The sequence below is a fragment of the Luteolibacter rhizosphaerae genome, assembly GCF_025950095.1.
Taxonomy (GTDB): Bacteria; Verrucomicrobiota; Verrucomicrobiia; order Verrucomicrobiales; family Akkermansiaceae; genus Haloferula; species Haloferula rhizosphaerae.
Window position 1 is genome coordinate 1 of record NZ_JAPDDR010000012.1, and the last position, 163,803, is coordinate 163,803.

General features: G+C 62.2%; 139 protein-coding genes. 70 read left to right on the forward strand and 69 right to left on the reverse strand.

All coding sequences use genetic code 11. The features are described 5' to 3' along the window. Window positions 1-109: 109 nt before the first annotated feature. The 12 genes from OJ996_RS20595 to purD form a co-directional block, all read right to left on the reverse strand. Window positions 110-868 carry a hypothetical protein gene (locus OJ996_RS20595; RefSeq protein ID WP_264515563.1) on the reverse strand — a complete coding sequence of 253 codons (759 nt, stop codon included), beginning with the start codon at window positions 866-868 and terminating at the stop codon, window positions 110-112. A gap of 130 nt (window positions 869-998) precedes the next feature. Beyond that, window positions 999-1,355: a head-tail adaptor protein gene (locus OJ996_RS20600; protein WP_264515564.1), complete on the reverse strand. Its 357-nt coding sequence runs from the start codon at window positions 1,353-1,355 to the stop codon at window positions 999-1,001. 38 nt (window positions 1,356-1,393) lie between these two features. Beyond that, on the reverse strand, window positions 1,394-1,522 hold the full coding sequence (locus tag OJ996_RS20605) for a hypothetical protein (RefSeq protein WP_264515565.1): 129 nt from the start codon (window positions 1,520-1,522) through the stop codon (window positions 1,394-1,396). Continuing rightward, complete coding sequence (locus OJ996_RS20610; protein ID WP_264515566.1) at window positions 1,512-2,369, reverse strand: head maturation protease, ClpP-related; 858 nt, start codon at window positions 2,367-2,369, stop codon at window positions 1,512-1,514. The genes OJ996_RS20605 and OJ996_RS20610 overlap by 11 nt, the downstream gene beginning before the upstream one ends. Window positions 2,370-2,443: 74 nt before the next feature. Next, window positions 2,444-3,286 carry a phage portal protein gene (locus tag OJ996_RS20615; RefSeq protein ID WP_319800707.1) on the reverse strand — a complete coding sequence of 281 codons (843 nt, stop codon included), beginning with the start codon at window positions 3,284-3,286 and terminating at the stop codon, window positions 2,444-2,446. Window positions 3,287-3,301: 15 nt separating this feature from the next. Next, window positions 3,302-3,580, reverse strand: a complete 279-nt coding sequence (locus OJ996_RS20620) for a phage portal protein (RefSeq protein ID WP_264515568.1) — start codon at window positions 3,578-3,580, stop codon at window positions 3,302-3,304. A gap of 541 nt (window positions 3,581-4,121) precedes the next feature. Then, entirely contained in the window at window positions 4,122-4,406 is a 285-nt protein-coding gene (locus OJ996_RS20625) for a hypothetical protein (RefSeq protein WP_264515569.1), read from the reverse strand. Between the two features lie 88 nt (window positions 4,407-4,494). Then, window positions 4,495-5,406 (reverse strand): hypothetical protein, encoded by a 912-nt coding sequence (locus OJ996_RS20630; RefSeq protein ID WP_264515570.1) that lies wholly within the window; start codon window positions 5,404-5,406, stop codon window positions 4,495-4,497. 49 nt (window positions 5,407-5,455) lie between these two features. Beyond that, the gene (locus tag OJ996_RS20635; protein ID WP_264515571.1) at window positions 5,456-6,385 is read right to left on the reverse strand and encodes an aspartate carbamoyltransferase catalytic subunit; all 930 of its coding nucleotides are present in this window, start codon (window positions 6,383-6,385) and stop codon (window positions 5,456-5,458) included. Then, window positions 6,375-7,157, reverse strand: coding sequence for a hypothetical protein (locus tag OJ996_RS20640; protein WP_264515572.1), 783 nt, complete (start codon window positions 7,155-7,157; stop codon window positions 6,375-6,377). The genes OJ996_RS20635 and OJ996_RS20640 overlap by 11 nt, the downstream gene beginning before the upstream one ends. Before the next feature lie 4 nt (window positions 7,158-7,161). Beyond that, window positions 7,162-7,692, reverse strand: a complete 531-nt coding sequence (gene pyrR / locus OJ996_RS20645) for a bifunctional pyr operon transcriptional regulator/uracil phosphoribosyltransferase PyrR (RefSeq protein ID WP_264515573.1) — start codon at window positions 7,690-7,692, stop codon at window positions 7,162-7,164. Continuing rightward, complete coding sequence (gene purD, locus OJ996_RS20650) at window positions 7,692-8,948, reverse strand: phosphoribosylamine--glycine ligase (RefSeq protein ID WP_264515574.1); 1,257 nt, start codon at window positions 8,946-8,948, stop codon at window positions 7,692-7,694. Before purD ends, pyrR begins: the two co-directional genes overlap by 1 nt. A 104-nt stretch (window positions 8,949-9,052) precedes the next feature. Here purD and OJ996_RS20655 point away from each other — a divergent pair, with 104 nt between their 5' ends. Together OJ996_RS20655 and OJ996_RS20660 are read left to right on the forward strand one after the other, a co-directional pair. Further along, a complete protein-coding gene (locus OJ996_RS20655) occupies window positions 9,053-9,229 on the forward strand; it encodes a hypothetical protein (RefSeq protein ID WP_264515575.1) in 177 nt (58 codons plus the stop codon). 111 nt (window positions 9,230-9,340) lie between these two features. Next, window positions 9,341-16,204 (forward strand): S8 family serine peptidase, encoded by a 6,864-nt coding sequence (locus OJ996_RS20660; RefSeq protein WP_264515576.1) that lies wholly within the window; start codon window positions 9,341-9,343, stop codon window positions 16,202-16,204. A 57-nt stretch (window positions 16,205-16,261) separates the two neighbouring features. On the opposite strand, the gene OJ996_RS20665 is transcribed toward OJ996_RS20660, so the two are convergent. Genes OJ996_RS20665 through OJ996_RS20685 form a run of 5 tightly spaced genes read right to left on the reverse strand, consistent with a single transcriptional unit; the run spans window position 16,262 to window position 23,174 of the window. Beyond that, on the reverse strand, window positions 16,262-17,272 hold the full coding sequence (locus OJ996_RS20665; protein ID WP_264515577.1) for an ABC transporter ATP-binding protein: 1,011 nt from the start codon (window positions 17,270-17,272) through the stop codon (window positions 16,262-16,264). Continuing rightward, entirely contained in the window at window positions 17,269-18,258 is a 990-nt protein-coding gene (locus OJ996_RS20670; protein ID WP_264515578.1) for an ABC transporter ATP-binding protein, read from the reverse strand. The genes OJ996_RS20665 and OJ996_RS20670 overlap by 4 nt, the downstream gene beginning before the upstream one ends. Window positions 18,259-18,260: 2 nt before the next feature. After that, on the reverse strand, window positions 18,261-20,327 hold the full coding sequence (locus OJ996_RS20675) for an ABC transporter substrate-binding protein (RefSeq protein WP_264515579.1): 2,067 nt from the start codon (window positions 20,325-20,327) through the stop codon (window positions 18,261-18,263). Continuing rightward, window positions 20,324-21,883 (reverse strand): ABC transporter permease subunit, encoded by a 1,560-nt coding sequence (locus tag OJ996_RS20680; RefSeq protein WP_264515580.1) that lies wholly within the window; start codon window positions 21,881-21,883, stop codon window positions 20,324-20,326. Before OJ996_RS20680 ends, OJ996_RS20675 begins: the two co-directional genes overlap by 4 nt. A 1-nt stretch (window position 21,884) precedes the next feature. Beyond that, a complete protein-coding gene (locus tag OJ996_RS20685) occupies window positions 21,885-23,174 on the reverse strand; it encodes an ABC transporter permease subunit (RefSeq protein WP_264515581.1) in 1,290 nt (429 codons plus the stop codon). A gap of 188 nt (window positions 23,175-23,362) precedes the next feature. Here OJ996_RS20685 and OJ996_RS20690 point away from each other — a divergent pair, with 188 nt between their 5' ends. The 5 genes from OJ996_RS20690 (at window position 23,363) to OJ996_RS20710 (ending at window position 31,054) form a co-directional block, all read left to right on the forward strand. Continuing rightward, entirely contained in the window at window positions 23,363-24,988 is a 1,626-nt protein-coding gene (locus tag OJ996_RS20690; RefSeq protein WP_264515582.1) for a peptide ABC transporter substrate-binding protein, read from the forward strand. Window positions 24,989-24,997: 9 nt separating this feature from the next. Then, on the forward strand, window positions 24,998-25,921 hold the full coding sequence (locus OJ996_RS20695; RefSeq protein WP_264515583.1) for an ABC transporter permease: 924 nt from the start codon (window positions 24,998-25,000) through the stop codon (window positions 25,919-25,921). Window positions 25,922-25,931: 10 nt separating this feature from the next. Further along, window positions 25,932-26,873, forward strand: coding sequence for an ABC transporter permease (locus OJ996_RS20700; protein WP_264515584.1), 942 nt, complete (start codon window positions 25,932-25,934; stop codon window positions 26,871-26,873). 42 nt (window positions 26,874-26,915) lie between these two features. Beyond that, window positions 26,916-27,611, forward strand: a complete 696-nt coding sequence (gene radC / locus OJ996_RS20705) for a RadC family protein (RefSeq protein ID WP_264515585.1) — start codon at window positions 26,916-26,918, stop codon at window positions 27,609-27,611. Between the two features lie 110 nt (window positions 27,612-27,721). Continuing rightward, the gene (locus OJ996_RS20710) at window positions 27,722-31,054 is read left to right on the forward strand and encodes a S41 family peptidase (RefSeq protein ID WP_264515586.1); all 3,333 of its coding nucleotides are present in this window, start codon (window positions 27,722-27,724) and stop codon (window positions 31,052-31,054) included. 345 nt (window positions 31,055-31,399) lie between these two features. Here OJ996_RS20710 and OJ996_RS20715 read toward each other — a convergent pair whose 3' ends face one another. The 9 genes from OJ996_RS20715 to OJ996_RS20755 form a co-directional block, all read right to left on the reverse strand. Next, complete coding sequence (locus tag OJ996_RS20715) at window positions 31,400-32,110, reverse strand: YebC/PmpR family DNA-binding transcriptional regulator (protein WP_264515587.1); 711 nt, start codon at window positions 32,108-32,110, stop codon at window positions 31,400-31,402. Window positions 32,111-32,200: 90 nt separating this feature from the next. Next, window positions 32,201-34,114, reverse strand: coding sequence for a xanthine dehydrogenase family protein molybdopterin-binding subunit (locus tag OJ996_RS20720; RefSeq protein WP_264515588.1), 1,914 nt, complete (start codon window positions 34,112-34,114; stop codon window positions 32,201-32,203). Between the two features lie 137 nt (window positions 34,115-34,251). After that, on the reverse strand, window positions 34,252-34,728 hold the full coding sequence (locus tag OJ996_RS20725) for a (2Fe-2S)-binding protein (protein WP_264515589.1): 477 nt from the start codon (window positions 34,726-34,728) through the stop codon (window positions 34,252-34,254). A 106-nt stretch (window positions 34,729-34,834) separates the two neighbouring features. Further along, window positions 34,835-36,343 carry a hypothetical protein gene (locus OJ996_RS20730; RefSeq protein WP_264515590.1) on the reverse strand — a complete coding sequence of 503 codons (1,509 nt, stop codon included), beginning with the start codon at window positions 36,341-36,343 and terminating at the stop codon, window positions 34,835-34,837. 91 nt (window positions 36,344-36,434) lie between these two features. Then, a complete protein-coding gene (locus OJ996_RS20735) occupies window positions 36,435-37,043 on the reverse strand; it encodes a lysophospholipid acyltransferase family protein (protein WP_264515591.1) in 609 nt (202 codons plus the stop codon). A gap of 12 nt (window positions 37,044-37,055) precedes the next feature. Beyond that, window positions 37,056-37,730: a (d)CMP kinase gene (cmk, locus tag OJ996_RS20740; protein WP_264515592.1), complete on the reverse strand. Its 675-nt coding sequence runs from the start codon at window positions 37,728-37,730 to the stop codon at window positions 37,056-37,058. Next, the gene (gene aroA / locus OJ996_RS20745; protein WP_264515593.1) at window positions 37,727-39,085 is read right to left on the reverse strand and encodes a 3-phosphoshikimate 1-carboxyvinyltransferase; all 1,359 of its coding nucleotides are present in this window, start codon (window positions 39,083-39,085) and stop codon (window positions 37,727-37,729) included. Before aroA ends, cmk begins: the two co-directional genes overlap by 4 nt. Beyond that, on the reverse strand, window positions 39,082-39,954 hold the full coding sequence (locus tag OJ996_RS20750) for a prephenate dehydrogenase (protein WP_264515705.1): 873 nt from the start codon (window positions 39,952-39,954) through the stop codon (window positions 39,082-39,084). The genes aroA and OJ996_RS20750 overlap by 4 nt, the downstream gene beginning before the upstream one ends. An 81-nt stretch (window positions 39,955-40,035) precedes the next feature. Then, window positions 40,036-40,482, reverse strand: a complete 447-nt coding sequence (locus tag OJ996_RS20755; RefSeq protein ID WP_264515594.1) for a hypothetical protein — start codon at window positions 40,480-40,482, stop codon at window positions 40,036-40,038. Between the two features lie 147 nt (window positions 40,483-40,629). On the opposite strand from OJ996_RS20755, the gene OJ996_RS20760 reads away from it, so the two are divergent. Further along, the gene (locus OJ996_RS20760; RefSeq protein WP_264515595.1) at window positions 40,630-40,863 is read left to right on the forward strand and encodes a S1 domain-containing protein; all 234 of its coding nucleotides are present in this window, start codon (window positions 40,630-40,632) and stop codon (window positions 40,861-40,863) included. Between the two features lie 6 nt (window positions 40,864-40,869). Here OJ996_RS20760 and OJ996_RS20765 read toward each other — a convergent pair whose 3' ends face one another. Continuing rightward, complete coding sequence (locus OJ996_RS20765; RefSeq protein WP_264515596.1) at window positions 40,870-41,550, reverse strand: hypothetical protein; 681 nt, start codon at window positions 41,548-41,550, stop codon at window positions 40,870-40,872. Window positions 41,551-41,880: 330 nt separating this feature from the next. Between OJ996_RS20765 and OJ996_RS20770 the strand changes: the two genes are divergently transcribed. After that, window positions 41,881-45,336, forward strand: coding sequence for a pyruvate carboxylase (locus OJ996_RS20770; RefSeq protein WP_264515597.1), 3,456 nt, complete (start codon window positions 41,881-41,883; stop codon window positions 45,334-45,336). A gap of 73 nt (window positions 45,337-45,409) precedes the next feature. Beyond that, complete coding sequence (locus OJ996_RS20775; RefSeq protein ID WP_264515598.1) at window positions 45,410-46,183, forward strand: gamma-glutamyl-gamma-aminobutyrate hydrolase family protein; 774 nt, start codon at window positions 45,410-45,412, stop codon at window positions 46,181-46,183. Here the strand turns inward: OJ996_RS20775 and OJ996_RS20780 are convergent. Together OJ996_RS20780 and OJ996_RS20785 are read right to left on the reverse strand one after the other, a co-directional pair. After that, window positions 46,180-46,617 (reverse strand): hypothetical protein, encoded by a 438-nt coding sequence (locus OJ996_RS20780; protein ID WP_264515599.1) that lies wholly within the window; start codon window positions 46,615-46,617, stop codon window positions 46,180-46,182. The genes OJ996_RS20775 and OJ996_RS20780 overlap by 4 nt on opposite strands. Window positions 46,618-46,698: 81 nt before the next feature. Beyond that, window positions 46,699-47,439, reverse strand: coding sequence for an SDR family NAD(P)-dependent oxidoreductase (locus tag OJ996_RS20785; protein WP_264515600.1), 741 nt, complete (start codon window positions 47,437-47,439; stop codon window positions 46,699-46,701). Window positions 47,440-47,529: 90 nt separating this feature from the next. Here OJ996_RS20785 and OJ996_RS20790 point away from each other — a divergent pair, with 90 nt between their 5' ends. The 6 genes from OJ996_RS20790 to OJ996_RS20815 all read left to right on the forward strand — a co-directional run bounded on the left by OJ996_RS20790 (window position 47,530) and on the right by OJ996_RS20815 (window position 53,074). Next, a complete protein-coding gene (locus OJ996_RS20790) occupies window positions 47,530-48,135 on the forward strand; it encodes a TetR/AcrR family transcriptional regulator (protein WP_264515601.1) in 606 nt (201 codons plus the stop codon). A 70-nt stretch (window positions 48,136-48,205) separates the two neighbouring features. Next, window positions 48,206-48,787, forward strand: coding sequence for a hypothetical protein (locus OJ996_RS20795; protein ID WP_264515602.1), 582 nt, complete (start codon window positions 48,206-48,208; stop codon window positions 48,785-48,787). Window positions 48,788-48,852: 65 nt separating this feature from the next. Continuing rightward, the gene (locus tag OJ996_RS20800) at window positions 48,853-50,112 is read left to right on the forward strand and encodes a M48 family metallopeptidase (protein WP_264515603.1); all 1,260 of its coding nucleotides are present in this window, start codon (window positions 48,853-48,855) and stop codon (window positions 50,110-50,112) included. A gap of 28 nt (window positions 50,113-50,140) precedes the next feature. Further along, window positions 50,141-51,157 (forward strand): aldo/keto reductase, encoded by a 1,017-nt coding sequence (locus OJ996_RS20805; RefSeq protein WP_264515604.1) that lies wholly within the window; start codon window positions 50,141-50,143, stop codon window positions 51,155-51,157. Between the two features lie 211 nt (window positions 51,158-51,368). Next, window positions 51,369-52,571, forward strand: coding sequence for a KamA family radical SAM protein (locus OJ996_RS20810; RefSeq protein ID WP_264515605.1), 1,203 nt, complete (start codon window positions 51,369-51,371; stop codon window positions 52,569-52,571). A 107-nt stretch (window positions 52,572-52,678) separates the two neighbouring features. Continuing rightward, window positions 52,679-53,074 carry a (R)-mandelonitrile lyase gene (locus OJ996_RS20815; RefSeq protein ID WP_345783799.1) on the forward strand — a complete coding sequence of 132 codons (396 nt, stop codon included), beginning with the start codon at window positions 52,679-52,681 and terminating at the stop codon, window positions 53,072-53,074. On the opposite strand, the gene OJ996_RS20820 is transcribed toward OJ996_RS20815, so the two are convergent. Beyond that, entirely contained in the window at window positions 53,071-55,104 is a 2,034-nt protein-coding gene (locus tag OJ996_RS20820; RefSeq protein WP_264515607.1) for a metallophosphoesterase, read from the reverse strand. The genes OJ996_RS20815 and OJ996_RS20820 overlap by 4 nt on opposite strands. A gap of 142 nt (window positions 55,105-55,246) precedes the next feature. Between OJ996_RS20820 and OJ996_RS20825 the strand changes: the two genes are divergently transcribed. Then, window positions 55,247-55,756, forward strand: a complete 510-nt coding sequence (locus OJ996_RS20825) for a DUF5069 domain-containing protein (protein ID WP_264515608.1) — start codon at window positions 55,247-55,249, stop codon at window positions 55,754-55,756. 3 nt (window positions 55,757-55,759) lie between these two features. Here the strand turns inward: OJ996_RS20825 and OJ996_RS20830 are convergent, their stop codons facing one another. Then, window positions 55,760-56,185, reverse strand: coding sequence for an SLBB domain-containing protein (locus tag OJ996_RS20830; protein WP_264515609.1), 426 nt, complete (start codon window positions 56,183-56,185; stop codon window positions 55,760-55,762). 198 nt (window positions 56,186-56,383) lie between these two features. Here OJ996_RS20830 and OJ996_RS20835 point away from each other — a divergent pair, with 198 nt between their 5' ends. From OJ996_RS20835 to OJ996_RS20880, 10 genes are all read left to right on the forward strand, one after another. Next, window positions 56,384-57,367 carry an AAA family ATPase gene (locus OJ996_RS20835; RefSeq protein ID WP_264515610.1) on the forward strand — a complete coding sequence of 328 codons (984 nt, stop codon included), beginning with the start codon at window positions 56,384-56,386 and terminating at the stop codon, window positions 57,365-57,367. A gap of 127 nt (window positions 57,368-57,494) precedes the next feature. Further along, a complete protein-coding gene (locus OJ996_RS20840; protein WP_264515611.1) occupies window positions 57,495-58,388 on the forward strand; it encodes a DUF58 domain-containing protein in 894 nt (297 codons plus the stop codon). A 5-nt stretch (window positions 58,389-58,393) separates the two neighbouring features. Beyond that, window positions 58,394-58,909, forward strand: coding sequence for a hypothetical protein (locus OJ996_RS20845; protein ID WP_264515612.1), 516 nt, complete (start codon window positions 58,394-58,396; stop codon window positions 58,907-58,909). Next, window positions 58,906-59,907, forward strand: coding sequence for a VWA domain-containing protein (locus OJ996_RS20850; RefSeq protein ID WP_264515613.1), 1,002 nt, complete (start codon window positions 58,906-58,908; stop codon window positions 59,905-59,907). Before OJ996_RS20845 ends, OJ996_RS20850 begins: the two co-directional genes overlap by 4 nt. Beyond that, window positions 59,904-61,955: a vWA domain-containing protein gene (locus OJ996_RS20855; RefSeq protein ID WP_264515614.1), complete on the forward strand. Its 2,052-nt coding sequence runs from the start codon at window positions 59,904-59,906 to the stop codon at window positions 61,953-61,955. Before OJ996_RS20850 ends, OJ996_RS20855 begins: the two co-directional genes overlap by 4 nt. 15 nt (window positions 61,956-61,970) lie before the next feature. Continuing rightward, window positions 61,971-64,394 (forward strand): hypothetical protein, encoded by a 2,424-nt coding sequence (locus OJ996_RS20860; protein WP_264515615.1) that lies wholly within the window; start codon window positions 61,971-61,973, stop codon window positions 64,392-64,394. Window positions 64,395-64,424: 30 nt separating this feature from the next. After that, the gene (locus OJ996_RS20865) at window positions 64,425-65,072 is read left to right on the forward strand and encodes a peptidylprolyl isomerase (RefSeq protein ID WP_264515617.1); all 648 of its coding nucleotides are present in this window, start codon (window positions 64,425-64,427) and stop codon (window positions 65,070-65,072) included. Between the two features lie 123 nt (window positions 65,073-65,195). Next, window positions 65,196-65,906, forward strand: coding sequence for a glycerol-3-phosphate 1-O-acyltransferase PlsY (gene plsY / locus OJ996_RS20870; RefSeq protein ID WP_264515618.1), 711 nt, complete (start codon window positions 65,196-65,198; stop codon window positions 65,904-65,906). A gap of 22 nt (window positions 65,907-65,928) precedes the next feature. Then, window positions 65,929-66,939, forward strand: coding sequence for an NAD(P)H-dependent glycerol-3-phosphate dehydrogenase (locus OJ996_RS20875; protein ID WP_264515619.1), 1,011 nt, complete (start codon window positions 65,929-65,931; stop codon window positions 66,937-66,939). A 3-nt stretch (window positions 66,940-66,942) separates the two neighbouring features. Continuing rightward, window positions 66,943-67,596 carry a DedA family protein gene (locus tag OJ996_RS20880; RefSeq protein WP_264515620.1) on the forward strand — a complete coding sequence of 218 codons (654 nt, stop codon included), beginning with the start codon at window positions 66,943-66,945 and terminating at the stop codon, window positions 67,594-67,596. A 9-nt stretch (window positions 67,597-67,605) separates the two neighbouring features. On the opposite strand, the gene OJ996_RS20885 is transcribed toward OJ996_RS20880, so the two are convergent. Continuing rightward, entirely contained in the window at window positions 67,606-69,051 is a 1,446-nt protein-coding gene (locus tag OJ996_RS20885; protein WP_264515621.1) for a hypothetical protein, read from the reverse strand. Window positions 69,052-69,278: 227 nt separating this feature from the next. Here OJ996_RS20885 and OJ996_RS20890 point away from each other — a divergent pair, with 227 nt between their 5' ends. From OJ996_RS20890 to OJ996_RS20910, 5 genes are all read left to right on the forward strand, one after another. Beyond that, window positions 69,279-70,853 (forward strand): exo-alpha-sialidase, encoded by a 1,575-nt coding sequence (locus tag OJ996_RS20890; protein ID WP_264515622.1) that lies wholly within the window; start codon window positions 69,279-69,281, stop codon window positions 70,851-70,853. Next, a complete protein-coding gene (locus OJ996_RS20895) occupies window positions 70,850-72,523 on the forward strand; it encodes a sialidase family protein (protein ID WP_264515623.1) in 1,674 nt (557 codons plus the stop codon). Before OJ996_RS20890 ends, OJ996_RS20895 begins: the two co-directional genes overlap by 4 nt. A gap of 84 nt (window positions 72,524-72,607) precedes the next feature. Beyond that, entirely contained in the window at window positions 72,608-76,990 is a 4,383-nt protein-coding gene (locus OJ996_RS20900; protein WP_264515624.1) for a lamin tail domain-containing protein, read from the forward strand. 23 nt (window positions 76,991-77,013) lie between these two features. Then, window positions 77,014-77,961, forward strand: a complete 948-nt coding sequence (locus tag OJ996_RS20905; RefSeq protein ID WP_264515625.1) for a carbohydrate kinase family protein — start codon at window positions 77,014-77,016, stop codon at window positions 77,959-77,961. Window positions 77,962-77,965: 4 nt separating this feature from the next. Further along, window positions 77,966-78,988: a hypothetical protein gene (locus OJ996_RS20910; protein ID WP_264515626.1), complete on the forward strand. Its 1,023-nt coding sequence runs from the start codon at window positions 77,966-77,968 to the stop codon at window positions 78,986-78,988. A gap of 73 nt (window positions 78,989-79,061) precedes the next feature. Here OJ996_RS20910 and OJ996_RS20915 read toward each other — a convergent pair whose 3' ends face one another. Continuing rightward, on the reverse strand, window positions 79,062-79,679 hold the full coding sequence (locus OJ996_RS20915) for a 3-keto-disaccharide hydrolase (protein ID WP_264515627.1): 618 nt from the start codon (window positions 79,677-79,679) through the stop codon (window positions 79,062-79,064). Window positions 79,680-79,853: 174 nt separating this feature from the next. Between OJ996_RS20915 and OJ996_RS20920 the strand changes: the two genes are divergently transcribed. After that, window positions 79,854-80,492: a tetratricopeptide repeat protein gene (locus OJ996_RS20920; protein ID WP_264515628.1), complete on the forward strand. Its 639-nt coding sequence runs from the start codon at window positions 79,854-79,856 to the stop codon at window positions 80,490-80,492. A 3-nt stretch (window positions 80,493-80,495) separates the two neighbouring features. On the opposite strand, the gene OJ996_RS20925 is transcribed toward OJ996_RS20920, so the two are convergent. Next, complete coding sequence (locus OJ996_RS20925; protein WP_264515629.1) at window positions 80,496-80,966, reverse strand: CYTH domain-containing protein; 471 nt, start codon at window positions 80,964-80,966, stop codon at window positions 80,496-80,498. A 91-nt stretch (window positions 80,967-81,057) separates the two neighbouring features. After that, entirely contained in the window at window positions 81,058-84,846 is a 3,789-nt protein-coding gene (gene smc, locus OJ996_RS20930; protein ID WP_264515630.1) for a chromosome segregation protein SMC, read from the reverse strand. A 245-nt stretch (window positions 84,847-85,091) separates the two neighbouring features. Between smc and OJ996_RS20935 the strand changes: the two genes are divergently transcribed. Next, window positions 85,092-86,168 (forward strand): Ldh family oxidoreductase, encoded by a 1,077-nt coding sequence (locus OJ996_RS20935; protein ID WP_264515632.1) that lies wholly within the window; start codon window positions 85,092-85,094, stop codon window positions 86,166-86,168. Window positions 86,169-86,181: 13 nt separating this feature from the next. On the opposite strand, the gene OJ996_RS20940 is transcribed toward OJ996_RS20935, so the two are convergent. Then, on the reverse strand, window positions 86,182-87,522 hold the full coding sequence (locus tag OJ996_RS20940) for a hypothetical protein (protein ID WP_264515633.1): 1,341 nt from the start codon (window positions 87,520-87,522) through the stop codon (window positions 86,182-86,184). A gap of 643 nt (window positions 87,523-88,165) precedes the next feature. On the opposite strand from OJ996_RS20940, the gene OJ996_RS20945 reads away from it, so the two are divergent. Continuing rightward, window positions 88,166-89,032, forward strand: coding sequence for a hypothetical protein (locus OJ996_RS20945; RefSeq protein WP_264515634.1), 867 nt, complete (start codon window positions 88,166-88,168; stop codon window positions 89,030-89,032). Window positions 89,033-89,034: 2 nt separating this feature from the next. Here the strand turns inward: OJ996_RS20945 and OJ996_RS20950 are convergent, their stop codons facing one another. Next, complete coding sequence (locus OJ996_RS20950) at window positions 89,035-89,946, reverse strand: choice-of-anchor A family protein (RefSeq protein ID WP_264515635.1); 912 nt, start codon at window positions 89,944-89,946, stop codon at window positions 89,035-89,037. Between the two features lie 167 nt (window positions 89,947-90,113). Beyond that, the gene (locus OJ996_RS20955) at window positions 90,114-91,478 is read right to left on the reverse strand and encodes an ROK family protein (RefSeq protein ID WP_264515636.1); all 1,365 of its coding nucleotides are present in this window, start codon (window positions 91,476-91,478) and stop codon (window positions 90,114-90,116) included. Between the two features lie 187 nt (window positions 91,479-91,665). Here OJ996_RS20955 and OJ996_RS20960 point away from each other — a divergent pair, with 187 nt between their 5' ends. Genes OJ996_RS20960 through OJ996_RS20970 form a run of 3 tightly spaced genes read left to right on the forward strand, consistent with a single transcriptional unit; the run spans window position 91,666 to window position 93,949 of the window. Beyond that, window positions 91,666-91,917, forward strand: a complete 252-nt coding sequence (locus tag OJ996_RS20960) for a FeoA family protein (RefSeq protein WP_264515637.1) — start codon at window positions 91,666-91,668, stop codon at window positions 91,915-91,917. A gap of 9 nt (window positions 91,918-91,926) precedes the next feature. Further along, the gene (feoB, locus tag OJ996_RS20965) at window positions 91,927-93,810 is read left to right on the forward strand and encodes a ferrous iron transport protein B (RefSeq protein WP_264515638.1); all 1,884 of its coding nucleotides are present in this window, start codon (window positions 91,927-91,929) and stop codon (window positions 93,808-93,810) included. Window position 93,811: 1 nt separating this feature from the next. Continuing rightward, the gene (locus OJ996_RS20970) at window positions 93,812-93,949 is read left to right on the forward strand and encodes a hypothetical protein (protein WP_264515639.1); all 138 of its coding nucleotides are present in this window, start codon (window positions 93,812-93,814) and stop codon (window positions 93,947-93,949) included. Between the two features lie 8 nt (window positions 93,950-93,957). Here OJ996_RS20970 and OJ996_RS20975 read toward each other — a convergent pair whose 3' ends face one another. From OJ996_RS20975 to OJ996_RS20990, 4 genes are all read right to left on the reverse strand, one after another. Next, window positions 93,958-94,881 (reverse strand): hypothetical protein, encoded by a 924-nt coding sequence (locus OJ996_RS20975; protein WP_264515640.1) that lies wholly within the window; start codon window positions 94,879-94,881, stop codon window positions 93,958-93,960. Window positions 94,882-94,944: 63 nt separating this feature from the next. After that, window positions 94,945-98,862: a DUF7133 domain-containing protein gene (locus OJ996_RS20980; RefSeq protein ID WP_264515641.1), complete on the reverse strand. Its 3,918-nt coding sequence runs from the start codon at window positions 98,860-98,862 to the stop codon at window positions 94,945-94,947. A gap of 788 nt (window positions 98,863-99,650) precedes the next feature. Beyond that, window positions 99,651-100,934, reverse strand: coding sequence for an NADP-dependent isocitrate dehydrogenase (icd, locus tag OJ996_RS20985; RefSeq protein WP_264515642.1), 1,284 nt, complete (start codon window positions 100,932-100,934; stop codon window positions 99,651-99,653). Between the two features lie 491 nt (window positions 100,935-101,425). Further along, a complete protein-coding gene (locus OJ996_RS20990) occupies window positions 101,426-101,752 on the reverse strand; it encodes a hypothetical protein (RefSeq protein WP_264515644.1) in 327 nt (108 codons plus the stop codon). A gap of 114 nt (window positions 101,753-101,866) precedes the next feature. Between OJ996_RS20990 and OJ996_RS20995 the strand changes: the two genes are divergently transcribed. Next, the gene (locus OJ996_RS20995) at window positions 101,867-102,262 is read left to right on the forward strand and encodes a VOC family protein (protein ID WP_264515645.1); all 396 of its coding nucleotides are present in this window, start codon (window positions 101,867-101,869) and stop codon (window positions 102,260-102,262) included. Between the two features lie 4 nt (window positions 102,263-102,266). Here the strand turns inward: OJ996_RS20995 and rho are convergent, their stop codons facing one another. The 4 genes from rho to trpS form a co-directional block, all read right to left on the reverse strand. Further along, a complete protein-coding gene (rho, locus tag OJ996_RS21000; protein WP_264515646.1) occupies window positions 102,267-104,144 on the reverse strand; it encodes a transcription termination factor Rho in 1,878 nt (625 codons plus the stop codon). A gap of 42 nt (window positions 104,145-104,186) precedes the next feature. After that, window positions 104,187-104,939, reverse strand: coding sequence for a YebC/PmpR family DNA-binding transcriptional regulator (locus OJ996_RS21005; RefSeq protein WP_264515647.1), 753 nt, complete (start codon window positions 104,937-104,939; stop codon window positions 104,187-104,189). Window positions 104,940-105,285: 346 nt separating this feature from the next. Then, window positions 105,286-105,921, reverse strand: coding sequence for an alpha/beta fold hydrolase (locus tag OJ996_RS21010; RefSeq protein WP_264515648.1), 636 nt, complete (start codon window positions 105,919-105,921; stop codon window positions 105,286-105,288). A gap of 353 nt (window positions 105,922-106,274) precedes the next feature. Next, a complete protein-coding gene (gene trpS, locus OJ996_RS21015; protein WP_264515649.1) occupies window positions 106,275-107,243 on the reverse strand; it encodes a tryptophan--tRNA ligase in 969 nt (322 codons plus the stop codon). Window positions 107,244-107,412: 169 nt separating this feature from the next. On the opposite strand from trpS, the gene OJ996_RS21020 reads away from it, so the two are divergent. From OJ996_RS21020 to mfd, 3 genes are all read left to right on the forward strand, one after another. Further along, window positions 107,413-108,117 (forward strand): SDR family oxidoreductase, encoded by a 705-nt coding sequence (locus tag OJ996_RS21020; protein ID WP_264515650.1) that lies wholly within the window; start codon window positions 107,413-107,415, stop codon window positions 108,115-108,117. Window positions 108,118-108,119: 2 nt separating this feature from the next. Further along, the gene (locus tag OJ996_RS21025; RefSeq protein WP_264515651.1) at window positions 108,120-108,491 is read left to right on the forward strand and encodes a hypothetical protein; all 372 of its coding nucleotides are present in this window, start codon (window positions 108,120-108,122) and stop codon (window positions 108,489-108,491) included. A gap of 76 nt (window positions 108,492-108,567) precedes the next feature. Then, entirely contained in the window at window positions 108,568-111,741 is a 3,174-nt protein-coding gene (gene mfd / locus OJ996_RS21030) for a transcription-repair coupling factor (RefSeq protein ID WP_264515652.1), read from the forward strand. A 6-nt stretch (window positions 111,742-111,747) separates the two neighbouring features. Here mfd and OJ996_RS21035 read toward each other — a convergent pair whose 3' ends face one another. Together OJ996_RS21035 and OJ996_RS21040 are read right to left on the reverse strand one after the other, a co-directional pair. After that, window positions 111,748-112,455, reverse strand: coding sequence for a metallophosphoesterase (locus OJ996_RS21035; RefSeq protein WP_264515653.1), 708 nt, complete (start codon window positions 112,453-112,455; stop codon window positions 111,748-111,750). A 69-nt stretch (window positions 112,456-112,524) separates the two neighbouring features. Further along, complete coding sequence (locus tag OJ996_RS21040) at window positions 112,525-112,878, reverse strand: arsenate reductase family protein (RefSeq protein WP_264515654.1); 354 nt, start codon at window positions 112,876-112,878, stop codon at window positions 112,525-112,527. A 46-nt stretch (window positions 112,879-112,924) separates the two neighbouring features. Between OJ996_RS21040 and OJ996_RS21045 the strand changes: the two genes are divergently transcribed. Then, the gene (locus OJ996_RS21045) at window positions 112,925-113,389 is read left to right on the forward strand and encodes a hypothetical protein (RefSeq protein WP_264515655.1); all 465 of its coding nucleotides are present in this window, start codon (window positions 112,925-112,927) and stop codon (window positions 113,387-113,389) included. Between the two features lie 82 nt (window positions 113,390-113,471). Then, window positions 113,472-113,738, forward strand: a complete 267-nt coding sequence (locus OJ996_RS21050) for a hypothetical protein (RefSeq protein ID WP_264515656.1) — start codon at window positions 113,472-113,474, stop codon at window positions 113,736-113,738. Between the two features lie 43 nt (window positions 113,739-113,781). On the opposite strand, the gene gpmI is transcribed toward OJ996_RS21050, so the two are convergent. Then, window positions 113,782-115,323, reverse strand: coding sequence for a 2,3-bisphosphoglycerate-independent phosphoglycerate mutase (gene gpmI, locus OJ996_RS21055; RefSeq protein WP_264515657.1), 1,542 nt, complete (start codon window positions 115,321-115,323; stop codon window positions 113,782-113,784). A 199-nt stretch (window positions 115,324-115,522) separates the two neighbouring features. On the opposite strand from gpmI, the gene OJ996_RS21060 reads away from it, so the two are divergent. From OJ996_RS21060 to OJ996_RS21090, 7 genes are all read left to right on the forward strand, one after another. Beyond that, the gene (locus OJ996_RS21060) at window positions 115,523-117,427 is read left to right on the forward strand and encodes a potassium transporter Kup (protein WP_264515658.1); all 1,905 of its coding nucleotides are present in this window, start codon (window positions 115,523-115,525) and stop codon (window positions 117,425-117,427) included. A 147-nt stretch (window positions 117,428-117,574) separates the two neighbouring features. After that, window positions 117,575-118,582 carry a patatin-like phospholipase family protein gene (locus tag OJ996_RS21065; RefSeq protein ID WP_264515659.1) on the forward strand — a complete coding sequence of 336 codons (1,008 nt, stop codon included), beginning with the start codon at window positions 117,575-117,577 and terminating at the stop codon, window positions 118,580-118,582. Continuing rightward, the gene (locus tag OJ996_RS21070) at window positions 118,536-119,999 is read left to right on the forward strand and encodes a phenylacetate--CoA ligase family protein (protein WP_264515660.1); all 1,464 of its coding nucleotides are present in this window, start codon (window positions 118,536-118,538) and stop codon (window positions 119,997-119,999) included. Before OJ996_RS21065 ends, OJ996_RS21070 begins: the two co-directional genes overlap by 47 nt. Before the next feature lie 8 nt (window positions 120,000-120,007). After that, window positions 120,008-121,267, forward strand: coding sequence for a thiolase family protein (locus OJ996_RS21075; protein ID WP_264515661.1), 1,260 nt, complete (start codon window positions 120,008-120,010; stop codon window positions 121,265-121,267). A 4-nt stretch (window positions 121,268-121,271) separates the two neighbouring features. Continuing rightward, window positions 121,272-123,314 carry a 3-hydroxyacyl-CoA dehydrogenase NAD-binding domain-containing protein gene (locus OJ996_RS21080; protein WP_264515662.1) on the forward strand — a complete coding sequence of 681 codons (2,043 nt, stop codon included), beginning with the start codon at window positions 121,272-121,274 and terminating at the stop codon, window positions 123,312-123,314. Next, window positions 123,280-125,142: an acyl-CoA dehydrogenase family protein gene (locus tag OJ996_RS21085; protein ID WP_264515663.1), complete on the forward strand. Its 1,863-nt coding sequence runs from the start codon at window positions 123,280-123,282 to the stop codon at window positions 125,140-125,142. Before OJ996_RS21080 ends, OJ996_RS21085 begins: the two co-directional genes overlap by 35 nt. Before the next feature lie 63 nt (window positions 125,143-125,205). Then, on the forward strand, window positions 125,206-125,865 hold the full coding sequence (locus tag OJ996_RS21090; RefSeq protein WP_264515664.1) for a DUF4328 domain-containing protein: 660 nt from the start codon (window positions 125,206-125,208) through the stop codon (window positions 125,863-125,865). Here OJ996_RS21090 and OJ996_RS21095 read toward each other — a convergent pair. The 6 genes from OJ996_RS21095 to OJ996_RS21120 form a co-directional block, all read right to left on the reverse strand. Next, complete coding sequence (locus tag OJ996_RS21095; RefSeq protein ID WP_264515665.1) at window positions 125,846-126,895, reverse strand: NUDIX domain-containing protein; 1,050 nt, start codon at window positions 126,893-126,895, stop codon at window positions 125,846-125,848. The two genes, OJ996_RS21090 and OJ996_RS21095, sit on opposite strands and share 20 nt — an antisense overlap. An 80-nt stretch (window positions 126,896-126,975) precedes the next feature. After that, the gene (locus OJ996_RS21100; protein ID WP_264515666.1) at window positions 126,976-128,136 is read right to left on the reverse strand and encodes a hypothetical protein; all 1,161 of its coding nucleotides are present in this window, start codon (window positions 128,134-128,136) and stop codon (window positions 126,976-126,978) included. After that, a complete protein-coding gene (locus OJ996_RS21105; protein WP_264515667.1) occupies window positions 128,133-128,672 on the reverse strand; it encodes a hypothetical protein in 540 nt (179 codons plus the stop codon). Before OJ996_RS21105 ends, OJ996_RS21100 begins: the two co-directional genes overlap by 4 nt. Then, window positions 128,669-129,442 (reverse strand): hypothetical protein, encoded by a 774-nt coding sequence (locus OJ996_RS21110; RefSeq protein WP_264515668.1) that lies wholly within the window; start codon window positions 129,440-129,442, stop codon window positions 128,669-128,671. The genes OJ996_RS21105 and OJ996_RS21110 overlap by 4 nt, the downstream gene beginning before the upstream one ends. 340 nt (window positions 129,443-129,782) lie before the next feature. After that, window positions 129,783-130,154 carry a DciA family protein gene (locus tag OJ996_RS21115; protein ID WP_264515669.1) on the reverse strand — a complete coding sequence of 124 codons (372 nt, stop codon included), beginning with the start codon at window positions 130,152-130,154 and terminating at the stop codon, window positions 129,783-129,785. Window positions 130,155-130,169: 15 nt separating this feature from the next. Beyond that, complete coding sequence (locus tag OJ996_RS21120; RefSeq protein WP_264515670.1) at window positions 130,170-130,406, reverse strand: ferredoxin; 237 nt, start codon at window positions 130,404-130,406, stop codon at window positions 130,170-130,172. A 145-nt stretch (window positions 130,407-130,551) separates the two neighbouring features. Here OJ996_RS21120 and OJ996_RS21125 point away from each other — a divergent pair, with 145 nt between their 5' ends. Both OJ996_RS21125 and hemQ read left to right on the forward strand, forming a co-directional pair. Next, complete coding sequence (locus OJ996_RS21125; RefSeq protein WP_264515671.1) at window positions 130,552-131,565, forward strand: hypothetical protein; 1,014 nt, start codon at window positions 130,552-130,554, stop codon at window positions 131,563-131,565. Window positions 131,566-131,568: 3 nt separating this feature from the next. Continuing rightward, on the forward strand, window positions 131,569-132,396 hold the full coding sequence (hemQ, locus tag OJ996_RS21130) for a hydrogen peroxide-dependent heme synthase (RefSeq protein WP_264515672.1): 828 nt from the start codon (window positions 131,569-131,571) through the stop codon (window positions 132,394-132,396). A gap of 165 nt (window positions 132,397-132,561) precedes the next feature. On the opposite strand, the gene OJ996_RS21135 is transcribed toward hemQ, so the two are convergent. Together OJ996_RS21135 and OJ996_RS21140 are read right to left on the reverse strand one after the other, a co-directional pair. After that, complete coding sequence (locus OJ996_RS21135; RefSeq protein WP_264515673.1) at window positions 132,562-133,809, reverse strand: PDZ domain-containing protein; 1,248 nt, start codon at window positions 133,807-133,809, stop codon at window positions 132,562-132,564. A 20-nt stretch (window positions 133,810-133,829) separates the two neighbouring features. Beyond that, on the reverse strand, window positions 133,830-134,789 hold the full coding sequence (locus tag OJ996_RS21140; protein WP_264515674.1) for a S1C family serine protease: 960 nt from the start codon (window positions 134,787-134,789) through the stop codon (window positions 133,830-133,832). 127 nt (window positions 134,790-134,916) lie between these two features. On the opposite strand from OJ996_RS21140, the gene OJ996_RS21145 reads away from it, so the two are divergent. The 5 genes from OJ996_RS21145 to OJ996_RS21165 all read left to right on the forward strand — a co-directional run bounded on the left by OJ996_RS21145 (window position 134,917) and on the right by OJ996_RS21165 (window position 141,820). Next, window positions 134,917-137,295: a transglycosylase domain-containing protein gene (locus tag OJ996_RS21145; RefSeq protein WP_264515675.1), complete on the forward strand. Its 2,379-nt coding sequence runs from the start codon at window positions 134,917-134,919 to the stop codon at window positions 137,293-137,295. A 33-nt stretch (window positions 137,296-137,328) separates the two neighbouring features. Next, window positions 137,329-139,053: a transglycosylase domain-containing protein gene (locus tag OJ996_RS21150; RefSeq protein ID WP_264515676.1), complete on the forward strand. Its 1,725-nt coding sequence runs from the start codon at window positions 137,329-137,331 to the stop codon at window positions 139,051-139,053. Window positions 139,054-139,150: 97 nt separating this feature from the next. Beyond that, the gene (locus OJ996_RS21155; protein ID WP_264515677.1) at window positions 139,151-140,176 is read left to right on the forward strand and encodes a peptidylprolyl isomerase; all 1,026 of its coding nucleotides are present in this window, start codon (window positions 139,151-139,153) and stop codon (window positions 140,174-140,176) included. Window positions 140,177-140,185: 9 nt separating this feature from the next. After that, complete coding sequence (gene pdxA / locus OJ996_RS21160; RefSeq protein WP_264515678.1) at window positions 140,186-141,043, forward strand: 4-hydroxythreonine-4-phosphate dehydrogenase PdxA; 858 nt, start codon at window positions 140,186-140,188, stop codon at window positions 141,041-141,043. 6 nt (window positions 141,044-141,049) lie between these two features. Further along, window positions 141,050-141,820 carry an MBL fold metallo-hydrolase gene (locus OJ996_RS21165; protein ID WP_264515679.1) on the forward strand — a complete coding sequence of 257 codons (771 nt, stop codon included), beginning with the start codon at window positions 141,050-141,052 and terminating at the stop codon, window positions 141,818-141,820. On the opposite strand, the gene OJ996_RS21170 is transcribed toward OJ996_RS21165, so the two are convergent. Further along, entirely contained in the window at window positions 141,817-142,530 is a 714-nt protein-coding gene (locus tag OJ996_RS21170) for an outer membrane lipoprotein-sorting protein (RefSeq protein ID WP_264515680.1), read from the reverse strand. The genes OJ996_RS21165 and OJ996_RS21170 overlap by 4 nt on opposite strands. 181 nt (window positions 142,531-142,711) lie before the next feature. On the opposite strand from OJ996_RS21170, the gene OJ996_RS21175 reads away from it, so the two are divergent. Together OJ996_RS21175 and OJ996_RS21180 are read left to right on the forward strand one after the other, a co-directional pair. Next, window positions 142,712-143,704 (forward strand): hypothetical protein, encoded by a 993-nt coding sequence (locus tag OJ996_RS21175; RefSeq protein WP_264515681.1) that lies wholly within the window; start codon window positions 142,712-142,714, stop codon window positions 143,702-143,704. A gap of 51 nt (window positions 143,705-143,755) precedes the next feature. Further along, the gene (locus OJ996_RS21180) at window positions 143,756-144,517 is read left to right on the forward strand and encodes a hypothetical protein (protein ID WP_264515682.1); all 762 of its coding nucleotides are present in this window, start codon (window positions 143,756-143,758) and stop codon (window positions 144,515-144,517) included. Here OJ996_RS21180 and OJ996_RS21185 read toward each other — a convergent pair whose 3' ends face one another. Then, window positions 144,518-145,117 carry an EF-hand domain-containing protein gene (locus tag OJ996_RS21185; protein WP_264515683.1) on the reverse strand — a complete coding sequence of 200 codons (600 nt, stop codon included), beginning with the start codon at window positions 145,115-145,117 and terminating at the stop codon, window positions 144,518-144,520. Between the two features lie 111 nt (window positions 145,118-145,228). Here OJ996_RS21185 and OJ996_RS21190 point away from each other — a divergent pair, with 111 nt between their 5' ends. After that, window positions 145,229-145,714 carry a hypothetical protein gene (locus tag OJ996_RS21190; protein ID WP_264515684.1) on the forward strand — a complete coding sequence of 162 codons (486 nt, stop codon included), beginning with the start codon at window positions 145,229-145,231 and terminating at the stop codon, window positions 145,712-145,714. A 54-nt stretch (window positions 145,715-145,768) separates the two neighbouring features. On the opposite strand, the gene OJ996_RS21195 is transcribed toward OJ996_RS21190, so the two are convergent. After that, window positions 145,769-147,982, reverse strand: a complete 2,214-nt coding sequence (locus OJ996_RS21195; protein ID WP_264515685.1) for a hypothetical protein — start codon at window positions 147,980-147,982, stop codon at window positions 145,769-145,771. A 135-nt stretch (window positions 147,983-148,117) separates the two neighbouring features. Next, window positions 148,118-148,912, reverse strand: coding sequence for a 3-keto-disaccharide hydrolase (locus OJ996_RS21200; protein WP_264515686.1), 795 nt, complete (start codon window positions 148,910-148,912; stop codon window positions 148,118-148,120). Window positions 148,913-149,019: 107 nt separating this feature from the next. Here OJ996_RS21200 and OJ996_RS21205 point away from each other — a divergent pair, with 107 nt between their 5' ends. Further along, window positions 149,020-150,027 carry a polyprenyl synthetase family protein gene (locus OJ996_RS21205; RefSeq protein WP_264515688.1) on the forward strand — a complete coding sequence of 336 codons (1,008 nt, stop codon included), beginning with the start codon at window positions 149,020-149,022 and terminating at the stop codon, window positions 150,025-150,027. Window positions 150,028-150,119: 92 nt separating this feature from the next. Here OJ996_RS21205 and OJ996_RS21210 read toward each other — a convergent pair whose 3' ends face one another. Genes OJ996_RS21210 through OJ996_RS21225 form a run of 4 tightly spaced genes read right to left on the reverse strand, consistent with a single transcriptional unit; the run spans window position 150,120 to window position 151,899 of the window. Continuing rightward, the gene (locus OJ996_RS21210) at window positions 150,120-150,434 is read right to left on the reverse strand and encodes a type II toxin-antitoxin system RelE/ParE family toxin (protein ID WP_264515689.1); all 315 of its coding nucleotides are present in this window, start codon (window positions 150,432-150,434) and stop codon (window positions 150,120-150,122) included. Beyond that, window positions 150,422-150,679 carry a type II toxin-antitoxin system Phd/YefM family antitoxin gene (locus OJ996_RS21215; protein WP_264515690.1) on the reverse strand — a complete coding sequence of 86 codons (258 nt, stop codon included), beginning with the start codon at window positions 150,677-150,679 and terminating at the stop codon, window positions 150,422-150,424. The genes OJ996_RS21210 and OJ996_RS21215 overlap by 13 nt, the downstream gene beginning before the upstream one ends. Window positions 150,680-150,727: 48 nt before the next feature. Further along, complete coding sequence (locus OJ996_RS21220; protein WP_264515691.1) at window positions 150,728-151,417, reverse strand: ubiquinone/menaquinone biosynthesis methyltransferase; 690 nt, start codon at window positions 151,415-151,417, stop codon at window positions 150,728-150,730. Window positions 151,418-151,428: 11 nt separating this feature from the next. After that, window positions 151,429-151,899, reverse strand: a complete 471-nt coding sequence (locus tag OJ996_RS21225; RefSeq protein WP_264515692.1) for a GNAT family N-acetyltransferase — start codon at window positions 151,897-151,899, stop codon at window positions 151,429-151,431. A gap of 108 nt (window positions 151,900-152,007) precedes the next feature. Here OJ996_RS21225 and OJ996_RS21230 point away from each other — a divergent pair, with 108 nt between their 5' ends. From OJ996_RS21230 to OJ996_RS21260, 7 genes are all read left to right on the forward strand, one after another. Further along, window positions 152,008-153,147, forward strand: coding sequence for an ABC transporter ATP-binding protein (locus OJ996_RS21230; RefSeq protein ID WP_264515693.1), 1,140 nt, complete (start codon window positions 152,008-152,010; stop codon window positions 153,145-153,147). Next, window positions 153,147-153,980, forward strand: a complete 834-nt coding sequence (locus OJ996_RS21235) for an ABC transporter permease (RefSeq protein WP_264515694.1) — start codon at window positions 153,147-153,149, stop codon at window positions 153,978-153,980. Before OJ996_RS21230 ends, OJ996_RS21235 begins: the two co-directional genes overlap by 1 nt. Next, window positions 153,977-154,753, forward strand: a complete 777-nt coding sequence (locus OJ996_RS21240) for an ABC transporter permease (protein WP_264515695.1) — start codon at window positions 153,977-153,979, stop codon at window positions 154,751-154,753. Before OJ996_RS21235 ends, OJ996_RS21240 begins: the two co-directional genes overlap by 4 nt. A 3-nt stretch (window positions 154,754-154,756) precedes the next feature. Beyond that, a complete protein-coding gene (locus tag OJ996_RS21245; RefSeq protein ID WP_264515696.1) occupies window positions 154,757-155,023 on the forward strand; it encodes a DUF2164 domain-containing protein in 267 nt (88 codons plus the stop codon). Window positions 155,024-155,114: 91 nt separating this feature from the next. Beyond that, window positions 155,115-156,179: an ABC transporter substrate-binding protein gene (locus OJ996_RS21250; protein WP_264515697.1), complete on the forward strand. Its 1,065-nt coding sequence runs from the start codon at window positions 155,115-155,117 to the stop codon at window positions 156,177-156,179. Window positions 156,180-156,432: 253 nt separating this feature from the next. Continuing rightward, window positions 156,433-157,776: a sulfatase-like hydrolase/transferase gene (locus OJ996_RS21255; RefSeq protein WP_264515698.1), complete on the forward strand. Its 1,344-nt coding sequence runs from the start codon at window positions 156,433-156,435 to the stop codon at window positions 157,774-157,776. Window positions 157,777-157,859: 83 nt separating this feature from the next. Then, a complete protein-coding gene (locus OJ996_RS21260) occupies window positions 157,860-158,180 on the forward strand; it encodes a putative signal transducing protein (RefSeq protein ID WP_264515699.1) in 321 nt (106 codons plus the stop codon). Between the two features lies 1 nt (window position 158,181). Here the strand turns inward: OJ996_RS21260 and OJ996_RS21265 are convergent, their stop codons facing one another. The 4 genes from OJ996_RS21265 to OJ996_RS21280 form a co-directional block, all read right to left on the reverse strand. Beyond that, window positions 158,182-159,003 (reverse strand): hypothetical protein, encoded by an 822-nt coding sequence (locus OJ996_RS21265; protein WP_264515700.1) that lies wholly within the window; start codon window positions 159,001-159,003, stop codon window positions 158,182-158,184. A 17-nt stretch (window positions 159,004-159,020) separates the two neighbouring features. Then, on the reverse strand, window positions 159,021-159,677 hold the full coding sequence (locus OJ996_RS21270) for a PEP-CTERM sorting domain-containing protein (protein WP_264515701.1): 657 nt from the start codon (window positions 159,675-159,677) through the stop codon (window positions 159,021-159,023). 23 nt (window positions 159,678-159,700) lie between these two features. Then, a complete protein-coding gene (locus tag OJ996_RS21275) occupies window positions 159,701-162,334 on the reverse strand; it encodes a cytochrome c peroxidase (RefSeq protein WP_264515702.1) in 2,634 nt (877 codons plus the stop codon). Between the two features lie 254 nt (window positions 162,335-162,588). Next, window positions 162,589-163,074, reverse strand: coding sequence for a hypothetical protein (locus tag OJ996_RS21280; RefSeq protein ID WP_264515703.1), 486 nt, complete (start codon window positions 163,072-163,074; stop codon window positions 162,589-162,591). Between the two features lie 144 nt (window positions 163,075-163,218). On the opposite strand from OJ996_RS21280, the gene OJ996_RS21285 reads away from it, so the two are divergent. Continuing rightward, window positions 163,219-163,602 carry a nuclear transport factor 2 family protein gene (locus OJ996_RS21285; protein ID WP_264515704.1) on the forward strand — a complete coding sequence of 128 codons (384 nt, stop codon included), beginning with the start codon at window positions 163,219-163,221 and terminating at the stop codon, window positions 163,600-163,602. Window positions 163,603-163,803 lie beyond the last annotated feature (201 nt).

Sequence of the window (163,803 nt, forward strand, 5' to 3'; positions counted from 1 at the left end):
AGAATCTCCCATTCGGAATCGGTGAGGCTACAGGGATACTCGCGCATCGCGAGCTTCTCCAATACCTCACCCGGCTAGTACAGATCAAAATCCGGACGGAGATGATTTTTCAGACGGCTTCTAAGACACTAGGCAGTTCTGCTGTTAGAAGCTCAGTGCCCGATGCACCCTTTAGTCCCATCGCCCAGAGATACAGCTCCGCGCCTTGCATCGTTGGCTGCATTATCACCCCTGCCTCAGGGATACTTCTCCCTTTAGTTTCGAGATACCCCGAGTCTCCGCTAGTGAAATTATCAATTAAGTCGTGCCGATGAAGACCGAAGAGATTGTGTACGAGAATCGCACCTCGGTCCTCGGCATCAGTGAACCCCATTGCGTGACTGAAAACGCGCGTGGGAACGTAGAACCTCAGGTTTTCAACTTCGGCATGATCAGCTAGATTCCTGATCTGCCCTCGGAATAGATCTCGGCAAATCGTGTAGGCGATGTAATGAAATCGGATTTGATAGACCGACAGCCCTTTCATTAGAGCAATTATCGCAACCCCTCGATCGTCGCGCCCCGAACTGCTTCGGGATGAAGCAAGGATTCCCCCATAATACTCGGCTGTTAGGTCATCCTCACAAAACCGGCCTTCGTCCATGACATGCTTGAGCACGCGCGAATTGACCGTCCCGCTTTCTTCGATGTCTGTGCCTAGCTTTTTGACAGCCTTCTGAAAGACATTGTCTAGATTCACATTGCATTTCTGCACAAACGTTTTCACCTCGTTCCCGAGGTAGTCTGCAGTGGGGCCTAGAAGTTTCAGCAATACATCTCTCGATCCAAGCACGGCTAGTCCTGTGCCAACAGCTGTCGGAGCATCCATAATGGGAGGATGATGCTCTCTTCTATTGCGGCCTGGGAAATACAAAATCGCCTATCATTTCCACAACGCCCTCCCGATTACAGTGAGAGGAATGCACTATCGTTGATGCCTCGCCTACCTTTTTGCTTGCTTAGTGGAAGCTCATCAGGAGGACCAGCACTTCGACAAAACTTCCGTTTGTCCCATCCACCTCCGCCCACCCTTCAATCTCCCAAACCACCTCCGGCATTTCTCCCCGCGCCAACTCCACCAGCCGGTCCCCCTCGCGATACCTCCGCAAGAACGGCTGACTCCGCACCCGGAACACCGCCCGCCGCTGCTCCACCGGCCGGTCGCTCCTCACCGTCTCCGCCCCGGCCCGCTCCTTCATCCGCCGTGCGAAGCACACACCCACGCGCTCCCACCCCGGCACCGGTTGCCCGAGCTCGTCCACCGTCGTCACCGGCCGCTCGATCCGGATCGGATGCCTCAAAAGTCCTGGATTCATAAAGTAGTCCGCCCGGTCCCCGGGCGGATGAAGTCACCTCAGAGCGTCTCTTCTCCTTCAACCCCCGCCTCAACCCGCAACGCCGCCGCATGCTCCCGCAACGCCTCCGAGTGATCGCGCAAGGCATCGACCAAATCCCGCATCAGCTCCATCACCTCAGAGTCCATGGGCCAGCTTCATGCGTGCAATGAAGTCAGCAGCCCCCGCCACATCCTCCAAACTCCCTCTTTCTTCCTTGGCGCTCTTGGCGTCTTGGCGGTTCCCATCTTCTTCCTCCCCGCTCCCCGCTCCAAGCTCCGCGCTCTTCCTCCCCAACATCATCGCCGCCGCGGGAAGACCTTCAAAGTCTCCCGGCACCCACAACGCCGTCTCCTCCCTCGCGCTCGTCTTGTGCATCGCGAACCCCGCCTTGATCGCCTCGTCCGCCGAATACCAGGTCTCCGCCTCCATCTCCGCCGAGAGATCCTCCCGACCCATCCGCGTCCGCGTCTCGTATGTATTCAGGATGGCATCCCGGATCTTGTCCAGGATCTCCGCCTGCTTCCGCATCATCGTCGAATCGCCCCAAGCCACCACGCTCGGGTTGTGGATCATCACCATCCCGTTCTCCGCGATGTGGATCGTATCGCCCGCCAACGCGATCACCGACGCGATCGACGCCGCCAGCCCGTCGATGTGGACGATCACCTCCGCCTCATGCCCTGCCAGCAGGTTGTAGATCGCCACCCCCTCGAACACCGACCCGCCCGGCGAGTTGATGTGGAGGTGAATCTCCTCCGCATCCGTCTCTGCCAGCTTCCGCTGGAAAGTCCGCGCATCGTTCCCCGTCCAGAACGATACCGCATCATACAGGAACATCGTCGCCGCCTTCTTCTTCCCCTTCCCGCCAACGCTCAGGTTCGTGATCTCCGGCAATACCCTCTCCGGCCGCCGCGCTTTCATCGCCGGCGTCATCCGCCGCTCATCCAGCACCGCAAACAGCTCCTCGTTCTCTATCAAAATCGGCCTCTTCATAATCTTCTTCGTCTTCTGTCTCTCCCTGAAAACTGAACACTGAAACCTATCAAACTTCTTCCACTGCTCACTGCTCACTCGGCACCTGCCTTCTCCTTCCTCCCCCCTCCCGGCTCCACGCTCTCCGCTCCAAGCGTCTCCAGCGGCACGTGATTGGATGCGAAAATGAGCACGTCTCCACCCGGTAGCGGCGCGCGGTCCTCGAGCGCCCGGCCTTCATTCGGAGTCATGAGCCCGGAAACGATCTGCTTTGCCATCGCCTCCGACCGGCTCTGCAGATCACCCCGCAACAGTCCGTCCGCATTGTGCCGCAGATAGAACCCCGCATCCCGATCCCCCTTGGTCAGCAAGCACTGGTTGAGCGTCGCCTCGACCCGCGTGATCCACGGCACCAGCGTCGCCATGTAGAACTCGCGCGAGAGGTGCTCGATGTTGTTGAAAGTCGCCCGGTCGAGCTTCTGCACCTTGTGCGGTGGCACATTGAAGATCCGGCAGATCTCCTCCACCGAGAAGCTCATGCTCTCGATGAACTGCGCGTCGCGCATGCTCATCGTCACCTGGTGGAACTTCATGTCCCCGCCCTCGAAGATCGCCACCCCGTCGCCGTTCTGCGCGCCGTGCCACGCTTCGCTCCAACGCTTCCGGACATCCTTCGCCTGGTCGTGGTTCTTGAACGTGGTCTGCGCCGTGATGATCCCGCGGATCGGCTGCCCATCCTCCGCCGAGCTCTTGCCATAGGTCGCCAAGGCCGCCGCGGCCCCGGTGGAGAGGCGGCAATGCTTGATCGGATTGATCCCGTCGATGCCATCCGCCGACAGCGCCTTGAAGTGCGCCACGTCCGGCTTCGAGAAGTTCCCCGCCGGCACCTTCCAAGGGTTCGTCCCGATCTCGTACACCACCCGCCGCAAGTCCGTGATCTTCGACGTAACCGTTCACAGCGGCAGCGGGAACATCTCCCGAACGAACCCGCCCGACCAGAAGCACCGCGCATGCGCATTCCCGCGCAGGATCATCGTGTAGAGCAAAGCCTCCCGGAGCTGTGTCCAGGTCATCGCCTCATTCGGCGCATCCCCGAGGAACCCCGCCAGCCGGTGCTTCCTCTCCCGCTCCCGTTTGTCCCCATTCGAGCGGTAGAGCTGCATCGCCTGCAGAGCTTCCGGCCTCCTCCGCCTCGCCCGCCAGACCAACAGGGCGGACCATAGGAGCGCCACGGAGAGCAGGAGAAGCCAGAAAGGAAGAAGTAATGTCCAATTTCCTGGCGGCGCATTGTGGGCGGATAAGGTCGCCAATTCGCGATAAGTTCCCCGCTCAGGAAACTCTAATCTCGCATCGGTTCCGACTATGAACGCGGGGGCTGGAAAGCATTCGAGCTTGTTCGGCTGGAATCCCATCTCGCGCCTCCCCGTCGGCGAGATTCCTGAAATCGACAAGTCGCCCCAACGGGCATTCACCATACTAGAGCGAGTCAGAATTGCACCTCCTTTACCCCCAACCCATGAGATGTGATTGAGCGAATCCCACCATGCCCAGCAGATAAACCCTATCACGAGGATGCCGGACCAGAAGGTGCTGGATCGGTGCAGGGCGAGCTTCACGGGAGAGTCATGGCAGCACGCGGGCAAAAGAAAAGCCCCGGCCACTTTCGCAGCCGGGGCGGAGGAGTGCGGAGGCTCGACCCGCTTTCGCTAGTCGCCGTCTGGCGAGTTCATCCCGGCTCCAGTCCCGAAGATCCGCCCTCGCACTCTCGGCTCCTCACCTCGTGTTTCCGGAGCTAGGCAGCGACACCACACCGGAGAGACAGTAAATGCTGAGACCGAGGAAAAGCCACTGGAAGCCATCTTCCCAGAACCCGATGCGGGCCATGTCCGAACTATGGTTGTAGTTTTCGTGGCGGAACAAATTGAAGACGAGGTGACTGATCGCGACTGCGGCGAGCCAGCGCCATGCAAGATGGAGCGAATGAGGCTTGGCGATCCGGCCCGAGTTCACGGTGAGGAAGGCAAGCACCAGCAACTGGGCAACGAAGATCCAAGTCATGGGTTTGCGGGGAAGCGAGGCAGTGTCTTAGCAGACCGAAGAGAACACGCCCATTGGAACCCTGAACCGTTTTTATCATCTCTCCGCTTCACGGAGAAGGGACGGTGACATTCAGGATCTTCGGCTTCAGCCCCGTCCTTTTCTTCAACACGCCTCGCGCAATGGCACTGTCATCACAAGCCTCGATCAAAGCCTCCACACGGGAAAGATTGTCGTGGACGGACCCTGCTCCGGTGATCTGGTGGAGACCCAAGCCCGCCTTCGTCAGATAAAAGCGCGGGGTCCCCGAATCGCCCGCATAGATCGAATGACCCCACGGACCGGAGGCAAGCGCGTTGCGGCCGGAGTCGGAGGTATAGACCATCGCCTCATGCTTCCTTCCATCCGGCCGCGTGTTGGCTTGGGATACGGCGAGATCCTGAATCTTGTTATCGGCCAGCTTCTGCAACAGGGACTTCGTCATCCGCGGCATGATCGGGACGATATGGATATTCTGCGGGACATCCTCGTGCAGCAGGCCCACACAGAGATCCAGATCGGGATCCTTCGCATCGGCATTCGCGATCAGCTTCATGTCCACCGTCTTGCTGTCGGCGGTCACGAAGCGGATGATCTGCGGCTGCACCTTCATCCAGCCTCCGTCCCATGCCGGGTGGGAGTGACGGCAGAAGAGGATATGACGAGGAGTGATCATCACCCCTCCGAACAACTCCCCGGCGTACTCCTTGGGCGGCTTCCATGCCGCGCATCCGGTCAATTGCGGCACCAGGTCCGCGCACCATAGCTTCGGGTTCCTGACGTATTTGCCCCTGACGTGATCCTTCGAGGAGAAGACATTCATGGTCTCCGGCGAAGCCACCTTGCCCTTGGTGCGCGAATCGACTTCCGCACGCAGGGACTTCGTGAATGCATTCACATCGGCCTGCCCCGCCACCACGCCGATCAAGACGGTCGTGCCGACCCCGACAAGCGCCGCGAAAGATAACAACTTTCTGCCCATGCCCTTACTCAAGCAGGGAGCTGCGTGCCCAGCAAGAAAGGGAGTGCCCTTACTTCGCGTCCTCCCCTTCCGGCTTGAGCCAGTAAAGCACCGCCATGCGCACCGCGATGCCGTTCTCTACCTGGCGATTGATGAGGGTCCGCGAGTAATCCATCGCGCCATCGCAGAGCTCCACTCCGCGGTTCACCGGGCCGGGATGCATCAGCCAGAGTCCATCTCCATCGATGCGCTTCAGCCGCTCTTCGGTGATCCCGTAGACCTTGTGATACTCGCGCAGGCTCGGAAAGTACTGCACGTCTTGCCGCTCCATCTGGACCCGGAGGAGATAGACCACGTCCGGCTTCCACTTCATCGCTTCCTCGTAGTCCGTGAAGCGTCGGATGTTCTCCGGCCCCACTTTCGGCACCAAAGAACCAGGCCCGAGGTAAGCGACCTCCACGCCGAGGCGCTTTAGAATCGTGCTGGTAGAGCGCGCCACGCGGCTATGCAGGATATCCCCGATGATGAGGACCTTGCGGCCCGAGAGCTCCGGGAAGACCTCCTTCATCGTGAAGGCGTCGAGCAGTCCTTGTGTCGGGTGCGCATGGGAACCGTCACCAGCGTTGATCACACTCGCCTTGGTCATGCGGGCGATCATGCCGGGCAGGCCGCTCTGCTTGTGCCGCACCACGATGAAATCGGTGCGCATGGCCTGCAGGGTCTCGATCGTCTCGCGCACGGACTCCCCCTTCACCACCGACGAGTGCGGCACATCGAAGTTCGTCACATCCGCGGAGAGACGCTTGGCCGCCACTTCAAAGGACGAATGGGTGCGGGTGCTGGGCTCGTAGAAAAGCATGAGCACCGACTTCCCCTTCAGCGCGGGGACCTTCTTGACGGAACGGGTGAAGAGTTCCTTGAAGGGAACGGCTTGGTTCAAGAGGAGATCGATTTCCTCCCGGTCGAGCGAGGCGATGTCGAGCAGGTCCTTACGGGCCATACGTGGGTGAGAAGTGGTGGATGATTCCGAAGGCGAGAATGAGAACCGCGATGATCGTGATGAAGCCTGCGTGGTGACGCGAGCGCGGCTTCTTCCATGCGACCGAGCCGGAGAAGACCAGGCCCAGTCCGCAGAACACGCAGAGCAGGATGAAGCCGGCCTTTCCGAGCCAAGGCTGTCGGGAGAGATCCGCCATCCACTGTGCCGGATAATCTAGCGGCATGACCGTAGGCATCCAGCGGGAGAGCCATGCGGACAGACCTCCCAAAACAGGCAAGGCATAGCCGAGTGCGATCAGCGGCCACGCCACCGCCATGTGCCGCAGATGGGAAATCGAGCGATCCGGCGGAGCCGCTTGGATGCGGCGCATCTCCATCAACTCGCGATCGCTGTGGCGGCGCTGCGGGATCGCGGAGGCTTCGGACATCTTCGAAACCACCGGCGGACTAGCCTTCACGAGGACCGGCCCCTGCTCGGACTTTCTCAGGGAGCGCACCTGCTTCGGCTGTTCCGATGCCAAGGGCTCCGCATCCTCGTCCTCTTCCGGATCGGCCGGGATCTTCTCCGGCTCCGGCTCGTCCTTGGCAGAGGGTCCTTCCTCAGGTATCGGAGCCTCAACTACCGGCGGAGACGGCGCGAAAGAACGAGCAGGCGCGGGAGCAGGAACAACCGGTGACTCGAGCTCCGCTTCCCCTCCCTGTTCGCCGGGAATACCGAGCGATTCGCGGAGTTTCGCGATTTCCTCGGCGGATTTCCGGCGCTGGGGAAGCATGGGGCTACTCGGGTTTGCGTTCGACGATCTCGATCTTGTCCTCGCCGTCGGTGGCTTCCAAGGAAACAAGCACGTGATCGTGTCGTGATGTTTCTAGGAGGATGCCGGTGTAGTCCGGCTGGATCGGCATTTCGCGGTGGCCGCGGTCGATCAGGGTGGCCAGCTCGACCTTCGCCGGGCGGCCGTAATCGGAAAGAGCATCGAGCGCGGCACGGATCGTGCGCCCGGTGAAGAGTACATCATCGACAAGGATGACATGCGCCCCATCCACCGTGAAGGGAATGTCGCTCTCCTGCAGCTTCGGGTTCTCGCGCAGATGCTCGTAGTCGTCGCGATAGAGCGAGATATCGAGGATGCCCATGGAAAGCTCGCGATCCTCTTCCGCCAGCTTGTTGCACACGCGCTCGGCGACCTCATCGCCACGGCTGCGGATGCCGACGAGGGCAATCGGTTCGCCCGCCGTACGCTCGCGGATCGCGGCCGCGAGGGCCGTCACGCCTTGTTCGATGTCTTCGGGTCCGAGGATGCGGCTCATCAGTCTTGGAAATGGAGAATGCCGATGTCGCGACGGCGCTGCGCCCCGTCGAAGCTGATCTGATCCGCCGCAGCGTGGGCGGCGGCGACCGCTTCCTGGCGGGTCGCACCACCGGCCACGGCGGCGAGCACCCGACCACCATTGGTCTCCCACTCACCCGCGGGATTGCGGCGCGTACCGGCGTGATAGACCCGGTTCTCGGCGGGATGATCAAGCCCGCTGATGACATCGCCATTACGGGAAGACTCCGGATACCCGGCGGAAGCGAGCACCACGCAGACGCTCCAACCTTCGTCGAAGGAGATCAGGTCCGGCTTCAGCTCGCCCTTGGCACCGGCCAGACAGAACTCCGCGAGGTCGCCCTTCACCAGCGGCATCACCGCCTGGCATTCGGGATCACCGAAGCGGCAGTTGTACTCGATCACCTTCGGCCCCTGCGGCGTGAGCATCAGGCCGAAGTAGAGGAAACCGCGATACGGGAGACCATCCTTCCGTAGACCCGCCACCGTGGGGGCCACGATTCCGGATTGAATGTCGGCGAGCAGCTCCGCCGGGATCAGCTGGCGGCTGGCGACCGCCCCCATGCCGCCGGTGTTAGCACCCGCATCCCCTTCCCCGATCCGCTTGTAGTCGCGGGCCGGCGTGAAGACCAAGTACTGGTCGTCGACGATGGCGGCGAAGATCGAAACTTCCGGACCGGTCAGGAAATCCTCCACCAGCACCCGGCCGGGACCGAAGCGCTGCTGTGTGAAAACCTCGTCGAGGAAGGCCTCGCCTTCCGCTTCATTCATGCAGACCGCCACGCCCTTGCCAGCGGCCAGCCCGTCGAACTTGAGAACGGTCGGATACCTGCCCGCGATCGCGGCGCGTGCTTCCGCCAGATCCGCCGTGGCGCTCGCCTTGGCCGTAGGAATGCCGTGGCGCTCCAGGAATTGCTTCGCGAACTCCTTGCTCGCCTCGAGCTGGGCGGACTGGAAATGCGGACCCCAGCAAGGGATCCCGGCCTTCTCGCAGAGATTGGCCAGCCCTTCGCCCTTCACCAGATAGCTCTCCTCCCCCGCCACGCAGAGGTCGATCTCGTGGACCTCCATCCATTCCACCAGTGATTCCAGCCCTTCCGCGGCGACCGGGCGGGCAATCTGGAAGATCGCATCGCTACCCGGGAAACAGAATAGCTCCGGGGCCGACGGGGATTCCGCCAATGCCCTCACCAGCGCGTGCTCGCGCCCTCCCTTGCCCACAACGACGATCTTCATTTCCGCGGCGGTTTTGGGCCAGCCGGGCGGCGGACTCAACCCCCAATTGGTCCCACGTCATGGCGTAATGGTTCGGAAACCCGAAACGGGGGAAAGTCCCGAGCGTGAAAGCCGCCTCCCACACCCGAATCGTCTCCCGGATTCTGTTCGCGCTGACACTCTCTGGCGTCCTCCACGCGGCCCTGCCGACGGAGAAGACGAAAAAAAAGCTGCGGATGGCTGTCACGGATCCCGCGAGTGAGACGATGAAAACGGAAACCGAACTGCTTTCGGGATCCTGACCAAGCGCAAGCACCTGACTTGCGCCCGAGGGGTCCACCACCCCGACATCCTTTCACCCGCTTCGTTCCTTCCAAGGGACGGGCGGAACTGCTCCTCCCCGCACCCTCCCCATGAAGAAGCCCTCTGCCGGGATTCCCGGCTTCGTCGTCGCATCGTGCCTTCTCGTCTCCACCTCCTTGCCCGGGCAAGATGCGTTCTACTATGACGGCCCGAACAAGGTCGCGCTGAAACAAGAGACGGACTGGACCGCCTACGAACTGGCCGCTGGAAGTGATCCATCGACTGTGGAAGCGGAAGTGCGCAAGAGCGCCCTCAAAGGACAGAACCGCACCGCCGTCTTCGATCCGAAGCGACGCTTTCTGGCGGTACCTGCCGAGAATGCCACGACCCCGAAGGGCGCGCTGCGCAAGGTGCGGCTCTTCAAGAACGGCACCGCGGATCCGATCATGGAGACCCGGGAACTGGTCGTTCGATTCAAGGACGGGGTCACCCGGAAACAGATCGAGAGGATCCTCAAGCCACTGCGGGGCACGATCCTGAGTGCCATCGGCGACTATGCTCCGAATGCCTATCTGGTGGAAGTTCCCGCGGAGATCTCTTCCATCGATACGGCCAACCGCCTGCAGTTGATGCCCGAGGTACGCTACGCGCAACCGGATCTCATCTGGCCGAAGGTACAGCGTTTCGTGCCGAACGACCCGATGTACCCGCAGCAGTGGCACCTGAACAATCCCGGCGGCAATGACGGGCTCGTGGGTGCGGACATCAAGGCCGAGCGGGCATGGGAAATTACCCGCGGAAGCTCCGACGTCATCATCGCGATCTTGGATGACGGGGTTGCGACCGGGCACGAGGATTTCGCCAGCGGCAAATTCACCGGCGGCTGGGACTTCATCAGCAACGACAACGATCCGCGCCCAGCCCGGACGGTCGACAATCACGGCACCAGCTGTGCCGGTCTGGCTGCGGCTAGCGGAAACAACGGACTCGGAGTCACCGGGGTCGCACCGGATTGCCGCTTGATGGCGGTGCGGATGCTGGGCGTTGGATCGACTCCCACCGTGGAGGCCGCGGCAATCGCGCACGCCAAGAACAATGGCGCTTGGGTGATCAGCAACTCATGGGGCCCGGCCGATGGCACGGGCTCGAATGATCCCTGCCCGCAGGTCGTGAACGATGCGATCGTGGACGCCGCGGACAACGGTCGCGGCGGCAAGGGCTGCGTGATCCTCTGGGCAGCTGGCAATGGCAACGAAAGTTCCGACCTCGATGGGTATGCATCGCATCCGAAGGTCATCTGCGTGGCCGCCACCCTCCGCAACGACACGCGCTCTCCCTACTCGGACTTCGGCAATGGCGTGGACATCTGCGCGCCCGGAGGCTCGGGAAGCGGTGACATGGTGACCGTGGACCGGATGGGTTCCGCCGGCTACAACCCGAGCTCCAACTATCACGTCGGCTTCAACGGCACCTCTTCGGCGACGCCGGTGGCAGCGGGTGTCGCGGCGCTCATCCTCTCTGCGCAGCCAACGTTGACCCGTCAGCAAGTCACGACCCGGCTGATCAACAGCTCCGACCACATCGACACGGGGAACGTTACCTATGATGGTAACGGCCATCACAATTGGTACGGCTATGGTCGGGTCAATGCCTTCGCCGCCTTGGCAGCAGCCGATAGCACCGCGCCGACGGTGGCGGTTCAGGTGCCTGCCCAAGGTCAGATCGCCACCACCATTCCGCTGGCCAGCGGCACGACCTCGGACACGGGCTATGGCACCTATCTGATCCACTGGTGGGTCCACAATGCCGTCACCGGCAAATGGTGGAATCCCAACACCTCTTCTTGGCAGGACGGCACCGGCAGCGGAGCCACCGTGGCTCCTACCGGCAACAACTGGAGCATCTCCCTCCCCGCCACTGGTGAGGGCAGCTACCAACTGCACGTGAAAGCCGAGGACAAGGCGGGCAACGAAAGCGCCTTCATCATCCGTGAATACCAGATCGACAACGGCTCCCCTTCTCTGACCATCTCTACCCCGGCTGCCGGCAACCAAGCCACCAGCCCGTCCACCGCTAGCGGCACGGCGAGCGATAGCGGCAGCGGCGTGAAGGAGATCCGGGTGTCGCTCCGCAGCGTCTCCACCGACCGCTGGTTCAAGTGGAGTAACTCTTCATGGACCGGCTCGGCCTTCGCTTGGGCGGATCATGTAGCGCTGGCCAGTGGCACCACCTCATGGAGCAAGTCTCTGCCGGTGTTGCCGGAGGGTTCCTACGAACTCTTCATCCAGGCCTTGGACAATTCGGACGCACCCTCCGCTTGGACTCCGCGCTCCTTCAGCATCGACGGTGCGGACCCCGTGGTCGCCTTCAACGGCTTGATCAACCAGCAGCAGATTTTCGACTTCCGGAATGTGAGCGGCTCGGTGAGCGAGCCCGCTACGGTCACGGTCAAGCTCACGGAATTTAACACGTCCGGAACCAACCGTTACTGGAATGGCAGTACATGGACGAGCAACGAAGCGGATCCGGGGGTCTGGCGCCCGGCCACGGTCAGCGGGAACTCCTGGCAGCCGCAAACCGCCCTACCCTCCCGCAGCAGTACCCGTGCGGGCCACTACATCCTCGAAGCGAAAGCCGTGGATGTCGCGAACAAGCAGGACTTGGAATCTTTGGTGCTGATCCGCAGCGCGACCGACACCACCATCCCGAATCTCGCGATTGCCTCACCCGTGAATGGCACGGTGCTGGCGGAACCGGTCTTGCCAGCCTTGAACGGCACGGCCTCCGATCCTGAGAGCGGCATCTCCGGCGTGAGCCTTTACGTGATGCGTTCCACCGGCAGCGGCTTCACCTACTGGACCGGCAGCGGCTGGAGCCTGACGCCCACCGAGCTTCCCGCGAACTCGAACGGCAGCAACTGGAGTGCTCCGCTGATGAGCGGCCCCGGTGCCTGGTCGATGCCATCCTATGGCCAACTCGTGAACGGCAGCTGGCAGATCCAAGTCAGCGCACGAAATGGCGAGATCCCTGCGGGCACGCGCGGCGCCACGGTGGCTTTCACCTTGGACTATCACCCGGTCTACGAGTTCACCGCGGGCAGCTACAGCGACGGCGATGACAACAACAATAACATGCTCTTCAGCAACCCGGCCAACTGGGCGCCCTACGGCGTCCCGGGTGCGAACGACATCGCTTCGCTCCCGTACGGTCACAACGTCACCAGCACCTCGAATCTCACGCTATATGGGCTGCGGATGTCTTCGGGCTCGCTGAACTTCTCGGAAGGGCCCGGTGCCAATGGCACGCTCGTGACCACCGGTAAGTCGGAGTGGAGCGGCGGCACTTTCAACGGCTGGTGGACTCAGAACGGAACCCTGCAACTCACAGGCGCCGAGCGCTGGCTCTGGCTCAACAGCCGGCTCAGCAACAACGGCACGACCACTTGGACCACCGGCCGGACGATCGGCCGGGAATCCGCCACGATCATCAATTCTACCGGAGCCACTTGGATCCTTGGGGTCGAGGGCGATGCCTTCGGCAACTATTACGGCGGCAACCAGTTCATCAACCAAGGCATCCTGCGACACACCCAGGTTGGCGAAACGGTACTCGACGATTGGAGCTACACGCTCGGCAACGAGGTTCAAAAGCAAGGCGGCACGCTGATCGTGAACTCGCCGGTCACGCTCAATGCGGGTACCCAGTTCACGGGCGGCGGCGCCTTCCGCCAGAATGGAGGCACCGTCTCCATCTCCGGCACGATCGCCAGCTCGACCGGTAGCTTTACCGTGGCAGGCGGCACTCTGAATGCGACCAGCGAATCCACTCTGATGGGAGTGTATCAATGGAGCGGCGGAGATTGGTCGGGGAATCTCACCATTCCGGTGGGGTCCGATCTCAGCATCACCGGAGACTGCCAGCTCAATGCCGGAGCGATCCTTCACAACGAGGGCACCGTGCACTGGAACTCCGCCAGTCCCTTGCGAGGCCGGGAGAACGTCACGGTCAACAACAAGTCCGGGGCCACATGGCGCTTGGAATCCACCGGAGATGCCTTCTCGAACTACTACGGCGGCAACGTCTTCAACAACTCGGGATTGCTGACGAAGACCGGATCGGGCACCACCTTCCTGCAGCATTGGACCTACAGTTGCCCGGGCGACACTCGGGTGAATACAGGAACGCTGCGCGTGGTGGCCAATCTGACGCTACCCGCCAACGCTACCCTCTCCGGCCCCGGCACTCTGGAATACGGCGGTGGCACACTGGCTCTCCAAGGCGAGATCCAATCCAGCGTCAGCACCCTGAAACTCATGGGCGGCACGATGAACTGCGCAAGCGGGGCGAAGATCCAAGGCAACTGGACATGGAACGGCGGCGCGATCGGCGGAACGCTTGAGAACCCCCTCACCCGCCAGATCACGATCGAGGGCGATTGCCAGCTCAATACCGCCGCGAACCTGAGCAACAAGGGCACAGTCGTCTGGAAAGCCGGCAGCCCTTTGCGCGCCTGGGAGCACGTAACCATCACGAACCATCCGGGGGCCACCTGGGAGTTCGCGACGGCAGGCGATGCCTTTAGCCAGAACTACGGCGTCAACCAGTTCTTCAACCAAGGCCTCCTCAAACGGAGCGCCGCCAGCGGCAACGTTGTGTTGGACGATTGGACTTTCCACCATTCCGGGGTCTTCGACTCATCCGCAGGCACCACCCAGATCGGTTCGCCCCTCAACCTTTTGGCAGGAGGTTTCTTCACCGGGGCAGGAGCCTTCTCCTTCCACTCCACCACCACTCTCAAAGGCCCCACGACATTCACTGCCGATACGACGGTAGCAGGTGGCAGTTTCAACGGCGAGGCGGCAGGCCGCGTCATCGGCGCCCTCAAGTGGTCCACAGCCACCTTCACCGGCGTGACAAATGTCAGCTCGGGCTCCTCCCTCAGACTTGTCACCACCGAGTCCAAGCTCCTGGCGGACAGCGCAACCCTCGACATCGCGGGTGAGCTGGTCTGGGAGACCGGAGATCTAACAGGCCGCGAGCACAGCAGGTTCATCATTCGCAACGGCGGCGTTTTCCGAATCCTAGGAACAGGGACGCTCGCCAACTACTACTACGATAACCACGTGGTGATCGAAGACGGCGGCACCCTGCTCAAGACCAGCAGCGGCGAAAGCGCGATCCACTGGGCGCTCGACAACGATGGCAGCGCGCAAGTCAGCGCTGGCCTGCTCTCCGCCCACGGCGGCGGCACCGGCGACGGCAGCTTCACCGGCAGCACCGGCGGTCTCCTCCGCTTCGCCAATGGCCCTCATGTCCTCGAAACCGGTGCCAGCCTGAGCGGAGGCACCGAGATCACCGGAGGATCCCTGATCGCCACCGGCAACGCAGGCGGCCGCATCGATATCAAAGGCGGCACTCTGGGGTCCGACGGCACTGCTACCTTCGCCTTCGCCGGATCCTCCGCATGGACCGGGGGCAGTCTTCACGGCCTCCTCTCCGTCCCGAACGGCGCATCGCTCGCCAGCTCCGGCCCGGACTTCAAAGGCCTGAATCACCTCGCCACGCTGAACGTAGGCGGGCTGTTGCAGTGGGATGGCGGAGCTACCATCCAAGGCCGCGAAAGCAGCACCATCAGCATCGAAAGCAGCGGTATGTTCCGCACCACCGCGGACGGCGACGTCTTCTCCAACTACTACGGCGGCAATCGCCTCCTGCTCTCCGGCACCCTTGAGAAAAGCAATGGCAGCGGTGTGAGCTTCTTCGACGAATGGCTCGTGGAAGGCTCGGGCACCATCCGCCCGCTCACCGGCAGCATCGACTTCCACGCCACGGTGAACCTCTTCAACGGAGCGAAGTTCGACGGTGGCGGCCAAACCCGCCTCAATGCCGGACCCACCACGGTGCAAGGGTGGTCCACCATCTACCCTGGCGCCACGGTTCGCTTCGGCGGCGCGGATATCGTCGGCCACACGGATGGCAGCGGCGGCTTCACAGGAGGGGCCATCGAATGGACCGCAGGAACGCTGCATCGACGCCTTACCTTCAACTCGAACCTCGCGATGACCGGCGCCGCAGGCAAAGGCATCTGGGCCGGAGCCGAACTTCGCAACATGGGCACCCTCACCCTAGGTGGCAGCGGCGGCTTGCAAGGACGCGAGGCCAGCACGGTCCGCAATCTAACAGGCGGCACCCTGCTCTGCCCGGGCACCAGCCATCTGTCGAACTACTACGGCGGTAATGCCCTGATCAACGAAGGCAGCATGTCCATCGGTTCCCCGTTCCACGGTCGCCAGACCATGGAATGGCGCTTCCAGCAAACCGCGAGCGGCGTGCTGAACGTCACCGTCGGCGGGGAAAACGCCGCCACTCCCGACTTCGACTTCCTCCAAGCATGGGAGGGAATGCAACTCGGCGGGAAACTGGTCGTGACCAAGACCGGCGGTTACGTTCCGGCGGAGAACACCACCTTCGGCATCCTGAATACCGGCTACGGCATCAGCGGCACCTTCACCTCGCTGCAGGCACCCGGCTTCGGCATCGAATACTCCGGCACCGCCGCACTCCTCCGCGCCGGCAACTCGGGCGTGGGCTTCGAGCAGTGGGCCACCAGCAAAGGCCTCAGCGGCCCGAACGCCCAATCGAATGCCGACCCCGACAAGGACGGCGTCGTCAACTTCCTCGAATACGCCTTCAACAGCGATCCCGCGGTCCGGTCCGCAAACCCCGTCAACTCCTCCGTGGTCACCATCAACGACCAGAAGTGGATCGTCGTCGGCTACCGCACCTGGAACGACCGCATCAACGCGGGCCTCGGATACAATCCCGAGCGCTCCCCCGGCCTCAGCGGATGGAACACCACCGGCATGATCGATGAAGTCGATACTGCCGCCCCCGCCATCCCCGGATCCACCGCACGGCGCTGTAGGATCCCCATGAGCGGCGCGAAGGACTTCATGCGCATCCGCGTCGAATAAGTCTCGGACCCACAGGATGCCGCGGGCTTTCCCCGTGGCATCCTTCATTTCTACGACTCACGCCGTAGCCACCGACAGCTTCGCCCAATCCGCGGGCTCCAGGCAGCACGGATCCGCCGCCACCCAGTGCCCCGGCTCGATCTCGCGCAGCGAAAGATCGGCCCCGATCGTTTCCTCATAGCGCGGGTGCTTGATCCGGTGTCCGAAGGCACTCCCCTTCGGCGGATCGATCGGCGATGGCACATCCCCCTCTAGCAGGATCCGCTTCTTCTCCAACGTCGGATCCGGCTCGGGAATCGCGGATAGCAAAGCCTTCGTATAGGCATGCTTCGGGCGGTGGTAAATCGCCTCCGCATCCGCCAGCTCCACGATCTTGCCCAGATACATCACCGCCACCCGGTCGGACACGTGCTTCACCACCGCCAGGTTGTGGGCGATGAAAAGATAGGAAAGCCCCAGATCCTTCTGCAGCTCTAACAAAAGATTCAGCACCTGCGATTGGACCGAAACATCCAGCGCGGAAACCGGCTCGTCGCAGACGATCAGCTTCGGATTCAGCGCCAGCGCGCGGGCAATCCCGATCCGCTGGCGCTGGCCGCCGGAGAACTCGAAGGGATAGCGCTCCGCCGCGGAGCTCTGGAGCCCCACCCGTTCTAACAACTCGTCCACGCGCTTGCGGCGTTGGGCCGAGCTACCCCTCCCATGGATGATCAGCGGCTCCTCGATGATCTCGCGCACGCTGTGGCGCGCGTTCAGCGACTCCACCGGGTCTTGGAACACCATCTGAAGCTCGCGCCGCAGCGGACGCATCGCGGAGCGGCTCAGGTGCGTGATGTCTTGGCCGTCGAATTGCACCGATCCCGACTTGATATCGTTCAGCCGCACGATGGCCTTGCCCAAGGTCGACTTGCCACAGCCGGACTCACCCACCAGGCCGAGAGTCTCGCCGGGAGCGATGTCGAAGGACACGCCATCCACCGCGCGCACCGAACCGATCTGGCGCATGAGAAGACCGCCGGTCACCGGGAAGTGCACCTTGAGATCGTTGACGGAAAGGATCGGGCTCATGCTTCGTTCGAGGCGTAGCAGGTCGGACAGGCCTCCACCCAGTGACCGGGCGAGACTTCAATGAAGGGCGGACGCTCGCGCAGGAGCCGGGAAATTTGTCGATCCATCCGCTGGCAGAAGCGGCAGCCGGGCACCAGATCCTTGAGCGCCGCCACCATCCCGGGAATCACCGGCAGGATCGACTTGCGCGGCGTATCCATGCGCGGGATGGAGGCCAGCAGGCCGCGCGTGTAGGCATGCAGCGGTCGCTCGAAAAGTTCCTTCACCGGCGCACGCTCGACAACACGCCCGGCATACATCACCACCACCTCGTCGCAGGTTTCAGCGATCACACCCAGGTCGTGGGTGATCAACATGAGCGACATGCCCATCTCCGCCTGCAGCCGCTTCATCAGGTCCAGGATCTGCGCCTGCACGGTCACATCGAGCGCGGTCGTCGGCTCGTCCGCGATCACCAGATCTGGGCGCAGTGCCAGAGCCATGGCGATCACTACCCGCTGCCGCATCCCGCCGGAGAGCTGGTGCGGGTAGTCCCCGGCCCTCAGTTCCGGCGCGGGAATCTTCACCAACCGCAGCATCTCGATCCCCGCGGCCCACGCGTCCTTTTTGCTCATCCCCTTGTGGATGATGAAGCACTCGGCCAACTGCTTGCCGATACGGTGCACCGGGTTGAGCGCGGTCATCGGCTCCTGAAAGATCACGCCGATCTCGTTGCCCCGCACCTTGCGGATCTCCTCCGGCTTGAGCCGGGTCAGGTCGCGCCCTTTGAAGCTCACCTCACCTTGAAGGATCTTGCCTGCGGGCTGTGGCAGCAGGCGCACGATCGACATCGCGGTCACGCTCTTGCCGCAGCCCGACTCGCCGACGATGCCGAGGGTTTTTCCCCGTTCGATTTCAAAGGATACTTGGTCCACCGCACGGACGAGACCGGCATCCGTCTCGAAAGCGGTGATCAGTTCGCGGACCTGGAGAAGCGGTTCGGACATGGTCAATTCTCGGCGGCGGTCTTCCTGCGGTGCTGGTCGAAGAGCCGGTTCTGCTCCGGGAAGCCGCGACCTTCTTTCATCGCCTCCTGGGTGTCTTTCTTGATGTCTTCGTCGATCCAGAGGACGTAGTTCATCTCCGGATCGTTGCCCATGCGGACGTTGAAATCATCGGGCCAGCGGATCCACCGCCAGGACAGTACCCGGTAGAAGGGCCGGTCGAAGGCCGGCACCCACACGGCCCGCTCGTGGAGGATCTCTTCCAGCTTCCAGGTCGTGTCTCGAACGACCTCTTCGCTGCGGGCCGCCCGGTTCTCCTCGATCATCGGGTCCAGCGCGGGATCGGCAAACGAGCTGATGTTATTGCTCATCGGCTTCGGCTTGCGGGTCCCGGGCTCGTAGGCCTCGGACGAATGGAAGCCCTGATAGAAATCCGGGAAGGGCAATTGCCCCTGCCAGCCCATCATCGCGATCTCGTGTTCCTTGCGCTGGATCTTCCCGAAGGCGGCCGTGTTGTCCATGCCCTCAAGCTTGAACTCGACCCCCGCCTTCTTCGCCTCCTCCTTCAGGCGGAGCAGCCAGGCATCGTAGGTCGGCCGCTTCGCATAGGTGATGGTGAAGGACAGCCTGCGCCCGTCCTTGTCCTTCAAAATGCCGTCCGGGCCCAACTCGCTAAAGCCAGCCCGTGCGAATGCTTCCCTCGCTTTCTCCACCGAGAACGGACGGGTCTTGAGCGTGGGGTGCGAATAAGGTCCGTAGCCGGCTTCCAGCAGATGAAGCCGCTCGCCTTCCCCGCGGAGATCGAACTCGATCACCTTCTCCCAGTTCGAGGCATACTGCAGGCCGATCCTGATATCCTGAATCGCCAGCAGCGGGCTATGCTGGTTCAGATAGAGGCCGGAAGAAATCGCCGGGAACTCGAAGTAGTAGCGGGCCTTCTCGATGTAGCCGTTGAAGACCTGCGGCACCTCCGATTGCTCGAACCACTTCCGCGCATCCATCAGCCAATAGACGTCGATGTCGCCGTTCAGCACCATCTGGAAGACCTTCTCGTCGTCACGCACCAGATTGTAGATCATCTGGTCCGGGTTGAAACGGTGCTTGTAGTACTTGCGGTCGCGTGCCCACCAGTCCTTCACCCGGCTCATGGTGATGGAGCGGCCTTTCTTCACGCCTTCCGGACGGATCTCGAAGGCTCCGGTGGTCGGGCGGCAGCGCCAGTTGTAGCGGGCCTCGAAGTCGGGGCCGAACTCCTTGAAGAAGTCCTCTTGGAAAGGGTAGGTGCTGGCCACGTACGGGGCCAGCGGCTTCGGCGTGGCCATCCGCAGGCACAGGTAATCGTCGCCGTACGTCGCCACTCCCCAGTACTGCCCCTTCACATACTCGCGGTAGTGGGTCTCGGAGAGATACTCGGAGAGGTAGATGTAGAAGGTCATCAGCCAGTCCCGAGAGGTGACATCCTTCCCGTCCGACCAGCGTGCACTGCTGTCGATGTGGTAGTAGATCGTCTGGCCGTCCGCCGCCACCGCCCACTTGTCGGAAAGCGCCGGCATCAGCTTGCCCGTTTCCGGATGGAGCAGCACTAGGCTCATCTCCATGTCGTCCCAGTGGTAGTGGCGGAAGCTGTTGTTCCCCTCCGCACCGAGCGTCCGCAGCGTGGGCGGGAAGGCATTGCCCACGATGTAGCTGTGCAGGGTGCCGCCTTTCTTGGCTTTGGGCGAACCGATCTCGGGCCCATCCTCCGCCGTCTGCCACTCGAGGTCCTGCGGCAGTTGCTCTTCGGTGAAGAACTCGAAGAAGTCCGGCCGCTGCAAACGCCGGTTCAAGTCGTCGAGGGCCAAGGTCTTCTCCTTGCGGGCCTGCTCGGTGAGCTCTCCCGCCAGCGCGGACTCCAGTTCCTTGTGTTCTCCCGCAAGCCGCGTGGCGGTCTCTTGGTTGAAGCGCTTGTAGAAGGACTCGCGCTCCTGGCTGTTGTCGTAGCTCTTGTACGCATCCCCTTCCTTGCATCCGGAGAGGAAAATGGCCGCTAACACCAAGGCGCTGGCGGCGAGAATGGCTGCCGGTCGCTTCATTGATAGGTGGTGAATTTCTTGGGATCGAAGGCCTCCCGGATGGCCTCGCCGACGAAGGTGATCAGGAGCAAGACCCCGACCATGACCGCAAACACGGAGCTGACGATCCAAGTGGACGAAAGATTCGAAGTGCCGTCCTCCAGTACCCGGCCCCAGCTCGGATAGCGGTCGGGCAGACCGAACCCTAGGAAGTCCAGCGCAGTCAGCGAGGTAGCGAGCGCGGCCACGCTGAAGGGCAGGAGCGTCACGATCGTCGAGATCGCATTCGGCAAAATATGCCGGAAGACCACGCGGAAGGTTCCCGCCCCTTGCACCCGGGCGGCGGCCACGTAGTCGCGAGCTTTCTCGCGGTAGGTCGCCGTGCGCAGATAGACGGAAACGCCGATCCACGAGAACACGCAGAAAACGAGCAGGATGGTGGCGAGATCGATGTTATCCCGCCCGATGTTCGCCGTGATGATGATCACCACCAGCAGGAAGGGCACGTTGCTCAGGATCTCGACGAAGCGGTCCATGATCAGGTCGAAGGCCCCGCCGAAGTAACCCATCATGGATCCGATCGTGATCCCGATGCCATAGGTCAGCAGGATGTAGACGAACGCGGCCTTGAAGATCACCTGAAGACCGCCGAAGAGCTGGGCCGCGATGTCCCAGCCATTCGAATCCGTGCCGAGGTAGTGCTGCTCGGCCAGGGAGGGAGGTGCCGGTTTGTAGATGATCTCCACCCAGCGCAGATCCCCCGGAGGCGGGCCTTCATCCGGAACGGAAGTTTCGACCAGTTCCCCCTGATGCCAGGTCTGCTTCCCGGCGAACTCGCCCTTGCCGTCGAAGAGCGTCGCCGGACCTTCGCGGAGACCGCCGCGGAAGCGCGCATCGCGTAGCTTCACCTCGGGGCTCTCCGGCCAGAACTGCACGGCATAGCCATTGAAAGGCTGGTTGTCTCCCGCGCGATGGATCTTGCCGTCCAGATTGTCGAGCGGGCGCTTCTGCAGTTCGTCGGAGTCCAGCACCGGTTCCCACGGGATCAGCGGCATGATCACGAAGTTCCCGGACTTACGCTCCTTGAAATCGGCTTTGAGCTGGCGGTAATCCGCCTCCTGGTCGCCCTCTCCTCCGAAATCCTTCGCCGCGAAAGCCGCCTCACGGAAAGCCGGGAAGAACCACTTGCCGTCGTACTTCACGGCCAGCGCCTGCCTGCCCGCCACGACCTGATCGAGCAGCGTGAGCAGCAGCAGCAACATCAGCAAGCGGAAGGACAGCCAGCCGCGGCCGATCGAGCGGAAGCGCGAGAACTTCCGCACCGTCAGCGGATTCCATTGGAAGCCCCCGCCCATTGCCAGCAGGAGCAGGCCCGTCAAGGCCATCAGCCCGCAAAACCCATAGCCGATCCAGCGTCCCTGCTCGGCGCGCCAGTGATCTTCCGGGAAAGCTCCCGGCGCGGAATCGAAGGAGAAGAACCAGCGCAGGGATGGCAGCGACAATCCGGCCTCGTGACCGGCGTAGGCCGCCGCGGCCAGAAGCAAAAGCAGGATGCCGATTTTACGGGGAAAGGTCATGTCACTTGTAGCTCACCCGTGGATCCACCAAGGCCACACACAGGTCCGAAATCACTTTCCCCAGGGCCGTGAGAGCCGCCGCGACGAATAGCACTCCGAGCATCACGGGCTCGTCGCGTTCCACCACCGCGCTGAACTGCAGCAGCCCGAAGCCGTCGATGTCGAAGACCTTCTCGACTAGCATTGAACCGGCCACCAGCAGCGCGATGTTGTCGCCGAAGGTGGTGGCGATCGGGATGATCGAATTCCGCAGCGCGTGCCGGAAGACCGCGGCCGGATAGGAGACCCCTTTTGCCGCCGCGGTGCGCACGTAATCCGCCGCCAGGTTATCCATCAGGTTGTTCTTCGCCAGCATGGTCATGAAGGCGAAGCTGCCGATGAGGTAGCAGACCAGCGGCATGAAGGTGTGGTTGAAGATATCCTTCACCTTGTCCGCTGCGGAGAGCGTGTCGAAGTCATCTCCCGTGAAGCCGCGGATGGGAAACCATCCCCACTTGGCACCTAGCACCACCACCAGCAGGGATCCCAGTGCATAGCCCGGGATCGCGAAGCCCGCGAAGATTGCGGCGGAACTCGCATTATCGAGGAAGGTCCGGTGCTTGATCGCCTTCAGGATACCCAGCGGCACGCACACGCCGTAGATCACCAGCACCGAAGCCAGTCCGAAGTACAGCGACACCGGCATGCGCTCCAGAATCATCAGCCCCACCGGGTCCTGATACTTCTCCGAGGCGCCCAAGCTCCCCTGCAAGAGGCCGTCGAATGCCGGCTTGTAAAGCACCGCCCGATACTCGGGCTCGCTCTGCAGCGACATCCCGCCCATCCACTTGTTCCAGTGGCGCACCTGCTCCGCAGGACTTCTCAGGCGGACCGCCCATTCCGAGATATCCACGCCCGCTTCCGCCTTGAGTTCGGCGCGGTCTCCTTGGCGGATCGCTTTCACCAGATGGATCGTGCCGGGGATCGGGATCTCCACTTCGGTCGCGCCTTTCGGGAACTCTCGCCCGATCTTCTGGGTGTCCCGCGGGAAGATGCCCAGCCATTCGCCGTAGGCTCGGCCGAGGCTCTTTTCCCGGTTCTTCTTCTCTTCTACGTCGAGAACCTGTGACGCCGTGATGGTCGGCCCGCTTTCCATCCGCGAGCGCTTCCCGCCATCGCCCCCCATCAGGGCGGCGATGCTGCGCTCCACCGGGCCGCCCGGGGCCATCCGGTTGATCGCGAAGACCAGCGCCGTGATCCCCAACAAAGTCAAAGGGATCAGAAGAAGGCGGCGCAGGAAGTAGGCTTTCAAATGGCAGTACGAAGCTAAAGGATTCCGTGGTTCTAGCGGAGGAGCCCTCCCTTGCAAGTCCCCGGGGACGTTTCGTGCAGCTTTGGCCGAAATCCACGGGGAAGCTGCATGTTCCCGACCAAAAGCGACACGGGCAGTGAAATTTTCCCTGCAATGTCGGCGCGGGACAAGCTAGTGCTGCGCCACGCATGACACGACTTGCCCTTTTTCTGCTCCCCGCCCTGCTCTGCCTGACCGGCTGCCAGAGGGAAGAACAGTTGGGCTCCGGGGAAACCCTGGTCGAGAAAGCCAACCGCGAGGGGGTCCTGATCATGGGGAATTCCAACGAGCCGAAAGGCTTGGACTCCCAGGTCGTGACCGGCGTGCTGGAGAGCAATATCCTGCGGGCTCTTTTCGAAGGACTCGTCTCCGATCACCCGAGCGAGGATGCCACCGTGCTGCCCGCCGGAGCCGAGGTGCTGGAACCGGATGCGACCGCCACGGTCTGGACTGCGAAGCTGCGGCAGGATGCCAAGTGGTCCGATGGCGCCCCCGTGACCGCTCACGACTATGCCTTCGCCTACCAGCGGATCCTCGAGCCCTCCTTCGCCGCGAAATATGCGGAGATGCTCTACTTCCTCAAGGGAGCAGACCGCTTCAACAAGGGCGAGACCACGGATTTCAAGGAAGTGGGCGTGGAGGTGCTGGATGACTTCACGCTACGCCTGACCCTGCGCGGACCTACTCCTTACTTCCCGCAGATTCTCAAGCACTACACCTGGAACCCGGTGCCACGCCACGCGGTGCTGAAATACGGCACCATGACCCAAAAGGGCAACGCATGGTCCAAGCTGGGCAACATCGTCTCTAACGGCCCCTATCAGCTCAAGTCCTGGCGCCGCAATGACCACCTCGAGGTGGAACGCAATCCCTACTATTGGGGCGCGGACAAGGTGACCTTGAACGGCGTCCGCTTCTTGCCGATCAACAACTCCTACACCGAGGCGCGCATGTTCCGGGACGGCCTCATGCACGTGACCTACACGGCCCCGCCGGAGATTGTGGACTTCATGAAGAAGGAGAACCCCTCGGTCCTCCGTCAGGAGCCTTACGTGGGCACCCTCTTCTTCCGCTGCAATACCAAGCGCAAGCCGCTCGATGACCAGCGGGTCCGGCGCGCCTTGAACCTCGCCTACAATCAGGAGGAGATCTGCAACAAGATCCTCCGCGGCTACAAGCCGGCCTACGGCATGACCCCGCCGATGGCTGGCTACGATTCGCCTCATGCGATCTCCTTCGATCCGGAAACCGCCCGGCGCCTCTTGGCGGAAGCGGGCTTCCCGGGCGGCAAGGGCTTCCCGCGCCTCAAGATCCTCCTCGCGAGCCGTGAGACCGCCGCCACCGTGGCCCAAGCCGTGCAGGCGATGTGGCGCAAGGAGCTGGGCATCGAGGTGGAGATCGAGAACAAGGAATGGACCGCCTACCTCGCCGCGATGCAGGAGTTCGACTACGACCTCGCTTCCTCCGGTTGGATCGGCGACTACCTCGATCCCCTCACCTTCCTGGAAATGTGGACGGACGGGAACGGCAACAACCTCACCGGTTGGTCCAGCAAGCCCTACGAGGAACTCTTGCAGAAGTCTCACCAAGAGGCGGATGCCGCCAAACGCTACGCCCTGCTGCGTGAGGCGGAGACGATCATGACCGCGGAGTCGCCCACTCTTCTGATTGCTTGGTATGCCCGAAACTACCTCATGGATCCTGCCGTCGAAGGCTGGAAACCGCTCCTGCTCGACAACCACCCCTATGACGTGCTCCGCCTGCGCACCAAGTGATCCGCTGCCATGACCCGCATCATCCTTAGCCGCCTCTTTCAAGGTCTCCTGACCTTGTTCGTGCTGGTCACGATCACCTTCTTCCTGGTGCGCATGATGCCGGGCAGTCCCTACACGGACGAGAAGGCGTTGCCCAAGCACATCCTAGAACAACTCAAAGCCTATGTCGGCTTGGACAAGCCGCTTCCGGTCCAGTATCTGACCTACCTGAAGAACCTGATCGTGGATCAGGACATGGGCATCCTGCTGAAGCGGGATGGCGTGAAGGTCTCGGAGATCATCAGCCAGTCCTTCCCCGTCTCCGCCTTTCTCGGGGTGCTCTCGATCGGCATCGCGCTGATCGTGGGACTCCCCGCCGGCGTGATCGCCGCGGTGAAGAAGAACGGTCCCCTCGACTACGCCTGCCTGGGTGCTGCCATGATGGGTATCTGTCTTCCCAGCTTCGTCATCGGGCCCCTTCTGGCCGTCTTCGCCGGGCTCGGACTCAAGTGGCTTAACGTGGCGGGCTGGAATACGCCCACCGACTGGATCCTCCCGGCTGTCACGCTCGGGATGGTGAATGCCGCCTATATCGCACGGCTTACCCGCGGCGGCATGCTCGACGTGCTGAATCAGGACTACATCCGCACTGCCCGCGCCAAGGGCGTGCCCGGCCATCGGATCGTGACCCGCCACGCCCTGCGCGGCGGACTCATCCCCGCCGTGGCCTTCGTCGGCCCGGCCTTCGCTGGCATGATCTCGGGCTCCTTCGTCATCGAAACCATCTTCCAGGTTCCCGGCATGGGTCAGCATTTCGTGAATGCGACCACCGACCGCGAATACTTCCTGATTCAGGGTCTCGTCCTCTTCTACGGTTTCCTGATCGTCGGTGCCAACCTGCTCTCCGACCTCGCCCAGATCGCCCTCAACCCGCGCCTGCGCGCTTCCGCCTGACCCATCTCCCATGTCCGAATCGATCGAAAAAGGCACCTCCCTCTGGCGCGACGCGTGGCACCGGCTGTCCCGGAACAAGGCAGCCATGCTCGGCCTCTGGTTCCTCGTCCTTATCGTCATCCTCTGCTTCATCGGGCCGCTGATGCCCTTCGTGAAGAGCCCGACGATCATCAATCTGGATAACTCCGGAGCACCTCCGAGCGGCGAGCATTGGCTCGGTACGGATCAGCTGGGACGCGATCTTTTGGCCCGCGTGCTCTACGGCGGGCAGATCTCGCTGCTGGTCGGCTTCGTCGCCACTGCCGTCGCGGTGGCCATCGGCCTCGTCTACGGTGCCGTCTCCGGCTATGTCGGCGGAAAGCTCGACGACGTCCTGATGCGCGTGGTCGATATCCTCTTCGCCCTGCCCTTCCTGGTGCTGGTCATCCTGTTTTCGCTGGTCGTGGACAAGCCGGCTTCGGAGTTCACCGAGTGGGTCATCACCACCACCGGCTGGAACCGTGATAAGGTGGCTCCGATCACCACCCTGATCCCCCTCTTCATCGCGATCGGCGCGATCGGCTGGCTGACCATCGCCCGCATCGTCCGGGCCCAGGTCATGGCCTACAAGCATCAGGAATTCGTGGAGGCTGCCCGCTCGCTCGGTCTCGGCAATGCCCGGATCCTCTTCCGCCACATCCTGCCGAACGTGGTCGGACCGATCATCGTCTACACCACGCTGGCCGTGCCCGGCATCATGCTGCTGGAGAGCGTGCTCTCCTTCCTGGGCCTTGGTGTTCGTCCCCCGAACAGCTCCTGGGGCATCCTGATCAAGGAGGGAGCGGACCGAATGGAAACGAACATGGGCCTGCTGCTCTATCCAGCGCTGTTCTTCTCCACCACTCTCTTCGCCTTGAACTTCCTCGGCGATGGCCTGCGCGACGCCCTCGATCCGAAGTCCTCGAAGGACTAGAAACTTCTGGCCAAGACCCGGCCGACATGTGTTCATGTGACCATGTCAGAGCGAATCGCCGACCTCCCTTTGGACGAACGCCCTCGCGAGAAGCTGGCGAAGTTCGGGCCGGGTGCACTGGATAACGCCGAGCTTCTGGCGATCTTCCTCCGCACCGGCATCGTCGGACGCAGCGCGATCCAAGTCGGGCGCGATCTCTTGGAGCACTACGGATCAATCGGTTCCCTCGGCAGTGCCGGGGCCATCGAGCTGTCGAAACAGAAAGGACTCGGGCTCGCCAAGGCCTGCCAACTCGTCGCCGCCTTTGAGCTCGGGGCCCGGGCCGCACGCGAACAGATCGCCCAGACCCCGCTGGATTCTCCGGAGATCATCTACCGGACCTTCGCCCCGCAGCTCGCATGGCTGCGGCACGAGAAGCTCATTGTGGCCCTGCTGGATACCCGTCTCCGTCATTCCGGCACCGTCGAGATCAGCTCCGGCAATCTCAACGAAACCGTCGCCCACCCCCGCGAGGTCCTGCGCCCGGTCCTTACCCGCGGAGCTTACGGTTTCGTCCTGATCCACAATCATCCTTCGGGCGACCCCACCCCCAGCCGGGCGGACGAGCACTTTACCCGGCGCATCAGCGAAGCGGCCGACCTGATGCAGGTGAAACTCCTCGACCACGTGATCGTGGGTCGGCCGGACCAAGGCCGGGCACCCTACTTCTCCTTTCGGGAAGCGGGTGTCGTCGCCTAGACTCTTGCCACTTGGCAAGGGATGTGCTTCGCTCCGCCCGGGTCGAGATACTTAACCTTCCCTAACTACTTGAAAGCCCTCCCGACGGGCTTCCGTAGCCATCCCGACGCATGTCTGCCCGGCTTTTCCAAGCTTACCTCCCTGCCCTGCTCTGCGCCCTCGCATTGCCCGCAGCTTGGGCGGTTCCGGCTCCCGGCGAGATCCTCATGGCCAGCTGGCCCACCCTCTCCCCGGACGGAAAAACCCTCGCCTTCGAGTGGCGTGACGACCTCTGGTCCGTCCCCGTCGAAGGCGGCCTCGCCGAGCGTCTCACCGCCCACCCCGCCCGCGACAGTTTCCCCCATTATTCCCCGGATGGGAAATCCCTCTACTTTTGCTCCAGCCGCGCCGGCTTCCTCCAGCTCTTCTCCATGCCCGCCGAAGGCGGCCCCGCCGCCCAGCACAGCTTCCACTCCGAAGGCGCGAGCCTGGAAGACATCACGCCGGACGGCACCAAGGCGCTGGTAAGAGGACTCCGCGACGAGCCCGGCTTCCGGCCGGAACGCCTGATGGAGATCGACCTGCGCCGCGAATCCCCGGAAACCTACCTCTTCAACGAGAAGGGGCAGTCGGCGCGCTACAGCCCGGATGGAACCAAAGTCCTCTTCTGCCGCGAGGGGGAGCAACTCTACCGCAAGGGCTACCGGGGCCCGCGGGCTTCATCGATCTGGCTCTACGAGGTGAAGACCAAGGCCTTCACCAGCTTGATCAAGGAAGAAGCTGAGGCCCGCTCGCCACTCTGGAAACCGGATGGCAGCGGCTTCTACTACGTCTCCGAACGCGACGGCACCTTCAACCTGTGGTCGCGGGACTTCGCCAGCGGCAAGGACGAGCAACTCACTGCCTTCAAAGACGACGGCGTGATCCGCCCGGCGGTAGCGGAGGACGGCTCCGTGATCGTCTTCCGCCGCGGCTTCCATCTCTGGGCCTGGCGGCCGGGTGGCAAGGCGGAGCAAATCCCGATCCGCCAGCAGGAGGACCTGCCGGACACCACCCAGGAGCTCCGGAAGATCACGGGCACGGTGGACGCCGACTTTTCACCGAGCGGACTGGAAATGGTCTTCTGCGCCGAGGGCGAGCTATGGACCTCCGACACCGTGCTGCGCGAGCCGAACCGCATCACTCGCAGTTCCGCCCGCGAAGAGGATGCCGCCTTTTCTCCCGACGGCCGATGGATCTACTACATCAAGGATGAAGGCACGGAGCGGAACGTTTGGCGCGTGGCTCGCAAGGACGAGGGTGACTACTGGTGGCGGGCCGATGCCTTCCAACATGAGCAGGTGACACGCGGCACCGAGGCCAAGCGGCGGATGCGACTGAGCCCGGATGGCACGCGGATCGCCTACATTTCGGGCGGAGGGAATCTTCACGTTGCGGATGCCGACGGTAGTTCCGACCAACTGCTCTTCGCGTGCTGGGATGCGCCGACTTTCGATTGGTCTCCCGATTCGGGTTGGCTGGTCTTCGCGGCACAGGATCAGAACTTCAACCGTGACATCTATGTTCTGGCGGCGGACGGCTCGCGTGAGCCCTTCAACCTTTCGCGACATCCCGACTTCGAGGGCTCGCCGAAATGGTCGCCGGATGGCCGCAGAATCGCCTTTACCGGGCGGCGCCTGAACAACGAGATGGGCCTCTTCTTCGTGGACCTCAAGCTGGAAGAAGCCGTCCGCTCGACCCGCGATCGCCGTGAACTGGATGCGGAATCCGCGATGCGCGACGACCCGCTCTATCGGCAAGAAGACAGCGAACGCGAGAACGACGACTCCGAAGAGCCCGAGGAAACGAAAGCGGCTGAATCCCTGCCGGACACTACCCGGCCTGAGCAGGTGCCCACGCCGGAGAAACCGAAGCGCAAACGCATGCGGATCGATTTCGAGGGTCTGAGCGAGCGCATCGTGCGCCTGAATACCCGCGGCATCGAACCCGAGCGGATGCTGTGGTCGGCGGACTCGAAAGCGATCCTCTTCCAAAGCAAAAACAGCTCCAATGACAAGCTCTTCAAGATCGAAGCTCGCCAAGGAGCTTCGATGCAGGATGAGGCCGAGCACCGTGGTCTGCCGATCCGCGTGGACAAGGACGGTTCCCTCTTCTGGATCGTCGATCAGACGCCCGCCCTGCTGAAGAAGGGCAAGCTGACGAAGTATCCCATCACCGCGCGCCTGGTGCGGGATCGGGTGGCGCACCAGCGCCTGTGGTTCCGCAGCGTGTGGCGGACTCTCCGGGACCGCTTCTATGATCCGTCGATGAACGGCAAGGATTGGGAGAAGATCCTGGCGAAGTACGAGGACGCTGCCGCGTATTCACCCGATTCACCGACTTTCGACGGAGTGGTGGGCATGATGCTCGGTGAACTGAATGCCTCTCACCTGACATTCATTTCTTCCGTCTGGCCGAAACCTTGGGAAAACGAGGGAGCCGAATTCCAATCCACACGGCACCTCGGTATTCGCTTCCAACGTCACGGTGCAGGCGATCCGCTCACCGTGGCATCGGTGATTGCGGGCAGCCCTGCGGCTCTGTGCAAGCCACCGGTGGAATCTGGCGACACGATCGTGAAGATCAATGGACGACCGATCGACAGCTCGATGCCGGTTCACCGCTTCATGAATGGCCGCTTGGACCGCGACATCGAGTTGGTCGTCCGTGACAAGAAGGGCAAGGAGCACATTCATGACCTACACCCGATCAGCTACGAGCGGGCACGGGAACTGGCGGAAGCGCAAGTGGTGATCGATAACCGCAAGCGCGTGGAGGAGATGTCCGGCGGACGCTTGGGCTATGTCCACATCGCTCGGATGTATTGGGACGAATTCGAGCAATTCGAGCGCGAGATCTACGCCGCCGGTCACGGCAAGGAGGGCTTGGTCATCGACATCCGTGACAACGGCGGCGGCTTCATCACCGATCATCTGCTTACCGTGCTCTGCCAACCGCAGCACGCGGTGACGATTCCCCGCGGCGGTGGTCCGGGTTATCCTCAGGACCGTAAAGTCTATGCCTCCTGGCACAAACCGCTGGTGGTGGTCTGCAACCAGAACTCCTTCTCGAATGCCGAGATCTTTGCCCACGCCATCAAAACATTGGGACGCGGACCAATCGTCGGTGTGCCAACGGCCGGCGGCGTGATCTCCGCTTCCCGTGAAAAGATTCTCGATGCTGGAACGCTCCGCGTGCCATTCCGCGGCTGGTTCTCGCCCAAGGACGGCACCGACATGGAGATGAACGGTGCCATCCCGGATCACATTGTCTGGCCCGAACCCGGACAACTCGTGGCCGGAGAAGACCCGCAGCTCGGAAAGGCTGTCGAGGTCCTGATCAAGGATGTCGACACTGCGGAGAAGCAGGAGTTCGTGCCGAAGTATCGCAGCGGCTACAAGGCAGAGGGAGAGAAGGTGGAGTGAGCCGTTCCCGGTATGTCACGCCCCGCGTCACGGGAATCGCATTGCTCGTCGCGGGTTATCTCGTCGGCTATTTCCCAAGCACCTCCTACCACCGCGGAAGCTTGGGAGGACCGGAGATCCACCACCGCATCTTCCGGTCGAGACTCCATCTGGCACTTTATAGGCCGCTGACGATTTTGGAGAGAACGCTTCGGGAGCCCGCCGTGGAATGGTATGCCGAGGCCGAGCGAGAGGGCGCTTGGCTGCCGCCTTCCATCGCGCCGTAGGGGCAGCATGGGAACAAAAGAAAGCGGCGGAGGACTCATCGCCCTCCACCGCTGTGAAAGTGTTTTTCGGAAAGACTCCTCAAGCCAAGTTGGTGAAGACGACCTGCACGTCATCGTCGTCTTCGATTTTCTCAAGGATGGCTTCCACCTCGGCCATCTGTTCTTCGGTCAACTCGATCGGCTGGGTCGGAATGCGCTCGAGCCCCGCCTTCTTAGTGGCGATGCCGAGCTTTTCGAAGGCGGAAGTCAGGCTGGAGAAGCTGCCGTAGTCGCCGATCGCACGGGTAATCCCGTCCTCGGTCTCAAGCTCTTCCAGGCCGGCATCGATCAGCTCCAGTTCGAGCTCTTCCAGATTCAGATCCGGGCCGGCTTCAAACTCCACCACCGCCTTGCGGGTGAACATGAAGTCGAGTTGCCCGCTGTTCACGATCTGTCCGCCATTCTTGTTGAAGATGGTCTTCATGTTGACCACCGAGCGGTTCGTGTTGTCGGTAGCGCATTCGATGTAGAAGAGAGAACCGTGCGGGCCTTTTCCCTCGTAGGCCACTTCCACGATATCGGCAGCGTCTTTGCCAGCAGCACGCTTGATGGCGGCGTCGATCTTGTCTTTCGGCAGATTTTGGCCCTTGGCATTGGCAATGGCCAGGCGCAGCGGGGCATTGGCCGCCGGGTCCGGGCCGCCGTTCTTCGCAGCCATGGTGATGGATTTGGCGAGCTTGGGGAAAACGCGGGACATGGTATCCCAGCGGGCTTCCTTGGCTCGGCGGCGGCATTCGAAGGCTCGTCCCATATATACGAAAGATTCTCGGTTGGCGGGATTGAAGCGTAGGCAGCGGCGCGGGCAAGCCCAAGAGTCGCCAGCCCTGCCGACAATCGCGCCCTAAGCCCCCATCGGCATCGCCAGCGGACGCTTGCCGGTGGCGGACTGGATAGCCCCACCGATAGCTGGCGCGATCGCAATGATCGGGCACTCTCCGGCTCCGGCGGATGGTAGATCCTTGCGATCCAGCAACACAATTTCGATGGGCGGAACATCGGAGAACCGCGGGACACGATACTTGGAGAAGGTAGGATTGAGGATCTTGCCATCCGCGAAACGGATCGCTTCGAAGAGCGCACCGCCGAGTCCCATGACGATACTCCCTTCCACTTGGCTCTTCAGGTGCACCGGATTGACGGTCGCACCGCATTCGAAAGCGGCCACGATCCGCCGGACCTTCACCTCCCCGTCCTTCCCCTCGACCTCCACGCAATTGGCGACGTAGCCTCCTTTGTCGATTCCACAGGCGATGCCGCAGTGCCCTTTGCGGTCCTTCCACCCGAACTTCTCGGCAGCCGCCTCGAGAACCGCGCGCAAGCGCTCGTCTTTCAGATTGCGGAGCCGGAATTCCAAAGGATCGAGCCCGGCTAGAGCTGCCAGTTCGTCCATCGCGGATTCGCGTGCGAAGCCATTCGCGGCCGCGGCTAGACCGCGATAGGAGCCTTGTCGCAAAGGCGAGCGGCTGCCGTGGCTGCGTACCGATTTCACCGGAACCTCGTACGGCGTCTCGATCGCCGCACCGCCGGGATTGTGGCTATGGAATTCCCACGCCGTGAGCTTGGCCTCCTTGTCGATTGCCGCGCGCACTTCGATCACTGCCGCGGGACGGAAGTAGGCCCACCAGAACTCTTCTTCGCGCGACCAAGAGACCTTCACCGGCCGCTCCACGGCCTTCGCCAGGCGGGCCGCCTCCACCGCCGCCTCTCCACTGTGCTTGCCGCCGTACCCCGACCCCGTGTCGGGAACAATCACTCGAACTTTCTCGGGCGGCAGCGAGAACGCTTTGGCCAGTTCGTCCTTCACGCCGAAAGGCCGCTGGGTACCGGTCCATGCCGTCAGCTTGCCATCCTTCCACTCGGCGACGCCCGCCCTTGTTTCCAAGGGGCAGTGGGCGATGTATTCCACATTGAAGGTCTTCTCCAGCTTTTGCGCGGCAGTCGCGAGCGCCTCGTCGATTCGCTTACCCTCGTCGCCGCGGTCGATCTTGTTCTTCAGTACTTCCCACAGACCGGCATTGGAGGGACCTCCGCCGCCTTCCCATTCGACCGCCATAGCATCGATCGCTTGCTGCGCGAGAGACGGATTGGGAGCGGTCACACCCACGAAGTCGCCATCTTTCACCACGCTCACGCCTTCCATCGCCTTGGCCTTGGTGTCGTCGAGCGACTTGAGCTTTGCGCCGTAAACTGGAGCCCGCAGTATCTTGCCATGCAGCATGCCGGGTAAGGACATGTCTGTGGTATAGAGGTGCTTGCCGGTCACGAAATCGCGGCCATTGATCTTCGGCACGGAGGTTCCGGCGATCTTCCATTCGCTCGCTGGCTTGAGCTTCGTGTCACTGGTCACGGTGGCGGCGAGCTTCCTGTCCTTCAGAAGCTGGGCGTAAGTCGCCCTCTTCTCTTCCCGCGTTTCTGCCTTCGGACGGATCACGCTGCCCTCCGCCGCGGAGAGATCGCCGCGATCAACATCCCATTCCTTTGCTGCCAAGTCGATCAATTCCTCCCGGGCCGTGGCAGCGACCTTGCGCAAGTGCAGCGCCATATCCGGAGTGCTGCGACTTCCGAAGGTTCCCATGTCGAAAGGCACGAGATCGGTATCCGCCATCAGCATATGGATGCGTTCAATGGGAAGGTGAAGCTCCTCCGCGATTGCTTGGGCAAGCGAGGTACGGATGTTTTGCCCCACCTCCGTTTTCCCCGTGAAAACCTGCACTACACCATCTTCGCCAATGTGTAGCCATGCACCAAGATTCATCGGGCGGGGCGAACCACCCCGGCGATTACCCCGCTGCTGTGCCGTTAGCTGCGGAGTGAGAAACGCGACGAGCAGGCCCCCCCCTAGGAGCTTGAAGAAATGGCGGCGGTCGAATACCCGGGCTTCCAAGGCTTTCATCACGATTTGCTGGCGAGGGTTTCGGAAGCGCGCTTCACGGCGGCACGGATGTTGTTGTAGACACCGCAGCGGCAGATGTTGCCATCCATCGCGGTGAGGAGCTGCTCTTCCGTCGGCTGCGGGTGTTCCTCCAAGAGGGCCACCGCGCTCATGATCATGCCGCAGGTGCAATAGCCGCACTGCAGGGCATCCGCATCGAGGAATGCCTGCTGGACCGGATGCAATCTGCCCTCCTTCTCCAAGCCTTCGATCGTGCGGATCTCCGACTCGCCCACGGACCCGGCAGAAACACGGCAGGACCGCACCGGTTTCCCGTCGACCAGTATCGTGCAAGCCCCGCATTGCCCTTCTCCGCAGCCCGGCTTGCACCCGGTGAGCCCAAGATCATCGCGCAGCACGCTAAGAAGGATCCGCTCGCCATCCGCCTCTAAAGCGGTAGCGCGGCCGTTGATGTGGAGACGGGTAACAGTGGCCATGGGTCTGAGGAGCCTGACCCTCCCGCGGGTCGCGCGGGGATCAAGGTGAAACCCTGCCAGATGGAAAAGGGTTGCGGATCAAGGAAGCTTCCTCGCAACCCCGCCCTTACAACGCCGCGCGGCTGCGGACGACCAGCGGACTATCCGCGCCACCTGAACCCTTCAGCCAGTGAACGCTGGCAGCGAGGAAGCGGTTGCGGAAGGCAGGTGAAAGTGACTTGTAGTCCTCGATGATCGCACTGCTGAACTTGTAGTCGTGGGAGTCGGTGCCTTTCATGTAGATGAGGCGCTGCGCCGCATCCGTAAAGAGCTTCGGGTCGCCTCCGGCATCCAAGAAATCCAGCGTGCGGCGGGCCGCGCCGAGGCGATCGTCGTTCAGACCGGCGAAAATCTCGTCCACGGCGGCATGTCCGCGCGACTCGCTGACGATCGGCTCAAAGGTATCGATCTCCACTCCGCCACTGATGCCCGCATCCTCGCGGAAGAGCGGGAGAAACGAAGCATTCTGAAGCATCAGAAAGCGCCGGGTTTCGTCATCCGAAGCGTGCCGGAACGCGTAGTGAAGCGCATTCGTGGTAGTGCACGCATGCAGCGCGATGATACCCGGTGCCCGCATCAGCAGTTCCGCGGAGCACTGGAACATCGCATCCCAGACCGGTTGCGGACTGCAGCCGCTGTTAATCAGAGATACCACCTTGGCCGAGGCTTCATCCCAAGATCCGGAGCGAAGTACGGCGAGCAAATCCGCGGCAGCACCGGAGCGGTTCTCACCGCCATTCCATGTCACGCGGAGTTCCTTAAGGCGCTCCGCATTCTTGCGACCCGGCCGGTCGGCGAGGGCGTCGCCATCGGCAGGGTTGGTCCCATCGCACGCGAGGAGAGCGTAAGCGAGGGACCGGAGGACCGGTTCCGAGTGCTGCCAGCCGATGGTCTGGAGCAGACGCCAGCTATTCGCGACGTAGATCGCCTTGTGTCCGATGTCACGGTAGTCGCGGGCTCCATATCGGCAAAAAAGATCGAAAGCATCCTGCGAACTCGATCCGCGCGCCAGACTCGCGGCGGCGCTATCGGCGCAAGAGCAATCCCAAGCATCCATGCCCTTGCGGAATGCTTCCGCGGCACGGTCGGCGGGAGGCACGGAAGGCTCGTAAACCCCCTCCATGGTCCAATCGCCCTCCTTCTTGTCGCGGGCTTGGGAGGCTTTGAACTGATCGACCGCCCAGAGCAGGGGCAACCAGCGGTCGGCGTCCGGCGAATTCTGGCTGGCGAGATGGGCGGAATTGACGACGAGGACAGCGTGGAATTTGAACCCGACAGGGCGCGGCTGGATGTTCCGGATGCCGGCGAGGAAGGTTGCTGCAAGGATCTCGCGATGCGTGGTACCGGTCTTGATCCTCTGACCTACTTCCTCAATCACCCGCTCCCGTGGTGTGTCCTCGAGGAGGCGCACCAGTGGTTCGATCTCCGGAAGAAAGCGGACGATGGAGGCATCGACACCGGCCTCCGCCGCCGAAATAGCAGGCAATCGGGATAGGAACTCCAAAGCTCCCGTCCCCAGCAAGGCCCCCTGCGTGGCGGTGGCTAGAAAGCCCCGCCGTGTGTATTCGTTGCTCATTTCGAACTCCCCGACCCGACTGGGAAGTTGAGCACGGATTTCCTCAGACGCAAGAAGCGGCTGCGGAATTTCACGTAGAAATGAAAAGAGCTCAGGCCGTCTTGATCGCATCCATGATGCGGTCGGCGATGTGCTGGTAGCCGTGCTTGCCCTTGGCCGTATTCAACTCGTCTTCCGTCAACCGGATCGGCTTACCGATATAGAGCGTAATCTGGGTGAAGCGGATGCGGCCGGAGCCACGCGGCAGAGCCTCGCGGGCACCTTCGATCCGGATCGGCTGGATGACCGCGTTGGACTTCACGGCGATCAGGCCGACTCCCGGTTGGGCCGCACCCATGTTGCCATCGAGACTGCGCTCCCCTTCCGGGAAAATCAGCACGCGGCGGCCCGAGGCGAGCAGCTTGATGATGGCCTTCAGGCTCGTCATGTCCGGACGGTCCTGATCGACCGGGATCGAGTTCCAAGCAAGGTAGATCCACTTCAGCAGCGCCCCCTTCATCAGGGTTTTACGGGCGAGGTAGAACATCTCGTCCTGATACAAGGTGCCGATCAACGGCGGATCGAGGAAGCTCTCGTGGTTCGAGGCAATCAGCACCGCCCCGTCCCGGACCAGATTCTCACGGCCAATGACCTTCAGCCCGAAGAGCGAGCGATAGGCACTGCCGAAAAGAGACCAACCGAACCAATAGACCCAACGCATCACAGTCGTTTGTTAGAGCACGGCATCCTCCGCTTCCGGCGGAATCGGGAAGCCTTGGCTCGCGAGGATGTCCAAAGCAGCCTTCACGCCGGTTTCAATGGTATGCCCGGAAGTATCAAGGATCGCCGCGCCTTCCGCGATCTTAAGCGGAGCGGTTTCACGGCGGCTGTCCGCATGATCGCGGGCGGCAACGGAATCCACCTCCCCGACTTCCTCGCGGCGAGCCTCGCGCACGCCGGGGTCGGCATCCATGTAGATCTTATATGGAGTCTCCGGGAAGACTACGGAGCCGATGTCGCGGCCTTCCATCACCACGTCGCCCAGCTTCAGGTAATCGCGCTGGAGGGAGACGAGGCACTCGCGCACTTCCGGCACGGCGGCCACGGCGGAGACATTGGCATTCACCTCCTCGCTGCGCAGCTCGTCGCCGGGATCGACTCCGTCCACCTTCACGGTGGAGGCTAGGCCGTCCACCCCGCATTGGAGTTCCATCTGGCGGAGGGCTTCCACCACCGCGGCACGGTCGTTCGGATTCACACCCTGCTTGAGCACCTTCCAAGTCACGGCACGATACATCGCACCCGAGTTCACCATGATCAGGTTCAGGCGCTTCGAAAGGATGCGCGCGAGCGTGCTCTTGCCGGAGGCGGCGGGCCCGTCGATAGCGATGGCGCGATGGAGGATCATGGGGCGACCGGGACGGTGGGAAGATCGTAGTCCTCGGCCGACTTGCTCTCGTCCATCACGGCGGCGAGTTGCTTGGCGAAGCCGGGATAGGAGGTGTTCACACAGGCGGTGTTGCCAATGATCGTTTCGCCCTCGGCGAAGAGGCCGGCGATGGCAAAGGCCATGGCGATGCGGTGATCCCCGTGACTCTCCATCGCCGCAGCGTGCAGAGGCTGGCCGCCGGTGATCTCCATGCCGTCTTCGAATTCCTCTACCTGCCCGCCCATCGCGCGCAGGTTATTGACCACAGTGGTGATCCGGTCGGTCTCCTTCACCCGCAGTTCCTTGGCATTGCGAATCGTCGTCTTGCCCTCGGCCAGTGCGGCAGCCACGGCAATCACAGGGATCTCGTCGATCAGGTTCGGGATCTCGGCCTTGAGCAACTCGGTGCCCTTGAGCTTGCCACCGCGGATCTCCACATCGCCGATCGGTTCGCCATCGTCAGTGGAGATCACCGTGCGGGTGATTTGCGCGCCCATGCGCTCGATCACATCGAGCACGGCAGTGCGGGTCGGATTGAGACCGACGTTCTTGATGACCAAGCGGGAGCCCGGCAGCGCGGCCGCAGCCACCACCCAGAAGGCCGCGCTGGAAATGTCCCCCGGCACACGGAAGTCGCGAGCCTGCGGGACTTGGCCTCCCTTGATCGAGATCGCGCCGCCCTCGGTCTTCACCTTCACACCGAAGGATTCGAGCATGCGCTCGGTGTGGTCGCGAGTGTCGGCGGGCTGCACGGCGGTGGTGGTGCCTTCGCAGAACATCCCGGCAAGGATCACCGCGCTCTTCACTTGGGCGCTGGCCATCGGCAGCTCATAGCGCACCGGGTGGAGTTGCGTGCCGTGAATCTTCAGCGGGGCACAGCCGGGCTTTTCTCCCAAGCAATCGATCTTCGCTCCCATCAACGCGAGCGGATCGGTGATGCGGCCCATCGGACGACCCGAGAGCGACTCGTCTCCGAAGAGTTCCGTGTCGAAGGACTGGCCCGCGAACAGACCGGCCAGCAGGCGCATGCCGGTTCCGGAGTTGCCGCAATCGATCGGCCTGGTCGGCGCGGCGAGCTGCATCTTGCGGCCGTGAATGCGCATCGAAGTTGGACCGAAGCCGGGCATCTCCTCCAACACCTCCACCTTCACCCCACAGGCGGTCATCGCGCCCAAGGTGTTCAGGCAGTCCTCGCTCGGCAGGAAGTTCCGCACCGTCGAAACCCCATCGGCGAGGCCCGCGATCATCGCCGCGCGGTGAGACATGCTCTTGTCGCCGGGCACCGGGAAGGCGGCATCCAGCGTGCGGATCGATCGAACTCGGAACTCACTCATGGAAAATCGTTTCTGACGACGGCAAGGGCAGCTTCGCGGGCTTGTTTCGCGTCGTCCAGCCAGCGGCGCAGGGCTTCTTGCTCGCCCGCTTCCAGCATGGCAAGCATTTCACTCATCTCGGTGATGGCATGACTCAAGACGCCACGCAGGGCTTCCCGATTTTCCGTCACGATCTCCGCCCACATGTCGGGGTCGCCACCGGCCACGCGGGTGGTATCGCGGAGTCCGCCGCCGCCGAAACGACCATCGGAGGGCGTCGTCAAAGCGACCTTCGCAGCGGCTGCTGCCATGAGGTGCGGAAAATGGCTGATCCGGGCAACCAGCGCGTCGTGGGCCTGTGCTTCCATCCAAGAGACGCGGCACCCGACCGCTTCCCAGAAACGCTGAAGACGGGACGACCAAGGATCCCCTACCCGGTCGTCGTCGGTCAGCAGGCAGGCAGCACCATCGAAAAGTGTGGCCTCGGCAGCGCTGATACCGGTTTGCTCAGAGCCTGCCATCGGGTGGCTGCCGATGAAACGCCCGCCGGTTCTCCGGAGAATTGGTTGCAGGCAGCGGTGCGGGGCTGCCTTCACGCTGCCCACATCCGTCACCAGTGCGTCTTGCCAAAGCCCGGCGGATTGAGCTGCCAGCAGCACCGTGGCCATCGCTCCCACGGGGGTGGACAACACCACGAGGTCAGCGCCATCAAGAGCTGCCGCGAGATGCTCCGTGGCCCCTGAGATTCCCCGCTGCCGTGCCGACTCCACCGTCGCCGCGCGCCGCGCCCAAAGGGCCACCGGCAGGTGCGGGAAGCGCTCTCTCAGGGCCAGCGCCAGCGAGCCACCGAGGAGCCCGCCGCCGAGAATGGCCACCTTGTTAAAATCCATCACGGGTTTCCGGGAATGAAGGAGCCGGGCCCTGCTGGGGACCGGCTCCTCGAAATCAAATCGTGCGAAAAGGTCGCGATCTCAGGGAACCCGGAAGTGCTTCTTCTCGGATGCCGGATAGGTCGGATCGGCCACCAGACGGCCGCTCGGAATGCCCTTCACGTCGATGATCTTGTTGTTGAAGGGGCTGAAGACGAAGCCCGGCTTGCCCGGAACAGGCTTGGCCACGCGGATCTCAGCTTTGGCTTCTTCCGGCTTCTTCGGCGGGGTCTTGTCGGCATCGGGGTTACCGGCCGGCTTGTCCTGTGCGCCTGGCTCACCTTCGGATTGCTTCTCCTTGTTCGCGAGTTCCTCGGCTTCCTTTTTCTTCTTCTCGCGCTGTTCGGCGATCTTTTGCTTTTCCTCTTCGGTTTGCTGCTTGTTCACCGCCGGATCGGCAGGAGCCTGTGGAGGTTCCTCGACGTAAGGAGTGCAGGAGACCGCCAGGAACAGGGCGGCGGAGGCCGGGAGAATCAGTCGGAGCTTCATGGTGCTAGGGATAGGCTCCGCAACCGGACCTGACCGGAGGCCGCGGAAAGCGCGGGAAGATTGAAGCAGCACCCTCCCCGCGTCAAGCCGCCGCCTTGAGCGCGCTTGCAAATTGCCCGTGACCGTGACTGCTTCTCCGCCGTTCCCATGAGAAGCCCCGGCGGACCCCACGACGATTGCCTGCGAACCCGCGGGACGATCCTGAAGAAGCTAGAGAACGGGCTGCACGAGGCCGCCCTGCCGAACGGCAAGCGGGTCATCTGCCATTTCTCAAAAGAACTCGCCGCCGCGCCACCGGAACTAACCGAGGATACGGTGGTGATGCTGGAGCTTAGCCCCTTCGACTTGGATCGGGGACGGATCTCCAAGGTCCTCCCCTGAAGCAACCTAGTTCCGAATTTCGGCCAGCCACTGCTTCGCAATGATATCCACAAAGGCGGTAAATGTTGGGGCTCCGTCGAGGGTGTAGAGCGTTCCTTCGGGACAGCCCGGAAGTAACTTTGCGTGGCTGTAGCCGTGATCATGGGCGAGCAATAGAACCTCACCCGTAGTCCGGTGACAGATGGTCATGTCACTATTGGCTTCCCGAGAAATTCCATGGTAGTCCGAGGGCTGGATAGGAATCTCAAGATCTTCCTCCTCGAATAGCCAGTCAGAATACTCGATCTGGCTGGCGTCGTTAAGAGCCTCTTCGAGAATCAAGACGGAGTTTTGATTCATCGTCCAAGCATCGTCCGGTTGGTTGAACGTTTCTTCAATCCCTCCGAATTCACCGAGCAGCAACCGGTGGAGACTGAAAATCTCGGCGGGTACTTCCGGTGGCGGCTTAGGGCAAAGCCATCCCATTTGAACGCCGTCGCTCCTTGTCCACGCCAGCAATTCATACTGCTTATCTCCGACTATAACCTCGGTTGTGCGCGATTTCCCGAGCAACTCACTCATAGCCGGGAAGGCTTCGATTAAGTCCTCAGACGGTCCAGATCGCGGGTTCGTCTCGCCGATAGACATGGGAATTTTATCATAGTTGAACCAAGTTACTTCCCGCAAAAAGCATTCGAAGTCAGTCATTGTTCACTTGAACAATAACAAGCTCCGAATTGACGAGCAAAAAGTTCATGCCCGTTCCGAACTCGAACTTTGATCCCGAAAACGACACTCGCTCCACACAAAAAAGAAGCGGCCCGATCGACTAGACCCCGGAAAAACCCAAAAACCGGAAAGTCTCTTCAATCGGGCCGCCTACTATTGTCGCGACGCCGAAGGATTACCAGCCACCAACCCCTGCGTCAACACTTTTCTGGAAATTTTCTTCGAGAATTTTCAGAGGTCTTAAGGAAAGCCCCGCTGTCACCTTTACCCTTGGCCGATTCGCGGGCCTTCCCTTAGGAACTGCCCCGCATGCCGCAACCCAAGACCGACAAGCTTCTCGCCGCGAACCGCGGTGAAATCGCCATCCGCATTTTCCGCGCCGCCAACGAACTCGGTCTGCGCACCGTCTCGATCTTCGCCGAGGAGGACCGCTTCTCGCGTCACCGCTTCAAGGCGGACGAGGCCTACCAACTCGACAAGAACAAGGGTCCGGTGGGTGCCTACCTTGATGTCGATGGGATCGCGGCGCTGGCGAAGTCCAAGGGTGTGACGCTCGTCCACCCGGGTTACGGCTTCCTTTCCGAGAACGCCGCTTTCGCCCGGGCCTGTGCGCGCGAAGGCATCACCTTCGTCGGCCCCTCCCCCGAGTTGCTGGAAAACATGGGTGACAAGACGGCAGCGCGCACGCTGGCCGCGAAGTTCAACGTCCCCACCCTGCCCGGCACGGAAGAACCGATCACCGATCCTTCTGAAGCCCTGAAGGTGGCGAAAGAGATCGGCTTCCCGCTCATCATCAAGGCGGCCTTTGGTGGCGGCGGGCGCGGCATGCGCGTGGTCGAGAAGCCCGAGCAGCTCGCCGGCCTGCTGGCCGAGGCACAGGGCGAGGCCGAGAAGGCCTTCGGCAATCCCGCGGTTTTCCTCGAGCGCTATATCTCCCGCGCCAAGCACATCGAGGTGCAGATCCTCGGTGACCAGCACGGCAATGTGGTCCATTTGCACGAGCGCGACTGCTCGGTGCAGCGCCGCTACCAGAAGGTGGTGGAAATCGCTCCCTCGATCGAACTCGATCCCGTGGTCCGCAAGGAGCTGTGCGATGCCGCCGTGACGCTCGCCAAGGGCATCGGCTACAACAATGCGGGCACGGTCGAGTTCCTCTACGACATGGACCAGAAGGACTGGTTCTTCATCGAGATGAACCCGCGCATCCAGGTGGAGCACACGGTGACCGAGTGCGTCACCGGCATCGATCTTGTGCGCTCGCAGATCCTCGTCGCAAAGGGCTACTCCCTTTTCGACAAGGAAATCGCGATCCCGCCGCAGGATGAGATCCCCTGCAATGGCTACGCGATCCAATGCCGCATCACCACGGAAGACCCGGAGAAGGGCTTCGCACCGGACTATGGCCGCATCCTGAACTACCGCTCCGCCGCGGGCTTCGGCATCCGTCTCGATGCGGGCTCCGGCGATGCCGGCTCGGTGATTACCCCCTTCTATGATTCCATGCTGGTGAAGCTCACCGCCATGGGACGCGACTTCGAGACCGCATGCGTGCGCATGGACCGCGCCCTGCGCGAGTTCCGCATCCGCGGGGTGAAGACCAACATTCCTTTCCTGGAGAACGTCATCAAGGACGACACTTTCCGCTCCGGCCAAGCTCATACCAAGCTGATCGACACCAAGCCGGAGCTGCTCAAGTTCAAGGCCAAGCGCGACCGCGCAACCAAGCTGCTCTCGTACCTCTCCGACATCACCGTCAATGGCAATGCCACCGCCAAGGGTTGGAAACCGGAGAAGCCGATCCTCAATCCCCGCGTGCCGCAGCCGGAGATCAAGGAGTTCAAGGGCAGCCGGGACATCCTGTTAGAGAAAGGGCCGGACGAGTTCGTGAAATGGATCCTGGCCGAGAAGCGCCTGCTGATCACGGACACCTCGATGCGTGACGCGCACCAGTCGTTGATCGCGACCCGCATGCGCACGGTGGACATGCTCCGCATCGCCGACGCCTATGCCGAAGGCTTGCCCGATCTCTTCTCTCTGGAGATGTGGGGCGGTGCCACATTCGACACGGCGATGCGCTTCCTGAAGGAAGATCCATGGGATCGCCTGCGCCGCCTGCGCGAAAAGGTGCCGGGCATCCTGTTCCAGATGCTCTTCCGCGGCTCGAATGCCGTGGGCTACTCGAATTACCCGGACAACGTGGTGGCGGGCTTCGTGAAGCACTCGGCGGATGCGGGAATGGATATCTTCCGCATCTTCGACTCGCTGAACTACCTGCCGAACATGCAAGTGGCGATGGAGGCCGTGCGTGATCATGGCAAGGCGCTGTGTGAAGCGGCCATCTGCTACACCGGCGACATCCTTGATCCGAAGCGCGACAAGTTCTCGCTGAAGTATTACGTCCAGAAGGCCAAGGAGCTGGAGAAGATGGGTGCCCATATCCTTGCGATCAAGGACATGGCCGGACTCTGCAAACCGCAGGCCGCCTACAATCTCGTGGCCGCGCTGAAGCAGGAGATCGGCATCCCGATCCATTTCCACACGCATGACACCTCCGGCCTGAATGCCGCCTCGGTCATCGCCGCGGCCCGTGCCGGTGTCGATATCGCGGACCTCGCGATCGCGTCGCTCTCCGGCTCGACCTCGCAACCGAACCTCAATTCGGTATCCGCCGCATTGGCGAACTCGGATCGCGATCCCGGCCTGAATGCCGACACTCTTAACGAGGTCTCCGACTACTGGGAAGAGGTGCTGGCCCAATATAAGCCCTTCGACTCGGCACCGCGCGCCGGCACGGCGGAGGTATACGAGCACGAGATGCCGGGCGGCCAGTATACGAACCTGCGCGAGCAGGCGAATGCCATGGGACTGGGCCACCGCTGGCGCGAGATCGCCCGCACCTATGCGGACGTGAACCAGCTTTTCGGCGACATCGTGAAGGTCACGCCATCCTCAAAGGTGGTCGGCGACATGGCGATGTTCCTCATTACCCGCAGCATCAAGGCGGCGGACGTGCCCAAGCTGAAGCCGGGCTCGATCGACTGGCCGGAGAGCGTGATCGACATGCTCGCCGGCGGTTTGGGTCAGCCGGATGGCGGTTGGCCTGCCGATGTGCAAAAGGTCGTGCTGGGCAACAAGCCCTCCACCACCCAGCGGCCTGGAGACCTCGCCGAAGCGGTGGATCTGGAAGCCACCCGCGCGCAGGTCGCGAAGAAGATCGGTCGTCAAGTGGATGACGACGATCTCTACTCCCATCTGATGTATCCCGCAGTCTTCGCGGAGTTCGTGGACTTCCGGAAGAAGTACGATGACCTTAGTGGACTCGCCACCCCGGCCTTCTTCTACGGCATGCATGTCGGCGAGGAGGTCGAGATGGAGATCGATCCCGGCAAGACGCTCTTCGTGAAGCTGGTTTCGATCGGCGACGCCGATGCTGACGGCAAGCGCACGCTCTTCTACGAACTGAACGGCATGCCGCGCGAGAGTGTGGTGGTGGACAAGTCCCGTGTCAGCAAGGACTCGAAGGCCGCCCGCGTAAAGGGTAAGCCGGACGACACGGCCCAGGCCTGCGCCCCGATGCCCGGGATGGTGACGGAAGTCGCCGTCTCCCCCGGCCAGGAGGTCAAGGAGGGCGACAAGCTCATCGTGCTCGAAGCCATGAAGATGCTCACCACCGTCAGCGCCTCACAAGACGGCGTGGTGAAGGAGATCCTCGTGGCCAAGGGCGAGCAAGTGGACAGCGATGACCTGCTGGTGAAGCTCGGCTAAGACAGGGTCCAACCCTCGGGAGGTCCGCGAGGGGCGGCTTGATTCACCAAGCCGCCTCCTGCATCCATTCAGTATGAACCGCCGCACTTGGGTCACTCTGGTAGCCGTGCTCGCGGCTGGGAGCATAGGCTTCTTCACAGGCCGCCAGACCCCATCCGCCACTCCCGCCTCATCAGCGCCAAGAGCCCCTCTGATCGGCATCGCTAGCGTAAATGGGGACGCCTACGTGCAGGCGATCCGGGAGGCCGGAGGCATCCCCGTGATTCTGCCGGATCACGCCGGGGGTGACACCGAGCTCGCGGATTACTTGGAGAGGCTGGATGGGCTGCTCCTACCGGGCGGAGCCGATATTCCACCCGCGGAGTATGGAGAAGCTGCCCACCCGACCGTCGAGCCGCTTGATCCGAACCGCTTCGGTTTCGAGAAGGTGTTGGGCAGGGCCTGGATCGAGCAGACCGACAAGCCCCTGCTCGGCATCTGCTTGGGAAGCCAGTGGATCAATGTCCTTCATGGCGGCTCGCTGGTGCAGGACATCCCAAGCGAAAAGGGCGGCAACCACCGCGGCACCACTCACACCGTGAAGCTGGAGCCCGGCACCCGACTCCACAAGATCTACGGCGATGCGGAGTTCGAAGTGAACTCATGGCACCATCAAGCCGTGGATGGCCTCGGCTCCAAGTTGCGTGTTGCCGCCATCAGTTTGGACGGCGTGATCGAGGCTACCGAATCCATCGACCCGGACCGCTTCCTGATCGGCGTGCAGTGGCATCCGGAGAAGATGCTACCGGATGAGCGCCAAGCTCGGCTGCTGAAGGCCTTCGTTGAAGCATCCAAGGAGAAGCCCTAGCCCGCCAGCTTCGCCAGCTCGCCTTCATATTGCGCTAGCTCGAACTCGAAAGGACCGAAGCCGGAGTAGTCCCAGTCGCGGAAGGGCTGTTGGAATCCGCTCCAACGGACGCGATCTCCCGTGATTTCGATTCGGACGGCCAGTGGCCAACAATCCGGCCAACCGCAATCGCATCCGAGCAAGGCTACCGAGTTCTCCGGCACCCCGCAGCCACCACACTTCTCCCCCATGAGTTCCTCCCGGCCCGCCAAGAGCGCGGGGTCATAGGCACCCGCCAAATCCCCGTCGCTCTCTCGCCGGGCTAAGGGCATCTCAAACGCCTTGATCCTTTCGAGCAAGGGCTCGCCGTCGATCAGAACACACCAGCCGTGCGTCTCCCGTCCGGAATCCCACTTCGCCCTGTATGCGAATCTCTCCAATATGAGTCGGTTCATTCGACAGAAGCTCGTCCCGAATATAGCAAGGGCCGGTGTTCCCTGGCAATGGAAACGCCGGCCCTTGATCACCGATCGATCTCAAGCGATCGCCCCGCCATCGACCGTGATGGTCGTGCCGGTGATTTGTTTGCCACCCGGACCGGCAAGAAAGACAACCGCAGCAGCGATGTCCTCAGGAGTTCCGTACTGGCCCAGCGACATCGCGCTTTTCTGGAATTCAGCACCCTCGCCATTGGCTGGATTCATGTCCGTGTCGGTGGAGCCCGGCTGAACAAGGTTCACGGTGATGCCCTTGGGCCCGAGTTCACGGGACAAGCCCGCCGTCAGGGAGCGCAGCGCCGATTTCGTGGCGGAGTAAACGGTCACGCCGCCGAAGGGGACCCGCTCGCCCAAACCGCTGCCGATGCTGATGATACGGCCGCCGCTGGTGAGATGAGGGATGGCCGCTTGGCTGGCCAGGATCACTCCGCGCACGTTGACGTTCAGGAGCGCGTCGATGTCCTCAAGGGAAATCTCCTCAAAGCTGCCTTGGCGTGCGATTCCCGCATTGTTCACGAGGATGTCCAAGCCCCCGAGGGCCGCAACCGTCTGATCGATCGAACTGCGGACCGCTTGGGGATCCGCGCTGTTCGCCGCGAAGGCCACGGCCTTGCCACCGGCGGCTTCGATTTCCTTGACCACTTCCCCGGCCTTATCCGCCGAGCGCTCGTAGGTGATCGCCACGCTCGCGCCTTCCGCGGCCAAAGCTTTCGCGATTGCCGCGCCGATTCCACGGCTTGCTCCCGTGACCAATGCCCGTTTTCCTGTCAATGTACTCATGGTATTTCTGTATCGTTCGACACAAAATTCATATCGGCTTGCGGGAGCCCGTCAACCGATTTATAGATCGATCGACACAAAAATCGTTTCATGAGCGACAAGACCACAACCCGCGGACGCCCTCGTTCGTTCGATCGCAGCGCCGCTCTGGAAGCGGCCATGCGGGTGTTCTGGCAAAAGGGCTTCACCGCCGCCTCCATGAATGACCTGTGCGCAGCCATGGAAATCGGGTCGCCCAGCCTCTATGCCGCTTTCGGTAGCAAGGAGCAGCTCTACGCGGAGGCGATCCGCCACTACGGAGCCATGGGGATACCAAAGCTCAGCCACGCCTTGGAATCCGCCCCGACCGCGAAGCTCGGCATCGAGGCTTTCCTCAGGCTCTCCGCCCGTTCCCTTTCCTGCCCGGAGCATCCTCTCGGCTGCATGGTGGTGCTATCGGCGGTTCCCAGTGAGGGTATTGCCAGCCTCGCGGACCAAGTTTTGGAGGCGCGACAAGGATCATTGCAGCTGCTTGAAGCTCGCCTTCAGCGAGGAATCAGGGAGGGCGAGCTTCCCAAGACCACGAAGGTCAAGGCTTTGGCCCGCTTCTTCGTCACGGTCCAGCAGGGCATGTCCATTCAGGCCCGGGATGGGGCGAGTGCAAAGGAGCTGGATGCCGTGGCAAGCGCCGCCATGCGTGCTTGGCCTGCGGATTGAGAGCCCTGCCGAGCTAACTTGACGATCAAAAGCGGGACGACATAACATCCCGGGACTCTTCCGCCCTTCCATGGAGAACAATCCTTACGCCGCTCCCGCCGCTCCTCTCGACTATACCCCGCCTGGATCCAATGAGGCTGAAATTATCCGTCGCGATCACATCAAGCACGAGGCCTCGGTGAAAGGGATTGGCAGTTTGTGGCTCATCGGCTCGGTTTTCTTCGTCTTGGCAGCCATCGGCGGCCTATTTGCGACCGGGGCATCCGAGATCGCAGGAGCAGCGATGGGGATTTCGGGCCTCCTCTTGCTGCTCGGGATCTTAGGTTTCTGGGTGGCCTTCGGCATCCGCAGGCTGAACCCCGCGGCTCGCATCGTTGGCGGGATTCTGACCGGCATCAGCGTGGTGCTCTCAATCTTCTCACTGCCCCAGAGTGTTATCGGCCTCCTGATCAATGCTTACATCCTGAGCATCCTCTTCTCCAAGAAGGGCAGCATGGTCTTCAGCCCGAGCTATAAGGACATCATCGCCGTCACGCCCCACATCAGATACCGGACACCGCTGATCGTCTGGATCATTCTCGGGCTCTTTGTCCTCTTGATCGTTGGCGGACTTGCGGCGGCTTTCTTCATGAGCCCGAGCGGAGGGATCTGATCCGGCAAGGATTCACGAATATCCCCTATCCACCCCGACAGGTCCGGTACAAGCTTGGTGCCGACATGGAGTTCAACGCCGTCGCCATCCTGATCCTCGTGGCCCTCTTCGCCCTGTGGAAGCTGGATTTCATCGCCACCCTGCTCAACCTCAAGGCGCTGTCTCCGGACCTTCCGAAGGAGTTCACCGACGTTTTCGACGCCGAGCGCTACGCCAAGTCCCAAGCCTACACCCGCGAGTCGGCCCGCTTCGAGATCATCCACTCGATCTTCTCGCTGACGGTCCTGTTGGTTTTCTGGACCCTCGGCGGCTTCGGCTGGTTGGATGGGTTTTCGCGCGGGCTGGTATCCGGGGAGATCCCGGCCGGATTGCTTTTCCTCGGGCTGCTCTTCATCGGGCACACCCTCATTCACCTCCCTTTCTCCATCTACGACACTTTCGTGATCGAGGAGAAGTTCGGCTTCAACAAGACCACTCCGAAGACCTTCGTCATCGATCAGATCAAGGGCCTCGTACTTGCCGCTCTGTTAGGCCTGCCACTCGCCGCTGGCATCCTGTGGATCTTCGGGAATGTCTCGAACGCCTGGCTCTGGGCCTGGGGCTTCTTCGTCACCTTCCAACTCTTTCTCACCTGGCTGGCGCCCACTCTGATCCTGCCCTTGTTCAACAAGTTTACCCCCATGGCCGATGGTCCGCTGCGCCAGGCGATCGAGGCGATGGCCCGCAAGTGCGGATTCCCGCTCGGAGAGATCTCCGTGATGGACGGATCGAAGCGCTCGACCAAGGCGAACGCATTCTTCACCGGCTTCGGCAAGAACAAGAAGATCGCCCTTTACGACACCTTGATCGAGGAGCAGACGCAGGACGAACTCGTCGCCGTGCTCGCCCATGAGATCGGCCACTTCAAGCTGAAGCATATCGTTCAGCGCCTCGCCGTATCGATCCTGCAGGCGGCGGTGCTCGTCTACCTGCTGGGATTAGTGATCGGTGGTGGAGCCTTCTCCCGGGAGCTCTTCGATGCCTTCGGAGTCGAGCAGATCTCACCCCATGTCGGTCTGGTGCTCTTCGGTATCCTCTTCGCGCCTGCCAGCCGCCTGCTCGGCATCGCGGCCAACGCATGGTCCCGCAAGCATGAGTTCGAAGCCGATGCCTTCGCCGCAAAGGCGACAGGTGAATCCGAATCTCTCGTATCCGCCCTCAAAAAACTCTCCGCGAAGAATCTCTCGAATCTCACCCCCCACCCCTTCCGGGTTTTCCTCGATCATTCCCATCCGCCGGTGCTGGTGCGAATCCATGCCCTCCGTTCGCTTCCGTTTGGAACCTGATACCTAGCAATTCGTAAGCTCCTCTTTCATGTACTCCGCCGATCCTACCCGCTACAATGGCCGTATGCCGTACCGCCGCTGCGGTGACTCAGGACTGCTGCTGCCCCAGATTTCCCTCGGCTGCTGGCATAACTTCGGCCACGTCGACGATCAGATCGAGGCCCGCGCGATCCTGCGCCGCGCCTTTGATCGGGGCATCACCCACTTCGATCTGGCCAACAACTATGGTCCGCCTCCTGGCAGTGCGGAGGAGAACGTCGGCCGCATCCTGTCGGAGGACTTCGCCGCCCACCGCGACGAGCTCATCATCTCCTCGAAGGCCGGCCACGACATGTGGCAGGGTCCCTACGGCGAATGGGGTTCGCGCAAGCACCTGCTTTCCTCACTCGACCAGTCGCTCAAGCGCCTGCGTCTCGACTACGTGGACATCTTCTACTCCCACCGTCCGGACCCGAACACGAACCTGGAGGAGACGATGTCCGCCCTTGCGACCGCGGTGCAATCCGGCCGGGCGCTCTACGTGGGGATCTCCAAGTATCCGCTGAAGATGCTCAAAAAGGCGGTGAAGATCCTGAAGGACATGGGTGTCCGCTGCCTGATCTATCAACCGCCCTACTCAATCCTGAACCGCTGGCCGGAAGCCGAAGGCATCCACGAATGGCTCGAAGACAAGGGCATCGGTTCGATCGTTTTCAGCCCCTTGGCGCAAGGGATGCTCACGAACAAGTATGTCGACGGCATCCCGGAAGGATCCCGTGCCGCACGTTCCGAGGGCTTCCTCCAGACCGCCCAAGTGGAGGCCCAACGCGAAAAGCTCCGTGCGCTCCATCAACTCGCCAGCGAGCGTGGTCTGAGCCTCCAGCACCTGGCCCTGCGCTGGGCGCTCGATCAGCAGGGAGTCACCTCCGCGATCATCGGCGCCCGCACCGTCGCCCAATTGGATGACTCCCTCGCCGCCATGGCCGCCCCCGAACTTGATCGGGAAGCTCTCGAGCTGATCGACTCCATCTCCCCCGCGGTGAAGAAGGAGGACGCCGAAGGCTAGGCAGAATGAAGAATGCGGAATTCCCGAATGCCGAATGACTTGCGAAGAGTAAAGGTGCGGAGCGCGCACCGGCTTCATGTTCGACTCCCGGCATCCGGGGATTCATCATCCGACACTTTCTCGGAACAAGTCCCGAAGATCATCCTCGCTGGCACCCGCAGAAACACCCATTTGACAGGGGGATATTGCCCCCTATTTTCGCGGAACCCCGATGGGCCAACCAACCGACCTCGACCCCGTTTTCCGCTCCCATGCACCAGGCTACTGGCCGGCGGAGGCGATGACCGAATGGCACGATGCCACCTGGCAGCTCAAGAACCGTGTTTCCTCGCTGTCTGCCCTTGAAGCCCGCATCGACCTCACGGACGAGGAGAGAGCTGGCGTTCTGCTCGCTGGCAACAAGCTGGCGATGTCGATCACTCCGCATTTCTTCAATCTGATCGATCCAAACGATCCGAACTGCCCGATCCGACGACAGGTCATCCCGAGGATGGAAGAAGGCTGGGATGCTCCCGAGGAAATGGCTGACCCCTGCGGGGAAGACTCCCACATGCCGGTGCCCGGTCTCGTGCACCGCTATCCGGACCGCGTGCTCTTCCTCGTCACGGACCGCTGCGCGTCCTACTGCCGCTACTGCACACGCTCGCGGGTGGTTTCCGGAGTAGGCGAGCAGCACTTGGAGACGCAATGGGAAGCCGCTTTCAAATACCTAGAAGAGCACACTGGGGTCCGCGATGTCCTGCTCTCCGGTGGTGATCCCCTCCTCTTCTCGGACGCGAAGCTGGAGAAGATCCTCAGCCGTCTCCGCGCCATCCCGCACATCCAGTTCCTGCGCATCGGCTCGCGGATCCCGATCTTCCTTCCGCAGCGCATCACACCGGCGCTGTGCGACATGCTGAAGAAGTATCACCCGCTCTTCATCTCCGTTCACACCAATCACCCCCGCGAACTCACGCTGGAGGTGAAGGAAGGGCTTGGCCGTCTCGCCGATGCCGGTATCCCGCTGGGCAATCAGAGCGTGCTGCTTAAGGGAGTCAACGACTCGGTGGAGATCCAGAAGGCTCTCGTCCACAAGTTGCTCATGTGCCGTGTGCGGCCTTACTATCTTTATCAGTGCGATCTGATCCGGGGTTCCTCTCACCTCCGCACCTCCGTGTCGAAGGGTGTGGAGATCATCGAGGGCCTGCGCGGTCACACCACCGGCTACGCCATCCCGCAGTTCGTGATCGATGGCCCCGGTGGCGGTGGCAAGATCCCGCTGAATCCGAACTACGTCGTCCATCGCGATCATGAGAAGACCGTGCTGAGGAACTACGAGGGAGAGATCTTCGAGTATCCCGAGCCGACCCAGATTCCCTCGCAGGAGCTGGCACGGCTGAAGGATTGCGCGACCGGAATCGGCTGCGGAAGCTGAGGCCACCCCTGACGCCACTGGAATATGGTACAAAGTGCATGGAGCGCCGGACCTTCGCTACCGCTTCGTCATCGACATGGCCTGCCTCGCCGGGTGAAAAAGGCCGCGTGAGAATCCAGCGCGCGGGATCGCAGGCATCCACCAAAGGACCGGCCGAATGGTTCACCGGAACCGTTCGGATCGATCCCTTGTTCCAGCCGAGTGCCCCCGCGCGCACTGGAGCGACGCAGGTCACCTTCGAGCCCGGTGCCCGCACAGCATGGCATACCCATCCGCTCGGCCAGACGATCATCGTCACTTCCGGCTGCGGCCGGGCCCAGTGCGAGGGCGGGGCCATCGAAGTGATCCGTCCCGGGGATGTGGTCTGGTTCCCCCCGGGCGTGAAGCACTGGCATGGTGCCGGGCCGGAAACCGCGATGACCCATATCGCGATCCACGAGGCACTCGACGGCAAGACCGTCGATTGGCTTGAGCCGGTTAGTGACGAGGACTACGCAGCCTAGCGTTGCTCGGCTTTAGCAGCACGGATCACCTTGCGGTCGTTCATCAGGGGGTTCGTGCCGGCTTTCACTTCCATCGCGTCCGGCAATCCGTCGCGATCGCTGTCGCTGTCGGTGGCTGAAGTACCATGGGTCACGTACTCGGCGCGGTTGTCCAGCCCGTCCTTGTCCTCGTCCAGGTCGGGATCGAAGTAGTCGAAGATCCCGTCCCCATCCGAATCGGCCGCTCCCAGATCCAGCTCGAAGCTGAAGTCCTGATCCGGCGTGAGCAGATGGTTGTCGTAGATCGGTGAATAGCTTTTCACGATCACCGTCTTGTTGTCCGGCTGGAACTCCAAGGTGCGAAGGTAGCCCTCCCCGCCCAGCTTGCGGAACTGATAGTTCGCGAGCATCTGGTGCACGGGCTTGCCAGCATCGTTGTTGTCCACGCGGTAGCCCGTGCCATCTCCCAGCACGTGGCCGTTGAGGGTCATCACGAAGTTGTGCTTCTTCACGAGCTTTTGCCAGAGCTGCTCGCCATCGTTCTTGCCGCCGGGGGTTTGATATTTGTGGGGGTTGTAGGCCTGCGGGTTCGCCGTATCGGTGTGATCGTAGCGCAGGTCGTTGTTGTTCATGAAGGCATGCGTCACCAGGATGCCCTTACGGTCGGCGTGCTCGCTCATGATCCGGTTCGCCCATTCGACCGTGCTATCGCGCGGCCCCCATTCAAGACAGAGGATGATCCACTTCACGCCACCTGCCTCGAAGAGGTGGTAGGTGTTGTCCATCTTCCCGGCTTCCATGGCACCACCGAAGCTCGGCCAGTCGCGGTAGTACTCTTCGTGAAAGTAGTCGTTCAGGAAGGTGTCGCGCGTCGCCGCATTGCCACCCGGGCCGTAGTCGTGATTTCCCGGCACCAGCGCATAAGGCATCTTTCCATCCAGCATGCCCATCGAGCGGCGCGCGTTCTCCCACTCCGGAATCGAGTTCACGTTCACGATGTCGCCGAGATGCATTACATAGCGGATGTTCCGGGACCGGGCGTTGTGAAGGACCCATGAAGTCTGGGAATCGAAGACCCCCGGATAGTTCTGCGAATAAATCTGGGTATCCGGCAGCAGCACCAAGGTCCACGCGCCCTCTTTGATCATCGAACTGCCCGGCTGGGGTGTCAGATCCAAGGGCGGAGTCTTCCGATCCCGAACCAGTGCGGCATAGTGATAGAGATTGCGGAAGAACGGAGCATTGAACTCCCGCTGGCTTGCCGAACTCCGGTCCTCGCCGCTGGCGCCGTCCAGAATCTTGTCCACGCCCAAGGCGGAAACGAAGAAGCGGCCTTGTCCATAGGCACCCTCCATGAGTCCCGGCGTGCGCGCGTCCCGGTCACCCGAAAGGATCACCTCGAAGCCGAAGAACTGCACGAAAGATTCCCACTGCACGTTCTTCTGAAACCAGGTCTTCTCATCATCGCCGAGCGTGAAGCTCAGCTTGCTGCCATCCGCGGACTTTGGGACGCCTTCCAGAATCGGATGCTTCGGTGCGAGGATGTGGGAGGCCTTCGAGTCACTGTCGCTGCGCGTGGCATCCTGAGTGTCGGGCATAAAGGGAGGCTTGAGCTCGTCCTGATCCGCCTGAGCGAACTGGATCAGCAAGCCCGCGCGATCCACGTAGTCGTCCAGATCATCCGCATAGGCTGCCATGTAGTCCTTGTATGCCTTGGACTGGGACGCGAAGGAGCCAAAGGCGATGAGATCCAAGTCCGTTTCCGGATCCGAGCCGTGGACGTAGGGCGGACGGTCCAATGGAAGCGGCATCACGTGAAAGCCTGCCCGTCGCAAGAGCTCACCCAAGCCCGCGCGATGCGAATAGCGGTCGACTGTTTCGAAGACGTAGGCACGCAGACCTTCCGGATTCGCGGCGCCTTTTCCCGCGGAGGGATTCGCGGTCGGCCCGAAATTCGTGATCGGATCCGGAGAAGCCGGAGCTTTGACCGGTTCCGCGGCACCGAGGCAGAGAACACCGAGCAAAGGCAGGACGGTCACAAGAGCTTTCATGGGATAAGGAGTCGGCAAAGCTGCGGAAGCGCACCTCCGCCGGACGAAAGGAAACGGGTGACAAAGCATTCACCTTTCTCGCCCGCATTCCCGGAATGCGAAATGCAGTTGACGCCACGCCCTCGCTCTCGAGATTCCGCGCATGACTTGGAACGACCGCTTTCTCGATCTCTTCGACCGCTGCGTGAAACGCTATGAGTCCGGGGACAAGGATTTCACCGGCTACTATAGCGCCGCGGACTCCGCCCTGTTAGCCGAGATCGGGTACAAGCCGCGCGAGTTCTTCGACTTCGTGGAAGACTATTGCGAGGAAGGCCAGCCTTCCATCTCCACTGCCCTGCTGGTGGCCGCCGTCCGCCGCGATTACTTCCAAGTCGTGATGCAAGGCAAGCCGGGCGAGAAGGAGCTCACCCGCGATGACATCCCGACCTTCGGCGACGAGCTCGATGGCATTGCCTACCTGCCACGCATCCTGGCCAAGGCCCGCGCCAAGCTCCGCGGCGAGCTCGATCCCGACCTCATGTATGGCTGCGGTGGCGATCGGGCGTTCCTCGCCCGAAACGGCGACCTTCATCCCGCCGATTTCCTCCGCCGCGTCTGGGCGGCCGAGGACGACGACAGCAAGGTGCTGGCGTGGATCAAGGGTCAGTAGAGCCTACTTGCCGATCCAAGTCTTCTGAGGGATCTCCAAGACGTCTCCAGCAAGGACAGGCTCCGAAGCGGAAGTCGTATCCCCGAGATCGCACGGGAGGCTTCTCCCGTTTCGAACCAATCTGGCGCGCTTGACTGCGGCAAACTCGGTCACGCCGCCAGCTTTCTCCAGCGCCACGGCGAGGCTCATCCCTTCCGTAATCTTCACCAGTCCCGGCCTCCTCACATGGCCTCCCACCGTGACGACACCCAAGCTTCTCGGCAGCTTCGACCGATCCAGAGACTTGGCTGACTTCATCCTTGCGACCGTCGACTCGGATCTGAGTTCAGGGCAATCTGTCGAGGACTTGGCCAGGTCATCCCGTGATTCGGGACCCACCTGATGGGCGAGGCAGGCAGCACCGACTATTTTGCAGGTGATGGGATCCATACCCCGGATCTCTAGCAAATCACTTTGCAGAACAAAGTAAATTCTCCGGATGCTTTTTCCACGCCCGTCCTCTCCTTGAACGTTAATGCGCTACTTTTCCCAGACATGGCCGGTTCCTCGCTACGCTTTGCCTGACATCCAGCATGGATTCGCGCTGGCCATGAGCCCATCCATTGCCATCTTTTCGACAAGCCACTCATGACGACTGAAGAATTGCAGGACAGGATCGCCGCCACCAGCGGCTGGATCACCGCCGTGAAAGAGGAGATGGGCCGGGTTCTGGTGGGGCAGGAAGCCTTGGTGGACCGCCTGATCGTCGGCCTGCTCTGTAACGGCCACATTCTCCTCGAGGGCGTTCCCGGTCTGGCCAAGACGCTTGCAGTCAAAGCTCTCTCCGGCTCGCTCGACGCCAGCTTCGCCCGCTTCCAGTTCACTCCGGACCTCCTTCCCGCCGACTTGCTCGGCACCATGGTTTACAACCCGCAGGAAGCGAAGTTCTCGCCCAAGCTCGGGCCCATCTTCAATAACCTGATCCTCGCGGACGAAATCAACCGCGCCCCGGCGAAGGTCCAGTCGGCCCTGCTGGAGGCCATGCAGGAGAAGCAAGTGACCCTCGCAGACACCACCTACCGCTTGCCAGAGCCCTTCCTCGTTCTGGCCACCCAGAACCCGATCGATCAGGAGGGCACCTATCAGCTTCCGGAGGCCCAGCTCGACCGCTTCCTGCTCAAGGTCAGCGTGGGCTATCCCACCAAGGACGAAGAGCTGATGGTGCTCGACCGTATGGCGACCTCCGCGCCCCCCTATCAGACCAAGACCGTCGCGAGTCCCCAGCAGGTAGCCGAATCCCGCTCCCATGTGAACCAGATCTATATTGATCCCGCGGTTCGCGAATACATCGTCGATCTCATCCGCGCGACCCGCTTCCCGGCGAAGATCGATGCCGGTCTGAAGCACCTGATCCGCTCCGGCGCCTCCCCGCGCGGCACCATCAACCTGGCTCTAACAGCACGTGCCCGGGCCTTCTCCGCAGGCCGCGCCTTCGTCACGCCGCAGGATGTGAAGGACATGGTTCACGACGTCCTGCGCCACCGTATCCTGCTCAGCTATGAAGCCGAGGCGGAGGAGGTCACTACCGACCAGATCCTCGACCGAGTCCTCGCCAAGGTGCCGGTGCCCTAAAGAGACTGCAGACCATCAGACAGAAGACATCAGACTTGAGTAGAGATTTCCCAAGCGTGCCGCGGATGATGGCTGGTTCTCCAGTCTTCCGTCTGTCGTCTTCAAATCTTCCGTCTCAGCGTTTCTTATGACCGAGGACGAGCATATCGAGGAGGTGATGAACCGGGTCCACAAGCTGGAGCTAAAGGCCCGGCGACTGGTGCGTGAATCCTTTGCCGGTGAGTACCAGTCCTCGTTCCGTGGCCAAGGCCTCGATTTCGATGACTTCCGGGAGTACCAGCACGGCGATGAGATCCGCTTCATCGATTGGAATGTCACCGCGCGCATGGGTTCTCCCTACATCCGCAAGTTCCGCGAGGAGCGCGAGCTGGCCGTGATCCTGGCGGTGGACATTTCCGGCTCCTCCGATTTCGGCAGCGTCCATTTCAGCAAACGCGAAGCGGCGGCTGAAACGGCGGCCATTATCGGCTTCAGTGCCGCGGGCAATGGCGACAAGGTCGGGCTACTGCTTTTCGCGAAGGAGGCACAGTTTTTCGTCCCTCCCGCCAAGGGCACCCGCCATGTTCTGCGGATCGTCCGCGAGATCCTGATGGCCAAACCGGAAGATCCCGGCACCTCGATCACCGCGGCCTGCGACTTTCTGATCCGCACGCTCCGCCGGAAGGCCTTCATCTTCATGATCTCGGACTTCTTCGACGATCCGATCGACCGGCCGCTGGGCAAGCTCGCCCGCAAGCACGAAACCATCGCGCTACAGATCTCGGATCCCTTGGAGATGTCCCTGCCCAAAGCGGGCAGGGTGGTCCTCGCCGACCCTGAAACCGGCTGGGAGGTGCTCGTGAACACGAACAACGCCAACCTCCGCATGGGCTACGAGAAGCTGATGCGCCGCCAATTCGAAGGGGTCGCCGCCACCTGCAAGAAGCACGCGATCGATCACGCCCAGCTATTCACCGACCGCGATCGCCTCGGCGACCTGCACCGCTTGCTCAAGAAACGCGCTCGCAAGCGCACCCGTTGATTCCGATGGCAGAGCAAAAAGACGAAACGCTCATCCTCAGGGATCCGATTCCTGCCGAGCCCCTGCTTCCCGATCCCGGCCTGCCGCTCTGGGCATGGGGCCTGATCGGACTTGCCGTGGTCGCGTTGGTCACGGGACTCATCTATCTCCTGCGGAAGAAGCCTATCGGCGTGGTCGATCCCAACAAGGTTCGGGAAGAAGCCTACCGCCGCGCGGTCGCCGAACTGGACCCGAAGCCGGGGGAGACGATGCAGGAGGCCGCTACCTCCGTCTCGATCGCCTTGCGCCGCTATCTGGCCGTGGTTTCGGGCGATCCGGCACTTTTCGAAACTCACGAGGAATTTGTGGCCCGCCACGAGTCTCTGGCCTCCTATCCCGAGGACCTGCGGACAACTACCGCCGAAGGATTTTCCCATTTGGCGCGTTTGAAGTATGGTCCTGAAGCAAGTGGCGATCCGGTGGCGCTTTATACAGCGGCGCGTCAACTGCTTGACCGCCTCCACCAGCACCGGCCCGCATGAGGGATTTCCTGGAACATTTCAAATTCGCCCAGCCGCAGTGGCTTCTGCTGCTGATCCCCTGCGTCCTTCTTTTCGTCCTCCGCCGCGGTCGCGGGGCGGAGGCGGCCATGACCTTTTCCACCCTTTCCGTGCTGGTCAGCTTGGGCTCGAAGGTGCGCCGCTCGGCTTTTTCCTTCGGCATGCCGCTTGCCATCCTGGCCTTGGTCCCGGCGATCCTTGCCATGGCCCGGCCGGTATGGCGGAACGAGTATCATTCGAAGACCGCAAGCGGCATCGACATCGCCATCGCCTTCGACGTCTCCTTGTCGATGAGCATCGACGACTTCCATACCCCGGAAGGCCGCGCCCTGAAGCGCATCGACGCCGCCAAAGAAGTTGTCCACAACTTCATCGAGAGTCGTCCGGACGACCGCATCGGCATGGTCATCTACTCGGGACGTCCCTACTCCGTCAGTCCCATCACCCTTGACCACGACTGGCTCCTAAGCAGCTTCAAGCAAGTTAACTTGAACATCCTCAAGGAGATGGGGACAGCGATCGGCTCGGCCATCGCGGCCGCTTCAAGCCGCCTCGATTCCCGGGACGCCAAGAGCAAGATCATCATCCTCTGCACCGACGGAGCTTCCAACTCCGGCAAGATCTCGCCGATCGAGGCGGCCGAGAATGCCAAGACCCTGGGCATCAAGATCTACACCATCGCCATCGGCACCGAGGAAGGCCGTGTTTCCAGCGATATCCAGCGCTTCGCCCGCCAAGAATTCGACTTGCCAACTCTCCGGAAGATCGCGGCGATCACCGGCGGCCAGCACTACCACGCAAAGAGCGCGGAAGAACTCGCCAAATACTTCGACACGATCGACCAGCTCGAGAAATCCGAGACCATCTCCCGCACCGTCATCGAAGACGTTGAGCTTTTCCCGTGGTTTCTGGGAACCGCCGTGGTCGCTTCACTTGTCGCCGCATTCCTGCTGGCGCTCAACCCGCCGCCCTCGCCATGACCTTCGCCCAACCCGCTTGGTTCGCCCTGCTGTTGCTGGTGCCCCTGTTCACAGTGGGTGCCGTGCTGGTCGCGCGGCTGCGGCGGAAGCAATGGGCCGCCTTTGCCGCCCCGCGCCTGCGTCCCCGACTTCTGCGCCGCGGTAGCCCCCTGCCCCGCTGGCTCGCCTTTGGCTTCCTGATGCTGGCGGTGGTCTTGCTCGCCTTCGGACTCGCCCGCCCGCAGACAACCCGCGGCATGCAGACCGAAACCTCCCGCGGGCGGAATGTGCTGCTCGCGCTCGACCTCTCCCGGAGCATGCTGGTTTCCGATCTGAAACCCGATCGACTCACTCAGGCGAAGACACTCTGCTACGAGTTGATGGAAGCCCTGCCGAACGACCGGATCGGCCTGATCGGTTTTTCCGGTGAGCCCTACCTGTTTGCGCCCCTCACGGTGGATCACGCCGCGGTGCGCGAGACGATCGACCAACTCGACATGGATTTCATCCCGGTCGGAGGATCGAACCTCGAAGGCACCTTGGAGATGGCGATTAAGACCCTCAAGGAAACAGGTCAGAAGGAGAATGCCCTGATCGTCCTCAGCGATGGTGACGAAACCACCGGCCGGATGAGCAAGCTCGCGGCTGATGCCAAGAAGGCGGGCGTCTACATCTTCGCCATCGCCGTGGGTACCGAGAATGGCGACTACATCCCGAATCCGGACTATCCCGATGGCCGTCATCGCGACCGCTCCGGAAACGTCGTCCGCAGCGGCATCAATACCAGTGCTCTCAAGAAGCTCGCGGCAGATACCGGCGGGCGGTTCGCGGTCGCCACCTCCGCCGCCAGCATTCCCGAGATGGTGAAGACCGCGATCTCCGATTTGGAACAGTTCGAGATTGAAGGCCGTGATCGCTTTGTCCCGGTCGAGTATTACCAATGGTTCGTTCTGCCGGGGATCATCTTTCTCATCGCCTCGGTGATCGCCGGTACCCGCTGGCGCGGATTGGGACCAGCTAGCGCAGCAGCGGCTGCCGCTTTGATTTTCATCACACCGCAGCCAGCCCGGGCCGGAATGCATGAGGACGCGGGCAAGGCGCTCTCGGAAGGTCGCAACGAGGAGGCGGAGACGCTCTACGATCAACTGGCCGAGAAGTCGGGGCCCACCGACACAGGCTTCCGTTACCGCTTGGCCCAAGGCAATGCCGCGTTCCGCCAAGGACAAACGGACGTCGCCCGCCACGCCTATAGCGAGGCTCTGCGCTCGAACGATCCGAAGGTCCGCGCCGCCGCACACCATGGATTGGGAACCATTCTCTTCGACAACGGCTGGAAACGACTCTCCAACGGTCCCTCCTACCCGAAGATCGAGCCCCCGAAATCCGAGGCCAAGAACTCGGATCCCTTCAAGAAGATCGGCGACGCCCTGTCCGGAAAAGGTAATCCCGCAGCGACCAAAGATCCGATGGCCGCCTTCGACGAGATGGTGCGCCAAGCGATGTCCGAATGGATTCAGGGCGAGATTCCAGATGGCGGAGGCGATACCGCCGGTTTCGATCGCTTCAACAGCGTGCTCACCGATTGGGTGGACGCCGTGAAGCACTTCGAATCCGCGCTGGGCTATGACTCGTCGCTAGTTGACGCGGAGCACAACCGCACGCTCACCGTGAAGCATCTCAAGCGCTTGCGGGAGATTCTTGAAGAGGTGAACGAAAACGCCCAGCAGATCCAACCCGTCCCGGGACCCGGCGAGGGGGAGGACCAAGGTCAAGGCCAGCAGCCGGATGGCGAAGGCGAAGAGGGCGATCAAGAAGGCGAAGGCAAGGGCGGCGACAAAGAGGGCAAGGGCGACGGCGACGGCGAAGAAAAGGATCGGGACGGTAAAGGCGGCGATCACCCCGGCGACAAAAAAGAGGGTGAAGGCGACAAGGACGGTGGCAAGAAGCCTAAACCGGGCGAATCTCCGGAAGATGCCGCACGTCGTATCCTCAAGGAGAACGCCGATTTCGAAAAGGGTGCGCTCGGCCCCAATCGCATCGAGTACCGTCAACCTGACAAGGACTGGTAATTCATTTCAGCAACCGTGAAGCGACTTCTTTCCATTCTTTTCCTCGGTGCCCTGTTCGGCTCGGGAGCGATCTCCGCCGCACCGGTCGTGCAGGCGAATATCAGCAGCCGTTTCCTCATCACCGGCGAGCAGGCCACCTTCGAGGTGGTGGTGCCGGGTGAGGAATTCGACGGCAGCACCGTGCCGCCGATTCCGGAGGTGAAGGATCTGACCATCCGCCCGCTTGGCATCGGGCCGCGGCCTCGCTCCGGGCCGGGCCGCAGGATCGAGTATTTTTTCAACTACTCGGTGGTGGGCTACACCCCGGGGACTTTTACAATTCCCGCTCTGGAGTTGAGCTTCGGGGGCGAAACCCGCCAGACTGCTCCGATCGAGATCCGGATCATCGAGGAAACCGACCTCAAGTGGGCAAGCGCGGTCGTCGACGGCCGTGAGATCCGCTACTCCGCCGCTTTCCATGCCATCAAGGGCACTCCCTATGTCGGGGAAAAGCAACCGGTCGAGATCAAGCTCTACTTTCCCGCCGAGCAACCGGTGGAAGACTGGGGGATCCCGGACTTCGAGCGGGACGGTCTCTCGGCATGGCGCTTCCAGCCGCAGCAGCAAGTGCGGATGAGCCGCCGGGCCACGATCCTGCGCCGGAATTTCCACGCCATCAGCTATCCGAGCACCATGTCCACCAACCGTGTGGGCGAATCGACGCTCGGACCCGCTTCCATCCGGGTGATCACCTTGATTCCCTCGCTCGAGCATTTCAGCCAAGCCTACAACCAGGCGGTAAACATCGAGGTTCCCGCCATCAAGCTGGACTCGAAGGCGCTTCCGCCCGGCGCGCCCGAGGGATTCGACAATGCCATCGGCCAGTTCGCTTTCGACATCACGACGCGTGAAACCGAGGTGCGCGAAGGCGACCCGGTGACGCTCAACATGATGGTGAGCGGCACCGGAAATCTCGATGCGCTGCAGCCGCCGAAGCCAATCGACCAAGACGGCTGGAAACTCTACGATGCCTCCGCGGCGGAGCGGGGCGAAGAGCGCCGGGAGATGTGGGGCGAAGTGCATTTCCGCCAGTTCATGCGCCCGCTGCGGCTGCAGACCTCGATCCCGCCTTTCCGCTTCGTCTACTTCGATCCGGTAGCGGCGAAGTATGAGACGATCCTCTCGGACGCCATTCCCCTCAGCGTGCTCCCCTCCACGGCGGCAGCCCTGCCGGGCGCAGCGGTCCCCATGGCCCTGCCGATGCCCTTGGAGGAGATGACCGATATCCTGGGGATCATCAAAGGCCCGGCCAAGCTGCTGCCGAAGCAATTCCCGCTTCCGGGCTGGCTCTGGCAGATCATCCCCGCGCTGGTAGTGGCCGGTCTTCTCGCCCGCATCGTGGCGATCAAGATCTCACCCCGCCTCCACAAGGACCCGGACGTGGTGGCAAGGGAGAAGGAATGGCGCGAGGTCGAACACTCGCCCGAGACCGCCGGCGACTTTTACCGGAAGCTCGGTCATTTCATCGAGCGTTGGCTCGGCAATAGTGAAGATCCGGTCGTGGTGGAGACATTGGCAAAGCGGGACGAGATCTGCTTCCGTCAGGACGTGTCCCAGACCAAGGTCGATCGATCCGAACGCCAACGCCTGCTCCGCCAAGTCCGCAAGCTCGCCTTGCCGCTGGTGTTGTTCTTCTTCGCCCTGTCCTCACAGTCCGGTTTCTCGCAGGAAGGCCCCGAAAAACTCTTCGATGAGGGCCGCTTCGAGGAGGCCGGGAAGGCATGGCTTGATAGCGGCCCCTACGAGCAATTGCCCGCGGATACGCTGTTCAACATCGGTAACGCCGCCTACCGTCTCGGGTCCGCCGGTGAGGCCGCGCTCTATTACCGCCGCGCGCTCGAGCGCGACAGTGGCCACGCGGAAGCCCGCCAGAACCTCCGCTTCCTCGAGCGCAAGTTCGGCTCCATCACGATCACGCGTCCGGACTACCAGCACCAGCTTGCAAGGGTCTCCGCATCCTTCTGGAAGGGCTTGGTATGGGCCTCGGTCTGGATGGTGGTGATTGGCGCGCTTATCTTCCCCGCCACGCGCCCCGGCGCAGGTATCCGGATGGTCTCGATCATCGCCTTCGTCACCGCTCCTTTGATCGCAGCCGGAGGCATCTCGGCATGGCGGCTGTATCCCGATGACGCCCGCTTCGCTCCCGCCCGGGAACAGGTGGTAGTCGTGGCGGACAATGCCGCGGTACGCACCGATGCCGCCCGTACGGCGCCCAAGGTGATCGACGCGCCGGCCGGTTCCCTCTGCCGCAAGCTCAACCAATCCGGCGAGTGGGCCTACGTGGCTTTCACCAACGACAGCCGCGGCTGGATCCTGCTTTCCGACATTGAACTGCTGGATACCGACAAGCCGACCGCGCCGAAGCTCCGCCCCGCCAAGGGCAACGAGAGCAATGCCTGATCTCCCCTTCCCAACCCACGAAACCAAACCATGAAACGTCGTTTAATCCTCGCCTTTGCCCTGCTTGGCTCCCTTGCCTTTGCCCAAGAGGAGAAGAAGGAAGCGGAACCCGCCAAGCCTGCCGCTGCCGCGGAGCGTGTGAAATTCAGCACCAGCAAGGGTGACATCGTGATCGAACTGGATCGCGCCAAGGCTCCGGTCACGGTGGAGAACTTCCTCTCCTACGTGAAGAAGAAGCACTACGACGGCACCGTCTTCCACCGGGTGATCGGCACCTTCATGATCCAAGGCGGCGGCTTCGCCCAGAAGGATGGCTCATTGATCGAAAAAGAGACCGGCAAAGGCATCAAGAACGAGGCCTCGAATGGATTGAAGAACGATCGGGGCACCATCGCCATGGCCCGCACCGGCGACCCGAACTCCGCCACCGCTCAGTTCTTCATCAACGTGGTGGATAATGCGATGCTCAATGCCCCGAGCCCGGACGGACACGGTTACGCCGTTTTCGGCAAGGTGGTGGAAGGTCTCGAAGTCGTCGACCAAATCAAGGCCGTGCAGACCGGCACCAAGAAGGTCACCGCCCGTGGCCCCGGCGGCGCGACGCAAGAAGCTCCTTTCAGCGACGTTCCGACCGAGGATGTGGTGATCAAAACCGCCACCGTGGTCGAAGCGAAGTAAAGCTTTCATCTCCAAGGCGCGGCCCGCAGGGGTCGCGCCTTTTTCATTTAGCAGTCGGCGAATATAGCCAGACCCGCCTCTGGGGGTGACATTCGCCCCCGATTCCTCTACTCAAGCGCGCACATGCAGCTCTGGCTCTGCCCGCTCCTCGCTTTCCTGCTCGGGTCCATCCCGTTCGGGCTCTTTATCGCCCGCATGAAGGGCATCGACATCCGCCAGCATGGCTCCGGCAACATCGGCGCCACCAACGTGTTACGGGTGGTCGGCAAGAAGCACGGCATCATTTGCCTGATCCTCGATGCCCTCAAGGGCTTCATCCCCACCCTGCTGGCCATTACCCTGATCCGCTTCGAGGGGCAGAACACCGGTTTCACCTTCCACGGGCTGCTCGAGCAAGGCTTCGTGTTCCCCGCGGCGGAGCAGTGGAAGGCTCAGACGCTCCATGTCGCCACCGGCCTCTGCTCGATCCTCGGTCACAACTACTCGCCGTGGGTCGGCTTCAAGGGGGGGAAAGGGATCGCTACTTCCGCCGGTGTTCTCATTGCTCTCGCGCCTCTGGTCGTGCCCGTGCTGATCGTCGCTTGGCTGCTGATCTTCCTGATCAGCCGTTACGTTTCGGTCGCATCGATCGGTGCGGCCGCCTTGCTTCCCTTCGTGGTGATCTACGGCTCCTGGCGCCACGGCAAGCTGGCTAGCGGCGAGTGGAACAAGCCGCTCTTCATTTTCTCGGTGGTCATCGCCATCCTCGCGATCTGGAAACATCGAACAAACATCAAGCGGCTGATGGCCGGGACCGAGTCCCGCTTCGAGCGAAAGAAGAAGGCCGTTTCCTGAGCTCCCTCTCTCCTTTTCACAGATGCCTGACCGCCCGCTTTCTTCCGCCGCCATCCTCGGCACCGGCTCCTTCGGCACCGCCCTCGCCCGCCTGCTGGCACCGAGACTCAATGAGGTTGTCATGATCGGCCGCGATCCGGCGGTGGCGGAGAGCATCAATGCCACCCGCCACAACTCCCGCTACCTCGCTGGAGTCGAACTCCCGGAGAACATCAGCGCCTCCACATCACTTGCGGAAGCAGCCAGGCATCCGCTGGTACTCTTCTGTGTTCCCACCGCGGCCACCCGCGACAGCGCCGGGGCCCTTGCCGCGTCTTCCCTTCCGGTGGACAGCGTCGTGCTCTCCTGTGCGAAGGGCATCGAGCGCAATACCGGCGAGCGGATGAGCGAGATTTTGCGCGAGAAGCTTCCCGCCAATCCGGTCGCGGTCCTCTCCGGCCCCAATCACGCAGAGGAGATCGCGGCCTGTCTCGCGACCTGCGCGGTGATCGGCACGGAGGACGACCTCCTCGCCAAGCGTCTTCAAGAGCTCTTCACCACGCCGTACTTCCGCAGCTACACCAGCGACGATGTCGCCGGGATCGAATACGGCGGTGCGATCAAGAATGTCTACGCCATCGCTGCCGGCATCGCGGCAGGGCTAAGGCTTGGCGACAACGCTATTGCCGCTCTCGTGACCCGCGCTCTTGCAGAGATGACGCGCCTCGGCACGGTTCTCGGTGGCCGGGTCGAAACGTTTGCTGGCCTTTCCGGCGTGGGTGATCTCATCGCGACCTGCTTCTCGAAGCACTCCCGCAACAACCGCGTGGGCCTCGCACTGGGCCAAGGTAAGACCTTGGAAGAGGCAACCTCCTCGCTTGGCATGGTCGCGGAGGGCGTCCCGAACACTCTCTCGATCCACGAGACCGCGCAGCGCGCGGGGGTTCGGACCCCGATCATCGATGCGGTCCACGCCATACTCTATCGCGATATGCCCGCGGCCCGTGCCTTGCACGAACTTCTGAACCGAGACCCCCGACCGGAAAACGACTGAACGATGAAGGAAGCGATCGATTTCATCCTGAACATTCAGGAGCACCTCATGACCTTCACCCAAGCCCACGGGCCTTGGGTCTATGGCCTTCTGTTCCTGATCATTTTCTGCGAAACCGGACTCGTCGTCACCCCCTTCCTGCCCGGGGACTCGCTGCTGTTTGCAGTCGGTGCCATCGCCGCGGACCCGAAGTCGGGCCTCAATGTCTGGATCGCGGCCGCAGTCATCTTGGTTTCCGCCATTCTCGGCGATACCGTGAACTACTGGATCGGTCGTAAATTCGGGGCATGGACGATGCGCACATTCCCGAAGATCGTGAAGCCCGAGCACATCGCGAAGACCAACGAGTTCTTCGTCCGCTACGGAGGCAAGACGATCATCCTTGCGCGCTTCGTCCCCATCGTCCGCACTTTCGCTCCCTTCGTCGCCGGTTCCGGCGAAATGAACTACGGCCGCTTCATGTACTTCAACGTGATCGGTGCCATTCTCTGGGTTGTTCTCATCCTTCCCGCAGGCTGGTTCTTCGGGAACATGGAGATCGTGAAGAAGAACTTCGAACTCGTGGTGCTCGGCATCATCGGCATCTCGGTCCTCCCCATGGTCATCGAGATCCTGAAGGCGAAGTTCAAAAAGCCCGATGCCATCGAAGCGGAATAAACTTCTCCTTCAAGGTCCCACCAGCACCCGGTAGAATTGCCGCCCCTCCGGCAGGTCCAGTGCACCCGCATGCACCACGCTCTGCGGCACATTGCCGGTTGGTGTCTGATCCCAGAAGGTTTGCCACGTGCTCATGTTGGAAGACCGCTGCACACGGCAGCGTTCCCCCGCGATCCCGTTGAACTCGATGACCTGATCGCGGCCGGAAGTTCTCAGTTGGATTGGCAAGGTTACATCCACCACCACGGCGTCGTTGGCCGGGGTGTGGATCGCATTGCTCGCGGAGAGCATCAGCGTGTAGCGCCCCGGCACCGCGAAACTCGCCGTGGTTGCCGCTTGGGAACTACTCGTGAATGAAGCCGGGCCGGGCCCCGAGTAGCTCCTCCACAAGACCACTGGCGATCCGCCTCCCGACACGATTCCATTCAGGGCCAAGCTGCTCCCGACCGTCACACTCCGATCCGGCCCTGCATCCACCAGCGGCGCACCCGGCGAGCGCGGCCCGCCAGTCGCTCCTGTCGTTTCGATCACCTCGAAACTCGAGATCGCTATGCTGCGCAGACGATCGAAGCAACCGTCCGGATAGCGGTCGTCCGGCGTGATCGAAATGGAGAAGAAGTTCCCGTTGTCCGCCACGAAGGCATCATATTTCTTCAAGCCGAGTGCGACGGCCTTCTCTTGGATCGTCCAGTTCGAGGGGATCACGAAAGATGACTTCAGCCTCACCCGTTGGCCCATGGCCGGCACATCGGGGTCAAGGGTGTCCGGCACCGAGGCATGGTGCGTCGCAGGATAGATGTATTCCCGGCGACTCCGCTTCACCACGATCCGCATCGCATGCTCGACCATCCCGCGCTGGACCTCGTCGTAGCGCACCAGTGCCGGAAACATCGGGAGTCCGGCGGCATCGCCAGAGGTCCAACCGGCGGGCCGGAGACTATTATTGAGCAGGGAGAACTTCGCGCCGTTAGCCGCCCGCCAGCTCTGCCCGACTCGGCGTGTGTTCCAAGTCTCCCAGATTTGCCCGGTGCCCGGCATCACGATGATCGTATGGCGGTCCCCGCCCGTTGCCTCCTGCCAAGCCTCCAAAGTCTGCGAGCCGGTTCCCGTCGGCCAAGTCTCCACCGGCAGGTTTGCCGGAATGGGATAGCTGCCGAGCGGACTGATGCCACCATCGAAGTCCGATTGGCTAGGATACTGGAAGAATTCAATGGAGCGCCTCGCTTGGTCGTCCGGCACCAAGGCGTAGTTCATCTCTTCGAAAAGAAACAAATTCCCTCGGTTTGATCCCCCCGTGAGCAGATCCGAGGTGATTCGAGCGATCATCGCGTCGCTATTCGCCAAGGTTGGACGCCGGGAGATATCCTCGTTCCAAGCACTGTCACGAGGCATGATCTGCATCGCGGAAACCACTGCATCGGCCTGCGGCGTATTAAAGAGAAGCGGGCTGGCCATCGAGGGTTGCTCCCCGAGAATCCTGCCTTCGTGATTGATCCGCTCTCCACGGGCAATCCCGCTGAATATCAGAGCCAAAATAACCCCACGCATCCTGACATTTTGCCAGAGCAAAGATGTCCAGGCAACCCGGGAACCGAGGCATGGCGCCTCCGACTCGGGACCGAGGCGCAATGGATACCTTTCGGAGTTTGACTCCTCCGGACCGGGCCGAAGGATGGAGTAACGTGAAGATTTCGCTCTGGATTACTTTGGCCCTGCTCATGTGTCCCTTCGCCATGCGGGCTGAGCCTCCTCCGCCGCCGGGCACGGTAATTCACCATAGCCCGGCCAGCAGCGGGCTCTACATCGGTTCGCCATCGCTCTGCGTGATGCCGGATGGGAGCTATCTGGCCAGCCATGACCTCTTCGGCCCGGCGAGCAAGGAGCATGAACTCGCGTGGGGCCGACTCTACCGCTCGACGGATCGTGGCAAGAGTTGGTCGCATGTGCGCGACTTCGAGGGTTTCTTCTGGCAAGGGCTCTTCGTTCACCGCGGTGCCGCTTATGCGCTCGGAACGGACAAGCATCACGGCCGGGTGGTGATCCGGCGCTCAAGCGATGGAATGAAGTGGAGCGAGCCGGTGGTTCTGACCGAAGGCGAATGGCATACCGCTCCGATGCCGGTGATCGAGCACGGCGGACGAATCTGGCGCGCGATCGAAGATGCGATGGGTGGCGACAAATGGGGGGAACGCTACCGGGCACGCATGACGTCAGCCGCCGCGGATTCGGATCTGATGAAACCGGAAAGCTGGAGCTTCACCAATCCCCTGCCCCGCGATGCAGCGTGGCTGGGCGGGAACTTCCGCGCTTGGCTGGAGGGGAATGCGGTGATGGCGCCAGACGGCAGCATGGTGAACGTGCTGCGGGTGGATAATCCTCAGGTCCCGGAAAAGGCGGCGATCGTCCGCATTTCGGGGGATGGCGGCAGCGCGAGCTTCGATCCTGCGAGAGGCTTCATCGACTTCGACGGTGGCGCGAAGAAATTCACGATCCGCCGGGATCCGCTCACCGAGGATTACTGGGCGCTGGCGACGATCATTCCGGAGCGCCATGCAGATCCTGCCTTGGGACGGCCCAGCGCCGTAAGGAACACGCTGGCGCTGGTGCGGAGCAAGGACCTGCAAAAGTGGGAAACGTGCTCCATCCTGCTCTATCATCCCGATGTCTCTCGGCACGGCTTCCAGTACGTCGATTGGCAATTCGATGGAGAGGACCTTATCGCCGCGTGCCGGACCGCTTGGGACGATGCGGAAGGAGGAGCGCGCAACAACCACGATGCGAACTTCATCACCTTTCACCGCTGGGAAAACTTCCGCCTGCTCTCGCGCAAGGATGATGTCCCGATGCCGGAGCCCGAAATGGTGAAGCACGAGAACGGCGAGCTGATCGTAAGAGGCAGCGAATTCGAGATCGGCACGCTGGCTAATGGCGAGAAGGCCTTCTCCAACCGACCCTACGTCTGGCACGAAGTCCCGGGATCCGTAGGTGGCAGGCCCTTCACCCGGCTGGGAGGCGGGAACCGTGCGCTGCTGGAGGTCACGGCGAAGAAGGAGCTCCAGCTCCAGATCGCCACGGCGGGAGCCCTGCCGGGAATCGAAACGGGTGGATGGCAGGCATCCGCAGATAGTTTTCACTACAACGATCGTAGCAAGACCCGCCTCCAGATCTTCACACGCGAGATCAAAACCGGCGAGACCATCCGGCTACCGAAAGGCAACTGGACCGGCAGCCTGCTCATCCTACCTGCTGCACCATGAAAGCACTACCCCTCCTCCTCGCCGCATTGACCTCCGGGGTGATGGCCGAGCCCACGACTTACCGGAAGTTCAGCGTGGAAGAGCGCGAGGGCAGCCTCCTCGCTTGCCATCCCATAGCCAAAGACAAGAAGCCGCTGTGGGCGAAAGGGGTCGCACAGGGGGTAGCACCGGAGCGGAAGAAGGACCGGCGCGAGCCCTACTTCGAGGGACCGATCACCTACGTGCGCGCACCGAGGGACGCGGGCGAACCCTTCCACTCCCACAACCACCAGCCCTCCATCACTTGGCTCCCGAATGGCGACCTACTGGCGATCTGGTATAGCACGAAGGACGAGAAGGGCCCCGAACTGACGGTACTGGCGAGCCGCCTGAGGCCCGGAGAGAAGGAATGGGATGCATCCAGCGAGTTCTTCAAGGCCGAGGGACGGAACATGCATGGATCGAGCATCTTCCACGATGGCAGCGGGACGATCTACCACTTCAACGGTATGGCTCCGGAAGGCCATCGGGGCTGGGACAAGCTGGCCCTGCTGATGCGGAAGAGCAGCGACAACGGCGTGACCTGGAGTGAGCCCCTGGTCGCCGATCCCGAATACCGTGAACGCAATCAGGTGATCGCCGGCATGCGGAAGACAAAAGCGGGAGTGCTGATCCAGCCATGCGATGCGGTGCCTGGCGGGGCCGGCGGCACGGCGCTGAATCTCAGCCGGGATGGAGGCGCGACCTGGACCGATCCGGGCGAGGGCAAACCTTCTCCAAGATTCACAGACGGAGCCCAAGGTTTAGGAACCATCGCGGGCATCCATGCTTCCGTGGTCGAGCTCAAAGACGGTGATTGGCTGGCCTTCGGACGCGGTGACGATCTTCCAGGCGGCCTTGCAGCGACCTTGGATCTCCTGAGCAAGACCGTCATCAGAAACGTCAAGCTTCCGGAGCAGACGTTTGAAGAAAGAGTCGAAGCCATCGAAGCAATGGCTCGGGAAGCTGGCATCGCCAAAAGCTCGCTCGAGCTGAATTGGGCGGATGATGAAGGGACACAATCCTCGATGAGTATCAGGGCGGTTCCTCTTTTCTATGACGAGCTCAGCCTTGCCGAGTTGGTGAGATACTCGACCGACAAAACCAAACTCAATTACAGATTCAGGCCGAGAGGTGTGACGTTCTACGATGCGACTTCATCAAAGGGTCCGGCTCCATTTCAGCAAAAGTTCATGCCCCAGAGCATCTCAAACGACGAAGGCAAAACCTGGACTTACGCCGCGAGTCCATTTCCGCCGATCGGCGGCGGTCAACGATTGACCCTGCTGCGCCTGCAGGAGGGTCCGCTGCTTCTCATATCCTTTACCAACCCCGACCGCAGAAAACCACGGGAAGGCGGCATGGAATTCAGCCGGGCGGATGGCAGTACCTTCACCGGGCACGGCATGTTTGCCGCGATCTCCGAGGACGAGGGCAAGAGCTGGCCGATCCGGAAGCTGATCACGCCCGGTGCCGGCGAGTTTGACGGCGGTGCTTGGACCCGCAAATTCACCGCCACGCCTGACAATGCGGAGCACGCGGGTTACCTCGCCTCCACCCAATCCCCGGATGGGACGATCCATCTGATTTCGAGCGCCCTCCACTATCGTTTCAACCTCGCATGGCTGCAGGAAGCCGCCGGAAGCCCTTGAGAAAGAGTTAGGTCATACCCCGGCTTTTCCATTTCCCGCCGGGCGGTTTTCCGTGCAGTTTGAGGGTGAACCCTCGTTTGCCCTGTGGAACCCAGAACCCTGATGGCACTGCTGTGCCTATGTCCCACGCCCCTGTGTGCCAATCTCGTCGCACACTGGAAGCTCGACGGCTCTCCGAACGAGGAGACCGCGAGCTATCCCGCAGTGTGGGAGGGTGAAGCGGCCTACACCAACACCGTGCCCGCGCCCCTGAGCACAGGGGCCGCGGACCTGAACGGGACTTGGCTGAAGGCGGGAGCCGCAATCGATTTCGAGCGGCACCAAGCCTTCACCGCCACCGCGTGGATCAAGGGTGGTGCACAGGACGCCACCATCCTGGGCGACATGGTGGAGATGGAGGGCAACCAAGGCTGGGAGCTGCATGTGGGAACCGCTGCCAATGGCGGGAATGCCCAGAGCCTGACCGTCTGGCTGAACAACGACTACCCGGCCAATGCAATCCAAGTGAGCGCCAGCATCCCCGTGCTGGACGAGCAGTGGCGCCATGTCGCGTTCACCTACGATGGATCCAGTAACGGCGAGGGTATCCAGATCTACGTGGACGGCGCGCCGGTGGCGGTTTCCGTCACCTTGAATTCATTGGGCGGCAGCATCGCGAACGGTCCTGCCGCGGAGTTGAACATCGGCTCGCGCATGAATGGTGCGGCCCACAGCTTCACCGGCCAGATCGACGAGGTGGCGATCTTCAGCCGTCAGCTTAGCCCGGCGGAAATGAGCACGGTGTTCAGCGCCGGCATCGAGGCAATCTCCTTTCCCTACATCGCATCCACCGTGCCCAGTGCGGGCCAGAGCGTGACCACGCTGACCGCCGCCGAGGCGGAATTCACACACCCGGTGGGCGGGGTGGATGCCGCAGATCTGCTGGTGAATGGCATTCCCGCGAGCGGGGTGACGGCGATCGATCCCAAGCGCTACCGCTTCAGCTTCCCTGCCCCGCCGCAGGGCGATGTCCACTTCACTTGGGCTGCCGCTCACGGGATCGTCGGGGTGAATGGCGTGGCGGCGCAGCCGACCCCATGGTCCGCGCTTTCCGCACCCGTGCTGCCCGCGCCTCAGGCGGCGATCTCCGAGTTTCTGGCGCAGAACTCCGGCGGCCAGTATGATCAGGACTTCGATACGCCCGACTGGATCGAGATCCACAATCCCGGCACTGCCATCGTGAACCTCGCCGGATGGTCTCTGACGGATAACCCGGCAGAACCGCGCCAATGGGTCTTCCCCACCCAGAGCCTGGCCCCCGGTGCGCGACTGCTGGTCTTCGCCTCCGGCAAGGATCGCTCCAGCCCGGGCAGCCAGCTGCACGCGAATTTCAAGCTCGGCATGGAAAGCGGTGGCTACCTCGGTCTCTTCGACCCCGCCGGGCAACTGGTCCACGCCTACGAGAACTACCCGCAACAGGAAGCGAATGTCTCCTTCGGGCTCAGTTCCAATGGAAAGCCCGCCGACGGGCGGGTCGCATGGCGCTATCAAACGCCATCGCCCGGTGCTGCCGCAGCGGGTGCGGTATTTTCCGGAGCCTCGATCATGAGCACTAGCTTCAGCCCGGCGAACCCGCAGCCCGGCCAGCCGATCACCGTGACGGTCAGGCTATCGCCCGAGACGGTGATAAGCGGCAGCGGGCCCACCTTGCGCTATCGGATGATGCATGGTGGTGAGACGCAGACGCTGTTCTTCGACGACGGACAGCATGGCGATGGAGCTGCGGGTGACAAGGTGTGGGGCGTCACCATTCCCTCGGCTCCGACTGCGGGCCAGATGGTGCGCTGGCGGATCGGGGTCACCAGCAACGGAGGTTCTTCGCGCTGGCCGGTCAATGTGAACACCGCAGCCGAGTTGCCGCTTTACGAGGGTACGGTGACGGGAGGAACGGCGGCCGGCTACCTGCCGATCTATCAGTTCTTCGTTCCCGGCTACACGATCCCGACGAGCACTTCGCAATCGGGCATCGATTCGGATACCGGCGCGCGCGGCGCCTTCTATGGCAATGGCAAGCTCTACGACAACGTGCTGATCCGGATCAAGGGCACTACTTCACGCTACCTGCTGAAGCGTTCTCACCGCGTGGATTTCAATCCAGGACGCGAGTTCGAGTGGTCGCCAGACTTCCCGGCACAGCGCGAGTTAAACCTGAATTCGGAGTACAACGATCCGAGCTACCTGCGCCAGAACCAGCAATTGTGGATGCACCGTGACTCCGGAAATGCGGGCTCCGAGCACTTCCCGGTGAAGCTGCTGATGAACAACTCACCCTGGCAACTGGCCTTCCACAACTACTCCGCGGATAGCGAGCTGGTGGAGACCATGGGCCTGGACAAGCGCGGCGCGCTCTACAAGCAGGTGGGCACTCTGAGCACGAGCGCGGGCGGCGAGAAGAAAAGCCGCAAGTGGGAAGGGACCTCCGACTATACCGCTCTGAAAAGCGCGCTGAATGCCAACAGCACCACGCGCAACCGCTACATCTACGACAACCTCAACCTGCCCGCGGTGATCAACTACCTGGCGGTAGCCCGCATCGCGCAGGAAGGAGACGATGTCTGGGCGAACATGGTGATGTATCGCGACAGCGACAACACCGGTGAGTGGCGCCCGATTCCCTTCGACCTGAACCTCTCCTTCGGCCAACTCTTCTACAACGGTGAATCGCTGAACTCCTTCGTCCACGCAACGAACGACGACAACAAGAGCCACCCTCTATACGGCTCCGGCTTCTGCCTGCCGAACACGGGCAACACCGGCAGCTACAACCGGCTCTACCACGCGATCATCCTGAATACGAATGCCCGTGCGATGCTGCTGCGGCGCATGCGGACGATCATGGACCAGTACGTGAAAGCGCCTGGCACCTCGGCGGCGAACTCACTGCTGGAGTCACGCTTCAACACCATGGCCGCGCTGATCCTGAACGATGCCAATGCCGATCGGGCCACCTGGGGGCTGCCGCCGAACAGCGGTGCCTATGGTCTGGGCCCCGGAATCAGTCCGACCCAGGGTCTCACCACGCTGAAGAATGATTTCCTCTATCCGCGCCGCACGCACCTCTACGTGACGCATTCGGTGAACAACACATCCAAGGTCATCGGACTCTTCAACGAGGACAATGCCGGGATTCCTAATGCGCAGGTGGCGAACCCGATGATCGCCTTCGGCACGGTGATGGCGCACCCGAGCTCTGGAAACCAGAACCACGAGTACATTGAACTGCTGAACAACAGCGCCGATGCGGTGGATGTGAGCGGATGGATCCTGCGCGGAGCCGGCGGAACTTTCACCTTCGAGCCGGGCACGGTGATCGCACCCGCGGGGAAGCTCTTCGTGTCCCCGGATGTAAAGGCATTCCGGGCACGCCCCAGCACGCCGACCGCGAACGAGCAGAACTTCGTAGTCGGTCCTTACCGCGGCCGTCTCTCTCCCTATGGCGAGACCTTGGTGCTGGAGAATGCGACCGGGGGCGTGGTGGCGCAGAAATCAGTGGTAGCGGATCCGAACGCGCCCGCGGTGACGCTGAGGGTTACCGAGATCATGTCGAGCAGCGCCCATACGACGAACACGGTGAACGGCGATTGGTTCGAGCTCACGAATACTGGAAGCGCCACGCTCGATCTCTCCGGCTTTTCTTGGGACGATAGCCGCAATGAATCCGGGCAGGCTTACTTCGGTCAGGTGCTTATCGCGCCCGGGGAATCGCTGGTGGTGCTGGATGAGGATGACGACGATGAGGCACGGGCCTTCCGCCAAGCATGGGGGCTGCCCTCTTCTGTGAAGATTCTGACGCGCGAAGACTTCGGGCTGCCGGAGTTGCGGGGGCTGGGTAATGGTGACTCGGTGATCGTCTACACGCCGGGGGGCATCGAAACCACACGGGCGAACTTCCCGGCCCATGTCGCGGGCAAGTCGCGGGTATGGTTCCGCAATGGCGTGGCAGTACCGGGTGGCTATGCGCAAGCGGGCAAGTATGGAGCGGTGAATTCGGGGGCTGCGCCCTCCGACATCGGCTCGCCCGGGTTCGCGGGAGCCGACCCCGCCACTCTAACAAATCCATACGATCAGTGGACGGCGGCCAACGACCTGTGGTCGACCGCAGCACTCGCGGACTCGGATCCTGATGGTGACGGTCGCAGCAACCGGGCGGAGTATGCCTTCGGCGGGGATCCGGATGTGAAAGACTTCCCGCCGCCACCCATGATGCTGCGCAATGGCAACCATGCGGAGTGGATGTTGGTGCGGCGCACGAGTGACCCGGGGCTGGTCATCGGAGTGGAAACCTCCTCCGATCTAACAAACTGGACACCGACCTCTTTGGAGATTCTGAGCGAGGTGCCGCATCCGACGATGAGCGGATACGTGAAGACGATCTACAGCATTCCGATGACGGGTTCGGAAGGATTCTTCCGCGGACGCACGAATTGAGATACTCCGTCCGTATCAGCGCCATGCCGGAACCTCAGCACGAAGTCATCGCCGCCGGGATCAATGTGGTGGATATCCTGGCGCGGCCGCCTGCAGGGGTGGTGCCGGGTGGAAAGTATCCGACGGACGAACTGGAAGTGCAGGGCGGCGGGCCGGCATCCACGGCGAGCTGCGTGCTGGCTGCCTTTGGATTCCGCTGTGCGTTTGTCGCGCGGCTGGGCGGCGATGCGATCAGCCAGCTCTCGCGGATGCAGTTTCGAAGCGCGGGAATTTCGGAGGATTTCCTGATCGATTCACCGGAGGAGCGGGCCGGAATCTCCGTGGTGCAGATCGACCGTGAAAGCGGAGAACGGACGGTGTGCTATAGCCTGAAGAACTACGGCTGGCTGCGTGATGAGGACATTCCCCGCGAGGCGATCCACAGAGCGCGGTTGGTGATCGTGGATGGGTATGATCCGACGGCGACGGTCTCGATGTTAGAGGCGGCGAAGACGGCGGGCTGTGCGAGCATGGTGGACCTGGAACATGGAGATGCAAACTTCCTTCACCGTTGCATCGGCTTGGCCTCGGAGGTGATCCTACCGCTGCACACGGCCCGCGCGGCGACGGGTAAGGAGGAACCCGCCGAGGTGCTGCAGGCGCTCGGCGCGCTGGGCAAAGGGCAGATGATCGTCACCGATGGAGCGCGCGGAAGCTGGGCGACGACGGAGGCCGGCGTGGTGCATCAGGCGGCGTTTCCCGTGGAGGTATTGGATACGAATGGCTGCGGGGATGCCTACCATGGCGGCTATGGGGTCGGGCTCCTGCTGGGGTGGCCGCTGGAGTTGCGTATGGAGTTTGCGGCTTGGGTAGCTTCGCGGGTGGCGATGAAGCTTGGCGGCCGGGCCGGGATACCCGACAGAAGGACGGTCGGCGAATGCAGCCACCTCTTCTCGCCACAACTCGTCGCGGCGGTATCCAACTGGGAATGATTTGATGAAAGCACGACTCACCGAAAAGCTGGAGGCGATCCGCCGTGGCACCGATCCGCGGGCCTTCATCCTCGCCGATGCGAAAGACGCGGACATGGCGTGGGGGCTCAGCGCGCCCGGTGCGCCCTACCCTGCAGACGGACCTCGCTGGAAATCGATGCCTCATTTCCGACAGGATATCCGCGAGGTGGTGGAGGATGGGGTGATCGATATCCTGCTCGCGTCGGCTTCTCAGATGAGCTTGCTGGCGCATCGTCAGGGGGTGTTCCGGGATTCGCAAGTCACGCCGGCGATCCGGGCGAACGACACGACGGATATCTGGTGCGGTCGTGGGACGAGCTACCGGGATGCCGCGTCGCGCCCTTTCTCGAGCTGCTACCTGGAAGAGGCGATGTATGGCAGCTTGCAGCCCGCCAAGGGGGCGCTACCGGCGGTGGATCTGGGCCTCTATTCGATCACCTTCAACAACGATCTAGAGGCGGATCATGAGAGCCTGACGGCCTTCAAGGCTTTCCGGGCGGAGGCTCAGAGGCAGGGATTCAATTACTTCCTGGAGGTTTTTGCTCCAAATTTGGAAGGCAGGGTTGCGGCGGCTGATCTGCCCGATTTCATCAACGATCAGATTTGCCGGACGCTTGCCGGAGTGCCAATGGGAAACTGGCCGGTGTTCTTGAAGATTCCCTTTCTTTCCCCGGAGGCGATGGAGGATCTGGCGGCCTACGATCCGGGCAACCTGATCGTGGGGATTCTGGGCGGTAGTTCGGGGACGACTTACGATGCCTTCAAACTACTCGCCGAGGCACAGAATCATGGGGCACGGGTGGCGCTGTTCGGGCGCAAAATCAAGGACGCGGAGCACCCGGTGGAATTCATCCGCCATCTGCGGAGGATCACCGACGGGGAAATCTCCGCGGAGGAAGCAGTGAAGTCTTACCACGGGGTCCTCCAGACCCATGGCCTGTCGCCGAAACGCGAGCTCGCAGACGACATGACGCTGACGGCCAACGAACTCAGCTACGCGCGCTGAGCCATACCAAAAAAGCCGCCGCAGGTAATCCCGCGGCGGCTTGGAGAGAATCGGAACTACCGGCAGGAGGAGATCAAAGCTCCTTCACGCGGATGTTCTTGTAGAGAGTGGTGCTGCCCTTGTCGTGGGCCTGGATGGCGAAAGTGCCGCCGTCTTTCTGCAGCTTGCTCTTGCCTTCCTCGGGCTCGTAATCCTTCACGACCTTCTTGCCGTTCACCGAGACATTGACCTTGCCCTTCTTCACGGTGATCTCGTACTTCATCCACTCGTTGTCTTTGAAGGGCTCCTTGTTATCCACGTAGTTGTAGAGACCGCCGGACTTCTTCCAGTCGCCCTGGGTATTGTTCACCTGGACCTCGTAGCCAGCGGAAGGCCAGCCACTGTCCTGGAAGGTGGTGTGGATGAAGAAGCCGCCGTTGGAGTTCGGCTTGGTCATCACGTCCAAGCGTACTTCGAAGTCCTTGAACTTGGCGGCACCGTCCTTGCCGACGAAGAAGAGGTGAGAGCAGTCGCCGTTCGCGACGATCGCACCTTCCTCGACCTTGAAGGCTTCGGCAGGGCCGCCGATCTTCCAACCTTCGAAGCTCTTGCCGTCGAAGAGAGATGTGAAGCCCTTCTCCACCTTATCTTGGGCGGAGGCGGTGAGGACGAGCGCCGAGCAGGCGGCAAATGCGGACAGGAACTTTTTCATGGATGGAACGGGGTTACGCAGGATTCTCCCGCCGACTGTCGCCCTTGCAAGCGGAGGAAACGGGATGACGCGGAAAAGCGACGGCAGGGCCTCATTTCGTCTGAAACGAACGGAAGCTTTTCTTTAAGGACGACTTGGGATGTCATGCAAGACGCCCGCCAAACCACCATATCCATGAAACTGAAAGCCGTCCGATCCGGAGCTCTCACCGCCGTCCTCGCCTTCGCCGCACTTTCCCCGATGCATGCGGAGGAAGATGCCGCCGCCCTGAAGGCCCGCGTGGCCGAACTGGAAAAGCGCATCTCGGAGCTGGAAACCAAGTCCGCCTCCGAGAAGAAGCTCGAACGTCTCCGGGAGGAGAATGTGGCGAAAGCCAAGAAGCGAGCCTCGGAAGACAAGAGCAACTACAAACCCGAGGAACTTCAGGAGATCGAGACCCTCTACCAAGTGGCGAACAAGAACTGGCGCACCGAGGAGGCCAAAACCAGCCTCAAGAAGCTCCTGGACAAGTACGACGAGTCCAACCGAACCGGTTGTGCCACGCTCTACATGGGCCAGATGAGCGAGGGTAAGGAACGCATCGAGTATCTCACCCGTGCCGTGGAGAAGTTCAGCGACTGCTACTACCTGAACGGATGCCAGGTCGGCGGCTATGGCCGCTTCGTGCTCGCGCTCACGCTCTGGGAATCCGGCGAAAAGAAGGAGGCGAAGGAGCTACTGAAGGAACTCAAGACAAAGTACAAGGACGCCATCGACCATAAAGGCCGCCCGATGGGAGAGCTCGCCGAGGCCGCGGAGAAGGAGCTGAAGTAAGGACTACTTCGTCCCCCATTCGCACCAGGGATGCGCTGCAAGAGCGAGGTTGAAGTATCGCGGATCATCCGAGACTTCAGCCCCTGCCCATGGCGGCAGCGTCAAGCTTGCAGCCGCATCCGGCAACTCGACCTCCGCGACGATAAGTCCCGCGTTCGCCCCTTCGAATTCGTCGATCTCCCAGCAGCGTCCCTCGTGCCAACGCTCGTAGCGGACTTTTTCCAGAAGCGGCGGCACGCAAAGCTCCAGCAACTCCCGGGCATTCTCCAGCGGGATTTCATACTCGTGCTCGCTGCGCGCGATGCCGCTCGTCTTGCCCTTCACGGTGAGGAAGCCCTGCTCGCCCTTGATCCTCACCCGGACGCTGCGCTCCGGATCCCGGCACAGGTAACCTTGCCGGATCTCCTTTCCCGCCGGGCCCTCCCGCCACGCATCCGAACTCACCAGGAACTTTCTTTCGATTTCGATCGCCATCGCGTGCCGCGGTTAAAATTCGGGGGACGGAAAGCAGACCCACCCGGGCTTACCCTCCGTCCCCCATCCCTCTTCTGTCGGAAGAATCTTGTTATGCGTCAAGTCGCAGCGCGGCCTTCTGCGCGGCGGTCTTCGCCTCGCCCTTGCCGGCCATGTCGTCCGCGCTGGTGAGGCGCATGCCCACCGGCTTCGAGACACCGAACTCCTCCATCGTCACCCCATACATCACGTCCGCGCGGGCCATGGTGCGCTTCGAGTGGGTCACGATGATGAACTGGCTATTGTCGATGAAGCGGTCGAGGACCTTCACGAAGCGGTTGATGTTCGACTCGTCGAGCGGTGCGTCCAGTTCGTCCAGGACGCAGAAAGGACTCGGCTTGATCATGTAGATCGAGAAGAGCAGGGCCACCGCGGTCATCGAGCGTTCGCCACCCGAGAGCAGCGAGATGCTCTGCAGTTTCTTGCCCGGCGGCTTGGCAATCACCTCGATGCCGGACTCCAGCGGATCGCTCTCGTCCACCAGCATGAGATCGGCCTTACCCTGCTCGCCGAAGAGCTCCTTGAACATGTCGCGGAAATTGATCTTCACCTGGGCGAAGGTCTCGGCGAAGCGGCGCTGGGTCTCATCGTTGATCTTCTCGATCACCTCGATCAGATTCGCCTTCGAGCTGACGAGGTCGTCGTAGTTCGAGCGGACCTCGTTGTAGCGCTCTTCGAGTTCCTCGTATTCCTCGATGGCGTCAACATTCACGGGGCCCATCGAATCGAGGCGGCGCTTGAGATCGCCCACGATCGCTTCCACGAAAGACCAATCCGGTTCGCCTGTCATCTGCGGGGGAAGCTCGATATCGTCCTCCCCCTTCGAGGCGTCCACCACGATAATCGGCTGCTCATCCTCTTCGCCTTCTCCTTCGCTCTCGCTCTCAACGAAAGTCTGGCGACCGCCGCGGGCCTGCTGCGACTTCTGGGAAGCGATGCAGGAAAGAAGTGCATGAGCATCCGGCTCGAAGGTGGCGAGCTCCACCTGGTGGCGCTCGAGGATCGTGGTCACGAGGCTTTCCAGACGAAGCTCGATCTTGGTGATCGCGACCTCTTCCCTGCCCCGCTGTTCCGCCGCCTTTGCGTGCCTGCGACGCGACTCCGAAAGCCCGGCTTCGGCCTTGTCGATCGCTTCGATCAGCTCATTGCGACGGGCCGAGCGCGACTCGATTTCCACTGCGAGGTCCTCCGCTTCAGCCTGATGGGTCTCCACCTCTTCGGCGAGCCGGGCATTCTCCGCGGCGGCGGATTCGATGCGTTGGACAAAGGATTCGATCTCCGTTTCGCGTCGGATCGAGAGTTCGCGGAGCTCGCTCAGACGGGCCTCCATCGGCTGCTGCTGGGCTTCCGCAGCCTGCTTCGCCTGGCGCTCCACCGCGAGCGAGGTGCGCAGCTCGTTCAAGGTCTCGAACAGTTCAGCCTCATCGCGCTGCGAGCCTTCCACCTGCGACTGCAGGCGGCGCTGGTCTTCTTCGTGACCTTCGAGACGCTCGCGGGCCATCGCCAGTTCGCTCTCCAGACCGCTGCGGCTGTCGTGGGCGGCCTGCTCGCGGGCATCAAGCTCACCGCGCTCCCAGCGCACGTTGTCGAGCTTGGTCTGCACGCTCTCAACTTCACGGGAGGCAAGCGTCAGCTGCCCCTGCAGTGTGGAGAGTTCCACCTTGTGGCGCTGGATGCGCTCGCGACTGACTTCCATCTCCTCTTGGAGCTGGGCCAGAGATGCCTCCAGATCCGACACGCGCTGGCGGGCAGCGGCTTCCGCGTCGACCAGACCAGCCACTTCCTTCTCGAGGTCGCGGACCTCGTTCTGAAGCTCCAGCACCGAGACATTGCCTTCGCCGGCATCACCACCGTGGATGATGCCTTCCGCACCCACCACTTCACCGGCTTGCGTGACCATGTTCACATCCGGGAAGGATGTACGCAGGCGCATGGCGGTGGCGTAGTTCGGCACGATCAGCACCTTGTCGAGCAGGCGTTCGATCACGCGGGCCACCCGAGGATCGGACTTCACCTTGTCGAGCGCCCATCCCACCGCGCCTTCCGGCAAGGCTTCCATCTGGGTGCCGCCATTGTGGCCGACGAAAGTCTCGGGAAGAATCGCCGCTTGGCCGAGACGCTTCTCCGTGAGGCGGGAGATGATCGCATCCGCCAGCTTTTCATCGGAGACCAGCACGGCCTGCAGGTTGCGGCCGAGTGCCGTTTCGATCGCACGGGCACAGCTACGGTCCGCCTCGATGAAGTTTGCGAGCACGCCGTGAATGCCCGGTTTGAAGCGCTCCGCATCGTCCAAGCCATCGAGCACTTTACGCGTGCCCTTTTGGAAACCTTCGCCGCTTGCCACGAGTTGCTTCACCACCCGCAGGCGCGAATCGCGTTGGGCGAGCACCTTGTGAGCCTCGGCAGCGGCAGTGCGGGCCGCATCCAGATCACCGCGGGTGTGCTGGTAACCACGCTCGGCCTTCTGGAAGGCTTCTTCCAGTTCGGTCGTGCGGGCCGCATGCTCATCCAATTCGGTAGCGATCCGGTTCCGCTGCTCGTTCGCCTCCTCGATTTCGAGATTCAGGCGCTGCTCCTCATCGGCGAGCATACGGGCGCGTTCGCGGCTGGTTTCGAGCTGGGCCAGCGAACTCTCGATGCGGGCCTGGGTGGAAGCGATGATCGTCTGGGCGCGGTTCGCTTCGGCGCGGGCTTCACGCAGTTGCGTTTCGATCTGCTCACGATCCGCGCGGGCCATGCGCGTGCGCTCTTCCTGATCACCAAGCTGGATCTCCTGTTCGGCGATGCGGCGGGCGAGTTGCTCGAGAGCCTCGTTCGCCGCGACCACGTCGAACTCCTGCTGCGCGAGCTTCTCACGGGTGCTCTCGATCTCCTCCCGGTTCTGCGAGATGCGGCCTTCGAGCTCGGCCTTGCGCTCTTCGTTGAACGCGACGCGGCCCTGTGCGGCGGAAAGCTGGTTGCGATGCGAATTGAGTTGCTGGCGCAGGTCGGCCAGTTCTCCTTCGAAATTGCGGGCGTTGAAGCGGGCGTCCGCTACCGCCTCTTCCTTCGGCGCCATCAGGCGCTCCAGCTCCGCTTCCGTCGCTTCCAGCGAGCGAATCGAAGTCTTCAGCTCATCGCGCTCGGCGCTGAACTCCACGAACTTCTTGTGGCCGAGGTGGGTGTCGAGGATGCGGACATCCCCCGCAAGCGCCTGATAGCGGCGGGCCTTCGCCACTTGGCGCTTCAGCGAGTTCATGCGGCGCTCTTGCTCCGCCAGCACATCGGAGACGCGCAGCAGGTTCGCCTCGGTAAACTCCAGCTTGCGCAGGGCTTCCTTCTTCTCGCGCTTGTATTTGGTGATACCGGCTGCTTCCTCAAAGACCGCCCGGCGTTCTTCCGGCTTGGAGGAAAGGATCTGATCGATCTGGCCCTGAGCCATGATCGAGTAGGCCGTGCGGCCGATCCCGGTATCCATAAGCAGGTCGTGGATATCCTTCAGCCGGCAGAGCGTGCCATTAATCCGGTATTCCGACTTCCCGTCTCGGAAAACCCGGCGAGTTAGCGAGACTTCGTTGTAATCAACCTTGAGCGCTTCCTCGCAGTCCGCCATCGTCAGTGTCACTTCCGCCATGCCCAAAGGCTTGCGGCGCTCCGTGCCATTGAAGATAACATCCGCCATCTCCCCCCCACGCAGTGCTTTGGCCGAGGTTTCCCCCAGCACCCAGCGAATCGCGTCCACCACGTTGGACTTGCCGCAGCCGTTCGGACCGACGATGCCGGTAACGCCCTTGTGGAACTCGATCTTGGTCTTGTCCGCAAAGGACTTGAAGCCGTGGATGTCGAGAGACTTTAAATACATGCGACAGAAGCGGGTTAGAGGTTCAGCCCGGGAGGGAATCCGGACGTCCTTCACCATAACCCCGATTCCCTCCGATAAAAGCAAAGCGCAGCGATCCGACTACATCTTGTATCCCCACTGGAAAAACACCACCACCTGCTGAGATTTGTGAACTTTAAGATTTCCAAATCATTCTGCACACATGGGGACTCACTCGGCACTTGAGTTGTCCGACAGCCCTGATTCTTCTAACGCTTTCACCTACCATGTCCGATTTCCTCACCGTCTCCCGCACTGCCCACGACCAACTCGTCGAAGCCGCTTACCGCTCCCGCGGCTACACGGCGGACGAGGCTGCCGAGGGGGCCAAGCTGGCGGCGGAGGCGGCCCGCCATGGGATCCGCACCCATCACGCACTCAAGGCCTTGCACCTCGACCACCTCTTCGGCAGCGCCACCGGCGGCTGTGTCCCGGGAGCGGAGATCGAGGTGGTGGAAAGCCGCTTCGCGGCCTCTGAAACCTGGAATGCGCACCGCAAGTTGGGCCAGAGCGTGGCCTACCGTGCAATCGAGCGCTGCATCGAACTCGCCGACAAATACGGCATCGGCCAAGTCAGCGTGGACAATGCATTCCACTACCTGTGGGGGGGCGGCTACGTGATGGATGCGGCGGAGCGCGGCTACATCGCCTACACCAACTGCACTTCCACACTCGCGGAGGTTGTTCCCTTCGGCGGCAAATTCCCCACGCTCGGCACCAACCCGCACTCGTGGGGCTTCCCTACGACTGAAGCCTTGGGCTTCCCGGTGGTGAGCGACTGGGCGACCTCAACGGTGGCGATGGGTCGCGTGCAGGCGCTCAAGCGCGAGGGCAAGCAGCTTCCGCCCGGGGCGGCTGTGGACAAGGACGGTAACCCGACCACCGATCCGAACGAGGTCGTGGCCCTGCTCCCTTTCGGCGCACACAAGGGCTACGCCATGTGCCTCATCAACGAACTTTACGGCAGCCTGATCGGGGGCTCCCTCCCCACCCTTCGCGGCCGGGCCGAGAAAGCTCCCGCCGGTGAGAAGACCACCGCAGCCTTCTATTTCCAAGTGATCCATCCGGATGCGATCTCCGGCCGCAACTTCGCGAATGGCCGAGGTCAGATGGAGAACCTGGCCACGGTGCTAAAGGACATCTTCGGTCACGGCAACGAGAGCTGCGTGCTGCCCGGGCAGTTCGAGGCGGAAGCCCGCAAGCGGTCGGATGCCGCCGGCGGCCTGCACTTCACCGAAGCAGAGCTGACGGAATTCAATGACCTAGCGAAGGAGCTGGGAATCGCTGGGCTCGAACCGATCTAAGCTGACCTGCAGCTCACTCCGCGGCTTGAATCTCTTGGAAGCTCTCGCCGGGCTTCTGATAGGTATTCGAGAGGTGGTAGTTCCCCTTCCCATCGCTGAAGACGTGCTTGTAGTGAAAGGGTAGCTCCACACGGCTACCATCCGAGTCCTGATAGTCCTGCACCTCGCGGATGCCTTGGATGCGGCGGCGCTGGACCTCGTCATCGGAGCGCATGCGCTGCATGAAGGCAGCATGCTGGCGGTCGCTCATATCATTGTAGAATTCACCGCGGCGACGGATCTCCTCGGCGATGCGCTGGCCGCGCAGATTGATGATCTGCTGCCGGACTTGGGTCATCTGGTTCCACCACCGCGGAAGCGGGGCCAAGGTGTTCGCGTAGGCATACACCTGCGACTTCACACGATCGAAGTCATCCGCCGGAGCTGCGGCGCAGAGGACGATAAAGACACTCCAATTCAGCGAACGGACATGCTGGGTGCCTACCGGAGGGTAGCGTGCGTAAGAGAGGTGGATTTCTTCCATCATCGCCACGCCTTCCTCGCGATAAGAGATGGTCAGCGTGTGGATGGTATTCTCGATTCCGGGGTTGAGATTCTTCCTGGCATTCGCCTCCGCCTCCGGATGCCTCTTGTTAGAGAGCAACTCCACCGCGCTGACAGCCGGATTCGTGCGGCGGATGGTTGCCACAAGCCATTGCCCGATATCCTGCGGAGATGGGTTGCCCTGCGGAGGCATATTCGCGGACTCCAGATAGCTGAAGTGCTGCGCGGGCAGGATGGTAATCTTCTCCCGACCCGGGCCTTTGACCTGAATGGATGCTTGGGGATACGGATCGTCCACCGGCGGCCACTCGATCTTGCCCTGCGAGTTCCAAGACTCCGGAACGAGCATGCTGTAGGCGGCCACCCCGCCCATCGAGACATCGGGAAAATTCACCCGCTTGAGTCGCAGTGCTGCTTGAAGAGACTCACCCGGCGGGTCCTGCGCGGGCTCTTCCTTCCGCGGCTTCATCTCAGGGACCGCATCTACCGCCGCGAGTTGATAGCTCTTCCCTTCCATCGACAGGCTCGCCGTCTCTTCGTCTTCATCCAGGGTCGCGCGGAAACGCTTGGCCACTCCATCCACGGTGAAGTGTCCGTCCACAGTGCCCGCATCCTCCGTCTCCCTGACCGTAGCGGTGAAAGGATGGATGCCACCGCCGAATCGGATTTCTCCGGAGACGTGGGTTTCGTCTTTATCCGCCTCCAAGACCACCACGGTGACACCCTGACCACTGAAGATGTAGAGCGGCGCGGCGAAAGCCGAAACCGCACAACATAGATACAAGCTGGTGAATAAAGGGAGGATCTTCATGGAGGGAATGGGAGACAGGTATCCGTATCACTCCCGCCGGATCACCGCGACTGGAATCCCCTGCTGAAACCGGCTACCCTGCAAGTTTTGCCGCCCTAACGCAAGGTTTGCAGGCCCATGGACAGCGCACTTTCACGACACCTCTTCAAATGCCGCTGATAGTCAATATCTGCTTATCAACCATGCCAGCTGGCATGCGGGATGCGGAAGAGGTGACAGGTCGCCGCCACCTGATTCCCTGACTCACTCCCCGACATGTTCTATCCCCACCCCTCGCCGGTTGGAGTGCGCGCACTTTGTTTGCTCGCGCTTGCACTTCCCGGCCCATGCAACGCCCGGGTGCCATCTCCCGCGGACGACGGGCTGGCGCAGGTGGACGCGAGCGATCCCTCCGTGGTCGCCACTTTGATTTCCCTAGCCGGTCTTTGCCTGCTGCTGCGGCGGCGGACCTGAAGCGAAGACCCGGCTGGCAGTTTTGTCCCGGTGTGTCGAGGCAGGTGGTGCCACTCAAGTAGCACCAGGGGTGCGGTCCCCAACCCGTGGTAGGGACACCGCGGAACATGCGGGACCGCACCCGAACCGGCCGGCACGGATTCATCACGAAGAGATTGAGGCTGGAAGATAAGCCGCATAGATAAGCCGTGTGAAACTCCTCCTCGCGCTTCTCGCGCTCACCCTGCTGGCCCCTGCCGATGAACTGCAGGTGTGGACCAGCCGCAAGGGCGAGACCTTCAGCGGTAATTTTTTGGCCGTGCGTCCCGGTAAGGTTTTCGTGCGGGGACCAGACAAGAAGATCTTCGCGATCCCGATGGAGAAACTCACCGACTCTTGCTTGGCGGAGGCCGGCTACCTTCAGGACAAGCTAGGGGCTTGGGCGAGGGAGCAGGTGAATCGCAAAGCGATGAACGAAGCAAGCGCTTGGGCTGTGCTCATGCTCGCGCCCGAGGCAATCGATGGGAAGGTCTTCCTGATAAAGGCGCACGTGGAGGAGATCGTGAAGGGCAAGGAAACCGCGCTCACGAAAGGCAAGGTGAAGTTCAAGACCGAGAGCGGGATCGAAGGGCAAGCCGACTTCAAGGCTACTCCCATCGTAGTGAAGGACGATGCCGTTTACACCGGTTTCCCTGCCAATCTCCCCGATGAGGAGGTGAACCAGCGCAATGCCATCATGGTGCTCTCCACCCGCTCGGACGTGGCGCTGCAGGTGAAAGCCACGAAGGGCAAGATCGTGGGCGGCTACATGGCCACGTCCGAGGACATGGAGAAGGCGCGCGAGGAGGATGGCAAGGTGGTGGAATACGAAGCCGAGATCGTGCGCCTGCGGATGATAGTGATGGAGGAGCAGATCCGCAGCGGGGCAGCAGTGCGCGGTGGAGCCTCGCTTACCTCCGCGGATAGGAAGCCTCTAACAGTTCCTCCCCACCGCTTCACTCCCGAAGAGTTAGAAGCGATCAAAGCGGAACTCAGCTGGCTGAAAACCAAGATTCCGCATCAAGGCTTCGGTGGCTGAAACTAGCGGCGGCGGCGCCAGACCAGAAGAGCGCCCGTGAGGCAGCTCAGCAGGAAGGCGGACGGTTCCGGCACCGTCACCGGCGTCGGCAAGGTGCCTTGGAAGAGGTAGTTGTGCGCCTCGCCGCTACCGAAAAGATTTCCCGCGATCAGGTTCCCGTCGATGTTGCCGTTGTTGAAGTTCACGGTGGCACGCGGCGCCAAGATGCTTCCTTGGATGCCCACACCGCCGAGGTCCAGCGAGGTGGCATCAACGAAGTTATAAATGACGTTCTGCCGGCTCACAGTGCCACGACCGTCGTTGTTGATGTCCCAGAAGCTGAAGCCCATCTGGAACATTCGGCTGTAGTCGCCGGTCACGTTGACGAGTACCGTTGAGCCGGAGGGAGCATCGATCGCCAGCGTATTAGTGGAGGCCAGAGCCGCACCGCTCAGAGTGAAGATGTTCAGGTCGGAGTTCGAGCCGCTGAGATAGATGCCACCCCAAGCTTGGACCGCGGTATTGCCGGTGGACGCTAGGCCGCCCCAGTAGGAGGAGGCATTGAGAAGGTAGCTGTTGGTCGTATTGAAATCGACCGCGCTGCCATGGGTGATCGAGCCACGGGGCACGCCGAATCCGCCGGATAGGGTGCCGCCGTGGACAAGATTGCCGTATTGGACTTCCCCGTTCATAACGAGATTTCCGCCCACAACGAGCGAGTTCCCGGCACTGGAGGGACTAGAACTGAAACTACTACCGACGCCGTAGCCGTTCAGCGTCGCATTGCCTGCGACTGCCACCCGGCCTTCGGCATCGGTGTTTGATTCGTTCATCGTGCCGAGCACGTAAACGTTATAATTGGAGGCGACGGACAGGGTGGTCGCATGGAGCGCCGCGCTGCTCGCAAGGAGCAACGCCAAAACAGGGGATTTCACGGGGGTAAAACAGCAGGGGTGACACCGCGCAGGGTGAGATGCGCGCGGCAGATGGCCGTTTTTGCCCCTGCATGTTTTGCAGGTAAAGCGGAATCAGTTAAGAAATCCTAAACTTCGTAAAGCCACGTAATTGCATGATGCAGCGATACTTACGTGATCACGTAGGTCTAAATCGCTGCCAGGCTCGCTGCGGCAACCGCTTGTCCGTGGCGCTTCGTTTTCTCGTCCGGCACTACCAGCTTGATTCTCAATTCGGGAAACTCGGTCATGAGCACTTTCTCCGCTTCGGCGATGATGATGGTGCCCCCTTCGCCAGAGGTCACGCGGCCTAGGATGAGTAGATTGCGGATTTCATAGAAGTCCGCGTAGTGAGCGATGGCATAGCCGAAGCAGGTGCCGATGGTTTCGTAGATCTTCCGTGCCCGCTCGTCGCCGGCCTTCATGGCCGTCTGCACTTCCACCAACTGCTCGGGGAACGGCATGTTGCCGAACTCGAATCCGGCAAGCCGCGCCAGACGCGCCACTCCCTGCTGCGAGAAGAACTGCACCCCACAGCCTTCATCGCCGCTCCATTCGTCCAGAGGTCCGTTCTCGCGGTAGTCCACCGGCGCGAAGGCGAGTTCGTTTAACCATGGACGGATCGAGCCGTTCGAATCCACATAGCCTGCCGCTTCACTCGTGCCCATCGCCACGCCGAGCACGGCATTCTCGTTGAGCGCCATCGAGCCGGCAAGGGCGGTCACTTCGCCGTCATTGACGACCTCGAAAGGGATTCCTTCCCAGCGCTCCTTCAATTCGAAGAACATCTTGCGGATCCGCAACTCGAAGTCCGCCTCGCTCACGCCGCGGAAGAGCGATGCGGCCCTCACCTCGTTATTCACGTAAACTCCGGCAGAGCTGCCGCCGATAGCATCCACACGCGGGAGATGGGCGGCGGCACGCTTGAGGGAATCCTGCACTCCCTCGATGTGATAGTCCGGATCGCTCTGGAAATAGGGATCCCACACCACCTCTTCCGAGAACACGACTTCACCGTCGATCATCGCCGCGCACTTGCGGTCGGATCCACCGAGATCGAAGCCGATGCGGCAGCCGCCGAGGTGACGCCCCAGCGCGATGGCGTCCGCCGATTCAGAAGGAAGCTCGCCGCGTGTGGCCACGCTGAAAGACAGGGGCTCGCCGAAAATCTTGCCGCCGATGAAATTGCTATCGAATTCACGTGCTCCAGCCGGACCGTAGATCGCGGCCAGTGCCGGTACCAGCTCCGGCGCGCCCGAGATCAAGACGCGGCTGCCGCCCTTCTGCCACAGCAGGAACTTCAGGACGCGCTCCACGTAGCGGAGCGTGCTCCCGAAGTGCTCCACCGTATCCGGCAAGATCGGCGAGGACCAGCGGAAGGCGGTGCCGTCTGCACGAACCAGAGCCAGATCCAACTCGCGGCTGTCCGAACGCTCTTGAGCAGAGGTGCGGTAATTCCGATTCCAAAGAACGGCGGGAACAAATGAGGGATCGAGAACCGGAACGCAGGCCATCGGAGAATCGGTAACGCAGGGAGAAGACGCCGTCATGAGTGATTTCACGCAGTCAGGGCCAATTCCTGCCGGAATGGAATGATTTAATGCGAATCAATACCTCCAATTTGCGAAGTGTAGTGACAGGATCGAAACATCTGCCGGGAATCTTGTTGCAAATCCATCTCAATTGCCGACTCTAACCGCGATGGCGCTTGCCAAAGCCAACGATCTCCACGCCGACAGCTTGCTCAGCTTGAGCCAAGCTCAGGTCGGCTGTGACTTCAGAATCAAGGCATTGAATGGCCCTGCCTGCGACCAACTGCGCAACCTCGGTTTTTGTGAAACCTTGCAGGTCAGGAAGCTGGCCGACGGTCGCAATCTGATCTGCTCCGTCTGTGGCACGCGCCTCGCGCTGAGCCGCGAATTGGCCAGCCAAGTGATGGTGGCTGTTGCCTGATTTTTTACGATGTCCGGTTCACTCGAAACCGTCGCCCTCGCCGGCAACCCCAACGCCGGGAAAACCACGCTTTTCAACGCCCTCACTGGGGCCAACCAGCGCACCGGCAACTATGCTGGCGTGACGGTTGACCGGAAATCCGGTGAGATGTTCACGCCGCACGGGAAGAAGCTGCGCCTTGTCGACTTGCCCGGTTGCTACTCTTTGGATGGCGGCAGTCCCGATCAAGAGATCGCCCGGAAGACCTTGCTGGGCGAGATCGAGGGCGAGGCTAGGCCGGACCTTGTCGTCTGCGTGGTCGACTCCTCCAACCTCGAGCGTCACCTGGTTCTCACGCTTCAGGTGATCGAAACCGGCCTACCGGTGGTCATCGCGCTGAACATGGTGGACGTGGCGGAGAAGGCGGGACTGAGACTGGACCCGGCCAAGCTCTCCGAAGAACTGGGCGGCGTGCCGGTGGTACCGATCCAGGCGAATGCGAACAAGGGCATCGTGGAGCTGAAGCAGGCTCTCCGGCATCCCTTCCCCCACCCTGCGGACACGCCGTGGAAGAGTGGTCTGGATGAAACCCTGGCGGATCGTCGTCTGGCTCATGTGATCCAGACTTGCGAAGTGGCGGCCCGTCGTCCGGACGGCCATAGCTCCACGCTTTCGGACAAGATCGATCGCTTCGCCCTTCACCCGGTATTCGGCTGGATCGTCTTTGCGGCGGTGATGTTCTGCGTATTCTGGACCATCTTCTCGATCGCGGATGTGCCGATCGGCTGGATCGAGGACGGCACCGGAGCGGTGAAGGAATGGCTCACCGGGAAGATGCCGGATGGCGACCTGCGCTCGCTGTTGGTGGATGGCATTGTCGCGGGTGTGGGCGAAGGCGTACTGGTCTTCCTGCCGCAGATCATCATGCTCTTCTTCTTCATCGGCCTGCTGGAGAGCTCCGGCTACATGGCCCGGGCCGCCTTCCTGATGGATGGCGTGATGGCCAAAGCGGGTTTGAGCGGAAAGGCTTTCCTACCGCTGCTGAGTTCCTTCGCCTGCGCCTTGCCGGGAATCATGGCCACCCGCACCATTGACTCCGCGAAGGAGCGGCTGACCACCATCTTCGTGGCACCGTGGATGAGCTGCTCCGCACGCCTTCCGGTGTATCTCACTCTGGTTCCCCTGCTGCTGGTGGGCATGACCAGTCTACAGCAGGCCCTGATCTTCTCGGCCATCTATGTGCTCGGTGCAGTGACCGCCCTTGTGGTCGCCCGTATCCTGCGCGGCAGACTCGGCGAGGATGCCACGCCGAGCCACTTCCTGCTGGAGCTGCCACCCTACCGCGCGCCGCAGTGGAGCTACATCTTCCGCCACATCGCCGGTCGTGCCGGTGCCTTCCTGAAGAATGCGGGCACCATCATCCTGGCGATCTGCATCATCCTCTGGGCGCTGAGCACCTATCCGAAATCCGACTCGGAAGATCCTGCGGAAGTCCTCGCGCACAGCGCCATGGGACGAATCAGTGCGGTCGTAGAGCCGCTGGTGAAGCCGCTGGGCTTCGACGGCCGCACCGGCACCGCCATCATGACCTCCTTCGCCGCGCGCGAGGTCTTCACCTCGACCATGGGCCAGCTCTACCACGTGGAGGAGAGCGAGGATGAGGATGAGAACTACAGCCGCATCCAGAACGCTCTGGCCGCTGCAACTTGGCCGGACGGGAGCAAGATGTTCACCCTGCCGGCTCTGCTCGCGCTGATCGTCTTCTACATGTACGCGCTACAATGTTTGCCGACGACCGCCGTGGTGGCCCGTGAGGCGGGCTCGTGGAAATGGGCGATCGGCCAGTTCATGTTCATGAGCGCCTTCGCATGGCTGGCCGCATTTGCAGTCTTCCAGATCGGGTCTTTGTTGTGAGATGAACGATTGGCAAACATGGGCGGCTCTCGGGGCCGTGGTGCTCGCCACCCTCTTCCTGGTGCGCCACGCCACGCGCGGAAAGGGCAAGAAGAGCTGCGGCCACAATTGCGGCTGCGGTAAAAAAGAAGGGATCTAAAGCGCCCCTCACTTCTTCCCGACCGGCCCGATGTAGCGCTTCGCCACCACCACGTTGTCGAAGCTCACCACATTTACCGGATTTTTGGTCCAGAGCTCGGTGATATAGCTTTCGAGTGTCAGCGCATTCGCCTTCAGCGACTCGGTCTTCCGCCAATTGATCCCGCGCCAGTGTCCTTGGAGTGCGCCATTGATCCAGAAGGCCTGCTCTCCATCCGGCTCCCCCGGGGTATTGTGCTTCAACATGAACTCCACGCAGATCCAACGATCCTTGGGTATCAGGTCCGCGGTCGGCACGGCGAAGGAGTTGCCCCAGTAGTTCCCGTCCCTCGATACGTCCATCTCGTGCCAGTAGCTGTAGAAGTTCCAGCGTCCCGGTGCCGCGAACTTCCCCCAGTTACCCCACGGCTCGATCGCGGTGGAGAAGCGATCGCTTCCATCCGGCTTCTTGCCCGCGCCACCGAAGCCGCTCCACTTCTCCCCTCCCCTCAGTCCCTTGTTCGCTCGCAGGGTTACGAAGTGATGCACATAGCCGCAGCCCGCATCGAAGCGCGTGTAGAAGCGGATGAAGACGATATCCGCCGGCTCGAACCACTTGGTAAGACCTCCGCCGGTATCCGATGCCAGATGGGCCTCCACCCGCAGGCAGCGCTCCCCCAAGCCCGATCCCGCTCCTGAAAAGGAGAGCACCTTGCCGTCCTTGTTGCCGATTTCGTCCCACGCCTTCCCTAGGCCGCCGCTCTCGAAATCATCGCTGAAGATCACCTCGGGATTATTGGCGATCCCCTTGTCCTCAGGATAGGCTGCCGCCAGCCCCTGGCCCGAGGGCAAGCCGCCGGTGGCGGCAAGGTTCGCTTTCCCTCCCGGATCCCCGCCCGCTCGGAGCGAGACAGGCAGGGCCAACATTACCAGAATGACGGGCTTAAAGAACATGGGCCGATAGGTATCTACCTATCGGCCCATGCCTGAATTACAACAATCGGAGATCCGATCGCATCACGGGGTCACGATCTCGGGCGCCGGGCGCTTCTTGGGTGCCGGATCCTTGCCCTTCTGCGCTTCGAGCCACGCAACCACATCGCGCAACTCGGCAGGCGAGAGAATCGCCCCCATCGGCGGCATGGCGGAGACCGGCGGCAGCATGGACTCGAAGTCGCTCTTCTTCACCCGCAGCACCTTGCCGCTGCTATCCACATCCACATGGTCCGCGGTGTCCGAAAGCACGATGCCCGAAACGGTTTTCCCGCCTTTGAGCGTCACCGTCGTGATTCCGAAACCTTCCGCCACCTTCGCGCCGGGATTGACCAGAGACTCGAGGAAGAACTTCGCATCACCCTTCTTGCCGATGGCTTCAAGGTTCGGGCCGGCATCGCCGCCGCCGTGACCACCACCCGCAGCATGGCAGCGCATGCACTGGGCAGCCGGTTGCGATTCGAAGATCTGCCCGCCCTTCTTGGCATCGCCACCCTGCAGCGATCCGAGATAGGGTGCCAGCGGATCTTGGGAAGCGGCGAGCGCCGCCTTGTAGGCTTCCAGCGATGACTTCACCGCCGGCTCCGTGCGCTTGGCAGCAGCATCGAGCAACTCCAAAGCGGAGGGAGAGACGCCCGAGCTCGCCTTCAGCTTGTCGAGCGCGTCGGTGAACAAGCTATCGATGCCGGGGCCTTGCAGGGCAGCGGCGACCTTCCATGCTTCTTGCTGACGGTGAGCATTCGCATGCGAGGTTGCGGCACGCACCGCCTTGAGAGCGGCTTCCGGACTGGTCGCAGCGAGGCGCTTCACCGCGCCGATGGCGAGATCGTCGTCCTTGCCTCCCGCCAGTTCAGCCAGCAGGGAATCGAGTCCCTCCGGCTTGCGGGTGGAGTAAAGCTCAAGCGCTTCCGAGCGGGCCGCCCCCGGCAGGCTGGAGTTCATCACCAGCCCCTTGAGCGCGCCATTATCCACGGAGGAAAGGTCGAGCTTGTAGGTCTTCAGCAGCGCAATGGAGGGCTCTGCCAGCTTGCCATCCAACTTGAGTAAGCCGGTCAAGGCCGGGTTCAGCACCGCGGTCACCTTCGCGGCATCCCGCTCGGGCAGCGGCGCGACGCGCCCCAGCGATTGATCCACCAGCGGCGGCTTGCTCCAGATGCCGATCAGGCGCAGCGCTTCTTCGCGGGCATAGGCCGGAGCCTTGGGATCGAGCACCACGTTGAGCACGCGCTTGAGATTGGCATCGTCGCCCAAGCGGAAGGCACTATGAAGCAGACGGCGCCAGTCCATCTGCGTGAGATTCGCCGGCAGTTCGTCGAGCAATGCTGCCACCGCCGGGCGCACTTCCTCGATGCCTGCGTCATGAATGCCCCGCAAGGCTTCACGCGCCACCTTCGCATCGTCATCGTGCAGGAACGCGGCGATCTGCGGGTCCTTCATCTTGCGCAGCGCGATCACGGCGGCGAGACGCACGGCAGGATCTTCATGCTGGTTCAGGGCGGAGATCTTCCGAGGATCTCCGAATAGGGTCAGAGCATAAGAACCTGCGTGGCGGATGTAGGGATCCTGGTTCTTCTCCAGCATCTCCCAGATGAAAGGCATCGCGGCACCCACCTTCATCTTGCCCGCCGCAATCGCGGCAAAACCACGCACACGCAGGGACTCATCGGTCAAGAGCTTGGCGAAAGGAACATTCGGATCCTCAAGCCCCGATTCACCGATCACCTTGATCGCCTGTGCCCGCACTTCAGGATCGGAATCGACCACAAAGGGCAGGATCAGCTTGAGCGCTTTCTCGCGCACATCCTTCCCGGCAATCGCCACAAACTCATCACCGCTCGATGGCAGCACCGCGGAACCGCGGCGTGCGATGATGCCCAAGCCCCAAACCCCGTGCAAACGGGTGATCGTGTCCTTGCCTTCCTTCGCCACCTTGCCCAGCACTTCCATGCCATCGGGCTTGCGGGTGAGGGCGAGTTGGGCCCGGGTGCGCACGCGCATGTCCGCATGCGAGAGCAGTTTTTCAAGGCCCGGCGACGGACGCTTCTCGAAGCCACGCTCGATGATCTCGGCCGTTTCAGCCGCTTCCTCGGCGCGGAACATCTTGTCGGCGTTCAGCGAGTAAACGCGACCGTCCTGATGCGATTCCCAGCCACCGATAAAGTCGGTCACGTAGAGATTGCCATCCCACGAGTATTCCACGTCGGTCACGGCCGCACCCCAGTTGAGCTGGCGCGAGTCGGTCATGCGCATCCCTGCACCGGAGCGCTCGACCTTGAAGGACCAGATCCCGGAGTTTGCAGCGCCGCCACGATAGTCGCAGATCAGGAAGCGACCCGCTTCGCTCTCGAGGAAACCCGTGCCCGGATGATAGGTCAGGCCCGAGGGGCCGGAGGTCAGGTTCGCCACCGGCGGCACGATGTACGAGGGCTGCTTGTCATTCAGCGGGGCCCACATCATCTCTTCCATCCAGCGGTTCACCGGATGCTCCTCCATGCCGATCTGGCGGTGGAAACTGTGCAGTGCCTGGTGATCCATGGTCCAACCGGAGTCGGCACCTTCCATCACGTAGACGACGCGAGCTTGGTCGCCTTGGTCGGAGTTGTTGTCCACGGAGATGGCGTTGCCATACTCGTCGAAGGCGAGCTCCTTCGGATTGCGGAGGCCGGTGTGGATGACTTCGAAATTCGAGCCGTCGGGATCGAAGCGGAAGACGCAGCCTTGGTCGGGCATCTCGTAATGCTTCCCTTCCTTGGTAGTAAGGTTCATGCCGCGGTCACCGAGCGTGCCGTAGATGCGGCCGTCCGGTCCGAGCGCGAAGCCGTTCAAGTCGTGACCGGAGAAGGACACGCGCACGCCGAAGCCGTCGAAAAGCACCTTGCGCTCCTCGGGCTTGTCGGCCTTGCCATCGCCGTCCTTGTCCCGCAGCACCCAGATGTTCGGGATGCAGGCCATGTAGACGGTGCCCTCGTATTCAAAGACACCGGCGGCAGGACCATCGAGCAGATCGTTGAAGCCATCGGAGAAGATCGAGGAGTTCGCGGATTTCCCGTCTTCGCCGGGAGTCGAGAGCACCCGCACCTTGTCGGCAATCTCGGTCAGGAACTTCAGCGAGGCTTTCTCGGACTTGCCCTGCCACTTCTCATGCATCTTGCGGCGGTCGGCCGTGGTGCGTGCGGAGATGTCATCCAAGTACCAGTAGAGGTGATCGCGGTTGTCCGGCACGCCGTGACGGAAACGGTGCGTCTCGGTCACGTAGATCTCGCCCTTCTCGCCGAAAGCCAAGGCGGTCGGAGAGGTCACGCCGCCGTTTTTGTAGTCCGCCACGATCTTCACCTTCGTGCCTACCGGCACGGTCAGGCCGCCAATCACATCGCTCGCGACGAGCCCCGCCATGTGCGGCTTGCCTCCCTTCGTCGGCGGCGGGAACTTCTGGTTCGCGTAGTCCGTGATGAGGAAGTGGTCCGCGGCGATCACGCCCCAGCCTCCTGTCACCTCGTCGTAGATGCGGATCTGGGCACTCTTGCCCTTGTATTGGGTCACATCCCAAACCTGCGTGCGAAATTGGAGCGAGCCTTCGCCCGTCGCATCAAGCACGGCCTTCCCATCGACAATGAGCTGCACGCCCACTTTACCCGGGTGCTTGCCGCCCGCGATCAGGAAGCAGATATAGTTCTCGGTGATCTTGAACTCAGGCGAGGTCAGCGAACCCGTCGCCACATCGCCACCATGCGCCGAGCATGCGACCGAATCCTGGGCATAAGCCGTGAGCGGTGCCGTCAGTCCGTCGATCTGCGCGCCGCTGGGTGCCAGGCCGAAGGCGGTTCCCTCGACCTTCCAGTCGCCGTAACCGTCGCCCTCGAAGGCCTGCAAGACCTTCGTGGCGGCCAAGGAGGAGCCGGTGGCAAAGAGCAGCCCGGAGGCGCAGAGCAATGGGATTCTCATCGCCGGAAACGCTAGCGACAGACGGGGGCTTGGCAATGATCCATGGCGGCGGGTTTTCTCCGGGTGTGACATGAGCCGGGGAAACGCCGGGGAAGCCCGGATCTTTCACAGATGACGCGGCGGGAATGCCGGGATTGCACGAAATTCCACCCTCTTTTGCACCCTCGCCATCGACAGCAAAGAGCCCCTCACCTTCACAGCGATGGGGCGGGAAGGGAGATTTCCCGGCAGCCCGGCAAGCATCCCATCAGCCCACCTTCCGCGCATGCTCACCGGAACAATCCGCACAGAGAACCGCTCCTTCGTGAACGCCCCCCTCCGAAGCGAGGACAATCTTACTCCCGCATCTGCCGCACTTGCTTCCCGCGATCTGCTTAAACTCCGGATCATCCGGGGGAACTCCAACCGCATCTTCTCTCCGGCCGATTACCTTCGATGGTGCGAAAAGGAATGCTATACCCATCAGCGAACCGAGAAGCGGAATAATCAGCAGAAAACCAAACCAGAGCGGCCAATCGCAATCCCTGAGCCGCGGCCAAATCACCAAGAGCAGCAAGATGGGTAGCGAGCACAATACCAAGCCGACTTCGACCTCCTCAAGAATCCGGTGCGTGGACCAGAAGCTGTGCACATACATGAGGACGGCATAAGGAAGTCTAGTGAGCCTGTAGCTGAACATGAGCAGGGGCGCTTCGAAACCACCATGATCCGATTGAGCGAAAGGACAAGAACTAGAAAGCACGGCCCCTTCCGGGGCCGTGCTCAGTGGAAACTGAATTGGCGGGAGATCAATCCATCGCCTTGATGATCGCGTCGCCGAACTCCGAGCACTTCACTTCCTTCGCGTCGTCCATGAGGCGGGCGAAGTCGTAGGTGACGGTCTTGGAGCCGATGGCGCCGTTCACGCCCTTGATGATGAGGTCGGCAGCCTCGGTCCAGCCGAGGTGGCGGAGCATCATTTCGCCGGAAAGAATCACGGAACCGGGGTTTACCTTGTCCAGGTTGGCATACTTCGGTGCGGTACCGTGAGTAGCCTCGAAGATCGCGTGGCCGGTGACGTAGTTGATGTTACCGCCGGGAGCGATGCCGATGCCGCCGACGCAGGCGGCGAGGGCGTCCGAGATGTAGTCGCCGTTCAGATTCAGCGTGGCCACCACGGAGTATTCCGCCGGGCGGGTGAGAATCTGCTGCAGGAAGGCGTCGGCGATGACGTCCTTGATGATGATGCCTGCGCCGCGCTTGCCTTCCGGGATCTTGCACCATGGGCCGCCGTCGAGTTCCACCGCGCCGTACTCCTTTTTGGCCAGCTCGTAGCCCCAGTCACGGAAGCCACCTTCGGTGAACTTCATGATGTTGCCCTTGTGGACGAGGGTCACGGAGTCCTTCCCTTCGGCGATCGCGTATTCGATCGCGGCTCGCACGAGGCGCTCGGTGCCTTCTTCCGATACCGGCTTCACACCGTAGCCGGCGGTTTCCGGGAAGCGGACCTTCTTGGCCAGCGCGGGATACTTCTCGCTCAGGAACGCGCCAAAGGCCTTCGCCTCATCGGTGCCGGCCTTGAATTCGATACCGGCGTAGATGTCCTCGGTATTCTCACGGAAGATCACCATGTCGGTGAGGTCCGGGCGCTTCACCGGGCTCGGCACACCTTCGAACCAACGCACCGGGCGCAAGCAGACATAGAGATCGAGAATCTGGCGCAGGGCCACGTTCAGCGAGCGAATGCCACCACCAACCGGAGTAGTCAGCGGGCCCTTGATGCCGACGAGGTATTCGTCGAAGGCCTTCAGGGTGTCGTCCGGGAGCCACGCCTTGCCGAGATCGGAGACCTTGTCCTTAAAGAGATCGTAGGACTTCTCGCCAGCCAACACTTCGAACCAGGAGATCTTGCGCTTGCCACCGTAGGCTTTCTCGACCGCGGCATCGAACACCTTCTGCGAGGCCTTCCAGATATCCGGGCCAGTGCCGTCACCTTCGATGAACGGAATGACGGGCTGATCCGGAACGTTGAGGATGCCATCCTTGATGGTGATCTTGTCTCCGGCGGGCGGGGTCAGGTGTTCGTAAGCCATGGTGTCTGAAAAATCCGGGCGGAGTGAACAAGGCCAATGGGGTGCCGTCAAAAGCAATCCAAGCCTGAGAGCCATGATCCCTTTGCCTGCTATCACCTGCGGATCGATTGTGAATAACTTGGGAAAAGGCTCCTAGCTCCCTGCCCTCCCACAAAGCAAGCCACGCGCCAGGAAAAAGTGGCCCGTGTCATGGGCTGGAAAATGCCGATCCGTGACAAGGACCGTCGGGAAACTCTTGTTCACCACGAAAAACTGTTGGGGAGCCGCGACAAAAGCACCCAATCGACTCACTCTTAATCACTTGAAATGTTACAAGAGCGTTACACACGGATTATACCCAAGTTATTCACAAGGTTTCACGGCTCTTTTTGAGGTGATTTCTTCGTGGTTCCGGCAGTTCTGCGGGGGCATTTCGGACGCCGATGCGGCCTCCAAGGCAGGATCCAGCCGATTGTGAATAACATGAGGATTACTCCCCGTGGCCGGAATCCTCAAAAAGAACGTCGCGACAAAGCCGCGCCGGTGCGGGCCGGTCCTCCGCCAGTGAGAATCCGCAGGACGCCTCCGATCACCTTTGCCACCACCACGAAGACCGCGACGAAACACGCCACAACCGCCAGCAGGACCACGGCGACAATCCCCAGCAAAACCCACAGTGGCCACCAGCGGCGATCAAAAGTCACCACCCGGCCACGCATCGAGCGCCAAGCATCTTCCGCCCGGCTTTGGGCGGATTGCCGGGGCTGCGGCGGCGGAGGCGCGGGGCTTCCGTCGATCTCCAGAACTTCGGCTTCGATGATATCGGGCACGGCGCTCATCCTCGCCGATCCTCCCGCCGGGGCAATTCGAAGTTTACCCGGAAGTTGGAAGCGGGTCCGCTTTGGGCATGACGCCCTGCAGCGCTCGCGCTATGTCCAAGACACTGGATATCCATGAAACGAGTCACCGGCATTGGCGGAGTCTTCATCAAGGCCAAGGACCCAGAGGCATTGGGGAGTCGGTACAAGCGACACCTCGGGATCGACATCAAAGAATGGGGCGGCTTCACCTTTCACTGGCACACGCCGGAGGAGCCTAATCCCCACGGAGCCACCGTGTGGGGTCTCTTCAAGGAGGACAGCAGCTACTTCGGAGCGGGCAGCGCGCCCTTCATGATCAACTACCGTGTCCACGATCTGGCATTTCTGTTAGACGCCCTGCGCCGCGAGGGCTGTGCGGTCGAGCCGAAAACCGAGGACTCGGAATACGGGAAATTCGGCTGGGTCACGGATCCGGAGGGGAACCGTGTGGAGCTATGGGAGCCGCCGCCGGGGCCTGCGGCGGATTGAACGATCAACCCTTGATCTCGAGCAGCATCTGCGGGTTGTTCGGGAATTTCTTCACGAAGTAGAGCAGGCGCTCCATTGCCTCCACCGGGCGGTGGCCCGAGAGGCCGCGGCGAATCAGGTGGATCTTGTGCAGCATATGCTCGGGCAGCAGCAACTCTTCGCGCCGCGTGCCGGATTTGAAGATGTCCACCGCAGGGTAGATGTAGTTCTCCGCGATCTTGCGATCCAAGACGAGCTCCATGTTACCGGTGCCCTTGAACTCTTGGAAGATCGCTTCATCCGCCCGGCTGTTCGTCTGGATCAGCGCCGTGGCGAGAATCGTCAGCGAGCCGGCCTCGCGGGTATTGCGCGCGGCGGCAAAGAGGCGACGCGGCACTTCCAGCGCACCCACCGTAATGCCACCGGTGCCGATGCCGCGGCCGTGCTGGCGGGCACCACCATTGTAGGCGCGGGCCAGACGCGTGATCGAATCCATCAGCAGGAAAACATGGCGACCGGACTCCACAAGACGCTTCGCACGCTCGATGCAAAGCTCCGCGATGCGGCAGTGGCTGCGGGCACCTTCGTCGTTCGAGCTGGCGTAGATCTCGGCACCCGGAAGGGTACGGCGGAACTCCGTCACTTCTTCCGGCCGTTCGTCCACGAGCAGGATCATCAGGTGCAGCGATTCATCGTGCAGCTCGCGCACGGCTTCCGCGATGTGCAGTAACAGAGTGGTCTTGCCCGAGCGCGGCGGTGAAACGATCAGGCCGCGCTGGCCGCGACCGACCGGTGCCATCAGGTCCAGTGTGCGCGTGGTGAAACGCTCCGGCGTGGTCTCGAAGCTGATCCGCTTGTTCGGGTTCACCGCCTTCAGTTCCTCGAAGGCCGGCAGCCGCTTGGCATCTTCCGGACTGAGATCGTTGATGGCGGTCAACTCGACCAGTTGCTGGCCCCGCGATCCATCTTGGGCGAGACCGTGAATCCATACACCGGGGCGCAGACCGTAGCGGCGCACCATCTCCGGCGAAACAAATACATCGTCGCGCGCTTGCTCAAAGTTCTTTGAAGGCACGCGCAGGAAGCCGAAGCCCTTCGGCGCGAGTTCCAGCATGCCGTTCACTTCGACCTTCGGGCCTGTAAATGCCGGTGCTTTCTCGACCGGCTCGGAACCACCTTGTCGCTCGGCACGTTCCTGACGATCACGACGGTCACCGCGCTCTTGGCGCTCCCCGCGGTCCTGGCGTTCGCCTTGGACTTCACCACCGCCGGAGCGACCTTCGCGTTCGCGCTCACGGCGGCGTTTGCGACGACGCTTGCGACGCTCGCGATTTGCCTCGGTGCGATCGCGGGATCCACCTTCCTGCGGCTGTCCCCCGCCTTGGTGGCGATTCTGCTCGCCGGGATTCTCACGAGGCTCACGGTTTTCACGAGGCCCACGCTCCTCCCGCTGGGCGACCCGTCCCCCGCCGGGCACGCGGCCGAAGGCAGTCGGACGATTCTCACCTAGAGTGGACTCCTGCGGGGCAGGCGCTTCCACCGGGGCGGAGGCCCCCTTCGCGGCGGGCTTCTCCTCGCGTGCTACGGGAGCGGCGGGCTCTGCGAGCGGGAAAGATTTCTCCTCGGAGGCCACCGCCTTCTTGCGAGCCGCCTTCTTGGCTGGCTTCGGTGTCGCCTCAACGGGCACGTCGAGCAACGGCAGCACGGCTTGAGTCGGCGCTTCCTCCGCGGCTTTCGCCTTCGCCACCTTTTTCGTAGCTGCCTTCTTTGCGACGGCTTTCTTCGCGACAGCCTTTTTGGCGGCTTTCTTCGCGGCCTTCTTCGCAGCGGGCTTCGGTTCGGAGGATGAGGTGTCCGCGGCGGATTCGTAGCCGGCGGTGTCCTGGGGCGTATTATGGCTCATTCAAAAAAGGGGCGGCGCCGGCGATAGGTTTGACCGGCAGGCTTATGAGTCGAGGGCGACGAGGACTTCCTCGGCCACTTCGAAATTGGTGAAAACATTCAGGGTGTCGTCGTAGGCATCCAGCAGGTCGTAGAGTTTCATGACCTGCCGTGCGATCTCGGGATCGGCGACGACGGAGGGATTCTGGGGGACGGAAACGAGCTTCTCGGAAGCGATGTGGAAACCCGCGCCGCGCAATTCCCCGGCCACGGCAGCCAGCTCGGTCGGGGAGGTGTAGACCACGTGCTCGCTTTCATCGCTCTGCACGTCATCCGCACCGGCGAGGATCCCGGCCTCCATCATGCGGTCCTCATCAATGCCGTCCGCTGCGATCCGGATCTCGCCTTTGCGGTCGAACTGGTAGGTCACGCTACCGGGGGTGGCGACGCTACCGCCATTCTTGGAAAAAATCGTGCGGATATCGGCCGCGGTACGGTTCAGGTTGTCGGTGGCGGCTTCGATCAGGAATGCCACACCGGCCGGGCCGTATCCTTCGTAAGTGACCTCCTGGATTACCTCGCCTCCGAGCTCGCCCAGACCCTTCTTGATCGCGCGGTCGATGTTGTCCTTCGGCATCGAGACGGCCTTGGCATTATCGACGGCGGCGCGGAGACGGGCATTCATGCCGACGTCGCCACCTCCGGCACGGGCTGCGAGCGCGATTTCATGGGCGCACTTGCTGAACACCCTGCCTTTGATGACATCGACGCGAGCCTTGATGTGCTTGACCTTCGACCACTTGTTGTGACCAGCCATTCGCTTGGGATGCGGGAAAACGGGGAAAGAGCGGGAGCAGGACGATGCGCGGCGGCGCGTGCCACTTCCCTGTTAGGAAAGACGTGAACGGATTTCGGGGTACGACGTGACCGGGTATGGGGAATCCTTGCCAGTTGCGAGACCGTCGCGGCAGGGGGTTCAAACCCGGGGGCGGCTGCAACATTCGCAACTGCCAACGTCCATTGGACAGAACGAAGTTTGCTCCTAGTTCCGCATTTGGCAACCCAAAATTTCCCTAGGGAAATGCGGGATTCCGCGCATCCCGGGGACAGATTTCTTTTTGAAAATCGATCCTTGGAGATACCTCCGGCCTAAAATTCCAATTTTACTTCGACGTCTCTTCCGCGACTTCTCCCAGGATCGCCAAGCGGCAGTTCGCGTGTTCCCACATCGGGCGCGAACCATGATCAAGCCCCTCGGCTTCGACCCTCTTCCACGAGAGTGCCCACGCTTTCGTCTCCGCCAATTGCCTGGCCTCCTCATGGCAATTCCTGCCGCGCTCGATGCGGGTCGGCCCCTGTCGCATCGCCCGCTTGCCGGTCGAGAGATCCTTGAGGCCCACATCGCCGGTACCGAGATACAGCGTCAACGGGGCCGCCAGGTAGCGCCGGAGCGCAGTGTCGGATGCTAACTCATCCGGCAAACCGCCGAAGCCATAAGGATAGGCCTGATCGCGGTCCGGAAAAATCAGCGAACCCGGATTCACGAGGACCATCCGCTTCGCCTCATTCGGATACAGCGCCGCCATACGCCCGAGGAACTGTGCACCGGCCGAGTGGCCCACGAGGTAGTATGGCAAGTCGCGCCCCTCACGCTCGAAGACCTGCGCGAGCAGCGGCGCGAGATAGTTGAAGGTCCATTGCGCCTTCGGTTGAAGCTTGCCTTTCCTCATCACTCCCCCCTCCTGATAGGCCTCGACATCAAAGCGTACGCGGTCGAACTCCGGCACGACGAGCAACATGCCAGCCTCGTGGCGAGCTCCCGCGCTCCATCGCGATAACCCTCCGCATTCCGGCTCGCACCGTGAAAGAGAACCAGCAGAGGGCCGCTGGCGTAATTCGCAGGTCGATGCCCGTAGACTTGGATCGGCAACCCGCCGTGCTGGCATTCGAACTGGAAGTCGCCTTCCTGAATCTTTTCCACCGCATGTGCCGGAGCCGGACCATCTCTCGCCACGGTTGGGAGAGCCGCAGCCAGCCATGCAGCGCCTATCGCGATGCCGCACAGGGGCTTGAACGCGTGAAGGGGCGAGGCAGCAGATGGACACTTCGGCATCCCCGTCTTACCCCGCAGCATCGCCGATCTATCAGATCATCATGCCAAGCCCACGGCCTTGCGCACGCGGTCGATCACCGGCGCGGCAGCAGCACGTGCCTTCTCAGCGCCCTGTGCCAAGACCTGATCGACGAAGCCTGGATCTGCCAGCAACTCGGCACGCCGCACGCGCATGGGCTCGAAGCGGGCTTCGTAGGCTTCCAGCAGGCGCTTCTTGAAGTCACCATAGCCGATACCGCCGCGGTCATAGTCGGCCTCCATCGCGGCCACTTGCTCGTCATTCGCCATCAGACGATAGAGTGCGAGCAGTGTGGAATTCTCCTTCGGCTTCGGTGCCTCGAGCGCCGTCGCGTCGGTCACGAGCTTCTTCATGATGAGCTTCTTCGCCTCGCCCTCTTCGGCGAAAAGCGGGAGCGTGTTGCCATAGCTCTTGCTCATCTTCTGGCCATCGAGTCCGGGCACCACGGCAGTCGCCTCGCGGATCATCGGTTCCGGCACCACCAGGGTTCCTTCGCCATAGGCTTCGTTGATCTTGCCAGCCAGATCCCGCGTGATCTCCAGATGCTGCTTCTGGTCCTTGCCCACCGGGACACAATTGGAATCGTAGAGCAGGATGTCCGCCGCCATCAGGATCGGATAGGCGAAGAGGCCGTGATGCGGGGAGAAGCCGTGGGCGATCTTGTCCTTGTAGGAGTGGGCCTTCTCAAGCTGGCTCACCGGGCAAACATTGGAGAGGATCCACGCCAACTCGTTCACCTCCGGCACCGCGCTCTGCAGGAAGAAGGTCGAGCGCTTCGGATCGAGTCCGGCCGCCAGGAAATCAATCGCGAGCTCGCGGGTGAAGCTGCGGAGCTCATCCGGATTCTTCACCGTCGTCATCGCGTGGTAGTTCGCAATGAAGTAGAAGGCCTCGCCCTCGTCTTGCAGGCGCACGGCAGGCTCCATCGCGCCGAAGTAGTTGCCGACGTGAAGTTTACCGCTGGGCTGCAGACCGGTCAAAATGCGCATGGGCGGGAAGATGGACAGGTCGGCGGGGGCTGGTCAAGGGAGGCCTAAGGCGGCCCCCGTTTGCTAGTTTTCAGTGTTCGGTTTTCAGGGAAAGGCAGTTGCGAAAGTCCGCCTGCGAACTGAACACTGAAAACTAGCAAACTCCTTTCGCGGATGGAAAGCTCCCGTCATGCAGCGTCTTGCCGGGTCCACCGTCCTTGTCACCGGAGCTTCCAGCGGTATCGGCCGGGCGCTGTCCGAAATGCTGATCGAGCAGGGAGCCTCGGTCCTCGGCGTCACCCGCCGACCGGCGGCCTTGCCTGCCGGGGTTGCTCCCATCGAGGCGGATTTGACCAAGCGGGAAGAAGTCCAGGAGGTATTTCATCGTCTCGGCCGCATCGATGCGCTCGTGAACTGCGCGGGGATCGCCTACCTCTCCCGCATCATCGATGGGAATGCCGCCGACTGGGAAGAGATGTGGCGCGTCAATGTCTTCGCCCTCACACTCTGCTGCCAGATGGCCCTGCGCCATTTCCCGCGTGAGGGCGGAAGGATTGTGAACGTCTCCTCGATGAGTGGTCATCGCGTCCCGCCCACAGGTGGCTTCTACGCCCCCACCAAGTTCGCGGTTAGAGCGGTGACCGATGCCTTGCGCCTCGAACTGAAGGCGGCCGGCCTGCCGATCCAAGTCGCCTGCGTTTCTCCCGGTTTCGTCGATACTCCTTTGCTCGATCAGTACTTCCGCGGCCGCGAAGACGTGCTGAGGAAGACCAAGGAAAGTATGACGATGCTCACTCCGCAGGACGTCGCCTGTGCCATCCTCACCGTCTTGGATGCCCCGGCCCACGTGGAGATCGGCGACATTCTCCTCCGCAGCACGGATCAGCGGATGTGATGATGAACTTTGGGGAGGTCGCCGAGTTCCGCCGTTCCGAGCAAGCCACGGATTTCGCTCAGGCTTGGATCCGCGCACAAGAGGCGGGAGATCTCGCCAGCGAGTGGCACATGAACCTGCTTGGATGGTCCTCCGACAGTCCAGCGCATGTCTTGGGCATCGTGCTTAATCTGTTGGATCTCTCAGCTGAGAACGAGGCGATTAACGAGATTGTGGCCATTGGGCCGGCGGAATGGCTGGTAGAGCATTGTCCGGATGAATTCGCTATCCTTCTACGGGAGGCCATCCGCTCTCATCCCGGCTTTGCATTGGCGACCTCGTGGAAGCGTGCTCATTCGGAGCACCCGAAATGGAAGGCTCTCCACACCACTTGAGTCGGTACATCTCGCATGACGCGAGCAGCGCCAACTTGGGGCTTTCCATTTTCCGATCCGGCCTTAGCTCTCCCCCGTGCCCCGCAAGGCGGAAGCCCAGGATGACTGGCTGTTGCGGGCAATCGGACAGCCGGATTTCAAGCAGCGCCTGGCCCTCGCGGCCTCGGGTGCTGGAGGTGTCGTGTTCGATCACGCCGATGAGGCATCCCATGCTTGGCTCAGCGCCGTGGTGCTGAAGCACCTGATGGGCTCCGGCAAGCGCCGCTTCTGGCTCGTTTGTGAAGGCCCCCGCCAGCGCGAGCGCCTCGCTGCCGAACTCGAACTCTGGGGAATCGATGCCGCCGATCTGCCGGAGCCACCGGTCGAATTGGAAGGCGGCCAACTCGCCGATCCCGAGACTGCGGCCCAGCGTTTGGAGGTTCTGGACATGGCGGCCCAGCGCGAGGCCTGCGTGATTCTCTGCGGGCCTGAGGCTTTTGAGCATCCCGCCCCATCTCCCGCCGAGCTCGCCGGCAGCCGGATTTCGATCCGCCAAGGATCGGATGCCGATCCCCTGGACCTCGCGGCCAAGCTCTCCACCCACGGCTACGACCGCGTGACTACGGTGCAAGGCCGCGGCCAATTCGCGGTCCGCGGCGGCATTCTCGATGTATTCCCATGGCAAGGCGGCCGACCGCTGCGGATCGAGTTCTTCGATACCGAGGTCGAATCACTGCGCGAGTTCGATGTCGATAGCCAGTCCTCCACCGGCAAGCTCGATAGCGCGGAACTCCTCCTCGCCGAGCCCGAACTGGAAGCCACCGTCGCCGACTATCTGCGCCCCGACGATACCCGCATCGCCTATGAGGAAGCGGAGCTCGAAGCCGATGTCCGCATCACCAGCGGCGCTTCTAACAGCGTAGGAGAAGAGGACTTCTCCACCGCCTGTTTCGGCAGTCCGCTCGGCAGCTTCGAGGCTGGCGACTTCGTGCTCGAGCAATCGCGCCGCCAACGCTTCTTCTCCCAACTCGACGAATGGCGGGCGCAGGATTGGAAGATCGGCATGGTCTTCTCGAACAAGGGTGAAGAAGACCGATTCATCGAGCTCGCGGGGCAGGACTCGATCGCGGATTTGATCCGGCTCCGCGGCGAACTGGTGCAAGGTTTCACCGTGCCTGCAGCACGTATGGCCGTGCTCTCCTCCAGCGAGCTTTTCGGCCGCTACCGCACTCCCGGCACCCTGAAGCGTTCGCGCCAAGATGGACACCGCGTGCTGACCGCCCGTGCTTCGTTGGATGACATCGCGGAGGGAGATCTGGTCGTCCACTACGAGTATGGCATCGGGCGCTTCCGCGGCATCGCTCCGGGCGAAAGCGGCGAGGAGATCTCGATCGAGTATCGCGAGGGCGGCCTGCTCTCCGTGCCGATCGATCAGGCGCATCTGGTCGCCAAATATGTGGGTCTCGGCGGCAAGACCCCTGAGCTCAACAAGCTCGGCGGGGCGACTTGGAAGAACATCCGCAAGTCCGCCGAGAAATCGATCCTCGATTACGCCGCACAGTTGCTCCGGGTTCAGGCCGAGCGCCAGGCCGAGCCCGGCATCCCCCACCCTCCCGATTCCCGCTGGATGTGGGAGTTCGAAAACTCCTTCCACTTCACCGAGACGCCCGACCAGCGCCGCGCCATCGAGCAATCGAAGCGCGACATGGAATCAGCCAAACCCATGGACCGCCTGATCTGCGGCGACGTGGGATTCGGCAAGACGGAGGTGGCGATCCGGGCCGCCTTCAAGGCAGCCACCGGCGGCATGCAGGTAGCCGTGTTGGTGCCCACCACCGTCCTCGCGGAGCAACACTGGCGGACCTTCCGCGAGCGGATGAGCGATTACCCGATCCGCGTCGAGTTACTCAACCGCTTCCGCACTCCCGCCCAGATCCGCGAGACCATCCAAGGCCTCGCCGATGGTTCGGTGGACATCGTGATCGGCACCCACCGCTTGATCTCCGGCGACGTGCACTTCAAGAACCTCGCGCTCGCAGTCGTCGATGAGGAGCAGCGCTTCGGCGTGAAGCACAAGGAGAAGTTCAAAGAGCTATTCCGCAGCATCGACGTGATGACCCTCTCCGCCACGCCGATCCCGCGCACGCTCTACATGGCGCTGATGGGTGCACGCGACATGTCCACCATCGACACTCCGCCGCCGAACCGCGTGCCGGTGCACACCAGCGTGGTGCAGTACGATGAGCGGATCATCCGCGAGGCGATCCAGCGCGAGATGAAGCGAGGCGGCCAGGTCTTCTTCCTTCACAATCGTGTGAAGAGCATCGAGATGATGCGCAAGAAGCTGGAGGAATTGGTCCCGGAGGCGCGCATCCTCGTCGGCCACGGGCAGATGGAGAAGGACGACCTGGAAGTGGTGATGCGGAAGTTCGTCCATGGCGAAGCGGACATCCTGCTCGCCACCACCATCATCGAAACCGGCATCGATATCCCGAACGCGAACACAATCCTGATCGACCGCGCCGACCGCTTCGGTCTCGCGGACCTCTATCAGCTCCGCGGACGCGTCGGACGTGCCGGCGAGAAGGCCTATGCGATCCTGCTGCTACCACGCGACTTCATCACGGCGGGCGATGCCCGCAAACGCATCCATGCCATCAAGCAATACACCGCGCTCGGCTCGGGTTTCAAGATCGCCATGCGGGACCTGGAGATCCGCGGCGCGGGCAATCTGTTAGGCACCAAGCAGAGCGGCCACATCGCCGCCGTCGGCTTCGATCTCTACTGCCAGCTCCTGCGCCAATCCGTCGACCGCCTGCAGGGCCGCACGCCGAAGGCACGTGTGGAGGCCAGCTTCCGCAGCGACTTCGTGGCATTCTCGGAGGCAGAGTTCGCGCGCGGCTCCGGCGATGGCGAGCTGTTGCCCGCCTTCCTACCGAACGCTTGGCTCGGCGAAACCCAGCTTCGTGTGAGTGCCTACCGCGAACTCGCCGAAACGATGGTCGAGAAAGATCTCGATCAGATGGAGCGGCGCTGGAGGGACCGCTTCGGTCGCCTCCCGGAAGCCGCGGAAAATCTCATCGTCATCGGACGCATCCGCCTCGCTGCCGCGGGCAAGGGCGTCTCTTCTGTCGAGATCAAGGGCCAGCGCCTCATGCTCCAACGCGGTGGCGACTACATCATGCTCGAAGGCCGCCGCTTCCCCCGACTCGTCTCGGTTGAACCGCGCGACAAGGTCATCGAAGCCCTCGAGATGCTGCGCTCGCTCTGAAGCGTTTCAGTATTCGAAAAACAGCGGCTTGAAGCCCATTCCGCGGATGGCGGATCCGGTGTTGTGGAAGCGCACCCCTCCCTCGACGTGATTGCTGAAGGGAACGTGCGTGTGCCCGAAAAAGCAATCCACCGTGCCCACCCGCCAGTCCGGCGAAAAACCATCGAGGTGCCTCGACACCCGACGGACCGTCACCCCGCGCGGAAACTGCTGCTGGCTAAATAGCTTCCCCACCCCGGTCGAAGCTGCGATCGCATAGAGTCCGCTGCCGATCGGGCCGCAGGGGCGGTCCCGGCTCCAGGCATCGCGATGGGCAGCCAGCCGCTCGCCGCTCATTTGCGGGCTCGCGCAGTCCCCCGGGAGGAAAAGCGAGTGCCCCAGACGGATGGTCTCCGAGTGGAAGTTCAGCGGTCGACACATCCGGCCAAGATCCTCCGCCTGTGAGCGGAAGGTCCGCAAGCGGTCATGATTGCCGAAAATGTAGTGCACCCGCCGTCCGTCGAATTGCACCGACAGGCGCTCGAGCCAGAGCAGCGCGGCACGGATGGAAGCCCCCTCCGAGGGATACATGCTCCAGCGGAAGTCAAAAGTATCCCCATTCAACACCAAGGTATCGATGCGCTCCAGATGCCTCTTGATGCGACGCAGCTGATCCTCGCCATTCGATCTCGGGGAGAACAGATGAAGGTCGGAGATAACAAGTCCTTGTCTCAACGCCCGGAGTCTACGGGAAAGCACCGGTGCCGTCGATCCTTGCCCGCGCCTCCCGAAAAATTCACACATTCACCGCAAAGCCTTCTCCCACACATCCGCCTTGAAGCCCACCAGCACCACCCCGTCCCCGATCACGAACGGGCGCTTCACGAGGTTCCCATTTCCGGAGAGCAGGTCCACCGCCTCCCGCGTCGTCATCGTGGGCAGCTTGTCCTTCAGGCCGAGCTCGCGGTAGTCGCCGCCGGAGGTATTGAAGAGCGGACGGAGGTCGCCTTGGTAAGCGTTCACGGCCATCAGCAGCTCCTCCGCGGTTGGCGGGGTTTCGCGGATCGCCTTCACTTCATGCGGCACACCATGTTCTTTCAGCCACTTCAGGGCCTGTCGGCAGGTGTCGCAGCCTTTGTATGCGTAGACGGTGAGCATTCCCGATCTTGCCTCTAGCGCTCCGCCGCGCAAGGCTTCCCGCCCGATGAGTTTGAAGGACGGACTGCTGGAAGAGATCAGGGCGGAATTGAGGCGGCGTTTCGACCGCCTTACCAAGGCGGCCCGGGAAGCCCATGCCGCCGCTACGGATCCCGGCAGCAAGGCGGAAGGCAAATACGACACCCGCAGTCTGGAAGCCTCCTACCTCGCCGCCGGCCAAGCCCGTCAGGTCGAGGAGTTGGCGGCCGATCTCGAACTTTTCGACAAGCTCAGCCTGCCCGACTTCGGCATGGAAGATGAGATCGACGCCGGGGCCTTGGTGGAGGTGGACATGAACAGCGAGTCCGCATGGTTCCTGCTCGCTCCCGGCGCCGGTGGATTGGAGTTGGAGTGGGAAGGCCGCACGATCACCCTGCTCACGCCCTCAAGCCTGCTCTATCGCAAGCTGTTAGGCCTGAGGACCGGGGATAGTGCGGAATCCCCGGAATTGTCGGTTTCCGAAGTAATGTGAACCGTCCGCGACTTACCTACGTAGTTCTTCTACAAGCGAAGACGTAATACCGGGCTTGGCCGAGTAAGGGTAATTTTCGGACATGAGATCCCCCCACCTCATCCTGATCATCCCTCTGTGCCTAGCCGCCATGAGCTGCAAGAAGTCCGCTGTCGCCGCCTGCGATTCCTTCGGTGAGAAGCTCGGCGAAGTCGCTGCCCAAGCCTCCACGCGAGTCACCGATTCCGCCAAACGAAGCTCTGGCAAGAGCCACGACCAAGGCTGGGATCCGGCATCCCAAGATCTCCCTCCGGGAATGACGGCGGTGCGCTCGAAGCCAGCCGCCAAGCATCCCGAGATCGATTGGTAGGCATCCGGGCCTGGCGCCCGGATGCACCCCAAATCATCTCAGCTTACTTCTTTGCCAGCAGGCTGGAGCCGCTCATTTCCTTGGGCTTCTCCAGCCCCATCATGTCGAGCAGCGTGGGAGCCACATCGGCGAGAATGCCGTCCTTCACCTGATACTTGTCAGCATCGGCGCCCACATAGATCAGGTGGACGAGGTTCGTCGTGTGAGCGGTGTGTGGCGAGCCGTCCGGATTGATCATGTACTCGCAGTTGCCGTGGTCGGCGGTGAGCAGCAGCTTGCCGCCCAGACGCAGGGCCTCGGTGACCACGGCCTCGCAGCAGGCATCGATTTTCTCGCAGGCCTTGATCGCGGCTTCCACCACCCCGGTGTGACCGACCATGTCCGGGTTCGCGAAGTTGATGATGACCAGATCGTAATCTTTGAGGCGGCTGACCACCGTAGCGGTCACCTCATCTGCGCTCATCTGCGGCTTCAGATCGTAGGTGGCCACATCCTTCGGCGACGGGATGATCGCGCGGTCCTCGCCTTTGTTAGGCTTCTCGATGCCGCCGTTGAAGAAATAGGTCACGTGCGGGTACTTCTCCGTCTCCGCGATGCGGAGCTGGGTCTTCTTCGCCTTGGCGGCGGTTTCACCAAGGCCCATCTTCAGGGTCTGCGGGCGGAAGATCACCGGACAGTCGTAGTCCTTGGCGTATTCCGTGAGGGTCACGTAGTTGACCTTCGGGCGACGGCCCGCCTTGAAGGGCTTGAAGGTTCCCTCGGTCAGGAAAGCATCGGAGATCTGGCGCACGCGGTCGGCGCGGAAGTTGAAGAACAGCACCACGTCGCCGTCGCGCACCAGCTTCTTGCCCGGCGTCACAAAGACCATCGGCAGCAGGAACTCGTCGGTCTTGTCCTGCGCGTATTTCTCCGCGATCGCCTCCGAAGCCAGCACGTCCTTCGCTTCGCCGATGCCATGCACGATAGCATCCCAAGCGAGCTTGGTGCGCTCCCAGCGCTTGTCGCGGTCCATCGCATAGTAGCGGCCGGTCACCGTGGCGATCCGCGCGCCATACTGGGCGATCTCGTCCTCCACCTTCGAGACATACTCCGCGCCACCGGTCGGAGAGGTGTCGCGGCCGTCGGTGATGGCGTGCACGTAGATGTCATCCACGCCTGCCTTCTTCGCCATGCCCACCATCGCGCAGAGGTGGTCTTGGTGCGAGTGAACCCCACCGTCGGACAGCAGGCCGATGAAGTGCAGGCGCTTGCCCTTGGCATCCGCCAAGGCCTTCTTGAAAATCTTGTTCTTGGCCAGTTCGCCGTCCTCGATCGCCTTGTTAATCCGGGTCAGATCCTGGTAGACGATCCGCCCTGCGCCGAGATTCAGGTGACCCACCTCGGAGTTCCCCATCTGCCCCGGAGGCAGGCCCACATCCATGCCGGATGCGCTCAAAAAGCCCTTCGGATACTGCTCGAACAACGCATCGTGGAAAGGAGTCTTCGCAAGAAGGGAGGCGTTGCCGTCTTTCTTTGCAGTCTTCTTCCCTCCGGGGTTCACACCCCAGCCGTCGCGAATGATGAGCACCACCGGTTTCTTGGCCATGACGCGCCGCGTGTAGCGACCAGCGGGCCCAGCGTAAAGCGGGGATTCCGCGGATTCCAAGGCAACCGCGAAGCGCCCTCCGTCATGCGCAAATCCTTGAAATTGCAAGCTTCAACTGCGTATTCCATGTAGGGGATTTCGCTGGCCACCCGGTCCGGAGAGTGCTTGGAAAGCGGCGCGGACGAACTGTTCCGCGACGATGAACAATCCTTCCGCCGGCCACGCCGGTCGCCAGCCCTCGCTCGCCGCTGCCACTTTGGCAGCCCTCGGGATCGTTTTCGGAGACATCGGCACCAGCCCGCTCTACGCCTTCCGAGAGTGCTTTGCCCCCCACGGCATCGACCCCACTCCCTTGACCAAGGGGAATCTCGTCGGCGCGGCCTCCCTGATCGTCTGGGCGCTGATCCTCGTTGTCTCGGTCAAATACGTCCTCATCATCCTGCGTTTGGATAACCGGGGCGAGGGCGGCATCCTCGCCCTTTCCGCTCTCATTCGCTCCGCTGCGCGGCGGCTAGGGGGCAAGGACCCAAAGATGATCCTTCTGCTCGGTCTCGCCGGCTCATCGCTGATCTATGCGGATGGCATGATCACCCCCTCCATTTCCGTGCTGTCTGCGGTGGAGGGGCTTTCCGTCAGCGCGCCGCAGCTCTCGAATTACGTCGTGCCACTCGCCGTCGTTATCCTCGTGGGCATGTTCAGCATCCAACGCCACGGCACGGGGCGGGTCGGTATTCTTTTCGGGCCGATCGTGTTGCTCTGGTTCCTCACCCTCGGCGCCCTTGGCCTGCGCGGCGTCATCGCTCATCCGGAGGTCCTGAGTGCGATCAGCCCGACCGCCGGCATCACCTTCCTGATCCGGGAATGGCATCATGCATTCCCTCTGCTTGCTGCCGTATTCCTGGCCGTGACCGGTGGTGAAGCGCTCTATGCGGACCTCGGCCATTTCGGCACACGCTCCATCCGCGTCGGCTGGTTCGCCGTGGTGCTCCCCGGCCTTGTCTTGAACTATCTGGGTCAAGCGGCCCTGCTCAGCTACGATCCCTCCGCCCTGCGCGCGCCCTTCTTCCTCCTCGCGCCGGAAATGCTGCGCTTTCCGCTCACCATCCTGGCCACCGCCGCCGCCGCGATCGCCAGCCAAGCGCTTATCTCGGGAGCTTTCTCCCTCACCACCCAGGCCGTGCAACTCGGCTGCTTGCCGCGCGTGAAAATCCGCTACACCTCGGATCACTCCGCCGGGCAGGTCTATGTTCCCTCGATCAACCGCTTCCTTCTCGTCGCCTGCATCGTGCTGGTGGTTAGCTTCAAGAGCTCCACCGCCCTCGCTGGCGCCTACGGCATCGCCATCGTACTGACGATGACGATCACCTCTTTCCTCTTCTACTCCGCGGCGCGCGCCGTATGGGGCTGGACCAAGCTCAAGGCCGGGGCCGTCACCGGTCTCTTCCTCGCCATCGAGATTCCTTTCCTCGCCGCGAATTCGCTCAAGATCATCCACGGCGGCTGGCTACCGCTCGTCGTGGCAGGCTCCGCAATGGGCCTGATGGTCACCTGGATCTGGGGTCGGGCCCGCCTCTACAAGCGCCTTTCCCGCGAGGCCCTGCCCGTCGATGCCCTGCTGGCCGATCTCAAGCGCGGCTCGATCCACCGCGTCCACGGCACCGCCGTCTACATGAGCGGCCGCGGCGACACCGTGCCCACCGCCCTGCTACACAATCTGAAGCACAACCAAGTCCTGCACGAAAAGGTCGTGCTGCTCCACGTCGATACCCTCGACCAGCCCTACGCCTACCCCTGCGCCTGCGCCAAGCATGAGGATCTTGGCAGCGGCCTGCACCGCGTCAGCCTGAGCTTCGGCTTCGCGGAAACTCCGGACGTACCGGAAGCACTCAAGACCCGGTTGCCGGAAGAGGTAAAATTCCATCCGGGCAAGGCGACCTACTTCCTCGGCCGCGAATCCTACGGCGTGGGCAAGAATGCCAGCGCTCTCGATCGCATCCGCCTAGCGGTTTTCGCTGTCATGGCTCGGAACGCGTCCCCCGCCACGGCTTACTTCCGGCTCCCGCCCGGTCGCGTCGTCGAGCTCGGGGCGCAGATCACGCTCTGAAAAGGCTCTGAAACCTACGCAAAGCGCCCCTGTTTCAAATCGCTCTCTCGGAAAAGTTCCAGCACTCGTTTGCATTCCACGCGTCTCCGCCTACTGTTAGGTGGACCGGATTGATCCGGCCCGACAACTGGAAAGGAACCCTGCCAGATGCTCGGAAAAATCCTGCGCTTCTTCCGCGGAGACCCTCGTCCTGAACGACGGGAAAGGCCTCTGGACGACGCTCCGGTGCCGAAACTCGGCTTGGCACTTTCTTCCGGCGGAGCACGCGGGCTGGCCCATGTCGGGGTTCTTCAGGTTCTTGAAGAAAACGGCATCGAGGTGCATGCCATCGCTGGCTCGAGCATGGGTGCCTACATCGGGGCCCTCTGGGCAGCAGGCTTTTCCGGCGCCGCTCTGGAAGAACTCGCCGCGGAGATGCACGACCGCCGCCAACTCTGGCGACTGGCCGACCCGATGATCCCGCCCATGAAGGGTCTCTTCCGCGGCATGAAGGCGCGGGCTCATCTCGAACGCTCCCTCGGCGACCTCTGTTTTGAGGAGCTTGAACGCAAGATCCTCGCCGTCGCGGTGGATATCGACACCAAGGAACGCATCGTCTTCCGCCGTGGCCGCATTGCGGATGCCATTCATGCCTCCTGCGCCATGCCAGGGATCATCGCTCCGGTGATGGTCGATGGCCACCGCTGCGTGGACGGCGGTGTGATCGATCCCGTTCCTGTCGGGGCCCTTCATAAGTTTACCGATGTCGACCGCGTGATCGCGGTCTCGGTGGTGCCGACCTTCCGCGATGTCGAGGAAGGCCGCTGCGCACGTGACGAAGAACCTTCTCCCACTTGGCTGCGCCGCTTCGGCTCGGCCCTCAATGGCAATCTCAACCTCCTCGCGAGGGGTAACATGATCGATACCTTTCGCCAAGGCATCCGCGCCGCGCAAATCCGCTTGGCGCACGAGGCCTGCAAACGCGCCGACCTCACCCTAAGGCCGGAGCACTTCTTCGCCCCTTGGCACGACTACTCCGGCTTCCGCCGATTCATCGACGCCGGCCGCAAAGTCACCTTGGAGCACTTGGACGAAATCCGCGCCTTGTTGCGCCCAGATCTTCGCAGCCATGAACTTCCTACAATCCAATCCATGGTGGGCCACGACGTCGCATGATGAGATGCACCATCGCCAGGATGCGCTCTTGAGGCGGCTCCTGAGTGATCGCGTGGTGCCATTCACCGCTTATTATTCAAAGCTGTTCAGCGAGCTGGGAATCGAGGCCGGGGACATCCGCGGCACCGATGATCTGGTGAATCTCCCCTTCACCTCCAAGCGACTGCTGGAGAATCCGAAGGACTTCGTGGTGATTCCGGAGGAAGCCGCGCTGAAGCATCAGTGGGCCACCATTCGCCATGCTCTTACCCATGGTCCTTCGTCGACCAAGCGGATGTTGGAGGAAGAGCTGCGGCCCATCCTGCTCACCAGCACAACCGGCCGTTCGGCTGCGCCTGTCCCCTTCCTTTATACGAAGTATGACATCGCGAACCTCGAAACTGGTGGCACGCGGATGATGGAGCTCTGCAAGTCGGATCCAGCTTGGCGGCACATCAATGCCTTCCCCTTCGCGCCTCACCTGGCCTTCTGGTTGGCCCATCATGCGGGCACCGGCTTCAACACCTTCATGCTCTCCACCGGCGGAGGCAAGACGATGGGGACCGAGGGCAACTTGCGTTTGATCGGGAAGATCCAACCGGACGCGATCATCGCGATGCCCACCTTTCTTTACCACCTGCTGCAGCAGGCGGCGGCGGACAAGCAACGCTGGACGAATCTCAAGCGCATCGTGCTCGGCGGCGAGAAAGTGCCCGCCGGCATGCGGGTGAAGCTCAAGGCGCTCTGCGAACAGATCGGAGCCTCCGATGTTGCCATCATGTCCACATACGGCTTCACCGAGGCCAAGATGGCGTGGACGGAATGCATGCCGGATGGAGACTCCGAGCCGAGCGGCTACCATATTTATCCTGACCTCACTTTTATCGAGGTGATCGATCCCGAAACCGGTGAGCGCGTCCCCGACGGCCATCCCGGTGAGATCGTCTGCACACCGCTTGATGCTCGCGGGACCGTGGTCATCCGTTACCGCACCGGCGACCTTATCGAGGGCGGCCTTGTCCATGAGGCTTGCCCCTGCTGTGGCCGCAGCTGTCCGCGCTTGGTCGGCAAGATCTCCCGCGTCTCCGACATCCGCCGTCTCAACATCGGCAAGCTCAAGGGCACCTTGGTGGACTTCAACGCCTTGGAGAATCTCTTGGATGACACCGAAGGTCTGGGGGCCTGGCAGATCGAATTGAAGAAACGAAACGACGACCCGCTCGAAAGCGATCTGGTGCTCGTCCACGCCGCGCCCTCGAACGGCACCAACCGCGACACTCTCAAGAAGCGCATCGCCAACCGATTCGGGCAAGCCGTCGAGTTCGCCCCGAATGACATCGTCTTCCACTCTTGGGACGAGATCCGCGAGCTGCAAGGCGTGGGCAAGGAACTCAAGGAACAGAAGGTGGTCGATCACCGGCCCGCTAACGACAACTGAAACAAGCCATGTCCGATCTACACATCATCGCCGGAGTCCGCACTCCCTTCTGCCGGATGGGATCGGACTTCGATGGGCTGGGGGCCGATGATCTCGGCCGCCATGCCACCACAGCGCTCCTGCTCCGCACCGGTATCGATCCGGATCTCATCGACGAGGTGATCTTCGGCTGCGTAGCCCAACCTGCGGATGCGGCCAATGTCGCCCGTGTCATCGCGCTCCGCTCGGGCATTCCGAAGCGCATTCCCGCGGCCACGGTCCACCGCAACTGCGCCTCGGGCATGGAGGCCATCACCACCGCACACCAACGAATGATGAGCGGGCGCGGCGAGCTCTTTGTCGTGGGCGGAGCTGAGAGCATGTCCAGCGTGCCGATGATGTTCTCACATGCCAGCGCCCGGAAATTCGGCGAGCTCGCGAAGGCGAAAGCCGTCGGCCAGAAGATCACCGCACTCGCCAGCTTCCGCCCGAAAGACTTCAAGCCCCGCGTGGGACTTCAACTTGGTCTCACTGATCCCTACAGCGGGATGATCATGGGAGACACCGCGGAGATCCTCGCCCGCGAGTATCACATCTCCCGCGAGATCCAGGATTCCTTCGCCGCCGCATCGCATCGCAAGGCATTCGCCGCCGCGGACCTGCTCAAGGAGGAGATCGCGCCCGTGCACCTCCCGGGCAATGCCGTGACTCGCGACAATGGTGTGCGAGAAGACTCCACGCCACAGAAGCTGGCAAAGCTCCGCCCGATCTTCGATCGCCAGACCGGAACGGTCACGGCGGGTAATAGCTCGCAGATCACCGATGGCGCCGTCGCCCTTCTCGTCGGCAGCGAGGATGCGGTGAAGCGCCTCGGCATCGAGCCGCTCGGTCGCCTCAGCGGCTACGCCTACAGCGGTTGCGACCCCGAGCGCATGGGCCTCGGTCCTGTCCATGCAATCGCGCTGGCCCGGCAGATCACCGGCCTGTCTCCGGAGGATGCCGATCTCGTCGAGATCAATGAAGCCTTCGCCGCCCAAGTCCTCGCGGTGCTGGCCGCGCTGCGCGATCCCCGCAAGAGCGGTCACGAGCTTCATCCCGTCGAGATTCCCCCCGAAATTCTCAACCGCCGCGGCGGCTCCATCGCACTCGGCCATCCGGTCGGTGCCACCGGAGCGCGACTCGCACTCACCGCGCTCCACCAACTCCGTGAAACGGGCGGCCACCGCGCTCTCATCACCGCCTGTGTCGGCGGCGGCCAAGGTGCCGCTCTTTGGCTCGAACGAAACTAAGGCCATGAACCATCTCCATTTCCAACTCCAAGGTAGCCACGGCGTGCTGACCTTCGACCGCGAGGGATCCTCGGCGAACATCTTCGACCGCCCTGCCCTTGTGGAACTCTCCGAAAAGCTCGATGCGCTTTCCGCTCATCCGGAGCTGGCCGGACTCATCATCCGTTCGGCCAAACCTAGCATCTTCATCGCAGGAGCCGATCTCAAGGCGCTGTCTTCGGCTCATGGTGAAGAGCTACGCGATCTGATCGAGCTCGGCCAAGCCACCTTCGACAAGCTGGCACACCTTCCCTATCCGACAGTCGCGGCCATCCACGGGGCCTGCGTGGGAGGAGGACTGGAACTGGCTCTCGCTTGCGACTGGCGGGTCGCCAGTGACGAGAAGGCCACCAAGATCGGACTGCCCGAAACTCAGCTCGGTATTCTTCCCGCCTGGGGTGGCACCACGCGTCTGCCAAGATTGATCGGTCTGCCCGCTGCCCTGCCTTTGATTCTGGCCGGCAAGATCATGCCCGCGAAGGCGGCGCGCGCTAAAGGTATCGTCGATGCCGTCGTGCCGCAGGAGCACCTTGAAGAGCATGCCCTCGTGCTGCTGCAGAAGGGCAAGCGCCACGCCAAGCCACACCTGCTGATTCACAATCCGCTCGTCGCCCCGCTAATCGCCCTCAAAGCGCGGGCCGATCTGAAGAAGAAGACCCACGGACTCTATCCCGGACCGGAGGCGGCCCTCGAGGTGGCCGCGAAATCCTGCTACGGCCCCGTCCACGCCGGCTTCGAGCGCGAGCGGGAGGCGATCCTCCAGCTTGCCGAGCGGCCGGAGACCCACCAACTGCTCCGGCTCTTCTTCCTTCAGGAGCGCGCGAAGAAGCACAAGATCGTGGCCGCCGATCCTCAACCGGTAGGCCGCTGCGCCGTGATTGGTGCCGGCGTCATGGGAGCGGGCATCGCCTACTGGCTGAGCACCCGCGGACATGAAGTGATCCTGCGCGATCTCGACGATGCAGCCCTCGCCAAAGGAATGAAGTCGATCGCCAAGGGCTATGATGAGGCTCGCAAGCGCCGCGTGCTAACCCCGACGGAGGCCGCGCGCGGCATCGATCGCATCCTGCCTTCTTCCGTCCCAGTGCCCTTGGACCGCTGTGACCTGGTGATCGAAGCGGCCGTGGAGAAGCTCGACATCAAGCGCAAGGTCTTCGCCGACCTTTCCGCCCGCACACGACCGGACACGATCCTGGCCACAAACACCTCCGCCCTGCCCGTTCATGAACTGGCCGAGGTGATCACCCATCCCGAGCGCCTGGTGGGCTTGCACTTTTTCAATCCCGTCCACCGCATGCAGTTGGTCGAGGTGGTGCGAACCCCTCAAACATCCGACGCGACTTTGGCGACCGCTGTGGGCTTCGTCCGCTCGATCGGCAAGCTCCCCGTGGTGGTCCGGGATTCACCGGGCTTCCTCGTGAATCGGATTCTGATGCCCTACTTGGTCGAGGCGGCGTCTCTCTTCGAACGCGGTGGAGACCCCGAGGAGCTTGATGATGACATGCTGGACTTCGGCATGCCCATGGGTCCGCTCCGCCTTCTCGACGAAGTCGGTCTGGATGTGGCGGCACATGTTGCCCGGACCTTGGCGGACGCCTTCCCCGAGCGCATGAAAGTTCCGGACTTGCTCGACAAGCTCATTGCCAAAGGTCATCTCGGCCGCAAATCCGGATCCGGATTCTACATCTACGAAGGTCATCGTACCCGTCCGAATCTGGAGGCCTTGGCCCTTCGCAGCGGGACGGAGCCTCTGCCCGCGGATACCGCCCGCCATCTCGCCCGCTGCATGAGCGAGGAAGCGCGGCTCTGCCTGGACGAGCATGTCGCCGAAACGGCAGACGACATCGACCTCGCGATGGTGCTCGGCACCGGCTACGCGCCCTTCCGTGGCGGCCCCCTCCAGTACGAACTCAACCTGGCAAGCATGCCGAAGAACAACGCCCCAACGGCGAAACCCGCGACCCCGCGATCCCATGAAGGCCTCACTCACGCCACCCGACACCACTGAAAAGAAAGTCCGCCGCGATACCGGCGCTTCCATCATCGACACCACGAAGATGTCGGAAGGCCAGCGCGCGGCCTTGGAGCTGGCCGAGTCCTCGCGCGATAGCCGGGAACTCAGCGGCTTCGCCGCCTCACTCTTCGATGGCTCCCCGGACTTCAGCCCGCTCTTCCCCTTCCCCGCTCAGAACGAGAGCGACCGCGCGGAAGGCGACGCCTTCCTCCAGAAGCTCGGCACCTTCCTACGCGAGCGCACCGATCCCGATGCCATCGACCGCGAGGGCGAGATCCCGGACGAGGTCTTCAAAGGACTCGCCACCCTCGGTGCCTTCGGCATCAAGATCCCGAAAGAACTCGGCGGACTGGGTCTCTCCCAGACGAACTACTCGCGTGCCGCGATGCTGCTCGGCGGTCATTGCGGCAACCTGACCGCGCTGCTCTCCGCACATCAATCGATCGGCATTCCCCAGCCGCTTCTCGTGTTCGGCACGGATGAGCAGAAGAAGAAGTATCTCCCAAGATGTGCCGCAGGAGATGTCTCAGCCTTCGCCCTGACGGAAACCGAAGTCGGTTCCGATCCCGCGCGCATGAAAACGGAAGCCAAGCTATCCGACGACGGCAGCCATTGGATTCTCGATGGCGAGAAGCTCTGGTGCACGAACGGTTTGAAAGCGAAGCACCTGATTGTGATGGCTCGCACGCCGCTGCCGGACAAGCCGAACGCCATCACTGCCTTCATCGTGGAGACCTCGTGGCCCGGCGTGGAGATCGTGAACCGCTGCCGCTTCATGGGCCTGAAGGCGCTCTATAATGGCGTGATCCGTTTCACCGGCGTGAAGGTGCCGCGTGAGAATGTGGTAGGGGATGAAGGCAAAGGACTGAAAGTTGCTCTGACAACGCTGAACACCGGGCGGCTGACCCTCCCCGCCGCTTGTGTCGGTTTGCTTGATCGCTGCCTCGACATCGCGCTTACTTGGTCCCGCAGCCGCGAGCAATGGGGCCAAGCCATCGGCAAGCACGAAGCGATCGCTGGCAAGCTCGCGGACCTTGCCGCCGACGCATTCGCCACTGAAGCGATGGTTCGCTACACCTCCGCTTTGGTCGATGTGGATAAACACGCCGACATCCGCCTGGAGGCGGCCATGGCCAAGCTCTGGGGCACGGAGGCCGGCTGGCGCGGTGCCGATAGAACCATGCAGATCAAGGGCGGCCGCGGTTACGAGACCGCGGACTCCTTGCGCGCCCGCGGTGACAAGCCCGATCCGGTGGAGCGTCTTCTCCGCGATAGCCGCATCAACACGATCTTCGAGGGCTCCACCGAGATCATGCACCTCTTCATCGCCCGCGAAGCACTAGATCCTCACCTCCGCCGCGGTGCCGCAGCACTCGATACCCGCAAGGTTGCAGGCGAGCGCCTGAATGCCGCGGCCAAGGCGGGCCTCTACTACGCACGCTGGTATCCCGCCCGCTGGCTACCTTCATCGGGCCACATTCCCCACGACTTGGATCCCGGCCTGAAACGCGGTCTCCGCGATATCGCGAAGCTGAGCCGCAAGCTCGCCCGCACCCTCTTTCACTCCATGGCCCTGAACGGACCCAAGCTGGAACGCCGCCAGCTCTTGTTAGGCCGTTTGGTCGATATCGGTGCCGAACTCTTTGCAATGAGCGTCTCCGTCTCCCGTGCCCACACGCTCGGTGACACCCGCTCGATCGAGACTGCCATCTACATCTGCCTGCGCGGCAAGCGCCGCATCGAAGCACTCTTCGCGGATGCCTCACGATCGCCGGATAAGACGGCTTACCGCCTCGCCAAAGCTCTTCTGGAGTCCTCTTGAGGGGTCCATTGGCCCGATCTTGTTCTTGTCCCCATTCCTGCTCTGCAGGCATGGTTCACAGAGATGGCCGAAGAGCCGGTAGATCCCTATGTCCCGCCGGCAACCAATTGGATGCCCCCCGGTAGCAATCTCCGCTCGGAGCATCTTAGAAATCCCCGCCTATGGGCCCATCTCTGCTGCTGGCCCTACGGGATCGCCGCGACCTTCGATCTCGTTCATCAACTGCTCGGACTAGCCGGTTATACGGCAGCGCCTACTTGGCAAAAGTTCATGGGGCAGACTCTGGTTGGGGCGAGGATATCGGCAGCACTCTTCTTCCTCTGCTGGGTTTACCGCGTGGCTTGGAATGCACGGAAGCTGGCCCCTCCCGGCACCACCGTTGAGCCAGCCGGGATCGTCGGCACTTTCTTCATTCCCGCCCTCAATTTGGTAGCTCCGTGGTGGCAGATGAAGCGCGTCGCCCGGATCACAGCAGGAACTGCGCTGCAAAACCACATCAAAGTCTGGTGGGCCGCGGTCCTCGTTGCTTACCTGATTCCCTTTCACCTTCTCACTATCCTCGGGGTGCTCGAGGATCACATCCGGGACTCCCTCCTCGGCGATGGGATCGTGCGATATTGGTATGACTACTTGTCCAAGCCTCTCTTCTTTCTGGTCGCAATCACCGGTATCACCATGGTCATGCGGCTCACCCGCGCCCAACTCAGACGGGATGCTCGATGACACCCTGATTCAGGGCCTCCACCAGTAGGGTCCGTGTCGGCCGGTTGAGGTCCAGCCCCATCGCCTCTGCCGGCGTGACCCAGCGATAGTCCTGCGCTTCCTCGTTGAGGACGATCTCCCCGCTCTTCACCCGCGCCACATAGTTCAGCAGCAGGAAGTGCTCCGGCCGCAGAAACTCGTGCGAGTCGATACAGTCCTGCACGATCACGAAGCGGATGCGATCGATCTCCAAGCCGGTTTCCTCCCGGATCTCGCGCCGCAGCGCGTCCTCCGTGCTCTCGCCCCGGCGGATCTTGCCACCGGGAATCCCCCAGCGGTGGCCCCACTTGTGCGTGCGAAGCATCAGCAGCTTGCCCTTTCCGTCGTGAAGCAGCGCTCCTACCGTCGCCACCGGTCGAGGACGCCAACCCGGTCTACCCACGAAACGACGCAGCGCATCCAGATCCGGCACCGTGAGGTCGGGTCGCGATTCCGAGAGCGGCCCCGCCAAGGTATACCCCGTAAGCACCGCAATCGAAGTAAGCTTCCCGTGCCGCGCCGTATCGATGTCATGCGTCATGTCACCGATGAAGGCGGTCTCCTCCGGTACTAGCCGGTGTTTCGAAATGATCTCCAAGATCAGCTCCCGCTTGTCCAGCACCCCGGAATAGGTCGCCTCGAAGAAATCTGCCAGCCCCAGATCCACCAGTTGTTTCTTGAACGACTCGCTGTCCATGCTCGTCAGCACGAAGGCTCGCACCCCGTGCTGCTTGCACCACTCCAGCTTCTCCCGTGCATGAGGCAGAATCGTTACTGGCGACTTGCTTCCCGCAAATGCCTGCCGGAAATGCACCTCGAGTTCCGGCAAGGGAACCCCCGGTAGCATCTCCTCGTAAAATTCACGATACGGCAACCGGAAGACCCTTCGGAACTCCTCGCGATCCAAGGCGGGCTTGCCATAGATCGAGAGCACATGATTGGTCGCCTCCAATACCGGAGGCAGGTCGTCCACAAGCGTGCCTGACCAGTCGAAGATGAAATTTCGGAACATGAAGGAGGGCTCCCGGGAGCGGTTTGGCGGATAGCCATTCCTAGCCCCGCGCGCGCTTGGAAGAAAGCCCAATCCCGCCCCTACTTCTCGGCATCCGAGATTGTGCTCCGCACTTGGATCGTGCGGTCGATCTCGAAGCTCACATACGCCACCCGTTCCGGCGTGCGGTCATTGAAGGGCGTCACCGTCAGCACCTCGATCGTATAGATCCCGTCCTCGCCCAGATCGGTCGGCAGCAAGGTCAGCGGCACCACCGCGTTCTGCGGCGCATAGGTGTTGAAGGACACCACGGAGGACCCGATCACCGTGCCGATGCGTCCGAGCTGCGGCGCGCCATGGTAGATCTGCGCGTAGGTCACGCTGTCCGGATACAAGTCCTTCAGGGTCACCCGCGCGTCGGAAGGCAGGTCCATGTAGCGCTTCCCCTCCTCGAGGTTCTCCACCACCCCCTCGCATATCGGCCAGACTTGGATCTTGGCCGAGGCGATTGCCGCCTTCTGCCCCGTCGATCCCAGCGGCACCCTCACCGTAAAGGTCTCTTCTCCGATCGCCTTCGTCGGTCGTTCGAAGGGCAATTGCTGATAGACGTTCGTGTCCGTGAAATCGCCGTTCAGCGTGAAGCGGTAGCCCTCGCCATAGGTCCCCTGCCCGCTCCCGTTCGGGAACGGCGTGTGCAGTTCCGGATGATACACCTTGAAGCTGCGATCCATATCCGCGCTGCTCACCCCGCCGCGCGGGTCAGATGGATCGGCCAGCTTGCGGATCGCCAGCGAAAACGAATACGGCCGGTCCGCACGCGTCCGCACCGGCTGGTAGTTATCCTCGGAACGCAGGATCACCATCGCCTCCGGCAGGTGCGCCCCCACCGTCTTCTCATCGAGCAGCTTCGGCAAAGGCGGCGCATCTCCGCCACCTCCTAGGTTGATGTCCAAATGGATGCCTAGCACGTCCAGATCGAGCAGATGCGAATCTAGCGACACGTTCGCATGGGCGATGTTCCCCGCATTCAGATCCAACAGACTCCACGGGCTGTAATGGTCATCCTCATACGCGTAGAGTTGGAAGACCGCCCCATCCCCTTCCAGCGGCTTGGATAAGACCTCGCCCGTCTTGCCCGTCACCGGGACGTCGTAGACCACTGTCTGATTCTCGATCAGCTGGATCTGCCGGATAAAGTCCACGGCTATCGAGGATCCGGAGCCGAGAACGAGCAGAGCGGGGAGGAGGAGCCTGCGTTTCATTGCGTTTTTTCGACAAGGGTGGGAGGAGTCAAAACGGTCACCGGATTGCCGCGGAAAGTCGCGATCACCATCTTTCCCGCCGCCGCAAAGGACTTGCGGTCCGCCTCCGCGATCGCCGCCTCCCCTCGCACCTGTGGCATCGTCACCTCCCGCGTCGTGATCCAATTGCGGTTGGCCACCAGGAATTCCGACCACACCATCATGCGGCCTTGCGGCTTCGCCATGATTCGTTCGGACATCCCCTCGGGGCAATGGATCACGCAACCCTTCGGCAGCATCACAAAGCGTTCGCCATCCCCAACGAACTGCGAAAGCTCGGCCAGACTGTAACCCTGCGGCTTGAACTTCACCACCTTGGGCTCCAGCCCCTTCTTTTTCCTCAGTTCCTTCAGCAGCTCGTCGCTCGGCAGATCGCCCGCCGGCCCCTTCTGTTCCTTTGGCAGGACTTCCGGCCCCGTCCCCGTGCGTCGCGGTTCTTCCTCCGCCGCGGAAGTGGCCACTGCCGCCGCGATGAATATGGTCACCCAAGTCTTCATGGCAGAACCTCGATCTTGAGCCATCCGTTTCCTTGCGTGCCGCTCAGGTCGATTGCCACGTTCAGCAGATCCGGCGTCTGGATCTCCGGCAAATCGATACCTTCGCTCGTACCCAGATCCGTCTTCTGCGGCGGGGTCCCGATCACCGTGAGATTCACATCCCCCAGATCCAGCCCTAGAAAGGGCGGCCGGTAGACTTGCGGCAGCTCTTCGCGGTTGATCTCGTAGCCCACTTCCAGCGCACTCCCCAGCACCGCACTGGAAGATGCTATCACCAGTTCACCGGACATCTCGGGTGGGGCCGGGTGATACTCGCCCAGCACGTAAAAGTGTCCGGTCGAATTCAGATTGTAGTGAGGAGGGCTCGTCAGCCCCGGCAAAATCGAGCTCAGCAGGTCGGAGCCCGCCATGTGGAAGGTCAGGTTTACCGGAACCTTGTTCTGTGGGTCGCACAGCGTCCAGTTCGCGCCGTAGCGTTGGGTCGGTTGCAGCCTCACCCCGGGCGAGTTCCCGCTCACTTGGAGCTGCTCCGGATAGAACTGCGCCAATCCGGTCTGCACCCGCACGTAGGTGCTTGAACTCACCACCGCCCCGGTAGGAATCAGGCCCAGCAGCTTCTCACGGAACTGGGTTCCCACCAGCACCGCATTCGCCGCGGAGTTCCCCAGCGTCAGACTCCCCGCCACCCCGAAGACGTCGTACCGGTAGGGCTGGCCCAAGGCCACCGTCTGGGATCGGTTCGCAGCGTTCAGCGCGACCGTGGAGGTCATGCCCGGCGCCCAGCACTGCACTTGAGCGCTGGCGGGATCTGTGGAGACGGCGACGAAGGCACACAATGGTACCGCTCGGAAAGCATTCCGGGGGATCATGGCTGGCTGATGTAAGGATGAAAACCCAGGCAACTCGGATTACCCGGGAAGGGGGGTGATCAGAACCGGCGTAAGGTGGGACTGCCGCCGGAACTGCAATCTTGCGTGTGGGCCCCCCTCGCGAACGAGCTATGGAACTCAGCACACTTGACTACCCAACTTGTCGCATCATCAAGGAAGTTGAACAAGAGGGCAGAGAAACCTTCTACTTATGGTTCCATAAGCATAACTCCCCGTCCTCCTAACCCACTGAAAATCGAATGATTTTCACCATCCCCTCTCCCGCGGCCGCCTGAATATTCTTCAACAGCACCGTCTTCGTTTGCTCCAACTGGAAGCGGATTGCCGGCTGCAAGACCTGCAGGGTCAGACACCCGTTTTTCAGTGAAACGGGCGTTGCATGCCGGGCCACGAACTCCCCCGCCACCTCTTTCCACATCTCCCTCAGGCGTTCTTCGTCGATCCCCTCGCTCGCACCGGCCTGCCGGAGGATTCCGGCAAGGAACTCCTTCGGCAAATGCAGGCGCTCATCCAGATGCGCAGGCTCGTCACCGCCCCGCCAGTCCCGCAGGATGGCGCGTCGCATCGCCTCCAGCCGGGATTCCTTTTTCATGGCTCGGTGGCGGGCTTATTCCTCGCCATCCTCCCCGATCGCTTCCACCGGGCAGCCTTCCATCGCCTCCCGGCACTGGGATTTCTCCTCATCGTTCTCGGGCTGCTTGTAGACGTAGGAATATCCCTCGTCGTCGGAGCGGGTGAAATTGTTCGGGGCGGTTTCGCGGCAGAGGTCGCAGTCGATGCACTGGCTATCGACGTAGAACTTGCCTGACACGTTCTCCGGATTCTTGTCTTCGCGGTCGGCCATCGGGAAATAAGGAGGATAATCCTGCTCCGGACTGCATCGCGCCACCTGACCTCCCATGCAATCCTTTTTGCGGACCTCTTTGCGGGCGAGGTTTCCACTGGCCAAGCCCCGGCGGGATTTCTAAACCGGGGCTGCGCCTTCACTCATGCCTGCGGATCCACCCAGCAATACCGGTTCACCCGACCGGAGCCGCCCCACCGCGGCCGACCTCTCCAAGGAAACCACCGAAGGCGACCTCTGGAATCTCGATGACGAGCCGGTCGAGAACCTGCCCACCAAACCTGCGCCTCCGCCCGCCGCCGGCAGCCGCGCCGCCCCTGCGGAATCCGCCGGGCGCAAGGCCATCCAGCGCTCCGAGCCTCAGGGCGCGGCGCGCAAGGCAGCCCCGGCCAAGGACGAATCGCCGTCCGCCGCCTCGCACGATGAAATCGGGGATCTCGACGAAACCCCGGGGGAAGATCAGGAAGAAGCCGTTCTCCTCGTCCTTGAGGACGAACCGCAGTCAGCCCCCGCGGCACAGCTTCCCCGGGAAGAAGCGCCCGCCCCACCGGCAGAGGCAGCCCCGCGCCAGAATCGTCCCCGTCCTGCACCTGCCCCGCCGCCAACCACCCTCTCACTCCCGAAGCTTAGTTCCCGCGAAATCATCGGCCTCGGTGCCTTTGGTTTCTTCATCGCGCTGGCCGCCATCTGGGTCATCACTCGTTTCTTCACCCAAGTCCCTTTCCAGGACAGCTACCTCGCCGCGCCCGATTATCCGGTTCGCGGCCAGCACGCAGTCATCATCGCCGCGGAAACCTTCTGGCGAGAGCCCGTCCGTGAAGGCGCGAACCGCGATAGCGCCAAGCGCGAGGTGATGATGATCCCGGTCGTGGAGATCACCTTCGATCCCAACTCCAGTGCCGGGGCTCTCTGGATCATCTTCAAGAATCAGGACGGCGAAATCATCGGCGACCCTCTCATCCGCTCCTTCACCCCCGCCGGGGCGAAGCTCGCCGTCGCCGCCACGGATGGATTCGTCAGCGAGGGGGATTACAACGCCTACCGCACCAGCGACAAGCACCCTTGGACCGTCGAAGTGCGCGAAGGCCCCTCCGCCGATGGCGGTTCCGCCTCCTTCAAGCCGCTCACCGTTATCCCCATTTCACCCCTGCGCCGCTGAATCATGTCTCAAAGCTCCATCCCGCCGCTGGTGCCTCGCGAAGGCTGGCACGTCATGCACCTCTTCTATCAGATCGACCATGCCCAGTGGTCGATCCTCGGCGATGATGAGAAGCGGATGGCCAAGACCCGGCTCACCGAGCTCGTCCAGGAGATCCGCGCCACCAAGGATACCCACCTCCTCACCTTCGCCATCGCCACGCCCAAGGCGGATCTCGGCTTCATGCTCCTCACCCCGGATCTCCAGGTGGCCAGCGCCTTCGAGAAGCAACTCACCCTCTCTCTCGGCCCGGAGATCCTCAGCCCGGTCTACTCCTACCTCTCTCAGACCGAGCGCTCGGAGTACACCACCACCTCCGAGCAATACGCCGCCGATACCCTCGTCGCGGAGAAAGGCCTCGCCGAGGGCAGTCCCGAATTCCAGCAGGCCATGAAGGAATTCGAGGAGCGCATGGACCACTATCTCAAGCACCGGCTCTACCCGGTGCTCCCGGATTGGCCCGTCATTTGTTTCTACCCCATGTCCAAGCGCCGCAGCGGCACGGACAACTGGTACTCGCTCGATTTCGAGGCCCGCCGCGAACTCATGTCCGGTCACGCCCGCGTCGGCCGCACCTACTCCGGCCGCATCCTCCAGCTCATCACCGGCTCCACCGGCCTCGATGAACATGAGTGGGGCGTCACCCTCCTCGCAAAGGACACCATCGAAATCAAAGCCATCGTCTACGAAATGCGCTTCGACGAAGTCTCCGCCCGCTACGCAGAGTTCGGTGACTTCTACATCGGCATGCAGCTCCCCCTCGACGAGCTCTTCCGCCGCGTCTGCCTCTAACAAGGCGCAGGCCTCAACAGCGAAGCCACTCTCAAGGCCCGCCCCTCAAAAGGGCGGGCTTTTTCACATCCTCGCGCCACAGACCCTTCCCCTCCTGTTAGAAACTCCTCCTCACAAAAGGAAAAGAGCCGCCGGTAGCACCAGCGGCGCTTTGAGAACCTCACCTCACTCCTCCATCCCTTCCATCTCCTCCTTCATCCGTTCCATCAGGCGGTCCATGTCCTCCAGATGGCGGCGCAGTCGGTCGGCGGAGCCGGGTTTCAAGGGAATCACCTGCGGGCGCTGCTGCTGAGGCCCCGCCTCATCGTCATTCCTCGTCACCTGCTGGCGCTCGTCCTCCTTCGCGGAGATCGCAGCGCGGGCCGCATCCTCGGAGAGCGGGTTGCTGTTCAGAACCTTCAAAATATGCGCCGCCGGCAGGATGAAGCTCCGCGTCCGGTCGGCACGCGCGATGGAGATCCCCACCACGTTTCCGTCCAGATCCACCACCGGGCCGCCGCAGCGGTCCCGTTCCAGCTGCATGTCGGTCTGGATCACCGAAGGGAAACCCGTCTTCACCAGGCTCGGCCTCGTGCCCATCCGCTCCATCTGGCGCAGGCGGCCATTCGGGAAGCCTTCAAACTCCGGCTTCTCCTTCATCGTCGCCTTCACGCTCTGCTCTTCGCCCTTACGGGTGTAGCGAATGTCCACGGCTTCGCCCGGACCGAAACCCGTCAGCGCGTTCCGCATCTCGAAAAGGCTGTTCACCGCGCGACCGCCGATCGAAAGGATCACGTCGCCGGACTTCAAGCCGGCCTCGGAGGCTCCGCTCTCTTCCTGCACCTCGCGGATCTTCACTCCGCTGCCCTTGTAGGTGTTGTCCAGTCCCACGCCCAGGAAGGCTTGGTCCTTCTCCCGCAGCGAGCGAGCTTCTACCGCCACCACGCCGAGCACCGTCGGCGTTTCGTCCGGAGACGCCGCGATCAGCATCTTGCCCAGCTTGGGAGCCTCGCCTTCCGAAAACTTGATCGGCTTGAAAGTCACCCCGTCGGTCTTCAGCACCGCCAAGTCCTCATCCTGATAGACCCCGGCTACCGTGGTCTTCGCCGAAGTATTGTCGAAACCGACCGCCAGGATATTTCCCTGCGCCATAGCGATCTCGCTCCACTTCGTCAGGATCCGGGTACCGTCATCCACCACCGTGCCGAAGCCCACCGGACGCCGGCCACGACCGGTGTCCGCCATGATCCACACGGTCGATTGCCGTGCGGTATCACCCACCGGCCGGATCGCATCGTAAAGCTGCGCCGCTTGCTCTTGAATCGCCAGCAACTCCTCCGGCCGCATCATCGGCACTTCCGGCTCGCTCCGCTGCGCCTGTGCCGCCGTCAGAAAGGCCGCGCTCAGCAGCGCTGCGATCATTCCTGTTTTCATCGTCGGATAAGAACTGACTTTCACTTCGGTTGCTCCTGCTTGATGAGTTCGACTTCCACGTCCAGCGACTGACCGCCGCGCTTCACGCTCACGGTGACCTTGTCCCCGGCCTGCTTCTTCGCAAGTAACACCTGTAGGAAGGCTCCGTCGCGGATCTTCGTGCCGTCGATCGATTCGATCACGTCGCCAGGCCTCAGCCCGGCCTTCGAGGCATGGGCGGACACCCCGCCGATCACCGCGCCGCCTCCGCGCACGGAGGGCCCCAGCGCGATACCCAGGATCGGGCGCTCAGGATTCAGCATCGGGTTCATCTGGAGTTCCCCCCAGACCTCCCCGGCCATTAAGCGCTCCCAGTCCTCCTTGAAGCCGTCAACCCCCGCGTGGTTGTTGTTCTTCAGCGCTTGGCCGATCGAGGAATTGATTCCCACCACTTTGCCGTCGAGATCGAACAGCGGACCGCCGGAATCACCGCCGATCAGCGTGCAGTCCGTGGTCAGGAAATTACCCGGGCCGTCGGAAACCACCCGCCCGAATCGCACCGGCGGCGTCCGCGCCGCGTCAAATCCCGCCGAGTGACCCATCGCGATCACCCAATCCCCCGCCTGCAGTGGCTTGGATTCCCCCCGTTCGATGTAAGGCCAAGGACCGTCCTCGACGATCTGCACCAGCCCGATGTCCTTGGACAGGTTGGCGCCCAGCACTTTTCCGTTCACCTGCTTCCCGTCCGGGAAGACCACTTGCACCTTCTCCGCCCCTTCGATCACGTGGGCAGCGGTCAGGATCAGCCCGTCCGCAGTGGTGATGACCCCGGAGCCGGAGGCACCGGAATCTTCCGAAATCAGTGCCACGGTGGCTGGCATCGCCTTCGTCGCCACCGCGGAGATTTTCTGTTCAAGCTTGCGCACGTCCTCGATCGTGCCCACGGGGTCTCTCGCCCACACCGGGCTCAGAAGCGCCGCCGCCAGCAAGGCTCCGGTCATTCCATGGAAAAATCTTTTGTGCTTCATCGCTTCGTCACACGTCAAAGCGACACGATCCACCCGCTTCGTCTGTCCCGGAACATCGCCATCGCCTGATCGGATCATCCGCGCTAATTTCTCCAAGTCCATGCCGAATCCCACACCGAAGGACCCGGACAAGTCCGCCGACAAACGCTCGTCCAATCGTAAGAAAGCCCCGGAATCCAAGCCTCCGGCGCTCGGCACGGTGGTTCTCTTCTGGCCCTTCCTGCTCTTCCACGGCCTGATCAAGCCGCTCCCGAAATTTCTTCGTTTCCCGGTCCGTTTCTTCGGTGATCTCGGGATTGCGGGACTCTACGTAGGCCTCATCATGGGCACTTTCTACTACGCCCGCGCTCAGCCCTTCGATATGGCCAAGGTGGCGGAAATGCCTCAGCGGACCATCGTTTACGACCGCCGCGGCGAGGAACTCGGCCGCATCCATGGCGAGAAGAGGGATGTCATCAACATTTCGGACGTCTCGCAGCACTTCATCTTCGCCATCCTCGCCCGCGAGGACAAACGCTTCTATAAGCATCATGGCGTGGACTGGGTCGGCGTGGCACGCGCCATGGTGGAGAACTTCAAGCGCCGCAAGGTCGATCAGGGTGCCTCCACCCTGACCATGCAGCTCGCCCGCAACAGCTTCAACCTGAAGTCGAAGTGGCTCGATTTCTCGCCCAAGCTCCAGGAACTCGATCGCAAGCTTTTGGAAGCCGCGGTTTCCTATCGCATCGAGTCCGCTTACTCGGGTGACGAGGGCAAGCAGGAGATCCTCCAACATTATCTCAACCGTATCTTCCTCGGCCATAACATCCGCGGTCTGGAAGAAGCCTCGCGCACGTACTTCGAAAAGAGCGCAAAGGACCTGACCCTCTCGGAGTCAGCTCTCCTCGCCGGCATCGTCCGCGGCCCGAATGCATTCTCGCCTTTCAAGACCATCGACGGTGCCAAGCGCGAGCGCGATACCACCCTTGACCGCATGGTCGCGGAGCAGTTCATCACTCAGGAAGAAGCGGATACCGCCAAGAAGGAGGAAGTGAACATCCGCCCGGAATGGCGCCGCACCTTTCACCACAGCTACGCCATGGACGCGATCACCCGCGAGCTGCTGCGCATCCTGGAGGAGGAAAACATCGAGATGGGCGGCCTGAAAGTGACCACCACCATCGACAACCTCATCCAGAAGAAGGCGGAAGAGGCTCTCGATGCGAAGCTCCGCCAAGTGGAGCGCTCGCCCGGCTACCCGCACCAGACGCGCTCGAAGTGGAAGGATCTTCCGGAAGGAGATCGGCCGCCACCGGAATACCTTCAGGGCAGCGTGGTCGCGATCGAGAACCTAACGGGGGCCGTGCTCGCCGTGGTCGGTGGCCGCAATGCGGATGAATCGAAGTTCAACCGTGCCCTGCAAGGTCGCCGCCAGATCGGATCGGTCTTCAAACCCTTCGTTTACCTCGCTGCCTTCGATGAAGGTCTGCGCCCGGATACCCTGATCAGCGATGGCCCGCTCTATCGCGGCGAGATCAAGAAAGCCGGCACATGGTCGCCTCAGAACTCCGATGGCAAGTATGGCGGGATGATGCCCGCCGCCACCGGCCTCATCCGTTCGCGGAACACCATGTCCGTCCGCGTCGGGAACAAGGCCGGCATCGACAAGGTCGCAGATACCGCACTCTCCGTGGGCTTCGAGACCCCCATGCCCAAGAGCCCGATCTCTTTCCTCGGCTCTTGGGAAGCCACCACCTACGAAGTCGCCTCCGCCTACACCGTCTTCCCGAATGGCGGCACTCGCCACCCTCCCCGCATCATCGATGAGATCCGCGATCGTGAGGGCAACATCCTCTACAAGGCAGATGCCGTGCCCTATGAAGCCACGCGCTCCGGCTCCGCATGGTCGGTGTCCAAGATCCTGCGTGAAGTAACCGAACGAGGCACCGCCGCCTCCGTGAAGTCGCTCGGCTTCAGCAAGCCCTGCGGCGGCAAAACCGGCACCACCAACGAGTATCGCGATGCCTGGTTTGCGGGTTACACCTCCAGCATCACCTGTGCGGTCTGGGTTGGCCTCGATACGCCCAAGAAGACCATCGACCGCGGTTACGGCTCTACCCTCGCCCTGCCCGTCTGGGTGGAGGTCATGAAGACCGCCGACAAGCTCGGCTACAAGGCCGAGGGCCTGAAGTCCCAGCTCTCCTTCGTCGAGTGCCGCCTTTGCCGCGAGTCCGGCAAGCGCGCCACCAACGGCTGTGAGCTTGATGGCGAAGCCTATACCGACAACGTCCCGGCCGACATCGTGCCTGCCGAGAACGACCTCTGTCCGATTCATCCCGCGAAGGCCTTGGCCGTGAACGAGGATGCCCCGGCCTCGGAACCGATGCGCGCCACACCCGTCGATGACGAAGCCCCGATGCGCGCCCAGCCCGTCGACGAAGGCCCCATCCAAGAGGAAGAAGAAGCTCCTCTGAAAGCCATCCCCGTCGAAGAGGAGTAATCCCTCTGCTCACGGATCACCCGGCACTTTCCCATGTCTTCCTGGCGTACCACCCGCAAGATCCCGGCTTGGCAGTCATGGATGCCGGAATGGCTCCGGACCGCCCTCCGTTGGGGAATCTGGGCCGTGGTGATCTGCCTTGTCACCCTTTTGGTCGGTGCCATGTATTTCTTCGCGGAGGCCTCGCGCTTCGACCTCGCCGAGGTCGCCAGGATGCCGGCCCGCACCACGATCTTCGACCGCAACGGCAAGGAGATCGGCAGCGCCGGCGGCAACAATCGCCGCCTCGTATCTCGCCAAGACATCCCTGACTTCTTGGTGAAGGCCCTCCGTGCCCGCGAGGACGCCCGTTTCTTCGAGCACTCCGGCGTCGATGTCCGCGGTCTGCTCCGCGCCACGGTCCGCAACGTGAAGGATGGCGATTTTACTCAAGGCGCCTCCACTCTTTCGATGCAGCTCGCCCGCAACACTTACGGCGAGGAGCACAAGCAACTGAAAGCGAAATCAATTCACCGCAAACTCCTCGAGATCGCCCTCACCCTCCGTATCGAGAACCACTACACGAAGGATCAGATCCTCGCCCACTATCTCAACCGCATCTACTTCGGCTCCGGCTGCCATGGTGTCGATCAGGCCGCCCGCACCTACTTCGGCAAGCCCGTCTCCGAGCTGAACGAAGCCGAGTCCGCGATGATGGTCGGCATTATCCGCGGCCCGCACATCTTCTCGCCCTTCCGCAACTTCAAAGCCGCCAAGGAACAGCAGACCCAGACCTTGGCCCGGATGAAGGCGATGAAGCTGATCGACGCGGAAACCGTCGACCTCATCAGCAACAGGCCCATCAAGCTGGTTCCTTCCGAACAGCGCACTTCCGAGCGTTCCTATGTCCTCGAGGCGGTGCAGAAGGAGCTGCAGGACATCCTCGATGATGAGGATATCCGCGACGGCGGCTTGGTCGTGAAGACCACCCTCGATAGCGGCTGGCAACTGCGCCTTGAAACCGACCTCTCCGAGTCCCTCCGCAAGATCGAGCAATCGAAGACCTGGACCTATCCCGTCCACGCCAATCACGAACCCGGACAGACCCCGGCCTACCTCCAGTGTGCCGCCGTGACCCTCGAAACCAAGACCGGTGCCATCCTCGGTCTGGTCGGAGGCCGGGACTATCTCGACTCCCGTTTTGATCGCACAATCGGCGCCCGCCGCGATCTCGGTGCTGCCTTCGAGCCATGGATCGCTGCCGCCGCCGCCGAGCGCGGACGCATCGTCCTCCCCGGCAAGCCGGTCCAAACCGGCCGCCAGATCGGCCCGAAGGAAACCGCCCGGATCGCGAAGCGCTGCGGCATCACCGGCCCCTTCCAAGAATCGGAAGATCTTTTCCGCGGTATCGCCGCCGCCACCCCCCTCGAACTCGCTACCGGCCTCGCCACCCTCGGCAATCAGGGCATGCGCCCGAAACCCTTCCTGATTCAGTCGATCGCCACTCCGGACGGAAAAACCGTTTACCAGGCCTCCAGCTCGCTCTCGCCCGCCATCGGCAAGGCCGCCGCCAAGGAAGCCGCCTCCCTGCTCGAAAACACCGGCAGCACCCGGGTCTACGGCGGTGCCACCGGCTCCGGGCGGGACGCATGGCTCGCCCGCCTCGGCCCCAAAGGCTCCACCGCCATCTGGGTCGGATTCGATCAGCCCCAACGCATCAGTTCCGCCGCCCAGCTCGACCAAGTCCTTTCCGATCTCGCCACCCGCTTGGGAAATTGAGCCCCACCGAAAGGTGACTTCCCGCCCGCTTTACCCGCTTGCAATGCCCGTCCGACCGGGAAACAGTCACGCCGTCCTCTTCTCCACTTTCCGACCCATGAATCGACCCATCGTTTGGCTGGCCCTCTTGGCCACCTCCGGTCTCGCGCCAGCCCAGCAACCGGCCGCTCCGCCCCAAGCCCGGCCCGCCGGTGCCTTCGAGGTGAACGGCATCGCCGCCAAGGTGAACGGCCGCGTGATCACGAAAAACCGGGTCGGCTTCATGCTCGCACCCATCTATGCCCAGCTGATGGCCCAATTCCCGCGCCGTGGGGCCGAGTTCGAGCGCCAGGCTCTGGAAGCCCGCGAGAAAATCCTCCAGGAGCTGATCGACCGCGAAATCATCCTCTCCGAGTTCAAGGCCATGGAGTCCAAGGGCGCCAACCTGCCACCCCACGTGGTGGAGAAGGAAATCGATCGCCAGATCCGCGAACTCTACAATGGCAGCGAAGTGAAATTCGAGGAGGAGTTGAAGCGCGCCCGCATGACCCGGGACGGCTTCCGCAAGATGACGCGCGAGCAGCTCATCGTGCAGGCCATCCGCGCCGAACACTTCTCGGACGCCCCGCCGCCGCTCCCGGGTGAGATCCAGAAAGAATACTCGTCCGTAAGGGACTCGATCCGCGATATCACCAAGGACAAGATCACCTTCAACAAGATCTTCCTGCCGCGTCAGGACGCGCAGAATCCTCTCGCCACGGCTGAGTCGCAGCTCGCCTTGGCCGAACAGATCGCTGCCGATGTAAAAGCGGGTTCCGACTTCTCGGAGCTGGCCAAGAAGCACTCCCGCGACGCCTTCTCCGCAGAGGGTGGCTTCCAAGAGAACGTCCCCCGCACCGATCTCGCCCCGGAGTTCGCCGCGATCATTTTCAATGGCAAAGCGGGCGACGTCGTCGGGCCTCTGGAAGACCCCGCTGGCTTCACGGTCGTGAAGATCGGCCAGATTTTCCCCGGGCCGGCCCCCTCGCTCAGCGAGGTGAAGGAGAACATTGAGGAGCGGGTCCGCCGCAAGAAATCCTCCGTTGCCTACGAGCGGTGGATCGAAGGCAAGCGCCGCGCCGCGATGATCGAGAAGAAGATCTAAGCTGAGCCCATGCCCCGCATCCTGATCACTCAGGGAGATCCCGCCGGGATCGGCCCCGAGGTGGTGGCGAAGGCACTCGACTCGGGACAGTTGCCATCCGGATTCGATTTCCAGATCTTAGGGTCTGCCGTCGCGGCCACCCCGGGCCGACCGGACGATGCCAGTGCCTTGGCGGCACTGGAGGCCCTCGAGGAGTCCGTGCGGATCCTCAAATCGGACGCCGATGCAGTTGCCGTGGTCACCGCTCCGGTGTCCAAAGCAACCCTACAACGCCGCGGATTCTCATTTCCGGGCCAGACGGAATTTTTCGCGGAACGCTTTGGCTGCAATAGCTTTGCGATGTGCCTCAGCGGCGCCACCATGAGCGTGGGACTGGCAACCATCCATATCCCGCTCGCGAGCGTTCCCTCATCCTTGACGGTGAGCGGGATCGTCCGCGTCGGTCTCCTGCTCGCGGACTTCGCCCGGCGCCGCTTCGGCCGTCAGCCCCGCATTGCCGTGGTGGGGCTCAATCCCCACGCCGGAGAAGAAGGTCGCTTCGGCGATGAGGAAACTCGCATCATCACCCCGGCCATCGAAGCCCTCAATCGGACTGAGACCGGCGACTTCTCGGGCCCTCACGTGCCGGATGCCGTCTTCCGGCAGGCCGCCCGCGGCGAGTTTGATGCCGTGCTTGCCATGTATCATGACCAAGGCCTCATCCCTCTCAAGCTCCTCGACTTCGACACTGGCGTGAATGTCACACTCGGCTTGCCGAAGCCTCGCACCAGCCCCGACCACGGCACTGCCTTCGATATCGCTGGCAAGGGCATCGCCCGCGCCGATTCCATGATCCACGCCATCAAGCTGGCCTGCGAACTCGCCTGATTCGCGATGCTCTACGACACCACCGCCGATGTGATCCGGAAGGCCCTGAGAGGCCTCGGCATGGCCCCTTCGGAGGCCGCTGCTGCTGCCGGACTTCCGGAACGCGAGGTCCTCGCCGCTAGCCGGGGTAAGGTTTTAGCTCAGACACTCCGCCAACTCGCCCCGGCGCTTTGCCTCAGCCCTGGAGCTTTGGCCGGACTCCCCGGCTACACCCCGCCCGCTTGCCCTCTCGCGGAGGTTCAGCGGATCGAGCTCCCCTTCGACGACGAAACAGTGAACGCTTGGCTCGTTGCCGATGGCGAGGGCGGTCATCTGCTTTTCGATACAGGTGACGGCCCGAACGACGTCCGCAAGGTCCTTGAGAATCTCGGCATCGAATCGGTCACCGTGCTGATTACCCACGAGCACGGCGACCATACCGGCGGACTCCGCGGCTTGGGCCACATGGCCCTGCGCATTCAGGACCCGCAACAGGGTGACCTTCTTCATCTTGGGACCCTCACGATCCGCGTCATCGACCTCCCCGGCCACTGCGAGGGAGCCGTAGGCTACGTGGTCGAAGGGCTAGGCCTCCCCCTCTGCGTCACCGGGGATGCCCTCTTCGCCGGCTCCATGGGCGGATGCGCCCCGGGCACGCCCTACCGCGAAGCTTTGGAAGCCTTGCGCCGGAACGTGATGACCCTCCCTCCGGAAACGATCCTTCTTACCGGTCACGGCCCCGCCAGCACGGTGGCAAGCGAGCGCCTCTCAAACGCATTCCTCGCCGATCTGGCCTAGCGCTTCCCGCCTCCGGTCCCGCGCTTCTTCGGCTTGTCGAACTCGATGTAAGTCACCGACTTGGTGCGATACTCCCCACCCCGGTCTTCCAAGGTGTTGACCCGCATGGACTCGACCGTCCAGCCCTTCCCGCCCGGAAGCTGCATCACCTTGTTCACGAGGAACTCCTTCAGCGGCTTGCCCTGCTTGTCGTGAGCACGGACCTGCCAGAAGGCTCCGTATTTTTTGTGGACCCAGACATAGACCACCTTGAAGGCCCCTTGCCCGGTGTTGTTATCCAGGCGGATCTTGTAGCACTGGGCCCCGTTCGCGTTCTCCTCGCCTTCCAGCTTGGCATTCGGCCAGTAGAGAAAGCGCAGGGTGAGATCCTCATAGGAGACATCCGTCCCGGAGATCGGCTCGGCCAACTTCTTCGAAGGGAACGCCGTGGTCTTGCCGTTCTCCGCCACGGTCAGCAGATCCGCCTTCTCGTCACCCAGGCGGATGTGAAAGCGCTCTCCATTCCCGAGGTTGAACTGCATGTTCTCCTCGCGGACATAGAGGCTGATCGGAAATTTTTTGCCACCGCCGCGGATCGAGCCATCCAGATCGAAATCCTGCAGGGTCGCGGAGAGCCGGATGCTTTTGATCATCTGGTTCGCGTCCGGCGCCTGCGCATGAAGCGGGGCGACGGCAGCGGCGAGAAAAGCGGAGGCGAGGAAAGCTTTCATTGGCGGCGCGATAGAATGGCCTAGAAGGGAGGACGGCGCAAGGCTGCGCGGCATTCGCAAAAAGAGCGCTGCGGATGACCGGGATTTTTCAAATTCCTGCCATTAGGTGCTTGATGCAGACAGCGGCCACGAAGTGGAATCGGCCCACAGCACTCGCTACGCCCTTCCGCACGCACCCCACATGAGCCTACGCACGCAGCTAACGGAAATCCTCCCGCCCTTGTTGCCGAGCAATCCGGCCGAGTCGATCAAGGGCACCGAATTGATCCGCTTGGCGCGCCTGCAACTGAACGGGGCTTATTCCGACGCCTCGCTGCGTTACCATTTCTCCATCATGTCCTGCGATCCGGCCTCGCCGATCGCCAAGGTGGAAAAGGGCCAAGGCTACTACCGCCGCACCGCACCGGTGCCGGCACTGACCGGCGCCCAGGAGCTTCTCGCCCTCAGCCACGGCCGCCTCGACGATTTCGGCTCGGACCATGAGGCGGTGGACGCCGCGCTCGAGCGCCTGCGCAAGTTCCGCGCGGTCGTGATGCGCTACTACGACGTCAACGGCCGCTTCCCCTTCGTTTTCCGCCAGGCATTCGCCCAAGGCTCCCCGCTCGGTAACCTCTGGAAATTCCCGGAAGTGGTGCTGGTGGACTGGGAGACCGGCGAAGGCCCGGATGGCGAGCTCACCCTCGACCCCACGATGCTCTCGCTCAAGCAGCGCATGGGCCTGCCGCCCTTCCGCCTGCATGCCGCCCGCCTGCGCATCCAACCCTCGCTCGATAGCTTCCGCGAGGACTTCTTTCAGGCTCTCTCCGCCTCGATCTGGGCGCAGGGTGGCGAACTGATCTACGCCGCCCCGGTACTGGATGAAGCACTGGCTGACGCCCTCCGCCGCCTGAATGCCGCCTTCGGCGTCGGCGTCATCTCCTTCGGTCTCACCCCGCAGGCGCTGGATGACCTCCCCCGCCCCGCCAATATCCTCAACGCCCATCCGAAGGAAACGGAAGCGCTGATGGAGCGTCTGGACGTTCATCGCATCGCCGCACCGCACTCCCGCCAGCACATCGATTGGCAGGCGCTCGACGGCCTCCGCCGCGAAAGCCCGGAGATCGACCAACTCATCGCCTGGCTCTCTTCCTGCATCGAGAACGGCCGCGCCGAAGCTTACCGCGAGGAAGCCTGATTGCATTGACCCTTGCCGCAGGCACGCCCGCGGACATTCTTCCCGCCATCGATGCCCGGCGCGCCAGTCAATGTGATCTGTATGAAGTGGGGGAAGCGTTACCCCGCGCAGTACGTGAATATCCTCTTCCGCTCCCTGCAGCGGAATCTCTCTCGCCCCTTCCGTTTCATCTGCCTCACGGATAACACGGATGGCCTCGTCGAAGGGATCGAAACCTACCCTTTCCCGGAGAACCCCGGCATCACTCAGGCCAAATGGCCGAACGTCTTCCTGAAGCTGGTCATGACCCGCGACGGCTTCGCCGATCTCGAAGGGCCGACCCTCTTCCTCGACCTCGATCTCGTTATCCTGGACTCCGTCGATTGCTTCTTCGACTACCAGCCCGGGAAGAACTGCATCATCCACAACTGGATCGAGCGCCGGAAGCAGATCCTCCGCAAGCGCCCGGACATCGGGAACTCCTCGATCTTCCGCTTCGAGGCCGGCAAGTCGCAGTACATCTACGAGACCTTCATCCGTGAGATGGATCGCGCCCAGGACCGCTCCATCTTCCAGACCGAGCAGGCCTTCCTCACCTATGCGATGAAGGAACGCTACTGGTGGCCGGAGGAATGGGTCCGCAGCTTCAAGTACAACTGCCGCCCCTCCTTCCCGCTCAATCTCATCGTCGCCCCGCAGAAGCCCCCGGGCGCGAAGGTCCTCGTTTTCCACGGAAAGCCCGACCCGCCGGATGCCGTGACGGGAGTTAGCGATGGCAAGATCCACCATCGGGTCCTCGCTGCCCCATGGGTGGCCGATTACTGGCACGAGTAATCAGTCCCTGCCGCGGCCCGGACGCTGGCGGAAGCCGCCGCGCTCGCGCTCACTACGATTCGCCCGTTGTCGCCCTCCTTCGGCGACCCGGTTGGAGAAATTCTGGATCATGGCCTCTTGCTCGGCCGCATCTAGCGAGCCGTCGCCATTCGCATCCGCACGGGTAAAGCCGCGCTGCATCCGCTCGGAGACCTCGTTCTGCGTGAGGATGCCATCGCCATTCGCATCCTGCTCCTTGAAACGCGAGTTCATCTGCACCTTCAGCTCCGCGAAACGCTTGGCTTGGAGTTGGGCCTTGTAGGCATCACGCTGTTCCTGGGTCAATGGACCGCCGGGTGTTCCTGCCGCGGGGGCCTGAGGAGTCACCGCGGCAAGCGCTGCCGAGGGAACCGATGAAATTGGCTCGTCCACCGCTTCCTCCAGTGCCTCCGTTGTTTCTTCGGCAGCAGCCACCTCCTTCTCCCTCTCTGCCGATCGCTTTGAGCCCAGCGGCCTGAAGGTCTTCGGCTTGCTATCCGGAACCGCCGCCTGCTCCTCGTTCTTCTCGCAAGAGGAAACCAGAGCGATCACCGGGATCATCCAAAGGAACTTCGCTTTCATGGGCTAGGGCACGAACCTCAGCCAGTCTGACAAGTTGCGAAGATCTCGCCAAGACAGGAATCTGCGCAGAAACATCGTATTCAGCCCGGACTCACCGTAGAGAAGGAGCCAATGACCAAGGCGCGAACGCTCGCGATCATCATCCCGCTTGCTTCCATTCTCGGTGCAGCGATCTGGCTCGCAATTCCTGGGCAAGTCTCCCCCGCCACGCGTCCACCTGAACCCTTGGCCGGCCAGAACAAGCGCCCGTCCGGCAGCACCGAAGGAAAGCTCAGGAGCATCCGCCTTCCCGCCTTCAAGGTCGAGGACATCAGCGTCGCGGAATTTGTGGATTATCTCCGCGGACACTCGATCGCCAGCGACGGGAATCCAGGCGACTTCCCCGGAGTGGACATCCGCATCATGCCACCGCACCACGGCTTCCAAGAAGATGCCGAACAGGGCAGACTCTTAACCGGAGACTACCGGATCAGGGAGCTGGCCCTCCCAAGCATGACTCTTGAAGAAGTCATCCGTCATGCCTTCGAGAAAACCAAGATTCGCTATGCCGTGCGGGACGAGGTGCTCTGGATCCACGGTCCTGCCGACCACAAATAAAAAGCCGGACCCCGTATCGGAGTCCGGCTTTGAGATCGATCCTTCCGGTCGCGATTAGCGCACCTTGATGTGGAAGGAGGTCCGCAGCTTGCCGCCTTCCACGCGCTCGCTCAGGCTGATGCCGTCGAATTCAGCGAAGGCCTCGAGGCCCTTCTGGATCCGCGGGATCTCCGCCTTGAATTGCTCGTAGTTCGGGCCCATCACCGCTTCCCCGTGCTTCTCCAGCAGGCTCACCCAGTCGGACGAGAAGGTCCGCAGGGCATCGAAATCGAATTCGAACCAAGCACCCGTCTTGTCCTCGCCGGCGCTATCCGCTGCCGCGATGAGGTCGAAGGCCTGCAACTTCGAGGTGGAGGCCACGAACCACTTGTCGCCCACGGTCACGCAGGGGTTCAGATCATCGCCGGTGAAGGGCAACGGGAAGGACCAGGCGGTGTGCCCGTTCCGCTCCGAGCTCGTCGGCTTCTGCATCGGGATTTCATTGCCAGAGATCTCGCTCACCGTTTTGAAGATGTTCTTCAGCGAGCCTTCCACCTTGGTCCAGGACTCCTGCAGCTTGGCGCGATCCGTCACCGGCGAGATCACCGAAGCACGGACGAACTTGCCGCCGTCGATCAGCTCCTGCGGCAGGCCCGGAATGGTGGGCACTCCCCCCTTCAGGTCCACCACCAGCGCAGATTCCGTGCCCAGACCGGCTTCCGCCGTCTGCAGCGCATCCCAGATGCCGATGGTATCCGTGCGGAACTTCTCGTTAAAGATACCGAAGCCCTGCTTGAATTGCGCGAAGTCCGCGTTGTCGTCGAGGTTCAGGCCCGCCACCTTCTCGGCGATCGCATAGCCCGTCTCGATGATCGCTTCGCCGTATTCGTTGGCGCGCTTGTTATACTCCGGGCTGGAGACCCAGTTGCCGAACATCAGCACCCCTTCGCCACCGCCCAGCTTGGACAGCTTGTGAGCGGCACCGTGGTCGAAAGCTCCGCGATCCACACCGCCGAACAGTTCGAACTTCACGCCCTCGTCGAGGACGATCAGGCCACCGCTCGTATCCGCCTTGGCCATCGCGATCAGCGCGTCCTCCTTCTCGCCCACCAGCTCCAGCAGGGAGGCCAGCTCGCGGGTATCGCCGAAGGCCTCGGAACCGGTCAGGCCGTCGCGCACGCCCAGCGCCATGTCCTTCAGGCTACCTGCCACCAGCGATTGGGTCAGGCCCTTCTCGGCGTAGGTGAAGCCCACGATCTTCTTGTCCTTGTAGCCATCCACGTAGGAGATGCCCTCGTTGGCCGCCAAGGAATCCTCCACCTTGTCGACGAGCGGGAGAGCCTCCTCGCTGTCGCCCAGATAGAGCATCAGGTAGTTCTCCGGAGCGATCGAACCGTAGGCGATGACGATGTTCTTCTTCTTCAGCGCCTCGATCAGCTTGTCGACATCCGCCGGAGCCAGCATCTGGTCGATCTCTGCACGGCCCTGCTCCAGCGTGGTCGCCAGGAAAGTACCGGCGATTTTCACGCCCTTGAAAGCGGCGCCGCCCTTGGTGAATTCAATCGGAGCCGCGGCCTCGCCCAGCGCGCCGACAGCCATTTCCAGACCCGAGGCGAGCTGCTGCTGCGCCATGCCCAGGGTCTCCGCGTCTTCCGCCTTGATGCCCATCAGCACCGGCGGGACGGCCAGCCCTTCGATCAGCGGCATCTCCTTGCCGAGTTCCTTGGCCAGCTCCAGCATTGAGGACTGGGTGGCGGCGTCCATGCCGGAGAAGTCGCCGGTCTTCGCACCTTCGGCGAAGGCCTGCGTCAGCACGCGCATCTGGAAGTAGTTGCTGCGGCGGCTCAGGTCCATCAGGTGCTTCACCTGCGGAGCCGTGCCCTTGCCGGTCGCCATGAAAATTTCCTGGCCCACGAATTTGCCGGCCATCACCGCACCCTCCGTGATCTCGGCCTCGGGATCGGTGCCACCTTCGGCCTGCGCGACCTCGCGGATGAAGCCCCAAGTCTTCAGGGACTTCAGGCGCTTCACGATCTCCTTGCCGTCGTAAATGCCGAGCACGCTCTCGGTATCCTTCGAGAGGCGGCCGACGATCCCCAGCATCGCGGCGCGCTCGCCGGGGCTCAGGGCCTTCACTTCGGGAGCAGGATTACCCACCACGGCCTTCACGGCCTCGGCGACGGGTCCTGCTGCCGGCGGAGCGGATTCTTCCTTCTCTTTCTTGCCACAGGCGCTGAGAACCAGCGCGGACGCGGGAAGAACCGACCACCATGTACGGAACGATTTCATTACCCGCAAAGCTTACGGAAATTCACGAACACTGAGCAATTCCAAAGCAGGACCGATTTCGCACCGCCCTAACGGCAAAAGGCCGGGGGCGCAGCGCACTCCCGGCCTCTATCTCAGAGTTGTAGGGGCAGCCCCTTACTTCGCTTCCTCGTGGCTTGCGATCGACCGCACCCACACGTTGCGGAAGTCGATCGGATCCCCGTGGAACTGGAGCTGGATCGGCCCGGTCTCGGGGTGATTCTCAGGATACTTCGCCAGCTGGCGGTACTGCGTCGGCCCGATCAACTTGCGGGCATTCTGCACCACCACGCCGTTCACCAGCACCGTCGCCACGGCAGGCTCCACCACCTTGCCGCCTTCGGTCTTCGGCGGGGTGAAGAGGATGTCGTAGCTCTGCCACTCACCCTGCGGGCGGATGGCATTCACCAGCGGGGGGCTCTGCCCATAAAGGGCTCCCGCGGTGCCGTCCGCATAAGTCGGGTTCTCGTGGCTCTGCAGGATTTGCACCTCGTACAGGCCCATCAGGAAGATTCCGCTGTTGCCACCGCCTTGGCCCTTCACCGGGCGGCCCGGCGGCACGCGCCACTCGATGTGGACCTGCACGGGGCCGAACTTGTCCTTGGAAACCAGTGTTCCCGGCGCGGCGGTGAAAATGCCGTCCTTCACCGGCCAAGTGGCAGGCTTGCCATCGGTCGTCCAAGCGTCGAGCGATCTGCCGTCGAAAAGCACCTTGGCGTCAGCCGGGGCCTTCACCACCACTGCTCCGGCGTTTTCCACCACCGGAGGCTGCGGGCGGCTGCCGTCGTGCACCTTCCACGGCGTGCCCGGGATCTGCGGGGTGCCGGGATCGATTCCCGGGCCCTCGGCTGCTACTGCCATCCCCCCGGCTGCCAGGCAGCCGGCCATCGCCGTCCATCGGAGTGCTCGCATGAGTTCAACTGGCAAAACGCTCTCCCCGGTGCAATCTTTCGCTGCGTTCGTGACATCGGGGTTGCGGACGCTTGGGGATTGTGAAATTTTTCACAAGCGTCTGCGCCATGAGCAATTCCACCCTTCCGCAGGGCCGTAACGAGCGGTTCCCATTCGAGCTAGTCAGGCCCCAGTTGGAACGTGTGGAAGCTTCCATCCGCGATCAGGTCCGCGCCTTCGATCCCGCCGTCGAGCCCTACGTCAGCTACGTCTGCAATACCTCGGGCAAGCGCATCCGCCCCGCCCTCTCGATCCTCGCCGGCGGCGCGCTCGGGAATGTCGAGGATGGGCACGTGAAGCTCGGCGTGATCCTCGAGTTGGTCCACATGGCGACCCTCGTCCATGATGATATCATCGATGGTGCGGTGACCCGCCGCATGGTGCCCACCGCGAATGCCAAATGGGGTGCCGGACTCTCGGTGCTCCTCGGCGATGCTCTCTTCTCTCACGCCTTGGCCCTTGCCACGGAGTTCAATGACATCGGCATCTGCCGCAAGGTCGGCATCGCCTCGCGCGAAGTCTGCGAGGGCGAGATCATCCAGACCCAGCGCCGCTTCGATCTCACCCTCACGAAGGCCGATTATTTCCGCATCATCGAGATGAAGACCGGCGCGCTCTTCGCCGCCGCCACCGGCATCGCCGCTGCCATCTCCGGTGCTGACGAAGCCACGGAAGCCAAGCTCTACGACTACGGCTTGAAGCTCGGCACTGCCTATCAGATCTATGATGACTGCCTTGATCTCGTCGGCAGCGAGGAAGCCGTCGGCAAGACGCTCCGCACCGATCTCGAAAAGGGCAAGCTCACCCTACCGATCCTCAACCTCCTCGATTGCTCCAGCGAATCGCAGCGCTCCAAGCTGACCAAGCGCATCGTGGAGCAGCAGCCGCTCGATCTCCCCGTTCTCGTCGGCATCGCCGAATACGAGGGTGCCATCGAGTCCGCTGTCGATACCGCCCAAGCCATGCTTGGCACCTGCCGCGACCACCTCGTCGGCCTCCCCGGCGGCGAATACGTCGAGGCCCTCGAACAGATCACCCGCTTCCTCGGCGCCCTGCTCGAAAAGTGCCGCCGCTGATTCGGGCGCCTCGCGATCTTTTACGTGGACAAGGAGAGGGTGCGTCTCGCGCCCCATCGAAGGACCTTGGGTTTGGATGAGCCGAAGCCGTCTTATTTAGCCGACTCACGCCCCTCAAGATCTTCAAACCTGAAGAGTCTTTCGGTGCGCATAATGTAGAGGATGAATACCAAGTCCCCGGAGACCCGGTAAAAAATTCGAAGCGGAGGAAGCACGAGATGACGATAAACCGTCCCTCTCAATTCCTGCGGACACGCCCCCAATTCGGGAAACGACTCAAGTTGATCAACCCGGGCAAAGACCCTCCGCACCAGCCGCTTTGCAGCCGAGGGATCATCCAGCGAAATATAATCTGCAATCCCGTCGAGGTCGCTCAGCGCGGGATCGGTCCAAATTACTCGAGCCATCGCGCCATTCGCTTCTTGGCATCCGCGTGAGGCACCACTCGGCCTTCCAGGATCGCCTTCTCTCCTCGGGCGATCCCTTCCAACAGTTCGAGCTTTTTCTGCATCCGCGAGAACTCATCCACACCCAGCAGATAAGCTGCTGGCTGACCGTGCTGGGTAATCAAAACCGGCTCCTTATGCTCGGCCAGTCCATCGATAATCTCGGTCGCGCGGCGCTTCAATGTGGTCACCAATTCGCTTCTCACGAAGTGACACTAAAGTATCACATCGAAGTAGTCAACCTGACGGGGAATTCAAACCGCCTCCGCCGTGTAGATCGACGCCACCCCGCAGCTCAGCGGCTCCGCCTCAGCACCTTTAAACCCCTGAGCCTCGATCAACTCGCACATCGCTTTCCCCATCGGGAACTCTTCGATCGATCCTCCCAGATACTCATAGGCATCCTTCTGTCCCGTCAGGGCACCTGCCATTTTCGGCAGGACGTTGTGGAGATACCAGCGATACGGCTTCCGCAGCAGATTCTCCGGCAGTGAGAAGTCCAGCACCAGCAGATGCCCGCCGGGCCTCAGCACCCGCCGCATCTCCTTGATCGCGCCTGCGTAGTTCACCATGTTCCGCAACCCGAAGGCCACGGTCACCACATCATACTCGCCATCCTTAAAGGGCAGCGCCATCGCATCCGCCACCAACGTGCGCGCCAAGCCGCGACGGGTGGCATGCACCAGCATCTCCGCGCAGAAATCGCTCCCCGTGACCTCCGCCTCCGGGCACTTGTCCTGCATCTCCAGCGCCAGATCGCCGGTGCCGGTGGCCACATCGAGAATCCTCCGCGGCTTCCAGCCCTTCACGATCCGCGCCACCTTCTTCCGCCACAAAATGTCCGTGCCCAAGCTCAGCACGTGATTCGTGGTCACATAGCGGTCCGCGATCCGCGCGAAGGCATCGCGGACATACGAAGGATCCTGAATCGTTCCGGCACCCATGATCATTTCAGTCAGGGCAGAATGTCGGCGTAGATCCCCGGATCGCTACCCGGAATCTCGATTGCCCCGCAGGCTTTCGCATAAAACTCCTTCGGCCCCACTCCGCCGATGAAGGCGTAGGCGTAGCCGGTGTCGCGCAGCGCTTCCAGCGACTTGAATAGCAGTGCCTTCCCGATCCCCGTGCCGCGGGCAGCTTCGGAAACCCCGGTCGGGCCGAAAAAGCCTTTCATCGTCGTATCGTAGCAAGCGAAGCCCAAGATCACCTTGTCCTTCGTGGCGATGAAGCAGGCCACCGGCTGACGGGTGATCGCCACCTCCACCTCGCTCACCCACTTGGCCGAGAAGTTCGCCCGGGCGAATTCCGCCACCGTGTGCTTCTCAAAGGCCCGGGCACGGCGCAGCGTGATTCCCTGCGCCGCCACCTTGGCATAGATCTCCCCGCTGTCGGGAAGGTCGTAGAGCCGCACCAGCATGTCGATCATGCCGGATGGGTAGCGGATCGGCGGGCACCGGCAAATGGGAAATCACCGCATCGGAACGCATTTCCCATCGACACCGGCCCTCCCTGCCACGTTTCATGCCATGAGGAAATGGCTTCTTATCTGCGCTTCGAGAATGTCACACGGCGCTTCGGCTCCTTTACCGCCGTCAACAACGTCACGCTCGATATCGAAAAGGGCGAGACTTTCTCCCTGCTAGGCCCCTCAGGCTGCGGGAAAACCACCCTGCTCCGCATGGCCGCGGGCTTCGACAAGCCGGACAGCGGCCGCGTCCTCCTCGATGGCAAGGACATCACCCCTTTGCCGCCGGACCAGCGCCCGGTGAACACCGTCTTCCAGAGCTACGCCCTCTTCCCCCACCTCTCCATCCGCGACAACATCGGCTTCGGCCCGAAGATTGCGAAATGGGCTCCGGACGCAATCAAGCGTGGCGTCGATGAGATGCTCGAGCTCGTCGACCTGAAGGCCCACGCCGACAAGAAGCCCTCCCAACTCTCCGGCGGCCAGAAGCAACGCGTCGCCATCGCACGCGCTCTCGTCAACAAGCCCAAGGTTCTGCTCCTCGACGAACCCCTCGCCGCCCTCGACCTGAAGCTCCGCCAGCGCCTCCTCGTCGAACTCGATGCCATCCACGACGAGGTCGGCATCACCTTCATCTATGTCACCCACGACCAGGGCGAGGCCATGTCGATTTCCGATCGCATCGCCGTGATGAACAAGGGCGTGATCGAACAGGTCGGACCTCCCGCCGAGATCTACGAGGCCCCGCGCAGCTCCTTCGTCGCCGCCTTCATCGGCGATACCAATTTCCTCGATGGCAAGATCACCGAGTGCATCGACAGCCGCTTCTCCCGCTGCGAGGTGAAGGGCTTCGGCACCATCGTCATCGACAACGACAAGCCCGTTAGCATTGGCGACCGCATCCACCTCTCGCTCCGACCCGAGAAACTCGTCGTCTCACGCGACCGGCCGAATACCACCGAGATCGACAACGCCATCGAGGGCAAGGTCGAGGACGTCATCTACTACGGCTCCCATACCCGCTACTGGGTTCGCTGCGGCGAATGGCGACTCTGCGCCGAAATGCAGCACCGCCGCTATCAACTCGACGAGAGCTCTCCCAAATGGGGCGACACCGTCTGGCTCAAATGGCACGCCAACGACGGCTTCCTCCTCGAACAATACCGCGAGGAAGACGAAGGCATGCTCACACTCCCCGACGCCGACTGATGAAGAAGGAGCAGAAGCCCGAACTTCTCGCCACGGCCCCCAGCCTCCTCTGGCTGGTGCTCTTCGTGCTGGTGCCGGTGGTTACGATCTTCGCCATCGCCTTCCGCCCCGCCCTCCCCGCCGGCGGCATCGGCGAAGGCTGGAGTCTCGATGCCGTCCGCGCTCTCGGCGACCCCAGCTATCCCGCGCTCTTTGTCCGCACCATCCTCATCAGTGCGCTCGCCACCCTCGGCTGCCTCGCCCTGGGTCTTCCCGCGGCCTACGCCATGGCCCGCCTCAGCCCGGCATGGCGCTCACGCATGCTGCTCCTCGTCATCGTCCCCTTCTGGACCAATTTCGTGATCCGCGTCTTCGCCTGGCAGCAGATCCTCCATGCCCAAGGCTACGTCGCATCCTTCCTCCGCAGCCTCCACATCATCGGCGAGAATGACCGCCTGTTAGGCAACACCGGTGCCGTTGTTATCGTCAGCACCTACACCTACCTTCCCTTCGCCATCCTGCCTCTCTTCGCCGCCGCGGAGAAGTTCGATTTCGGCCTGCTCGATGCCGCCCGAGACCTCGGAGCCAAGCCCCTCCGCGCCTTCTTCTCTGTCTTCGTCCCCGGCATCCGCCAAGGGATCATCACCGCCTTCCTAGTCGTCTTCATCCCCATGCTCGGCTCCTACGTCGTGCCGGACATGGTCGGCGGCACAGGCACTCAGATGATCGGCAACAAGATCGCGCAGCGAAACTTCACCGATCGCAATCTCCCCGAAGCCGCGGCGCTCTCCGGCGCTCTCGCCCTCCTTGTCCTCGCCCCGATGTTTCTCAGGAGAAAGGAGAAGACCGCATGAAACCCAGCCGCGCCCCGTTCATCACCCTGATCGTCGTGCTGGTGTTCTTCTACCTGCCGATCCTCTTCCTCGTCATCAACTCCTTCAACAACTCCCGCTTCGCCTCGAAGTGGACCGGCTTCAGCACCCGCTGGTATGAGCGTCTCTTCGAGCGCACCGATATCCTTGCCGCCCTCGGCAACTCGGTAAAGGTCGCCACCGCCGCCAGCCTCTTCTCGATGATCCCCGGCACCGCCGCCGCCTTCGCCCTCCACCTCTACAAGTCGAAGCTTCAGGATGCCCACCGCCTGCTCGTTACCGTCCCGCTCGTCCTGCCGGACATCCTTATGGGCATGAGCCTGCTGCTGCTTTTCGTCTCCTTCGGCATGAGCCTCAGCCTCGTGACCATCACCGTCGCGCATATCACCTTCTGCCTGAGCTACGTCGCTCTCGTCGTCCAAGCCCGTCTTCAGGACTTCGACTTCAATGTCGTCGAAGCCGCCCAGGATCTCGGCGCCACCAAGGTGCAGGCCTTCATGAAGGTCACCCTGCCCCTCCTCGCTCCCGGCATCCTCGCCGGCGGCCTGCTCGCCTTCACTCTTTCCATCGACGATTACGTCATCACCTACTTCGTCAAGGGCCCTGGCTCCGATACCCTGCCCACTCTCGTCTATTCCATGATCAAGAAGAGCAAGGACCTGCCCGTCATCAACGCCCTCTCCTCGCTCATGCTCATCGTCACCTTCGCGATCGTGTTCGTCTCACAGCGCCTCACCCGACCCGCCGTCTCCTGAGCCATGCCCGTCCGTCTCACCCCCGATCAGCGCAAGAAGGCCATCAACTCCATCGGCCGCTACCTTGAGGAAGAACTCGAACAAGACATCGGCGAAATGCAGGCCGGCTTCCTGCTCGACTACTTCCTCACCGAGATCGCCCCTATCGTCTACAACCAAGGCGTCGCCGATGCCCGCAGCTTCATCGACGAGAAGCTCCAGGACATCACCGGCACCTGCTTCGAACACGAACTCACCTACTGGACCAAGCCCCCGGGCAAAGGGAAGTGAGCCCTCAATCCGAATCCATCCCGGCCCTCTTCCACCGATTGAACATTGAAACTTCACCATTTGCTGTTTCCCTCATTCTGATCCTGTCGCCATGAACCGCCGCCACTTCATCACCGCATCCTCCGCCGCTCTCGCCGCGGCATCCCTCCCCTCCTGCAAATCCAAGGAAGGCAGCGCCGGCTCTGGCGGCGCCAAACAAACGCTCACCGTCTTCACATGGGCTGACTACCTCAGCGAGGAAGCCAGGTCCTCATTCGAGAAAGCGAACAACTGCACCGTCGTCATCGACACCTTCGATTCGAACGAGGCCATGCTCGCCAAGCTCGAATCCGGCGCTAGCGGCTACGACATCCTCGTCCCCTCCTCTTACGCCGTGCAGGCCCTCAAGCGGAAGGACATGATCCAGTCCCTCGATCACTCGAAGCTCCCGAACCTCAAGAACGTCGATTCCGATTACCTGACCAAGGCGCTCGACGCCAAGATGGAGTTCTCCGTCCCCTACATGCTCGCCCCCACCTGTCTCTGCTACCTTGCCTCCAAAGTACCGAACCCGGACAGCTCATGGGCCATGCTCGACCGCGCCGATCTCAAGGGCCGCATCACCCTGCTCGATGACATGCGCGAGGTCCTTGGTGCCGCGCTCAAGTTCCTCGGCCATCCGCTCAATTCCGTCGATCCCGCCCAGCTCGCCGCCGCACGCGACATCGCCATCGGCTGGAAGAAGCACATCGCGAAGTTCGAGAACGAGCAATACAAGACCGGCATCGCCTCCGGAGAGTTCTACCTCGTCCACGGCTACGCCGGCGACCTCATCCAAGCCAGCGAGGAGAACGAGGACATGCGCATCTTCATCCCGAAGGAAGGCACCTCCTTCCCCTGCGATGACCTCTGCATCCCGAAGGGCGCGAAGAACCTCGATCTCGCTCACGCCTTCATCAATCACCTCGCCGATGCCGAAGTCGCCGCGGAGAACATGGAATGGATCGGCTACCGCGCCCCAAACTCCGCCGCCTACCCTCACCTCAGCGAGGATTTCCGCGGCAGCGAGCTCCTCTTCCCGCCCGCCGAACTCTTCGCCAAGTGCGAACCCATTGGCGATCTCGGCGATAAGCTCCCTCTCTGGACCGCCGAGTGGGACAAGGTAAAGACCGCCTGATCTCCGGTAGCGGAGACTCAAGTCCGCCGCACATCGTAGCGGAAACACTTTTTCGTGCTTCCCGCGGCTCGCGCCCGCTCTCAAGACGCCATCCTTCCTGCCACTTGCTCCCACCCGGAGAAATCCTCTCGCCTCAGGAACACTCTCCTCTGTCGCGAAGTAGGGAAGTAGGGTTCTGAACATGGCCGAACCTCCGGATGGGACCCGCCCTCATCGTCAAGTCATGCCTTGGAATCTATTTCCTCACTCCTTCATGATCCGCCGATCCATCGCTCTCATCCTCCTCGCCCTCACCGCCAGGCTCCTCGCCGCCCCGCCCAACGTCATCGTCATCTTCACCGATGACCAGGGCTATGCCGATGCCGGCTGCTACGGCTCCCCCGACTTCAAGACTCCCTCCATCGATCGCCTCGCCCGCGAAGGTGTTAGATTCACCCGCTTCTACGCCGGCTCCGCCGTCTGCTCCCCCAGCCGCGCCTGCCTCATGACCGGCCGTTATCCATGGAAGGCCGGCCTCGAAGGCAACGCCGCTGCCACCGTCTCCGAGTCCATCAACGACCTCTCCCAAGCCCCGCCCTCCTCACCCGGACTTCCCTCCAGCGAGCTCACCCTTGCCGAGCTCTTCCGCATGTCCGGCTACGCCACCGCCCACATCGGCAAGTGGCACCTCGGACCCGGACCCGGCATGAAGCCCCTCGACCAAGGCTTCAGCTACTCCTTCGGCCACATGAATGGCTGCATCGATAATTACTCCCACTTCGTCTACTGGGGTGGACCGAATCGCCATGATCTCTGGGAGAACAATCTCCGCGTCCACCACCCCGGCCGCTTCTTTCCCGATCTCATGGTCGAGAAGGCATCCTCCTTCCTCGAGGAGAACCGCGCGAAGCCCTTCTTCATGTACTTCGCGGTGAACCTTCCGCACTACCCCTACCAGAGCGATCCCGAGATCGCCGCGCAATACGCCCACCTCCTCTACCCGCGGAATCTCTATGCCGCCGCCCTCGCCAGCATGGATGCCCGTATCGGTCGCCTGCTCGACAAGCTCGACCAACTCGACCTCCGCAGGAACACCATCGTCGTCTTCCAAGCCGACCAAGGTGCATCCACCGAGGAGCGCGCCCACGGCGGCGGCGGCGACAACGGTCCCTTCCGCGGCTCGAAGTTCAGCCTCTTCGAGGGCGGCATCCGCGTCCCCGCCATCATCTCTTGGCCCAGCACGCTTCCGCATGGCGAGACCCGCAGCGCCACCGCCCACGGCGCCGATTGGTTCCCCACCCTCGCGGCCCTCTGCAAGCTCCCGCTTCCAAGCAACCTCAGCCTCGACGGCCACGACCTTGGCACTGTCATCGCCTCCCCGGAGACCCCAAGTCCTCACCAGTTCTTGCAGTGGCGCCTCCAAGAACAATGGGCCGTCATCAAGGGCCCTTGGAAACTCATCCACCGCCCGAACGACGTCGCCAAGGACGGCCCGCCCCTCGACGAAGCCGCCAAACAATGGTTCCTCGTCAATCTCGATAACGACCCCGCCGAAACCCGCAGCGTCGCCGCCGACCACCCCGGGATCGTCGAAGAGCTCAAAGCCCTCCGCCCCTAGCTCCCTCTAGCCCGCCCCTCAAACCGCGCGGCAGCGCACACTTCGATTTGTGATTTGGAGATTAGTGATTAGTCATTTCTCCCATGAAGCTCATCTTCGACCACATCGACTTCACCATCGTCGGCCACCTCCAATCTCTTCTCGAAGCCGAAGGCATCAAAACCGAGATCCGCAATCTCAATGCCTCCAGCGCCGCCGGTGATGTCCCCTTCACCCAAGTCTATCCCGAGCTCTGGGTCCTCCATAATTCCGACGAAGCCCGCGCCAAGGAGATCGTCAAAACCTACCGCGACCAAGAAGCTGCCACCCCCGTGGGACCGGATTGGACCTGCCCCGTCTGCAAGGAACGCGTCGAAGGCGTCTTCTCGGAATGCTGGAACTGCGGTGCCGCCGCCCCGAATTGACTCAGAAACGCCAGGTCACGCCGGAATGCAGGGAGAAGTCCTTCCCCCGTGACCCGATGCCCGTTCCGGCTCCCAGTCGGATCGTGCAGGCATGAACCGGCGTCCAATACATCCCTGCCCCCACCTCATGCTCCCCGTGCGTGTTGAAGTCCCCGATCGCTTCCACGCCCGCCGCCCACTCCTGCGTGATCTCTTGCCGCCATCCCAGCGAATAGCCGAAGGCATAGTCCCCCCCGTCCGCCGCGATCCCGATCAAATTTCCGATCAGGCGGCGGCTTTCCCCGAACCGCCTCTCCATCATGAATCGGAATTGGAAGTGATCCTCCCCGTGGCGATGAATTCCCCCATGGCTATGGCCCGCCTCCGCGCCGTGCACGTGCGCACCGGAGCCTCCACCCGCAGGAGCATCGGGCCCTTGGTCGATTCCTCCCGGGTTGCTGTTGTGGACATGCGTGGCCCCGTGGGAATGCCCTGACCCCTCGGCAAAGAGATAGCTCGCATAGACCCCCATCCGCCATCGCTTGCTCTCGATCGGTAGCAGATACAGTAGCATCGGGTTCACGCCCGAGTAGCCCCAGCCCTCTCCGTCGTCCGCGAAGCGCACCGTGCTCCCGAACGCCAGCCCCGGCGCGATCCCTGTTAGAAACCCGGGCTCGAACGACAGCTCATCCTCGCTGCCCTGCTTGCTCCACTCGAAGGCGCTGAAGGCCACCCCATGCCGCACATCCGGCACCTCGGGATCATAGTTCAAAAGGAAATCCTGACCATGATGCGCGATGGCCATCGATGGAACAGAAGCAAGCAGGACAAGGAGTGCTCTCATGGTCGTTCGTGGCAAGATTACCGGCGACGGCGCAGCCCCATCACACCCATTGCGGCCGTAGCCAGCAGAGCCGCGGACGGCTCCGGCACGGTGGTGAAGTTTGTGTAGAAGCCCTGCCGCGGCAGCCCGCCCGTGGCCGGACCGTGGCTACCCATCGCCACCGTATACAGCCCCGGCTCCAGGTAGAGAGTCAGGCTGGCCGTCGTCTCCGTCGTGTTGCTCACGAAGCCTTGGAGCTGAGTCAGCCCTTCAGCCCATGGCACCAAGCCGTTGTTCTGATAGGTGTGGTTATCGGAGCCCGTGTTGTCCCAGCCCGACCAGATGGTGAAGGAGGGGAAGAGATACTGGGTATCACGCACGCCTTCCAGGAAGGGCACGCTGGCATTCCGACCCATCGTGATGGTGAGATACACCGCCTCGGTAACTTCCACCGCGGCCCAACTGCTGGTGTGGGTCCAGCCCATGTTTTCGGCACCGGCGAATGCCGTGTCGTGCCACGACCAGACGCCCACGTTGGCGTCCTCCACGTTCGGAGTCGTCACCGTTTCGTTGGCTCCGATCTGGATCGTCCAAGCGTATCCGATGCCGCCTTCCGCGGGATCTTCATTCACGATCGTGGCGGCACGGGCGCTGGCATAGGCAGCCATGATCAAGGCAATAGGGATGTAGTTCATAGTGTTCAGGGGTAGATGGTTTTTCAACGGGTGCTATGGAGGCGGAAGAAGCGGCGCGGCTCTACCGACGTGGGCAAGGCGGACGATTCTTCGTTAAGGAGGAATTGGGAGGGGGCCGTCATCGGCCCCCAAGGTCCGGCAGGACTGGGGGAACTTTGCGGATACCAGCCCGATGACGGTCCGGGCCATTTCAGGATCACGCCATCCGCCGCGGGAGATATCGTCAGCACCGGCGCGGCTTCGTTCCCGTCGCTCACTCCGTTACCGTCCCGGTCACCACCCAGTCGGCCTCCATTCCCCTGCAGCACTCCCAGCAGCGTGGCACTATCGCCCGGTTGGATCAGTGCCAAGAGCGCGGCACGCGTGAGCGGTGCCTCGCCAGCCCGGTCGGATACATAGCGTGCGCTTGCAGGCACGTAACGATAGCTCCGCGAAACTCCTCCGATCTTGCCGCGCAGCACCACATCGCAGTCCAGGATCAGCGGTGCGGCGCGCGCCTCCAGCAGATCCATCTCAGCTGTCACCGCTGCGCTCCCTTTCCGTGCATGATCGATCGTCATGCTCCTGCCCACCGCCGGTGCCGTCCCCGTGTCGAAGCACATCAGGAAGGCGCTCACATCGCGCAGCTCCTGCACCTTGCTCAGATTGTCCAGGTGGTAGAAGTGGACCTTCGGCATCTCGTGGCCGCTCCCATCCGAGCCCAGACCGAATCCCGAGAGGGACGCCGCGCCGCTCGCCGGGTTGTAAAGGTTCGCCCGCTGATAGATGGTTCTCAGGGGCGGATTCTTCATCTCCTGCGTGCCATTCACTTCCAGCTTGCGATCGATGTTCTGGTCCGTGCCCGCAGGCAGCGCGTGGCACATCGCGCAGTGGCTCTTCTCATGGTTGTTGAACATGTCCCTCCCCTTCACCGGGTTTCCGTTCCCCAGCGCGGTCGGCAGCGTGCGATCCGGGTTGCGGTTCGGGTTCGGGTGGTGCCGCAGCGTCATCAGATACGCGCTCAGCGCATCCATGTCCGCCGCCGGGATCTCGTTCCCGCCCATCAGCTTGTCGTAGGTGGAGTTGAAGCTCTGCAGAGATGGCTTGTCGCCGCGCCAGTGGAACTTTGCCGTGATCGCTTCCGGCGGGGTTACCAGCGGCGTCACATTGCCGCCCATTCCCACCAGCGTCTGCGTCACCATCGGCCCCTTCATCGGGTGCATCACGCGGTCCTCCAGCGTCAGGATGTGGGCGGAAAGAAATGCCCCCTTCATCGTCACCATCTCGCCGCCCGGATCACCTTGGTCCCAGGCGAGGCCATCGCGATCCGCGTCCAAGTGGCAGGTTGCGCAGGATACCGTGCCGTTGCCGGATAGCCGCGCATCGAAGAGGAAGCCCCGCCCCTGCCGGATGGCCGCTGGCGTCGGATCATTGCTACCCGACGGGATCTCGGTGAGCACCGCAGCCGTGCCGGTGTCGATCGTCGTGATGCTGTTCGAGATCTTGTTCAGCACGAAGAGGCGCGTCCCGTCCGGCGTGAGGGCCAGTCCACGCGGTCCTCGCATCAGCGCGGATCCCTCGCCTTCGGAGCGCAGGTCGATCCGGGCGCTCACCGCACCGCTCTGCACATCCACTCGTGCCACCCGGTCCGAGTTGAAGGCGACGATCCAAGCGTCTTGCCCGCTTGCCGGGAAGACGATCGCTGTCGGCTGGGCCAGCGCCTGCGAGCTCGCTGCCGTGTTCGGCTTCACTCCGTAGTCGATTCCCGGATTCAGATCGTGGATCAGCGGTGTCGCGTCGCCGTTGAGCTGGATCTTGCTCAAGCGGTGCCGGGCGAACTTCCCGCGCAGGTTCGGCTCGTAGCGGATCAGGTTCAGCGATTCCGAGTTGGCGATCCACAGTTCATCGCTTCCCGGACGCAGCGCCAGGTCGAAGGGATGTGTCCCCGTATCACCGAAGTAGCGCGTTACCGCCAGCGTGCTCGTATTGATCTCCGCCACATCGTGGTCGATCACGTTGTGAGCGATCCGCGGATCATTCGCCGCGACGATGAGGGCCGTCGTCGGGGCCGCCGGGAGATTGGGATTGTCGGGCACAGGCTGTGCCGGTGCCGTGGTCCGCGGTAGGATCGTCGTGCGATTTCCCGAGAGCAGGAAAGCCACATAGATCCGGCTCCCGTCGGCATTGGAGGTGATCGCTCTCGGCGCGACACCCTCGAGGCTTATGCTGCCGAGCGGAGCCCGCGTCGTCGCGTTGAACACCCGCAGCATCCGGTTGGCCGAGCAACTCACGAAGGCCTTCCCGGCGGCGAAGTGCACGTCGGCCGGTTCGTCCGGCACCTGCAGCGTATCGATCACCGAGCCATCGATCAGTGATACGATCGAGATCGAGTCGGAGACTTCGTTCACCACCCAGGCTTCGCTATCCGTGCGCGCACGCACGCTTACCGGCTCCAGTCCCACCGGGATCTCGCCGATCAAAAGCGGCGACTGCCTCAAGCTGTTAGAGCAATTGAAAACCGAGAGTGAGGCATCGGGAGAGTTCACCGCCAGCAGGGTCTTCCCGTCAGGCGTCAAGCTGATCGGGTGGACATGGCGGGCTTCGAAGTGCGTGAAGGTCTGCGCCCATGCGCATGGGAAGGCGACGGCGAGCGCCGCGCTGAGGATACGGAGGATCATCATTGAGAGAGAAAAATTGAAATCAGGAGAGAATTCCTCCCGCCGGACATGCGTGCGCAGCGCTCGCCGGCGGAAGGTCCGGCCCTTGTCCTTGCGCCTCTGGGGATGAACCCTTTTAAGTGCAGGCCGGAAGGGATGCGTGGCGCGCAGGACGCAAGCCACGGGAGAAGGCCTCGCAGCAAATCGCTGCGGGAATAGGCGGGCGAAGGCGTCTCAGCGGGAAAACCCCGCCGCCCCTCGGCCGCATCTTCTCATCAAATCAATTCCTGTCTCGGCGGTGGCACCGGCGGGGCATGAATACCCGGACGGATAAAGAGGATCGGTGCCACGAAGACCACCGGAGGTGCATCTACAGCCACGGGAGTTTTGAGAATGCCGGAATTCGCAGCCACAAACTCCGGTGCCTTGGCGAATAAAGACGGCGCCGGGGGAGCATCCTGCTTGCCGCCTTCTGCATCGGCCATCTTGGCTTGCGCGATCTTGCAGCAGAGATGGCAGGGCTTCTTGCCGCTAAAAGTGTCTTCCGCTCCTTTGAGAAATCCGGACTCCTTCGAGTAGGAAACCAACATGTTCCCCCAAGCATAGACCTGCACGACGGCATATTGTCCCCCTGCCAAATGGAGGCAGGCGAAGAGGAGAAACAGGGACTGGAAGAGCTTCTTCAGATGCTTGCTAGGAGCGTTCTGTGGAAGCGCAAGGACGCGGGACTCTTCCCACACCCAGGTTCGCGGGCAAGCCAAAAGATCGGAAATATGGAAAGCTGAACGGAACTCGTCCCCACTCCGTTCGGATGACGATCAGCCGGGTATTCATCTTGCGAATCAGAGGATACCTGAAGCTCTGGAATCAGTAGTCTAGCCGCTCTTCACTTCGCCATCACTACCATGTCCGATCAATCCACCCTGCAAACCGAACTCCTCCGCGCCGCTTACACCGCCTTCAATTCGCGCGACATCGATGCCGCCCTTGTCCTCATGACTCCCGATGTTGCCTGGCCGAAAGCCTTCAAGGGCGGATTCGTCCGCGGCCCTGAAGAAGTTCGCGCCTACTGGACCGAACAATGGAGCGAGATCGACCCCAAGGTCGAACCCGTCGCCTTCCACGCGCAGGACGACGGCAGCATCCTCGTCGATGTTCGCCAGATCGTCCGCGACCTCGCGGGCAACACCTTGGCCGATGAACACGTCGGCCATCGCTTCATCTTCGAAGGCGGCTTGATCCAAGCCATGGAAGTCACTCCTCTTCCCACCCCGTCCTCACTCGTCTAACAGAAACTTCCATTCAACCTCGAAACGCCAACCCTTCTAAGAGGTCGCGACGCAACCCTTCGGTGAATGGCCAACCATCTCTAAAGCCCCAACGGGCATGCGCGTCAGGTTAAGCCTTCGGCTTTTTCAGCACCGACTTCGCCGGTTTGACCCGTCTCAACACGAACGTGTTCCGGTCCTCCAGTACCCATTCCAGTTCTT

Excerpts from the sequence above, each read along its gene's own strand:
- OJ996_RS20765 (WP_264515596.1), bottom strand. The coding sequence starts at position 41,550 with ATGACTGACTTCGAATGCTTTTTGCGGGAAGTAACTTGGTTCAACTAT.
- OJ996_RS20840 (WP_264515611.1), top strand. The coding sequence starts at position 57,495 with ATGACCGAGGACGAGCATATCGAGGAGGTGATGAACCGGGTCCACAAG.
- OJ996_RS21100 (WP_264515666.1), bottom strand. The coding sequence starts at position 128,136 with ATGAAACGCAGGCTCCTCCTCCCCGCTCTGCTCGTTCTCGGCTCCGGA.
- OJ996_RS20845 (WP_264515612.1), top strand. The coding sequence starts at position 58,394 with ATGGCAGAGCAAAAAGACGAAACGCTCATCCTCAGGGATCCGATTCCT.
- OJ996_RS20710 (WP_264515586.1), top strand. The coding sequence starts at position 27,722 with ATGTCTGCCCGGCTTTTCCAAGCTTACCTCCCTGCCCTGCTCTGCGCC.
- OJ996_RS20995 (WP_264515645.1), top strand. The coding sequence starts at position 101,867 with ATGAAACGAGTCACCGGCATTGGCGGAGTCTTCATCAAGGCCAAGGAC.
- OJ996_RS21075 (WP_264515661.1), top strand. The coding sequence starts at position 120,008 with ATGTCCGATCTACACATCATCGCCGGAGTCCGCACTCCCTTCTGCCGG.
- icd (WP_264515642.1), bottom strand. The coding sequence starts at position 100,934 with ATGGCTTACGAACACCTGACCCCGCCCGCCGGAGACAAGATCACCATC.
- OJ996_RS21110 (WP_264515668.1), bottom strand. The coding sequence starts at position 129,442 with ATGACCTCCACGGTCGCGCTGAACGCTGCGAACCGATCCCAGACGGTG.
- feoB (WP_264515638.1), top strand. The coding sequence starts at position 91,927 with ATGTCCGGTTCACTCGAAACCGTCGCCCTCGCCGGCAACCCCAACGCC.
- OJ996_RS20760 (WP_264515595.1), top strand. The coding sequence starts at position 40,630 with ATGAGAAGCCCCGGCGGACCCCACGACGATTGCCTGCGAACCCGCGGG.
- OJ996_RS20720 (WP_264515588.1), bottom strand. The coding sequence starts at position 34,114 with ATGAATCTTGGTGCATGGCTACACATTGGCGAAGATGGTGTAGTGCAG.
- OJ996_RS20915 (WP_264515627.1), bottom strand. The coding sequence starts at position 79,679 with ATGAAAAAGTTCCTGTCCGCATTTGCCGCCTGCTCGGCGCTCGTCCTC.
- trpS (WP_264515649.1), bottom strand. The coding sequence starts at position 107,243 with ATGCGCATTTTGACCGGTCTGCAGCCCAGCGGTAAACTTCACGTCGGC.
- OJ996_RS20880 (WP_264515620.1), top strand. The coding sequence starts at position 66,943 with ATGAAGGAAGCGATCGATTTCATCCTGAACATTCAGGAGCACCTCATG.
- OJ996_RS21025 (WP_264515651.1), top strand. The coding sequence starts at position 108,120 with ATGAACTTTGGGGAGGTCGCCGAGTTCCGCCGTTCCGAGCAAGCCACG.
- pyrR (WP_264515573.1), bottom strand. The coding sequence starts at position 7,692 with ATGAGCCGCATCCTCGGACCCGAAGACATCGAACAAGGCGTGACGGCC.
- purD (WP_264515574.1), bottom strand. The coding sequence starts at position 8,948 with ATGAAGATCGTCGTTGTGGGCAAGGGAGGGCGCGAGCACGCGCTGGTG.
- plsY (WP_264515618.1), top strand. The coding sequence starts at position 65,196 with ATGCAGCTCTGGCTCTGCCCGCTCCTCGCTTTCCTGCTCGGGTCCATC.
- smc (WP_264515630.1), bottom strand. The coding sequence starts at position 84,846 with ATGTATTTAAAGTCTCTCGACATCCACGGCTTCAAGTCCTTTGCGGAC.
- OJ996_RS20785 (WP_264515600.1), bottom strand. The coding sequence starts at position 47,439 with ATGAGTACATTGACAGGAAAACGGGCATTGGTCACGGGAGCAAGCCGT.
- OJ996_RS21165 (WP_264515679.1), top strand. The coding sequence starts at position 141,050 with ATGCTCTACGACACCACCGCCGATGTGATCCGGAAGGCCCTGAGAGGC.
- OJ996_RS20910 (WP_264515626.1), top strand. The coding sequence starts at position 77,966 with ATGAAAGCACGACTCACCGAAAAGCTGGAGGCGATCCGCCGTGGCACC.
- OJ996_RS21085 (WP_264515663.1), top strand. The coding sequence starts at position 123,280 with ATGAAGGCCTCACTCACGCCACCCGACACCACTGAAAAGAAAGTCCGC.
- cmk (WP_264515592.1), bottom strand. The coding sequence starts at position 37,730 with ATGATCCTCCATCGCGCCATCGCTATCGACGGGCCCGCCGCCTCCGGC.
- OJ996_RS21010 (WP_264515648.1), bottom strand. The coding sequence starts at position 105,921 with ATGTTGCTCGTCGTGCCGGAGTTCGACCGCGTACGCTTTGATGTCGAG.
- OJ996_RS20820 (WP_264515607.1), bottom strand. The coding sequence starts at position 55,104 with ATGAAAGCTCTTGTGACCGTCCTGCCTTTGCTCGGTGTTCTCTGCCTC.
- OJ996_RS21205 (WP_264515688.1), top strand. The coding sequence starts at position 149,020 with ATGAGCAATTCCACCCTTCCGCAGGGCCGTAACGAGCGGTTCCCATTC.
- OJ996_RS20935 (WP_264515632.1), top strand. The coding sequence starts at position 85,092 with ATGTCCGATTTCCTCACCGTCTCCCGCACTGCCCACGACCAACTCGTC.
- OJ996_RS20715 (WP_264515587.1), bottom strand. The coding sequence starts at position 32,110 with ATGGGACGAGCCTTCGAATGCCGCCGCCGAGCCAAGGAAGCCCGCTGG.
- OJ996_RS20955 (WP_264515636.1), bottom strand. The coding sequence starts at position 91,478 with ATGGCCTGCGTTCCGGTTCTCGATCCCTCATTTGTTCCCGCCGTTCTT.
- OJ996_RS20920 (WP_264515628.1), top strand. The coding sequence starts at position 79,854 with ATGAAACTGAAAGCCGTCCGATCCGGAGCTCTCACCGCCGTCCTCGCC.
- OJ996_RS20830 (WP_264515609.1), bottom strand. The coding sequence starts at position 56,185 with ATGGATCCCATCACCTGCAAAATAGTCGGTGCTGCCTGCCTCGCCCAT.
- OJ996_RS20670 (WP_264515578.1), bottom strand. The coding sequence starts at position 18,258 with ATGTCCGAACCGCTTCTCCAGGTCCGCGAACTGATCACCGCTTTCGAG.
- OJ996_RS21195 (WP_264515685.1), bottom strand. The coding sequence starts at position 147,982 with ATGAAATCGTTCCGTACATGGTGGTCGGTTCTTCCCGCGTCCGCGCTG.
- OJ996_RS20990 (WP_264515644.1), bottom strand. The coding sequence starts at position 101,752 with ATGAGCGCCGTGCCCGATATCATCGAAGCCGAAGTTCTGGAGATCGAC.
- hemQ (WP_264515672.1), top strand. The coding sequence starts at position 131,569 with ATGTCTCAAAGCTCCATCCCGCCGCTGGTGCCTCGCGAAGGCTGGCAC.
- OJ996_RS21060 (WP_264515658.1), top strand. The coding sequence starts at position 115,523 with ATGAACAATCCTTCCGCCGGCCACGCCGGTCGCCAGCCCTCGCTCGCC.
- OJ996_RS21275 (WP_264515702.1), bottom strand. The coding sequence starts at position 162,334 with ATGATCCTCCGTATCCTCAGCGCGGCGCTCGCCGTCGCCTTCCCATGC.
- OJ996_RS21065 (WP_264515659.1), top strand. The coding sequence starts at position 117,575 with ATGCTCGGAAAAATCCTGCGCTTCTTCCGCGGAGACCCTCGTCCTGAA.
- OJ996_RS20800 (WP_264515603.1), top strand. The coding sequence starts at position 48,853 with ATGGAGTTCAACGCCGTCGCCATCCTGATCCTCGTGGCCCTCTTCGCC.
- OJ996_RS20680 (WP_264515580.1), bottom strand. The coding sequence starts at position 21,883 with ATGACCTTTCCCCGTAAAATCGGCATCCTGCTTTTGCTTCTGGCCGCG.
- OJ996_RS20735 (WP_264515591.1), bottom strand. The coding sequence starts at position 37,043 with ATGCGTTGGGTCTATTGGTTCGGTTGGTCTCTTTTCGGCAGTGCCTAT.
- OJ996_RS20755 (WP_264515594.1), bottom strand. The coding sequence starts at position 40,482 with ATGAAGCTCCGACTGATTCTCCCGGCCTCCGCCGCCCTGTTCCTGGCG.
- OJ996_RS20835 (WP_264515610.1), top strand. The coding sequence starts at position 56,384 with ATGACGACTGAAGAATTGCAGGACAGGATCGCCGCCACCAGCGGCTGG.
- gpmI (WP_264515657.1), bottom strand. The coding sequence starts at position 115,323 with ATGGCCAAGAAACCGGTGGTGCTCATCATTCGCGACGGCTGGGGTGTG.
- OJ996_RS20675 (WP_264515579.1), bottom strand. The coding sequence starts at position 20,327 with ATGAAGCGACCGGCAGCCATTCTCGCCGCCAGCGCCTTGGTGTTAGCG.
- OJ996_RS21070 (WP_264515660.1), top strand. The coding sequence starts at position 118,536 with ATGAACTTCCTACAATCCAATCCATGGTGGGCCACGACGTCGCATGAT.
- aroA (WP_264515593.1), bottom strand. The coding sequence starts at position 39,085 with ATGAGTGAGTTCCGAGTTCGATCGATCCGCACGCTGGATGCCGCCTTC.
- OJ996_RS21250 (WP_264515697.1), top strand. The coding sequence starts at position 155,115 with ATGAACCGCCGCCACTTCATCACCGCATCCTCCGCCGCTCTCGCCGCG.
- OJ996_RS20690 (WP_264515582.1), top strand. The coding sequence starts at position 23,363 with ATGACACGACTTGCCCTTTTTCTGCTCCCCGCCCTGCTCTGCCTGACC.
- OJ996_RS21045 (WP_264515655.1), top strand. The coding sequence starts at position 112,925 with ATGAGTTTGAAGGACGGACTGCTGGAAGAGATCAGGGCGGAATTGAGG.
- OJ996_RS20770 (WP_264515597.1), top strand. The coding sequence starts at position 41,881 with ATGCCGCAACCCAAGACCGACAAGCTTCTCGCCGCGAACCGCGGTGAA.
- OJ996_RS21095 (WP_264515665.1), bottom strand. The coding sequence starts at position 126,895 with ATGTTCCGAAATTTCATCTTCGACTGGTCAGGCACGCTTGTGGACGAC.
- OJ996_RS20810 (WP_264515605.1), top strand. The coding sequence starts at position 51,369 with ATGGGCCAACCAACCGACCTCGACCCCGTTTTCCGCTCCCATGCACCA.
- OJ996_RS21260 (WP_264515699.1), top strand. The coding sequence starts at position 157,860 with ATGAAGCTCATCTTCGACCACATCGACTTCACCATCGTCGGCCACCTC.
- radC (WP_264515585.1), top strand. The coding sequence starts at position 26,916 with ATGTCAGAGCGAATCGCCGACCTCCCTTTGGACGAACGCCCTCGCGAG.
- OJ996_RS20960 (WP_264515637.1), top strand. The coding sequence starts at position 91,666 with ATGGCGCTTGCCAAAGCCAACGATCTCCACGCCGACAGCTTGCTCAGC.
- OJ996_RS20975 (WP_264515640.1), bottom strand. The coding sequence starts at position 94,881 with ATGTTCTTTAAGCCCGTCATTCTGGTAATGTTGGCCCTGCCTGTCTCG.
- OJ996_RS20750 (WP_264515705.1), bottom strand. The coding sequence starts at position 39,954 with ATGGATTTTAACAAGGTGGCCATTCTCGGCGGCGGGCTCCTCGGTGGC.
- rho (WP_264515646.1), bottom strand. The coding sequence starts at position 104,144 with ATGAGCCATAATACGCCCCAGGACACCGCCGGCTACGAATCCGCCGCG.
- OJ996_RS20660 (WP_264515576.1), top strand. The coding sequence starts at position 9,341 with ATGAAGAAGCCCTCTGCCGGGATTCCCGGCTTCGTCGTCGCATCGTGC.
- OJ996_RS20700 (WP_264515584.1), top strand. The coding sequence starts at position 25,932 with ATGTCCGAATCGATCGAAAAAGGCACCTCCCTCTGGCGCGACGCGTGG.
- OJ996_RS21040 (WP_264515654.1), bottom strand. The coding sequence starts at position 112,878 with ATGCTCACCGTCTACGCATACAAAGGCTGCGACACCTGCCGACAGGCC.
- OJ996_RS21170 (WP_264515680.1), bottom strand. The coding sequence starts at position 142,530 with ATGAAAGCTTTCCTCGCCTCCGCTTTTCTCGCCGCTGCCGTCGCCCCG.
- OJ996_RS20825 (WP_264515608.1), top strand. The coding sequence starts at position 55,247 with ATGACTTGGAACGACCGCTTTCTCGATCTCTTCGACCGCTGCGTGAAA.
- OJ996_RS21240 (WP_264515695.1), top strand. The coding sequence starts at position 153,977 with ATGAAACCCAGCCGCGCCCCGTTCATCACCCTGATCGTCGTGCTGGTG.
- OJ996_RS21020 (WP_264515650.1), top strand. The coding sequence starts at position 107,413 with ATGCAGCGTCTTGCCGGGTCCACCGTCCTTGTCACCGGAGCTTCCAGC.
- OJ996_RS21140 (WP_264515674.1), bottom strand. The coding sequence starts at position 134,789 with ATGACCGGAGCCTTGCTGGCGGCGGCGCTTCTGAGCCCGGTGTGGGCG.
- OJ996_RS20790 (WP_264515601.1), top strand. The coding sequence starts at position 47,530 with ATGAGCGACAAGACCACAACCCGCGGACGCCCTCGTTCGTTCGATCGC.
- OJ996_RS20695 (WP_264515583.1), top strand. The coding sequence starts at position 24,998 with ATGACCCGCATCATCCTTAGCCGCCTCTTTCAAGGTCTCCTGACCTTG.
- OJ996_RS21005 (WP_264515647.1), bottom strand. The coding sequence starts at position 104,939 with ATGGCTGGTCACAACAAGTGGTCGAAGGTCAAGCACATCAAGGCTCGC.
- OJ996_RS20895 (WP_264515623.1), top strand. The coding sequence starts at position 70,850 with ATGAAAGCACTACCCCTCCTCCTCGCCGCATTGACCTCCGGGGTGATG.
- OJ996_RS21230 (WP_264515693.1), top strand. The coding sequence starts at position 152,008 with ATGGCTTCTTATCTGCGCTTCGAGAATGTCACACGGCGCTTCGGCTCC.
- OJ996_RS21190 (WP_264515684.1), top strand. The coding sequence starts at position 145,229 with ATGACCAAGGCGCGAACGCTCGCGATCATCATCCCGCTTGCTTCCATT.
- OJ996_RS20775 (WP_264515598.1), top strand. The coding sequence starts at position 45,410 with ATGAACCGCCGCACTTGGGTCACTCTGGTAGCCGTGCTCGCGGCTGGG.
- OJ996_RS21270 (WP_264515701.1), bottom strand. The coding sequence starts at position 159,677 with ATGAACTACATCCCTATTGCCTTGATCATGGCTGCCTATGCCAGCGCC.
- OJ996_RS20850 (WP_264515613.1), top strand. The coding sequence starts at position 58,906 with ATGAGGGATTTCCTGGAACATTTCAAATTCGCCCAGCCGCAGTGGCTT.
- OJ996_RS21120 (WP_264515670.1), bottom strand. The coding sequence starts at position 130,406 with ATGGCCGACCGCGAAGACAAGAATCCGGAGAACGTGTCAGGCAAGTTC.
- OJ996_RS20855 (WP_264515614.1), top strand. The coding sequence starts at position 59,904 with ATGACCTTCGCCCAACCCGCTTGGTTCGCCCTGCTGTTGCTGGTGCCC.
- OJ996_RS21135 (WP_264515673.1), bottom strand. The coding sequence starts at position 133,809 with ATGAAAACAGGAATGATCGCAGCGCTGCTGAGCGCGGCCTTTCTGACG.
- OJ996_RS20630 (WP_264515570.1), bottom strand. The coding sequence starts at position 5,406 with ATGGGCAGAAAGTTGTTATCTTTCGCGGCGCTTGTCGGGGTCGGCACG.
- OJ996_RS20805 (WP_264515604.1), top strand. The coding sequence starts at position 50,141 with ATGTACTCCGCCGATCCTACCCGCTACAATGGCCGTATGCCGTACCGC.
- OJ996_RS20795 (WP_264515602.1), top strand. The coding sequence starts at position 48,206 with ATGGAGAACAATCCTTACGCCGCTCCCGCCGCTCCTCTCGACTATACC.
- OJ996_RS20925 (WP_264515629.1), bottom strand. The coding sequence starts at position 80,966 with ATGGCGATCGAAATCGAAAGAAAGTTCCTGGTGAGTTCGGATGCGTGG.
- OJ996_RS21115 (WP_264515669.1), bottom strand. The coding sequence starts at position 130,154 with ATGAAAAAGGAATCCCGGCTGGAGGCGATGCGACGCGCCATCCTGCGG.
- OJ996_RS21105 (WP_264515667.1), bottom strand. The coding sequence starts at position 128,672 with ATGAAGACTTGGGTGACCATATTCATCGCGGCGGCAGTGGCCACTTCC.
- OJ996_RS20610 (WP_264515566.1), bottom strand. The coding sequence starts at position 2,369 with ATGAAGAGGCCGATTTTGATAGAGAACGAGGAGCTGTTTGCGGTGCTG.
- OJ996_RS21235 (WP_264515694.1), top strand. The coding sequence starts at position 153,147 with ATGAAGAAGGAGCAGAAGCCCGAACTTCTCGCCACGGCCCCCAGCCTC.
- OJ996_RS20905 (WP_264515625.1), top strand. The coding sequence starts at position 77,014 with ATGCCGGAACCTCAGCACGAAGTCATCGCCGCCGGGATCAATGTGGTG.
- OJ996_RS21145 (WP_264515675.1), top strand. The coding sequence starts at position 134,917 with ATGCCGAATCCCACACCGAAGGACCCGGACAAGTCCGCCGACAAACGC.
- OJ996_RS20635 (WP_264515571.1), bottom strand. The coding sequence starts at position 6,385 with ATGGCCCGTAAGGACCTGCTCGACATCGCCTCGCTCGACCGGGAGGAA.
- OJ996_RS21155 (WP_264515677.1), top strand. The coding sequence starts at position 139,151 with ATGAATCGACCCATCGTTTGGCTGGCCCTCTTGGCCACCTCCGGTCTC.
- OJ996_RS20940 (WP_264515633.1), bottom strand. The coding sequence starts at position 87,522 with ATGAAGATCCTCCCTTTATTCACCAGCTTGTATCTATGTTGTGCGGTT.
- OJ996_RS21255 (WP_264515698.1), top strand. The coding sequence starts at position 156,433 with ATGATCCGCCGATCCATCGCTCTCATCCTCCTCGCCCTCACCGCCAGG.
- OJ996_RS21125 (WP_264515671.1), top strand. The coding sequence starts at position 130,552 with ATGCCTGCGGATCCACCCAGCAATACCGGTTCACCCGACCGGAGCCGC.
- OJ996_RS20640 (WP_264515572.1), bottom strand. The coding sequence starts at position 7,157 with ATGCTTCCCCAGCGCCGGAAATCCGCCGAGGAAATCGCGAAACTCCGC.
- OJ996_RS20865 (WP_264515617.1), top strand. The coding sequence starts at position 64,425 with ATGAAACGTCGTTTAATCCTCGCCTTTGCCCTGCTTGGCTCCCTTGCC.
- OJ996_RS21245 (WP_264515696.1), top strand. The coding sequence starts at position 154,757 with ATGCCCGTCCGTCTCACCCCCGATCAGCGCAAGAAGGCCATCAACTCC.
- OJ996_RS20875 (WP_264515619.1), top strand. The coding sequence starts at position 65,929 with ATGCCTGACCGCCCGCTTTCTTCCGCCGCCATCCTCGGCACCGGCTCC.
- OJ996_RS21265 (WP_264515700.1), bottom strand. The coding sequence starts at position 159,003 with ATGAGAGCACTCCTTGTCCTGCTTGCTTCTGTTCCATCGATGGCCATC.
- OJ996_RS21225 (WP_264515692.1), bottom strand. The coding sequence starts at position 151,899 with ATGATCGACATGCTGGTGCGGCTCTACGACCTTCCCGACAGCGGGGAG.
- OJ996_RS21050 (WP_264515656.1), top strand. The coding sequence starts at position 113,472 with ATGAGATCCCCCCACCTCATCCTGATCATCCCTCTGTGCCTAGCCGCC.
- OJ996_RS20665 (WP_264515577.1), bottom strand. The coding sequence starts at position 17,272 with ATGAGCCCGATCCTTTCCGTCAACGATCTCAAGGTGCACTTCCCGGTG.
- OJ996_RS20605 (WP_264515565.1), bottom strand. The coding sequence starts at position 1,522 with ATGGACTCTGAGGTGATGGAGCTGATGCGGGATTTGGTCGATGCCTTG.
- OJ996_RS20600 (WP_264515564.1), bottom strand. The coding sequence starts at position 1,355 with ATGAATCCAGGACTTTTGAGGCATCCGATCCGGATCGAGCGGCCGGTG.
- OJ996_RS20780 (WP_264515599.1), bottom strand. The coding sequence starts at position 46,617 with ATGAACCGACTCATATTGGAGAGATTCGCATACAGGGCGAAGTGGGAT.
- OJ996_RS21220 (WP_264515691.1), bottom strand. The coding sequence starts at position 151,417 with ATGGGTGCCGGAACGATTCAGGATCCTTCGTATGTCCGCGATGCCTTC.
- OJ996_RS20730 (WP_264515590.1), bottom strand. The coding sequence starts at position 36,343 with ATGAGCAACGAATACACACGGCGGGGCTTTCTAGCCACCGCCACGCAG.
- OJ996_RS21080 (WP_264515662.1), top strand. The coding sequence starts at position 121,272 with ATGAACCATCTCCATTTCCAACTCCAAGGTAGCCACGGCGTGCTGACC.
- OJ996_RS20980 (WP_264515641.1), bottom strand. The coding sequence starts at position 98,862 with ATGAGAATCCCATTGCTCTGCGCCTCCGGGCTGCTCTTTGCCACCGGC.
- OJ996_RS21175 (WP_264515681.1), top strand. The coding sequence starts at position 142,712 with ATGAGCCTACGCACGCAGCTAACGGAAATCCTCCCGCCCTTGTTGCCG.
- OJ996_RS20625 (WP_264515569.1), bottom strand. The coding sequence starts at position 4,406 with ATGACTTGGATCTTCGTTGCCCAGTTGCTGGTGCTTGCCTTCCTCACC.
- OJ996_RS20595 (WP_264515563.1), bottom strand. The coding sequence starts at position 868 with ATGGATGCTCCGACAGCTGTTGGCACAGGACTAGCCGTGCTTGGATCG.
- OJ996_RS20970 (WP_264515639.1), top strand. The coding sequence starts at position 93,812 with ATGAACGATTGGCAAACATGGGCGGCTCTCGGGGCCGTGGTGCTCGCC.
- OJ996_RS21090 (WP_264515664.1), top strand. The coding sequence starts at position 125,206 with ATGGCCGAAGAGCCGGTAGATCCCTATGTCCCGCCGGCAACCAATTGG.
- pdxA (WP_264515678.1), top strand. The coding sequence starts at position 140,186 with ATGCCCCGCATCCTGATCACTCAGGGAGATCCCGCCGGGATCGGCCCC.
- OJ996_RS21210 (WP_264515689.1), bottom strand. The coding sequence starts at position 150,434 with ATGGCTCGAGTAATTTGGACCGATCCCGCGCTGAGCGACCTCGACGGG.
- OJ996_RS21285 (WP_264515704.1), top strand. The coding sequence starts at position 163,219 with ATGTCCGATCAATCCACCCTGCAAACCGAACTCCTCCGCGCCGCTTAC.
- OJ996_RS20725 (WP_264515589.1), bottom strand. The coding sequence starts at position 34,728 with ATGGCCACTGTTACCCGTCTCCACATCAACGGCCGCGCTACCGCTTTA.
- OJ996_RS21200 (WP_264515686.1), bottom strand. The coding sequence starts at position 148,912 with ATGCGAGCACTCCGATGGACGGCGATGGCCGGCTGCCTGGCAGCCGGG.
- OJ996_RS21185 (WP_264515683.1), bottom strand. The coding sequence starts at position 145,117 with ATGAAAGCGAAGTTCCTTTGGATGATCCCGGTGATCGCTCTGGTTTCC.
- OJ996_RS21150 (WP_264515676.1), top strand. The coding sequence starts at position 137,329 with ATGTCTTCCTGGCGTACCACCCGCAAGATCCCGGCTTGGCAGTCATGG.
- OJ996_RS20885 (WP_264515621.1), bottom strand. The coding sequence starts at position 69,051 with ATGGCCAGCCCGCTTCTCTTTAATACGCCGCAGGCCGATGCAGTGGTT.
- OJ996_RS21180 (WP_264515682.1), top strand. The coding sequence starts at position 143,756 with ATGCCCGGCGCGCCAGTCAATGTGATCTGTATGAAGTGGGGGAAGCGT.